This window comes from Pseudomonas sp. TMW22090 (genome assembly GCF_022496665.1).
In the GTDB taxonomy this organism is placed as follows: domain Bacteria; phylum Pseudomonadota; class Gammaproteobacteria; order Pseudomonadales; family Pseudomonadaceae; genus Aquipseudomonas; species Aquipseudomonas gregormendelii.
Genome location: NZ_SCFH01000011.1, coordinates 1 through 229268, shown reverse-complemented (window position 1 = coordinate 229268; position 229268 = coordinate 1). Strand labels below are relative to the sequence as shown.

At 60.1% G+C, this 229268-nt stretch carries 205 protein-coding genes, 10 tRNA genes and 7 pseudogenes (1 of these 222 running past the window's edge); 106 read left to right on the top strand and 116 right to left on the bottom strand.

Features of this window, described 5'->3' with window-relative positions; translation table 11 throughout:
* The 5 genes from EQV97_RS26410 to EQV97_RS26390 form a co-directional block, all read right to left on the bottom strand.
* Positions 1-138 carry the start of a DUF2817 domain-containing protein gene (locus tag EQV97_RS26410; protein ID WP_138725607.1) on the bottom strand. The gene continues 984 nt to the left of window position 1, outside the view, so the window shows 138 of its 1122 coding nt (coding positions 1-138); its start codon is at positions 136-138; its stop codon lies beyond the left edge, outside the window.
* Positions 139-212: 74 nt separating this feature from the next.
* Positions 213-980 carry an ATP-binding cassette domain-containing protein gene (locus tag EQV97_RS26405; protein WP_045060371.1) on the bottom strand — a complete coding sequence of 256 codons (768 nt, stop codon included), beginning with the start codon at positions 978-980 and terminating at the stop codon, positions 213-215.
* A 26-nt stretch (positions 981-1006) separates the two neighbouring features.
* Complete coding sequence (locus EQV97_RS26400; RefSeq protein WP_138725606.1) at positions 1007-1720, bottom strand: ABC transporter permease; 714 nt, start codon at positions 1718-1720, stop codon at positions 1007-1009.
* Positions 1717-2406, bottom strand: coding sequence for a histidine ABC transporter permease HisQ (hisQ, locus tag EQV97_RS26395; RefSeq protein WP_045060373.1), 690 nt, complete (start codon positions 2404-2406; stop codon positions 1717-1719). Before hisQ ends, EQV97_RS26400 begins: the two co-directional genes overlap by 4 nt.
* A gap of 136 nt (positions 2407-2542) precedes the next feature.
* On the bottom strand, positions 2543-3313 hold the full coding sequence (locus tag EQV97_RS26390) for an ABC transporter substrate-binding protein (RefSeq protein WP_045060374.1): 771 nt from the start codon (positions 3311-3313) through the stop codon (positions 2543-2545).
* Between the two features lie 451 nt (positions 3314-3764).
* On the opposite strand from EQV97_RS26390, the gene EQV97_RS26385 reads away from it, so the two are divergent.
* From EQV97_RS26385 to radC, 17 genes are all read left to right on the top strand, one after another.
* Entirely contained in the window at positions 3765-4700 is a 936-nt protein-coding gene (locus EQV97_RS26385) for a LysR substrate-binding domain-containing protein (RefSeq protein WP_045060375.1), read from the top strand.
* Between the two features lie 885 nt (positions 4701-5585).
* Complete coding sequence (locus EQV97_RS28935; RefSeq protein WP_276614388.1) at positions 5586-5936, top strand: transposase; 351 nt, start codon at positions 5586-5588, stop codon at positions 5934-5936.
* 273 nt (positions 5937-6209) lie between these two features.
* Positions 6210-6959 carry a hypothetical protein gene (locus EQV97_RS26375; protein ID WP_240890366.1) on the top strand — a complete coding sequence of 250 codons (750 nt, stop codon included), beginning with the start codon at positions 6210-6212 and terminating at the stop codon, positions 6957-6959.
* Between the two features lie 117 nt (positions 6960-7076).
* Positions 7077-7310: an AlpA family transcriptional regulator gene (locus EQV97_RS26370; RefSeq protein ID WP_045060377.1), complete on the top strand. Its 234-nt coding sequence runs from the start codon at positions 7077-7079 to the stop codon at positions 7308-7310.
* Positions 7311-7312: 2 nt separating this feature from the next.
* Positions 7313-8155, top strand: coding sequence for a ParA family protein (locus EQV97_RS26365; RefSeq protein ID WP_045060378.1), 843 nt, complete (start codon positions 7313-7315; stop codon positions 8153-8155).
* Complete coding sequence (gene dnaB / locus EQV97_RS26360; protein ID WP_082069193.1) at positions 8152-9501, top strand: replicative DNA helicase; 1350 nt, start codon at positions 8152-8154, stop codon at positions 9499-9501. Before EQV97_RS26365 ends, dnaB begins: the two co-directional genes overlap by 4 nt.
* Positions 9501-9716: a hypothetical protein gene (locus EQV97_RS26355; protein ID WP_045060379.1), complete on the top strand. Its 216-nt coding sequence runs from the start codon at positions 9501-9503 to the stop codon at positions 9714-9716. The genes dnaB and EQV97_RS26355 overlap by 1 nt, the downstream gene beginning before the upstream one ends.
* Positions 9717-9726: 10 nt before the next feature.
* Complete coding sequence (locus EQV97_RS26350; protein WP_240890365.1) at positions 9727-11352, top strand: ParB family protein; 1626 nt, start codon at positions 9727-9729, stop codon at positions 11350-11352.
* On the top strand, positions 11349-11897 hold the full coding sequence (locus tag EQV97_RS26345; protein WP_240890364.1) for a DUF2857 domain-containing protein: 549 nt from the start codon (positions 11349-11351) through the stop codon (positions 11895-11897). Before EQV97_RS26350 ends, EQV97_RS26345 begins: the two co-directional genes overlap by 4 nt.
* Positions 11894-13123, top strand: coding sequence for an STY4528 family pathogenicity island replication protein (locus EQV97_RS26340; protein ID WP_240890363.1), 1230 nt, complete (start codon positions 11894-11896; stop codon positions 13121-13123). Before EQV97_RS26345 ends, EQV97_RS26340 begins: the two co-directional genes overlap by 4 nt.
* Positions 13124-13365: 242 nt before the next feature.
* Complete coding sequence (locus EQV97_RS26335) at positions 13366-14121, top strand: PFL_4669 family integrating conjugative element protein (RefSeq protein ID WP_240890362.1); 756 nt, start codon at positions 13366-13368, stop codon at positions 14119-14121.
* Positions 14118-14636, top strand: coding sequence for a DUF3158 family protein (locus EQV97_RS26330; protein ID WP_240890361.1), 519 nt, complete (start codon positions 14118-14120; stop codon positions 14634-14636). Before EQV97_RS26335 ends, EQV97_RS26330 begins: the two co-directional genes overlap by 4 nt.
* On the top strand, positions 14633-15100 hold the full coding sequence (locus EQV97_RS26325; RefSeq protein ID WP_240890360.1) for a single-stranded DNA-binding protein: 468 nt from the start codon (positions 14633-14635) through the stop codon (positions 15098-15100). The genes EQV97_RS26330 and EQV97_RS26325 overlap by 4 nt, the downstream gene beginning before the upstream one ends.
* 179 nt (positions 15101-15279) lie before the next feature.
* The gene (locus EQV97_RS26320) at positions 15280-17247 is read left to right on the top strand and encodes a DNA topoisomerase III (protein ID WP_240890359.1); all 1968 of its coding nucleotides are present in this window, start codon (positions 15280-15282) and stop codon (positions 17245-17247) included.
* 941 nt (positions 17248-18188) lie between these two features.
* On the top strand, positions 18189-18770 hold the full coding sequence (locus EQV97_RS26315) for an STY4534 family ICE replication protein (protein ID WP_240890358.1): 582 nt from the start codon (positions 18189-18191) through the stop codon (positions 18768-18770).
* A 71-nt stretch (positions 18771-18841) separates the two neighbouring features.
* Positions 18842-19099: a hypothetical protein gene (locus EQV97_RS26310; RefSeq protein ID WP_240890357.1), complete on the top strand. Its 258-nt coding sequence runs from the start codon at positions 18842-18844 to the stop codon at positions 19097-19099.
* A 98-nt stretch (positions 19100-19197) separates the two neighbouring features.
* A complete protein-coding gene (gene radC, locus EQV97_RS26305) occupies positions 19198-19692 on the top strand; it encodes a DNA repair protein RadC (RefSeq protein WP_045060816.1) in 495 nt (164 codons plus the stop codon).
* A 428-nt stretch (positions 19693-20120) separates the two neighbouring features.
* Here the strand turns inward: radC and EQV97_RS26300 are convergent, their stop codons facing one another.
* Positions 20121-20453, bottom strand: a complete 333-nt coding sequence (locus EQV97_RS26300; protein ID WP_240890356.1) for a type II toxin-antitoxin system HicB family antitoxin — start codon at positions 20451-20453, stop codon at positions 20121-20123.
* Positions 20450-20704, bottom strand: a complete 255-nt coding sequence (locus EQV97_RS26295; protein WP_240890355.1) for a type II toxin-antitoxin system HicA family toxin — start codon at positions 20702-20704, stop codon at positions 20450-20452. The genes EQV97_RS26300 and EQV97_RS26295 overlap by 4 nt, the downstream gene beginning before the upstream one ends.
* A gap of 289 nt (positions 20705-20993) precedes the next feature.
* On the opposite strand from EQV97_RS26295, the gene EQV97_RS26290 reads away from it, so the two are divergent.
* The 8 genes and pseudogenes from EQV97_RS26290 to EQV97_RS26255 all read left to right on the top strand — a co-directional run.
* Positions 20994-21536 (top strand): PilL N-terminal domain-containing protein, encoded by a 543-nt coding sequence (locus tag EQV97_RS26290; protein ID WP_240890354.1) that lies wholly within the window; start codon positions 20994-20996, stop codon positions 21534-21536.
* Positions 21533-22204 carry a chemotaxis protein gene (locus tag EQV97_RS26285; protein ID WP_240890353.1) on the top strand — a complete coding sequence of 224 codons (672 nt, stop codon included), beginning with the start codon at positions 21533-21535 and terminating at the stop codon, positions 22202-22204. Before EQV97_RS26290 ends, EQV97_RS26285 begins: the two co-directional genes overlap by 4 nt.
* Positions 22205-22213: 9 nt before the next feature.
* Positions 22214-22933, top strand: a complete 720-nt coding sequence (locus tag EQV97_RS26280; RefSeq protein WP_045060811.1) for a TIGR03759 family integrating conjugative element protein — start codon at positions 22214-22216, stop codon at positions 22931-22933.
* Positions 22915-23463, top strand: coding sequence for a transglycosylase SLT domain-containing protein (locus tag EQV97_RS26275; protein ID WP_045060810.1), 549 nt, complete (start codon positions 22915-22917; stop codon positions 23461-23463). The genes EQV97_RS26280 and EQV97_RS26275 overlap by 19 nt, the downstream gene beginning before the upstream one ends.
* On the top strand, positions 23460-23975 hold the full coding sequence (locus EQV97_RS26270) for an integrating conjugative element protein (RefSeq protein WP_052673007.1): 516 nt from the start codon (positions 23460-23462) through the stop codon (positions 23973-23975). The genes EQV97_RS26275 and EQV97_RS26270 overlap by 4 nt, the downstream gene beginning before the upstream one ends.
* A 9-nt stretch (positions 23976-23984) precedes the next feature.
* Positions 23985-26144 carry a type IV conjugative transfer system coupling protein TraD gene (gene traD / locus EQV97_RS26265; RefSeq protein WP_045060809.1) on the top strand — a complete coding sequence of 720 codons (2160 nt, stop codon included), beginning with the start codon at positions 23985-23987 and terminating at the stop codon, positions 26142-26144.
* A gap of 40 nt (positions 26145-26184) precedes the next feature.
* Positions 26185-26913 (top strand): TIGR03747 family integrating conjugative element membrane protein, encoded by a 729-nt coding sequence (locus tag EQV97_RS26260; protein ID WP_045060808.1) that lies wholly within the window; start codon positions 26185-26187, stop codon positions 26911-26913.
* A gap of 150 nt (positions 26914-27063) precedes the next feature.
* A pseudogene (locus tag EQV97_RS26255) lies at positions 27064-27543 on the top strand (integrase); the annotation flags it as partial.
* Between the two features lie 198 nt (positions 27544-27741).
* Here the strand turns inward: EQV97_RS26255 and EQV97_RS26250 are convergent.
* Together EQV97_RS26250 and pyp are read right to left on the bottom strand one after the other, a co-directional pair.
* Positions 27742-28845 carry an AMP-binding protein gene (locus EQV97_RS26250; protein ID WP_240890352.1) on the bottom strand — a complete coding sequence of 368 codons (1104 nt, stop codon included), beginning with the start codon at positions 28843-28845 and terminating at the stop codon, positions 27742-27744.
* Between the two features lie 179 nt (positions 28846-29024).
* A complete protein-coding gene (gene pyp, locus EQV97_RS26245) occupies positions 29025-29402 on the bottom strand; it encodes a photoactive yellow protein (RefSeq protein ID WP_045060806.1) in 378 nt (125 codons plus the stop codon).
* 455 nt (positions 29403-29857) lie between these two features.
* On the opposite strand from pyp, the pseudogene EQV97_RS26240 reads away from it, so the two are divergent.
* Positions 29858-30031, top strand: a pseudogene (locus EQV97_RS26240) (IS110 family transposase); the annotation flags it as partial.
* A gap of 23 nt (positions 30032-30054) precedes the next feature.
* A pseudogene (locus EQV97_RS26235) lies at positions 30055-30212 on the top strand (transposase); the annotation flags it as partial.
* Between the two features lie 532 nt (positions 30213-30744).
* On the opposite strand, the gene EQV97_RS26230 reads toward EQV97_RS26235, so the two are convergent.
* Both EQV97_RS26230 and EQV97_RS26225 read right to left on the bottom strand, forming a co-directional pair.
* The gene (locus EQV97_RS26230) at positions 30745-33192 is read right to left on the bottom strand and encodes a DUF2309 domain-containing protein (RefSeq protein ID WP_045060805.1); all 2448 of its coding nucleotides are present in this window, start codon (positions 33190-33192) and stop codon (positions 30745-30747) included.
* Positions 33189-34727 carry an NADH-quinone oxidoreductase subunit L gene (locus EQV97_RS26225; protein ID WP_045060804.1) on the bottom strand — a complete coding sequence of 513 codons (1539 nt, stop codon included), beginning with the start codon at positions 34725-34727 and terminating at the stop codon, positions 33189-33191. The genes EQV97_RS26230 and EQV97_RS26225 overlap by 4 nt, the downstream gene beginning before the upstream one ends.
* 103 nt (positions 34728-34830) lie before the next feature.
* On the opposite strand from EQV97_RS26225, the gene EQV97_RS26220 reads away from it, so the two are divergent.
* From EQV97_RS26220 to EQV97_RS26175, 10 genes are all read left to right on the top strand, one after another.
* Entirely contained in the window at positions 34831-35703 is an 873-nt protein-coding gene (locus EQV97_RS26220) for a LysR family transcriptional regulator (RefSeq protein ID WP_240890351.1), read from the top strand.
* Between the two features lie 142 nt (positions 35704-35845).
* Positions 35846-36181, top strand: a complete 336-nt coding sequence (locus tag EQV97_RS26215; protein ID WP_240890350.1) for an RAQPRD family integrative conjugative element protein — start codon at positions 35846-35848, stop codon at positions 36179-36181.
* Complete coding sequence (locus EQV97_RS26210) at positions 36178-36417, top strand: TIGR03758 family integrating conjugative element protein (protein WP_240890349.1); 240 nt, start codon at positions 36178-36180, stop codon at positions 36415-36417. Before EQV97_RS26215 ends, EQV97_RS26210 begins: the two co-directional genes overlap by 4 nt.
* Positions 36418-36434: 17 nt before the next feature.
* On the top strand, positions 36435-36806 hold the full coding sequence (locus tag EQV97_RS26205; protein ID WP_240890348.1) for a TIGR03745 family integrating conjugative element membrane protein: 372 nt from the start codon (positions 36435-36437) through the stop codon (positions 36804-36806).
* 7 nt (positions 36807-36813) lie between these two features.
* Positions 36814-37227: a TIGR03750 family conjugal transfer protein gene (locus EQV97_RS26200; RefSeq protein WP_240890347.1), complete on the top strand. Its 414-nt coding sequence runs from the start codon at positions 36814-36816 to the stop codon at positions 37225-37227.
* Entirely contained in the window at positions 37224-37865 is a 642-nt protein-coding gene (locus tag EQV97_RS26195; RefSeq protein WP_138725574.1) for a PFL_4703 family integrating conjugative element protein, read from the top strand. The genes EQV97_RS26200 and EQV97_RS26195 overlap by 4 nt, the downstream gene beginning before the upstream one ends.
* Positions 37862-38680: a TIGR03749 family integrating conjugative element protein gene (locus EQV97_RS26190; RefSeq protein WP_240890346.1), complete on the top strand. Its 819-nt coding sequence runs from the start codon at positions 37862-37864 to the stop codon at positions 38678-38680. Before EQV97_RS26195 ends, EQV97_RS26190 begins: the two co-directional genes overlap by 4 nt.
* Positions 38670-40187, top strand: a complete 1518-nt coding sequence (locus EQV97_RS26185; RefSeq protein ID WP_240890345.1) for a TIGR03752 family integrating conjugative element protein — start codon at positions 38670-38672, stop codon at positions 40185-40187. Before EQV97_RS26190 ends, EQV97_RS26185 begins: the two co-directional genes overlap by 11 nt.
* The gene (locus EQV97_RS26180; protein ID WP_240890370.1) at positions 40162-40566 is read left to right on the top strand and encodes a TIGR03751 family conjugal transfer lipoprotein; all 405 of its coding nucleotides are present in this window, start codon (positions 40162-40164) and stop codon (positions 40564-40566) included. Before EQV97_RS26185 ends, EQV97_RS26180 begins: the two co-directional genes overlap by 26 nt.
* A complete protein-coding gene (locus EQV97_RS26175) occupies positions 40566-43319 on the top strand; it encodes a conjugative transfer ATPase (protein ID WP_240890344.1) in 2754 nt (917 codons plus the stop codon). Before EQV97_RS26180 ends, EQV97_RS26175 begins: the two co-directional genes overlap by 1 nt.
* Before the next feature lie 43 nt (positions 43320-43362).
* Here EQV97_RS26175 and EQV97_RS26170 read toward each other — a convergent pair whose 3' ends face one another.
* Entirely contained in the window at positions 43363-43620 is a 258-nt protein-coding gene (locus EQV97_RS26170; RefSeq protein ID WP_240890343.1) for a LasR-specific antiactivator QslA, read from the bottom strand.
* A 169-nt stretch (positions 43621-43789) separates the two neighbouring features.
* Between EQV97_RS26170 and EQV97_RS26165 the strand changes: the two genes are divergently transcribed.
* The 5 genes from EQV97_RS26165 (at position 43790) to EQV97_RS26145 (ending at position 48374) form a co-directional block, all read left to right on the top strand.
* The gene (locus EQV97_RS26165) at positions 43790-44047 is read left to right on the top strand and encodes a helix-turn-helix transcriptional regulator (protein ID WP_240890342.1); all 258 of its coding nucleotides are present in this window, start codon (positions 43790-43792) and stop codon (positions 44045-44047) included.
* Positions 44048-44160: 113 nt separating this feature from the next.
* On the top strand, positions 44161-45117 hold the full coding sequence (locus tag EQV97_RS26160; RefSeq protein WP_240890341.1) for a TIGR03756 family integrating conjugative element protein: 957 nt from the start codon (positions 44161-44163) through the stop codon (positions 45115-45117).
* On the top strand, positions 45114-46502 hold the full coding sequence (locus EQV97_RS26155) for an integrating conjugative element protein (protein WP_240890340.1): 1389 nt from the start codon (positions 45114-45116) through the stop codon (positions 46500-46502). The genes EQV97_RS26160 and EQV97_RS26155 overlap by 4 nt, the downstream gene beginning before the upstream one ends.
* Positions 46499-46807 carry a hypothetical protein gene (locus tag EQV97_RS26150; RefSeq protein WP_045060789.1) on the top strand — a complete coding sequence of 103 codons (309 nt, stop codon included), beginning with the start codon at positions 46499-46501 and terminating at the stop codon, positions 46805-46807. The genes EQV97_RS26155 and EQV97_RS26150 overlap by 4 nt, the downstream gene beginning before the upstream one ends.
* A gap of 10 nt (positions 46808-46817) precedes the next feature.
* Complete coding sequence (locus tag EQV97_RS26145) at positions 46818-48374, top strand: conjugal transfer protein TraG N-terminal domain-containing protein (protein ID WP_240890339.1); 1557 nt, start codon at positions 46818-46820, stop codon at positions 48372-48374.
* A gap of 8 nt (positions 48375-48382) precedes the next feature.
* Here the strand turns inward: EQV97_RS26145 and EQV97_RS26140 are convergent, their stop codons facing one another.
* Positions 48383-48778: a DUF3742 family protein gene (locus EQV97_RS26140; protein WP_240890338.1), complete on the bottom strand. Its 396-nt coding sequence runs from the start codon at positions 48776-48778 to the stop codon at positions 48383-48385.
* Between the two features lie 514 nt (positions 48779-49292).
* Here EQV97_RS26140 and EQV97_RS26135 point away from each other — a divergent pair.
* A complete protein-coding gene (locus EQV97_RS26135; protein WP_240890337.1) occupies positions 49293-50255 on the top strand; it encodes a zincin-like metallopeptidase domain-containing protein in 963 nt (320 codons plus the stop codon).
* Between the two features lie 129 nt (positions 50256-50384).
* Here the strand turns inward: EQV97_RS26135 and EQV97_RS26130 are convergent, their stop codons facing one another.
* The gene (locus EQV97_RS26130) at positions 50385-50579 is read right to left on the bottom strand and encodes a hypothetical protein (protein ID WP_020300924.1); all 195 of its coding nucleotides are present in this window, start codon (positions 50577-50579) and stop codon (positions 50385-50387) included.
* Between the two features lie 227 nt (positions 50580-50806).
* On the opposite strand from EQV97_RS26130, the gene mobH reads away from it, so the two are divergent.
* Together mobH and EQV97_RS26120 are read left to right on the top strand one after the other, a co-directional pair.
* Complete coding sequence (gene mobH, locus EQV97_RS26125) at positions 50807-52540, top strand: MobH family relaxase (protein WP_240890336.1); 1734 nt, start codon at positions 50807-50809, stop codon at positions 52538-52540.
* A 225-nt stretch (positions 52541-52765) separates the two neighbouring features.
* Positions 52766-54817 (top strand): bifunctional DedA family/phosphatase PAP2 family protein, encoded by a 2052-nt coding sequence (locus EQV97_RS26120; protein WP_240890335.1) that lies wholly within the window; start codon positions 52766-52768, stop codon positions 54815-54817.
* Between the two features lie 64 nt (positions 54818-54881).
* Here EQV97_RS26120 and EQV97_RS26115 read toward each other — a convergent pair whose 3' ends face one another.
* A complete protein-coding gene (locus EQV97_RS26115; RefSeq protein WP_240890334.1) occupies positions 54882-55427 on the bottom strand; it encodes a hypothetical protein in 546 nt (181 codons plus the stop codon).
* Positions 55428-55803: 376 nt separating this feature from the next.
* Here EQV97_RS26115 and EQV97_RS26110 point away from each other — a divergent pair, with 376 nt between their 5' ends.
* From EQV97_RS26110 to EQV97_RS26045, 14 genes and pseudogenes are all read left to right on the top strand, one after another.
* Positions 55804-56199: a hypothetical protein gene (locus EQV97_RS26110; protein ID WP_047528751.1), complete on the top strand. Its 396-nt coding sequence runs from the start codon at positions 55804-55806 to the stop codon at positions 56197-56199.
* Between the two features lie 100 nt (positions 56200-56299).
* A complete protein-coding gene (locus tag EQV97_RS26105) occupies positions 56300-56755 on the top strand; it encodes a hypothetical protein (protein ID WP_240890333.1) in 456 nt (151 codons plus the stop codon).
* 119 nt (positions 56756-56874) lie between these two features.
* Entirely contained in the window at positions 56875-57126 is a 252-nt protein-coding gene (locus EQV97_RS26100) for a DUF2933 domain-containing protein (RefSeq protein WP_204149592.1), read from the top strand.
* A gap of 3 nt (positions 57127-57129) precedes the next feature.
* Entirely contained in the window at positions 57130-59478 is a 2349-nt protein-coding gene (locus EQV97_RS26095; protein WP_276614384.1) for a heavy metal translocating P-type ATPase, read from the top strand.
* Between the two features lie 114 nt (positions 59479-59592).
* Positions 59593-59865: a heavy metal-associated domain-containing protein gene (locus EQV97_RS26090; protein ID WP_204149593.1), complete on the top strand. Its 273-nt coding sequence runs from the start codon at positions 59593-59595 to the stop codon at positions 59863-59865.
* Between the two features lie 267 nt (positions 59866-60132).
* The gene (locus EQV97_RS26085) at positions 60133-61998 is read left to right on the top strand and encodes a copper resistance system multicopper oxidase (protein WP_240890332.1); all 1866 of its coding nucleotides are present in this window, start codon (positions 60133-60135) and stop codon (positions 61996-61998) included.
* A 63-nt stretch (positions 61999-62061) separates the two neighbouring features.
* On the top strand, positions 62062-62916 hold the full coding sequence (locus EQV97_RS26080; RefSeq protein WP_240890368.1) for a copper resistance protein B: 855 nt from the start codon (positions 62062-62064) through the stop codon (positions 62914-62916).
* Positions 62917-62994: 78 nt separating this feature from the next.
* The gene (gene copC / locus EQV97_RS26075; protein ID WP_240890331.1) at positions 62995-63381 is read left to right on the top strand and encodes a copper homeostasis periplasmic binding protein CopC; all 387 of its coding nucleotides are present in this window, start codon (positions 62995-62997) and stop codon (positions 63379-63381) included.
* Positions 63382-63385: 4 nt separating this feature from the next.
* Positions 63386-64324: a copper homeostasis membrane protein CopD gene (copD, locus tag EQV97_RS26070; protein ID WP_240890330.1), complete on the top strand. Its 939-nt coding sequence runs from the start codon at positions 63386-63388 to the stop codon at positions 64322-64324.
* 150 nt (positions 64325-64474) lie between these two features.
* Positions 64475-65149 carry a heavy metal response regulator transcription factor gene (locus tag EQV97_RS26065; protein WP_240890329.1) on the top strand — a complete coding sequence of 225 codons (675 nt, stop codon included), beginning with the start codon at positions 64475-64477 and terminating at the stop codon, positions 65147-65149.
* A 159-nt stretch (positions 65150-65308) separates the two neighbouring features.
* On the top strand, positions 65309-66739 hold the full coding sequence (locus EQV97_RS26060) for an IS1182 family transposase (protein WP_240890328.1): 1431 nt from the start codon (positions 65309-65311) through the stop codon (positions 66737-66739).
* 316 nt (positions 66740-67055) lie between these two features.
* Positions 67056-67733: pseudogene (locus EQV97_RS26055) on the top strand (solute carrier family 23 protein); the annotation flags it as partial.
* 193 nt (positions 67734-67926) lie between these two features.
* Entirely contained in the window at positions 67927-68964 is a 1038-nt protein-coding gene (locus EQV97_RS26050; RefSeq protein ID WP_240890327.1) for a LysR substrate-binding domain-containing protein, read from the top strand.
* Positions 68965-68994: 30 nt separating this feature from the next.
* Entirely contained in the window at positions 68995-69396 is a 402-nt protein-coding gene (locus tag EQV97_RS26045; protein ID WP_240890326.1) for a hypothetical protein, read from the top strand.
* Here EQV97_RS26045 and EQV97_RS26040 read toward each other — a convergent pair.
* A pseudogene (locus tag EQV97_RS26040) lies at positions 69367-70803 on the bottom strand (IS1182 family transposase). The gene EQV97_RS26045 and the pseudogene EQV97_RS26040 sit on opposite strands and share 30 nt — an antisense overlap.
* 101 nt (positions 70804-70904) lie before the next feature.
* Here EQV97_RS26040 and EQV97_RS26035 point away from each other — a divergent pair.
* The 3 genes from EQV97_RS26035 (at position 70905) to EQV97_RS26025 (ending at position 73170) form a co-directional block, all read left to right on the top strand.
* On the top strand, positions 70905-71510 hold the full coding sequence (locus tag EQV97_RS26035; protein WP_240890325.1) for a hypothetical protein: 606 nt from the start codon (positions 70905-70907) through the stop codon (positions 71508-71510).
* Positions 71511-71543: 33 nt separating this feature from the next.
* A complete protein-coding gene (locus EQV97_RS26030) occupies positions 71544-71984 on the top strand; it encodes a hypothetical protein (protein WP_240890324.1) in 441 nt (146 codons plus the stop codon).
* A gap of 256 nt (positions 71985-72240) precedes the next feature.
* Complete coding sequence (locus EQV97_RS26025) at positions 72241-73170, top strand: hypothetical protein (RefSeq protein WP_240890323.1); 930 nt, start codon at positions 72241-72243, stop codon at positions 73168-73170.
* A gap of 857 nt (positions 73171-74027) precedes the next feature.
* On the opposite strand, the gene EQV97_RS26020 is transcribed toward EQV97_RS26025, so the two are convergent.
* The 9 genes from EQV97_RS26020 to thrS all read right to left on the bottom strand — a co-directional run bounded on the left by EQV97_RS26020 (position 74028) and on the right by thrS (position 81483).
* Positions 74028-74104: transfer RNA gene (locus EQV97_RS26020), tRNA-Pro, on the bottom strand.
* Positions 74105-74193: 89 nt separating this feature from the next.
* Positions 74194-74550: a MerR family transcriptional regulator gene (locus EQV97_RS26015; protein ID WP_003179985.1), complete on the bottom strand. Its 357-nt coding sequence runs from the start codon at positions 74548-74550 to the stop codon at positions 74194-74196.
* Positions 74531-74833 carry an integration host factor subunit alpha gene (ihfA, locus tag EQV97_RS26010; protein WP_002553164.1) on the bottom strand — a complete coding sequence of 101 codons (303 nt, stop codon included), beginning with the start codon at positions 74831-74833 and terminating at the stop codon, positions 74531-74533. The genes EQV97_RS26015 and ihfA overlap by 20 nt, the downstream gene beginning before the upstream one ends.
* A 3-nt stretch (positions 74834-74836) precedes the next feature.
* Positions 74837-77218, bottom strand: coding sequence for a phenylalanine--tRNA ligase subunit beta (gene pheT / locus EQV97_RS26005; protein ID WP_225570570.1), 2382 nt, complete (start codon positions 77216-77218; stop codon positions 74837-74839).
* Positions 77219-77244: 26 nt separating this feature from the next.
* Complete coding sequence (gene pheS, locus EQV97_RS26000) at positions 77245-78261, bottom strand: phenylalanine--tRNA ligase subunit alpha (protein WP_007905876.1); 1017 nt, start codon at positions 78259-78261, stop codon at positions 77245-77247.
* A 109-nt stretch (positions 78262-78370) separates the two neighbouring features.
* Positions 78371-78727, bottom strand: a complete 357-nt coding sequence (rplT, locus tag EQV97_RS25995) for a 50S ribosomal protein L20 (RefSeq protein WP_007905879.1) — start codon at positions 78725-78727, stop codon at positions 78371-78373.
* 27 nt (positions 78728-78754) lie between these two features.
* The gene (gene rpmI / locus EQV97_RS25990; protein ID WP_008145659.1) at positions 78755-78949 is read right to left on the bottom strand and encodes a 50S ribosomal protein L35; all 195 of its coding nucleotides are present in this window, start codon (positions 78947-78949) and stop codon (positions 78755-78757) included.
* 60 nt (positions 78950-79009) lie between these two features.
* A complete protein-coding gene (infC, locus tag EQV97_RS25985; RefSeq protein ID WP_176469887.1) occupies positions 79010-79561 on the bottom strand; it encodes a translation initiation factor IF-3 in 552 nt (183 codons plus the stop codon).
* Positions 79561-81483, bottom strand: coding sequence for a threonine--tRNA ligase (thrS, locus tag EQV97_RS25980; protein ID WP_240890322.1), 1923 nt, complete (start codon positions 81481-81483; stop codon positions 79561-79563). The genes infC and thrS overlap by 1 nt, the downstream gene beginning before the upstream one ends.
* Before the next feature lie 373 nt (positions 81484-81856).
* Between thrS and EQV97_RS25975 the strand changes: the two genes are divergently transcribed.
* Entirely contained in the window at positions 81857-82159 is a 303-nt protein-coding gene (locus tag EQV97_RS25975) for a hypothetical protein (protein ID WP_122838303.1), read from the top strand.
* A gap of 291 nt (positions 82160-82450) precedes the next feature.
* Positions 82451-82663 carry a cold-shock protein gene (locus EQV97_RS25970; protein ID WP_003179963.1) on the top strand — a complete coding sequence of 71 codons (213 nt, stop codon included), beginning with the start codon at positions 82451-82453 and terminating at the stop codon, positions 82661-82663.
* A 72-nt stretch (positions 82664-82735) separates the two neighbouring features.
* Here the strand turns inward: EQV97_RS25970 and EQV97_RS25965 are convergent, their stop codons facing one another.
* Positions 82736-83056: an I78 family peptidase inhibitor gene (locus EQV97_RS25965; RefSeq protein WP_122838302.1), complete on the bottom strand. Its 321-nt coding sequence runs from the start codon at positions 83054-83056 to the stop codon at positions 82736-82738.
* A 166-nt stretch (positions 83057-83222) separates the two neighbouring features.
* The gene (locus EQV97_RS25960) at positions 83223-83528 is read right to left on the bottom strand and encodes a hypothetical protein (RefSeq protein WP_240890321.1); all 306 of its coding nucleotides are present in this window, start codon (positions 83526-83528) and stop codon (positions 83223-83225) included.
* Between the two features lie 133 nt (positions 83529-83661).
* Between EQV97_RS25960 and EQV97_RS25955 the strand changes: the two genes are divergently transcribed.
* Complete coding sequence (locus tag EQV97_RS25955; protein ID WP_045057911.1) at positions 83662-83874, top strand: hypothetical protein; 213 nt, start codon at positions 83662-83664, stop codon at positions 83872-83874.
* Positions 83875-83911: 37 nt separating this feature from the next.
* Here EQV97_RS25955 and EQV97_RS25950 read toward each other — a convergent pair whose 3' ends face one another.
* From EQV97_RS25950 to EQV97_RS25915, 8 genes are all read right to left on the bottom strand, one after another.
* Complete coding sequence (locus tag EQV97_RS25950; protein ID WP_045057912.1) at positions 83912-84940, bottom strand: nucleoside hydrolase; 1029 nt, start codon at positions 84938-84940, stop codon at positions 83912-83914.
* A 41-nt stretch (positions 84941-84981) separates the two neighbouring features.
* Positions 84982-85386 (bottom strand): D-ribose pyranase, encoded by a 405-nt coding sequence (gene rbsD, locus EQV97_RS25945; protein WP_240890320.1) that lies wholly within the window; start codon positions 85384-85386, stop codon positions 84982-84984.
* A complete protein-coding gene (gene rbsK, locus EQV97_RS25940; protein ID WP_240890319.1) occupies positions 85383-86300 on the bottom strand; it encodes a ribokinase in 918 nt (305 codons plus the stop codon). The genes rbsD and rbsK overlap by 4 nt, the downstream gene beginning before the upstream one ends.
* A gap of 41 nt (positions 86301-86341) precedes the next feature.
* Positions 86342-87361 (bottom strand): LacI family DNA-binding transcriptional regulator, encoded by a 1020-nt coding sequence (locus tag EQV97_RS25935; protein WP_240890318.1) that lies wholly within the window; start codon positions 87359-87361, stop codon positions 86342-86344.
* A 3-nt stretch (positions 87362-87364) separates the two neighbouring features.
* Positions 87365-88342, bottom strand: coding sequence for an ABC transporter permease (locus EQV97_RS25930; RefSeq protein WP_122838299.1), 978 nt, complete (start codon positions 88340-88342; stop codon positions 87365-87367).
* A complete protein-coding gene (locus EQV97_RS25925; RefSeq protein WP_240890317.1) occupies positions 88339-89892 on the bottom strand; it encodes a sugar ABC transporter ATP-binding protein in 1554 nt (517 codons plus the stop codon). The genes EQV97_RS25930 and EQV97_RS25925 overlap by 4 nt, the downstream gene beginning before the upstream one ends.
* Before the next feature lie 56 nt (positions 89893-89948).
* Positions 89949-90905 carry a sugar ABC transporter substrate-binding protein gene (locus EQV97_RS25920; protein ID WP_240890316.1) on the bottom strand — a complete coding sequence of 319 codons (957 nt, stop codon included), beginning with the start codon at positions 90903-90905 and terminating at the stop codon, positions 89949-89951.
* Positions 90906-91081: 176 nt separating this feature from the next.
* A complete protein-coding gene (locus EQV97_RS25915; protein WP_122838296.1) occupies positions 91082-91519 on the bottom strand; it encodes a hypothetical protein in 438 nt (145 codons plus the stop codon).
* Between the two features lie 352 nt (positions 91520-91871).
* Here EQV97_RS25915 and EQV97_RS25910 point away from each other — a divergent pair, with 352 nt between their 5' ends.
* The 3 genes from EQV97_RS25910 (at position 91872) to EQV97_RS25900 (ending at position 94097) form a co-directional block, all read left to right on the top strand.
* Positions 91872-92966 carry an asparaginase gene (locus tag EQV97_RS25910; protein WP_240890315.1) on the top strand — a complete coding sequence of 365 codons (1095 nt, stop codon included), beginning with the start codon at positions 91872-91874 and terminating at the stop codon, positions 92964-92966.
* Between the two features lie 197 nt (positions 92967-93163).
* Positions 93164-93403 (top strand): DUF1654 domain-containing protein, encoded by a 240-nt coding sequence (locus EQV97_RS25905; RefSeq protein ID WP_318653944.1) that lies wholly within the window; start codon positions 93164-93166, stop codon positions 93401-93403.
* Positions 93404-93407: 4 nt separating this feature from the next.
* The gene (locus tag EQV97_RS25900) at positions 93408-94097 is read left to right on the top strand and encodes an endonuclease I family protein (protein ID WP_122838294.1); all 690 of its coding nucleotides are present in this window, start codon (positions 93408-93410) and stop codon (positions 94095-94097) included.
* Between the two features lie 143 nt (positions 94098-94240).
* Here EQV97_RS25900 and EQV97_RS25895 read toward each other — a convergent pair whose 3' ends face one another.
* The gene (locus EQV97_RS25895) at positions 94241-94606 is read right to left on the bottom strand and encodes a hypothetical protein (protein ID WP_045057923.1); all 366 of its coding nucleotides are present in this window, start codon (positions 94604-94606) and stop codon (positions 94241-94243) included.
* A gap of 250 nt (positions 94607-94856) precedes the next feature.
* On the opposite strand from EQV97_RS25895, the gene csrA reads away from it, so the two are divergent.
* Entirely contained in the window at positions 94857-95048 is a 192-nt protein-coding gene (csrA, locus tag EQV97_RS25890; RefSeq protein ID WP_045057924.1) for a carbon storage regulator CsrA, read from the top strand.
* Positions 95049-95133: 85 nt separating this feature from the next.
* Here the strand turns inward: csrA and EQV97_RS25885 are convergent, their stop codons facing one another.
* Both EQV97_RS25885 and EQV97_RS29020 read right to left on the bottom strand, forming a co-directional pair.
* Entirely contained in the window at positions 95134-95589 is a 456-nt protein-coding gene (locus EQV97_RS25885; RefSeq protein ID WP_240890314.1) for a DUF2214 family protein, read from the bottom strand.
* A gap of 178 nt (positions 95590-95767) precedes the next feature.
* Positions 95768-95880 (bottom strand): annotated as a pseudogene (locus EQV97_RS29020) (biliverdin-producing heme oxygenase); the annotation flags it as partial.
* 221 nt (positions 95881-96101) lie between these two features.
* Between EQV97_RS29020 and EQV97_RS25875 the strand changes: the two are divergent.
* From EQV97_RS25875 to EQV97_RS25865, 3 genes are read left to right on the top strand one after another with little or no spacing between them, the layout of a single operon-like run.
* A complete protein-coding gene (locus EQV97_RS25875) occupies positions 96102-98369 on the top strand; it encodes an ATP-binding protein (protein ID WP_240890313.1) in 2268 nt (755 codons plus the stop codon).
* A gap of 15 nt (positions 98370-98384) precedes the next feature.
* The gene (locus EQV97_RS25870; RefSeq protein WP_122838290.1) at positions 98385-98846 is read left to right on the top strand and encodes a response regulator; all 462 of its coding nucleotides are present in this window, start codon (positions 98385-98387) and stop codon (positions 98844-98846) included.
* Between the two features lie 30 nt (positions 98847-98876).
* Complete coding sequence (locus tag EQV97_RS25865; RefSeq protein ID WP_240890312.1) at positions 98877-101258, top strand: response regulator; 2382 nt, start codon at positions 98877-98879, stop codon at positions 101256-101258.
* A gap of 373 nt (positions 101259-101631) precedes the next feature.
* Here EQV97_RS25865 and EQV97_RS25860 read toward each other — a convergent pair whose 3' ends face one another.
* The 3 genes from EQV97_RS25860 to EQV97_RS25850 form a co-directional block, all read right to left on the bottom strand.
* Complete coding sequence (locus EQV97_RS25860) at positions 101632-102099, bottom strand: anti-virulence regulator CigR family protein (protein WP_240890311.1); 468 nt, start codon at positions 102097-102099, stop codon at positions 101632-101634.
* A gap of 232 nt (positions 102100-102331) precedes the next feature.
* The gene (locus tag EQV97_RS25855) at positions 102332-102787 is read right to left on the bottom strand and encodes a hypothetical protein (protein ID WP_240890310.1); all 456 of its coding nucleotides are present in this window, start codon (positions 102785-102787) and stop codon (positions 102332-102334) included.
* A 228-nt stretch (positions 102788-103015) separates the two neighbouring features.
* A tRNA-Val gene (locus EQV97_RS25850) sits at positions 103016-103092 on the bottom strand.
* A gap of 183 nt (positions 103093-103275) precedes the next feature.
* On the opposite strand from EQV97_RS25850, the gene EQV97_RS25845 reads away from it, so the two are divergent.
* A complete protein-coding gene (locus EQV97_RS25845; protein WP_122838225.1) occupies positions 103276-104559 on the top strand; it encodes an FAD-binding oxidoreductase in 1284 nt (427 codons plus the stop codon).
* A 46-nt stretch (positions 104560-104605) separates the two neighbouring features.
* Here the strand turns inward: EQV97_RS25845 and EQV97_RS25840 are convergent, their stop codons facing one another.
* From EQV97_RS25840 to leuC, 26 genes are all read right to left on the bottom strand, one after another.
* Positions 104606-105577: an XdhC family protein gene (locus EQV97_RS25840; protein WP_122838224.1), complete on the bottom strand. Its 972-nt coding sequence runs from the start codon at positions 105575-105577 to the stop codon at positions 104606-104608.
* Between the two features lies 1 nt (position 105578).
* Positions 105579-106814, bottom strand: a complete 1236-nt coding sequence (locus EQV97_RS25835) for a cytochrome c (RefSeq protein WP_240890309.1) — start codon at positions 106812-106814, stop codon at positions 105579-105581.
* A gap of 1 nt (position 106815) precedes the next feature.
* Positions 106816-107355, bottom strand: coding sequence for a (2Fe-2S)-binding protein (locus tag EQV97_RS25830; protein ID WP_045057932.1), 540 nt, complete (start codon positions 107353-107355; stop codon positions 106816-106818).
* On the bottom strand, positions 107348-110179 hold the full coding sequence (locus tag EQV97_RS25825; RefSeq protein WP_240890308.1) for a xanthine dehydrogenase family protein molybdopterin-binding subunit: 2832 nt from the start codon (positions 110177-110179) through the stop codon (positions 107348-107350). The genes EQV97_RS25830 and EQV97_RS25825 overlap by 8 nt, the downstream gene beginning before the upstream one ends.
* Positions 110180-110611: 432 nt before the next feature.
* Entirely contained in the window at positions 110612-113014 is a 2403-nt protein-coding gene (locus EQV97_RS25820) for a TonB-dependent receptor (protein ID WP_122838221.1), read from the bottom strand.
* Positions 113015-113081: 67 nt separating this feature from the next.
* A complete protein-coding gene (locus EQV97_RS25815; RefSeq protein ID WP_122838220.1) occupies positions 113082-114026 on the bottom strand; it encodes a FecR domain-containing protein in 945 nt (314 codons plus the stop codon).
* Complete coding sequence (locus EQV97_RS25810) at positions 114023-114532, bottom strand: sigma-70 family RNA polymerase sigma factor (protein WP_122838219.1); 510 nt, start codon at positions 114530-114532, stop codon at positions 114023-114025. Before EQV97_RS25810 ends, EQV97_RS25815 begins: the two co-directional genes overlap by 4 nt.
* Positions 114533-114799: 267 nt before the next feature.
* Positions 114800-114876 (bottom strand) — tRNA-Asp (locus EQV97_RS25805).
* A 102-nt stretch (positions 114877-114978) separates the two neighbouring features.
* Positions 114979-115055, bottom strand: a tRNA-Asp gene (locus tag EQV97_RS25800).
* 54 nt (positions 115056-115109) lie between these two features.
* A tRNA-Val gene (locus tag EQV97_RS25795) sits at positions 115110-115185 on the bottom strand.
* A 250-nt stretch (positions 115186-115435) separates the two neighbouring features.
* Positions 115436-116212 (bottom strand): SDR family oxidoreductase, encoded by a 777-nt coding sequence (locus EQV97_RS25790; RefSeq protein WP_122838218.1) that lies wholly within the window; start codon positions 116210-116212, stop codon positions 115436-115438.
* Positions 116209-117420 carry an O-succinylhomoserine sulfhydrylase gene (locus EQV97_RS25785; protein ID WP_122838217.1) on the bottom strand — a complete coding sequence of 404 codons (1212 nt, stop codon included), beginning with the start codon at positions 117418-117420 and terminating at the stop codon, positions 116209-116211. The genes EQV97_RS25790 and EQV97_RS25785 overlap by 4 nt, the downstream gene beginning before the upstream one ends.
* Before the next feature lie 125 nt (positions 117421-117545).
* Entirely contained in the window at positions 117546-119051 is a 1506-nt protein-coding gene (purF, locus tag EQV97_RS25780; protein WP_045057939.1) for an amidophosphoribosyltransferase, read from the bottom strand.
* 41 nt (positions 119052-119092) lie between these two features.
* Complete coding sequence (locus EQV97_RS25775; protein WP_045057940.1) at positions 119093-119653, bottom strand: CvpA family protein; 561 nt, start codon at positions 119651-119653, stop codon at positions 119093-119095.
* Between the two features lie 98 nt (positions 119654-119751).
* Positions 119752-120429, bottom strand: coding sequence for an SPOR domain-containing protein (locus tag EQV97_RS25770; protein ID WP_122838215.1), 678 nt, complete (start codon positions 120427-120429; stop codon positions 119752-119754).
* Positions 120413-121720 (bottom strand): bifunctional tetrahydrofolate synthase/dihydrofolate synthase, encoded by a 1308-nt coding sequence (gene folC / locus EQV97_RS25765; RefSeq protein ID WP_122838214.1) that lies wholly within the window; start codon positions 121718-121720, stop codon positions 120413-120415. Before folC ends, EQV97_RS25770 begins: the two co-directional genes overlap by 17 nt.
* Complete coding sequence (accD, locus tag EQV97_RS25760) at positions 121717-122637, bottom strand: acetyl-CoA carboxylase, carboxyltransferase subunit beta (protein WP_045057943.1); 921 nt, start codon at positions 122635-122637, stop codon at positions 121717-121719. Before accD ends, folC begins: the two co-directional genes overlap by 4 nt.
* Positions 122638-122814: 177 nt before the next feature.
* Positions 122815-123441, bottom strand: a complete 627-nt coding sequence (locus tag EQV97_RS25755) for a phosphoribosylanthranilate isomerase (RefSeq protein WP_240890307.1) — start codon at positions 123439-123441, stop codon at positions 122815-122817.
* 63 nt (positions 123442-123504) lie between these two features.
* Positions 123505-124329 carry a tRNA pseudouridine(38-40) synthase TruA gene (gene truA / locus EQV97_RS25750; protein WP_240890367.1) on the bottom strand — a complete coding sequence of 275 codons (825 nt, stop codon included), beginning with the start codon at positions 124327-124329 and terminating at the stop codon, positions 123505-123507.
* Positions 124330-124499: 170 nt separating this feature from the next.
* Entirely contained in the window at positions 124500-127160 is a 2661-nt protein-coding gene (locus EQV97_RS25745; protein ID WP_240890306.1) for a FimV/HubP family polar landmark protein, read from the bottom strand.
* A 93-nt stretch (positions 127161-127253) separates the two neighbouring features.
* Positions 127254-128264 (bottom strand): aspartate-semialdehyde dehydrogenase, encoded by a 1011-nt coding sequence (locus EQV97_RS25740; RefSeq protein ID WP_240890305.1) that lies wholly within the window; start codon positions 128262-128264, stop codon positions 127254-127256.
* A gap of 119 nt (positions 128265-128383) precedes the next feature.
* Complete coding sequence (asd, locus tag EQV97_RS25735) at positions 128384-129496, bottom strand: aspartate-semialdehyde dehydrogenase (RefSeq protein WP_045057948.1); 1113 nt, start codon at positions 129494-129496, stop codon at positions 128384-128386.
* A 69-nt stretch (positions 129497-129565) separates the two neighbouring features.
* Positions 129566-130648: a 3-isopropylmalate dehydrogenase gene (gene leuB / locus EQV97_RS25730; RefSeq protein ID WP_045057949.1), complete on the bottom strand. Its 1083-nt coding sequence runs from the start codon at positions 130646-130648 to the stop codon at positions 129566-129568.
* A gap of 67 nt (positions 130649-130715) precedes the next feature.
* The gene (locus EQV97_RS25725) at positions 130716-131483 is read right to left on the bottom strand and encodes a class I SAM-dependent methyltransferase (protein WP_122838209.1); all 768 of its coding nucleotides are present in this window, start codon (positions 131481-131483) and stop codon (positions 130716-130718) included.
* Between the two features lie 114 nt (positions 131484-131597).
* Positions 131598-132242 carry a 3-isopropylmalate dehydratase small subunit gene (gene leuD / locus EQV97_RS25720; protein ID WP_225570592.1) on the bottom strand — a complete coding sequence of 215 codons (645 nt, stop codon included), beginning with the start codon at positions 132240-132242 and terminating at the stop codon, positions 131598-131600.
* 11 nt (positions 132243-132253) lie between these two features.
* A complete protein-coding gene (gene leuC, locus EQV97_RS25715) occupies positions 132254-133672 on the bottom strand; it encodes a 3-isopropylmalate dehydratase large subunit (RefSeq protein ID WP_122838207.1) in 1419 nt (472 codons plus the stop codon).
* 147 nt (positions 133673-133819) lie between these two features.
* On the opposite strand from leuC, the gene EQV97_RS25710 reads away from it, so the two are divergent.
* Positions 133820-134710, top strand: a complete 891-nt coding sequence (locus EQV97_RS25710; protein ID WP_122838206.1) for a LysR family transcriptional regulator — start codon at positions 133820-133822, stop codon at positions 134708-134710.
* Positions 134711-134776: 66 nt separating this feature from the next.
* Positions 134777-138055 (top strand): EAL domain-containing protein, encoded by a 3279-nt coding sequence (locus EQV97_RS25705; protein ID WP_122838205.1) that lies wholly within the window; start codon positions 134777-134779, stop codon positions 138053-138055.
* A 54-nt stretch (positions 138056-138109) separates the two neighbouring features.
* Here the strand turns inward: EQV97_RS25705 and EQV97_RS25700 are convergent, their stop codons facing one another.
* From EQV97_RS25700 to gltX, 10 genes are all read right to left on the bottom strand, one after another.
* Positions 138110-138556 (bottom strand): Hsp20 family protein, encoded by a 447-nt coding sequence (locus EQV97_RS25700; protein ID WP_122838204.1) that lies wholly within the window; start codon positions 138554-138556, stop codon positions 138110-138112.
* Positions 138557-138677: 121 nt separating this feature from the next.
* Positions 138678-139637 carry a tRNA-dihydrouridine synthase gene (locus EQV97_RS25695; RefSeq protein WP_122838203.1) on the bottom strand — a complete coding sequence of 320 codons (960 nt, stop codon included), beginning with the start codon at positions 139635-139637 and terminating at the stop codon, positions 138678-138680.
* A gap of 195 nt (positions 139638-139832) precedes the next feature.
* Complete coding sequence (locus EQV97_RS25690) at positions 139833-140270, bottom strand: thioesterase family protein (RefSeq protein ID WP_122838202.1); 438 nt, start codon at positions 140268-140270, stop codon at positions 139833-139835.
* A gap of 44 nt (positions 140271-140314) precedes the next feature.
* Entirely contained in the window at positions 140315-141148 is an 834-nt protein-coding gene (locus EQV97_RS25685) for an alpha/beta fold hydrolase (RefSeq protein WP_225570596.1), read from the bottom strand.
* Positions 141149-141179: 31 nt separating this feature from the next.
* On the bottom strand, positions 141180-141719 hold the full coding sequence (locus tag EQV97_RS25680) for a TetR/AcrR family transcriptional regulator (protein WP_122838200.1): 540 nt from the start codon (positions 141717-141719) through the stop codon (positions 141180-141182).
* Positions 141720-141903: 184 nt separating this feature from the next.
* Positions 141904-141979: transfer RNA gene (locus tag EQV97_RS25675), tRNA-Glu, on the bottom strand.
* An 80-nt stretch (positions 141980-142059) separates the two neighbouring features.
* Positions 142060-142135: transfer RNA gene (locus EQV97_RS25670), tRNA-Ala, on the bottom strand.
* 53 nt (positions 142136-142188) lie between these two features.
* Positions 142189-142264: transfer RNA gene (locus tag EQV97_RS25665), tRNA-Glu, on the bottom strand.
* A 79-nt stretch (positions 142265-142343) separates the two neighbouring features.
* Positions 142344-142419: transfer RNA gene (locus EQV97_RS25660), tRNA-Ala, on the bottom strand.
* 248 nt (positions 142420-142667) lie between these two features.
* Positions 142668-144149: a glutamate--tRNA ligase gene (gltX, locus tag EQV97_RS25655; protein WP_240890304.1), complete on the bottom strand. Its 1482-nt coding sequence runs from the start codon at positions 144147-144149 to the stop codon at positions 142668-142670.
* A 218-nt stretch (positions 144150-144367) separates the two neighbouring features.
* Between gltX and EQV97_RS25650 the strand changes: the two genes are divergently transcribed.
* Positions 144368-145417, top strand: coding sequence for an HlyD family secretion protein (locus tag EQV97_RS25650; protein ID WP_240890303.1), 1050 nt, complete (start codon positions 144368-144370; stop codon positions 145415-145417).
* Positions 145407-146957: an MDR family MFS transporter gene (locus EQV97_RS25645; RefSeq protein WP_240890302.1), complete on the top strand. Its 1551-nt coding sequence runs from the start codon at positions 145407-145409 to the stop codon at positions 146955-146957. Before EQV97_RS25650 ends, EQV97_RS25645 begins: the two co-directional genes overlap by 11 nt.
* Before the next feature lie 139 nt (positions 146958-147096).
* Here EQV97_RS25645 and uvrB read toward each other — a convergent pair whose 3' ends face one another.
* Positions 147097-149112, bottom strand: coding sequence for an excinuclease ABC subunit UvrB (uvrB, locus tag EQV97_RS25640; protein WP_240890301.1), 2016 nt, complete (start codon positions 149110-149112; stop codon positions 147097-147099).
* A 350-nt stretch (positions 149113-149462) separates the two neighbouring features.
* Between uvrB and EQV97_RS25635 the strand changes: the two genes are divergently transcribed.
* A complete protein-coding gene (locus EQV97_RS25635) occupies positions 149463-150659 on the top strand; it encodes an amino acid aminotransferase (protein ID WP_240890300.1) in 1197 nt (398 codons plus the stop codon).
* Positions 150660-150894: 235 nt separating this feature from the next.
* A complete protein-coding gene (locus tag EQV97_RS25630) occupies positions 150895-151104 on the top strand; it encodes a hypothetical protein (RefSeq protein ID WP_045057781.1) in 210 nt (69 codons plus the stop codon).
* Here the strand turns inward: EQV97_RS25630 and EQV97_RS25625 are convergent.
* Entirely contained in the window at positions 151101-151331 is a 231-nt protein-coding gene (locus EQV97_RS25625; protein WP_045057788.1) for a hypothetical protein, read from the bottom strand. The genes EQV97_RS25630 and EQV97_RS25625 overlap by 4 nt on opposite strands.
* A gap of 227 nt (positions 151332-151558) precedes the next feature.
* Here EQV97_RS25625 and EQV97_RS25620 point away from each other — a divergent pair.
* Positions 151559-151634, top strand: a tRNA-Asn gene (locus EQV97_RS25620).
* A gap of 90 nt (positions 151635-151724) precedes the next feature.
* Here EQV97_RS25620 and EQV97_RS25615 read toward each other — a convergent pair.
* The 3 genes from EQV97_RS25615 to EQV97_RS25605 all read right to left on the bottom strand — a co-directional run bounded on the left by EQV97_RS25615 (position 151725) and on the right by EQV97_RS25605 (position 155267).
* On the bottom strand, positions 151725-153242 hold the full coding sequence (locus EQV97_RS25615; protein ID WP_122838195.1) for a nucleobase:cation symporter-2 family protein: 1518 nt from the start codon (positions 153240-153242) through the stop codon (positions 151725-151727).
* 294 nt (positions 153243-153536) lie between these two features.
* The gene (locus EQV97_RS25610) at positions 153537-154364 is read right to left on the bottom strand and encodes an arylamine N-acetyltransferase (protein ID WP_240890299.1); all 828 of its coding nucleotides are present in this window, start codon (positions 154362-154364) and stop codon (positions 153537-153539) included.
* Positions 154365-154472: 108 nt separating this feature from the next.
* Positions 154473-155267 carry an exodeoxyribonuclease III gene (locus EQV97_RS25605; RefSeq protein WP_122838193.1) on the bottom strand — a complete coding sequence of 265 codons (795 nt, stop codon included), beginning with the start codon at positions 155265-155267 and terminating at the stop codon, positions 154473-154475.
* A gap of 196 nt (positions 155268-155463) precedes the next feature.
* Between EQV97_RS25605 and EQV97_RS25600 the strand changes: the two genes are divergently transcribed.
* Positions 155464-155802, top strand: a complete 339-nt coding sequence (locus EQV97_RS25600) for a hypothetical protein (RefSeq protein ID WP_240890298.1) — start codon at positions 155464-155466, stop codon at positions 155800-155802.
* A gap of 61 nt (positions 155803-155863) precedes the next feature.
* Here the strand turns inward: EQV97_RS25600 and EQV97_RS25595 are convergent, their stop codons facing one another.
* The 3 genes from EQV97_RS25595 to EQV97_RS25585 are packed head-to-tail and all read right to left on the bottom strand — an operon-like array spanning position 155864 to position 160016.
* Complete coding sequence (locus tag EQV97_RS25595) at positions 155864-157435, bottom strand: GGDEF domain-containing protein (RefSeq protein WP_122838191.1); 1572 nt, start codon at positions 157433-157435, stop codon at positions 155864-155866.
* 26 nt (positions 157436-157461) lie between these two features.
* A complete protein-coding gene (locus tag EQV97_RS25590; RefSeq protein WP_225570602.1) occupies positions 157462-158259 on the bottom strand; it encodes a lipopolysaccharide biosynthesis protein in 798 nt (265 codons plus the stop codon).
* A gap of 11 nt (positions 158260-158270) precedes the next feature.
* Positions 158271-160016, bottom strand: coding sequence for a L,D-transpeptidase family protein (locus EQV97_RS25585; RefSeq protein WP_240890297.1), 1746 nt, complete (start codon positions 160014-160016; stop codon positions 158271-158273).
* A gap of 81 nt (positions 160017-160097) precedes the next feature.
* Here EQV97_RS25585 and EQV97_RS25580 point away from each other — a divergent pair, with 81 nt between their 5' ends.
* From EQV97_RS25580 to tal, 5 genes are all read left to right on the top strand, one after another.
* Positions 160098-160802 carry a murein L,D-transpeptidase catalytic domain family protein gene (locus EQV97_RS25580; protein ID WP_122838188.1) on the top strand — a complete coding sequence of 235 codons (705 nt, stop codon included), beginning with the start codon at positions 160098-160100 and terminating at the stop codon, positions 160800-160802.
* Between the two features lie 124 nt (positions 160803-160926).
* Complete coding sequence (locus tag EQV97_RS25575; protein ID WP_240890296.1) at positions 160927-161739, top strand: alpha/beta hydrolase; 813 nt, start codon at positions 160927-160929, stop codon at positions 161737-161739.
* Positions 161732-162901 carry a PAS domain-containing sensor histidine kinase gene (locus EQV97_RS25570; protein WP_240890295.1) on the top strand — a complete coding sequence of 390 codons (1170 nt, stop codon included), beginning with the start codon at positions 161732-161734 and terminating at the stop codon, positions 162899-162901. Before EQV97_RS25575 ends, EQV97_RS25570 begins: the two co-directional genes overlap by 8 nt.
* Positions 162902-163016: 115 nt before the next feature.
* On the top strand, positions 163017-164012 hold the full coding sequence (gene dusA, locus EQV97_RS25565; RefSeq protein WP_240890294.1) for a tRNA dihydrouridine(20/20a) synthase DusA: 996 nt from the start codon (positions 163017-163019) through the stop codon (positions 164010-164012).
* Positions 164013-164292: 280 nt separating this feature from the next.
* Positions 164293-165219: a transaldolase gene (gene tal / locus EQV97_RS25560; RefSeq protein ID WP_122838184.1), complete on the top strand. Its 927-nt coding sequence runs from the start codon at positions 164293-164295 to the stop codon at positions 165217-165219.
* An 84-nt stretch (positions 165220-165303) separates the two neighbouring features.
* On the opposite strand, the gene rssC is transcribed toward tal, so the two are convergent.
* The 3 genes from rssC to EQV97_RS25545 form a co-directional block, all read right to left on the bottom strand.
* Positions 165304-165786 (bottom strand): anti-sigma factor antagonist RssC, encoded by a 483-nt coding sequence (rssC, locus tag EQV97_RS25555; RefSeq protein ID WP_007935262.1) that lies wholly within the window; start codon positions 165784-165786, stop codon positions 165304-165306.
* On the bottom strand, positions 165786-166967 hold the full coding sequence (gene rssB, locus EQV97_RS25550; protein ID WP_045062484.1) for a two-component system response regulator RssB: 1182 nt from the start codon (positions 166965-166967) through the stop codon (positions 165786-165788). The genes rssC and rssB overlap by 1 nt, the downstream gene beginning before the upstream one ends.
* 377 nt (positions 166968-167344) lie before the next feature.
* Positions 167345-168034 (bottom strand): VacJ family lipoprotein, encoded by a 690-nt coding sequence (locus tag EQV97_RS25545; RefSeq protein WP_240890293.1) that lies wholly within the window; start codon positions 168032-168034, stop codon positions 167345-167347.
* 198 nt (positions 168035-168232) lie between these two features.
* On the opposite strand from EQV97_RS25545, the gene EQV97_RS25540 reads away from it, so the two are divergent.
* Positions 168233-168853, top strand: a complete 621-nt coding sequence (locus tag EQV97_RS25540; protein ID WP_240890292.1) for an HAD family phosphatase — start codon at positions 168233-168235, stop codon at positions 168851-168853.
* Between the two features lie 125 nt (positions 168854-168978).
* Positions 168979-169242: a DUF4404 family protein gene (locus EQV97_RS25535; RefSeq protein ID WP_122838181.1), complete on the top strand. Its 264-nt coding sequence runs from the start codon at positions 168979-168981 to the stop codon at positions 169240-169242.
* A gap of 91 nt (positions 169243-169333) precedes the next feature.
* On the opposite strand, the gene queF is transcribed toward EQV97_RS25535, so the two are convergent.
* Both queF and EQV97_RS25525 read right to left on the bottom strand, forming a co-directional pair.
* Positions 169334-170164 (bottom strand): NADPH-dependent 7-cyano-7-deazaguanine reductase QueF, encoded by an 831-nt coding sequence (gene queF / locus EQV97_RS25530; RefSeq protein ID WP_045062474.1) that lies wholly within the window; start codon positions 170162-170164, stop codon positions 169334-169336.
* Between the two features lie 164 nt (positions 170165-170328).
* A complete protein-coding gene (locus EQV97_RS25525) occupies positions 170329-170844 on the bottom strand; it encodes a cupredoxin family protein (protein WP_240890291.1) in 516 nt (171 codons plus the stop codon).
* A 155-nt stretch (positions 170845-170999) separates the two neighbouring features.
* On the opposite strand from EQV97_RS25525, the gene EQV97_RS25520 reads away from it, so the two are divergent.
* On the top strand, positions 171000-171680 hold the full coding sequence (locus EQV97_RS25520; protein WP_122838178.1) for a heavy metal response regulator transcription factor: 681 nt from the start codon (positions 171000-171002) through the stop codon (positions 171678-171680).
* On the top strand, positions 171680-173029 hold the full coding sequence (locus EQV97_RS25515) for a heavy metal sensor histidine kinase (protein WP_122838177.1): 1350 nt from the start codon (positions 171680-171682) through the stop codon (positions 173027-173029). Before EQV97_RS25520 ends, EQV97_RS25515 begins: the two co-directional genes overlap by 1 nt.
* A gap of 112 nt (positions 173030-173141) precedes the next feature.
* Here EQV97_RS25515 and EQV97_RS25510 read toward each other — a convergent pair whose 3' ends face one another.
* The 3 genes from EQV97_RS25510 to EQV97_RS25500 all read right to left on the bottom strand — a co-directional run bounded on the left by EQV97_RS25510 (position 173142) and on the right by EQV97_RS25500 (position 176391).
* Entirely contained in the window at positions 173142-174386 is a 1245-nt protein-coding gene (locus EQV97_RS25510) for a lipoprotein-releasing ABC transporter permease subunit (RefSeq protein ID WP_225570609.1), read from the bottom strand.
* Positions 174387-174449: 63 nt separating this feature from the next.
* Positions 174450-175133, bottom strand: a complete 684-nt coding sequence (gene lolD, locus EQV97_RS25505; RefSeq protein WP_163019364.1) for a lipoprotein-releasing ABC transporter ATP-binding protein LolD — start codon at positions 175131-175133, stop codon at positions 174450-174452.
* A 7-nt stretch (positions 175134-175140) separates the two neighbouring features.
* Positions 175141-176391, bottom strand: a complete 1251-nt coding sequence (locus tag EQV97_RS25500) for a lipoprotein-releasing ABC transporter permease subunit (protein ID WP_240890290.1) — start codon at positions 176389-176391, stop codon at positions 175141-175143.
* A gap of 94 nt (positions 176392-176485) precedes the next feature.
* Between EQV97_RS25500 and EQV97_RS25495 the strand changes: the two genes are divergently transcribed.
* Entirely contained in the window at positions 176486-177067 is a 582-nt protein-coding gene (locus EQV97_RS25495) for a PilZ domain-containing protein (RefSeq protein ID WP_240890289.1), read from the top strand.
* Between the two features lie 14 nt (positions 177068-177081).
* Positions 177082-177804 carry a glycerophosphodiester phosphodiesterase family protein gene (locus EQV97_RS25490; RefSeq protein ID WP_240890288.1) on the top strand — a complete coding sequence of 241 codons (723 nt, stop codon included), beginning with the start codon at positions 177082-177084 and terminating at the stop codon, positions 177802-177804.
* Positions 177805-177846: 42 nt separating this feature from the next.
* On the opposite strand, the gene sthA is transcribed toward EQV97_RS25490, so the two are convergent.
* Both sthA and EQV97_RS25480 read right to left on the bottom strand, forming a co-directional pair.
* Positions 177847-179241, bottom strand: coding sequence for a Si-specific NAD(P)(+) transhydrogenase (gene sthA / locus EQV97_RS25485; protein ID WP_045062459.1), 1395 nt, complete (start codon positions 179239-179241; stop codon positions 177847-177849).
* 185 nt (positions 179242-179426) lie between these two features.
* On the bottom strand, positions 179427-180485 hold the full coding sequence (locus EQV97_RS25480) for an FAD:protein FMN transferase (protein ID WP_240890287.1): 1059 nt from the start codon (positions 180483-180485) through the stop codon (positions 179427-179429).
* A gap of 196 nt (positions 180486-180681) precedes the next feature.
* Here EQV97_RS25480 and EQV97_RS25475 point away from each other — a divergent pair, with 196 nt between their 5' ends.
* The gene (locus EQV97_RS25475) at positions 180682-181980 is read left to right on the top strand and encodes an MFS transporter (protein ID WP_240890286.1); all 1299 of its coding nucleotides are present in this window, start codon (positions 180682-180684) and stop codon (positions 181978-181980) included.
* Positions 181981-182136: 156 nt separating this feature from the next.
* Here EQV97_RS25475 and EQV97_RS25470 read toward each other — a convergent pair whose 3' ends face one another.
* The 5 genes from EQV97_RS25470 to EQV97_RS25450 all read right to left on the bottom strand — a co-directional run bounded on the left by EQV97_RS25470 (position 182137) and on the right by EQV97_RS25450 (position 190167).
* Positions 182137-183546 (bottom strand): efflux transporter outer membrane subunit, encoded by a 1410-nt coding sequence (locus tag EQV97_RS25470; RefSeq protein WP_225570612.1) that lies wholly within the window; start codon positions 183544-183546, stop codon positions 182137-182139.
* A 39-nt stretch (positions 183547-183585) separates the two neighbouring features.
* Entirely contained in the window at positions 183586-185736 is a 2151-nt protein-coding gene (locus tag EQV97_RS25465; protein WP_240890285.1) for a glycosyltransferase family 2 protein, read from the bottom strand.
* Position 185737: 1 nt separating this feature from the next.
* Positions 185738-186982: a hypothetical protein gene (locus EQV97_RS25460; protein ID WP_122838170.1), complete on the bottom strand. Its 1245-nt coding sequence runs from the start codon at positions 186980-186982 to the stop codon at positions 185738-185740.
* Entirely contained in the window at positions 186979-188184 is a 1206-nt protein-coding gene (locus EQV97_RS25455; RefSeq protein ID WP_225570615.1) for a hypothetical protein, read from the bottom strand. Before EQV97_RS25455 ends, EQV97_RS25460 begins: the two co-directional genes overlap by 4 nt.
* A gap of 519 nt (positions 188185-188703) precedes the next feature.
* Positions 188704-190167 carry a glyceraldehyde-3-phosphate dehydrogenase gene (locus tag EQV97_RS25450; protein WP_045062443.1) on the bottom strand — a complete coding sequence of 488 codons (1464 nt, stop codon included), beginning with the start codon at positions 190165-190167 and terminating at the stop codon, positions 188704-188706.
* A gap of 363 nt (positions 190168-190530) precedes the next feature.
* Here EQV97_RS25450 and mfd point away from each other — a divergent pair, with 363 nt between their 5' ends.
* The 3 genes from mfd to EQV97_RS25435 are packed head-to-tail and all read left to right on the top strand — an operon-like array spanning position 190531 to position 197262.
* The gene (gene mfd / locus EQV97_RS25445; RefSeq protein WP_122838168.1) at positions 190531-193980 is read left to right on the top strand and encodes a transcription-repair coupling factor; all 3450 of its coding nucleotides are present in this window, start codon (positions 190531-190533) and stop codon (positions 193978-193980) included.
* Positions 193981-193990: 10 nt separating this feature from the next.
* Positions 193991-194557, top strand: coding sequence for a CsiV family protein (locus tag EQV97_RS25440; RefSeq protein WP_122838167.1), 567 nt, complete (start codon positions 193991-193993; stop codon positions 194555-194557).
* An 11-nt stretch (positions 194558-194568) separates the two neighbouring features.
* On the top strand, positions 194569-197262 hold the full coding sequence (locus EQV97_RS25435) for a DEAD/DEAH box helicase (RefSeq protein ID WP_122838166.1): 2694 nt from the start codon (positions 194569-194571) through the stop codon (positions 197260-197262).
* 181 nt (positions 197263-197443) lie between these two features.
* On the opposite strand, the gene EQV97_RS25430 is transcribed toward EQV97_RS25435, so the two are convergent.
* The 3 genes from EQV97_RS25430 to EQV97_RS25420 all read right to left on the bottom strand — a co-directional run bounded on the left by EQV97_RS25430 (position 197444) and on the right by EQV97_RS25420 (position 200070).
* Entirely contained in the window at positions 197444-198181 is a 738-nt protein-coding gene (locus tag EQV97_RS25430) for an S-methyl-5'-thioinosine phosphorylase (RefSeq protein WP_122838165.1), read from the bottom strand.
* A 12-nt stretch (positions 198182-198193) separates the two neighbouring features.
* Positions 198194-199204, bottom strand: coding sequence for a beta-N-acetylhexosaminidase (gene nagZ / locus EQV97_RS25425; protein ID WP_240890284.1), 1011 nt, complete (start codon positions 199202-199204; stop codon positions 198194-198196).
* Positions 199205-199362: 158 nt separating this feature from the next.
* The gene (locus EQV97_RS25420; RefSeq protein WP_008037709.1) at positions 199363-200070 is read right to left on the bottom strand and encodes a TetR/AcrR family transcriptional regulator; all 708 of its coding nucleotides are present in this window, start codon (positions 200068-200070) and stop codon (positions 199363-199365) included.
* A 229-nt stretch (positions 200071-200299) separates the two neighbouring features.
* Here EQV97_RS25420 and lexA point away from each other — a divergent pair, with 229 nt between their 5' ends.
* Positions 200300-200911 carry a transcriptional repressor LexA gene (lexA, locus tag EQV97_RS25415; RefSeq protein ID WP_122838163.1) on the top strand — a complete coding sequence of 204 codons (612 nt, stop codon included), beginning with the start codon at positions 200300-200302 and terminating at the stop codon, positions 200909-200911.
* A 10-nt stretch (positions 200912-200921) separates the two neighbouring features.
* Positions 200922-201395: an SOS-induced cell division inhibitor SulA gene (gene sulA / locus EQV97_RS25410; RefSeq protein ID WP_045062425.1), complete on the top strand. Its 474-nt coding sequence runs from the start codon at positions 200922-200924 to the stop codon at positions 201393-201395.
* A 94-nt stretch (positions 201396-201489) separates the two neighbouring features.
* On the opposite strand, the gene EQV97_RS25405 is transcribed toward sulA, so the two are convergent.
* The 7 genes from EQV97_RS25405 to EQV97_RS25375 form a co-directional block, all read right to left on the bottom strand.
* Complete coding sequence (locus tag EQV97_RS25405; RefSeq protein ID WP_045062423.1) at positions 201490-201723, bottom strand: hypothetical protein; 234 nt, start codon at positions 201721-201723, stop codon at positions 201490-201492.
* A 106-nt stretch (positions 201724-201829) separates the two neighbouring features.
* Positions 201830-202354, bottom strand: coding sequence for a DUF6586 family protein (locus tag EQV97_RS25400; protein ID WP_122838162.1), 525 nt, complete (start codon positions 202352-202354; stop codon positions 201830-201832).
* 178 nt (positions 202355-202532) lie between these two features.
* Positions 202533-205163, bottom strand: coding sequence for a type I DNA topoisomerase (gene topA / locus EQV97_RS25395; RefSeq protein ID WP_122838161.1), 2631 nt, complete (start codon positions 205161-205163; stop codon positions 202533-202535).
* Between the two features lie 114 nt (positions 205164-205277).
* Positions 205278-205514 (bottom strand): DUF1653 domain-containing protein, encoded by a 237-nt coding sequence (locus EQV97_RS25390; protein WP_240890283.1) that lies wholly within the window; start codon positions 205512-205514, stop codon positions 205278-205280.
* Positions 205515-205613: 99 nt separating this feature from the next.
* A complete protein-coding gene (fadA, locus tag EQV97_RS25385; protein ID WP_045062413.1) occupies positions 205614-206789 on the bottom strand; it encodes an acetyl-CoA C-acyltransferase FadA in 1176 nt (391 codons plus the stop codon).
* Between the two features lie 32 nt (positions 206790-206821).
* The gene (gene fadB / locus EQV97_RS25380; RefSeq protein ID WP_045062410.1) at positions 206822-208969 is read right to left on the bottom strand and encodes a fatty acid oxidation complex subunit alpha FadB; all 2148 of its coding nucleotides are present in this window, start codon (positions 208967-208969) and stop codon (positions 206822-206824) included.
* Positions 208970-209510: 541 nt separating this feature from the next.
* A complete protein-coding gene (locus EQV97_RS25375; protein WP_122838159.1) occupies positions 209511-209948 on the bottom strand; it encodes a hypothetical protein in 438 nt (145 codons plus the stop codon).
* 121 nt (positions 209949-210069) lie between these two features.
* Here EQV97_RS25375 and EQV97_RS25370 point away from each other — a divergent pair, with 121 nt between their 5' ends.
* Positions 210070-210510, top strand: coding sequence for a universal stress protein (locus tag EQV97_RS25370; RefSeq protein ID WP_122838158.1), 441 nt, complete (start codon positions 210070-210072; stop codon positions 210508-210510).
* 172 nt (positions 210511-210682) lie between these two features.
* Here the strand turns inward: EQV97_RS25370 and EQV97_RS25365 are convergent, their stop codons facing one another.
* Positions 210683-212602: an ATP-binding cassette domain-containing protein gene (locus tag EQV97_RS25365; protein WP_122838157.1), complete on the bottom strand. Its 1920-nt coding sequence runs from the start codon at positions 212600-212602 to the stop codon at positions 210683-210685.
* 213 nt (positions 212603-212815) lie between these two features.
* Between EQV97_RS25365 and EQV97_RS25360 the strand changes: the two genes are divergently transcribed.
* Positions 212816-214744 carry a transglycosylase SLT domain-containing protein gene (locus EQV97_RS25360; RefSeq protein WP_225570617.1) on the top strand — a complete coding sequence of 643 codons (1929 nt, stop codon included), beginning with the start codon at positions 212816-212818 and terminating at the stop codon, positions 214742-214744.
* An 88-nt stretch (positions 214745-214832) separates the two neighbouring features.
* Here EQV97_RS25360 and EQV97_RS25355 read toward each other — a convergent pair whose 3' ends face one another.
* Both EQV97_RS25355 and EQV97_RS25350 read right to left on the bottom strand, forming a co-directional pair.
* Entirely contained in the window at positions 214833-215291 is a 459-nt protein-coding gene (locus EQV97_RS25355) for a transposase (protein WP_122838155.1), read from the bottom strand.
* 179 nt (positions 215292-215470) lie between these two features.
* Positions 215471-217246, bottom strand: coding sequence for an ABC transporter transmembrane domain-containing protein (locus EQV97_RS25350; RefSeq protein WP_240890282.1), 1776 nt, complete (start codon positions 217244-217246; stop codon positions 215471-215473).
* A gap of 235 nt (positions 217247-217481) precedes the next feature.
* On the opposite strand from EQV97_RS25350, the gene EQV97_RS25345 reads away from it, so the two are divergent.
* Positions 217482-217661, top strand: coding sequence for a PA1571 family protein (locus EQV97_RS25345; RefSeq protein WP_045062396.1), 180 nt, complete (start codon positions 217482-217484; stop codon positions 217659-217661).
* A 172-nt stretch (positions 217662-217833) separates the two neighbouring features.
* Here EQV97_RS25345 and pdxB read toward each other — a convergent pair whose 3' ends face one another.
* Positions 217834-218976 carry a 4-phosphoerythronate dehydrogenase PdxB gene (pdxB, locus tag EQV97_RS25340; RefSeq protein WP_240890281.1) on the bottom strand — a complete coding sequence of 381 codons (1143 nt, stop codon included), beginning with the start codon at positions 218974-218976 and terminating at the stop codon, positions 217834-217836.
* A gap of 368 nt (positions 218977-219344) precedes the next feature.
* Between pdxB and EQV97_RS25335 the strand changes: the two genes are divergently transcribed.
* Entirely contained in the window at positions 219345-220745 is a 1401-nt protein-coding gene (locus tag EQV97_RS25335; protein WP_240890280.1) for an MATE family efflux transporter, read from the top strand.
* A gap of 534 nt (positions 220746-221279) precedes the next feature.
* On the opposite strand, the gene tusA is transcribed toward EQV97_RS25335, so the two are convergent.
* Together tusA and rlmM are read right to left on the bottom strand one after the other, a co-directional pair.
* Positions 221280-221531: a sulfurtransferase TusA gene (gene tusA / locus EQV97_RS25330; RefSeq protein WP_045062389.1), complete on the bottom strand. Its 252-nt coding sequence runs from the start codon at positions 221529-221531 to the stop codon at positions 221280-221282.
* Between the two features lie 265 nt (positions 221532-221796).
* Positions 221797-222870, bottom strand: coding sequence for a 23S rRNA (cytidine(2498)-2'-O)-methyltransferase RlmM (rlmM, locus tag EQV97_RS25325; protein ID WP_045062387.1), 1074 nt, complete (start codon positions 222868-222870; stop codon positions 221797-221799).
* Between the two features lie 222 nt (positions 222871-223092).
* Between rlmM and acnA the strand changes: the two genes are divergently transcribed.
* The 4 genes and pseudogenes from acnA to EQV97_RS25305 all read left to right on the top strand — a co-directional run.
* Positions 223093-225834: an aconitate hydratase AcnA gene (gene acnA / locus EQV97_RS25320; RefSeq protein WP_122838151.1), complete on the top strand. Its 2742-nt coding sequence runs from the start codon at positions 223093-223095 to the stop codon at positions 225832-225834.
* Between the two features lie 358 nt (positions 225835-226192).
* Positions 226193-226984 (top strand): CPBP family intramembrane glutamic endopeptidase, encoded by a 792-nt coding sequence (locus tag EQV97_RS25315; RefSeq protein WP_240890279.1) that lies wholly within the window; start codon positions 226193-226195, stop codon positions 226982-226984.
* A 213-nt stretch (positions 226985-227197) separates the two neighbouring features.
* Positions 227198-227632, top strand: coding sequence for a low molecular weight protein-tyrosine-phosphatase (locus EQV97_RS25310; RefSeq protein ID WP_122838149.1), 435 nt, complete (start codon positions 227198-227200; stop codon positions 227630-227632).
* Positions 227633-227656: 24 nt separating this feature from the next.
* A pseudogene (locus EQV97_RS25305) lies at positions 227657-229141 on the top strand (GNVR domain-containing protein); the annotation flags it as partial.
* Between the last annotated feature and the right edge of the window lie 127 nt (positions 229142-229268).

Here is a 229268-nt window from a genome sequence, read left to right as displayed (position 1 = left end):
GGTGCTCAGATGCTCGTCAAAAGGCCCGCGCAAGGGGTGAGGGTACTCGCTCAGGCTCGCGCCTGCGGCTATGGCCGCCGTTAAAAACCGTTCACGTTGACTGGCAAAACTGGGGTGCGTTGGAAAGCCTGGGTTCATGATTGCCTCATTTTGATCAACAGGTACCGGGCTTTCAGGAGTCGCCCGGCACAAAGTTAGGGGCGCTCGCCGAATTACTTCAAACGGCCAGAGAGGAACTGCGTCAAACGCTCGCTTTGCGGGTTGACCAACACCTCGCTGGGGTGGCCTTGTTCCTCAACGCGGCCTTGATGCAGGAACATGACGTGGTTCGAGACGTTGCGCGCAAAGCCCATTTCGTGGGTGACCACGACCATGGTCCGGCCTTCCTCGGCCAGAGCCTGCATCACCTTCAACACTTCACCGACCAGCTCCGGGTCGAGTGCCGAGGTCGGCTCGTCGAACAGCATAACTTCAGGCTCCATCGCCAGTGCCCGGGCAATCGCCACACGCTGCTGCTGGCCACCTGAGAGGTGGGATGGATATTTGGTTTCCACACTAGACTCCAAACCTACCTTAGCCAGGTACTTGCGCGCTCGCTGCTCGGCTTCCTTGCGTTTGATCCCAAGGACGTGAACAGGTGCTTCAATGATATTTTCCAAGACCGTCATGTGTTGCCACAGGTTAAAATGCTGGAACACCATCGACAGTTTGGTGCGCATTTTTTGCAGTTGGCATGGGTCAGCCACCTGCAAGGCGCCGTTGATATCTTTTTTTGTGCGGATTTCCTCGTTGTTCACGCTAATGCGCCCGGCACAGGGTTGTTCGAGGAAGTTGATGCACCGAAGAAAGGTACTTTTGCCCGATCCGCTGGAACCAATGATACTGATGACATCACCGGCCTTGGCGTTGAGTGACACGCCCTTCAGGACTTGATGGGCGCCGTAGCTCTTGTGCAGTTCATCTACGCTTAGTTTGTACATATTCGATGCTCTCTAAATACGGCCAGTCAATGAGTCTGTGGCTTGAGGTAGGCTAACCAGCGCATTTCGCAGCGCCGAAACAGCCAGATCAGGGCAAACACCATCAAGGCATACAACACCGCGGCGATGCCAAAGGCCTCGAATGAGGAATAGGTCGCCGAGTTTACATCGCGGGCGACCTTGAGCAGATCAGGTACCGTGGCGGTGAAGGCGAGAGTAGTTGAGTGCAACATCAGGATCACTTCATTGCTGTAGTAAGGCAGTGAGCGCCGCAGCGCTGAGGGCAGAATGATCCGCAGATACAAGGTTAATTTGGACATGCCATAGGCGCGCCCGGCTTCGATTTCGCCGTAAGGCGTCGCCCGGATCGCTCCGGCAAAGACCTCCGTGGTGTAGGCGCAGGTGTTGAGCGCGAAGGCCAACAGCGTACAGTTGATCCCTTGGCGGAAGAATGCATCAAGCACCGGCTGGCTGCGGACCATTTCCAGGCTGTAGATCCCGGTGTAAAGAATCAGCAGCTGGATATACAGCGGAGTACCACGGAACACATAGGTGTAGAACCATACCGGACCGCGGATCAATGGGTTGCTCGAGACTCGGGCGACCGCCATCGGCACCGAAAGCAAACCGCCGATGGCGATGGAGACGACCAGCAGCCACAAGGTCATGGCCACGCCGGACAGTTGGTAACCATCGAACCAGAGATAGGCTTGCCAATATTCCTGCACGATTGAGTTCATAGCTGCGCTCCTCTGACGCCGATGGCGTATCGGCGTTCCAGCCATATCAGGACGCCATTGGACAGGGTGGTAATTGCCAGATAAATGAGTGCGCCGATGATGCTGAAGAAGAACAATTGCATCGAATGCTTGCCGGCATCCTGAGTAACTTTGACGATGTCGATCAGACCGATAATTGAAACCAGTGCGGTGGCCTTGATCAGCACCTGCCAATTATTGCCAATACCTGGCAGCGCAAAGCGCATCATTTGTGGAAACAGCACCCGCATAAACACTTGCCGGGGATTCATGCCATAGGCAATGGCGGCCTCGAGTTGACCGGCCGGGACCGACTGAAACGCGCCGCGGAAGGTCTCAGTGAAATAGGCGCCATAGATGAAGCCAAGGGTGAACACCCCGGCAGCCAGAGGATTGATATCGATTTGCTCGAGTTTCAGCCATTCGGTGAAGTTGTTGAGCCAGATCTGCAGGCTAAAAAACAACAGCAGCATGATCAGTAGATCCGGGACGCTGCGAATCAGTGTGGTGTAGCTGGCTGCCAGATAACGCAACAGCCGATGCTTTGAAAGCTTGGCCGACGCGCCGATCAGGCCAAGCACAACGGCCAACAACATCGAGAGTAGTGCTAGCTTGATGGTCGCAAACGTACCTTCGAGAATGAGCGAACCATAGCCCTGTAAAAGCATGTTCTGTCTCTCCTTTGGCAATGGAGGTCTGAAGACCGTCCATTCAGGGGGCTGAATGTTCGGAAATAACCTTTGGGCACGACCAGGCTCGTGATCACCGATACGCTGGTGATCAGAGCTAGTCAGGCATCGGGTATCAGTTATAGATATCGAAGGTGAAATACTTTTTCTGAATCGCGTCGTAGGTGCCGTTCTTGTGCATTTCTGCCAGCGCGCCATTGATCGCCTGCATCAACTCCGGGTCGTCCTTGCGCAGACCGATCGCGATCCCCTCGCCGAGCAACTTTTCATCTGTGACGGCATCGCCGGCGAAGGCGAAGCCGGTGCCATTAGATGTCTGCAAAAAGCCGATATCGGCCACGGCTGCATCCGTCAGAGTGGCATCGATACGGCCACTGATCAGGTCCGGGTACAACACATCCTGATTTGTGTAAGACACCAGAATGACCCCTTGTGGTGCCCAGACGGCCTTGGCATAAGCTTCCTGGGTGGTGCCTTGGGCAATGCCGACACGCTTGCCCTTGAGCGACTCGACGGTGGGCAGCAGGCCGCTGTCCTTTTTCGCGATCAGCCGATTGGGCGAGTTGTAGAGCCGGTCCGTGAACGCGACATTCTCCTTGCGCTTTTCGTTGACAGTCATAGCTGAAAGGACCGCATCGAATTTCTTCGCCCGGAGCGCTGGGATGATGCTGTCAAAAGCGGTTTCGTACCAAACACACTTGACCTTGAGCTGGGCGCAAATGGCGTTGCCGAGGTCGATGTCGAAGCCCACCAACTGGCCATCCGGATTTTTTGATTCAAAGGGAGCGAAGGTCGGGTCTACACCAAATCGAATGACACTCAAGTCCCTGGCAAGGGCGCAGGTAGAAGCGAGTGCAATTACCATGGCTAGGACAAACTTTTTCATTCTTGTTTTTCCTTTGTCTATTGGATGAACTGCATACAGACACGTCATTAAATGAAATTACCTGTATATACATGACAGGCAATATACAGGCCAATCTTGCAAAGGATCACGCGGGGCTACGATTTTTGGACAATGTTGACTGAAAGGGGGGGCGGGGCGAATGGTTAGCAAGACTGTGATTTTGTTACGTATCGTAGCGGTGGTGGGAGATTTATTCCCATCGATACCTTCCACATTTCATTTGGACATCAGCTTGCGTCCGTGAGCAAGCACGTGAACGACAACCTAGCTACGGCTCTCGTATTTCTTTTTTCACGTAGGTCATTTCTACGGTCAAGCCTTGTCCATCTACACCAGAAGATGGTAATTACTTTCATAGAAATGTTAAAAACAGTTACTTTATGCACCTGAGCTAAAGCATCAATCTGAAAATTCTTTTGTGGAAATGCTGATGGATAACTTGCCTTCTCTGCGTGCTCTTCAGGTTTTTGACGCCGTCGGACGTTTTGGTGGAATTGTCGAAGCCGCTAGGCGCTTAGGCATCTCGGCAGGTGCGGTAAGCCAGCAAATGAAACTGCTGGAAGACAGCCTGGGTTTGAGCCTAACCTTCAAGGTCGGTAAGCGTATTCGCCTAACCGCCGCGGGGCAGCGCTACCACGACAGTTGCGCTGCGGCATTCGAAAGCCTCCGTATCGCTCAGGTCGAAGTCGAGCGTACGAAGAACGCTAGCAACTTGCGCATCAGTGCCTTGCCATCGTTGTTTTCGGACTGGCTGGCACCGCTGATTTACGCATGGCAGAGTGAGCACCCGGACCTCAATCTATTTCTAGACGGAAGTCATACGGAACCGGCCTCCGATGGCTATGAAATCGATTTCCGGGTGACCTATGGGCACTATGCATTGACTGAAAACGCTGTAGAGTTGTTTCGCGATTGCGTGGTTCCAGTCTGTAGCCCAAAGCTTTTACGCGGCGATGCACCGTTGCACAGCCCGGCGGATTTGCTGAATTATCCGCTGTTGTCGATTGACTGGTTACCGAAGTTCGCATCCCCCCCCTCATGGCGTGACTGGTTCGACGCGCAACACGTAGACCATTCGCAATTACGCGATGGTTATCGGGTCTACTCATTGTCATCGATGGCCATTCAGGCTGCTGTGTCGGGACAGGGAGTGGTATTGGCGCAATGCTCGATGATTGCCAATTCGCTGGCGGACGAGCGTTTGATCATGCCTTTCGCGCGGGGACTTCCATTACCCTCGCCGTATTTCTTGGTGGGTGCTAAAGATGCTTTCGACAAGGCCCATTGCCGCGACTTCCATCGCTGGCTAGTGTCGCGTGGACGAGATCAAATGCTAATTAACGAGCAATTGTTGTCCCGATCATAGACTCGTTGCCAACACAACCGTTCAAAAGTGATGGCAAAACAGGTCAAACCGTGGCTGGCAAGACCCTTCGAAGTCAGAGCATTCAAAATGCACTCTGCTGATAGAGGAGCCGACCTGAAAACTCCATCAGGGACAGCGACCGTGGGCCAAACAAAGTCCGGATTCATGGCCGAAGTCTTTGCCTTCAAAACCTAACGAACCGACCGCTTGATAAACCGCGGGCGTCAATACATGACATTTGCTCGTTCATCCCGTCGCCTCTCGACGCTCGGTAGCACGCTGGCAAACATGTAGATCTCTGAGGGTAATTCGCGCGACCTTCCTGCTTATGCCTGTCGGATATACGTCGTAGCGCTCCGTGGAAGTATTGGACTTTGAGGATTTTGGCCGTCTTACGCCACTGCACCGCCTCATCCGCCCCCTGTTCCTCGGGCCAGCATTTGGCGACGACAGCGTTGGTGACGATAAACAGTTCAGAGCCTGACTGAGAACCTGAGAGGCAAAACAGCTTTCGAGGCTGCCGCATTTTTAAGGACAGACAGAAAGCGATTACTCATCAAAGCCCGGGCAGCGCAACCGTCCAAACATGAGCCCGGATACATTAGGGCAAGCATCCTCTACCGCTTATCGTCCGTGGCTGCAGGAGATGGGCTGAGCATACATTGCCTCGGGCTTCCTTCAAATTCGCAGTCGCCCGCGCCCCCCTTATCTCTGGCTAACACTCCCCTTGCCGGGTGTGTAAAGGACTTTCACCTCCAAGTCACCAGCGTGGCCACCACAGCCAAACTAATTGAGCTAACGCGCAACGCGCCATGCCTGGCGCACAAGCTGATCGCCTGAAGCAGAAGGCCGAGGCGCTAATTACAGCCTTTTAAAGCGGTGTGATTGCGGCTTTGCTCAGACGCCCAGTGGGCGAAGATGGAACCACATTGCGTAGGCAAGCTAAGCGACCCTAGGCGCCGCGGTACCGATAATCGGTGCTTTATCAAGGCGATGCTGTGGATTGCCCGCACCGGCAGCCCTTGGCGCGATCTGCCATCTCACTTCGGGAAATGGAGTACGGTCTTCAAGCACTTCTGTGACTGGGTAATGGCCAAAGTATTTAAACGACACCAGCCCCGGCTCAGTATCGATGCCAAGATGAGCGCCCCCCCCGGTGTCCGTTTACCATTTCGCTATAACGCTCTGAAGCGTCGATCCCTATGGACCGCGGCCGATAGATTGAACTCAGCCTGAAACCGGCTATCGTCACAGTTGATGCCATGGCATCGAGAGGATAAACATCTACCTTTCCGGACCCGATTGGGCAACGCAGAGACCTGCAGTGAGACCCCAGGAAAACGTTGGACGAAGATCAAAGCTAGCCACGTAGGGTCGTAGACAAATGGAATGGCCTCACCGAATTTAAAATCCGATTAAGCAACCACTCCCAGCAGTTTCCCAGCAGGTGGGCGGTGCAGGGATGTTCCGCGGGAGGCCTATCCATCAGAAATGGAGGTCCGTCCGCACATGTACGCCGACAATTTCAATCCGCAGGCTAAAATCTTCTATCGACCGATCGATGCCGCCTTGCGATGGTGCAACCTTGTACGTTACGAGGCAGAAATATTACAAGCCGCATGGCACTGCCCGGAGCGGCTAGGGACCTTATTCCCTCAATGGCCCTGCCTTCAGGCCAATCTTGAACGACTTTACGATGCGATGCGTAATGGGGAGTTGGTCTATGGTCACTTCGGTGTTTCAGTGCCGCCGGGAACTCCGTTGGAGTCGATTGCGTTAACCGTGCGCCATTCTGACTTACGTTTCTGGATGCAACGTCACTACCCCGATCAGCGACCGGGCTTTTTGTTCGAGTCCATCAATGACACACATGAACACATCAGCCCGCTGGCTTACCTTTCCCTCCAGGCAGAGCGTGATGCTGCTATGCAAGAATGCAATACCCTGCAACGCCAGATTCAAGATGTTACGGCTGACCTTCAAGCACTGGGACTTGAACAGCAAAGCCTTAACGCGTTAGTGAAGTCGCAAGGGCAACTCAGCGAGCGCAGCGAACACACCCTCCTGCAGATCATTGGCGCTCTGAACTACACCATCCTGGACGTGTCACCTGCCGGCAAACCCATGTCCGTGCTCGAAAATCAAGCCGCGATCGTCGATGCCATAACCGCGCGTTTTAAAGACATTCCCGGTCTTAGCAAACGAACGCTGGACGCAAAATTCGCCGCAGCCAATCGCGCCCTCAAAAAAACCACTTGAGCGAAACAGCATTGCACTGCAATGCCCTCCATTGCAGTGCAATGACACTCTCGCTTTTCTGCTATTCAATTCAGGTCACATCCCATCACGCGCCAAGCGGCGCCAGGAGTGACCAGCATGTCCAGTTCATCCATCCCACACGCTGACAGTCATCAACCACCGGCCGAACGCCACATCATGCGTCGCGATGAAGTGGAACGCAAAACCGGGTTTAAACGGGCGCACATCTACAACCTGATGAAGGAGGGCCGCTTCCCTCAAGCCAAACGCATTGGTCTACGCGCAGTGGGCTGGGACTCGGTGGAGATCGAGCGCTGGATTACCGAACGGCTGACGCCGCAGGAGCAATGAGCATGCGCGTGGTGTCGGTGATTTCCACCAAGGGGGGTGTTGGCAAGACCACGGTGACCGCCAATCTCGGTGGTCTCCTGGCCGATGCCAGTCTGCGCGTGCTGTTGCTGGATCTGGACAGCCAGCCCACGCTGTCCAGTTATTACCCGCTGGAGCATGTCGCCCCGGCGGGCGCCTATGAGCTGATCGCACTCAGCCTGACCGATCCCCCACAGATCGTTTCCCACACCAGACTGGATAACCTCGACCTGATTCTTTCCAACGACCATCGGGGGCAACTCAACACGCTATTACTGCATGCCCCAGATGGCCGCCTGCGCCTACGACACCTGCTGGATGGCTTTCGCGATCAGTATGATCTGCTGCTGATTGACACGCAGGGCGCGCGGAGCGTGCTGTTGGAGATGGCGATCCTCGCCTCTGACCTGGTGCTCTCCCCGATCAACCCGGAAATGCTCGCCGCACGTGAACTGAACCGCGGCACACTAAAACTCCTCGGCGATCTGGAGCCCTTTCGCCACCTGGGGATTGCCGTGCCGCCATTGCGCCTGCTGTTGAACCAGGTGGACTTGGTCAGGCTGGATGCACGGATGATCGTGCGCGGATTGCGCGACAGCTTCCCAGCCGCCAGCTCAATTGCCGTGCTGAACACCGTGATCCCCAATCGGGTGGCCTACGTCAATGCCGCTTCGTTGGGCCTTCCGGTTCACCGGGTGGACACACATAGCCCGAGCGGTCGACGCTCGCCCTCCGCTCTGCAAACCCTGCAAGCCCTGGCCATTGAACTGTTCCCCGAATGGCAGGCCGCCATCTCGAGGGTCGGCACCAGTGCGGAGAAGCCATGATGCACATCGACAACCTGACACCACCCTACTCACTCGAAGCGGAGCAAAGTGTCCTCGGCGGGCTGATGCTGGACAATAGCACCTGGGACTTACTGGCCGATCGGCTGATCGCCGAGGACTTTTTTCGCTCCGAGCATCGGGCAATTTTTAAGGCCATTGAGGCCCTCGCGCAGAAGGATAAGCCCTTCGACGTGGTGACCCTGGCCGAACAACTCACCGACCAGCCCGAATGGGGTGGACTGGCCTACTTGGGAGAACTGGCCAAAAACATCCCCTCAGTGGCCAACATCAAGACCTACGCTGAGATTGTTCGCGAACGGGCCCACCTGCGTCGACTGATCCAGCTCGGGTTCGCTTGCAGCCGCGAAGCCGCTGAACCCCAAGCCAGCAGCCAATTGGTCCAGGAGCTGTTTGAGCAACGGTTGTTCGCCCTGGGCCAGGCGCAACAACGGCAAGAATTCGTCGACCTAAATCACTGCCTGCTGGGTGTGATCGAGGAGATCGACCAGCACTTTAACAGTGGCGAGATCACCACCGGTGTCCCCAGCGGCCTGGTCGAGCTGGACCTCAAGATCGCCGGCTTTCAGCCAGCCGACCTGGTGGTGGTCGCAGCACGACCGTCGATGGGTAAAACCAGTCTGGTGCTGAACTTTGTCGAAACCGCCCTCGCCGCTCGCCCCTGCGCTTCAGTACAGATCTACAGCCTAGAAATGCCTGCACGGGCGCTGGTGTATCGGCTGCTGGCCATTCTGGGTCATCTCTCACTGGCCAATCTCATGAAAGGCCAACTGAGCGACAACGATTGGCCACACCTGACGGCCGCCGCGGCCAAACTACAGGGCTACGGGGAACGCTTGATCATCGATGACAGCCCGGCCCTGACCTGCATGGCATTGCGCTCCCGTGCCCGGCGCGCGGCTCGCCGCTTTGGCGCACCGGCCTTGGTCATGGTCGATTACCTGCAACTGATGCGAGCCCCGGGCCGCGAGACCCGCAATCTGGAAATCGCTGAGATCACCGCGGGCCTCAAGGCACTGGCCAAGGAGCTGAATTGCCCGGTCATTGCCCTCTCCCAACTCAACCGTTCACTGGAGCAACGCAGTAACAAGCGCCCGGTACTGGCTGACCTGCGCGAATCGGGTGCCATCGAGCAGGATGCCGACCTGATCCTATTCGTCTACCGCGATGAGGTGTACCACCCCGAGACCGCCGATCGCGGCACCGCCGAACTGATCATCGGTAAGCACCGTAATGGTCCGACCGGCTTCCTGCGGGTCTTGTTCATCGCCGAGCAAACCCGCTTTACTTCCCTGCATGCCAACAGCGCTTGGCAAGGAGCCTCCTGATGCGGCAAGCCCTTGAGCCAACCGGCTTACCGACCCGACATGCTCTGCTGGATGTTCTGGACGAAGAATACTGCACCGTGGTGTTTCGTCTGCGAGGCGGGCGTCCGAGCAGGAGTGAGTTGCTGGTCGAGTTGTCCCAGTACGTTGAAAGCGCGGGGACAGTCGAAATCGTCCGGTTCCACGTCGGTAATGACTTGGATCACCCCCACGCGTGAGGCTTGCCGAATGAAAAAGCCGACTCAGGAGGACATCAGCGGCAAGCTGATGACCGGCCACTTCGGGCACCGCCTTGAGGTGGATCAAATCGCCGACCCTCTCGTCGATACGCCCATGCTGGTGACCCTAGAGCAGCTGCGACCGTATGAACACAACCCGCGCTTTCTCCGTAACCCCCTGTACGACGAGCTCAAGGCCTCGATCCGCGAGCGTGGTTTGGATCAGCCCCCCCCGATTACCCGACGTCCCGGTGATGCATCCTTCATCATCCGCAACGGTGGTAATACCCGTCTGGCGATACTGGGTGAGCTGTGGCAAGAAACCCGTGATGAACGTTTCTTTCGCATTCACTGCCTGTTCAAACCCTGGACCAATGAAGTCAGCGCCCTGCTCGGCCACTTGGCCGAAAGCGATCTGCACGGTCAGCTCACCTTCATCGAGCGGGCGCTGGCGGTCGCCAAACTTAAGGCTATGTATGAACAGGAGGGCGCCGCGCTGCCACAACGCGAACTGGCCACCCGCCTGGCAACAGGTGGTTATCCGATTTCACAGGCGCACCTCAGCCGGATGCTCGGCGCCCTGGAGCACCTGCTGCCGGCCATTCCGCAAGTGCTCTATGCCGGCTTGGGAAAACATCAAGTCGAGCGTTTGATTAGCCTGCGCAACCAGGCCGAGCAGACCTGGAACCGCTACCGGTCGAACGCCTATGCCTTCAACGAGTTCTGGCTCGACACATTGGCCAGCTTCGATGCCGAGCCAGAGGGCTTTGACGTGGAGCGCGTTCAGGATGAACTCCTTGAGCGAATGAGCCAATTGCTCGGACAGTCCTATCGCATGCTGGCGTTGGAGCTGACCGCCAGTCAACGCCCGCAGCCGCAACCTGGCATTGTGGTAAGCCCATTGCCCGAAATCGGTCAACCTTTGAGCCCGCCCGTGTCAGCCCCACCCGCTCTTGAATCTTGCCCCTCCTCCCCTGACTACCGGCTTCCCGATGGAGAAAAAACAGCGCAGTCGTCTGCGCAGATAAATGACCCGCTATCAGCGCCACCCAGTCCCCCTTCACGGGTTCAGCACATCCGCGATCTGATCGCCCGCGAGACCATGAGCGAATCTTTGTCAGAGGCAGAGGCAGAGGAGCACACAGTCGCACCCACTACTGTCCAGGTGGATGGGTGTCACACAGTGGGCGACCTCTGGCTCATCGAACCCGCGCATGACACTCCCGAGCAGCTACGTTCCGCCATCTTCAACCTGGCACAGCACCTAGCGAGTTACGCCGGACAGACCGACAGCGTGGTCGAGCAGAACAACGGGCTCGGTTATGCCCAGCGGATGGAGCCGTTCAAGCAGTGCTCACCCCGCGCCACCGGTATTCATCTGCTGCTGAGCGCCCTGCTGCGCGTGCATGACGAGGTCCATTGGGAGGATCGCCAACAACTGCCCTCGGCCCTGTTCGGCCAGTTGCTCGTTGGCGTCTACCAGATCCCGCTGAATGATCGCCCCGCCCTGAACGTGGGCTTGGAGCGGCTGCCGGATGAGCAGTTGATCCAGCTCTTTCGGCTTATCCGCCTGGCTCGACGCCTGATCGATCAGACGCTTGGGCCTTCGCTCGCCCCACCGGAGGCACTGTCATGAGCCTGTCCTTCAACCTGCTCAATCAGGCCATGCTGACCCAAGTGCTGCATGAACTGCGTCAGGGCAACCTGCAGCGCTGCAAGGCATTAGGCTTGGGCGAAGACGACCTCACCCTGCTGCAATCCTTACCGCCCACCACCTTGTCGCGCCTGGCCCATGCCAGCGTATCCTGGGTCGAAATCCGCATCGACTCACCGGTGCTGCGGCGCCTGATTGAGCAAGCTGATCGCGACGAACAGAACGAGCGGCTGATCAACCGGGCCCTCAAACTCGGTGCCAGCAGCACCATCATGTACCAGTGCTTCGGCTTGGCCCATTCGGAAACCGCGCTGCGCCGTCGGCTGCTGAAAATCGAAACCCGTAAGGGCCGTCCGCATCACCTCAGCGAAGCGCAAGAACATGCGCTCTGGCGGCGCTGGTGCCAGTTGCGTGAGCAGGAAGGCGCGGAGGATCAACTCGACGCGATGATGATGCTGGCCGAAGAGCAACAGATCAGCCTGGTGGTGGTCTGGCAGCAAATCGCGCAGCACAGCACACAGCCGTGAATGCTATGACGACCTCCCGTTGGCAACGGGTGCTTCAACAGTGCGCCCGACAGTTAGAAAATCAGTGGCCTGCCCGTCCTGCGGCCCCGAAACCTTCCGCCTCTGGTCTGCAGGCCGGCTTTCTGTACAGCGGCCAATCCCTCGATGCCGTGCCACGCCGCTTGCTGCTGGACAGTCGCTTGACGCCGCTCGAGCGCAACGCTTGGCAGGTGTTGCGCTTGTTATTGGACGGCCAGGGCTTGGCCACCCCCCGCTACCAAGATTTGCAGCCTTATTTGTCGACCGTTCCCTTTGGCCCTGCGGCCTCTCGCGAGACCATCGCCCGTGTGCTCACCGTGCTCCGCCTCACTCGCTGGCTCAGCCTGGTAGCACGTGGCCGCAATCCCACCACGGGGCGCCTGCAAGGGTCGCTGTATGTGCTGCACGACGAGCCACTGACCCCAGCCGAAGCCATGGAACTGGATCCGGACTATTTAGAGCTGGTCGGGCATTGCCTCGGTCACGCCGCCAAGAACGTGCGTATCGTTGCGCAGCACGTTCTGGAAGAGGTTCAGCGAGATACCGATATTGATCAGCGCCGGCTGCCCACCCGGCTGGATGTCTTGGGTGAGCGCTTGGCAGAGCACGCCTTGGAGACACCCGCGCCCGACGCCCCCCTGCACGAATCCGAACTGGGTGAAACGACCGCCGTTCGGATTCGTGCAACCCCTAGTTCGGAGTCCGAACCCGGCCTAGAACCCAGCATTCACGGCAGCGTTCAGAATCCGAACGCTGCCTGTACTGTATTAAAAGCATGTATTAGTACTGTACTGCACGCGAACTCCGGTATGGAAAAGCCAAGCGTGCAGTGGCCCGCGGCATTGCCTCTGACCCCAGAGGAGCAACAGGCCGCGCTCATTGCGCTGAACAAACTGGAGCCCGGTGATCGCCAGGCGGTATTAAACGAGGCGGGGGCCCGCTGCGCGGCCGGTGGCATCCGCAAACCCACCGCGTACCTGATGGGTCTGATCCAGCGTGCGCTACGCGGAGAATTCCATCCCTGGGCGGGTCAGGCGGCAGCGTCACCCGTCGTCAGCTCAGGTGCGACGGCACCACCACCACCACCACCACCACCACCACCACCACCACCACCTCGATCCAGAAAACCAGGTGAGCCCCTATCACCCTTGGTGCAAGCCTGCATGGATGAGTTGCGTCAGCTCCCCGGGAAACGCCCTGGCGGTTAGTAGATTTGATGCCCCTGGCATCAAGGCGGATGCCGTCCTGAGACCTCAGATCGTTGAGGGGGCAGTTGTCCCCATAGCGATCCTGGACATCAATGGATTTGATGCCCCGGGCATCACACCCGAGAGCGATCAGCAACACCATTCACCCGTGGCAAACCGAACGGACCGCGTTCAGCTTTTGGGCTGCCCTTGCCCATCCTTCGCCGCAATGCTCTCGCCAAAGTACCTGCGAGGACAACACCATGGCCGATCACTACCAACTCAACCTGGGCTCATTGCGCAGCAGCATCACCCTGACCCTGCACACTCACCACGCCGCGCGCATCTGGCAAGGCCGGACGGCTCGCGAAGGCGTGCATCCGATCATGGGCATGGCCGGCTATATCAGCGTCACCAACCTGATCAAACAGACCTCGGCCCACGACGATCCCTACGCCGACTGGGCCATGTTGCAACTCGAAGAAAAACTGCTGCAGGCCAAGGCCGGGATGTTGCAACTGACTCAGCAATTGGATCGGGTCAAGCAGGACCTGCCGACCCAGATCGACATGGGTGACAACCTCAATATCCATCCGGTGACCTTGCCACTGTACATCGGCAGTCAGTTGGGTTTTCTGGCGGTGTACCTGCTGACCGACTACGACACTTTGGTGCGCCGCACCTTGCTCGCCCATCACACCGCGCTGATCGGGCGCGTCGACATGGAAGCCTGGATCGACGACGGTGCCCATCTGCTGCGCAGCCTGTTCGGCCTGGCGCAGCGCTATCGGCATGCCGGTGTCACCCGGGATGACATGGCGACGAACAACGCCCGAGCCCATGAAGCCATCGATAAGTTCGGCCTGCCGCCGCAGGACATCCTCGAGGGCCTGCGGCGCTCGCAGTTTGCACCGCCGATCATCCGCGGTGGTGCTGCGCCCATGGCTGACACTGAAGCCCTGGTAGGCACCACGGAAGATCCGCCAGCGATCCTGCCTGAGCCGGAGGATCAAGCATGAGCCCCATCAACCCGACGCAATCGATACCCCGCGACATGCTGACAGCGGATGCCTATCGACAGCTCGAACACGCAGCCTCCCTAAAAGGCCTTTTAAAACCTTTTAAGGGTAAGGGGGAGTTGGAGCACTTGGCGCAGGTGGCGAGGGACATCGAGGCGCAGTTATGCCAATTGATGGAGGCCGTCATACATCAGGCCGGACGACCACCTTACTCACTGCTGGATACGCGACTGGTGCTGCAAAACACCGGTACCGGCAGCGCCTTCCTGCGCTGGCGTACCCGTGACTTCGCCCGCATGGGCGTGGCGGTGTGGGAGCAGCAAGTGACCAATCCCATCCTGTCGCCGGCCATGCGCGAAGGGCTGTACCAATTCGAATGCGAGCGCATTGCACTGAACCTGCAGATGAGCGTGGTGCATTCGCTGTTTCGCCAGGCCACCACCTGCGCGATCAAAATGGCCAGCGCCGAGCAGGTGCTGCGCCAACTCACAACCGCAGTGGAGGTATCACGATGAGTACTTTTTTCGTCGGCGAAGGCAACATCGGCAGTGCGCCAGAGTTCCAGGAATTCACTTCCGGCAATGACGAACCCCGCCGCTTGCTCCGGCTGAATGTGTATTTCGACAACCCCGTGCCACGCGAGGGCAGCTATGAAGACCGCGGCGGTTACTGGGCGCCAGTAGAGCTCTGGCACCGCGACGCCGAACACTGGAGTACGCTATACCAAAAAGGCATGCGCATTCTGGTGGAAGGCCGCACGGTCAAGGACGAGTGGGAAGACAGCGAGGACAACGCACGGGTCACCTTCAAGATCGAGGCCCGCCGCGTTGGCATCCTGCCGCACCGTGTGCACAGCGTGGTGATGCGGGAGCGCTCCAGTGAACAGGCGGCGCCTGAGAAACGCGGCGAACACAGTATAGCCCGGGCCAACAGCCAGGGCTCTTCAGCAGCCGCAAAATCCAGGAAGCGCAAGGCGTAATCAACCCAAAAGCGAAGGGCGACGGGCCTACAAGGTGCGCCTCTGGTGAGCCTGACGTTCACCCTTCAGTGCTAGGCTTCCCGGCATGAAAAATGTGGAGAGTCTGGCATTCAGGTTTCTCATAGCCCGCCCCTGCGGTTTCCCTCGAAGCTGCTCTGGACCCCATCCGGAGCAGTGTTATGCGCCTATTCCTCTGCGAAAAACCCTCTCAAGGTCGAGACATTGCCAAAGTGCTGGGCGCCACCCGGCGCGGTGATGGTTGCCTGCTTGGCACCGACTCCACCGTCACCTGGTGCATCGGCCACCTGCTCGAGGCCGCCCCGCCCGAAGCCTATGGCGAGCAGTACAAGAGCTGGTCGCTGGATCAGCTACCGATCATTCCCAGGCAGTGGAAGGTCGAGGTCAAACCCAAGACCACCGGACAGTTCAAGGTCATCAAACGCCTGCTCAATGAAGCCTCCAGCGTCGTCATCGCCACCGACGCCGACCGCGAAGGTGAGATGATTGCACGTGAATTATTGGAGCTCTGCCACTATCGAGGGCCCCTTCAGCGCCTCTGGTTGTCCGCGCTCAACGAGGCATCGATTCGCAAAGCCCTGGCCGCACTGAAGTCCGGCGAGGAGACCTTTCCGCTCTACCATGCAGCCCTAGCCCGCAGCCGAGCCGACTGGCTGATCGGCATGAACCTGAGTCGGCTGTTTACCCTCCTCGGTCGGCGTGCGGGTTACGACGGGGTGCTGTCGGTGGGACGGGTGCAGACCCCGACCCTGCGTTTGGTGGTCGATCGGGATCGTGCGATTGCCAGTTTTGTCCCAGTGCCTTACTGGGACGTGGAGGTGAACCTGTCCTCGATGGGTCAGCGTTTCATCGCGTCGTGGTTACCGCCCAGCTCAGGACGAGATGACGCAGGTCGTTGCCTGCAGCAGGCACTTGCCCGTCACGCGCTCCAAGCGATCACAGGCGGCAAGATCGCCACAGTGCTCTCGTTGCAGACTGAGCATTGCCGCGAAGCACCGCCTCTGCCCTTCGACCTGAGCACGCTGCAGGAAGTCTGCTCGCGCAAATTGGGGTTCGGTGTTCAGGAAGTCCTGAATATCGCCCAGGCCCTGTATGAAACCCACAAAGCCACCACCTATCCACGCAGTGATTGCCGTTATTTGCCGGAGAGCATGTTCGACGAAGTGCCGGCGGTCCTCGATGCCCTGCTCACCACCGATCCTGCGTTGCAGAGCGCACTCGAAAGACTCAATAGCTCGTTGCACTCACGGGCCTGGAACGATGCCAAGGTCACCGCGCACCACGGCATCATCCCCACCACCGAGCCAGCGAACCTGGCTCGGATGTCCGAACCCGAGCGCCAAGTCTACGAACTGATCCGTAGCCATTACCTGGCGCAATTTCTGCCGCATCATGAGTTTGATCGGACCCAGGCCGAACTGGAGTGCGGTGGACAGCGGTTAACCGCGGTGGGTAAACAGATCCTGGCCCAGGGCTGGAAAAGCTTGCTCGACGACAGCGCCGAAGACGATGAGCCGAGCCAAAAGTCCCAGGTACTCCCCGCCTTACAACAAGGTACGCAATGCACTGTGAGCGACGTCGAACTTAAGGCCCGGCGCACCACCGCCCCCAAACCCCTCACCGAAGGCGAGCTGATCAAGGCCATGAAAAACGTGGCCAAACTGGTCAGCGATTCCCGCCTGAAACAGAAACTGCGGGATACCACCGGCATCGGTACCGAAGCCACCCGCGCCAGCATCATCAAGGGTTTGATCGACCGTGGTTATTTACTGAAGAACAAACGTGCCCTAAAGGCTTCGGCAGCGGCCCATACCCTGATCGAGGCGGTACCGGCCGCAGTCGCCGATCCGGGGATGACCGCGATCTGGGAACAGGCTCTGGACGAAATCGAAGCAGGACGTCTGACCCTCGAGGCGTTCGTCGCCAAGCAGGCAAGCTGGATTGCGCAATTGATCGAACACTGTGGGACGCTCAGCTTGGCGGTGCCTGTCGCAGCCGGTCCGACGTGTCCGGTTTGCAACAATACGATACTTCAGCGTAAAGGGACGTCGGGGTTGTTCTGGTCGTGCTCCCGGTACCCGGCATGCAAGGGGACTTTGCCCCTCAAAAAAGAGACGCATCGCCAGTGATGCGTCGCCTAAACATCAGGATTTCTCTTCCGCAAAGGGTGGAGCGAATGATCGCACCTCTCGGCAGTACCTCAGCACTGAGTTCAGACTTGACGCTGGCGCGCCGTCTCTGCTGTAGTAGTTTCGGTGCATCGCCAATGGCGACCCAAGACCGATAAGCTCCGGGTAGCTCGGTCGGACTCTCAGAGTTCGGGGCCTTCTGCTCAGTGGAACAATTTCCCCACTACATGCTCGACCTCATCGTGGTGGCGGATGACCCCTGTTGCCTCTACCAGGCAATAGCGGTCATCCGCTTCGACGCTCATATTCAGCCCCGGCGCCCACCGGGGAAATACTGGGCACCCTTTGTGCGCGGATGCGTGCCAGTAGGTTCCGACCCAGGCCACGACAAGGGTCGGTTGGCGAATCATGACGCAGTAAATCAAGCTTTGCGAGGAGCCGTTCGACTGCGCAAGACCGTCAAAGGTGGCTTTTCTCTTCCTCGCCTGGCCCCCGCCGGGCCCCTCTTCACTTTTTTCAGTCCGCTGATTGCCACTGTATTCCAGGTATCAAAAATTGGTTTGCAGCGCCTTGACGCGCGACGTTGCAAGGTTTACAGAAAGGGCGTGGTTCGCTGTCGTTGACAGCCCAGCCCAGGTAGCCAGAACCTTTAAGGCTACGCCACGTTCGTGGTGGTTGACCCAAGTGCGATCAGCGTTCGGAGGCTCGCACGGTTACCGCTTCAGCGGTGATGAATGCCCACTCCCCCAGGTCCTCGGACTTTTCCCGCGGACGCTCTTCTACCGTACCGCTATTTCCCAGATGCAGCATCCTGCTCGTCATTGGCTTGCCGCTGACGGCTCGTTCATTGCTGACTTTTACGTTACCCACCCTGACGGGGGCTCACTTCCCCGTCCAGGGAGTGTGTGTCGCCGTTTTCCCATGAAACAGGAGAAACCATCATGGCCCACGCCAACCAACCCCAAGAAGCCATCACCTACTTCAATTTGCACACCGTCGGTATCGGCTACCTCAACCGTGTTCGTGAAGTACAAGTCCGCCGCGGCCAGCCATTCATGGCTTGCGATATCGCCGCCCTACACGGTGCCACCGATGCGGTGGAATACACCCGCTTCGATTGCAAGGTCGCCGGCGGCGAAGCTGAACGCTTGATTCGTCTCTATATGGACGCCGTCAAAGCTGAGAAAAAGGTTTTGCTGTCGTTTCGTATCGGTGATCTGTGGATCGATCCGTTTCTATACGAGAAAGGTGAGAGACAAGGCCAGCCAGGCGCCAGCCTGAAAGGTCGTTTGCTTTTCATCGACTGGATCAAGGTCGACGGCTCGATCGAGTACAAAGCGCCCGCCAGGCAGGAAGCACCAGCCCCTGCGGAGCACGCGCCAAATCATGAGTCCTCTCCAGCGTCGGCGGAGACCAAATCTGAGGAGAGCGCAATCCCAACAGAGGCTCAGCTCAAACCTGAAAATCAACCCTCTCCACACACCGCTAGCCGTGACGCAACCCACACTGTTCAGTCCATCTGAACAGTCCGCGATGTTCCTCACCCAGGCGCTCAGTCGAGCGCCTGTACTTCACTTAGCACAGGAGAACCACCATGGAATCCTTCTGGCTTTGCAACGACTGTCTGTTCGCTGCTGCTTACGAGGACTACAGCGCGTTATCGCTCTACGACACACCGGATGAAGTCGAGAAACGCCTCGCGGCTATCCAACGTGGACTGATGCACTTGATGCCCATCAGTGCTGACTTCGACGCCGAGGCCGGCTGGGGAATCAAAACCTTTTCCTCGTTGCCCTGTGAGGGTTGTGGATCGCCCCAATCGGGTCAACGCCACCAATTCACTCGGCTGTAAACGACGCAACATCGGCTAACGCCCGCCATTTCATACCCACCTGGGGAGACCACTCCCCTGGGGTGCCTCCCCCTAATGACTCCATCGGAGGCACTACCATGGGCACCCAACTCATGCTGATTGAAAACATGGATTTCGAGGCCGATCGTATCGCCCAGGAAAACCGGGTGATCGACGAAGCCCTGCTTATTTTGGATCGTCGGCTGTTCTCCCGCGGCCCCGACCTGGCCTCACCTGACGCCGTGGCGGCCTATCTCAAACTGCAGCTTGCGCAACAAGAGCATGAAGTTTTCGGTGTGATTTTTCTAGATGCTAAGCACCGGGTGCTGGCGTTCGAAATTCTGTTTTACGGCAGCATCGACGGCGCCAGCGTTTATCCGCGACAGGTCGTTAAGCGCTCTCTGGCGCATAACGCGGGCGCTGCCATTTTGGTTCACAACCACCCCTCAGGTTGTACGGAACCCAGCCAGGCAGATCGCCTTCTGACCGCACGCCTGAAGGAAACCCTGGCCTTGGTCGAAGTGCGTGTACTGGATCACTTTATCGTAGGCGAAGGCCGTCCCCTCTCCCTGGCCGAATATGGCTGGCTTTAACCCTTACAGGCGCCTTCGGGCGCCTTGTTCATATGCACCCAGCATGGAGACACAATCTTGTGGATGAATGTCCCACCGTCAACTGACCACAGCAAACGAAGGGAAGACGATGAGCTGTTGCTGGGATTGAAGAAGTTTCAAGTCTTCAAGACTGCAATCGTCCAGCGAAGAACACGCTTCGGACATGAGAGATCGGTAGAGGCACAGCATCGCCTTCAGCGGCAGAGGAAGATCTTTCAAACAGCAGAACTGAATCAATGGAGCATGACTGACATGCTCAGGATGATACGCCCGGCAAAGCATCGGGCTTTAATTCGTATCTACCCTGTTATGCCTTCGTCACATTTGCCAAGCATCATGCGGTCAGCCAAAAGGATTTGGCCCTATCTACAGAGAGCCCGCCCGTGCGGGCTTTTTGCTGTCTGGCATCACGCGTGCGTAGCACGCTCGAACACTTCGTCAGCCCACTGGTTTAGGCTCTTGCCGGCGGATTGGGCAGCAATGGTCGCGGCAGCATGCACTTCGGGACGAATGCGCAGCATCACTTTCCCAGAGGCTGGCTTCTCAGGGCTGAGCCCTTGCTCAGCACAGTCAGCCAAATAATCCTCTACAGCGCCAGCAAACTCGGCGCGCAGCTCGGCCACGGAATCGGCGTGAAAGCTGATGATGTCGCGCACACCCAACACTCGGCCGACGAAGATGTCGTCACGCTCATCAAACTCGACTCGAGCCGTATAGCCCTTATAGGTCATGCTGTTCATAGCTCAACTCCTGCTCGCTGAAGAAACTCGCGAGCTTCTTCTACCTGATACTTCTTGGCTTCTTTTCCTGGGTGCGGTCGATGGCAGCGCCATTGCGCGTCTCTCAGTACGAGCTTGACCCGCGAGCCTTCGCGCTCCAGTACCTGACCGCCCAGATGAATGACCAAGGCCTCAATGTCAGAAAAAACTACCCCCGCGCTGGTTGGCGTGCGGTAGATAGATTCCAGAGTTTTTCGGTGCCTGTTCTTCATGCGTCTTATGCTATCAAAAAAAGATAGCACACGCTAACCCTTCCAAAACCGCCGAAGGCCGCCACTGAGGGGGTACTTTTGCATATGCAGGCACCCCCAGCACGCTATCTATACTGTCCATTGCGGATGAAATCCTCCATTAGCCTGTCATTGTCGGACTCGCCGTTTTTGATGAGTAACAACGTGAAGCGCAATGCATTATAACGACCCACCCTGAGTCGGATTTCTCACTGAGTCATCCTGCTCCTCATGCCAGGCTCTGTACTGAATCTGACATGAGGATTTTTCTATGGGCCGTTTCTTCACGCCTATTTGCCTGCTGGGGATGCTCAGCGCCTGCACCGCGCAGGTCACCAGTACCTCATCACCCCCACATCTGATCGACAGAGGTGCCAGTCGGGCACACTCCTCGATAAGCACCGTCGAAGGAAGACATCAGGCAGAGCTCCGTTACGGCCGCTATACGCGGGTCAGCACCGAACCCACGCCAGAGCAGTGGGATCTTCTCGCGCAAATTATCGAGGTGACCATCCCGTCCAGCCTGAGCCCCTCAGTACAGGACGCCCTGCACCACGTGCTCCAACGCTCGGGCTATTCGCTCTGCCCTGCCACCCCATCGGTGCAAGTGCTCTTCACCCGGCCCCTGCCCGCAGCCCATTACCGGCTTGGCCCCATCACGCTGCGGAGCGCACTGCAGGTGCTGGCTGGTCCGACCTGGCCACTCACGGTCGATGAAGTCAGTCGTTCGGTCTGCTTCACCCAACAAACAATCGGTCTCGCCGCCCTGCCGCTGACGGCTTTCCTGTCCCGCTCACCGGAGACGGGCCCATGAAATCCTCGACCTTTCAAACCTTCATGGTTGGCTTGCTTTGCCTGGCAGTCGCCGGCCTGACCGGTGGTTTGTACAACCAGTATCAGCGTCTGGACGAGCTGCAGAGTACGACCACCGAACGCCTACAGCCCCTAGACACTCTGCGACACGATGTAAGTGCACTGGAGAATGCACGGAAAAAGCTGCAGTTCGCATTGAACGACTTGAAACTGGCAGTCGATAGCGGCGAGCAACAGGGCAATACGCTCGACCCCCTGTTGGATCAGTGGGCGCAAGATATCCAAGAACTGCGCAAGGGTTTGGCCACCCGTGCCACCGAGGCCGACATGACGGCGCTGCGCGCACGCCTAGAGCAGGCCGAGCAACGACTTCTGGACCTCAAGCCCCGGTCACCTACCCCACCCGCAACATCTTCAGAGTCCAAACCAAAAAAGACCGCTAGCCCCCAGCTCGTCGCACTCTCACCACCGTTCTCGGTGCTGGCGGTCGAGTCCCGCGCGGGTGAACGCTTTCTCGCCACCGCGCCGCCTGGCAGTCGCTCGCTCGCGGATATCCGGCTGCTGCATAGCGGTGAACAAGTCGGGGCCTGGCGCTTGAAAGCACTGGAGCCGAGATCCGCCCTCTTCGCGGTGACGGGTCAACCCGATCAGACTGTGCCACTCCCGTGAGAAGCGATCATGAACAGAGCGCCGTTAGCCACTCTCGTCTGCTTCGTGTCGCTGCTGGCCGCAGGCTCCGCGCTCGGTGATACCGTCACGACCCAATCATTGATTCAGGATACGCCGTCGACGTCTTTGGCACGCTCCCGCACCGCGCAAGCGGCGAACTGGGGACTCACCGAGCAGGAGTGGTCACGTTTCGAGCGCATCCAGGCTGGGCCACGTGGCTTCTGGAGCCCGAACCTCGACCCGTTGACCGCACTCGGAATTGAAGCCGAGAGCGACCAGGCACGTCAGCGCTATGCCGAATTACAGGTCACGCTAGAGGCTAAACGGGCCGAACGCGAACTGGCCTACCAGAACGCTTACAACACCGCTTGGGCCAAGCTGTTTCCCGGACTGCTGCCCATCCAGGGCATGGCGTCCCCGTCCCCAACCAGTTCACCGGTCGCACCCCGCCCTGCCTTGTTTGTCGAAGACCAATGCCCAGCCTGTTCCGCCGAAGCGCAACGTCTGCAAAGCCGTGACGTGGCATTCGATATCTACCTGGTGGGCAGCCAAGGTGAGGATGAGCGTGTGCGCAGCTGGGCGCGGCAAGCCGGCATTGACCCAGCCCGGGTCCAACGCCGGCAGATCACCCTGAACCATGACCGGGGTCACTGGTTCAGCCTCGGTGCACCAGGACCTTTGCCCGCCACATTCGAACAGGTGAATGGACAATGGCAACGCCTCCACTGATTAGCCTGGTACTCATGCTGATGACGCTGGCGACTCAGGCCGCGGAACTACCGCCACCCGCCTACCAACTGGCGGCACAGCGTTCCGACATCCCGTCGACGGTGCTGTTCGCCATTGCCTTGCAAGAGAGTGGACTCCGCGTCCGGGGTCGACTACTGCCCTGGCCCTGGACCCTGAATATCGCCGGTAGCCCTTATCGCTTCGCCACCCGCCAGGCGGCGTGCCAAGCCTTGCTCCTAGCGCTCGCCCAGCATGACGCCAAGCGGATTGATGTCGGTCTCGGGCAAACCAATCTGGGTTACCAGGGACAACACTTTTCCAGCCCCTGCGACGCCCTCGACCCCTATCGCAATCTCGCCGTGACCGCCGCGCTGCTGCGTAAGCACCACGCCGTCACCGGGGATTGGGTGTTGGCGGCCGGACGTTATCACCGCCCGGCGGGAGGTGCAGCGGCTGCGCGCTACCGCGCGGGTTTTACCCGGCAACTCGAACGGCTGCTGATTTCCCTCAACGAGGTCACACCACCATGAAGCGCATACCTCTCACCTGTTACTGCATCCTGCTCCTGGCACCTTTCGCCCAGGCGGAATTGACCGTGGTCGGAGATTCGCCGGACGACGTCACGCTGCCCTATTTACACGTGACAGGTGCTCAGAGGAGTGACCGACCTCAACCTGATCGGGCCATGCATGCCGACCTGTCTACGTTTACCGATGAGGCGTGGATCCTGCCAGTCCGCAGTTCCCAATTGAGTCCTGGCCCAATCTCGCCACGAACCCTGAACATGCCTGGCCTACAACCCTTCTTTTTGGTGGGTGGCGACCCTCAGTCGCTGACCTGGCTGCGTCAACGCGCGACTGAACTCCGTGAGCTGGGCGCGGCCGGCCTGGCCGTCGAAGTAACCGATACCGAAGCCTTGCTCCGGATTCGAGCGGCGGCGCCGGGCCTCACCATCCTGCCGGTCAGCGGTAACGAGATCGCCATCCGCTTGCAGATCGAGCACTACCCCGTCTTGATCACCGCCACCGCACTGGAACAGTGAGCCCCGACCATGGCCGAACATGCGATGGAATCCAAGCTCCGGCCGGCGGTGGAACTGTACACCGTAGCGATCTGCATCGCGGCCGCCGCGCTGTGCCTGTATTCACCTTGGGCCGTGGCGCTGTCCCCTGAAATCGGCCTGGTCGCGGCGTTGGCCTATGCCTTGTTTGGTTTTATTCGACTGCGCCAAGCCTGGGACGTGCTCCGCTATCGGCGCAATATCCGTCGCTTGCCCCGCTACGAACTGACCAGTCGACAGATGCCCGTCAGCCGCCAACGCTTGTTCATGGGCCGCGGTTTTCGCTGGACTCGCCTGCACACCCAGCGTCTGGTCGAGGCCCAGGACCCGGCCGTGGCCCGTTATGTCGATCCGCCGACCCGCTACCGCCTGGCCCGCAGGCTTGAACGGCACCTGGAGCATGCGCCGTTTCCACTGTCAACCCTGGCACGAATCACCGCGTGGGACAGCACCTTCAATCCGCTACGGCCGTTGCCCACTGTAGGCGGTTCACCGCTGCTGCATGGGGTTGAGCCGGATGAGATGGAAGTCAGTCTGCCACTGGGCGAACGGGTCGGACATACCCTAGTGCTGGGTACCACCCGTGTGGGCAAGACACGCCTGGCCGAGGTGTACATCACCCAGGACATCCACCGCGTAAAACCTGAGGTGGTGATCGTGTTCGACCCCAAAGGCGATGCCGACCTGCTCAAACGCATGTACGTGGAGGCCAAACGGGCCGGCCGGGACAAGGAATTCTATGTATTCCATCTGGGTTGGCCAGAGATTTCGGCCCGCTACAACGCCGTAGGACGCTTCGGGCGTATCTCGGAGGTGGCCTCGCGCATCGCCGGGCAACTCAGCAGCGAAGGCAACTCCGCCGCTTTTCGCGAGTTCGCCTGGCGTTTCGTCAATATCATCGCCCGGGCCCTAATCGAGCTGGGTCGGCGCCCGGACTACCTGCAGATCCAACGGCATGTGGTCAATATCGACGCCCTGTTTATCGAATACGCCCAGCAGTTTTTCGCCAAGACCGACCCGACAGCCTGGGAGGTCATCGTCCAACTCGAAGGTAAACTCAATGAAAAGAACATTCCTCGCCATATGGTTGGACGCGAAAAACGCGTGGTGGCCATCGAACAATACCTGGCGGCGAAACGGGTATTCGATCCGGTACTGGATGGATTGCGCTCGGCGGTGCGTTACGACCGCACCTATTTCGACAAAATCGTCGCCTCGCTGCTGCCACTACTGGAAAAGCTCACCACCGGTAAGACTGCGCAGTTGCTGGCCCCCAATTACACCGACCTGGATGACCCGCGACCGATCTTCGACTGGATGCAGATCATCCGCAAACGCGGCATCGTCTATGTCGGCTTGGATGCGCTGACCGATGCCGAGGTCGCCGCGGCGGTGGGCAACTCCATGTTCGCCGACCTGGTCTCGGTGGCTGGGCATATCTACAAGCATGGCATCGACCATGGCTTGCCTGCCGCGGGCAGCAGCGCCGACAAGCTACCGATCAACCTGCACGCCGATGAGTTCAACGAGTTGATGGGCGATGAATTCATTCCGCTGATCAACAAGGGCGGTGGCGCAGGCATTCAGGTGACGGCGTACACCCAAACCCTCAGCGATATCGAGGCACGTATCGGTAACCGCGCCAAAGCCGGCCAGGTTATCGGAAACTTCAACACCCTGCAGATGCTCCGAGTACGCGAAACCGCCACCGCTGAGCTGCTCACCCAACAGTTGCCCAAGATCAACGTGCTGACCAAAACCTTGGTCTCAGGCGCCACCGATACTTCCGACCCGGAGGCCACCACAGACTTCACCTCGTCCTCCCAAGACCGGGTCAGCAGCACCAGCGTGCCGCTGATCGAGCCGGCCCATATCGTCAGCTTACCCAAGGGGCAAATGTTCTCCTTCCAAGTGGGCGGACAGCTCTGGAAAGTCCGCATGCCACTGCCCAAGCCTTCGCCCGACGACGCCATGCCCAAGGATTTGCAGGAACTGACTCAGCGGATGCGCGCCAGCTATAACGAGCAGGCGGGGCACTGGTGGAGTGCAAGCGGTGGCGGTCCGACGCTCGACTTCGATCCAGATCGCGCCACGCCACCACGTACCTCCTCAGTGGTGGATTCAAGTGCGCCTACTCAGCAGGTGCCGTGACAATGCCGCCCCGGCAGTGCGCCTCGCGGAGTCAAGAAGGATGACTTCAGTTCAGCCCCCTCCACCGCAACCGATCCAGCGCCCAGGGCTGATCGTGTCGGCGATTGGCCTGTTCCTGCGCATTATCGGTTTGCTGATCGCCTCGTTGTTGTTCTCGATCCTGATCGAGTTTGCCGGTCTGCTGCTGTTCTGGGGTGATCAAGGCTGGCGACACAGTCAGGCAATGCTGAGCAGCGAACTGGGCTGGCTCAGTGAGCACTTCAAATCCTCACTGATCCTCCAACAACCAGGGCAGACGATTATCCAGTGGATGGATTTCCTCAACCACTGGTTGTTGGTCAAGACCGGTTTTGCAGACTTTGCCCAGCAGGCGCGGGTGTCGAGCCAGGGCAAGGGTTTCTGGAGCGGGATCAATCAGCTGTATGTGAGCATTGAGGATTTCGTCCTGGCGGCGGTGTATGTCAGCTTCACCTTTGTGGTGCGTCTGACCATCTTGGCCTTGGCGATTCCTCTGTTTCTGCTGGCCATGTTCACCGGTTTTATCGATGGCCTGATGCGCCGCGACCTGCGAAAATTTGGAGCCGGGCGAGAAAGCAGCTTTGTCTATCACCGGGCCAAGCGAGCGGTCATCCCATTGCTGATCGTGCCCTGGATCCTTTACCTGTCCCTACCCTTTTCGCTTAACCCGATGGCGGTATTTCTGCCGTGCGCCGTGATGCTCGGGGTGACCATGGCCATCACAGCGGCGACGTTCAAAAAATATCTCTGAGTGCGACACGAATGCTTATCTGCGCAAGTGTTCAGGAGGCCAGCTCATAGATGCCCAAGCTCCCGGCATGCGATTCTCGGCCGGAAGGAGCCGCCTGTCACGCGTCAGTGGACACCCCCCGCAGCTGATGGCTTCGAGAGGAGTTTGATCATGGCATTGGTGGGTAGACGAGGTGGACGAAATTTTGGCTATGGCCGACAACTGAGTTATGCCGGACCGCAAGCCTTGCGCGACTTTTTTGGCGGCGGGCATTACGCCACGGTCAAGGCGCACAGTGATCGCTGGCAGGCGTTTATCCGCTGGTGTCGTTCGGAGGATGGGCCGGGGTTTAACGATGCGCGACACATAGATCGGCAGACCTTGCTGGACTACGCAGAGCATCTGCGCCAACAAGTTGAACAAGGCGCTATCGGCCTCGCGACCGCGCAAAATCGGTTGTCCAGCGTGAACCGGACTATGGCGGCACTTCGCGGCGATCAGTCGGTGAAGGTGCCGAGTCCGAGTATGGCATTGGGAATGCGGCGCACCAGTGTTCGTCGCTCGGTGCCGCAAGGCCAAAACCACGAACATGTGAAGCGAATCGTCGACGTGCTCTGTAAACACCAAATGCCGCGCGTGGCGGCCATCGTGTTGACACCGCCGCCGAATTGACCCACGTGCTGACGCAAGACTGATCCGCCTCCAAATCTGCACAAATTCAGCAAAAGCAAAGGTTCGCGAGGGACAGACTGGGTCAGCGATATCTCGGCAACTTGATCAATTCAGCGTCGGCGTCAACAGACAACTTTTAGCTTGCCTACTTTGCGCTGAGCCAGATGAGGCATAGTCCTATAAAGGCCAGTCGCTTTCCTTGCCTAATGCGCTGCGCGGCAGTTTTGAACCGAATGTAAAGGCTTTGGGGCGCTCGGCCACTGTCAAATTGCACGTGCACCATGCCTGCAGAAGTGCCTTAAGGGCTACTTCGTCATCCTGGCCCTCTGAGGGCACGATAAAGGCTTTCAGGCGTTCGCCTTCAAGTGGCGACATAAGCCGAACAGCCGCCGCCGCGACCTCCGGCAGGCTTTGCAGGCGCTCGCTGATGCTGGCTGGAAACACATTGATCCCGCCTACCTTTACCGCCTTGTCTCGACGGCCTATCGGCCGGAAATAAGCCTGATCCAGCCACTGCAGTTGGTCGTTTAGCTCATAATCTGAGCCGCTGACGCATTCGCTCAAGGAGTCAGCGTGACTGCCGCGCTGCCATCGCGGAAGCAGTTTGAAGGGCGACTCGGGGTCGCCGCGCATGCCGATCCCGCCGGTCTCGCTTGAGCCGTAGACCTCGATCATGCGCTCCAGGCCTTGCTGGCGCAGTTGGCGAATTAGCCTGGGATCACATGGACCGGTAGAGGTGATGGCGGTAATCCCTTCTGCAAAGCAGGCGCCCTGGCGAGTCAGTTGCCCCCAGATAAACGGAAAGCCGATCAGCAGATCGCCTGCCTGCATCTTGCGTTGGTTGATCAGTGCCAATGCCTGTGGGCCCCGAATAACCGGCAGTTGCAGTTGCAAGGGCAGCAGTACGCTGAAGATGAAGCCGTAAATGTGGTGGCATGGGCTGAGCGCGATAATGCGCTGCGCTGGCTGCTCGGTGTCTGGACCTAGGTACTTGGCAAAAAAGTGTGCCTCGTTGACCAAGACATCCCACTTCTGCGGGCATTGCTTGGGCGTACCCGTGCTGCCGGATGTGGCAAAGGTGAGGTTCTCAGATCCGCGTAGACGCGCGTTTACGACCAGCTCTGCCCATTCGCCAATGGTCTTGAAGCGCAGTAGGTAATCTTCAAGACCGCTGTCATAGATGTTGAAGAAGGTGGCGACGCGGGTCGCCAGGCTGAGCAGCTCCAGGGAATCAGCACCTATGGCGATCGGGTACTGATCAGACTCACAGGTTTCATGCACGTCACCGATCAGGGTCGAGGCATCCCAGAGTTCGCTACCTATATGGTGTACAGACAGGTAGCGCAGGGATTTGAGTTCATCAGCGAGTAACGACACGATAACGGCCAGAATGCTGGCTTTATCCAGTTCAAGTCGGTTCAAGCTGATCTCTGCGGGCTGGTTAGGCATGGGGAGTTCAATCAGAGGCGCTTAACGAATACCCAGTAGGTGTCGTCGATCAGGGCCTTCTTCATGTGCACTTTTACTTTGGTGGGCTTCATTTGATAGTCGAATACATATTCGAACATCGTGTTGAGGTTGCCACTTTTGACACCATCGGCGAAACGGCCCTGAAACTCCGGGCGATTGGTGCAAGGAGCCACATCACGGAAAAAGCTCTTGCCAATAACCTCACTCGGCTTACGACCCGTTATGTCACCTTCAGCGGCGTTGTACTGCAGGATTTTGCCAGAGGCATCGAGCTGAATGGCGCCAAACGCCACTTTATCGAGTTGCCCGGTGGTCATCCTAGCGAGGGTGTTTTCAATGTCGTTGGACCCGAAACTGACTAATTCCATGACGTATTCCCGTTGGCCGATGTAAAGATTTTAGTTGTACAGAATGCGCCAGATGTACAAGTTTTGCAAAATTATCCTGCGGCTGCCTCTGCTAGCCTCTTGCATGGGATCATGGGGATATCCGGCCGGCTATGCCCATCAGCAGTTACCTCGACCTATCCATCCAAACGCAGAACAGTGGTGGTGTTAGCAAAATGCCTAAGTGCTAATAGCTGTCCTCGGGCGGACGCCAGCTTGGCATTCAGGATGCTGATACGCGCCGGCAGTACAGGGTCGGAAGCCACTCCAGCAATTCATCAAAGGCCCCATACTTTCGATATGCGCTCGCTTATGCTTGCCTCCAACCGAACTGGAAAAAACTTCATAGGCCTTGGTATGGACGCCCCCGCCCATAATCGGATCGCGTACCAGAGTGAGTCGTGTCACCATCCACTCGCACGAAGGGGTAGTCAGCTCTGGAAATCAGAATTGTTAGTATCGACTTAGCCAAAAATGTGTTCCAGATTCATGGCATAAACGAGTGAGGCAGGCCCCTATTGCGCAAGGAACTGAAACGCGATCAGGTGGCAGTATATTTTGCCAACTTACCGCGCTACCTGATCGGCATGGAAGCTTGTAGTGCTCACTACTAGGCCAGTAGTCGCTCTATCGTGATGCGGAGAACTTTAAAAACGGGCGGCAATTAGCTGCCTGGTTAGGCCTCGTAACTCGTTAGCATTCCAGAGGTGGAAGGCCAACATTACTAGCATCAGCAAGCGAGAAGACTCGTGTCTGCGAACCTTTATGATTCATGGCTCCCGCTCAGTGATCTAAAGGGCCGGCTAGAAAACGATCACGATATTTCTCCTGTCGAACTGGACTGAGCTGGATATCTGGCAGTGCAACCATATCTTGGGTATCGAGGTCGTCGACTTGTACGGCGCGGAGCCAAGTCCAGTGGTAGAGCTGCACGGCAGGACGACGCGTTTGCTCGCGCACCTGAGCCCGTATCAGCGCGCCAGTATCCAGATCCGCTGGTATGTTTTCGCACGTTTAGCCGCTACCCGCTGACCAGCGCCGTGGAGTCCAAGGCGTAGTCGCGCCCGTGATTACCCAAGAGATACTGCTGACCCGGACCTCCGAAAACCAAGGCTGAGTCATCGACCATGAACAGGAAGGCTCGATGGATAAGAAAGTCGAGGGTTTATTTCTAGCCCGCTCGCCGGGTTCTAGAGCGCAAGAGCAGACTGGGCCCTCAGACGGCCTTTGCGTTTATCTGTGTTCTCTGTCCCCCGGTTCGCCGACGCGTTTTCCCCGTCAGCCTGGCCGCAATCCCGCTCCCGATAGAGACGGCCTGCGCAGCTTAGTCACCTTCCAGAGGTTGCCAGCCCTCGACCGTACGCCGCTCCAGTTGAGCCGGCTGACCGTCGAGGCGCAGCAGATGAAGCCAGCCATGGTGAACCAGATCCCGCACTACCGCGTGCGTTGCGATCACCCGATCGATCATGGCCTGCGGCGCATCGATCACCACATGCAAGCGCAGAGGGCGATGCATCCACTGCCGGCCATCGTGCAGCGACTGACGGGCCAGGCCGATGCGCAGATCGCCGCCGTTGCCCTCGAACACGCCGATGTGCCCACCCACCACGTTGTGCAGCAGCTTGTTGCCGCTGCCGAAGCGCAGGTTGTCGGTGGTCGAGGTGAAGTATTGCAGGTTGATCCAATGCGCCACCACCATGGGCGCGGTCATGATCAACTCTAGCAGCCGCCCCTCGCCATCCTGCCGCCAGTCATAGTCATGCAGGAAGGCCCGGCCCTGCAGGTCCACGCCCCGGGTGCGCGAGCGCGGCGCGGCGATGAAGGCCGCATTGCCGGCTAGGCCCCATTCGGGCCGGGTCTGGGCCCAGTCCCGGGCTCGCCGGCGCAGCAGATTGAGCAGTTTGCCGGGCTGCTCCTGTACCGGGGCCAGTCCCAGCTTGGCCGCCCGTTCGCGGCGTACCCGGGCAGCGGCCTCATCCAGTGCCTGACGCACGCGCTGCCAGCTTGGCTGCAGAGTGGCCGGAACAGCCTCGTGGGCGAACACCTGCACCTCATCGGTGCTGGTGTTGTGCAGACCGGCCAGGACGTGGCAGTACGCCGGCAAATCATGCCCGCGCTTGCACAACTCGGCACGCACCTCGACCTCATTGAGCAGCCCGGCCAGCAGGCGCGTATTGATCTCGCCACTCTGGCCGCAGCAGGCGCCGCAGTCGAGCCCAGCCGCCTGGGGGTTGTTGGCGCTCTGACTGCCGTGCCCAAGCAGCACCAGCAGCGCAGGCATAGGCCCCCTCAACCCCATGGCCTGCAGGATGCGCTCGGCTAGGTCGACCTTCTGCGCCAGCGGCATGGCCGGCAGCAGCGGTTGCAGTTGCTGCCACTCGGCGAGGCGCCAGGCACTGCGGTGCGCCTCCTCAGCCCTCCCGAGCAGACCGCAGGTGCGTCCGAGCAGAGCCCCGGCATAGCCCAGACCGACACTCTCGACAAGGGTGAAGGTCGAGGCCGGCAGACGTTCAAACAGGCGCCAGCGCCCCTGGCGTGCCAGCCGGTCTTGCCGCAGTCGAACCAGTTGATGATCCTGCTCAGCATCGCCGCTGCTGTCGCTGACCTGCAGCTGCGGTGCCAGCAGGCCCGGCAACTGCGGGCGGGTGGCGGTGGTGCCCAGCGGCGTGTAGGCGATGGGCAGGCCGAAGAAGCCGGCGAAACCGCCTGTATCGAGCTCGGGACAGACCTGTTCCAGGGCGCGGCGCAGGGGCTCGGAGCGCACATCAATACAGAAGAACAGCTTGGCCAGCCGCGCCTTTGGCGCTGCCGCCGGTTTGGCTCGGCACAATAGCCCTTGCAACTGCTCCTGCCAGGCCAACTCGTCGGCCCGCTGCCACAGCTGCAGGGCTTGCCAGTCGGCCGACGGCGGCTGCTGAAGCAGGCGCTGCCAGGCCGAACGCCAGCGCTGCCAGCGGCTCTGCGAGTCGCGCTGACGATCGTCTACCAGCCACTCCCAGGCCGCACGGATGGCCAGCAGCTCCAGCATCGTTTGGTCATCCTCGCCCTGCTGGCGCGCCTGCCAGCGCTGGTAGGCACACCAGGAAGCCCAGCCCAGGCTGCGCAGCAGCAGGCAGTCGAACCAGGGGGCCCAGTCATCGGCTGTCAGCCCCAGGCGCTGCACCGCCGCCTCCAGCGCCACCTGCGGCTGCAACGGCAGCTCGGCGATGCGTCCGTCCAGGTCGCGACAGGCACTTAGTACGCTGAGCCCTCTATCCGCCAACATGCTGCTGCGCCAGGCCTGGTACAGACCGGCGCTGTCATCCGGGCGCCAGTCGGCCTGTTCGCGGTCGAACCAGGCAGCGCAGCACTGGCCGATCTGCTGGGTGATAAGCACCGGCCAGCCCGGCTGCGGGATACCAGGCTCGGCCAGGTCTTCCAGCAGTGGCAGCCCCCCGTTTGGCTCCTGCTTCGCATCCAGAGCCTGCAGCAGATGCTCGCTGGTCCAGGACACACCCTGCTCGGTCAGGGCCTGATGCAGGTGACGCTCAGCGATGCTGCCCTCTTGCCAGGCCTGCCGGTAGTCCTCGGTGCTCAGGGTCAGGCGACTGCCAGCGCGCAGCCAGAGCTGTTGTGCGACCTCATGCCAGGGTTGCTCGCGACGCTCCCACAGCGGGTTGACTGCGATCATGCGATCCAGCGGCCAGGTCGGCGCGATGCGTGCACAGGCCTGCAGCGCTGACGCATGCAGAGCATCCCGGTCGAGGCTGACTAAATGTTCGAGCGCAGTCATGTGCGGTCTCCAGTCGCGAAGGTCGAAACCCGGAGCGGGCGAACCGGCCACAGGCGGAAGGTCAGACGGGTGAAGTGCTCATCCAAGTAGAAGCCGGCAAAGGCCAGCGGATATAGGCGTTGCGCCAGTACTCCCTTGGGGCGGGCCAGGATCACGGCCTGCAGCACGTAGAGCCCGAGGAACAGCAGCACTGCCAGCCAGGTCAGCGGCAGGGGCGCTTCTGCGTGCGGGTAGTCCAATATCCAGGCCGCCGCCTGATGCCAGATCAGGTAGGCGCCTAGAAGTAGAGCGAACACCACCATTCCATGCAGCACGTGGCCCTGACGCAGGCACCAGGGGGCCAGGCCGATGGCCAGGATCGCCAGGGCCGCCAGGGGCAACTCGTAGGTTGGTACCAGCCAAGTCCACAGCCCCTGCAACAGCGTCAGCGCCAGGCCGGCCAGCAGCAGGGCCAGCAACAGGGCCAGCAACAGGCTGCCCAGGCTGGGCATCAGAGCGTGGGGGTGCAAGGCATGTCGACGCGCCAGTGCCACGGTCTCTCCGGCAGCCAGGAAGGCATGGGCCTTGTAGAACGAGTGCGCCAGCAGGTGTACCAGGGCCAGCTCATAGAGCCCCAGACCACACTCCAGCAGCATCAGGCCCATCTGTGCGCAGGTCGACCAGGCCAGTCGCACCTTGATGCTGATGCGCGTCATAATGACCAAAGCGGCGACTACAGCCGTCAGTCCGCCGACCAGCACCAGCAGGCTCTGCGCCGGCACGGCGGCGGAAAACAGCGGCGCGAAGCGCAGCAGTAAAAATCCACCCAGATTGACCAGCCCCGCGTGCAGCAGCGCCGATACCGGTGTCGGCGCCTCCATCACTTGAATCAGCCAGCCATGCACCGGCAGTTGCGCCGACTTGAGGATGACCGCCAGAGCCAGCAGCAACGCGGCCAGCTGCAGGTCCCAGCCGAGCTGGCCGTTGGACTGCAGGCGTGCGTTCACCGCATCGAGAATCATCGCGATGCTGCTGTCGCCGCCGGCGCGCACCAGGAGCACGGTGGCCAGCAGCAGGCACACATCGGCCAGGCGGCTGGCGAGAAACTTTTTGTGTGCCACCACCAGGGCCTGCGGGCGGTCGCGGTAGAAGGTGAGCAGTAAGTGCAGGCACAGGCTGGAGAGTATCCAGGCCCCGACCAGTAGGAACAGATCGGAGCTGGTCACCACCGTAGCCACGGCTGCCAAGGTACCGAGCAAGGCCAGTACATAACGCCGCTGTCCTGGCTCACCCTCCAGATAGCGCCAAGAATAGTCGATGATCACCAGCGCTAGCAGGCCGACCAGACCGACCATCGCCAAGCCGAGCCGATCGTTGCCATGCCCATCGAGGGCCGCCTGCAACCAGGCACCCGCCGCCAGTCCCAGACCAAGGCAACCGGCCAAACGGGCCGGCCACCAGAGTCCCTTTGGCGTACGCACAAGGGCCACCGGCAGCAGCGCCAGGGTATACACCCAGGGCAGCAACTGGGCTAGGGGAAAAAACAGGCTGGGCATGGGGCAGTCTCCGCGATGGTTTAATGGCGCAAGTGTCGAGGAGTGCTTGAATTATTAAAAATAGATAGATAAGAATCTATTGTTTACTTTAGAAGAACGAATAATGCGCCGACTGAACTTCCATCATTTGCATTACTTCTGGGCAGTGGCCAAGGAAGGCAATCTGACACGCGCCGCCGAAGCGCTGCATGTGTCGCAGTCGGCTTTGTCGACGCAAATCCGCGTATTGGAGGGCCAGCTCGGTCACGCCCTATTCATCCGCTCCGGCCGAAGTCTGCAGCTGACCGAAGCGGGTCGCCTGGTACTGGACTACGCCGAGACCATCTTCGCTCTGGGCAGCGAACTGCAACGCACCCTGCAGAACACCCGACAATCCAGCCAGACGCTACGCATCGGTGCCGTGGCCACGCTGTCTCGTAACTTCCAGGAAAACCTGCTTCGTCCTTTCCTCGGTCGCGACGACCTGCGTTTTACCCTGGAATCAGGCAGCCTGGATGACCTGCTGGAACGCCTGACCCTCCATAAGCTGGATGTGGTGCTGACCAACAGGGCAGTCAGTGCCGATGGCAATCGTACTTGGCAATGCAGGCTGTTAGATAGCCAGGCGGTATGCCTGATCGGTCCTCCACGTAAGGAGGCCCGGCCGTTCGACCTACGTCGTGACCTGCAGCAGGCGCGCTTGATCGTGCCCGGGCGCAGCAGCGATGTGCGTAGCCAGTTCGAGGTCTACTGCAATAGCCATGGTCTGAATCCAGTCATCTGCGCCGAGGTCGACGACATGGCCATGCTGCGTCTGCTCGCGCGCGACTCCGGCGACATGGCCCTGTTGCCGGCGGTGGTGATTCAGGACGAGCTGCGCAGCGGTGATCTGCAGCTGTATGCCGAGGTGCCAGACATCGCCGAGCAGTTCTTCGCTGTCACCCTGCAACGCCAGTTCAGTCTGGGGATTCTGGACGAGCTGCTTAATAAATCTTGATCGCGGGAAATGAAATAGCGACACGTCGAACTTCATCTCCAATGTTCCCCCGAAAAAAAGCGATCCACCGCCACTCGCTTTTTTTACTGAACAACCCCGCCATTAACTCGATTCTGTGCCCATACCGACATGGGGCAGGATCATGCCAACTACCGCCTTTCGCTGCTGGTTACTGCTGTCACTGGCCATCGTCCAGGGCAGCAGCTACGCGGCCTCCGCCCAGGAACAAACTCAGTTCAGTCTGATCCTGCAGCAACTGGACACGATCGAACGCCTTGCCACGCGAGCTGAGACCGCCAGCACGGCTGAATATAGCGAACGCTATCGCTTCGACTATTCCCGCCTATCCCAAGACATTCAGCGCATCCGCCAAGGGGTACAGGGCTACCTGTCCCCTTCCCGCGCCCAACCGCGCGATCCCGCTGAACTGATCGGCGACTACCGCCTCGACACGCCGCCCGCGGAGCCCTCGCCATGAGCATGACGGCCGCGCAGACCGCCGCGTACCAAAACGCTTCCGGCTTCTCGGCGCAGAACAGTTCGACGCTCTGGCTATCCCTGACGCTCGTCCTGGCATTGCTCTGGTGTACCTGGGTGATGTGGACAGCGTACCGGGGTTGGGCGACTGGCAACGTGCGCTTCGGCGCGTTTGGCGGCAGTGCCGCGCGGGTCGTGCTGGTGTTGCTGGTCCTGATGTTTTTCACCCTGTCCTAATCCAGGAGATCGCCGTCATGCTCAAGTGCTTTGCCCCCATGAACAACAACCTGCGTGACCGTGCCAGCCAGCACCTGATCGGTCTGTTGCTGGTGCTCGGTCCAAGCCTGGCCTTGGCCGCACTCCCGACCATGGAAGCGCCTTCCCGTGGTGAAGGCACCGGCTTGATCGAGACGATCAAAAACTACGCCTACGACGGCGGTATTTTGCTCGGCCTGCTGATTGCCCTGCTCGCCTTCTTGGGCGTGGCCTGGCATTCGCTGACCGTGTATGCCGATGTGCAGAACCAGCGCAAGACCTGGAAAGACCTCGGCGCGGTGGTCGGCATCGGCGCCCTGCTGGTGGTGATCATCATCTGGTTCCTGACCAAGGCTGCCGCAATTCTGTGAGGTCGGTATGAACGACGCTATCGAATGCCTCATCGACGGCACCTTGGTCTTTCTGCCGGAGCGGCTCAACCGAGATCCGGCGGTATTGCGCGGCTTGACCAATGATGAAATGTGGCTCGCCTTAGGCACCGGCGCAGCCCTTGGCCTGATGCTGGGCGTCCCCTTGGCGATCGCCACGGCCTCCATTGCCGTGGCGCCAACCAGCATGATCGCGGGCATGGCGCTGGTGCTCTTTGCTGGAGGCACGCTGCTGCGTCGGGCCAAACGGGCCCGCCCCGAGACTTGGTTGTACCGCAAGCTCGAATGGGTCCTGGCCAGTCGCTGGCGCTTGGGGCATGGGGGCTTGATCCTCCACTCCGGCGCCTGGACGGTTCGCCGTTCGCGGCGCCTGCGCCCCGCCCTATCGCGGTGGCAGCCATGAGCCGTTTTCGGAACAAGGTCGATGCCCAACAAGCGCATATCGTCAGCCTGCGTCTGGCGGTAGGGATTCTGGCCTTGATTTGTGCCGGGCTCTGGTATGGCTGGCGTTCGGCACCAACCGACCTGACCGTGCATGTCCCTCCCGATCTGCGCTCGGGCAGCACCCGCAAATGGTGGGATGTGCCCCCGGAGAATGTCTATGCCTTTGCCCTGTACATCTTCGGCCAGCTCAACCGCTGGCCGTCGGATGGAGAGCAGGATTATCGCCGTGCCATCTACAGTTTGCAGGCCTACCTGACACCCGCCTGCAAAATCTTCCTCGACGGCGACTACGAGTACCGTAAGGCCGCCGGCGAGCTGCGTCAGCGCGTACGCGGGGTCTATGAAGTGCTGGGCCGCGGCTACAGCGAGGATCCGGCCTTACGGGTCAAGCAACTCGACCGCGACAGCTGGCTAGTCCAGCTCGACCTCAATGCCGATGAGTATTACGCCGCCGAGCCGGTGAAACGGGTGGTGGTGCGTTATCCCTTGCGCGTGGTGCGTTTTGACCTGGATCCCGAACGCAATAAATGGGGATTGGCGCTGGATTGTTACCAGGGCACGCCGCAAAAAATCGCCCTGCCCGGAGGTGAGCCATGAAACGAATGTTAGTGATCGGGCCCGCCGTGCTGTTGGCGCTGTGCGGGGGGCTGGCTCAGGCCGTCGAGCTGATGCACTGGGAGCGCCTGCCCCTCGCCGTCCCATTGGTAATCGGTCAGGAGCGGGTGGTCTTTATCGACGAGGACGTTCGCGTCGGTCTGCCCTCATCGCTGAGCGGCAAACTGCGCGTGCAATCCACCGGCGGCACGCTGTACCTGCACGCGGCGGAAGCAATTGCACCGACCCGATTACAACTGCAATCGGTGACGACGGGCGAGATCATCCTGCTGGATATCGCGGCAACCCCGGGTGATCAAGCGGTGGAGCCCGTACGCATCCTCAGAAACGCTCAGCCGCCACAGGCCACCGACGGTGAACCGAGCAGCGCCCCTGCTCCAGAACGCACACCGATCCCGGTCGCCTTGACCCGCTATGCCGCACAAAGCCTGTACGCGCCGCTTCGCACCGTGGAGTCTCTGCCCGGCGTACGGCGGGTACCGCTTACGCGGCGTACCGCACTGCCGACCCTGCTACCAAGCGAGAACGTGTCCAGCATTCCCATCGCTGCGTGGCGACTCGGGGATTACTGGGTGACGGCGGTAAAGTTGCGCAACCGTGGTGCCGAGACGGTGTCACTCGATCCGCGCCGACTTCAAGCCCAGCTGTTTGCCGCCGCCTTTCAGCATACCTTCCTCGGGCCGGTCAGCAGTGCCGAAGACACCACGATCGCCTACCTGGTCACCCGCGGCGCGGGCCTCGAACACGCCCTTCTGTTGCCCCCACCTGCGGTGCGAGGTGCTGACGATGAAAGCTAATGCGCTGCTCAAATGGCTGGTACCGGGTGCGCTGCTGGCCGTGGTGTTGATCATTCTGAAATCCTGGGTCGCGGGGGGTAGCACACCCTCTGCGGAGGATCTGGTTGATCAGGCTAACCTCCAACTGTCCGCCGAACAGGCCAAGTCGCTGGGTATCGCGGGCGATACACCGCGCGACACGGTCGCCACCCTGGTTGGCCAGGTGAAAGCGATGCGCAGCGACATGCTCAGCCTGAAGAAGAACAATGACGCGCTGCAGACGGAGAATAACCGTCTGCGTGAACGGGAAAACAGTGTCGATTCGCGTATCCAAAGCGCCCTCGGCAGCGTGACCCAGCAGGTCGACGAAGGCCGCCGCCAAGCCAACGACGCCCGACTCAAAGCGGAACAAGACAGCCGTCAGGCCCATGGTCTGCTGACCCAACTGCAGGCGCAGTTGTCCGGCCTGACCAGCAAAGGCCAGGATCTGCCGATCGGGCTGGGGCTGCAGCCGGGGGATGGGGCGCAGTTCGACGGGCATCGTCCGGCCAGTGAGGCGCTGCAGTGGATTGAGCCTTCGGATACGCTGCCCGCCGACGCCCGCAACAAAGGCAAAAGCTCATCCGAACTGAGTTTGCCCAGCGCCTTCAACTCGCTGGAGGGTCTGAACGACAACGCCATCGATCGCAGCCAGAAGCAGTTGCGCGCGGTCACCAAAGGTGAGCGCGACCTGGCGCGCTCCGTCGATCGCAGCGAAGGCGCGAAGCCGATCTACACCATTCCTGAAAACGCGACCTTAATGGGCTCGGTCGCCATGACAGCGCTGATCGGCCGGGTCCCGGTGGACGGCACGGTGAATGATCCCTACCCCTTCAAGGTGTTGGTCGGCCCCGAGAACCTGACCGCCAACGGCATTGACCTGCCGGAAGTGGCCGGTGCGGTGATGAGTGGCACGGCGTCCGGTGACTGGACCCTGTCCTGCGTACGCGGGCAAGTCGAGTCGATCACCTTTGTCTTCACCGACGGCACCATCCGCACCGTACCGCAGCCACAGGCGGTGGCCAGTCGCAATGCCTCCTCCAGCCAGAGCACGACCACCGACAAAATCCGCGGAGGGCTCGGCTACCTGTCCGATCCGTATGGCATCCCGTGCATTGCTGGCGAGCGTCGCTCGAACGCCCAGCAGTACCTCGGCAGCCAGAGCCTGATCACCGCCGCCGGTGCCGGGGTCGCCGCCCTGCTCGGGGGTGAGCGGAACGACAGCAGCGTGATTAATTCGGGCGGCAGTACGCTAGGGGTCACCAGCAGCACGGGCAACAGTGCACTCAACTCCATCCTCAGTGGTGGGGTCAGTGATATCCGCGAGTGGGTCAAAAAACTCTATGGCGAGGCCTTTGCGGCGGTGTACGTCCCTCCTGCCGCGCAGGTCGCCCTGCACCTCGACCATGAAATCACTATCGACTATGAGCCCAACGGCCGGAGCGTTCGCCATGAACCATCGCATGCCACTCTGTCTGACCTGGATTAGCCTGCTCTGCCTGGCCCAGGTCGGGTGTTCCACCAATAAAGAAACCCTCCTGCCCCATGGCGAGCGGACCATGCTGGACATCTGGAACGGCGCCGGTTCGCAAGGCACTCAGCAGCAACTGCTAGATGCTCGGCAGCAGTTACGCCGCCCGTTGGATCAAGCAGACTTCTCCTCTTATCTCCAGGAGCCGTACACTCGCACAGCGGCGAACGAGATCCGCAACCTGTTCCCTCGCCTGCCCAATCCCGATCTAGTGCTGTACGTGTATCCGCATTTGAGTGGTACCGAGCAGGCACCGGTCCCCGGTTACTCGACAGTCTTTCCGTTCTACCAACGCGTGCAGTACGCGCTGCCCGGTGAACGTCAGGAAGACTTGTAATGCACAGCGACGACGCGGACGACCGCACTCCTGGGTGGAAAGCCTGGCGCAACCCATTACGCCCTCGCGCCACCGTGGCCGACGAAGCTGCACTCTATGCGCACAACCCCAGTTTCACCGATCACCTGCCGTGGGTCGAATACCTTGAGACCGAGCAGTGCTTTCTGCTGGATGACAATCGCTCGGTGGGCGCAGTGTTCGAGCTGCTGCCCCTCGGCACCGAAGGACGCGAACCCGATTGGCTGATGGCGGCGCGCGATGCGCTCGAAGATGCCCTGCAGGACAGTTTTGACGAACTGGATCAGGCACCCTGGGTGGCGCAGTTTTTCTGTCAGGACGACCATGACTTCACCCCCTACCTGAACCGGCTCACGGAGTATATTCGGGACCGCGCACGCAGCACGGTCTTCACCGAGGCCTACCTGGAACTCAACCGCCGCCATCTGCAAGCCATCGCCAAGCCTGGGGGGCTGTTTGAGGACAAGGTGGTCACGCACCTGCCCTGGCACGGCAATAACCGGCGGGTGCGGCTGGTGGTCTATCGCTGGCTCGAGTCGGACACTGAGGAGACGGGGCTCACGCCGGTGCAAGCCCTGCAACAGGCGTGCGAACGGATCGGCGCCGCGCTGCAGGCCTGCGGGGTGGACGCGGTACGGGTCGACGGCCGGGGGTTGTATGACTGGCTGTTGCCGTGGTTCAACCCGGCACCCCGACTCACCGATGAGGCACCCGCGGCGTTCTACCGACGTGTGGCCTACCCGGAATCGAGCGACGGTGAGTCGCTGGAACTGCCCTTCGATCACGACTTCGCCGAGCGCCTGTTCTTCAATGAGCCGCGCTCGGATGTCCAGCGCGGGCTATGGTATTTCGACGAGCAGCCCCATCGGGTGACGGTGGTGGACAAACTGCGCCGAGCGCCGTTGATTGGCCAACTCACGGGCGAAACCCGCAAGGGCGATGCGGTGAACGCGCTGTTCGACCAGTTGCCGGAAGGCACGGTGATGAGCCTGACCCTGGTGGTCAAACCACAGGATGTGCTGGAGGATCAGTTAAGCCGGCTGGCGCGTAAAGCCATCGGTGAAAACCTGGCCTCGACCCAGACCCGCCAGGATGTCGAAGAGGCCCGGACAATCATCGGCCGTAAACACAAACTGTACCGAGGGACGTTGGCGTTCTACCTGCGCGGGCACGATGAACCACAACTGCGCCAGCGCTCGGTCAGCCTGGCCAACGCGCTATTGGGTGCCGGGCTACAGCCAGTGCGCGACGGCGATGAGGTCGCCGCCTGCAACAGTTACCTGCGCTGGCTGCCGATGACCTATAACCCATCACGCGACACGCGCAATTGGTACACCCGTCTGATGTTTGCCCAGCACCTGGCGAACCTGGCACCGGTCTGGGGCCGCAGCACCGGTACCGGCCATCCGGGGATCACCCTGTTCAATCGCGGCGGCTCGCCCTTGAGCTTCGATCCGCTGTCCCGCCTGGACCGAGCCATGAACGGCCACCTGCTGTTGTTTGGGCCGACCGGCGCCGGTAAGTCAGCCACCCTGGTCAGCCTGCTGATGCAGGTCATGGCGGTGTACCGCCCGCGGCTGTTCATTGTCGAGGCCGGCAACTCATTCGGTTTGCAAGGCGACTATTTTTCGACTCTAGGCCTGTCAGTCAACAAGGTCCAATTAAAACCTGGCGCCGCGGTGAGCCTCGCGCCCTTTGCCGATGCCTGGCGTCTGGTCGAGCAACCGGATCAGGTGGCCAGTCTGTCGGTTTACGAGTGGGACGATGAGGCGGCCAGCAGTCGTGAAGATCAACGTGATGTGCTCGGCGAATTGGAAATCACCGCGCGCCTGATGATCACCGGTGGCGAGGCCAAGGAAGACGCGCGCCTGAGTCGCGCCGATCGCAGCCTGATCCGCGAGTGCATTCTCGATGCCGCGCAGAGCTGCGTCACCGCGGGCCGGCAGGTCCTGACCCGCGATGTGCGCGACGCCTTGCTGAACGTCGCCGCCGATCCGCAGCTACCGGAAAAACGTCGCGAACGCGCCCAGGAAATGGGCGAGTCCATTGACCTGTTCTGCCAGGGCTTCGAGGGCGAACTGTTTGATCGCGCGGGGACGGCCTGGCCTGAGAGTGATGTGACCCTTGTCGATCTCGCCACCTACGCTCGCGAAGGCTACGAAGCGCAACTGTCCATCAGCTACATCAGTTTGATGAACACCGTGAACAACATTGCCGAGCGCGATCAGTACCTGGGCCGACCGATCATCATGGTCACCGACGAAGGCCATATCATCACCAAGAACCCGTTGCTGGCGCCGTTCGTGGTCAAGGGCACCAAGATGTGGCGCAAGCTCGGTGCCTGGTTCTGGCTGGCCACGCAAAACCTGGCCGACTTCCCGAATGCCGCGCAGACCATGCTCAACATGATCGAGTGGTGGATTTGTTTGAACATGCCGCCCGCGGAGATCGAGGAGATCGCTCGGTTCAAAAAGCTCACGCCGGCGCAGAAAGCCTTGTTGCTCTCGGCCAGCAAGGAGCCGGGCAAATACACCGAAGGCGTGGTGTTGTCGAAGAAGCTCGAAACCCTGTTTCGGGTGGTTCCGCCAAGCCTATACCTGGCCTTGGCCATGACCGAACCCGAGGAAAAAGCCGAGCGTTGGAGCCTGATGCAGGAGCACTGTTGTTCGGAATTGGACGCGGCCTACCGGGTCGCGGAACGGATCGATAGAACCCGAGGCATCGATCCCACCTAGGGCGGGCTATTCAGGCATTAGGCGGTTGAGCCAGAGCAACGGACTAGTGCGCTACGCCCCGCAGCCGTTGCTGAATCCTCAATAAAAATCCTGCTTCAAAGGCATCCTGGCCTTCACCGACAGGCAAGGTCTTGCGCACTTGCGCCAGCGCCCACCATAGCGGAGTCTCGCCGCTACTATCGAGCCAAGCCTGAGCAGCTTGCACGCCCTGCTCGATCATCGACGCAAATTCACTGCCCCACGGTGTCAGCACACTCGGACAACCATCAGCCGCTGGAATTGAAATCAAGTTTTCGTCCATACACACCTTAGAGTTCTACTGGGAGGCCAGAGACTGAATTCGATTTCGACCATCGTAACGCCACAAAAGACACGCTCATGACCAATAATGAGCATTCAATAGCTTAGACCATTGCAAATGTAGACTATATCCCGTGGATTGAGAGTCTCTCAAAGCGCAATTTGCGCACATGGCTCAAGACTACGAACGGCTTCGCGTGCAACTGGCGGAGAACATCCGCTTGATGCGGCGCGTGAAAAACCTCACCCAAGAGCAGTTGGCGCTCATGGCCGAGGTGGACCGTACCTACGTCAGTCAAATCGAACGGTGCACGGGCAATCCGTCACTGTTGGTCCTGTGCAAACTCGCCAATATTTTCGGCATCACCACCGATCAACTGCTGATCGAGCCCACCGCCCTGCAGCAGACGTTGCACGTCGAATCATAGTCGTCGCTCGCGCCCCCCCGTGTAAACCGATCTTCCGGCTCTCGCATTTTGCGCTGACAGCCCGCATGGGGTCGTCGAACCTGACCAGGCTTTTCACTTCAAGAGCCTGAATCATGCCTGCGCCCTCCGCACTCAATGCCTACCCGAAACTGCGATCCTTGGCACTGAGCCTGCTACTGGTGTCTGGACCCAGCGGGGCGCTGGATAGCGCCAGCATCACGGCTTCCGCGCTATCGCCAAACTGCCTCGAATACCGGGTCGTCGGCATTTGTTTCTGGCTACTCTGCACGCCCTTTGGCTGCAAGATCAAAACCTCGACCAAGGTTCGGCATTTCACGCCTGAACTGGTGGTCTCCAGCTACGCCACCACCGGCAACAACCCGTGGACCGAGATGGCCGTTCTATCCAGCCCTATTAGCGGCGCGGAGGGCGGCGGCAACCTGATCACCCCCAACACCCGACGTGACAACCTGGCCCGCTTCAAGAATGTCGATGGCATTGGCCACCCCGGAGGCTCGGCCGCGACGCAATTAGCTTCGCAATCCGGCTATGCCTGTGCCAGTGGCGCCACCGCGTTCAAGCCCTACTACCTGAGCACCCTAGATTTATTGGCTTGGCGCCATGGCATCCCGGAAAGTGTCTACCCCGAATCCCTTACGCCCGGCGTTCGTGAGATCGGTCAGCAGGCGGCGGGAAACATGTGGGGCAACGTCTATCCCCGTCAGGGCTTTTTGGTGCAGCTTGATGACTTCAAGGCCGCCGCGGTCATGGCGCAACGGGCCGGCGATGTCATTACCCGTCACGGACAGCCCCATGTGTACTTGCCGCTCACCCCCGACAAACGCGACGGCTATTGGCCGCCGGGGCCGATCGTGGAAAACGACGCTTCGACCCACAAATGGCAATTGCTTTACCCCCAGGTGCAGCCCACCTGTGCCCTCTTCCCTAGCGATCCGCTGCAGAGTGCCGATGGCGGCTACGCATGGTCGCTGTGGCGGCCCTACAGCTGCTGCAAACGTGAAGGGCAGACTTTGCTGTTCAGCATCGACTTCGCAGGAGGTGCTTCATGAATCGCCCCCTTACCCGATCAGGTTGTAGCGTGATGCGTCTGTTGCTCTGCGGACTGTTGCTCATGGCCACGTATGCCCGCGCCGCCGAGGATGATTACCGTTTGGGCACTCAGGGCGACGTGCTCGACGATCGGGTGATGTACACCATTGGCGGCGGCTCGGCGGTGGGTTCCCCGAGTTCGTTCTACCGCCCCAGCGGTCTCGGGATCGGCGGGTCCTGGCGAGCGAACCTGATGTGCGGAAACATGAGCCTGAGCAATACCCTGCAAAACCAGTTGAACGGCGTCACCGAAGGTTTCCAGCAAATCATGGGCAGCATTGTGCAGAACGCTACCCAGGCGGTGATGTCGCTGCCAGCGTTGATCATTCAACGCGCCAACCCCGGCCTCTATGAATTGCTGAGCAACGGGGTGATGCAGGGGCGTATCGACTTCGATCGCTCCAAGCTGACCTGCCAGGCCATGGCCGATAAAATGGCGGACAAGGTCGGTCCAGCCGGCTGGGGCGCGCTGGCCAAAAACCAAGAAATGCAGAGCCATCTGGAGCAAACCGGTGGGGATGCCGTCGCCGCAGTGAACAACACCGAGGCGCAGAACGGCAACCACGGGGTGTCCTGGGTCGGTGGGCAGAAAGCTGGCGGTAACGGGCAGACACCGATCCGGGTGACCGCCGACGTGGTTCGCGCCGGCTATAACCTGTTGCATAACCGGACGGTGGCGGACAGTGCGTCGATCAGTAGCCACGACTGTCAGGGCGGGGCCATTTGCCAGACCTGGGCGTCGCCCCAAGAGGAGTCCGAGTGGGCGGTCCGCGTCTTGGGCGAGACGGAAGTCGCGACCTGCGACAGCTGCGAAACCCTGCGGGCGACCGCAGGCAGCGGATTGACACCGCTGATTCAGGAGGCCTACAGCGAACGCCTGAAAGCCTTGCAACAGCTGCTATCGGGCGCACTCCCATCTACCCAGGACAACTTGGTTAAGGCCTCCAGTCCGATGCTGCCAGTCACCCGCCGCGTCATCGAAGCCCTGCGCGACGATCCCGACCAGGATCTGCTGGCACGGCGCTTGGCCAGCGAGACGGCTTTATCCAGTGTGCTCGACAAAGCCCTCCTGCTACTGCACACCCTGTTGGCCGGCAGTCACGAACCAAACGTTGCTTCCGCCGAACCAGCCCAAACTGCCTTGACGAAAAACATCGACGCCCTAGAGCGTGAAGTCCGCTTGCTGCAAACCGAACTGCAGGTCCGGCAGATGCTGGCCACCAACACCGCCAGCCTGGTACTCGATCGGCATGCCGGGGGGGCCGACGCCTCGCGTACCATCGAGCAAGGCGACCCCGAGCCGGGCCGGCTCAACAACGCCAATGCCGGACAAGTGAAGCCATGAAACGCCTACGGCTGTTCACGCTGCTTTCGGGTCTGGGGATTGCCACGGTGATGCTGCTGATCGCCGCACTGCTCACCCAGATCGGCAGCACGGCGCTGGGCAGTGTTGAAAGCTGGCAACTGGCACTCGAATCGGCACGCCCTTATCTGCGGGTATGGCGTGCCCTGCTCTACTGCGCCCTGTTGGCGCTCTGGTGGGATCTGCATCGCCGCTACCGCCATCGACCAGCGGATCGACTGCGCTTACAGCGCATCGGGACCATGGGGCTCGCACTCTTTACCTTTGTCGAACTCACCCGACTGTGAGGCCACCGCCATGTTCATGAGCACTAACAGCTACTTGGAGTATTACCTCTCCCTGCTGGCCTGGATTATCAACAACGGGCTCTGGAGCGTGCTGTCCGACACTGGGCTGTTCGCCGCGCCCTTCGGCGCCATCATCCTGCAGGAATGGCTGTCGGCCCGTCAGCAAGGTGCGGATGAAGGTAACAAGGGGCTGTTCTCGGTGCCACGGATCGAGAACCGGCTGTGGCTGGCCTACATCGTGGTGTTGTTCGGCTGTGCGCCGGTCTTTCCATTAAACCTCGCCTCCATGACACTCGATGCGGCGGCCAGCCAGCGTTGCGGTATCAGTGTGACCAAGCCAGCGGACACCGCCTGGGGTGCCACCTTCAACACCATCGGTGAACGTTCCGCCAACGTGCCCGTCTGGTGGTTTCTGGTACATGCAGTGAGCAAAGGCGTGACCGCAGCGGCCACCGCCGCCATCCCCTGCGCATCGGATATCCGGCAGATGCGCATGGAGATCGACAGCTCACGGATTGACAGTCAGGTGCTGCTGCAGGAAGTAGCCGACTTCACCCGTGACTGCTATGGCTATTCCCGTTCGCGGTTGTTCACCAACCGCCCGCAATTAGATAAAGCACAAAGTCACGACGCGTCTTGGATCGGCTCGAGCTATTTCCTCGAGACGACCGGCTACTACGATACCGATCGCTCACGCACGCCACGAGTCAGCTGGCCGTACGATGTAAGCCGCGATGTGTCCTTGCCGCGGCTAGCGAATGGCGCGGGATATCCAACCTGTAAGCAGTGGTGGAGCGATAGCGGTGTCGGATTACGCGAGCGCTTGATCAAGGAGGTCGATCCTTCGTTGCTGACGCAGCTGAAGGGCTGGCTGACGGGCCGTTCGAACACCGAGATCGAGGATGCCACCCTGCGCGAGCTGATCAGTCCGCGCCAGCAATCGAGGTCCATGTCGCCCGGACAGGTATTTCAGGACTATGGCTCCAGTGCCCGCGGTGGATCGATCAGTCAGGGGCTCAACAACCTGGCCACCAACACCGGATTGGCCCTCGGCTCCTTCAGCAACTTTCCCGCGATGAATGCGCTTCGCGCCGCCCTACCGATGGTGCAGGCGTTCCTGATCATGGGGGTCATCATCAGCTTGCCACTGGTTCTGTTGGTCAGTACCTACCAGTTGAAGACCGTCATGACGGTGACGTTCGCGCTGTTTACCTTGCACATGCTGACCTTCTGGTGGGAGCTGGCACGCTGGGTCGACTCCAGCATGCTCAATACCCTGTACAGTCAGGTTTCGACGTCCAACAAAGTGCTGTTGTCGCTGCCGACATCTGGCGTCATGGATGGAACGGTCACGGCACAAGTGATTGAGTATGTGATGGGGGCGATGTTCGTCGTATTGCCGATGCTGTTTCTAGGGGCTATGAGCTGGACCGGGTATAGCGTAGGTTCAGGCGTAGAAGGAATGCTTAGCCGGGGAGCCCAGGCTGCGCAGAAAGCCAGCTCCAGCGGAACCTCTCAGTTGATGAGCGGAGCAAGAATCGCCTCAGGGAAATCGGGCTCAAAATAACCCCTCGGCTACTTCAACGAACCCCATTTATCGTACTGCTCAGGCCACGACGTTCTATGCATCGGATTATCGAGATCATCAATATCTGGAATGTCTGAATCTTGAACAACTGGGATAGCTGCAATTGCGACAACAGTGCAGATCAACACAAATAACCAGAAGCTAACAAAAAGAAATGCCCCGAGCAGGGCTAGCTTCGCAACCAGAAAGCTTCCGCGAACAATGGCTTTGCCTGCAGGTAGACCTGCTGCCACCGCTCGCTCGGCCACGCGGGACTCGAACGCTTTCAACCGGCGATACCCACGCTTTACTGACATGCCACAGGCATAGGCCCAACGCTGGGCGCGGAAAACCGAAACGGGGCTCTGCGTCGGCATGGTCTCGCCTTCTCTGAGCGTGTTCATGATAGAGACAGTAGTATCAGCCTACTACTGAAAACGGTCCGCGCTTGACCGTTTATCAGTTTTCCCCGCCGATAAACTTTCACTGGAAGTCAGCAGACCAGCCGCGTGCAACCGCGTAGCTGAAGGGGTTGACCCGCATACACCCCCGCAGCTAAAACCCTCAGTACGGACTGCTGTGATCGACAGCGCCTGCCCAGGTAGTCAGAGCCTTCGAGACTACGTCACCCTGGTGATGGTTCTCCCCCAAGTGCGATTAGCGTTCGGTAGCTCGCACGGTCACCGCTGCTGCGGTGATGAATGCCTACTGTTCCCCAGAGCGTCTTTCGAGCCCTGCTCGTCAGGTACACCCACGCGTTTTTTTTCACCCCACGGCGGGGAATTTTTCCCCGTACCGCTCAGCCTCATTTCCACAGTCGGATGGCCTGCAAGGCCTGCACCTATCCAGCTCTTCACCCAACCGGGGAACCCTCCCCGACGGGCAAGGTGTTCCTCCGTTTCTCTCGAGGAAACTGCCATGCGCGATATCTACCAAGACGTGACCGACAAGATCGTGACCGCTTTAGGCCAAGGCGTTGCTCCCTGGATCAAACCCTGGACCTCAACTGGCTCATCGAACTACGGTCCTCACCAACCCTTCCCCATCAACGCGATCACTCGGCGTGCCTATTCAGGCATTAATCTCCCCCTGCTCTGGGCCGAGGCCCGGTTAAAGGGCTTCACACAAGATCGCTGGCTGACCTTCAACCAAGCCAAAAATGCCGGTGGACACATCCGTAAGGGTGAGCACAGCACCTTGGCGGTTCTCTACAAGCCGATGGAACGCGAAGAACAGACTGAATCAGGTCAACCCGTTCTCGATGAGAACGGCCAGCCCAAGGTCGCTCACTTTGGCATTCTCCGGACGCATTTCCTGTTCAATATCGAGCAAACAGAGGGGCTCGAAACACTCAATGCAACCTTGATCGAAACGGAACCGAGCGAGCCCTTTCAGGCCAACAGCGCGGCGGATAATCTGCTGTTAAGTTCTGGAGCAAAGATCGTTCATCGGCCGGCCGACCAAGCCTTTTACCACCCGCTCAGGGATTTCATCCAACTGCCGACAAAGGCGCAATTTCACAACGAAAGCGGCTATTACGCCACGGCCCTGCATGAGCTATCGCACTGGAGCGGACATGCCTCGCGCCTGCAACGCGAAGGAGTGGTTGCACCTAGCCCATTCGGTACGCCGGGCTATGCCTTCGAGGAACTGGTGGCTGAAATGGGCGCCGCATTTTTGTGTGCTCATTGCGGCATTCAGGGCGAACTGCGCCATGAGGGTTACCTTGAGTCCTGGCTCAGCCTGCTCAAGGCAGACAAGCGCGCGATCTTTCGGGCCAGTGGCCAAGCCCGAACGGCATCCGAGTATGTGCTCAACCTGGAGCAACAATCGAAGTCAGCGGTCCTGGATGACCCGCTGTGCGTGAACAATGGAGCTTAACCATTATCTCTCCGCTGCAACCGCTTCATCGGGCCCGACGCGAGTTGGGCCTTTTTTTTCGCCCTGAACAACAGAAGGCCTCACGCTTCGAGACTGTACCGGAGGTGGTCGCACGCCAGCGGCAAGCTATTACGTATCCAAGTTTTGCGCCAGAAAATCCACCAGTTCCAGCGGACTTCGGCTGTCGATCACCTTGTAGATCAGATCACGCTTGCTGCGTGGCAACTTCTTGACCACGCTCTTCGCCGAAGCCCTGACAGCCTCGTCCGTGCCATGGATACGGGCCGCCAAGAGCAGCACCAGTGTGGCGTCAGTGAGGTTCATCGCTTGGCCCAAAAAATATGCAGCGCAGTGTACCGACTCTGGCCGTTTCCGCACCAGCACGACCCTCATCAATACGATGCCCTGCAGTATCACTATTCCCCTTGCCGCACAAAAGGTTACCAGCCAAAAGGACAGGTAAGGGTTGGAAGGGAATGGGGCCGCAAGGGTAAGAGCGCTATCCGAAAAGGCTAAAAGACCATTGGCCCCGCCCCCTGCCGGAGGTCACGATGTTCAGTCTGTTTCGCCACCACCACAAAAGGCCAAAGCCCGCTCCACCGCTAACCGTGAGCGTTGCCGAAGGTTACCTGCCCATCGAATCCGCCCACACCCTGTTAGCCGCGGAGCATCGCCGCCAGTTGCTCGATCGTATCTGGCAGTACACCGCACTCTCCCACGCGCAATTCACTCAGCTCTACTTGCAGCCAATCCAGCGCTACGCCGAACGAGTCCAGCAACTCCCGGCCAGTGAAACACACCACCATGCGTATCTCGGCGGCATGCTCGACCATGGCCTGGAGCTGGTCGCCTGCAGTCTGAAACTGCGTCAGTCCCATCTGCTCCCCACCGGTGCCGCGCCGGAAGACCAAGCCGCCCAGACCGATGCCTGGTCGGCCGGCATCGCCTATGGTGCATTGCTGCATGATATTGGCAAGATTGCCGTGGACCTGCAGGTCGAACGCCAGGATGGTCGCCCTTGGCACCCCTGGCAGGGACCGTTGGATCAGCCCTACCGCTTTCGCTACCTCAAGGGTCGTGACTACCACTTGCATGGCGCCGCCGCAGGGTTGCTCTACACCCAAATTCTTGACCGGCCGATTCTCGACTGGCTCAGTAATTTTCCGCCGCTGTGGGCCAGCTTACTGTATGTCCTGGCCGGTCAGTACGAACATGCCGGCGTACTCGGCGAGTTGGTGATTCAGGCCGACCGCGTTTCCACCGCGCAGAACATCGGCGGCAACCCGAGCAAGGCGCTGAAAGCGCCGATCCATTCGCTGCAACATCACTTGATCAGCGGACTGCGGCACCTGGTCCAACACGAGCTGAAACTCAACCAACCGGGTGCCGCCGGCTGGCTGACCCAGGACGCTTTGTGGCTGGTCAGCAAGGTCGTCACTGACAAGTTGCGCGCTTATCTGCTGTCGCAGTCGATCGAGGGCATCCCCTCGTCCAATATCGCCGTATTCGAGGAACTCCAGTCGCACGGATTGGTCGAGTCGACTCCGGAAGGCAAAGCCATCTGGACCGCGCTGGTGACCCAGAGCAATTGGCAGCAAAGCTTCACCTTTCTACGCCTTCAACCGGCGTTGATATGGGGGAGCGAAGACCGTCCCGCAGCTTTCAGCGGAACGGTGAGTGTGGCCTTCGAAGACCAGCCGACTCACGTTCCAACAACACCTGCTGCCCCCATGGCTGCGAACCAAAACTCAACTCAAAGCCCATCGCCGCCCAATCCACTGGCGATGGAAGATGCTGATGACTACCTCGGACCACTGCTGGACATGTTCGAAACGGCAGAGTCCGAGGCCAGTGAAGCACAGTCAGAAAGTGCTCTCGCCACCTCAAATCCCCCTGCGGAAAATCCCGGTCAGGTTTTCCTGAATTGGGTCAGGAAAGGTATCCAGAGTCACAAGCTGATCATCAATGACAGCAAGGCCAAAGTGCACACCGTGAACGGGACTGTGTTTCTGGTAACACCGAGCATCTTCCAGCGCTATGTTCAGGAGTTTCCAGGCATCGCCTACGGAGCCAACGAAGACATGGATGAGTGGCGCTGGGTGCAGAAGCAGTTCGAGAAACTGAAGGTCCACAGGAAGCGTGAAGACGGTCTGAATATCTGGACCTGCCAAGTGCAAGGTCCCAGGAAGAAAACCGTTTTGAAGGGGTACGTGATTGGAGAGCCGGCTTCACTTTTAGTATCGATACCACCGGACAATCCTTTTCTTGCACTTGATTATGGGTGAGTACCCTATGTGTCATCACGAGACGGTTACTCTACCCAGTCCTATTGGTGTTGGCGCCGACCTCGAATTGACCTACCAACCCTGGCGTTGCATTTTGGACGCTTTGAAAAGCGCGTAGAAGAGTTTCCTGCTGACGTGGCACCTGCTTCATAACGACTGTGCGATCTATCGCAAAGAAATACACATTGATCGCCTCATCACCGACATTGCATAGGCAGCCCGCGAATGATGACGTCCCTGGTCTCATCGATCATCGAGTTCCTCACGGTGAATCCGCATGTCGCCTATCTGGCGGTGTTTCTTCTGGCACTTTCCGAGTCAATCCCGATTATTGGAGCTGTCGTTCCCGGCACAGCCGTGATCCTCGCGCTCAGTGCCTTGGTGCCGAGCGGCGTATTACTACTCTGGCCGTTGCTGGTAGCCGCCACGTTAGGCGCCATCGTGGGTGATGGTCTTTCGTTCTGGCTGGGACATCGATATCACCGCGAGATTCTTGGTTTCTGGCCTTTGAACCGCCACCCTGAACTGATTCAGAGCAGCGAGGCCTTTTTCGAGCGTCATGGCGTCAAGAGTGTATTTCTCGCGCGCTTCGTACCGGGCGTCCGCGCCTTCATCCCGCTCCTTGCCGGAATGATGGGCATGACGGTTAGTCGATTCTATGCCGTCAATGTTGCCTCGGCACTCGCTTGGGCTCCATCGCATATCCTGTCCGGTGTACTCGTAGGCGCGACGTTCAGCATACTCGGCGCAACCGCAAAGCCGCTCGCAATCCTGCTGGTTGTTCTATTCGTAATGGGCTGGGCAGGTTCGCATATCGTGCGCTGGACGTTGCGTCGCGGCGTCCCCTACTTCATCGACGCACTGGGACGGCTGCGGTGCTGGGCCGGCACCCACGACACCTGGCTAAGCAGCAGTCTCACCCATTTACTCGATCCTTCGCGACCCGAAGCACGGACTCTCGCATTATCGGCTGTGCTTCTCGTCGGCGCAGCCTGGCTCTTCTTTGGCATTCTTGAAGATCTCGTCACCGGTGACCCATTGCTGCTCGTCGACAGCGCGATATACCAAGTGCTCCAGGAGCTTCGTACAGCGCCGGGCGACGCGGTAATGATCGCCATTACGGAACTCGGTGACACCACGGTCGTGGCGGCAGTCACGCTGGTTGTCTTGTCATGGCTCATGTGGAAACGCGCCTGGCGTACAGCGGCCTATTGGTTGATTGCGATTGCCGGTGCTTCAGCACTCAACTCAGTCATCAAAGTGGCGTTGCATCGCGCTCGCCCCGGCGAGCTTCTCTACTCCGGCTGGAGTGCATTTTCCTTCCCTAGTGGGCATAGCACGGTCAATGTCGTGCTCTACGGTTTCCTCGCTTTTCTCATCACGCGTGAGATCCGCCCGGCATGGCGCCTCGTGGTCGCTCTCGGCGCAGCAACCCTGATATTTCTGATTGCATTCTCGCGCCTCTACCTCGGTGCGCATTGGTTTTCCGACGTTATTGGGGGATTGGCATTCGGATCGGCTTGGCTGGCGCTGCTCGGCCTTTCCTACCTATGGCGCCAAGCCGTAGGCATTGAGCCAAAGAGCCTACTCGCCGCCGGATGTTCAGCACTGATTCTTGCCGGAGGACTCAATATCTATCGTAGCCATGCGACCGACAGCGACCGCTATGCCGTCAAGATAGGAACTCCGTCCATGGCCGCCACCGATTGGTGGGCGTCGGGTTGGCAGCAACTGCCGGTGCGGCGTATTGATCTCACGGGCGAGACGAATGAGCCACTGACGTTCCAGTGGGCCGGTGGTCTGCAGGACTTGCAGGATGTCCTGCAGCGTAATGGGTGGCGCGACTCAGCGGCCTGGACACCTCTTAATGCCCTGAATTGGCTTTCCGTCCAGACCGACCCGACAGCTCTTCCGGTTATTCCACTTTTCGCCAGTGGTCGCCTCCCCAGTCTGACACTCGTTCGACCGAACAGTGGGGGCGCACTCACCAGTTCACGCCTCGTGCTTCGAGTGTGGGTCGTAGATTTGGAGCTCACAAACGGGCGTACTTTCTCGCTGTGGATGGGCTCAGTTGTCGAGGAGCGTATCTATCACCCCCTGTTCCTCATTACCTTGACGTCGACACAGCCTGGTGTGAATGCACCACGAAGCACGCTAGCTGTCGCTTTTGACGATGGACGACTTCTTCCACGTCCCCCAGGAACCTCAAATGGAGATTGGGATGGCAATGTCCTGTTAGCTCGTCACTGTAAGACACAGAAATCGATGTCTGATTGATAGCGGCGAACGTGGACTAGCAGGTACATCGCCGATACCGGCGTCTTTCGGCTTACGGCAGAAATTATTTACCTTGCACCACTCGAACATGTGCATGGCTGATGGCTTTGTAGACGCGAATCAATCTTAAAAGCGGCCACCAGTCATATAGAAAAATCTGCAGTGGTCGCCACATCGCCACCCAGCCAACGATCACTAGGCTTTCGCGTGCCATGCCGACCACAGCGCCAGTGCCAAGTTGGCCGATGACATCCACGGCAATCAGGCAAAGGGTAACAAAGGCGATGCCGATCACCAGGCTGATGCGGCCATCTCGAAGGAGGTGTTTTAAATCACTGCGCGTGAGGCCTGCCTTATGATCAAAGTAATTGTGGATTGCCTCGATCATGATCGCACTTGGATCGCCCTCTGCTGGTAGGTGCTCAAGGTGGATTGTGATACGAAGCCGGCTGTCCGACGAAAATTCCGCCGCCCAAGTCTCAATGAACGCTTCAGCTTCGCGATCGAGATCCTTGTTAAGAAAAGGTGTCGGATCCATCGAGTTAAACAACTGTCCAAGCTCGCGTACCCGAAGTTGAAGGTGATGCTCTGGTGATGTTTTTTTTCTCATGCCACTTACCGATTGTCATGCATTGGCAGTTTCGAATTGCGCAACTCGCTTTCGCTGCGCCTCAGTCCTTACGCAGCGCTCTGACCGCCGCTGGCATCACCGTCAAACCTTTAGCTCCAATTTACCTAAAGCCTGCCGATGAACAGCCGGCGAGGATGACCTGTATCCAAAAAAGCTGAGTTTAGTTCCGCCGAAATAAACCGGCTCGGAGAGATTGCACTCACGGAATCATGACCACAGCAACACCTGCTTTCCGCGCAACAGCCTTGCTGCCCAAGCGTACCGAAAACCCACTTACTTGATTGAAGTCAACTCTGCGACGGCCTGGATGTCTACACTGGGATAATTAGGGACTAACAGGCCCTTGGAGCACGTCATGTACTGGTTCCGTCATCACTACCGCAATCTTTTGCGACTCACCCTAGGGGTGTGGGTGTTGGCTGTGATCGTGACGGTATTTCACGGCTGCCTGGTGCAGCCGCAGCACAGCCTGAGTGCAACGCACGAGACGCCTTCCACGCTGCAACAGATGGATGAACATGCGCTGCATGCCAGCGGCTGCCTTAAGCATTGTGCCGATGCAGCAAAGGCGATCAGTCCCGCATCGCAGATCCCGACACTGGATCTCGCCAGTTTGGCGCTTGCCTTGCTGTTACCTGCGATGCTGCTGCTTATCCCCGCTCAAACATTAACCTTCGCTGCACTCGCACTGAAGCGCCCCGCGCCATCGGGGCCTCCAGCCCGCCTGATATTCGTCCGTTTCAACGATTAATCCAACTTTCAGGGCGGTCACACCGTGGCCGTCCTGCTTCATTGCGCCAATTAGGCGCGGCCTAGTAATTCCTACTTGTCTCTAAAACCCGGAGTTCACCATGCAAACACAATTGAAATTGGTTCTTGCCGCTATTTTAGCCAGCAGCGTATTCATGGCTTATGCGGAAGATGAGCATCATCCTGCCGACGCACCTGGCGACGCACCTGCCAGTGCAACGGCTGCCAGCGCACCGTCCGAGTCAGCGATGAGCAAAGCGATGAGCGAGCAAATGCAGAAAATGCAGGCAGCTCATGACAAAGCTGCAGCTGCGAAAACCCCTGCCGAGCGGCAAGCAGCTATGCAAGAGGGCATGAAAACGATGAAGGACAGCTTGACCATGATGAGTAAGCAGCAAGGGGCTGCTGGTTGTACGGGCATGGAGATGGGCTCAGGCATGGGGATGTCTGGCTCCAAGGACGGTATGGGTATGGGCATGGGTAAAGGAATGATGGAGATGATGATGAAGATGATGGATCAGCAGTCGTCGATGATGGACATGCCAATGAAGAAGTAACGACCGCTATCCACCCAGGATTGCGGCGCTTGCAATGCAACGGCGGTGTCACCATGGCCAGCATGGCTAGAGCGACACCGCCGTACTACTCGATAGAACTCCCTCAGGAGTACAAAACCATGATGAATTCAGCACATTCAGCTAAAACCTCTCCAGCATTTTGGAGGAGCAAACCCGGCATAGCGCTGGGCATGCTGTTGGTGATCGCGCTGTTTTATCTGGCCAGAGAACACTACGGCCACATGCTGGGCTTACTGCCTTATATGATTTTGCTGCTGTGCCCGCTGATGCATTTTTTCGGGCACCACCACGGTGGACACAGTCATCACGGCGAAAGCTCAGACTCAACCAAGGATGCGAACAGGAGTTAGCCCATGCACGCCCCTGAGCTTCGTCAAGACGACCCAATACAAAAGCTTGAACCCACCGGTTCCCATGATCCGGTCTGCGGCATGGCCGTCAGTAGCGAAAGCCAGTTCAGTACGCAATATAAGGGGCAAACCTACCGGTTCTGCAGCCAGAAATGCCAAACGACCTTCAGGGCAGAGCCTGAGCGATATCAAATATCTCCGACTGAAATTGAACACATCCATCAGGCACCAGCAGAACCGTTGACCGTTGACACTGAATACACCTGCCCCATGCATCCGGAGATTCGCCAGATTGGCCCCGGCGTCTGCCCCAAGTGCGGCATGACCTTAGAGCCGGTGATCCCGGAATTGGAGGAAAAAGAGAACCCTGAACTCAAGAACTTCACCCAGCGCTTCTGGTGGACATTGCCACTGACAATAATCGTCACCGTTCTGGCCATGGGCGGCCATGCCTTAGTGCTGTTTCACGGCCCCACGCAAAACTGGATCGAGCTGGGACTGGCCGCACCGGTGGTGCTTTGGGCTGGTTGGCCATTTTATGTACGCGGCGTGCGCTCGGTGATTCAGCGAAGTCCGAACATGTGGACGCTGATCGGCCTTGGCACGGCGGCGGCCTTTCTTTACAGCGTTGTGGCGACCCTGGCCCCCGATGTATTCCCCAGCAACTTCCTGATGGACGGCCGTATCGGCGTCTACTTCGAAGCGGCGGCTGTGATCATCTCACTCACCCTCCTCGGCCAGATGCTTGAACTCAAGGCGCGCTCGCAAACCTCGGCCGCAATCAAGTCGCTGCTTGGACTGGCCCCCAAAACTGCCCGACGGATCAATGCCAACGGCACGGAAGAAGACATCCCCCTGACGCACGTACACAGCGGCGACACGTTACGTGTGCGACCAGGCGAAAAAGTGCCTGTCGACGGTCAGGTGCTGCAAGGCGAAAGCGCTGTGGATGAGTCGATGCTCACTGGCGAACCGATACCGATCATGAAGAGGGCCGGCGACGCGCTGATCGGCGCCACTCTCAACATCCACGGCAGCCTGGTGATGCAGGCGCAGAAGATAGGGTCGGCCACCCTGCTCGCACAAATCGTGCAGATGGTTGTTCAGGCCCAGCGCTCAAAGGCGCCGATGCAACGCCTGGCTGATGTAATCGCCGGTTACTTCGTGATCGTGGTGATTACTATCGCCGCGCTGACTCTACTCGGCTGGGGACTGTGGGGGCCCGAGCCGAGCTGGGTGTTCGGACTGATCAACGCTGTCGCGGTCATGATCATCGCCTGTCCCTGTGCCCTTGGCCTGGCGACACCGATGTCAGTCATGCTCGCCACCGGCAAGGCTGCTGGCAGCGGCGTATTGTTTCGCGATGCCGCCGCCATCGAAAACCTGCGCAAAATAGACACCTTGATAGTCGACAAAACCGGCACCCTCACTGAAGGTCGACCAGCGTTCCATAGCGTCGGGGCCGTACCCGGATTCACTCAGGATGAGGTGCTGCGCCTGGCTGCGAGTCTTGATCAGGGCAGCGAGCACCCGTTGGCCCGCGCCATCGTCGATCAGGCACGCGCCGCAGGTCTGACACTGAGCCCACCTGAAACCTTCGAGTCGGCTTCCGGTATTGGTGTAAGCGGTCAGGTTGAAGGTCGCCGCCTGCAATTGGGTAATACGGCGCTGATGCAGGAAGCCGGCGTCGCCACTGAGCGCTTGCAAGCGCAGGCCGAGAAGCTACGCGGCGACGGTACGAGCATCATGTACCTGGCAGTCAATGGCGCCCTGGCGGGTTTGCTGGCTGTAGCCGATCCCATCAAACCCACCTCGAAGCTGGCCGTCGAGCGTCTGCAGGCGGATGGCGTCAAGGTCATCATGGCCACTGGCGACGGCCTTACCACTGCGCGCTCGGTAGCTCGCCAATTGGGCATTGAGGAGGTGCATGGCGAGGTCAAACCGCAAGATAAAGAACGTCTGGTTGCATCTCTGCAGCAAGCCGGACACCGCGTGGCGATGGCCGGCGACGGCATTAATGATGCCCCCGCGCTGGCTCGCGCTGATGTCGGTATCGCCATGGGTACTGGCACTGACGTGGCGATGAACAGCGCTCAGATCACCCTGGTCAAAGGCGATCTGCTCGGTATCCTGCGCGCTCGCAGCCTGTCAGTAGCAACGGTGAGAAATATGCACCAGAACCTGACCTTCGCCTTCCTTTACAACGCCATGGGCATCCCGCTGGCAGCAGGCTTGCTCTACCCGCTTACCGGTCACCTTCTGTCACCGTTAATTGCCGCACTGGCCATGAGCGTGAGCTCGGCGTCGGTGGTATTCAACGCGTTACGCCTGCGCCAGGCTTCCATTGATTGAGTGAAAACGCCCGCTTGACCTTGCCATGGCAGCAAGGTTGAAGATAAGCCAACGTCGCAGAAAAGCTGAATGCCTCAGTCTTTGCTTGATGCATTTTGTTATGAGGAGTCACCGATGAAAACCGTTGAACTGCAAGTCCAAGGCATGAGCTGTGGCTCATGTGTCAAACACGTCACCGAAGCGCTGCGCCCACTTGAAGGCGTCAGTGACATAGCAGTGGATCTACAAGCCGGACGGGTGAAGGTCAGTGGCGATTCGGACAGCCCTGCGCTGCTTACAGCCCTGCAGGACGCTGGCTATCCAGCACAGCTGGTGACAATGGAAAGCGTAGCGAGTAAGAAAGCCTCTGGTTGTGGCGGGAACGGTGGCGGTTGCTGCTGTCGGTAAGCGATATTTTTAAACGGCAATTGACGACTACGTCAGGGCTAACCTGACACGGCCTATCACAACAAGACAAATCTATCGATGCTGCCCAATCGCAGCGCAGCCAAACTGCCATTGCTAACCTGACGGAAATGTAATCACGCGCCGCCTGATGATATGACATCTTGCTCGCAAAATGGCGGCTGGCACCGACTCTCTGAAGCGAGCCATGGCCCTACTGTGGCAGCGGTTTCGTATCTGCCTGCACTCCGACTTACTGGATACCCCTCCATGCATTCCAGAACATCAAGACGCACTTTCGTGAAAGCCTTGGCTGCAGGCGGGGTACTCGCAGGCTTTGGGCTGTGGCGCAGCCCGGTGTGGGCAATTACCAGTGAGGGGCAGCGGAATGTGCTCGCTGGCACTAATTTCGATCTGACTATCGGTGAGATGGGGGTGAACTTCACTGGCACGCCCCGCACCGCCATGACCATCAACGGTAGCCTCCCTGGCCCGATATTGCGCTGGCGTGAAGGCGATACGGTGACGTTGCGGGTCAGGAACCGGCTCAAGGAAGACACCTCGATCCATTGGCACGGCATCATTCTGCCGGTGAACATGGACGGTGTACCGGGCCTGAGTTTTCACGGCATCGAACCGGGCGGCCTGTACGTTTATTCGTTCAAGGTCAAACAGAACGGCACCTACTGGTATCACAGTCATTCCGGGTTCCAGGAGCAGGTCGGCGTCTACGGCCCCTTGGTCATCGATGCAAAGGATCCCGAACCCTTCAGCTATGACCGCGACTATGTGGTGATGCTGTCCGACTGGACGGATGAAGACCCAGTTCGGGTCATGAAGAAACTCAAGAAACAATCTAGTTACTACAACCTGCACAAGCGCACCGTCGGCGACTTCATTGATGACGTTGGTAAGAACGGTTGGTCTGCCACCGTCGCGGATCGGAAAATGTGGGCTGAAATGAAAATGAACCCCACCGATCTTGCTGACGTTAGCGGCGCCACCTACACCTACTTGCTTAACGGGCAGGCTCCCGATAGCAACTGGACAGGTATTTTTAGGCCCGGAGAACGGCTACGCCTGAGGTTCATCAACGGCTCGGCGATGAGCTACTTTGACGTGCGTATTCCTGGGCTGAAAATGACTGTCGTCGCCGCAGACGGGCAGTACGTGAAACCGGTGAGCGTTGATGAGTTCCGCATCGCCGTGGCCGAAACCTTTGATGTGATCGTCGAACCCACCGAAAACGCATACACCTTGTTCGCCCAGTCGATGGATCGTACCGGTTTCGCAAGAGGTACTCTGGCTGTACATGAAGGGCTCTCAGCTCCTGTGCCTCCCCTGGATCCACGTCCGTTGATCACGATGAGCGACATGGGCATGGGTGATATGGCCGGCATGGATCATGGCGATATGAAGGGTATGACCCAGGACTCGATGCAAGGCATGGAGGGTATGGATCACAGCCAAATGTCGGCCGGCGACGACAAAGGCATGCAGGGTATGACGGGCATGGACGGTGGATCGATGCAGAGCATGGATCACAGTCAGACGCCAGGCTCGGCAGACACGTCAGGTCACTCGATGTCGGGCATGAGCAGCATGGACTCGATGGAGCCTCACCCGGCCTCGGAAGCGAATAACCCGTTGGTCGACATGCAGGCGATGAGCCCCACACCGAAACTCAACGATCCTGGCATGGGACTGAGAAACAACGGTCGCCGGGTACTGACCTACTCAGACCTGAAGAGCACCTTCCAGGATCCCGATGGTCGGGAACCCAGCCGCACCATCACGCTGCACCTGACCGGACACATGGAAAAGTTCTCGTGGTCTTTTGACGGCGTCAAATTCGCTGATGCCGAGCCACTTCATCTCAAATATGGAGAGCGCATCCGAGTGGTTCTAGTCAATGACACCATGATGATGCATCCCATTCATCTGCATGGCATGTGGAGTGACCTGGAGGATGAAAACGGTGATTTCATGGTTCGCAAGCACACCATAGACATGCCGCCTGGCACCAAACGCAGCTACCGCGTGACTGCCGACGCCCTGGGGCGATGGGCGTACCACTGCCACCTGATGTACCACATGGAAATGGGCATGTTCCGCGAAGTCCGTGTGCAAGAGTAGGAGCCAGACATGAACTTCGAAAGAACCGCTAAACCGCTACTCGCCGGCTTGGCCATCCTAGGGATGGGCGTCATGCCGTTTGCGTATGGGCAGACCGAGCCAATGCAAGGTATGGACGGCAAGCAGATGCAGGAGATGGATCATTCCCAAATGCAGGGCATGGACGACAGTCAGATGCAGGGGATGAAACCCGCCGCGCCCCAGCAAAGCCGTACACCCATTCCGGCGCTCACCGATGCCGATCGCGCGGCGGTGTTTGAAAGCCATGCCGGCCACCAGATGCACGACAGCTCGATCAACTCATTTTTCCTGATCGATCAACTCGAATGGCAAGACGCTGACAAGGGCAGTGCATTACGTTGGGAAGCCAATGGCTGGATTGGCGGTGACACGGATCGTCTCTGGCTGCGCACCGAAGGCGAGCGAACCAATGGCGTGACCGAAAGCGCTGAGCTTCAGGCACTCTGGGGACACGCCGTCAGTCCCTGGTGGGACGTGGTCAGTGGTGTGCGACAGGACTTCAAACCTGGCGCACCGCAGACCTGGGCGGCGCTGGGGCTGCAAGGCATGGCGCTCTACGACTTCGAAACTCAAGCCACCGCTTACCTGGGCGAGGCCGGCCAGACCGCGCTGCGGCTCAAGGGTGACTACGACATTTTGCTGACCAACCGTTTGATTCTGCAACCCACTGCTGAAATCAACTTCTATGGCAGAAATGACCCACAACGGGCCACAGGCTCAGGGCTGTCGGACACCGAGGTCGGCCTGAGACTGCGCTATGAAGTACGCCGCGAGTTCGCACCTTACATCGGCGTGACCTGGAACCGCTCCTACGGCAAAACGGCGGATTACCGCCTTGAAGAAGGCGAAGACCAGAGCGATACGCGCTTTGTCGTCGGTGTGCGAATGTGGTTCTAAACCTGACCGAAAGATACACCCCCACATCCATTCAAACAGTAACACCCCACTCACGGTCCAGGCCGTCAGGAGCCTTGCATGTCATCTTTTAAAGCCGTTGGTGTTGTCGCGGCACTCAGCATCGGTTTGTTTTTGAGCGCTGCCGCTCAGGCGCATCCAAAACTACTGTCCTCTACCCCGGTCGATGGCGCCACCGTGGCCGCACCGGCAAAAATCGAACTGAATTTCTCGGAAAAGCTCACTACCCAGTTTTCCGGCGCGAAATTGATCATGACCGAAATGCCAGGCATGTCTGCCCACTCCCCCATGGGTGTCAAAGCGAGTGTCGCGGGCAGCGACGATCCGAAAATGATGGTCATCACCCCGGCGGCGGCGCTCACACCTGGCACATACAAGGTCGAGTGGAGAGCGGTTTCTTCCGATACCCACCCAATCACAGGCACCGTGACCTTTAAAGTCAAGTGACCCCATGGACGACTCAATCTACATTAGCCTTCGCTTCGCACTCTACATCGACTTGATGCTGCTCTTCGGGCTGGCACTGTTTGGCCTGTACAGTCTCAAAGGAAAGGAACGCGCAGACGGCGCCGTGTTGAATTTTGGGTCGTTACTGGTGGGAACTGCCCTTATCGGCGTACTGCTATCGATGGCGGCCATGCTACACATGGCCAAGACGATGAGCGGTATGTCCAGCGTCATGGAACTGCATCACCACATCCTACAGATGATGCTGATGGACACTGACGTCGGGTTGACCTGGATGGTTCGAATAGCCTCGTTGACGGTAGCGGTCATCGCCGCGACCCTCAATCGACGGGCCCCGGCATTTAGCCTCTGGCTGGCCACATTGTGCGGGGCCATCGCCCTGGCGACGCTGGCCTGGACAGGACATGGCGCCATGGATGAAGGCAGTCGACGCTACCTGCACTTCACCAGCGATATTGTCCATCTTCTGAGTGCAGGCAGCTGGTTGGGCGCTCTTGCCGCATTCGCGCTGTTATTGCGCTCAACCAACCTCACAGGCGATCTGCAGATACGGTTGCTGGCTCGAACGCTGACTGGGTTCGAATCAACGGGGACGCTTATCGTCGCAACCCTGGCTATCACCGGGATCGTCAACTATCTGATGGTTGTCGGGCCAGCATTCGAGACGTTGACATCCAGCACGTACGGGGCCCTGCTGTCTTTGAAGGTCTTCTTGTTTGCGGGGATGCTGGTATTTGCGGCGGTGAACCGCTTTCACCTGAGCCCGCTGCTTGAGCGATCTATTCAGGCAGATACTCACACCGTCGCGATCAACGCTTTACGGCGCAGCATGATTCTAGAGTTCTCGGTCGCGGTGATCATTATGGGCCTGGTTGCCTGGCTCGGCACACTCAGCCCAGAGATGGAGATGTCAGCTGAGTAACCCGTGAAGTGAATGCAGGCAGTCCTTTGCAATTTTCTAAGTTGAGCCGGTGCGCCCGCGCTGAGTCGGCCGTAGAAATTACATCAGCTTGTATTGGGGCATCCGTTTTGGCCGCAAACTGCTGCAATACAAATCGTGGAACCTGCCAACATGAAACTCTTGGTAGCTGAAGATGAACTAAAGACCGGAATTTACCTGCAGAAAGGCCTCACTGAAGCCGGCTTCAGTGTTGACCGTGTCATAACCGGGATCGACGCTCTTCAACACGTTCTGGACAGATCCTACGATCTACTCATCCTGGATGTGATGATGCCTGGTCTCAATGGTTGGGATGTCCTGAGAAAGATCCGAGCCGCTGGCGTAAATATGCCAGTGTTGTTCCTCTCAGCTCGGGATGGCGTAGAAGATCGAGTTAAAGGGTTGGATCTGGGTGCTGATGACTACATGGTCAAACCCTTTGCGTTCTCCGAGCTGCTTGCTAGAGTCCGGGTCTTGTTGCGTAGAGCAATCCCTCCTTCCAGTCAGACCCATCTAAAAATCGGAGATCTTGAGCTTGAAGTACTCAAGCATCAGGCGTTTCGAGGAGGGAAACGGATTGACCTAACGGCGAAAGAGTTTTCGTTATTGGAATTTATGCTCCAGCACCGTGGTGAAGTTCTCCCGAAATCACTCATTGCATCACAGGTTTGGAATATCCAGCTTGAGAGTGGTACCAATGTCATCGAGGTTGCCGTGCGTAGACTGCGAGCGAAAATTGATGACCGTTTTGAATCCAAATTGATTCACACCTCACGCGGCATGGGTTACGTGATCGACATATCGTAGATCAAATGACTCATTTGTCGCTGAGGGCCTGTCAGAGGAGTGTGAGCCAACTCCGTTTTCTTCGACAGGTTTGAGCGGTAGCCTTAGGCCCAGAGTGTGTAAAAACGCCTCCGCGAACCCTTGCTATGATTTCTGAGGATTTCATCGCAGGGATCGCCCATGAAGCGCTTTATCCAAGGTGAACATCGAGGCCAAGGCAGCTTGCTTCCCGAGAGCCTCGACGACTACGTCAGCGATACCAATCCGGTGCGCGTAGTCGACGTCTTTGTCGACGAACTCGACCTGGTCAAGCTGGGTTTTGAAGGCGTCATTCCTGCCGATACTGGGCGGCCTGCTTACCACCCCGCGACCCTGTTGAAGATCTACATCTACGGCTATCTCAACCGCATTCAATCAAGCCGGCGCCTGGAGCGAGAAGCCCAGCGCAACATCGAGTTGATGTGGCTGACTGGTCGCTTGATGCCGGACTTCAAAACCATCGCCAATTTCCGCAAAGACAACGGCAAGGCCATCCGCGGTGTGTGCCGCCAATTTGTGGTGCTGTGCCAACAACTGGGGTTGTTTTCCGAAGCGCTCGTTGCCGTCGACGGTAGCAAGTTCAAGGCGGTGAACAATCGAGGCCGGAACTTCACCAGCGCCAAACTTCGACGGCGAATGGAGGACATTGAGTCCAGTATCAATCGCTATCTGACAGCACTTGATACCGCAGACCGTCAGGAACCTTCCGTATCTCAGGCCAAAGCCGAACGCCTCCATGACAAGATCTCGGCCTTGAAAGCCAAGATGCAGGAGCTCAAGCAAATCGAGGTGCAGCTAAACGAAACGCCGGATAAACAGATCTCCCTAACCAATCCTGATGCTCGCTCGATGAAAACGCGCGGAACAGGAATGGTCGGCTACTACGTCCAGACTGCAGTTGATGCGAAGCACCACCTGATCGTGGCGCACGAGGTGACGAATGATGGCGTTGATCGAGACCAACTGAGTTCGATGGCAAAGCACGCACGAGAGGCCATGGGTGTCGAAGAACTGTCAGTAGTCGCAGACAGAGGGTGTTTCAAAGGGGAAGAAATACTGGCGTGCCATGAAGCGGGAATTACCGTTTTCGTGCCCAAGATACTGACGTCGGGAGCGACAGCGGCTGGTCGATTCGGCAAAGATGATTTCATCTATGACACCTCAACGAATGAATACCGATGCCCAGCCGGGCAAAGCTTGATCTGGCGTTACTCAACCGTCGAGAAGGGGTTAAAACTACATCGCTACTGGAGTTGGAACTGCCGGAATTGTGCCTTGAAGGAACGTTGCACGCCCAGCTCTGAGCGGCGAGTTAGCCGTTGGGAACATGAGTCGGTTGTCGAGGCGATGCAAAGTCGTCTTGATCAAGCACCAGAAATGATGCGGATCCGCCGCCAAACAGTGGAGCATCCCTTCGGCACACTGAAGTCCTGGATGGGGGCCACGCATTTCCTCACCAGAACCCTTACCCGGGTGAGCACGGAGATGAGCCTGCATGTGCTCGCCTACAACTTCAAACGCGTGCTGCGGCTGTTGGGCAGTGATGGCTTGATGGCGGCAATGAAGGCCTGAAGCCTTTTGAGCGGTGCGATAACCGCATCTAGCAGGTACCCGCTGGCACAAGTCCCGATCAATACAGCAACATTGATTTGGCTTGGATGAGGCCCTTGGAGACCTCCAGCGCAGCGAAAAACCACCGATTACCCAATCCTCTGCATCCAAAGTGTTTTTACACTGTAGGCGCCAACGCCGAATTGACCTACGTGCCGACGCAAGACTGACCCAACTCCAATCGGCAGAAATCCAGCACAGGAAATGGTTCGCGAGGAATCAGACTGGGTCAGTGGCATCTCGGTAACTAGATCAATTCGGCATCGGCGCCAACACCGATATGCTATCGAGCATTCTTGCGCCAATTTTCGGCTCCTTTACCCAAAGCGCTTTTGCGCAGAATGTCGGGCTGGTCGCCGTCACGGGCGTCAAGAGCCGTTACGTGGTAGCCACTGGCGGGTTGTTTCTGGTAATTCTCGGGCTGCTGCCAGTGATGGGCCGGGTGATTGCCGCCGTACCGACATCAGTGATGGGTGGCGCCGGGATCGTCCTGTTTGGCACCGTAGCTGCCAGCGGTATCCGCACACTGTCCAAGGTCGACTACCGCAACAACATGAACCTGATCATTGTCGCCGCCTCCATCGGGTTCGGCATGATTCCCATCGCGGCACCGAGCTTCTACGACCACTTCCCGAGCTGGTTCGCCACGATTTTCCACTCGGGTATCAGTTCTTCGGCAATCATGGCGATTGCTCTGAACCTGACGTTCAACCACTTCACCATCGGCAACTCGGATCAACAGTCGGTATTCGTCGCCGGTACCGAGCGCAGTCTGCGCTTTCAAGATGTCGCGGCGCTGCGTGATGGCGATTATTTTAGTGACGGCAAGCTCTTCGACGCCGAAGGCAAGGAGATTGCTCTGGTGACCGAGGCAGTGGAGCCTCCCTCTTATCACCTAACCAATTCAACGGTGACGAACACGATAGAAAGCCGTGCCAGCACCAAGTCAACCTGAAAACTGACGCACACAACGCTGCGTACGCCCTGCACTTACGGTCTCGGCCCTGTAAATGCGCGCCGCCAAGAGCAACACAAGAGATAAGCGTCCGACCAAAACGCCTTCCTGATCCCAACGCTTAGAGCGATGGTGCCCACAAGTGTGGACACCATTTTAATCCCATGAAGCGGTCGCAGTAGGAATGGCAGTCATGGCCCGCACAGGGCTTGAGATCATTGATCTCAAGCTCTGCTCACTCCAAGTAGCCTGCGCTCCGGCGCTGGGACTGTCGTTTTTGCCGCGTGCCATCTGTGCATTTCTCAACATGCATGAACATGCGCAAATAACCTTGGTAGTTCAATCTTCCAGAGAAGTGGTGGACGCGATTGTCGGCGAGCGATGCGATGTCGGGTTCATTGCGCAACCCAACGCTTATCCCAGCCCCAGTGGTGAGAAAATTATTCAGTCATCTCTACGATGCGCCCTGCCCTTCGATCACCCACTACGCGACAAGGCAGTGATCGTCCCACAGGAACTTGAGGGGGAGTGCTTCATTTCCTATCCGCACGCTCTCGCGTCGCGTCAACACATCGACTCCATCTTTGCAGCGTATGGGGTGGAGCGCAGGATGAACCTGGAAACCCAGCACTCGATGCCGATGTGCGGGTTCGTCGAACAGGTCCATGAACTCGCGCAGAAAGGTATGGCGCAGGAGTCTGAGCAGTTCCTGGCATTCACCCTGGGCTATATCACCCATCTCGGCACCGATACGATCGGTCATGCGTTTGTGAACGAGCAGTGCGGGGGCCCCTTTCGCAACCACCCGCAGCGCCACCACCTCATCGAGAACCACATCGACGCGTGGAATTACTCCCAGACCGCGCCGGGCGGAAAGATCGCCCAAGATCCCTGGGGCCATACGACCGACTACCCCGAACTATCTATGTCGGCGCTGTGGTACGCGGTGCAGATCACGCCCGACGATCCGGACGGCAAGATCCAGGGCGCCCAGCGCCCAACCGGGATTCCAGAAGAACCGGACGCCCGAGACAAGGCACTAGATGTCGACGGCAACATGCCTGAGTGGATGGCCGAGGCAATCGTCAATGCCTTGATCGACACTTTCGGCGCCGGGCCGCACCCGCAGATATTCCCGGGTAGCAATTTCCAGTCGAGCATCGACTCCGGCCTACTGACCGCCCTAATCGAGAACGTGATAGGGAAAGGCTCGGATGAACCATTCTCCTAGCTGCTTAATGGCATCGCACCTAAGCCGTCCATGACCGTTCCCACCGGCTTCCCTTTGCCTTGGCAGATCCAAACGATCTACAAGATCATGATTACGTATTACAAATTTTCGTTCAGTGGATCTTGGGAAATGTCGAAAACGAAGAAGCCCGACTTCATCATCTTTCCCCCAGCGTCGGACTTCCAGAACCTGCTCCAACCGCCTGACCTCAGCGGCATCAATGGGTCCAGGCCGTGTGAAAACGCACTGAATACGTCGAAAGTTGAGAGCTATGGGCGTTGCCTGCGAAACCAGCAGACTGAAGCGCGAGTTGCCCTCGTCAGCTACATAGGCGTTCGTAAATGCTGTTTGGGCCGCGTCAGCGGCCCAAACAGCCACTCACGGACGATCAAACGGCTGGATTCACGCCCTGATCGTTTCAAGCAGTCCTGAGATGCCGAAGATGCTCATCATCCGTTTGAGGTTGTAGGCGAGCACGTGAAGGCTCATTTCAGTGCTTACCCTTGGTAGGGTTTTGGTCAGGAAGTGGGTACTTCCCATCCAGTATTTGAGCGTTCCAAAAGGATGTTCAACGGTCTGTCGGCGACGCCTCATCATCGCTGGATCATTTTCGAGCCGTACCTGCATCGCATCGATTACGGCTTCATGTTCCCAGCGCTTTACCCGGCGCTCCTTACCCGTCGTACATTGCTTGTGCATTGCGCAGGACTGGCAGCCCGAGAACCAATAACAGTGCAGTAGCATGCCGTCTTCCACCGAAGAATGCCGCCGGGTCAGTAACTGTCCCGCAGGGCATCGATACTCGTCCGATGCAGCAAGGTAGATGAAGTCCTGCTTACCAAATCGACTCTCGGCTTTGCTGCCTGATGTCAGGGGTTTCGGCACGAAAGTAGTGATGCCGGCTTGCTCGCAAGCAAGGATTTCCAGACCTTTGTAATAGCCTCGGTCGGCCACGACTGTTAGCGACTCAGCCTCGATTTCTTCACGCGCCTGGCTCGCCATATTGCTCAGTTGCCCACGATCATTACCAACGTTGGTCACCTCATGGGCAACGATCAGATGGTGTTTGTCGTCGACCGCTGTTTGTACGTTGTAGCCGACCGTTCCGGTGCCTCGGCCGCTCGTGGCCATTGAACGTGCATCAGGATCTGAGAGGGAAATTTGCTGGTCTGGACTTTCGTGAAGCTGCGCCTCGATTTCCTTGAGTTTCTGCATCTGCTTTTTCAGTGTTTCGATCTTTTCTTTAAGCCGCTCTGCTTTGGCCTCGGCCACTTCGGGCGTTGCCCGATCCGCCGAATCCATCGCCGCCAGATATCGTTCAATGCTCTGCTCGATCTGCTGCATGCGTGCCTTCACTTTTCCTTGGGTGAAGTTACGGTCGCGGTTGTTGACGGCTTTGAATTTGCTGCCGTCGATGGTGATGATCGATTGGGAGAAGAGATTGAGGTTGCGACAAAGAACTACGAACTGGCGGCATACGCTGCGAATGGCTTTGCCGTTGTCTTTGCGAAAGTCGGCAATGGTTTTGAAGTCCGGAGCCAAACGCCCCGTTAGCCACATCAACTCGACGTTGCGCTCGGCCTCACGCTCAAGCCGGCGGCTGGACTGAATCCGATTGAGGTAGCCGTAGATATAGATCTTCAGCAACACCGCTGGGTGGTAGGCCGGACGACCCGTTGCGGCAGGATCGACGCCCTCAAAACCCAGTGCACCCAGGTCGAGTTAGTCGACGAAAACATCGACCACGCGCACTGGATTTTCTTCGGCTACGTAATCGTCCAGACACTCTGGCAGCAGCGTCACTTGCGTCCGAGCCTCACCTTCGATGAATCGCTTCATGATCGCCCCCGATACGATCTAGACGATCAGAAGGTTAGACAATCACTGGCGTTTTCACACAGCCTGGGTCCAATCCAGTCGACGACGTGTGCGGACTATTCATGGCGCTTTTCGACTGGGTGATCAAGACACTGGAGGCCACCGTAAAACTGATCGAAGACCTAATCAAGATGGTCACCAGCCCGGCGTCCTACCTATTCTGGTTGGGCCTCTACGAGTTGGCGATGCTTATCTGGGACGTCACCACGAGAACCAATGAGATTTTGGCTCATACCGGGTTTGTTTCGCCGCACTCCCAACAGGCTTACGACGACGGGGAGCTTCGGCTCCCAAATGAGATTGACATTCCGATGATCACCCTTGGCGGAACGGTGGACGACGCGTTCCGCGCGGCGCTGGCAGCCGCCTTCGATCCTCTAGGAAACCTTGACCAGAATCAGGACGTGATCGGATACGGACATTCGGTCAACGACCCGCGTTATCCCTACTACCCGGTGCGCGCGTACGAAGGCCCCGATCTCGCCGGCAAAACGGACGCCTGGGAGTTCCATCGCCCCTGGGCTTACCCTACGACCAGTGTCACTGGTGCCAATCACCACACGATCGACACGCCCACCGAGAAGTACTTTCCGCTCAGCGGCTTCGACGGGCCGCCTGACCCGAACGACCCGTCGCCACCGCCGGCGCCCCCTAACAAGGGTTATTAGCCACTGCAGCCGGGGCCGTTTCGTTACGGAGCGATGCCCGACGTTTTCTTCGACGCGTCCGGCACGGTCGATCCACAAGTGCGCACGCAATATGAGAACGCCCAGACTCCCTGGGCGACGGACAGCCTCAACGCCCTACATCTTAATTCAGAGAAAATCGGCGTCAGTCCGCTCGGAAACCCGATCCCATTCTCTGTCCACCTGATCAGCCAACTGGTGAATCCTACGGGCTATTCAACCCAGTTCAACCTCGATAGCGATCGGGCCTTCGCCTACCTCACCTGGGACTGGATCCGCGGCGGCAACCCCGAGAATGGGATTCTAGGGGTGAAGTACACGCCGCCGGTTGTGCCACCAGCGGATGCGGTTGGCTGGAGCCCCAACGATCCGCTGCAGCTAAAATACGTCGATCGCCCAAAGTTATTGGACCTTCTGTTGACCACCAAGCGGACCCGGCGGCCGCGGAGTAGATAGGCGGTAAGATCCAAGCCTGAGGAGGTGCAACGCCACGGACCATCCGAAACTGCCAAGATTGCAGCGCCAAGCCGATGACGAAAAAGGCCCCGCCGAACCCTGCCCCCCCAAACCGGGCTCACAGGATCCCTGTGCGCCGAGTCCTAGTGCACCAGGACAGCGTCTGTCGAGGATCGTAGAACGGCAATGGATCTTCGAGCCGTGCGATACACCCGAAGCCGCGTGCAGTTCTGAATGCGGCTCCGGCGGCGAACGCATGCTCGATCGCGAGATTGGCGACAGCGTACGCGACGGGAACCCGAACGAAAATCGGCCCAAGCGGCCAGCTGGCGAAGATACCGGACGGCTGCGCGACGGCGGACCGATTAACAAGGGCGATATCCAAAAGCCCCTTGCGCCAAGAGTCTTCGTCGGACCGCGGGCCGAGATGGACCTGCCCTATCTATTCATGCGCGCCAACGCCGGTGACCTTGGCCTGCGACCAATCACAAATGCGCCGTTCTGGGAGAGCCCGGACATCATTGCCCTACCTGGTGTCATGCCATTGATGGCACCATCCATCCCGCCCAAAGAGAACCTCGACGACACCGCACGCGCGGGAGAGCCCAATACCTTCTACGCACACATCTGGAATTTCGGGAAGGCAAGTGCCCATGAGGTAGTTGTCGAATTCTACTGGTGCGACCCTTCGCTTGGGATCAACGCCAGCAGCGTGCGCCTGATCGCCCAGATAATGACCTCCCTGGGCCACAAGGGTAGCGGGAATTGCCACCGGGTGGTCAAGTGCCCGGAACCCTGGAGCCCAGAGTTCCTGAACGGCGGGCATGAATATCTGGTGCGGGTGTGGGATAATCAGTCCGACTTTCCAGGTGAGCCGAAGTTCGACGCCTCGTGGAATCGCCACGTCGCCCAGCGAAACATCCATGTTGTGAGACGGAATGGCGGAGCAATGCCGCTGATGCTGCACCGGGGCGCTGATCTTTCCAGCGTTCCAGGACACGCTGCGAATCAACGTAGGCAATCTCTATGGCGAGCCGGCCCGGGTCCAGGTCCTACGGGAGCAGCCGAGCACCATGCATTGGCTCCAACTGTGCACTGGTGTACGAGGGACCTTCCCCGCGGCTGCACCGGCGATGGGCGATGGGCGATGGGCGAGCCGATGCTATCTCCGCCGGCGGAAGCTTAAGTTCTGATAACAATTGAACAAGGAGCAGATCAATGCAGCTCAGCTTTACCATCGAGTAATCGGAGCGGTTTTCTCCAGCCATGCGCAGCATGAATGTTGCCACTGTTCATAATAGCCCGCGCGGTCCTCGTGGACGGCTAGCGGCCCAATGATGTCGAGACCAGTTGGGTAAATTTCGGCAGCTGGTTTACGCCGCGGTAAAACGTGTGCGCGAGATTTTCGAGCCTAAAGCGCTAGTCCTGGTGCCCGTGCTGGTCGTCTGGCTGTGAATACAGCCAGTGCGAAAGGTTCTCTCCCCTACCGTCAAAATGACTTTTTCGATGCAATGCGCTGGCATTGATGCCTGGGTCCGTGTTCGTACTGATCGCGAACCCATTTGCCACGCACGTGAGGCTCGACGTTGGTGCCAAAGGCAGCGCGAAAAAGGGCCAAAAGCGGCGTGAACTCACATTATGTCGACGTCTAATGCTCTGACGCATGTGATAACGCCACAGCCACTGGTGGAGTACCTCAAGGCAGATGCATCTGGTCACCCACGATCAAGTCACACCTGTGGTGCTGAAACGGGCTCTGCGGAGGGATCGCAAGCTGCTCCTCGGGTAAGGAAGCCACTGGACGGGACCGCTCGCTGCATCGTCGACGCCACCTTGAACGCGCAAGACGTCAACAAATTTCAGCTTGGTGGCACCCGAAAGGAAGAGAAACATCAAACAGGATGGGAGCCAAAGGCAGCGCAAGAAAGGGCCAAAAGCAGCGTGAACTCGCAAGAAAGAAATGTGTTTACCCCGTTGTTTACCCCTGAGCCAGAAATGAAAAAGCCCAGTCGTTTCCGAACCGGGCTAAGTCATTGAAAAATATGGTCGGGACGGAGTGATTCGAACACTCGACCCCTAGCACCCCATGCTAGTGCGCTACCGGACTGCGCTACGCCCCGACTAGGCGTGAAACTCATCCTTCACCTCGAAGGACGCTCAAGAATATATCGCAAGCTTTTGAAAACTGGAAGTATTTAAAAGCAAAAAATCATTTCTTGAGTACAACCAGCACATCTTCCAACTCGGCAATCATCTGCCGGATCATCTGTTTGTACTGGGTGGTGTCATCTTTGGCTTCGTCGCCGGACAAACGCAAGCGTGCGCCGCCGATGGTGAAGCCCTGATCGTACAGAAGCGCGCGGATCTGCCGGATCATCAGCACGTCTTGTCGCTGATAATACCGGCGGTTTCCGCGGCGTTTGACGGGGTTGAGTTGAGGAAACTCCTGCTCCCAGTAGCGCAGCACGTGCGGTTTTACCGCACACAGCTCGCTGACTTCACCAATGGTGAAGTAGCGTTTGCCTGGGATGACGGGTAGCTCGTCGTTATGACTTGGTTCCAGCATAAGCCTCAACTCGGGCCTTCAACTTCTGCCCTGGACGAAAGGTGACCACACGGCGAGCCGTGATCGGGATTTCTTCTCCCGTTTTCGGATTGCGGCCAGGCCGCTGGCGTTTGTCCCGAAGGTCGAAATTGCCGAACCCGGACAATTTGACTTGTTCGTTGTCTTCCAGAGCGTGCCTGATTTCTTCAAAAAACAGTTCGACCAATTCCTTGGCCTCCCGTTTATTCAGGCCCAACTCCTCATACAGACGTTCCGCCATCTCAGCTTTCGTCAGAGCCCCCATACGTCACTTCCTTAACGTGGCGTTCAACCTTTGTTCGAGCGAGGTGAGGATATTTTGCGTCGTGGTATTCACCTCATCGTCATTAAGAGTGCGCGATGGATGCTGCCAGGTCAAGCCGACTGCAAGGCTTTTTCTATCAGGATCAATGCCTTTACCCTGATACACGTCAAATAGCCTGAGGTCTGTCAGCCATTCGCCTGCATTTTCACGGATTACGTCGAGAACGGCGCTGGCTGCGACGTCTTTTTCCGCGATCAGGGCCAGGTCACGTCGCACTTCAGGAAAGCGCGATAACTCCTGGAATTTAGGCATTTTACCCAGTGCCACTTCCGCCAGAACCAGCTCGAATACGAACACCGGACGGTCGAGACCGAGGGTTTTCGATAATTCCGGGTGGATGGCGCCGACGAAGCCGACCAGGCGGCCTTCGCGTTCGATGCGCGCGGTTTGACCCGGGTGCAGCGCGGGGTGTTTGCCCGGCACGAACGTGAACGAATCCAGTGCACCGGCGAAGCCCAATACGGCTTCCACGTCGGCCTTGACGTCGAAGAAGTCGACGACGTCGCGACCTTGCGCCCAGCCTTCCGGCAGGCGGCTGCCACATACGACACCGGCGATCATCGGCTCTTGCTTGAGGCCGTCGAGTTGACCGACGAAGCGCAGGCCGCTTTCGAACAGGCGGACGCGATCCTGCTGGCGGTTCAGGTTGTGCTGGAGCGCCTTGACCAGGCCTGGCCACAGCGACGAACGCATGGCGGCCATGTCGTTGGAGATCGGGTTGGCCAGGAGCAGTGGTTCAACGCCTGGGTTAAACAACTCGAACTGTTTCGGATCGATGAAGCTGTAGGTGATCGCTTCCTGGTAACCACGGGCGACCAGCAGGCGACGCAGTTCTGGCAGGTCACTGCGGGCTTCGGCCTTGGCTTGTGGCGCCAGGCGGGCTTGCGGGTAGCGGACCGGCAGGCGGTTGTAGCCGTACAGGCGAGCCAGTTCTTCGATCAGGTCGACTTCCAGGCTGATGTCGAAGCGATGGCTTGGCACTTCTACGCGCCACTGCCCTGCCCCGTCGGCGGAAATTTTCAGGCCCAGGCCGTTGAGCAGGCGCTCGACTTCGGCCGGTTCCATTTCCATGCCGAGCATCTGGCTGATGCGCTGGGCACGCAGGGTGACCGGTGCGATCGACGGCAGGTGCTGTTCGCTGACGGTTTCGATGATCGGGCCGGCTTCGCCGCCGGTGATTTCCAGCAGCAGGCCGGTGGCGCGCTCCATGGCTTCACGGGCCAGCTGCCAATCCACGCCACGCTCGTAGCGGTGCGAGGCGTCGGTGTGCAGGCCGTAGGAACGGGCCTTGCCAGCAACGGCGATCTGGTCGAAGAACGCGCTTTCAAGGAAGACGTCGCGAGTGGTCGCGGTATTGACGCCGCTGTGCTCGCCACCCATGACGCCGGCAATCGCCAGGGCGCGGGTGTGGTCGGCGATGACCAGGGTATCGCTACGCAGGCTGACTTCCTGACCGTCGAGCAGTACCAGTTTTTCGCCTTCTTCGGCCATGCGCACGCGGATGCCGCCATTGATTTCGGCGAGATCGAAGGCGTGCAGCGGTTGACCCAGTTCCAGCATCACGTAGTTGGTGATGTCGACGGCAGCATCGATGCTACGGACGTCGGAACGACGCAGGCGCTCGACCATCCACAGTGGCGTTGGCTTGGACAGGTCGACGTTACGGATCACGCGGCCCAGGTAGCGCGGGCAAGCGGCCGGCGCCAGGACTTCCACCGAGCGCACTTCGTCGTGCACGGCGGGCACAGTGGCCACAACCGGACGGGTGACCTGGGCGGCGTACAGCGCACCGACTTCACGGGCCAGGCCGGCCACGGACAGGCAGTCGCCGCGGTTCGGGGTCAGGTCGACCTCGATGCTGGCGTCGTCCAGGCCCAGGTATTCACGGATGTCCTGGCCAACCGGTGCATCGACCGGCAATTCCATCAGGCCATCGTTGCCTTCGCCAACCTGCAGTTCGGCTTGCGAGCACAGCATGCCGTTGGACTCAACGCCACGCAGCTTGGCTTTCTTGATCTTGAAGTCGCCTGGCAGCTCGGCGCCGATCATGGCGAAAGGGATCTTCAGGCCCGGGCGCACGTTAGGCGCACCGCACACGACCTGGAAGGTTTCGGCGCCATTGCTGACCTGGCACACACGCAGCTTGTCGGCGTCCGGGTGCTGCTCGGTGCTCAGCACCTCGCCCACGACCACGCCACTGAATTCACCGGCGGCCAGCGTGACGCTGTCGACCTCAAGACCGGCCATCGACAGACGAGCAACCAGCTCGTCGCGACTTACCTGCGGGCTTACCCAGCCGCGCAGCCATTGTTCACTGAATTTCATCCTGCTCTCCTAAGAATTCGTTACGACTAGCGAAATTGCGCGAGGAACCGCAAGTCGTTGTCGAAGAACAGACGCAAGTCGTTCACGCCGTAACGCAGCATGGCCAGGCGCTCGACGCCCATGCCGAAGGCAAAGCCCGAAAACTCTTCCGGGTCGATCCCGGACATGCGCAGCACGTTCGGGTGAACCATGCCGCAGCCCATGACTTCCAGCCAGCCAGTCTGTTTGCAGACACGGCAGCCTTTACCGCTGCACATCACGCATTCCATGTCGACTTCAGCGGATGGCTCGGTGAACGGGAAGTACGAAGGACGGAAGCGCACCGCCAGTTCCTTCTCGAAGAACACCCGCAGGAATTCCTCGATGGTGCCCTTGAGGTCGGCGAAATTGATGTCGCGATCGACCAGCAGGCCTTCGACCTGGTGGAACATCGGCGAGTGGGTGATATCGGAGTCGCTGCGGTACACACGGCCTGGGCAGACGATGCGGATCGGCGGCTGTTTCGATTCCATGGTGCGGACCTGTACCGGCGAGGTATGGGTGCGCAGCAACATGTTGGCATTAAAATAGAAGGTGTCATGCATCGACCGGGCCGGGTGGTGGCCTGGGATGTTGAGCGCTTCGAAGTTGTGGTAGTCGTCTTCGACCTCAGGGCCTTCGGCGATGCCGTAGCCGATATGGGTGAAGAACTGTTCGATTCGTTCCAGAGTACGCGTAACCGGATGCAGACCACCCGAGGTCTGGCCGCGGCCAGGCAGGGTCACGTCAATGGACTCGGCAGACAGTTTGGCGGCCAGGTCGGCCTCTTCAAACAGTGCCTTGCGGGCATTGAGAACCTCTGTGACACGCTCCTTGGCAACGTTGATCAGGGCGCCGACTTGCGGACGCTCTTCTGCCGGCAGATTCCCCAGGGTCTTCATCACCTGAGTCAATTCGCCCTTCTTGCCAAGGTAGTGAACCCGGATTTGCTCCAGGGCATTGATATCTTCAGCGCTTTGCACAGCCTCTAGTGCTTGAGAGACGAGCGCATCCAGGTTTTCCATGTACAGACTCCAGATACAAAATAGGGGAAGAGCTTGAAGGCTCTTCCCCTATTTATGACGTTTAACACCTGGCCCCACAAAGGTGAGGCAGGGTGACTGTCGGGGGTACTTAAGCCAAGGTGGCTTTAGCTTTCTCGACAATCGCAGCAAACGCCGCTTTTTCGTTCACTGCCAGATCAGCCAGAACCTTACGGTCGATCTCGATGGACGCTTTTTTCAGGCCGGCGATGAAACGGCTGTAGGACAGACCGTTGATACGTGCACCAGCGTTGATACGAGCGATCCACAGAGCGCGGAACTGACGTTTTTTCTGACGACGGTCACGGTAGGCGTATTGGCCTGCCTTGATTACCGCTTGCTTGGCAACACGGAATACGCGCGAACGAGCGCCGTAGTAGCCTTTAGCAAGTTTCAGAATTTTTTTGTGACGTTTACGGGCAATGACGCCACGCTTTACACGAGCCATGAGTTACTTCCTCTATTCTTGACTAAATTAACGAAGGCGCAGCATGCGCTCGACTTTTGCCACGTCACACGGTGCCAGCAAGCTGCTACCGCGCAGTTGACGCTTACGCTTGGTCGACATTTTAGTCAGGATGTGGCTCTTGAAAGCGTGCTTGTGCTTGATACCGTTAGCAGTTTTCAGAAACCGCTTAGCAGCACCACTTTTAGTTTTCATTTTTGGCATGTTCGGATACTCCGCATTCAGTTGATAAACATAATCAGTAGGCCTGCCGTGCCCAAATGATTACTTCTTCTTTTTCGGGGCGATGACCATGATCAGTTGGCGTCCTTCCATCTTAGGATGCTGTTCGACCGAACCGTACTCGAGCAAGTCACCTTCAACTCGCTTGAGGAGTTCCATCCCCAGCTCCTGGTGGGCCATCTCACGGCCGCGGAATCGCAAGGATACCTTGGCCCTGTCCCCATCACTCAGGAAACGTACCAGGTTGCGCAGTTTTACCTGGTAATCCCCTTCCTCCGTCCCTGGACGAAACTTGATTTCTTTAACCTGGATCTGCTTCTGGTTCTTCTTGGCTGCGGCAACCTGCTTCTTCTTTTCGAAGATCGATTTGCCGTAGTCCATCAGCTTGCAGACAGGAGGTACAGCATCGGCGGAAATTTCCACCAAATCGAGCTTGGCTTCTTCAGCCTTAAGAAGCGCGTCTTCAATTGACACAATCCCAAGCTGCTCGCCTTCAGCCCCAATTAACCGAACCTCGCGTGCCGAGATATTCTCGTTGATCGGGGCTTTCGGTGCAGCTCGTTTATCTTGTCTCATTTCACGCTTAATAGTAATTACTCCGAATCTGGGCGACCACGCCGGGAAACCGCTTGCGCGAGAAACTCAGCGAACTGGGCGACGGGCATCGAGCCCAGGTCAGCACCTTCACGAGTACGCACAGCGACAGTCTGCATCTCGACTTCCCGATCTCCGATAACCAAGAGATAAGGAACCTTGAGCAAAGTATGCTCGCGGATTTTAAAGCCGATCTTTTCATTTCTCAAGTCAGACTTGGCACGAAATCCGCTTTCGTTGAGAGTTTTTTCAACTTCAGCGGCGAAATCAGCCTGCTTGTCAGTGATATTCATGATCACTGCCTGGGTCGGAGCCAGCCACGCAGGGAACGCGCCCTCGTAGTGCTCGATCAGGATTCCGACGAAACGTTCGAAGGATCCGAGGATCGCCCGGTGCAACATGACCGGGTGCTTGCGACTGTTGTCTTCGGAGACGTATTCGGCTCCCAGACGGACAGGCAGGTTAAAATCGAGCTGCAGGGTACCACACTGCCAGACGCGGCCAAGGCAATCTTTCAGCGAGAACTCGATCTTCGGACCGTAGAAAGCGCCTTCGCCCGGTTGCAGATCGTACGGCAGGCCCGCGCTATCAAGGGCTGCAGCCAGGGCAGCCTCGGCGCGATCCCACAGTTCGTCGGAACCTACGCGTTTTTCCGGACGAGTGGACAACTTCATCTCGACGTCTTTAAAGCCGAAATCGGCGTAGACGTCCATGGTCAGCTTGATGAATGCGGCGGACTCGGCCTGCATCTGCTCTTCGGTGCAGAAGATGTGGGCGTCGTCCTGGGTGAAGGCACGCACGCGCATGATGCCGTGCAACGCACCCGATGGCTCGTTACGGTGGCAGGCACCGAACTCGGCCAGGCGCATCGGCAACTCGCGGTAGCTTTTCAGGCCCTGGTTGAACACCTGCACGTGGCACGGGCAGTTCATCGGCTTGATGGCGTAGTCGCGGTTTTCCGACTGGGTGGTGAACATGTTGTCGGCGTAGTTGGCCCAGTGTCCGGATTTCTCCCACAGGCTGCGGTCAACGACTTGCGGAGTCTTGATCTCCAGGTAGCCGTTGTCGCGCTGAACCTTGCGCATGTACTGCTCGAGCACCTGGTACAGGGTCCAGCCGTTCGGGTGCCAGAACACCATGCCCGGCGACTCTTCCTGGGTGTGGAACAGGCCCAGGCGCTTGCCGATCTTGCGGTGATCGCGTTTTTCCGCTTCTTCGATGCGCTGGATGTAAGCCGCCAGCTGCTTCTTGTCAGCCCAGGCGGTGCCGTAGACGCGCTGCAATTGCTCGCTCTTGGCATCGCCGCGCCAGTAGGCGCCGGACAACTTGGTCAGCTTGAAGGATTTGAGGAAACGGGTGTTCGGCACGTGCGGGCCGCGGCACATGTCGACGTATTCTTCGTGATAGTACAGGCCCATGGCCTGTTCGTTCGGCATGTCCTCGACCAGGCGCAACTTGTAGTCTTCGCCACGAGCCTTGAACACTTCGATCACTTCGGCGCGCGGAGTGACTTTCTTGATCACGTCGTAATCTTTCTCGATCAGCTGCTGCATGCGCTGTTCGATCGCGGCCAGGTCGTCCGGGGTGAAAGGACGCTCGAAGGCGATGTCGTAATAGAAGCCTTCGTCGATGACCGGACCGATCACCATCTTGGCGGTCGGATACAGCTGCTTGACCGCGTGGCCAACCAGGTGGGCGCAAGAGTGGCGAATGATCTCCAGCCCCTCTTCATCCTTTGGCGTGATGATTTGCAGCGTGGAATCGCTGCTGATGATGTCGCTGGCGTCGACCAGCTGGCCATTGACCTTGCCGGCCACGGTGGCTTTGGCCAGGCCAGCACCAATGGATGCGGCGACCTCGGCTACGGAAACCGGGTGATCGAATGAACGTTGACTGCCGTCGGGAAGAGTAATAGTTGGCATGGCGCCTCCTCTCCTAGTGGTGACCCCTACCAAAGGTCACGTGGGTTGGGATGAGCCAGTACAAGATCCGGTCCAGGCCATTCAATGACGAACGCCTGCCTTACAGCGGCAGGAGCCTTGCGGCCAACCGGAAACCGAACCAGAGTGACTGGGATTCAAATCAGGGTTATTCGGGCCTGTGCCGCCACCGGGACTGAAGGTCATCCGGAGCCTGCAAACGCCCGAGCGAGGCATGCTAGCACAGATGAACGGTCGTCGACGCCATGCAGCGCGCCGCTCGGGCAAATCAGGGCTTTTTATGCCAGAGTGCTGAACTTGAACCGGGTTTTACCCCTCAGATAACAAGACATTGACCCACAAGGAGCATCCCCGCATGCGTCTGAATCGTTTATTCGCCATCGTCGCCCCCGTCGTCCTGCTGCTGCCGCTGGCCGCCCACGCGGACTGGCCGAAGGGCGAGCGCGAGAAATACATGGCTCAGTGCACCCAGGCGGCCACGCCGCAGATCGGCGCCGCTGCTGCCAAGTCCCACTGCGCCTGTGGCGCCGATGCGATCAAGTCGTACCCGGCCAGCGACATCCAGGCATTGATGGACAATAAGGCCAGTGACGCGCTGAAACAGAAAGCGCTGACCCAGATCGCCTCCTGCAAAGCCGATCCGAAGGCGAAAAAATAAGCCCATCTGAGCTCGTTTTCAGCCTGGACGAGCGCAAAAAAGCCCCTGAAAACCGCCTTTTACTACAAATTTTTCAGGTTTTTACGCTTTTTTTATCGTCTTTACTTTCGGCTGAAAGCCTTTTAAATCGGGGCTTTCAGCCAATATGAGCAGCAAAGCAAGCGTGACAGCAAGGCAAACAGCACCTGCGGGGGGCTCCCAAAGCGAACATTTCGACTATGATACCCCGGTGTGCCCAGTTGGCCTGAGCAGCACAGTACTGAAAAAATATATGTTTCTTGGAGATACACCATGTCTAATCGCCAAACCGGCACCGTTAAGTGGTTCAACGATGAAAAAGGCTTCGGCTTCATCACTCCTCAAGGTGGCGGTGACGACCTGTTCGTACACTTCAAAGCTATCGAAAGCGACGGTTTCAAAAGCCTGAAAGAAGGCCAGACCGTTTCCTTCGTGGCTGAGAAAGGCCAAAAGGGTATGCAAGCTGCACAGGTTCGCCCAGAGTAAGTTTCTGGCGCACTAAAAAAACCCCGTCCATGTGACGGGGTTTTTTATGCGTGCAACAAAAGCCGGACGCTGTCAGCCGCAGTTGACGCGGGTGACCACTCGAGCCGCATCGGTATTGAGGTTCAGGCGGTCGGAGCGATATTCCAGGGTGACCATGTCATCGGGCATCAGGAACCGGGCATTCTGCGCGCCTGCGCGAGTGCGGGCCTGTTCCAGCAATTCAGATGAAGCCTTCTTGCCGATGGCGAATTCGGCAGCCTTCGCTTCACAGCGGCTGTGACCCGTATCGGTCGACGCTACAGGGTCTGTTGCCGACTCGGAGGACGTACTGCTGCAGCCAGCCAGCAACGTGGCGGCCAACAAAGTACCCAATGACGCGAGCTTCCAAGGCATGAAGCCTCCTCTTTTCAATAGTTAAGCTGAGATCGTGCGACCGCCATTCCGGTGATTGGTTTCACCGTGGCTGATAGCACCCTGCCCCCAGACAGGATAATTGCCAAGTTTGCCTGAGCACCAGCCGGCTGATCATTGTTCAATCGTGACTGAATATGAACAGGCCTTAGTAGACGTCGATGTAGTCGAACGGCGGGTTCGGCCAATTCTCTTTCAGCGCGTTGTAGATCTGCATCACCCACACCTCATCGCTGGCGGCCACGCGCCCGACATAACCGGAACCCTTGGCCCAGGTCTCCAGGCGAAACAGCAGGCCGCCGATCTCGGTACCGCCGACGACACCTGAGGATATATAGGCAATGCCGGCTTTAGTCACCCGCAACTGGGTGTGCTCATCGTCACTGGCTGAGGCCAGCAAATGGCGAACGGCATCCAGGGTCAAGCCGTCGGGCGTGTTCAAATCAATCTGCACGGGGTGGTCCTTGGACATTGTTCAAAGACCAAGTGTCGCATAGCCCTCCCCTCATGCCTAAGTCGGAGTGCCAAACGCCGCGCAAAATGGTTAACTTCGCAAACAGACTTCTACCCATTCACGAGCGCTATTCATGACCACCGTAAGTATCGATGCCGACATCAAGGCCAAGTGGCCGCAGGGCCACAGTTCCTACAGCCCCGGCAGCCCTGAAGAATTGGCAATCATCGGCATAGATCTTCTGGTCAAGGAACTGGGCACAGAAGCGGCCCAGTCGTTCATTACCCAGGTATTTGAAAAGTACCCGGTGAACTACATGGGCGCCGCGTACACGGCGGCCAAGTAACTCCCGCAGGCTGGCACCTGCGGGAAGCGACTGCTGCTTACTTCAAACGCGCCAGACGCTGGGTCAGCAGGTCAAAGAAACCCTGGGCGTCGCCGTTTTCTACCCAGAACGCGTTTTTCGGCGCCTTCAGGCCGTCGTACCAGTCGACGATGGTCTGGCCGAAGGTCGGGCCTTCGCGACTGTCGACCACCACATTGACCGCACGACCGCTGAACAACTCGGGCTTGAGCAGGTAGGCGATGACGGTGGCGTCATGCACCGGGCCACCGGTCATGCCGTAGTGTTCCATGTCGCCCTTGACGTATTCATTCAGAATATCGCCCACCAGCTTGCTGGCATTGTTGTTCAGGGCAGCGATCTGCTTCAGGCGCGATTCGCTGGTGAGGATCTTGTGGGTCACATCCAGTGGCAGATAAGTCAGCTTCACGCCGCTCTTGAGCACCACTTCTGCCGCCTGGGGATCGGCGAACAGGTTGAACTCGGCCACCGGGGTAATGTTGCCACCGTTGAAGTGCGCGCCGCCCATGATCACCACTTCCTTGATGCCCTGGACGATCTCTGGCTCCTGGATCAGTGCCAGCGCCAGGTTGGTCTGCGGGCCGAGCATGGCGATCGTGATGCTGTGGGGCTTGGCGGCTTTCAAGGTGTCGATCAGGTAGTTGACCGCGTTGCCTTCGGCCAGGCCTGCTTTCGGCTCGTGCACGGTGACACCCGACAGGCCTTCCTTGCCATGGATGTTCTCGGCGTAGATCGGCGTGCGCATCATCGGTCGGGCGGCACCGGCGTACACCGGCACCTCCTCGCGCCCTGCCCACTCGCGGGCCAGGCGGGCATTGCGCGAAGTCTTGTCCAGGCGCACGTTACCGGCCACGGTGGTCAGTGCACGAATGTTCAATTCTTCAGGGGAAGCCAGGGCAAACAGCAAGGCAACCACGTCGTCGGCACCGGGGTCGGTGTCGATGATCAGGTCGATCTTTTCCGCCGCCTGGGCGCCTGTTGCAGTAATCAAGGACAAAAGCAGCAAACTCCGGATCAGTTGGTGCAGTTTCTGAGCATAGCGGTGCATGGCGCACTCCTTGTGCGTGAGGAAACAGTGATGTCGAATGTCTAGAAGGTCACTCCGGCGATCAGCACGATGTTGCAGTACGGCTGGCACTCGCCCGTACGAACCACCGCTCGCGCCTGGCGGCTGAGTACCTTGAACCGGTCGTGACTGATCAGCTCGCGCCGGCCCAGCTCGCCGGCCGCATCAAGCTCGTCCAGGGTGGCCAGCGCCGTCGGTTGTTTGTCGAGGATCTCCTGGGCCAGCACATGGCTTTCAACCTGCATCTCGCTGAGCACCACCTTGAGGGTGCTGATGAAATCCGGCACGCCATGGGTCAGGGCCAGGTCGATCAGTTCGACGCCGGCGGGCACCGGCAAGCCGGCATCGCCGATCACCACCATGTCGCCATGCCCCAGGGAGGCGATCAATCGCGACAAGGCGACGTTAAGTAACGGAGTCTTTTTCATGATGGTTTGAACGCCTGCACGTCAGACAAGGTGGGAATCGAAGGTTGCGCGCCGGCACGGGTCACCGACAGCGCCGCAGCCACCTGGCCAAAACGGATCGCTGCGGCTTCGTCCTGACCGTTGGCCAGGGCCGCCGCGAAGCCGCCGACGAAGGTGTCGCCGGCTGCCGTGGTATCAATCGCCTTCACAGCCGGTGCGGGAAAATGCTCCAGGCGGCTGCCACTGGCGAACAGTGAACCCTGGGCTCCCAGGGTAATGATGACTTTGCCGGCGCCCAGGGCGATCAACCGGGCGGCAGCTACCTTGGCGGAGTCCAGGGAATCCACGGGCACACCGCTCAGGGCCGTGGCCTCGCTCTCATTGGGAATCAGGTAATCGATGTTGGCGTACCAGTCTGCCGGCAGCGGACGACTGGCCGGCGCCGGATTGAGGATCACGGTCTTGCCCAGCTCGCGGGCACGCTTGAGCGCATGACCGACCGATGCATCGGGTATTTCCAGCTGGCAGATGATCACATCGGCCGCCTGCAGGACCGCATCGAAGCAGCCGATGACGGCCGGGGTCAGCGCACCGTTGGCCCCGGCGACAATCACGATGGCGTTCTGGCTGTTGTCGTCAACCACGATCAAGGCCACACCGCTGGAGCCTTCGACGGAGCTGACCGCCTGGCAGTCGATCTGCTCGGCCACCAGTGCGTCGCGCAGCGCCCTGCCGTAAGCGTCGTTGCCGACACAACCGACCATGGACACCTGGGCGCCCAGCCGGGCGGCGGCGACTGCCTGATTGGCGCCCTTGCCACCGGACACCGTGGCGAACGATTGACCGATCAGGGTTTCACCGCCACGGGGCAGCCGTGGCGCCCGGGTGACCAGGTCCATGTTCAGGCTGCCTATTACCGCTACTTTTGCTGGCATTCGTCACTACTCGTCAATTCTATTTCAGTGATGCGGTGGGTTCAGCGGTACTCGACAAAGACTCCCGCCAATGGCGCTGTCGATTCTCGCAGGACAATACTGGGGGTCACGATCCGCTGGTCGGTGGCCATGGCCGGGCTGGCGATCCGGCGCAGCAGCACTTCCGCTGCCATTTCGCCCAGTTGCAGGATCGACTGGCCGACGGTGGTCAATGCCGGGTACACGTAACGACTCATCTGGATGTCGTCAAAGCCGATCACCGACAGCTCGCCCGGTACGCGAATGTTGCGCTCTGCAGCCGCGCGCAGTACGCCGATGCCGATCATGTCGTTGCCGGCGAAGATGGCGCTGGGTGGATTGTTTTCCAGCAACAGCGCCGCCGCAGCGTAGCCGCCAGTGCTGGTAAAATCGCTCTCGAGCATGCGCTCGCCCGGCACCTCAATGCCTGCCTCGCGCAGGGCCCTGCAGAAACCGGCCAGGCGCATCTGCGCCACGCTGGTACTCGCCGGGCCGCCAATCGTGGCGATGTCCCGATGCCCGAGTTCCAGCAGGTGCCGGGTGGCCAGGTAGGCGCCGTACTCGTGATCGATGCGCACCATGTCGGCGTTCACGCCTTCCAGGCCACGGTCAACGATCACCATCGGCGTGCGCACGGCGGCAAGACCTTCCGCCAGCCCGGCATCACCGCCGGCCGAAGCCACGATCAGGCCGTCGATGCGTTTTTCCAGAAGTACCCGCAGGTAGCTGCGCTGCTTGTCCGGGTTATCGTCGGAGTTGCACAGGATCACGCAGTAGCCATTGCGCTCGCAGTAATCCTCGATCCCCCGCGCCAGCTCGGCGAAGTACGGGTTGAGGCTATTGGGCACCAGCAAGCCGATGGTCGCCGTGGTCTTGGCCTTGAGCGACCGCGCCACCGCGCTCGGCACATAGTCGAGGGTCTTGATGGCGGCCTCGACCTTTATCCGTACTTCTTCGCTGACCGGGCGGCTCTTGTTCACCACGTGGGACACCGTGGTGTAGGAGATGCCCGCCAGGGCAGCGACATCCTTGATGGTTGCCATGACTCAGGTCCGCCGGCTTGCGCGCTGACTGCGATAAGTATCGAGCACCACCGCGATCACGATGACCGCACCGGTGATGATGCGCTTGGTTGGCTCGGTGGCGCCGATCTGCGCCAGCCCGGCGGCCAGTACGGAAATGATCAACACGCCAAAGAAGGTACTGATCACCGAACCCCGGCCGCCCATCAGGCTGGTACCGCCGATCACCACGGCCGCGATCACCTGCAGCTCAAGGCCGGAACCGGCATTCGGGTCCGCCGCTTCCAGGCGCGAGATCTGGAACAGCGCGGCAATCCCGGCCAGCAACCCCATCAGGCTGAACACCAGGATCTTGTAAGGCTTGGGATTGATCCCGGCCAGGCGTACGGCTTCTTCGTTAGTGCCGATGCCAATCAGGTAACGACCGAACACGGTGCGGGTCAGCACGGCCTGGGCGATGATAATGATCAGCAAGGCGATGATGAACGAGGGCGAGATGCCGAAGGCGATCGGGTTGGACAGCCAGGCAAAGGCGTCGCCGATGTAGGCGGTGCGCGAACCGGTCATCTGATACGCCACACCCCGCGCCATCTCCAGCACGCCCAGGGACACGATGAACGACGGAATGCGCCAGGCTACCGTGATCGAGCCGGTAATGGTCCCGGCCAGTGCGGCAATGGCCATGCCGAGCAAAGCCGCCGGCAATACGCTCCAGCCCCAGCCGAGGATCGCCACGCTGACCGCCGATGCGGCCAGTGCCAGTACCGAACCTACCGACAGGTCGATGCCGCCGATGATCAACACGAACGTCATGCCGACCGCCAGCACCATCAGGTCGGGGATCTGGTTGGCCAGGGTGCTGAAGGTGTCATAGGACAGGAAGTGGCTGCTGAGCACCGAGAACAGCGCGATCATTGCCAACAGGGCACCGGCCAGGCCCAGGTAAGTACCGAGGCCATAGAAGTTGCCACTTCGCTTGCCAACAGACGTTGCAGTTTTCATTGAGGGTCCCTAGGCGCTGCTTCATTGAGCAACGCATCACGTTTTTGGTAGCCGGCAAAGGCGGCAGCAAGCAAATCATCCTGGGTCCAGGTATCGCGTTCGAACGTGTCGATCAGGCGCCCGGCGGACAGCACGCCGATGCGGTCGCAGATCAGCATCAATTCGCGCAGGTCGCTGGAAACCACCACCAGCGCCTTGCCCTGACGGGTCAATTCTCCCAGCAAGGCATAGATGTCGAACTTGGCGCCGACGTCGATGCCCCGGGTTGGCTCGTCGAACAGCATCACCGAGCAATCGCGCTCGAGCCAGCGGCCGATCACGACCTTCTGCTGGTTGCCCCCGGACAATTGCGACACCAGTTGCGTCGGGCTGGAGCTGCGGATACGCATCGCGTCGATCTGGCGCTGGGCCAGGGACATCTCGTCGCCGTTGTTGACGAAGCCGCCGCGGGAAATCACCGGCATGTTGCCCAGGGCGATGTTCGCGCTGATCGACTGGGTCAGCAGCAGGCCTTCGCCTTTGCGGTCCTCGGTGATCAGCGCAATGCCATGACCGACCGCGTCGGCCGGCGAACGGATACTCACCACCTGCGCCGGCGAACCCAGGGCCACCGTGCCGCTGTCGGCAATATCGGCACCGAAGATCAGCCGCAGCAGTTCGGTGCGCCCTGCCCCGATCAGCCCGGAAATGCCGTAGATTTCGCCAGCGCGCACTTCAAAGGACACGTCGCGAACCTTGTCGGAACGGGTCAGGCTGCGGACCGTCAACGCCGGTGCGCCGATTTTGCGCGGGCCCATGTCCATGTGTTCGCCCAGCTCGCGCCCGACCATCAACGTGACCAGTTGCTCGCTGTTGTAGTTGGCCATGGGCTCGACGCACACCAGGTTGCCGTCGCGCAGCACCGCGATGCGCTGGGCCACACGGGCCAGCTCTTCGAGTCGGTGCGAGATATAGATGATCGACACCCCGCGTGCCTGCAGGTGGGTGATCTGTTCAAAGAGCATTTCGACTTCCCGCGCCGTGAGCATGGCCGTCGGTTCGTCAAGAATCAGCACGTGGCAGTCGCCGATCAGATTGCGCGCGATCTCGACCATTTGCTGGTGGCCGATGCCGAGCTCGCCGACCAGGGTGTCCGGGTCGATCGCGTCGAGCCCGACCTGCGCCATGGCCTCGATCGCCGCCTTGCGTAATTGCTTGCGACTGATCCAGCCACCGGTGCTCGGCAGCTTGTGCAGGAACAGGTTTTCCGCCACCGACAGGGTCGGCAGCAGATTGAGTTCCTGCATCACCATGCGGATGCCCAGTTCTTCGGCCTGGGTGCGGCTGCCGGGACGGTAATCCTGGCCCTGGAACTGCATCTGCCCGGTGGTCGGCGTCACCAGCCCGCCGATGATCTTCGACAGCGTGCTTTTACCTGCGCCGTTTTCACCGGTCAGCGCCAGCACTTCGCCGCGCATCAGCGTCAGGTCGATACCGGTGAGGACAGGCTGGGCGTAGGTCTTGCCGATGCCGCTGACCGTAAGGACAGCGTTCGCAGCGGAAACTGACATAAAAACTCTCCATGCGCTCGCTCACGAGGAGCGAGCACCTTGCGTCACCAGAAGGACTACTTGGTCACCAGCTCGACCGGGGTTTCGATCACGCCATTGGCGCCGCTGTCGACTTTCTCGCCCTTGATGATCTTCAAAGCAGTCTCGATGCCGAACACCGCCTGCTTGGCGGCAAACTGGTCAGCGGTGGCCAGGACGCGACCATCCTTGAGCATTGGCTGGATGGCGTTGATGTTGTCGTAACCCACCACCTGGACCTTGCCCGCCTTGCCCGCGGCACGCACCGCAGACACCGCGCCAACGGCCATGCTGTCGTTACCGGCCAGCAGCGCCTTGACCTGCGGATACTCGCTGAGAATCGAAGCGGCTACCTTGTTGCCTTTGTCGATTTCCCAGTCGCCGGACTGCAGGGACACCACCTTGATTTGCGCCGCCTCCATTGCATCCTTGAAGCCTGCGGTGCGGGCCTGGGCGTTGGTGGTGGTGGACACGCCTTCGATGATGCCGACTTCGTCACCGGCCTTGAGCTGCTTGGCCAGGTACTCACCGACCAGGCGTGCGCCTTTGCGGTTGTCCGGCCCCACGAAGGGCACGCTGATGTTCTTGCTCTTGACCACGGCCGGGTCCAGCTGGTTATCGATGTTGATCACGGTGATACCGGCATCGATGGCTTTCTTGATCACCGGCACCATGGCCTTGGAATCCGACGGCGCGATCACCAGGGCATTGACCTTTGCCAAGATCATTTGCTCGACGATACGGGTTTGCCCGGCGGTATCGGTTTCGTCCTTGATGCCGTTGGAGATCAGGTCGAAATCGGCGGAGTGTTCTTTCTGGTAAGCCTTGGCGCCGTCTTCCATGGTCAGGAAGAATTCGTTGGCCAGGGATTTCATGACCAGCGCGACTTTAGGTTTTTCCGGGGTTTCGGCGAAGGCCGAGGAGATGGACAATGCGGCGGATGCGGCAGCCAGCATGGCGACAGCGAGAAGGCGTCCAGCGAATGGCAGCTTCATGGGTTCACTCCGATCTTATGATTATTCTGAGCAACGCTTGCGCTGGCGTAGGCTATGCAGCGTTCTGTAGGAACAGGCTATCAGAATACTGCGCAAACGTTTGCGAAGACAGAACTATGCGAACCCTGCAAAGATTTGTCAACGCCCGGCAATGCTGATCGCATAAAGGACGTAAGTCAGACCGAGGTGCTGACCATACTGCCAGTGGTGGAACCCTCAGTCAGCGCCTTGGCCAGCGCGCCCGCCACCTGGGCGATTGCCCCGGCGGTGTCGGCAATGCGCTGTTGCACCGCCATGACCGCGGTGGCCTTGGCTTCTTCGTTGGCAAATTTGGTGGCCTGGGTCGCGGCCAATTGCTGCTGTTGTTCGCGCAACTGTTGCTGCAGCTCCTTCATGCGCTTGAGCAACATCTGCACCGTAATACTTTGGCTGCTGCTACTGCTCTCGGCTTTGGCGTCTTGCTGGGCAGGCGCCACGCTCAAGGGTTTGTTATCGCCCTCTTCTGGGGTCGCCGCCTGCGCGGTGGCTTCGGCTGTTGTTTTAACAGCGGCGTCCGCAGGCTTGTTGCCAATATTGATCACACGCGCATTCGACAAAGCGACGGTCAACGACATTTCCAATCCCTCCTAAACAATCCATTACAGGGGCATCGACCGGGATAGCGGTTTCTTTAGGGGGCGAGCAGGAATTGAGCGCTGAACCCTTATTTCAACAGGATGTGCAGGGACTTTCGGCAGACCGAACAAAAAAACCATCCCTGTTCGGAAGCCCGGACGAGCTGGTTTGAGACGCTTGCGCTCATGACACAAATATTCGTTACATATCATTAGGTTAAGAATAATTTCGTTGCACTCTACAGCTGGTATGGATCCTGCTCTCTCACTCCCACCCCGGCATTCAGGTGTGCCGGGGCCATTTTGGAAGACCTGCAATCAGCACCGTCTCACCACAAGAGAGAAAAAAATAATGACATCTGCTCTTAAGTCCTTCGTTCCGGGCACTTTGGCCCTGCTCCTCCTCCTGCCTACCGCGCTCCAGGCTAAAGAAGCCCAGACCCAGACCGAACAGAAACTGGCCAACGTGGTGATCCTCGCCACCGGCGGCACCATCGCCGGCGCAGGCGCCAGCGCGGCCAACAGTGCCACCTACCAGGCGGCGAAAGTCGGCATCGAGCAATTGATCGCCGGCGTTCCGGAACTGAGCCAGCTGGCCAATGTGCGTGGCGAACAAGTCATGCAAATCGCCTCCGAAAGCATCACCAACGACAACCTGCTGCAACTGGGCCGCCGCGTGGCGGAACTGGCCGACAGCAGCGACGTCGATGGCATCGTCATCACCCATGGCACCGACACCCTGGAAGAAACCGCTTACTTCCTCAACCTGGTGGAAAAAACCGACAAGCCGATTATCGTCGTCGGCTCCATGCGCCCGGGCACTGCGATGTCCGCTGATGGCATGCTCAACCTGTACAACGCCGTGGCCGTCGCCAGCAGCAAGGACGCACGAGGCAAAGGCGTGCTGGTGACCATGAACGACGAGATCCAGTCGGGTCGTGACGTCAGCAAAATGATCAACATCAAGACTGAAGCATTCAAGAGCGCCTGGGGTCCGCTGGGCATGGTAGTCGAAGGCAAATCCTACTGGTTCCGCCTGCCGGCCAAGCGTCACACCATGGATTCGGAATTTGACATCAAGGAAATCAAGAGCCTGCCTGCCGTTGAAATCGCCTATTCCTACGGCAATGTCAGCGACACCGCGTACAAGGCCCTGGCGCAATCTGGCGCCAAAGCCATCATCCACGCCGGTACCGGCAATGGCTCGGTGTCTTCGCGCGTCGTTCCAGCCCTGCAGGCGCTGCGCAAGGACGGCGTGCAAATCATCCGTTCTTCCCACGTCAATGCCGGTGGTTTCGTATTGCGTAACGCCGAACAACCGGATGACAAGAACGACTGGGTGGTGGCCCACGACCTGAACCCGCAGAAAGCCCGCATCCTGGCCATGGTCGCGCTGACCAAGACCAATGACAGCAAAGAACTGCAGCGGATGTTCTGGGAGTATTGATCCCTCCTCGCCCGACCGATTCCGGTCGGGCAGCCCTGGCTTCTCCTCAAGGGGTCAGGGGCCTGATAAAAAACCTGTCCCCTTCCTACACCAAAAGGCGAAAACCGCTGTCAGAGGAATTTCTTGAATTTTAAGCAGTTGCGATAATTCCTACAGTTTAATACTGTATGTTCGTACAGCTTAATAAGGATAATTCCGTGACCACCGCCTCCTCCGCTCCAGATTCCTACGCACGCATGGGCATGCGCGTTCAGAAAATCATTAATTCCCCCACCGCGCAGAAAGCCAAAGCCGCGCTGATCTTCCGCCTGCCCGACGAACCCGTGGACGAGTGGGAGCAGTTGCTCGAAGAAATCGACGAAAACGATAACGTCACCCTCGCCTACCGCGACGATGGCGGCGTGCAGATTTTTTGGGTTGTGCCGAAGGAAGACTGAGTCAATGAGTGTCCGTTGTTTAGCGTTACTGCTGCTGTTCTGCGCCATGGGCGCCCAGGCAGCCGCCCCGCGAACCTTTTCCGAAGCCAAGAAAGTCGCCTGGAAACTCTACGCACCGCAATCGACCGAGTTCTATTGCGGCTGCAAGTACACGGGCAACAAGGTCAACCTGTCCGCCTGTGGTTACGTGCCGCGCAAGAATGCCAAGCGCGCCGCGCGCATCGAGTGGGAGCATATCGTGCCGGCCTGGCAGATCGGTCATCAGCGCCAGTGCTGGCAGGAAGGTGGGCGCAAGAACTGCACCCGATACGACGCGGTGTACCAGAAGGCCGAGGCCGACCTGCACAATCTGGTGCCAAGCATCGGCGAAGTGAACGGCGACCGCAGCAACTTCAGTTTCGGCTGGCTGCCGGTGCAATCGGGGCAATACGGCTCGTGCCTGACCCAGGTCGACTTCAAGGCGAAAAAAGTCATGCCGCGCCCGTCTATTCGCGGAATGATCGCACGCACTTACTTCTACATGAGCAAACAGTACGGGTTGCGCCTGTCCAGGCAGGATCGGCAGCTCTACGAAGCCTGGAACAAGACCTACCCGGTACAGGCCTGGGAAAGCCAGCGCAACCAGACGGTGGCGTGTGTGATGGGACGGGGCAATGAGTTCGTCGGCCCGGTCGACCTGAAAGCCTGCGGCTGATTGAACACCGAACTTTGTATGAGCGAGCTCGCTCGCGAAGAACCTCAACGATAACGCGTGAAGCCTGGAAAACGCGGTGCCCGTTGGTTCTTCGTCGGCACGCCGCCTGCGGCAAGCTCGCTCCTGCAAAGTGCATGGGTGTCTTACTGACTCAGCGGACGCTCGATCACCAGCAATTCGATGTTCTGTTTTTTCGCCCGCACCAGCGCGGCCTGCACTTCGGCTTGCTTGGCCTTGGCCTCAGCCTCGGAACCATAGGGGCCCATCAGGATACGGGTCTTGCCGTTTTCCCTGACCACGCTGGAAACAAAACTGTGCTCGATCAACCAGCCGCTCAGGTCGCTGACGGCCTGGGTGATCTCGCCCCGAACTTCCAGATCCCACTGTGGCGCGGCAGCTGCGGCCGGCGTCGTGGCGACTGTCGGCTTCGGCGGTGGCACGTCGCCGCGCTTGCCTTGATCGCACCCTGCCAACGCCAGTATTGCCACTACCCAGACCCATTTGCGCACGAGTTGTCCCTCTGAATGCCTAAAGCACGCATTTTAGCATTCATGAATAGTTCTTTAGGGCCGAAAAATCGAGATAAAACAACGAGAATGATGGGTGCGGCCTCTGTATAGTTACGCCTTGGGAATTAATGCTGCATCTGCGCGTCAGAAAGAGGCACCCAAACTGTGAGACTTCGCACTAATCTATACGTACCACCGACCTCTGCACTGTTCGAATCAGGTGCCCTACAAAGCAATCAAGGAGAAGACCATGCTGATACTCACCCGCAAAGTCGGTGAAAGCATAAACATTGGTGATGACATTACGATCACCATCCTCGGCGTCAGCGGCCAACAAGTCAGGATTGGCATCAACGCCCCAAAGGACGTCGCGGTTCATCGCGAAGAGATCTACCAGCGCATTCAGGCTGGCCTGACCGCACCGGACAAGCCACAAAACTGATCTTGCGGCACCCAGTAGCCAGCCCGTTCGCCCCTGAGCTTCGGCTGGCTAGAATTCCAGTGCAGCGCACCTGACCCAAAGCTGGCTAAGCAAAGGTCACCCCTCGCGCCATACCTGTGGCCGCCACCACCATCAGCAATACCAGCAACGCCTCCACATGACTGATTCGTGCGAACAGCTTTGCACGCCCAGTGTCTACTGCCCCGCCCCTTCCTCGTGCAATTCGCCATTTGATCAACGTGATCATCGGCGCCAGCTCCAATAGCAGGATCAGCACGAAGAGCGTCATCTTCAGGTGAAACAACGGCTGGTGCAGATAGTAGTCAGTGCCCTTCTCGAAGCCTGCAAAGGCGCGCATAACACCCGTCACCAGCAGCACCAGAGCGCTGAGCCCCCAAAGATTATCGGCAATCAGCACGCTGCGTGCCTCTCCCGTGCCCGCCGCCAGTCGCCGAAACGCCGTCCCCCGGGACAATACGGCCCAAAAGCCAAGCCCATACGCTAATAGATGAATCGCAGCCAGCAACCAGTGAGTCAGCATCGAAATACCCCTGTCAGCACCAATGATCGGTCTGTCAGTAGTAGCCCATCGCGGCCTGGCGTGCCTCCTCCCCGGTGGGGAACAATACCGAGGCGCTGTCCAGCCAGCGTTCGAAGCAGGCAAAGGTATGCCGGACTGCCGTCACTGCGCGGTCACGTGCGGGTGCCTCAAGGGTTGCAGCACCCAGGTGGCCAATGACTCCCGCCAGCGTCGGCCGGTGGCGGCGCCATAGACTTGGAGGAATGCTGCCCCCTTGCTGGCGTCGAGGCCCAGCCGGCTCGCGATCTCGCGGCTGCGCGTAAAAGCCCCGTTTGGCAAAATGGCACGAGCGCAACCAGGCGAACAAACGCGCAGGCGGCTGGTCGTAATGTTTAGATCAGGACAGCCCGGCACCCCTGCTGCCCGGTTTTTTTTGCTAATGTGTCGTGCACTTTTTAAAGCGAATGGATTTGGCGACCTAAAGCTCAGCCAGGCAAACGCCAACCGCTTTTAACGCCTTAAAGGGGAAGATTTTGACCACAACCGCAATCGCTGCCGACCTCCAGGCCGCTATCGAAAACTGCGCCCGCGAACCCATCAGGACCCCGGGCAGCATTCAGCCCCAAGGTTTTCTGCTGGTGATCGACGAGGCCAGCATGACGGTGGTGCAGGTCAGCGAGAACGTGACTGACTGGATCGAAATAGCCCCTTCGCAACTGCTGGGTATGCACCTCGATGACCTGGTAAAGAGCGGTTCGGCCTTCGTCGATCAGTTGAGCGACCTGGACGAGGATCAGCTGCAAGCGTTTCATGTCGGCGACACCACGCTGATCCAAGGTGAACGGGCCGGTCAGTTGTTCGCGATGATGCTGCATCGTAACGACGGCGTGCTGATTGCCGAGTTCGAGCCCGCCAGTGATGCCTCCAGCGCCCATGGCCGGTTGTACCCGCTGATTCGTTCGTTCATCAGCCAGATGCGTGAAGACGAAAGCGTGGATGAGTTGTGCCTGCGCTCCGTCGGGTTCATCAAGCGCATCACCGGCTATGGCCGGGTGAACGCGTACCGGTTCGATAAGGAAGGCAATGGCGTGGTCAACGCCGAACTGGCTGACGACGGCTACGACAAATACCTGGGGCTATGCTTTCCGGCTTCCGACATTCCGCAGCAGGCCCGCGAACTTTACTGCGCCAACCGCATTCGCATCATCGCTGACGTCGACTACGCACCCTCGCCGATCATCCCAGCGCACAACCCCGCCACCGGGCAGCCGCTGGACTTGAGCTTTGCCACGCTGCGCAGCGTTTCCCCGGTGCACCTGCATTACATGCGCAACATGGGCACCGGTGCCTCGATGTCGATGTCCATTTCCATTGTCATGAATGGCCAACTGTGGGGGCTGATTTCCTGCCACAACCATGCGCCACGGGATGTGAGCTTCCAGACCCGTACCGCGTGCGAACTGCTGGGCCGGGTGTTGTCGCTGCAGGTCGAGACCAAGGGCGCCCACCTGCGCAGCCAGAAAATGCTCAGCCTGAGAAAGCAGATCGTGCAGATGCTCGGGGCCATGGCCGATCACGACAGCGTGCTCAACGGCCTGAAATCCTTGTCCGACGTATTTCTGGGTTTCGTCGGCGCCAGCGGTGCGGCGGTGGTGTCCGATACCGAGTGCGACCTGTACGGTCTCACTCCACCGCAAAATCAAGTACATGCGCTCGCCACCTGGCTGAACAATCGCCAGGGCTCGGACGTATTTCACAGCGACAATGTCGGCCGTGACATCCCGAACCTGCCTGGCCTCGCCAAATCCATCGGCGGTGTGCTGGCGGTATCGATTTCCGAAGTGCACTCCAACTACATTCTGTGGTTCAAGCCCGAGCAGACCCATGTGGTGCACTGGGCGGGCAAGCCGGAGAAAGTGGTGGATGTCAGCGGCTCACTCTCGCCGCGCCAGAGTTTTGCCAAGTGGCACCAGACAGTAGAGGGTTATTCCACGCCGTGGGACGAAACCGAGATCGAAGGCGTCGCCGAGTTGCGCCTGGCGGTGCTGGGCATCGTCCTGCGCAAGGCGGAAGAGCTGGCGCAGATGGCCACCGAATTGAAGCGCTCCAACAAGGAGCTCGAGGCGTTCTCCTACAGCGTCTCCCATGACCTGCGCGCCCCGCTGCGGCATATCGCCGGTTACGCCGAGCTGCTCACGGACATGGAACAGGCCAACCTGACCGAGCGCGGCCAACGCTTCCTCGGCACCATTGGCGAGTCGGCAAAATTTGCCGGGACACTGGTCGACAACCTGCTGAGTTTCTCGCAGATGGGTCGCTCGGCCATGCGCCTTTCCGAAGTCAACCTCGCCGCGATGATCGAGTCGATCAAGCGGGAAATGGAGCCGGAGTACCAAGGCCGGACGATCGAATGGATCACCGGCGAGCTGCCGATCATCGTGGCCGACCCCGCGTTCCTGCACCTGGCCATGCGCAACCTGGTCGCCAACGCCATCAAGTACACCCGCAATGAAGCAGTCGCCGTGATTGAAATCACGGCGGCCGAGACAGCCGACACCGTGACTGTAAGCATCAGGGATAACGGAGTGGGCTTCGACATGCAGTACGCCGGCAAACTGTTCGGCGTATTCCAGCGCTTGCACCGCATGGATGAGTTCGAGGGCACCGGCATCGGCCTGGCCAACGTCAGGCGGATCGTCGAGCGCCACGGCGGAACCGTCAAGGCCGAGGGTGTCCTCGACCAGGGCGCCACGTTCTCGATCACCCTTCCAAAAAAACACCTGAGCCCAGTCGCTCGATGACACAGAGAAACCGCCATGCTTAAACCGATCCTGCTAGTAGAAGACGATCCCAACGACCTCGAGCTGACACTGGTCGCCCTTGAGCGCAGCCAACTGGCCAACGACGTAGTGGTCGTCAGGGATGGCGCCGAGGCGCTGGACTATCTGTTCCGCCGCAACGCCCACTCCGGTCGTGCCGACGGTAACCCGGCCGTGCTGCTGCTGGACCTGAAGTTGCCGAAAGTCGATGGCCTGCAGGTGCTGGAGGCGATTCGCTCGGCTGAAGAACTGCGCAGCATCCCGGTAGTCATGCTGACGTCCTCCCGGGAAGAGCCGGACCTGTCGCGCGCCTACCAGTTGGGCGTCAACGCCTACGTGGTCAAGCCCGTGGAATTCAAGGAATTCGTGGGCGCCATTTCCGACCTGGGAATTTTCTGGGCGGTGCTGAACGAACCGCCACCGGGCTCTGTCAGAACCGTGCGCCGCTCTAATTCCTGATCATTCGATGAACATGCACAGCTGAACTACATGCCACTGAACACGCTGAAAATCCTCCTGATCGAAGACAGCCCTCACGACGCCGAGTTGATTGTGCTGACCCTGGAGGCAAGTGGCATCGAGGTCGATTCGACCCTGGTTCACAACCATAAAGGGGCCAAACAGGCCCTCGACCAGGGCAGCTACGATGTAGTGCTGTGCGACTACCTGCTGCCGGGGTCTTCCGGCGCAGATGTGCTGCAGATCGCCCAGCAAATCGCCCCACAGACTCCCTTCATCTTTCTCTCCGGCATGTTCGGTGAACACCAGGCCGTGGAGATGATTCGCCTGGGGGCGGTGGATTACGTCCTCAAGCAAAACCTCAAGATGCTGCCCAAGGCCGTGCGCCGTGCCGTTTCGGAAGTGCGCGAGCGCAAGCAGCGGCTGGTGGCCGAAGCCGCCCTGCAGGAGGTCGAGGCCCGAGCGCGGCTGGCGATCGAGGCGGCGGAAATGGGCGTATGGGAGCTTGAACCCAGCACCGGTCGATTGCTCTGGGACGAGCGCTGCAAAGCGCTGTACGAGCTGCCGCCGACTGCGACGATTGACCTGGCTTATCTGCTGGACCGCTGTCACCCCGACGACCGCTTGCTGGTTGAAGGCAAAGTCCAGGAAGCCATGACCGCCCAGGCGGATTACCAGGTCGAGTACCGGGTCATCCTGCAGGGCGGTCGCCAGCGCTGGATTTTTTCCAATGGCCGCTCGGTGTTCGAGAACGGTCAATGCGTGCGTTTCACCGGGGTCATGCAAGACATCAGCGAACGTAAACGCGCGACCGAAGAGCTGGTGGAGCTCAATGAGGCACTCGGGCAGCGTGTCGAGCAGCGCACCCGCGAACGCGACCGCACCTGGGAACTGTCCCGGGAGCTGCTGGCCGTGTTGCGCCTGGACATGACCCCCATTGCCTTCAACCCGGCCTGGAAAGCCGCGCTGGGCTGGTCCCATGAACAGATCAGCCAGATGCGCTTGTGGGAACTGATTCACCCCGAGGACCTCGAGGCGACCGTACGCGAAACTGAAAGCATCGCCCGCGGTAACGTCTCCACCCGCTTCGTCAATCGCATGCGCCACTTGTGCGGCGACTATCGCTGGCTGTCGTGGACCATCGTGCCGGAAAACGGACTGATGTATGCCGCCGTGCGCGACATCACCGAAGAGCGCGCTGTCGTCGACGAACTGGCCGCAGCCAACCAGCGGCTGCGCGACCAGATCCAGGAACGCGAGCGGGTTGAGGCTGCACTGCAACAGATGCAGCGCCTGGAGGTTGTCGGGCAACTCACCGCTGGCGTGGCGCACGACTTCAACAACTTGCTGACGGTGATCCTGACCAGCACCGCTTTTGCCATCCGCGACGTCGAGAAAGGCACGCTGGACAAGACCACCCGCCGCCTGCAAAACGTCATCGAGGCCGGCGAGCGTGGCGCCCGGCTGACTGCACAACTGCTCTCGTTTTCGCGCCGGCAACGCCTGGAACCGGTGGTTCTAAGCCTCAACGACACCATCCGCGGCATGGGCAGCCTGCTGGCGCGAGCACTGGGCGGCAGCATCTGGATCAAGAGCGAACTGTGCCCAGAGCTGTGGCACGCCATGGGCGACCCGACCCAGACGGAAATGATCATCCTCAACCTCGCCATCAATGCCCGGGATGCCATGGCAATGGGTGGCACCCTGTGCTTTTCGACTTTTAACGCCGAAATCACCGAGCCTGCGGTTCGCCCTGAAGACCCGGAGCCAGGCCGCTACGCAGTCCTGTCCATCCAGGACTCGGGCAGCGGCATGAGCGACGACACCTTGCTCAAGGCCTTCGAGCCGTTCTTCACCACCAAGGAAGTCGGCAAGGGCTCAGGCCTTGGCCTGGCGCAGGTGTTCGGTTTTGCCAAGCAGTCCGGCGGCGGCGTGAGAATCGAGACACAACTGGGAGTGGGCACCAAAGTCATGGTGTACCTGCCCTGCGTGGAAAAAACCGCCGCAGCTGCGGTAGAAGCTCCGCCGGAAATGGTGCCTCAGGCTGTGGCCGAGGGTCGCACCGTACTCCTGGTCGACGATGACCCTGCAGTCCGCGCGGTCACCGTGCAGATGCTTGAATCGCTGGGCTACAGCGTTGAAGAGGCACAGGACGGAATACAGGCACTGGAAAAGCTCGGGCCGGGGATCGACGTGGTGGTGACCGACTTCGCGATGCCGGGCATGACCGGCGGCGAGCTGGCGCAACTGATCAGGGAGCGCACCCCCGAAGTGCCCGTGCTGTTCGTCACCGGCTACGCGGACGTGGACGTACTGGGGCTGGAAGCCTCAGCCGTGTTGCAGAAGCCGTTCAGTGAGCACGTGCTGCGGGACAAGCTGCACCATGCGTTGAGCCAGGCCCGAATCGACTGAGGCGTGTCGCCCTTTCGTCGCCCACGCCTCTGAGGATACCGAAATGGTCTGCTCGGACAGCCTCAATGCGCAGAAGTTCAACTAACCTGAGTCCAGGTCCCGCCAAGAGGAGTGGTAACAATGATTCTGCGCATGGTGGTTTCAGACTGGGTTTGCCTCGTGTTTGCGGGCGCCTGTGGCCTGGCATTAATTTCCATGGTGTTCTGGTGGGATCAATGGCTGGCCTTGATTCTCAGTTAACCAAGACTGACGGTCCATCTTCCCGGCCCACTTGCAGGTCGTCATCAATGTCGCCTGTACCTCCCCCGGAACATCCACCAGGCGCAAGGTTGCAGGGGCTCCGTTTCTTACGCTCCCACTCGACATTCCGGCACTAATCAAATGCCCCGTTGAGAATTTCGAAGATGACTCCGGTGGCCAGCGCGACCAATATCAGGTCAGTGCCCGCTTGCTGCCATTCATATCCATCGTAATGCGGCAGTCTGCCGACCAATCGACCATCGAGTTTTTTCGCAATGCCGGGTGGCAGGGGTTTGCCCCTGGCGAGGTTCTTTTGAATACCGGGTGGTAAAGCCGGGCCGGGGCTCCAGTAGCCCCGATTGCCACCCAAAATACCGAGCACGCTACCGCGATCAATGCTTGGGCCATTACTCCAATCACCCCCGGTATTTTTACCTTTGTCCCCATGCCCTTGCTGGTTCCCATGGACCTGGCCGTTTGGCGAATGTCCTTGCGCCTTTCCCTGACCTTTCCCATTACCAGGGTCGGCCCACGTAGTCGCCGGGCCGCAGACCAGTGCAAAACAGGTTAAAGCGGCAATCAATGAGCGAGATTTGGACATGAGTTGCTCCTTCAAAGGTGCGGGATGTTCCATGAACTTAGACGTTTTGAGGATGTGGTTGCCTCGCCGCCTGATCGCCAGTCGCCCGCTCCAGAGGGCGGTGACCGCAGCGCCAGCTATGCCAGCTATGCCAGCTGTTCAAGATGACAGATTCATTCACCCAGTTGAATCAAGTTGAGGGGATGAAAATCGCAGATTCGGTAAACTGGGCCACCTATCGCGGGCCTTAAGATTATTCTGACCCTGTTGGGTCTTGGTCAAAAAGCCCTTTAAGCAGACAAACTGCCGAAAGCTGCTTTTCTATTTCGTCAGCGCTCAGTGACCGTTCGCAGTATTCCCGACTAAGAAAAACAATGGCGTCATTACCGTCAGGGTTGTCGGAATACCCGGGGTGATTTGATATCTCTGCCAGCAACGCTTGCGAGACTGGAGCGACATGAAAGTGGACGTTGAAACCCGGTGAGAACCCTAGCTTGTAGAACACTACTTTGTAGGGTGCGTACGCTTTGGTCAGTAGAAGCTCGACCGCTTTCATTACCGAACCTAAAGACGCCAGGGCTGCATGACTCAAACCGCCGAGCCCTGATGCCGTCTCCTCTGATGAAATAATCAAATAGCCGTCGTAACGGGCATCTCTTCGATGAGTCACGGCCCAGTGGGGATTCTTGAAAACGCTTAGCTCGTCCATGTAGCTCCCGCCCTCTCGTCAGGTGCAGTCGGGTCGACTGGTCGCACCGCATCTTTTCAGCCCGTTGCCTGCGGTCGGTTCAAGGCCGTGTGCGCTACCATCGGCAACCCACACTCTGAACTGGCGTTCTGAGGTGGGATTTGCAAGAGTTTTGCAAATCCCAGGCAACAAAAAAAGGCCCACCTTTCGGTGAGCCTTTCTAGACCGCCCAGCAGAGCGGATTTTGTTTGGTAGGCGCGATTGGACTCGAACCAACGACCCCCACCATGTCAAGGTGGTGCTCTAACCAACTGAGCTACGTGCCTGCTGTGAGGCGGCATTCTACGGAATTCCGGAGGGGTGTCAACACCTTTTTTCGCGCTAACCCTATGAATATGCAAAATATTTAATTTGCCTGCTGTGAGGAAGATTTTCCGGTGGCTGGCGAGGGTTTTTCAACTCGGGTAGGATCGGGGGACTCGTAAAATATATTAAACAGAGGCAGCAGGATGGCGAACACTCCTTATCCAGAGTCCTATTACGCCGCATCGGCCAATGCGGCTCCGCCGCGCCCGGCTTTGCAGGAGGAAGTAGAGACTGATGTCTGTGTGATCGGCGCCGGGTATACCGGCTTGTCCTCTGCCCTGTTCCTGCTGGAGAACGGTTTTAAGGTCACGGTGCTGGAGGCGGCCAAGGTTGGTTTTGGTGCTTCCGGGCGCAACGGTGGGCAGATCGTTAACAGTTACAGCCGCGATATCGATGTGATCGAACGCACCGTCGGGCCCAAGCAGGCTCAACTGCTGGGGCAGATGGCGTTCGAGGGCGGACGGATCATTCGCGAGCGGGTGGCCAAATATAATATCCAGTGCGACCTCAAGGACGGCGGCGTGTTCGCTGCCATCACGGCCAAGCAGATGGGCCATCTGGAGGCGCAGAAGCGTTTGTGGGAGCGCTTTGGCCATACGCAGCTGGAGCTGATGGATCAGGCGCGTATTCGTCAGGTGGTGGCTTGCGATCAGTATGTCGGCGGCATGCTCGACATGAGCGGCGGGCACATTCATCCGTTGAACCTGGCCTTGGGTGAAGCCGCTGCGGTGGAGTCTCTGGGCGGGACTATTTATGAGCAATCGCCGGCGGTGCGGATCGAGCGCGGCGCCAGCCCGGTTGTGCACACGCCGCAGGGCAAGGTCAGGGCCAAGTTCATTATCGTCGCCGGCAATGCCTATCTGGGCAACCTGGTGCCGGAACTGGCGGCCAAGTCGATGCCTTGCGGGACTCAGGTCATTACCACTGCGCCATTGGGCGATGCGCTGGCCAGCACTTTGTTGCCGCAGGACTACTGCGTGGAAGACTGTAATTACCTGCTCGATTACTACCGCCTGACCGCCGACAAGCGCCTGGTTTTCGGCGGTGGCGTGGTGTACGGGGCGCGGGATCCGGCGAACATCGAGGCGATCATTCGGCCGAAGATGCTCAAGGCGTTTCCCCAGCTCAAGGATGTGAAGATCGATTACGCCTGGACCGGGAATTTCCTGCTGACCTTGTCGCGATTGCCACAGGTGGGGCGACTTGGGGACAACATCTACTACTCCCAGGGCTGCAGCGGCCATGGGGTGACGTATACGCATCTGGCGGGCAAGGTGCTGGCCGAGGCGTTGCGCGGCCAGGCTGAGCGTTTTGATGCGTTTGCCGACCTGCCCCATTATCCGTTTCCGGGTGGGCAGCTGTTGCGCACGCCGTTTGCGGCGCTGGGGGCCTGGTATTATGGGCTGCGGGACAAATTCGGGTACTGACTGACGCGAGCAAGCCCGCTCCCACTGGTGTGGTCCCACAGGGCGTTTAGAGTTGATCCCGGGCGATGCCGCTGCGGATTCGCAGGATGTCGGCGAGTACCGCCAGGGCGATTTCTGCGGGGGTTTTGCTGCCGAGGTTGAGGCCGATGGGCGCGTGGATCCGTGCCAGTTCGGCTTCGCCCAGCCCACCAATGCGGCGCAAGCGTTCGAAGCGCTTCTGCGAGGTTTGCACCGAGCCCATGACGCCAATGTAGAACGCGTCCGTACGCACCGCTTCCATCATCGCCAGGTCATCGATGCGCGGGTCGTGGGTTAATGCAACGACTGCCGTATCGCTATGGCAGCCTCCGTCGGCGATGAAGACCGAAGGCAGCTGCCGGCGGATCTCGACGTTGTTCAGTACCACGCCTTCGAGCACTTCATCCCGGGGGTCGCAGAGGATGACTTCGAACCCAAGGCCCACCGCAAACTCCGCACAGGCCTGGGCGACGCTGGAGTAACCCGCCAGCAACAAGCGCTGGGCAGCGCCGATGCGCACACGAACCCGATCGACTTCGCGCTCGATACGCGCGCCCTGCTCCCGGTCCACGAACACGTCACGGGCACCGCTGGCCAGATCGATTTCGCGGATCAGGCGCCGCTGGCCCAGCAACGCCGATTCCAGCTCCCGCAGATGCGCCTGAACCTCGCACGTCGGCTCAAGCGTCTCCACCAGCACGTCAAGAATCCCGCCACACGGCAGGCTGATGCGCGAGCGCGGGTCATCTCCTTCGCCGTACCGAACCACGCACACGGCTTGCGCGAATGCGCCTTCGGCGACGCGCTCGAGAAAGTCTTCCTCTACGCAACCTCCCGACAGCGAACCTATCCACTGCCCGCCGCCGTTCACCGCCAGCAGCGAGCCCGGCGCGCGAGGCGCCGAGCCGTAGGTGGCGAGCACCGTACACAGCCAGACCTGCTGGCCGGCCGTTGACCATTGCAGCGCGCGCCGTACCACTTGCAGATCCAGATGCTGCATATCAATGCACCTTGTGTTCGGTTGGAGGGGCGTCCGCTTGTAGCTTCTGCACGTCGCCGATTGTCAGTTCACCCGGCTGACCACCCCACCCTTGACGCAGGTAATTGAGCAGGTCGGTCAACTGGCCAGGGCTGAGTTTGTCGGCAAAGCCCGGCATCGGTTGCATGCGTTCGAAGCCGACAAACTGCTGCTCGCCGATGCCGTCCTCGATCACCCGTAGCAGGTTGCGCGCATCGGTCAGGCGCAGCGTGGTGTTACCACGCATGGCCACTGCGATGTGCGGCTTGCCCTCGCCCTCTACCGCATGACAACCGGCGCAGACGTTGAGGTATTCCTGGCGACCGCGCCGGGCGCTGGCACTCAACTGTTCCAGGGGCACTTCGCTCAGCACTTTCGCCGCTGGCGGTTGATCGCCAAGCAGGTAGGTGGCCATCGCTGCCAGATCCGGATCAGTGAGGCCCTGGGTGCTGTTGTGGAACACCGGGAACATCTCGTTGAACATGGTGCCCTGGGCGCTCATGCCGTGCTTGAGGAACGAACTCAGGTCCTGGTGATTCCAGCCACGGCTGGCCAGGTCGTCGGCCAGCAGGCTGGGTGCCAGGTAGCCATTGAGGACGCCACCGGTCATGCGCTTGTCCTGCTGCATCGCACCGGGCAAACCGCGCGGGGTATGGCATTCGCCGCAATGGCCGAGCACGTCGACCATATACTGGCCGCGCTTGAACGCCTCGCTCTTGCCCTCGGTGGGCGACAGCTTGACGTCTTTACCGTACAGCATGTTCCAGCCCGTCAGGCCCAGACGCACGTTGAACGGAAAACTCAGGCTGGTCACCGGCGCCGCGCGCTCGATCGGCTCGACGGTTTTCAGGTAAGCGTGAATGGCGTCGGAGTCGGCCCGGGGCATCAGGTGATAGGAGGTGTACGGCATCGCCGGGTACAGGTTAGCCCCGTCGCGACGCTTGCCTTCGGTGAGCGCAGCGAAGAATTCCTCATCGCTGTATTGACCGATGCCGTGCTCCTTGCTCGGGGTGATGTTGGTGCCGTAGATGGTGCCGAATGGCGAAACGATCGGCAGGCCACCGGCGTATGGAGCGCCACCCGGAGCGGTGTGGCAGGCCATGCAGTCGGCAGCGCGGGCGAGGTATTCGCCGCGCTTGACCTGCTCGTCGGCGTGCGCCATCACGACCGGCGCAGCCAGGCCGACCGCCAATGCCAGGCGGGAAAATAGATGCTTCATGTTAGCCCTCCTTGACCAGGCCGAGATCGGTCAGCACATTGCGCGTGGCGCTGTAATACCGCACGTAGCCGGTGCAGCGGCAGACGTGATGACCGAGGCTGTCCTCGATGACCTGTTCCAGCTGGCTCTTGACGATCGGCTGGCGCTGCAGCTTTTCTACCAGCACGGTCGCGGCATTGACGAAACCTGGCGCGCAGTAGCTGCACTGGAACGCGAACTCATCGACGAAGCGCTGCTGGATCGGGTTGAGCTCAGTGACTTTGCCCTGCTCATCGCGAGTGGCATGGCCTTCGATGGTCCGTACTTTCTTGCCTTCGAAATAGTGCGCCCCGGTGATACAGGTGCGCACTTCCTCGCTGGTGCCGTCGGGGTTGTCGACGATCACCACGCAGGCATGGCAGATGCCCTGGCCGCAGCCCAGGCGGGAACCGGTGAGGTTCTTGTATTCGTGCAGGTAATCGATCATCGGCAGGTCATCAGGGATGTCCACCGGGCCGACGGTTTGACCGTTGAGGGTCAGTTGAAGCGGACGGTTAGCCATTGAGGGCCTCCTTGATGCGGGCAGAAGTGATAGGCAGGTCGCGAACACGCTTGCCGATGGCGTGGGCCACGGCGTTACCGATGGCACCCACGACCGGGATCATCACCACTTCGGCGATGCCTTTGGAGGGGTCGCTCGGGGACAGCGGCGGCAGGATTTCCGCCGTCTGCTTCCAGACCGCGACGTGGCGCGCCATGGGCAGGCGATAGCGGTTGAAGTTCCAGTCACCCTCCCCCGGTCCGCCTTCGTACAGCGGCATTTCTTCCAGCAGCGCATGGCCGATGCCCATGGCGATGCCACCTTCGAGCTGGCCCCTGACCAGTTCTTCCACCAGTACCCGACCGCACTCGACCCACGAGTGGTGGTTGAGCACCTGCACTTCGGCCGAGCCCTTGTTCACTTTCAACTCAACCAGGGTTGCCACCGGGCTGTAGTAAGTCACTGCGGCGTTGTTCAATTGGGTGTCCGGGTAGTGCACGTTCTGCCGATCGAGCAGATGGAAACCGGCGCTGTTCATCTGCGCCTTCTTCGCGCTCGGGGCGCCGTCGCCGTACTTCACCGCCAGGCTGTCGAGCGGCAGGCGCTCGCGCACGCCATCGATGCTGAACTCGGCCTCGGCCCAGCTCCAGCGGTTAAAACCGTGCACGGTGGCGCCGGTGACCAGGCCTTTTTCGTGAGCGTGTCTGGCCAGCTGTTCGAAGCTCAGCGGCTGCATGCCGTTGGCGGTGAGTTTGCCGTCGACCCAGTGCGCGTCTTCGCGGCGCACCACGTAGGGGTTGGCCTGGCCGCCATAAGGTCCCTGGCGCCAGATCTGCAGCGCCGCCGGCCACAGGCCGTGGTTGAACAGCACGCGTGCCGCTTCGCGGGTGGCGTGGCTGAAGTAGTAGGCCGAGTTGGTGGCCGACGAGGCCGAGGCCAGCTTGCCGACCCAGCGCGGGTTGCGCAGCAAGGTGTCCTGCTCGGCCTGGCTCATGATGTACGGGTTGCCGCCGGTGATCAGTTGCAGCTCTTGCCATTCAGTCTCGCCGGTCTTCACTTCGTGAGCCGGGCTGCCGAGGAAATCGGCCACGACCATGGCTTGGGAGGTGGACATGCCGGTGCCGATTTCAATCCCGATATGGCGCAGGTGAATGCGCCCTTCGGCGTTGAATTCGATGCTCGCCATCGGCGCTTCGGAACCGGTGCCGAAGTCCTTCTGGCAAATGGCGAAGCCGACGCCGTACCAGTGGTCCGGGTCCTGGGCTTCGCGTTGCTGCTTGAGCTTGTCGCGGTTTTTCCAGACCTCGTGCACAGCCGCTTTGTCGAGAATCTCGTGCAGGCGCAAGGCACCCGCCGGCACCGCACCCTGGGTATTTTTCATGCCCGAAACCATGGCGTTTTTCTTGCGCAGGTCGATGGCGTCGATGCCCAGGCGACCGGCAATTTCGTCAACCATCATCTCGGTCGAAGCCATGCTCTGGAGGGTGCCGTAGCCGCGCATCGAGCCGGCTTCCACAGCGCGGGAATGGTAGGCCGTGACCTGCAGATCGTTCTGCGGCATGTAGTAGATCGACTGCGCCGCCGTGGCGCCAACCGCCGCTACCGACGGGCTGTAGTTGACGCGTCCGCCGCCGTCGACGCTCATTTCGGCGCGGAAAATCTTGAAGCTGTGATCGGTCTTGTCCACCGCCAGTTGATAGCGGATATCGAACGGGTGGCGCTTGATGCCGCTCTGGAACTGCTCGTAGCGGTCGTTGGCCAGGCGCACCGGCACACCGGCCCCGTACAGGGCGGCCAGGGCTGCGTAATAAACAAAGATATTGTGGTCTTTGGAACCGTAACCCACGGTGTAGCCCGGGTGCATGTTGAGGTTGGCCAGGCCGAAACGCGACGGCGCGATCATCTTCGCGGTCTCGGTGGCGGTCTCCAGCGGGCACTGGGTGGCGACCACGAAATGCAGGGTCTTGGTCGCAGGGTCGTACCAGCCGTTGCCGTTGTCCGGTTCCATGGCTGCAGGCTCGATGGACGGCGTCTTGTAGCGCTCGTCGAACACCAGCCAGTTGTCCGGCGGGGTGTCGATCTGCTGCTTCATGCGATCGGCATAGAACAGCCCGCGCTCGGTCAGGTTGCCGTGCAGGTTGGGCTGCGAATCCCAGACCGGACGGCGGTTGCGCAGCATCGGGAACAGGATCGAATCCTTGAGGCTGGCGAATTCGTCTTCGTCCGCCGAAGTCGCACCACCGACCCGCACGTAGCGGAAGCTGCCGTAGGGATCACCCTCGTAGAACGGCACCTGGGCACCGTAGCGGATGGCCTTGTCGTTGAACTTGAGTTTGGCCTTGGCCTGGCGGAAGCGCTCGAAGTCATTCCAGATCAGGATCGCCACCGGATGACCGATGAACATCGGCACCTTGCCGACCGGTAGCAGCGGGTCAGGGGCATGCTCTTCCGGGAAGACGATGCCGTCTTTCTCCAGGTCTTCTGCGGTGACGATACGGTCCGGCTGCAAGTCGGCACCGAGCCACGCCAGGTCATAACCGGCGTAGAGGCGGTCGGCCTTGGTGATTTTCAGCAGCATGGCGTGGCCTTGCTGTTCGGGCCAGCCCGGCATGTCCTTGGCGCGGATGTCGCGAGCAAAAACCTTGCTGCCGCACACCTTGGACAGGGCATCGTTACGCGAGCGCGCCTTGCCGTTGTTACCGAGCCATTGCTCGGACGGCACGGTCACGCTGTTCTCCATCAAGGCGGCCAGGGCCTGGGAGCTGAGCGGCGTAAGCGTCACGCTCACCCCCGCCACCAGCCCGCCCTGTAGGAACGAGCGCCGGGATATATCACGGTTGGACATGGATCATCCTCTGAGCGGTTATGGGCCCGCCCTTCTGGTTATGTTCTGGGAATCTCGAGTCTTGCAGGAACCCTTTTAGGACGAGCAAAGGGCTGTGTTGACAGTGCAAAGCTGACCGAAAGGTTAACTTTAAAGGTTTATGCGCTCGGGGCAAACAACCAGTTACAAAAAACTGACCGGATGATCAAAAATTTTTGGTTTTTTTGGGGGGGGCGCTGGGCAGTGAGCGCGATGGCGCCAAGCCAGTCAGATGTCTATCGGATGCACCATCGCCTTCGCGGGCAAGCCCGGCTCCCACAGGGATTTTCAGTGAACACATAAGGGGAGTTCACAACCAATTACTATGGGAGTAAGCCTGCTGGCGATGGCTTGAGGTCAGCCTGCCGATGACACCTGAACCGGGGTCATCGCAGGCAAGGCGCGCGAGCGACCCTAGAAATCCACTGTCGCCGAAAGCAGGTAAGTGCGTGGCGTAGACAGTGTCAAGCCAGGCTCGCTGTCATCCGAGGCGCCTGCGGAGCTCCAGTAGCGTTTGTCCGCGACGTTCTCGACGTTGCCGCGCAGGGTGATGGTCTTGTCGTCGACCTTGAACGCGTAGCGGGCGCCCACGTCGAAGCGTTCCCAGGAGTCGATTTCCTTGTTGTTGGACTGGTCCAGGTACTGCGAGCTGGAGTAGATGCCACGCGTGGTCAGGGTCAGGCCCTGGACGGTGGGCACGTCCCACTCGGCGCCGAGGTTGACGTTGTATTTGGGCGTTGCGGGTGCGCGGTTGCCGTCGAAAGTGCCGTTGGTGGTGTGGGTCAATTCGCTGTCGATGTACATCACCCCACCGAGCAGGCGAAAGCCATCCAGAGGTTCGCCGAACACACTCAGCTCCACACCTGTGTTCTCGCGTTTGCCGTTCGGGCCGAAGACCCTTGTGGTCGCGTTGGTTTCATATGCCGGCTGCTTGATGCGGAAGACCGCCGCCGTGACCGCGAATGGGCCGGCGTCGTATTTGGCGCCGACCTCGACCTGGCGGCTGACGAAAGGCGGGAAGATTTCATCTTCGTTGACCGAGGTCGACGGGGCGATCTTGCCTTGGCTCAGGCCCTCCATGTAGTTGGCGTACAGCGACAACTTGTCAGTGGCCTTGAACAGGATACCGCCCGACGGCGAAACTTTTTCTTCGTCATAGGCAGTGGCGCCCTTGATGTTGTCGGACCAGTCATCGACCTTCACCCGCTGCCACCGGGCGCCAAGGGTCAGCAGCAAGCGGTCCTCGAAGAACCCCAGGGTGTCGGACAAGGCCACACCGCTGAAGCGGTTCTCGGTGTAGACCTTGGCATCCTGGCGGGTTGGCCTGGCCGGGGTGGGGGTTTGCACCGGATCGTAAAGATTGCTGGGCGCGGCAGCATAACGGGCGCCGCCGTTTTCGAAATCCATGTAGAAGTAGCTGGCCGCGAGATTGACCTCGTGGCTGACCGGGCCGGTTTTAAACCAGTTACGCACTCCGGCCGTGGCCGTGCGCACATTCTCGTCGCGGGTGAAGTCGCGGGGTTGAACGCTGAAGTCGCCAGCATCGTTGGTGACCGAGACCGCATGCCGGAGGAAGTCATGATTACTTTTGCGCGCGCCGACGCCGCCATACAGCATGACCGAATCGTTGACGTCGAACTCACCATTGACGGTGCCGAACGTGTCTTCGGTGCGCGCCTTGCTCCAGGCCTGCGCGTAGTTGTGGCGGACATCGCCGGCATGCGGGACCTGGGCATTGACGCCCACCTGCACCCGTTCCTGGGGCGCGTCGGTATTGCGCTCGGTGTGGCCGATGTCTGTCGAGAGCCGCAGGCGCTCGCCGCGAAAGTCCAGGCCGAGTACGGCCATCTCACGGTCGACGCTCTGGTGATCCCACTCGGTGTCACCGGACTGTTTCACGCCGTTGAAGCGCAAGCCGAACTTGTCGTCTTCACCAAAGCGTCGACCGACGTCCACGGCGCCGCCGAGCTGGTTGTTGGAGGCGTAGCTGCCGGTGAATGAAGTGATCGGCTTGTCGGTGGCACGCTTGGGTACCACGTTGATTCCGCCACCCACGCTGCCCCGCGGCGAGATGCCGTTGATGAGCTGGCTGGGGCCCTTGAGGATGTCCACGCGATCAGCCATTTCCATGTCGATGGTGTAAGTCGGCAATACGCCATAGAGGCCGTTGTAGGCGACGTCACTGTTGAACAGGCTCAGCCCGCGAATGGTGAATTGCTCGTAACGCCCGCCGGCAGGGTTGGTGGCGCGAACCGATGGGTCGTTGGCGATCAGGTCACCCAAGGTCCGGGCTTGCTGGTTCTCGATCACCTCGCTGGTGTAGGTGGTCATGCTGAATGGCGTTTCCATGAAGTCTTTCGAGCCGAGCAAGCCTTGGGAGCCGCGACGCGCAACCTGGCCGCCGGCGAACACCTCGCTGCCCTCCCCGCCGGTGGCGCCGAGAATCGAGGTGGGGGCCAGCTGCAAGCTGCTGTTTTCCGGGGCCGGGGTGAGAATGTACGCTTGCTCACCTACCGCCTGCAGTTGCAGACCGGAACCCTGCAGCAACCGGGCAAAGCCCTCCTCGACGGCGAACTCACCGGACAGCCCGCCACTGCTGCGGCCGCTGACCAGTGCCGGGTCCACCGACAGATTGACCCCGGACAGACCGGCAAACCGGGTCAATGCATCGCTCAGGCTACCGGCCGGCACCTGATAGGTGCGCCGGTTACCGTCCTCGGCCCAGGTTGGGGAGATCAACCATGGACTGGCACTCAGGCCCAGCAGCAGGCTGAGGTGCAACAACGGTCGCAGGCGCGGGGAAGAAGCGTTAGGCATTTGAATAGGCTCTCTTGATCGTTCACATGCCTTCAATGACAGGCGAGTCGAAAAAAGGGGCCAGGGTTTACACACTATTTTTGCGCGGCAGCAACGTGACCCAATAGCGAGTCCGGGAATGCACCTCCAGGGGCAGACTGGCGGCGAGCAGCGCGAGCACCCGGTCAGTGTCGTCCAGACGGAAGCTGCCGGTAACTCGCAGGGCTTCCAGCTCCGGCTCCCAGCGCAGGACACCTGGTCGATAGGTGCTCAGTTCGCGCAGGAAGTCCCCCAGCGGCTGGTCTTTCGCCATCAGCACGCCCTCGCGCCAACCCGGCGCCAGGGTGTCGAATGCGCTGATGGATCCGGCACCGGCAGCCTGCAGGCTGACCTGCTGGCCCGCGCGCAAGGCCAGGCCCGCCCCATGCAAAGGCTGTAACTGGACGGCGCCGTTGTAGACCGAAACCCGACAGCCGCGTGCGTCCTGGCGAACGCAGACTTCACTGCGGCTGACGATGACATTGCCAAAACGGGTCTGGATGGTCAGCGGCGAATCACCTGGCACTGTCAGGGACATTTCGCCCTCGATCAGCTTGACGCGGCGTGCCTGCAGGTCCACATCGACCGCGCTGGCCGTGTTGAGCTGCAGCGCGCTGCCGTCGGCAAGCCGGATCTGTTGGCGCTCGCCGGTGGCGGTGTGCAAATCGGCGCGCCAGGCATCCAGCGGCAGTTGCCGACTGATCAGCCACGCCGCCGGCACCAGGGCCACCGCGCCCAGGGCGCGCTTGAGCACTTTGCGCCTCGCCGCATCCGGACGATCCAGGCTGCTCAGCGCCAGCCCCGATGGCAGGTCGGCAAAACGCTGGCGCAGCGCCTGGGCTTTCTGCCAGGCCTGCTCGTGGGTGGCGCAGGTATCACGCCAGCGCTGCAAGTTCGCCCGGTCCTGCTCGTTGGCACCGCCGGATTCCAGCAGCGCAAGCCATTGCGCGGCGGCGCGAACGGCCTGGCGCGAATCGGACGCCTGAGTGTTCACAGGTCCACCAGCAGGCAATGCTCATAAGCCTGAGCCATGTAACGCTTGATGGTACGTTCGGACACTTGCAGGCGTTCCGCGATTTGCCCGTAGGTCAGGCCTTCGAGCTGGCTCCACAAAAACGCCCGGCGCACCGCCCGCGGCAAGCCGTCGAGCAGCTCATCCAGCGCTTGCAGGGTTTCCAGCAGCAGCCAGCGTTGCTCGGGGGATGGCGCACAGTCCTCTGGCATCGCCGCCAACGCGGCGAGATAGGCCTGTTCCAGGCTGCGGCGCTGATAGAAGTTGCTTAGCAGGCGTTTGCCCACAGTCAGCAAATAGGCACGGGGCTCTTGCAGGTCGGCGATACGCTGCGAACTGGCAAGCACCCGCAGGAAAGTGTCCTGGCTCAGATCAGCCGCATCACAGCCGTTGCCCAAGCGCCTCCCCAACCAGGTTTCAAGCCAGCCACGGTGATCGCGGTACAGGTCGTGAAGGGTTGGCTCCTTCGGCACCACTGCATCACTCATCTAGAAGCCCTGTGCCAGGAGTTATCGTAAATGAGAGTGATTCTAATTAATGTCAGTGCCGGGAAGGAAGCTCTTTATGCATTGAGCGCGCATAAAGACCGTCCTGTAGGAGCTCGCTCCTGCAGGACGGGGGATAGCGGTTCAGGAAAGAGGCAAATCGCAGACACAAAAAACCCCGGTCTTTCGACCAGGGTTTTTGCTATCGACTCGAAGTCACCAATGGCTTCTTCGTAGCTCCAAGGCGTTCAGTGGGCCTTGTAGCAGATATGGCGCAGCGGACGGGACTCGAACCCGCGACCCCCGGCGTGACAGGCCGGTATTCTAACCGACTGAACTACCGCTGCGTATCGCTTTGGACTTGCGTCCTAACTCGTCTGATCAAAAGCTCCGAGATTTTTCAATCTCTCTTTTGATCTCGAATCAGGTCAGACCTGACTCGGAAAATATGGCGCAGCGGACGGGACTCGAACCCGCGACCCCCGGCGTGACAGGCCGGTATTCTAACCGACTGAACTACCGCTGCGCGTCGGTGGAGGCTTTTAAGGCTTCCATCTTGCTTTCGCAAGACTCTCGGAAGTGGTGGGTGATGACGGGATCGAACCGCCGACATTCTGCTTGTAAGGCAGACGCTCTCCCAGCTGAGCTAATCACCCGTTTGCATCTCCGAGGCCGCGAAATTTACGCAGGTAGCGAACCTAAGTCAATAGCAGGATTGAAGTTTTTCTGAAAAAGACAAAATCGTGTCAGTGGCGAATGGTTCTGCCGCCAGACCGCTTTCGCGAGCAAGCCCGCTCCCACAGCGGATTGTGAGTGAACACAGGCTATGGGTCCCACACAAAGCCACTGCGGGAGCGGGCTTGCTCGCCAAAGCTGCAGAGCATCCAGCATCAATACGGCTGCCGGTCACTCGCTGTAAATCATCTTCTTGGTCATGCCGCCGTCCACCACAAACTCCTGCCCCGTGACAAAGCCGGCGTTCCTCGACAGCAACCAGGCCACCATTGCCGCGACATCCTCCACCGTCCCTACCCTGCCCGCCGGATGCTGGGCATGGTCGGCGTCGGACAACGGCTCGGCGCGGCGGGCTGAAGGGTCGCGTGCATCGATCCAGCCCGGGCTGACGGCATTGACCCGAATCTCCGGCCCCAGGCTGATGGCCAGCGCATGAGTCAGGGCCAACAAGCCGCCCTTGCTCGCCGCGTAGGCTTCACTGTCGGGTTCCGACTGGCTGGCGCGGGTCGAGGCCAGGTTGACGATCGCGCCGCTGTGAGCACGCAGGTACGGCGCGCAGTGCTTGGCCAGCAACATAGGGCCACTGAGATTGACCGCCAGCACCCGATTCCAGTAGGCCAGATCGAGGCTTTCGAGGGTAATGTTGTGCGGCTCGGCTACTGCCGCGTTGCACACGAGCGCATCGAGCCGCCCGAACTGCCCCAGCACCTCGGCCACCCCCAGCGCCACCTGCCCCTCGTTCGAGACGTCCATGGCGATGAACCAGGCGTTATCACCCAGCACCTTCGCCACTTTCGAACCACGGACCCGATCCAGGTCGGTCAGCACGACTTGCCAGCCTTCGCTGATCAACCAGGCAGAAATGCCCAGGCCGATGCCGCGCGCAGCACCCGTGACCAGCGCGACGCGGCCATTGGTGCCCGTGCCGGGCGCAGACAACTCGATCACAGCGCAGCCAGGCCGCGCGCCAGATCGGCTTGCAGGTCCGCCACGTCTTCCAGGCCCACCGCGACGCGGATCAGGCTGTCGCGGATCCCGGCGGCTTCACGCTCCTGCGGCGCGAGGCGGCCGTGGGAAGTGGTGCTTGGGTGGGTAATGGTGGTCTTGCTGTCCCCCAGGTTGGCGGTGATCGAGATCAGGCGAGTCGCATCGATAAAGCGCCACGCGCCCTCTTTGCCACCCTTGACCTCAAAACTCACCACCGCGCCAAAGCCCTTCTGCTGGCGCAAGGCCAACTCATGCTGTGGATGGCTCTTGAGACCGGCGTAATGGACTTTCTCGATACCGTCCTGCTGCTCCAGCCATTCGGCCAGTTGCTGGGCGTTGGCGCAATGCGCCTTCATGCGCAGGCCGAGGGTTTCCAGGCCCTTGAGGAAAATCCAGGCGTTGAACGGGCTCAGGGTTGGCCCGGCGGTGCGCAGGAAGCCGACGACTTCTTTCATGTGCTCGCCACGACCGGCAACCACGCCGCCCATGCAACGCCCCTGGCCATCGATGAACTTGGTCGCCGAGTGCACGACGATGTCCGCGCCCATCTTCAGCGGCTGCTGCAACGCAGGGGTGCAGAAACAGTTGTCCACGACCAGCATCGCGCCCTTGGCATGGGCGATTTTCGCCAGTTCGGCGATGTCCACCAGCTCTGCCAGCGGGTTGGACGGCGACTCGACGAACAGTAATTTGGTATTGGCCTTGATGGCCGCATCCCAGCCGGACAGGTCCGCCAGGGGCACGTAATCGACTTCTACGCCGAAACGCTTGAAGTATTTTTCAAACAGGCTGATGGTCGAGCCGAAAACGCTGCGCGACACCAGCACATGATCACCGGCGCTGCACAGGCTCATGACCACGGCCATGATCGCCGCCATGCCGGTGGCAGTGGCCACGGCTTGCTCGGCGCCTTCAAGCGCGGCAATGCGCTCTTCGAACGCACGCACGGTCGGGTTGGTGTAGCGCGAGTAAACGTTGCCCGGCACTTCCCCGGCAAAACGCGCCGCGGCATCGGCAGCGGTGCGGAATACGTAGCTGGAAGTGAAGAACATCGGATCACCGTGTTCGCCTTCCGGCGTGCGGTGCTGGCCGGCGCGTACGGCCAGGGTATCGAACGCTACGCCTTCAAGGTCGCTGTCCAGCCGACCGGCATCCCAATCCTGACTCATGCTGTCACTCCTTGCCTTACTCGGTAATGGATACTAAACCGGCCTGTGGGAGCAAGGCTCGCCAGCAATGGCGTCTTTGCAGACGCCATCGCCGGCAAGCCTTGCCCCACAGGCCGGCCAGTTACTCAGTTGTTGTACAGATCAATGATCGCGCTGACTGCCTGGGTCTTGACCTTGGAGGCATCGTTGCGTGCCTGCTCGATCTTGTTCAGGTAAGCCTCGTCGACATCACCTGTGACGTACTGGCCGTCGAACACCGCGCAATCGAACTTGTCGATCTTGATCTTGCCGCCACCGACCGCTTCGATCAAGTCAGGCAGGTCCTGGTAGATCAGCCAGTCAGCGCCGATCAGGTCAGCCACGTCCTGGGTCGAACGGTTGTGGGCGATCAGTTCGTGCGCGCTCGGCATGTCGATGCCATACACGTTCGGGTAACGAACGGCCGGTGCCGCGGAGCAGAAGTAGACGTTCTTGGCGCCGGCTTCACGAGCCATCTGGATGATCTGCTTGCAGGTCGTGCCGCGAACGATCGAGTCGTCTACCAGCATGACGTTCTTGCCGCGGAATTCCAGTTCGATGGCGTTAAGCTTCTGGCGTACGGATTTTTTCCGCGCTGCCTGGCCCGGCATGATGAAGGTCCGGCCGATGTAGCGGTTCTTCACGAAGCCTTCGCGGAATTTCACGCCCAGGTGGTTCGCCAGTTCCAGGGCCGCGGTCCGGCTGGTGTCCGGAATCGGGATGACCACGTCGATGTCGTGATCCGGACGCTCGCGCAGGATCTTCTCGGCGAGCTTCTCGCCCATGCGCAGGCGGGCCTTGTAGACCGAGACACCGTCGATGATCGAGTCCGGACGCGCCAGGTAGACGTGTTCGAAGATGCACGGGGTCAGGGACGGATTGTTTGCGCACTGGCGGGTGTGCAGCTTGCCGTCTTCAGTGATGTAGACCGCTTCGCCGGGTGCCAGGTCGCGAATCAGGGTGAAACCGAGCACATCCAGGGACACGCTTTCGGAGGCGATCATGTATTCGACGCCCTCGTCGGTGTGACGCTGGCCGAAGACGATCGGACGGATACCGTGCGGGTCACGGAAACCGACGATGCCGTAGCCGGTCACCATCGCCACGACCGCATAGCCACCGACGCAACGGTTGTGCACGTCTGTGACAGCGGCGAACACGTCTTCTTCGGTTGGCTGCAACTTGCCGCGCTGGGCCAGTTCGTGAGCGAACACGTTGAGCAGCACTTCCGAATCGGAATTGGTATTGACGTGGCGCAGGTCAGATTCGTAAATCTCCTTGGCCAGTTGTTCAACGTTGGTCAGGTTACCGTTGTGCGCCAAGGTAATGCCATAAGGCGAGTTGACGTAGAACGGTTGAGCTTCGGCCGAAGTCGAGCTGCCAGCGGTCGGGTAACGGACATGGCCGATACCCATGTGACCGACCAGACGCTGCATGTGACGCTGATGGAACACGTCACGCACCAGGCCATTGTCCTTGCGCAGGAATAACCGGCCATCATGGCTGGTCACGATACCGGCAGCGTCCTGGCCGCGGTGCTGGAGGACGGTTAGCGCGTCATACAGCGCCTGATTGACGTTCGACTTACCGACGATACCGACGATGCCACACATGCGACGCAACCCCTACTTAATGGATCTGAACTGAGCAACACTCACTGCGGCGTTTTGGCCGTCGGCAAGAGTTGCTCCTTGAACGGTATCTCAGCGGGTACGCTGATACCGCTGGCAAGCCACTGACTGCTCCACCCGAGAATCAGGTTCTTGGACCAGTCTGCGACCAATAGAAACTTTGGTACGAGCTGTGATTCTTTCCACCACCCGTCCTGCTGTACCGGCCCCAGGCTCAACAGCCCGACCGCCACGACCACCAGCAACACGCCACGCGCAGCGCCGAAGGCCATGCCGAGGAATCGATCGGTCCCGGATAACCCGGTGACACGTACCAACTCGCCGATAAGATAATTGATCATTGCGCCTACTATCAAAGTGGCGACAAACATGATGGCACAGCCCGCGATCACGCGAGCCGATGGCGTTTCGATGTATCCGGCGAGGTACTCGGACAATGAACCACCGAACATCCAGGCGACGACTCCTGCGATGATCCAGGTCACCAGCGATAATGCTTCCTTGACGAAGCCGCGGCTAAGACTGATCAATGCGGAGATGGCGACAATTGCAACGATCGCCCAATCAACCCAGGTAAATGGCACAGTGCAGCCTACAGACGGATAAGGCGGCGCATTTTAGCAGAGCGCATGCCTGTCGGTAAGCTGCGATTAGCAGTGCATTTCAATCGCAGCGATAGTTTTTATCCGCGCTCGGGCTGGAAACGCACCACAAACCCCTTGAGGTTCTGCTGGCGGCTCAACAAATCGCGCAAACGGTCGGCCTCGGCGCGCTCGATCAGCGGCCCGACAAATACCCGATTCTTGCCATCAGCGGTGCGAATGTAGGCGTTGTAGCCCTGGGCTCGCAGGGATTTCTGCAGGCTTTCGGCACTGGCACGGTTCGACAGGCTGGCCAGTTGCACCGACCAGCTGACCGACAGGCCATTGGCATCGACGCGGCTTTGGCTGGTGTCCGGCTTGCCGGGCGTCGCCGTGATTGGCTGGGCCGGTGGCGTGCTTGGCTTGGCGGCCAATGCCGGGACGGGTGCCGGGGCTGGCGCGACCGGCTTGGCTGCCGAGGCCGGCGCAGGGGCGACAGGCACCGCGGGGGCGATTGGCGTCGACGGCGCTTGCTGCTCGGCGATTTCTTCGTCGCTCGGCACCGGCTCCTGCGGCAGCACCTGAGGCTCAGGTACGACCACCGGCTCGATCTGCACCTGGGGCACCGAAGGCGCTTGCGGGGCAGCAGGCGCCTCGACAGTCACCTGGCGCTGCTCATCCTGACGGGAAAACAGCATCGGCAGGAAAATCACTGCCAGCGCGACCAGCACCAGGGCGCCGACCATGCGTTGTTTGTAAGCCTTATCCAGCAATGCCATTTGCCGCTTCCTCCGTGGAGCGCCGGGCCAACCACTCAAGGGCCTCGGCGACACAATAAAATGATCCGAACAACAGAATTTCGTCGTCGCTCGTCGCTCGTGCGCACTGCCCTTCCAGGGCGGCGGCCACGCTGGCATAGGACGTTACTGAAGCGCCAAGGTTCTGCAGCACCTCTTCTAAATCAGCCACCGGGCGCGCCCGGGGCGAATCCAGCGGTGCAACCGCCCAATGCTCGACACTGGCATTCAACTGGCCAACGACACCGTCCAGATCCTTGTCCGCGAGCAAGCCGAACACTGCCAGACGCTTGCCGACTGGCGGACGACTGGACAGACGGCGAGCCAGGTATTCGGCCGCATGAGGATTATGCCCCACGTCGAGCAACAGGTGCAGACGTTTGCCCTGCCAGTCGAACTCGCGACGGTCGAGGCGCCCCACCACGCGAGTCGCCTTCAAGGCTTCAATGATCTTTGCCTCTACCCAAGGCAGCCCCAGCAGTAGATAAGCCTGCAAGGCCAGCGCGGCGTTCTCCATTGGCAGGTCCAGCAGGGGCAGGTCCCGCAGTTCGACTACCCGACCCTGGCTGTCAAGACCGCGCCATTGCCAGTGGTGATCGGTGACACCCAGGTCGAAGTCACGCCCACGCAGGAAAAACGGGCAGGCCAGCTCGCGGGCTTTGTCCAGCAGAGGTTGCGGAGGATTCAGATCGCCACAGAGCGCGGGGGCGCCCTGGCGGAAGATGCCGGCTTTTTCGTAGGCCACGGACTCGCGGGTATCACCCAGGTAATCGGCGTGGTCGACGCCGATGCTGGTGACCAGCGCCATGTCCGCGTCCACCACGTTGACCGTATCCAGGCGCCCGCCCAGGCCGACCTCGAGCACTACGGCATCCAGCCCCGACTGCTGGAACAGCCAGAACGCCGCCAGGGTGCCCATTTCGAAATAAGTCAGGGAGGTATCGCCACGGCCTGCCTCGACTGCCGCGAAGGCCTGGCACAGCTCGGCGTCAGTCGCTTCGACGCCGTTGACCTGCACCCGCTCGTTGTAACGCAGCAGGTGCGGAGAATTGTAGACACCGACTTTGAGGCCCTGCGCGCGCAGCAATGAAGCCACGAATGCACAGGTAGACCCCTTGCCGTTGGTGCCGGTGACCGTGATCACCCGAGGCGCCGGCTTGCCCAGTCCCATGCGGGACGCTACCTGTTGCGAGCGCTCCAGCCCCATGTCGATGGCCGAAGGGTGCAACTGTTCCAGGTAGGCGAGCCACTCGCCAAGGGTACGTTGGGTCATATGTTGGCAGGCACCGGCGGAACCACGATTGGCTCGATTGGCGCGGCGACGAACTTCGGCGTCGGCAGGCCCATCATCTGTGCCAGCAGGTTGCCCAGGCGTGGACGCAGTTCCTGACGGTGAATGATCATGTCGATCGCACCGTGTTCCAGCAGGAATTCGCTGCGCTGGAAGCCTTCCGGCAGTTTTTCGCGCACGGTCTGCTCGATCACGCGCGGGCCGGCGAAGCCGATCAGGGCCTTTGGCTCACCGACAATCACGTCGCCCAGCATCGCCAGGCTGGCGGAAACACCACCGTACACCGGGTCGGTCAGTACGGAGATGAACGGAATGCCTTCTTCACGCAGACGCGCCAGTACCGCGGAGGTCTTGGCCATTTGCATCAGGGAAATCAGGGCTTCCTGCATCCGCGCGCCGCCGGAAGCGGCAAAGCAGATCATCGGGCATTTGTTTTCCAGGGCGTAGTTGGCGGCGCGAACGAAGCGCTCGCCCACGATGGCACCCATGGAACCGCCCATGAAGGAGAATTCGAACGCCGAAACCACCACTGGCATGCCCAGCAGGGTGCCACTCATGGACACCAGCGCATCTTTCTCGCCGGTGGCTTTCTGGGCCGCGACCAGGCGGTCCTTGTACTTCTTGCCGTCGCGGAACTTGAGACGGTCCACTGGCTCCAGGTCAGCGCCCAGTTCGGCACGGCCTTCGGCGTCGAGGAAGATGTCGATGCGCGCACGTGCGCCGATACGCATGTGGTGATTGCACTTTGGGCAAACATCCAGGGTCTTTTCCAGCTCCGGACGGTAAAGCACCGCCTCGCAAGATGGGCATTTGTGCCACAGACCTTCAGGCACCGAGCTCTTCTTGACCTCGGAACGCATGATCGAAGGGATCAGTTTGTCTACCAACCAGTTGCTCATGCTTTCTTTCTCCAGTACCGGCGGCTCGAACGCTCTGGTTCGCAGCCCCGCGTATGCCCTTGAGCTAAATTCATATGTGCGGCGATGATCCATGGATGGCCGGATCAGCGAATCGTGACCTGCGTACCACCCAAAAACCCTCAGCCATGCCTGTGGACGGCGGCAGTCTGCCAGCCGTCACATCAACGTGCCGCGTACCGCGGCGATGAACGCGTGAATCCTTGCGTGATCCTTGATGCCCTTGCTCGCTTCCACCCCGCCGCTGACGTCCACCGCGTAAGGCCGCACACGGCTGACCGCCTCGGCGACGTTATCCGGTGTCAGGCCACCCGCCAGGATGATCGGCTTACTCAGGCCTTGGGGAATCAGAGACCAGTCGAACGCCTGCCCGGTTCCGCCCGGCACGCCTTCGACATAGGCATCGAGCAGAATACCGCTGGCGCTGGGAAATGCATTGCAGGCTGCCGCGATATCATCACCGGCCTTGACCCGCAGCGCCTTGATGTACGGTCGATGCCAGCCCTCACACTCGGCCGCAGTCTCGTCGCCGTGGAACTGCAGCAGGTCCAGCGGCACGGCGTCGAGGATTTCCCCCAGTTCGCAGCGACTGGCGTTGACGAACAGGCCAACGGTGGTGACGAACGGCGGCAGTGCCTGGATGATCGAGCGTGCCTGCTGAAAGGTAACGGCGCGCGGGCTCTTGGCATAGAACACAAAACCTATCGCATCCGCCCCCGCCTCGACCGCTGCCAGCGCATCCTCTAAGCGGGTGATCCCGCAAATCTTGCTGCGAACGGCTGACATGTCGATAAAACCCCAAGCTAATTCCGGGAAAGTCCCGGATGGTAACAAATGCGTTCGAGGGCGTCAGCCGTCAAGTTCGGCGAAACCGGTAAGGAAGTGTGGGCCAATGTAACGCTCGGGCAACTGGAACTCGTCGCGGTATTCCACCTGCACCAGATACAGCCCGAACGGATGTGCTGTTACCCCGCCGGAGCGACGGATGCGGCTTTCAAGCACTTCCTTCATCCACTCCACCGGACGCTCTCCGGCGCCAATGGTCATCAATACGCCGGCAATGTTGCGCACCATGTGGTGCAGGAACGCGCTGGCACGGATGTCCAGCACGATCATCTTGCCGTGGCGAGTGACGCGCAGGTGGTGCAGTTCCTTGACCGGAGACTTGGCCTGGCACTGGCCGGCGCGGAAGGCGCTGAAGTCATGAGTGCCAACCAGGTATTGCGCCGCTTCGGCCATGCGCTCGACGTCCAGCGGCCGGTGGTTCCAGGTGATCTCTTCGTTCAGGTGGGCAGGACGGATCTGATCGTTGTAGATCACGTAGCGATAGCGCCGGGCGATGGCCTTGAACCGCGCGTGAAAATGCGCAGGCATGGCCTTGGCCCAACTGACGCTGACGTCGTGGGGCAAGTTGATGTTGGCGCCCATCACCCAGGCTTTCATCGAGCGTTCGACCTGGGTGTCGAAGTGCACCACCTGGCCACAGGCGTGCACACCGGCATCAGTGCGCCCGGCGCAGAGCAGCGAGACCGGCGAGTTGGCGACTTTCGACAGGGCATTTTCCAGGGTTTCCTGCACGGTGAGCACACCGGATGCCTGGCGCTGCCAGCCGCGATAGCGCGAACCTTTGTACTCGACGCCCAGTGCGATGCGGAAAAAACCTTCAGGCACCATTTCGGCGGCCGGATTATCTATATTTGCCAAGGGGTGACAGCCTGCTGATGTGCGCAAAGGCGGGCATTATAAGGCTGTGGGGCGGGGATGCCAGCCAAAGTCAAAAGATCGTCTTCTATAACAAAAAACGGCAGCCTCAATGGCTGCCGCTGTTGTTTACCCCCCTGCCATCAGACCAGCCGCGACAGCATGTCCTTCGCTTCGCTCTTCTGCCCGTCATCGCCTTCGCTCACGACCTCATTGAGGATATCGCGCGCGCCATCGCTGTCGCCCATGTCGATGTAGGCCTGGGCCAGGTCGAGCTTGGTTGCGACTTCGTCGGTGCCCGAGAGGAAATCGAACTCGGGCTCGTCGTCTGCGGAAACCAGCGCGTCGTCGGCGGTAAAGGTCGGCGCGCTGATATCCCGGGACAGACGATCCAGTTCGGCGCTCAGGTCGTCCGGCTCGGCAGGCAAGGCTTCAGACGCCCCCTGCGCATCCATCTCGTCGGCCAGCGACAAGTCGAAGTCATCCGGCAGTTCCAGGTCGTCCTGCGGCACTTCTGGAGTACCTGACACGTCAGCGAGAGGCAGGTCCTTGACGCCTTCATCCAGGTCCAGGAGGAAGTCATCCTCGGCCAGGATCGCCGGGGAGGTATCACCGCCGAGGTCCATGTCCAGATCGAAATCCGACAGGTCGTCGAGGTTTTCCTTGATCTCGGTCTGCTGTTGCAACACCGACTGGAAGCTCAGGTCATCGTCGGACGGGAATTCGTCCAGCTCACCGAGGGTATCCGGCTCAGTTTCGGGTGCAACCACTGCTGGAGAGGCGGCTTCCAGGTCATCCAGGCTCAGGTCGAAGCTTTGGTCCAGCGCCTCATCAGCCTCTGGCGCCGGCTCTGCGGCTGGTTCCTGTGGCTCGTCCAGCATGAGGTCCTTGACGTACTGCGCATCCATTTGCGCAGCCAGGGCTGCGGCAGCAATGCCGCCCGCGGCGACCATCGCCATGGCCGGGAAGCGGCTTTTGAGCTGTTCGACCTGGGCGTAGTTATCGCCATTGGCCACCAGCTTGCGCTCTTGAGCGACGAAGGCTTCGCGATCGCCTTGCCGGCCGTAGATTTCCATCAGTTTGAGGCGCAAGTCGCTGCGCTGAGGCTCTTGCTTGATGCCGTCTTCCAGCAACGCGCCCGCCTGGTTAAACCGACCGGCGTTGATGTGCGACTGAGCCCGGGGCAAGACGTCGTCGGAGTGCTCTGCAGCCGGCGAGATCAGTGGCGCTGCGATGGGTGGAGTAACGATTACCGGAGCGATCACCGGCGCGGGTGCAGGTGCTGGCGCCGGAGTCGGCTCGGGCATAGTCGCCATTTTCACGCTCGGCGGTGGAACTTCCAGGCCTTCGAAGCTGCTTTCCGGCAGGTCGTGATCGACAGAGAACTCTTGCTCTTCGGACAAGGCGCGAGCCATGCGCAGGTGTTTCTCTGCTTCCTGCTGGGCCTTGCGGCGACGGGCCAGCAGCAACAGCAGGAGCAGCAGAACGATTGCCCCACCGCCAACCATGCCCAGAAGCCACGGGTTGGTCAGCAGGTCGTTGTATTTCTGCTCGTCCGTGGCCGCCGCCGGTGCTGGCTCGACCGGCTTGTCCTCGACCACCGGTGTAGCTTCGGGGGTCGCTGCGGGTACTGGTGGCACGGCTTCTGGTGCCAGGCCTTGTTCCGGAGCAGTCACGGCAGGATCGGTGGCCAGTTCGGCTTTGATCGCCGGGGCAGCCGCCACATCCGCAGGCGCGTCCTGACCACCTTCTGCCTGCAACTTGGCCAGCTGATTGTTCTTCAGTTCGATCAGCTTCTGCAACTTGTCCAGCTGGCTCTGCAGATCGGCCATGCGGCTTTTCAGTTCTTCGTTGTCGCGACGGGTGGTGTCGAGGCTTTCCTGGGTCACCGCCAGCTTGTTGCTCAAATTCTTCGCGTCGCCCCCCGCGCCTTTCGCACCTGCCTTGCCGGCTTCGGCCGAGACCAGGCTGAGGTTATCCCGGGCAGCCTGCGTTGAAGGGGCGTCACCGCGAGGCCGATTGGTCGCGTCGAGCTGCTGCTGCCCGGCACCGGGCTGCGGCGCATAACGACGGCCCTGACGCCAGGCGGTGTTCTGCGCGGCGACTTCGGCGATGGCTTTGGATTGCGGCAGGCTGGTGCTCTGCGCCTGGTCTGGCAGACGCAGCACCTGCCCGGTTTTCAACCGGTTGATGTTGCCGTCGATAAACGCATCGGGGTTCAGCGCCTGGATCGCCAGCATGGTCTGCTGCACTGAACCGCCATTGCGCGCCTTCGCGGCGATTTCCCACAGGGTGTCGCGGCGAGTGGTGGTGTACTCGGTCGGCTTGGTCGCACCCGTGACCGGTGCGGTGACAGTTTGGCTCGGCGCTGGCTGCGCAGCGGCATCAGCGGTCTGCGGAGAGAACTTGGATGGGTCAAGCAATACGCTGTAGTCGCGCAGCAAGCGGCCGTTGGGCCACATGACCTGCACGAGGAATTTCACCATCGGCTCGGACAATGGCTTGCTCGACGTGACGCGCAGGATGCTTTTGCCGCCGGGGTTGAGCACCGGGGTAAAGGTCAGGTCGTTGAGGAACGCCTGGCGATCGACCCCGGCCTTGGCGAAATCTTCTGCCGAAGCAAGGCTAGGCACCACTTCGGCCGCCGTCAGCTCCTTGATATCAAGGAGCTCGATCTCCGCGACCAGCGGCTGGTTCAGGGTGGACTTCAGGGTCAACTCCCCGAGCCCGAGGGCATGCGCCATACCGGAGGACAGCGCCGAGGCGGCCGCTATTGCTAACACCAGTTTGCGAACTTGAACCATAGCCTCATCCTTAGTTTGAACCGCGCTGTCGAGCACTGCGGGCAAGCATAGCGCCCGACAGCATTCAGTCGACAAATTATTGGCAAGTATCTTTTACGAAAGGCCTTTTATCAACAATTCGGCCACCTGCACTGCATTGAGGGCCGCACCTTTGCGTACGTTATCTGACGTCAGCCACAGATTTAGTTCCGACGGGTCGTCGATTCCCCGGCGAACCCGGCCGACATAGACAACGTCCTGCCCTACTGCGTCACCGACCGCAGTCGGATAATCACCGGCCTCGACCAGCTCAATCCCCGGCGCATCGTCCAGGGCGGCGTTGACTTGCGCCAGATCGACCTCCCCTGCAGTCTGCAGGGTCACGCTATAGCTATCGCCGAAAAACACCGGGGCTTGAATGCAGGTGACGGAAATTTTCAACGAAGGCAGCGCCATGACTTGACGCACTTCGCGTACCAGGCGTTTTTCCAGCTGCGTGTGGCCCTGCTCGTCAGGCTTGCCAACCTGGGCCAGCAGGTTGAATGCCATCTGCCGATCAAAGAAGCTGGGCTCCAGAGGGCGCACATTGAGCAGCTCGGCGGTCTGCCGGGCCAGCTCGGTGACGGCTTCGCGGCCCTGGGCTGACACAGCCAGGCAAGCGGTCAGATTGATGCGCTGCAGGTCGATAATGCCCAGCAAGGGTGCCAGCACCACAGCCAGCGTGGTGGCCGACGGGCTCGGGCTGCTGACCTGAAACGGAGTTTTCATCCCGTCGAGCAGGTGGGCGTTGGCTTCGGGCACCACTTGCGGAGCCTGATCGGCCGGCAAGGCGCCGGACAAGTCAATCACCGAGCACCCGGCAGCCGTGGCGCGCGATGCGAAACTGAGGGTGACAGCGGGGCCGGCGGCGAAGAACACCAGCTGGACCTTGCTGAAGTCGAACTCGTCGACTTCACGCACCCGCACGTTCTTGCCGCGAAACGGCACCGAATGCCCGGCTGACTCGCTGCTGGCGAGCAGGTGCAGGTTGCCCACCGGGAAGTCGCGCTCTTCGAGGATCTGCACCAGCGTTTCGCCGACCGTTCCGGTGGCGCCAATTACGGCAATATCAAAGGACTGGGTCATAGTGCTACCTCTGGCGGAACGTGGGGAGCGGCACTTTACCGGCTGGTGGGGGCGCAGGCAATTTCATAAAAAAACCCGCACCTCTTTCAAGGCACGGGCTCTTTGTCTACTTCAGTCGATCAACGCTCAAGCAGGATCCGCAGCATGCGACGCAGCGGCTCCGCAGCGCCCCACAACAGCTGGTCGCCCACGGTGAATGCGCCGACGAACTGCGAACCCATGTTCAGCTTGCGCAGACGGCCCACCGGTACATTCAGGGTGCCGGTGACCTTGGTCGGGCTCAGTTCCTGGATGCTGGCTTCACGGTTGTTCGGCACCAGCTTGACCCACGGGTTGTGCTGGCTGATCAGCCCTTCGATATCGGCGATCGGCACGTCTTTGTTCAGCTTGATGGTCAGCGCCTGGCTGTGGCAGCGCATGGCGCCGATGCGCACGCAGATGCCGTCCACCGGGATCGGGCTCTTGAAGCGACCGAGGATCTTGTTGGTCTCGGCCTGGGCTTTCCACTCTTCACGGCTCTGACCGTTCGGCAGTTCCTTGTCGATCCACGGGATCAGGCTGCCGGCCAGCGGTACGCCGAAGTTTTCGGTCGGGTACGCGTCGCTGCGCATGGCTTCGGCGACACGGCGGTCGATGTCGAGGATGGCGCTGGCCGGGTCAGCCAGTTGATCAGCGACAGCGGCGTGGGTGGCGCCCATCTGCTTGATCAGCTCACGCATGTTCTGCGCGCCGGCACCGGAGGCCGCCTGATACGTCATGGCGCTCATCCACTCCACCAGGCCGGCTTCGAACAGGCCGCCCAGGCCCATCAGCATCAGGCTGACGGTGCAATTGCCGCCGATGTAGTTCTTGGTGCCCGCATCGAGCTGCTGGTCGATGACCTTGCGGTTCACCGGGTCCAGCACGATCACCGCGTCATCCTGCATGCGCAGGCTGGAAGCGGCGTCGATCCAGTAACCCTGCCAGCCGGCTTCGCGCAGTTTCGGGAAGACTTCGCTGGTGTAGTCGCCACCCTGGCAGGTCAGAATCACGTCGAGGGTCTTCAGCTCTTCAATGCTGTAAGCGTCCTTGAGCGGAGCAATGTCCTTGCCCACGGACGGGCCTTGGCCACCGACATTCGAAGTGGTGAAAAACACCGGCTCGATAAGATCGAAATCCTGCTCTTCCAGCATCCGCTGCATGAGCACGGAACCGACCATACCGCGCCAACCGATCAGACCTACACGTTTCATCGCAACTACACCTTCTTTAAAAAGTGGGCCGCTGCTTTCGAAGTTGAAAGTGGCAGCGGGCCCGAGAGATTACAGATTCCGCAGCGCGGCGACTACTGCGTCACCCATTTCCTGCGTTCCGACTTTAGTGCAACCGGTCGACCAGATGTCGCCGGTGCGCAGCCCCTGGTCCAGAACCAGGCTGACCGCTTTCTCGATGGCATCGGCCGCAACCTGCTGGTTGAAGCTGTAACGCAGCATCATCGACACCGACAGGATGGTCGCCAACGGGTTGGCAATGCCTTGGCCGGCGATGTCCGGCGCCGAACCGTGGCAAGGCTCGTACATGCCCTTGTTGTTGGTGTCCAGGGACGCCGATGGCAGCATGCCGATGGACCCGGTGAGCATCGACGCCTGGTCGGACAGGATGTCGCCGAACAGGTTGTCGGTGACGATCACGTCGAACTGCTTGGGTGCGCGCACCAGCTGCATGGCAGCGTTGTCGACGTACATGTGGCTCAGTTCGACTTCAGGGTAATCCTTGGCCACTTGCTCGACGATTTCACGCCACAGCTGGCTGGATGCCAGGACGTTGGCCTTGTCCACCGAGCACAGCTTCTTGCCACGCACCATGGCCATGTCGAAACCGACACGGGCAATGCGGCGAATTTCGCTTTCGCTGTAAGGCAGGGTGTCGTAGGCCTGGCGCTCGCCGTTTTCCAGGGTGCGGGTGCCGCGTGGCGCGCCGAAGTAGATGCCGCCGGTCAGTTCGCGAACGATCAGGATATCCAGGCCCGCGACGATTTCCGGCTTCAGGCTCGACGCCTCGGCCAGTTGCGGGTAGAGGATCGCCGGGCGCAGGTTGCCGAACAGGCCCAGTTGCGCACGGATTTTCAGCAGGCCGCGCTCAGGGCGGATGTCACGCTCGATGGTGTCCCACTTCGGGCCGCCCACGGCGCCCAGCAGCACGGCGTCGGCCGCGCGGGCACGCTCCAGGGTTTCGTCAGCCAGGGGCACGCCATGCTTGTCGATGGCAGCACCGCCGATCACGTCGTGGCTCAGCTCGAAACCCAGGTTGAACTTGTCGCTGGCCAATGCCAGGACCTTGACCGCTTCGGCCATGATTTCCGGGCCAATACCGTCACCTGGGAGAATCAGAATCTGCTTGCTCATGCTTTCCTCTTGTCATCAGTCGGTGCGCCCTTGGAGCACACCCGGAAAAATTCTATCGTTGCGTGACTCATTTTTCGGCGAACAGCACCAGCACATCGGTGCTGAACGAACCATCGGCCTCAATCTCGAAATACTCGCGCACCTCGCTGCCCATCGCCTGCTGCAACTCGCGGATCGCGGCGCGCATCACCTGGGGTGTGCGCATGCGCTCGACCCAGCTGCTGTATTCCAGCCGCAGGCGTTGACGCGTGGTGCTGCGGGTGTGCAATCCTGCCTCGCTGACCTGGCGCAACCACTCGCCGGCGGAATAATCGCGCACATGGCTGGTGTCGCGCAGCACTTCAACGCTTTGCAGGTAAGTGTCGAACAACGGGCTGCCCGGTGACAACACATCGATGAACGCGGCCACGCCACCCGGTTTCAGCACCCTCCGAACTTCCCGCAACGCCACACCAAGATCGCTCCAATGGTGCGCCGAGTACCGACTGAAGACGAATTCGAACTCGCCATCGGCAAACGGCAGGCGCTCGGCGGCACCATTGACCGTGGTGACATTGCTCAATCCACGGTCAACGGCGGCTGCGGCGACCACATCAAGCATCTGTTGGGACAGGTCGTAAGCCACCACTTCCTTGACCAGCGACGCCACGTGAAAACTCACGTGACCGGCGCCGCAACCCAGGTCCAGCACGCGGGCGTTGCCCTGCCCCGCCAGTTCAGCCTGTAGCAGAGCGAATTCAGTGCCTTGCGCGTGGACGGCGCTGCTCAGATAGGCCGAGGCCTGTTCACCGAATTGCTTCTGGACTACCTGGCTGTGCTGGGCGGTGCGGGTCATGGGAAATTCCTGTTGGGTTGTAGTTTCAAGATCAAAAGATCGCAGCCTTCGGCAGCTCCTACGGGTGTACGCCTCGCCGAAGGCTGCGATCTTTTCAACGGTCACCTCAAAACATCAGGCGTCGCGAAACAACCAAGGCTGGCTCGCGCGGTGCTTGGCTTCAAACGACGCAATTGCCTCGTGGTCCATCAACGTCAGGCCAATATCGTCCAGGCCATTGAGCAGGCAATGCTTGCGGAACGCATCGATCTCGAAGCTCAGCACCTTGCCATCCGGGCGAGTCACCGTCTGCGCTTGCAGATCAACCTGCAACTGGTACCCAGGGCTGGCTTCAACCTGCTGGAAAAGCTCATCGACTTCAGCGTCACTCAAGATGATCGGCAACAAGCCATTCTTGAAGCTGTTGTTGAAGAAAATGTCGGCGTAGCTCGGCGCGATGATGCTGCGAAAGCCATATTCTTCCAGGGCCCACGGCGCGTGTTCACGGCTGGAGCCGCAACCGAAGTTCTCGCGGGCCAGCAATACACTGGCGCCCTGATAACGTTCGGCGTTAAGCACGAAGTCCTTGTTCAACGGACGCTTGGAATTGTCCTGATACGGCTGCCCCACATCCAGGTAGCGCCATTCGTCGAACAGGTTCGGGCCGAAACCGGTGCGCTTGATCGACTTGAGGAACTGCTTCGGGATGATCTGATCGGTGTCGACGTTGGCACGATCCAGAGGCGCGACAAGTCCAGTGTGCTGGGTAAAAGCTCTCATTCTGCGCTCCTTTAGATCAATTCACGGACGTCGACGAAACGACCGTTTACTGCGGCGGCGGCGGCCATGGCCGGGCTCACCAGGTGGGTACGACCACCGGCACCCTGACGGCCTTCGAAGTTGCGGTTCGAGGTGGAGGCGCAATGCTCGCCCGACTCCAAACGGTCCGGGTTCATCGCCAGGCACATCGAGCAGCCTGGCTCGCGCCATTCAAAACCGGCCTCGAGGAAAATCTTGTCCAGGCCTTCGGATTCAGCTTGCGCCTTCACCAGGCCCGAGCCCGGCACCACGATGGCCTGCTTGATGGTCGACGCCACTTTGCGGCCTTTGGCGATCACGGCAGCGGCGCGCAAATCTTCGATGCGCGAGTTGGTGCAGGAGCCGATGAACACGCGGTCCAGCTGGATATCAGTAATCGCCTGATTGGCAGTGAGGCCCATGTATTTCAAGGCGCGCTCGATGGAGCCGCGCTTGACCAGGTCCGGTTCCTGAGCCGGGTCTGGCACGTTCTGATCAACGGCCAGGACCATCTCCGGCGAAGTGCCCCAGCTGACTTGCGGCTTGATCTGCGTGGCATCGAGCTCGACGACGGTGTCGAACTTCGAGTCCGCGTCAGACACCAGGTCTTTCCACGCCTCGACAGCCAAGTCCCACTCCGCGCCTTTCGGCGCAAATGGACGGCCCTTGACGTAGGCCACGGTTTTTTCATCCGCCGCCACCAGGCCCACGCGTGCGCCGGCCTCGATGGACATGTTGCAGATGGTCATGCGCCCTTCCACCGACAGGTCGCGGATCGCGCTGCCAGCGAACTCGATGGCGTGGCCATTACCGCCGGCCGTGCCGATCTTGCCGATCACGGCGAGCACGATGTCCTTGGCCGTCACGCCGAACGGCAGTTCGCCTTCGACCAACACCAGCATATTCTTCATTTTTTGGGCGACCAGGCACTGGGTGGCGAGCACGTGCTCGACCTCGGAAGTGCCAATACCGTGAGCCAAAGCACCGAATGCGCCGTGGGTCGAGGTGTGGGAGTCGCCGCAGACCACCGTCATGCCCGGCAAGGTGGCACCCTGCTCCGGGCCAATGACGTGGACGATGCCTTGGCGCACGTCGTTCATCTTGAACTCGACAATGCCGTATTCATCGCAGTTGTCGTCGAGGGTCTGGACCTGCAGGCGCGAGACCTGGTCAGCAATCGCTTCGATGCCGCCCTTGCGCTCCGGCGTGGTCGGTACGTTATGGTCCGGGGTCGCGATATTGGCATCGATGCGCCAAGGCTTGCGCCCGGCCAGACGCAGGCCTTCGAAGGCTTGCGGCGAAGTCACTTCATGGATGATGTGACGGTCGATGTAGATCAGCGCAGAACCATCGTCGCGCTGTTTGACCAAATGCGAATCCCAGAGCTTGTCGTAGAGCGTTTTGCCGGCCATCAGACGGTTTCCTCATCATTTGTTTCTATGCCCCGGGTTTTGAACGACTCAATAACCCTTTGGCTTGTGAGGTCGATCCTAGGGGGTTACATTAAATAACTCAAATTCATATTTTTTATGCTTTGGATAACCATCTGGAATACTGCAATGGACCTGGCCAACCTTAATGCTTTTATCGCGATTGCCGAGACGGGTAGCTTCTCTGGCGCGGGCGAACGACTGCACCTGACGCAACCGGCGATCAGCAAACGCATCGCCGGGCTGGAACAACAACTTAAAGTGCGGCTGTTCGATCGCCTGGGCCGCGAAGTGGGCCTGACCGAAGCTGGCCGCGCCCTGTTGCCGCGGGCTTACCAGATTCTCAACGTGCTGGACGATACACGCCGCGCCCTGACCAACCTGACCGGCGAAGTCAGCGGGCGCCTGACCCTGGCCACCAGCCACCACATCGGCCTGCACCGCCTGCCGCCTTTATTAAGGGAGTTCACCCGACGCTACCCGCAAGTAGCGCTGGATATTCAGTTCCTCGATTCGGAAGTGGCTTACGAAGAAATCCTCCATGGCCGCGCGGAACTGGCGGTCATCACCCTGGCCCCCGAACCTCACACCCTGGTCAAAGCCACCCCGGTGTGGGACGACCCGCTGGATTTCGTGGTCGCGCCGGAACACACGCTGATCAGCAATGGCGCGGTGAGCCTGGCAGACATAGCCCTGCACCCGGCCGTGTTCCCCGGCGGTAACACCTTTACCCACCACATCGTCCAGCGCCTGTTCGAGGCTCAAGGGCTGACGCCGAACATCGCCATGAGCACCAACTACCTCGAAACCATCAAGATGATGGTGTCCATCGGCCTGGCCTGGAGCGTGTTGCCGCGCACCATGCTTGATGAGCAGGTGGCAAGCATCCCTTTGCCGGGCATACAGCTCACTCGCCAGCTAGGCTATATCCTGCACACAGAACGGACGCTGTCGAACGCGGCACGGGCTTTCATGGCTTTGCTGGACGCACAAATCGATCAGCCAGGGACACATGGCTAACTTGTGCTACTCCTATAGTGCCGCGAGACCCAGCGCCTAACGCCCAATTCAGTCCAAGGCTTGCCAATGCCGAAATCTGTTGACCGTATTCCGCCGATGCCGCGTATCCAGGCGCTGGACCCCAAACGGTCCGAGCAAAGTTGGGAAAGCGCGCCACAGTTGCTGGCGGCCCTCAACGGTGCCCGCCTGGGCGCCTGGTATTGGGACATCGAGCGTGGGCAGATCAGTTGGTCGCGGGGTACCCAGGCGCTGTTTGGCTTCGACCCCCATGCGCCGCTGCCCGCCGACCTGGAATACCTCGACCTGCTGCCGCCGGAAGACCGGGCAAAAACCGTGCGCGCCTTCCATGCAGTGATTGCCGGCGCGCCGCTGGAACAGGCGATGCACCACCGCATTCGCTGGCCCGATGGCAGCCTGCATTGGCTGGAGATCAATGGCAGCCTGCTGCCAGACAAGGACGGCCGCCCGCGAATGATCGGCGTGATCCGCGAAATCACCCACCAGCGCCAGCGCGAACAGGCCCTGAGCAGCTCGGAGAAACGTTTCGCGACGCTGTTTCACCTGTGCCCGAACATGGTGCTGCTGACCCGCCAGGAGGACGGCCTGATCACCGAGGCCAACCAGTATTTTGAAAGCCTGTTCGGCTGGCCGGTACAGAACGCCATCGGCCGCACCACCCTGGAGCTGGGCCTCTGGGTGCATCCCGAGCAGCGCGAGCGACTGGTCAAGGCGACCAAGGCCAAAGGTGAACTCATCAGCATGGAGGTGCAGTTTCGCGCCAGCAACGGGCAGATACACGACGGCATTCTCAGCGCGCAGAAGGTGGAACTCGAAGGCCAACCCTATCTGCTCAGCACCTTCCTCGACACCACCGAACGCAAAGCCGCCGAGCACGCCCTCAAAGACAGCCAGGAACGCCTCGACCTGGCGCTGGATTCGGCGCAACTGGGTACCTGGGACTGGCACATCCCCAGCGGCATGCTCTATGGCTCGGCACGCGCTGCGCAGTTGCACGGGTTGGAGGCAATCCCTTTCCACGAGTCCTTCGACGAGTTTTTCGAAGGCGTACCCGATGAAGAGCGCGGCAGCATGCGCGACGCCTACCGCAGCTTGCGCGAGGGCCCGGCAGGCAATTATCAGCTGACCTACCGGGTGCAACTGGCCGACGGCAGCTCGCGCTACCTGGAAAGCCGCGCGCGGCTGTACCGCGACGAAAACGGTGCCCCGCTGCGCATGGCCGGCACCCTGCTCGACATCACTGATCAGGTGGAGCGTGAGCAACAGCTGGTCGCGTCGGAAGAGAAATTTGCCAGCCTGTTCCAGGTCAGCCCCGATCCAATTTGCGTCACTCGCCAGGACAGCGGCCAGTTCATCGAGATCAACTCCAGCTTCACCCAGACATTTGGCTGGAGCGCCACCGATGTGATCGGGCACAGCGCCGACGAAATCGGCCTGTGGGACGCCTCGGCGAAAAGCCTGCACCGCATTGAACAGGTAATCCGCGAACAGGGCTTGAGTAACGTGGCCATCCAGGTCCAGCACAAAGATGGGCATTCGCTCACCTGTGTGATTTCCAGCCGCCAGATCAGTGTCAGCGACCATCCCTGCGTGGTCACCACCCTGCGCGACATCACCCAGCAGCAGCGGTCCGAAGCGGCACTCAAGGCCAGCGAAGAGAAATTTGCCAAGGCGTTCCACTCCAGCCCGGACGCCATCACCATCACCGAGCGCGACACCGGACGCTACCTGGAGGTCAACGACGGCTTCTGCCGCCTGACCGGCTACCAGGCCGATGAAGTCGTCGGGCGCACGGTGTATCAGGTCGGCATCTGGGCCGAGGAGAAACAGCGCTCCTCACTGCTGGCCGAGCTGCAGCTCAACGGCCGGGTGCATCACCAGGAAATGCTCGGGCGCAACAAGCGCGGCGAGTTGCTCACCGTTGAAGTGTCGGTAGAGCCCATCACCCTCAACGAAACCGCCTGCCTGCTGCTGACCGCGCGGGACGTCAGCCTGCTGAAAAACGCCGAGGCGCAGATTCGCCACCTGGCCTATCACGACCCCCTGACCAACCTGCCCAACCGCGCATTACTGATGGACCGCCTGAGCCAGCAGATCGCCCTGCTCAAGCGCCACAACCTGCGCGGCGCCCTGCTGTTTCTCGACCTCGACCACTTCAAGCACATCAATGATTCCCTGGGACATCCCGTGGGCGACACCGTGCTGAAAATCATCACCGCGCGCCTCGAAGCCAGCGTGCGCATGGAAGACACCGTGGCACGCCTGGGGGGTGACGAGTTCGTGGTGCTGCTCAGCGGCCTGGAAGGTTCGCGAGAAGAAGTCAGCACCCAGGTGCGCAGCCTGGCTGACACCCTGCGCGAACTGCTGTCGGAGCCCATGTTCCTCGATGGACAACGCCTGCAAGTCACGCCCAGCATCGGCATCGCACTGATTCCCGACCACGGCTCGACCCCCACCGACCTGCTCAAGCGCGCCGACATCGCCCTGTACCGGGCCAAGGACTCAGGCCGCAATACCGCGCAGATGTACCACAACACCATGCAAAAGGCCGCCAGCGAACGCCTGCGGATGGAAACCGACCTGCGCCTGGCCCTGTCGCGCAACGAATTTCGCGTGCACTTCCAGCCCCAGATCGACGCCCGGGACAACCGCATCGTCGGGGCCGAGGCCCTGGTGCGCTGGAGCCACCCCGAACTGGGCGCCCAATCACCCAGCGAGTTCATCAAGGTGCTGGAGGACAGCGGACTGATCCTGGAAGTCGGCAACTGGATCATCGACGAAGCCTGTCGCGCATTCCAGCACCTGATGGCCGAAGGTCTGATCGACCCGCTCGACTTCAGCCTGTGCGTCAACATCAGCCCGCGCCAATTTCGCCAGAATGACTTCGTCGAACGCGTCGAACACAGCCTGCGCAGCCACGGCCTGCCCTGCTCGCTGCTGAAACTGGAAATCACCGAAGGCATCGTCATCCAGAACCTGGAGGACACCATCAGCAAGATGTGCCGCCTGAAAAAACTCGGCGTGAGCTTCGCCATGGACGATTTTGGCACCGGCTACTCGTCCCTGACCTACCTCAAGCGCCTGCCGGTCGACACCCTGAAAATCGATCAGTCCTTCATCCGCGACGCCACTACCGACCCCAACGACGCCGAAATCATCCGTGCCATCGTCGCCATGGCGCGCAGCCTGGGGTTGAAGGTGATCGCCGAGGGGGTGGAAACCCTGGAGCAGCTGGAATTTCTGCAGGGACTGGGGTGTTATTTTTACCAAGGGTATCTGCACAGCCGGCCGTTGCCGGTGGAAGCCTTCCAAAAACTCCTGCAATAGCCGCTGAACGCGCATAAAAAAGGGCGCCAATGGCGCCCTTTTCATTGCTCGGCCTTAGTGCTGCAAAGCCGGCTGTTCCATCCCGTTGATCGGGATGCGTTTGGCTTTCGCCTCCTCCGGAATCACCCGCAGCAAATCAATGCTCAGTAACCCGTTACGCAGGTCAGCGGCCTTGATTTCGATGTGATCCGCCAGGCGGAACGACAGCTTGAAAGCACGTTGGGCGATGCCCTGGTGCAGGAAGGTCACGCCTTCGGTAGCGTCGCGTTTGCCACCACTGATGGTCAGCACGCCCTTCTCGACTTGCAGGTCCAGGTCTTCTTCCTGGAAACCGGCTGCGGCGACCACAATGCGGTATTGGTCGTCACCGTGTTTTTCCACGTTGTAGGGCGGATAGGTGCTGCCTGGCTCATTACGCAGGGCGGTTTCGAACAGGTCGTTAAAACGGTCGAAGCCTACCGAGGAGCGGAACAGTGGGGCCAGGGAAAATGCAGTACTCATGATTCAAATCTCCTGAAAACAATCAGCAAGGTTTTATGTCTCCGCGACCCGAATTCGGCATCGCGTACCCCTTAGATAGGGACCGCTGATTGCATTTCAAGAGATTATCCGAAGATTTTTTTCAGGCCGCTTCGGACACCTGAAGCCCCAGTAAACGCGAGACATTATCCAGCTCTGTCTCGCGGCGCAGCACCGTAAACAGCTCGACCGCTTCGGGATAATTGCGGGTCAGCATTGCCAGCCACTGCTTCAATCGCCCCGGCGATTGGCGTGGCGTCATTTGCGCCTTGGCTTGCAGCCAGAAGTCCTGGATCAACGGCAACAGCTCGGCCCAGGTCATTTCGACGACCTCTTCACCCGCCCGCGCCGCCGCGATTTGCCGCGCCAGGTCCGGGCGCGAGACAAGGCCGCGACCGAGCATGATGTCTTCGACGCCGCTGATTTCGCGGCAACGACGCCAGTCCTGGACATCCCAGATATCGCCGTTGGCAAACACCGGCACCTTGACCACTTCTTGCACCCGCGGGATCCACTCCCAGTGGGCCGGAGGCTTGTAGCCATCGGTCTTGGTGCGCGCATGCACGACGATATGCGCCGCCCCACCTTCGGCCAGGGCCGTGGCGCAGACCAGCGCGCCGTCGGGGCTGTCGAAGCCCAGGCGCATTTTTGCGGTCACAGGAATGTGTGCCGGCACCGCGCGGCGCACGTGCTCGACGATCTGGTTGAGCAGTTCCGGCTCCTTGAGCAATACCGCGCCACCGCGGGACTTGTTCACGGTCTTGGCCGGGCAGCCGAAGTTCAGGTCGATCACCTCGGAACCCAATTCGCAGGCCAGTGCGGCATTTTCTGCCAGGCACACCGGGTCCGAGCCGAGCAATTGCACGCGCAGCGGCACGCCAGAGGCCGTGCGCGCTCCGGTCAGCAATTCAGGGCCGAACTTGTGGAAATAGGCAGGCGTGAGCAGTTGGTCGTTGATGCGGATGAACTCGGTCACACACCAATCGATACCACCGACACGAGTGAGCACGTCCCGCAGGATGTTGTCGACCAACCCCTCCATGGGCGCCAAGGCAATTTGCATGAAAAACACACTCTACGAAAAACGTGCGGCAGTTTACTGGTTTCGGCTGAGAGAAGGTATTTCGTCGGGCCGGACGGTGTTGATTGTGCCGACGCTTTCGCGGGCAAGCCGCGCTCCCACAGGTCTTGCGTCGTTCACACAAAAGATGAACGACCCTAGACATGTGGGAGCGTGGCTTGCCCGCGAAGGGGTCGCTTAGATCGCGACTTGCAACGCCGGACCATAACCTTCGATGAACTCCGCCGGCATGCGCTTGGGCTTGCCCGTGGAAAGTTCGATGCACACGAAAGTGGTCTGCGCACGCAGCAGCGTGGTGTTGTCGCTCGGGCGCTTGAGCTGGAAGTGCCGGGTCATTTTCAGGCGTTGGTCCCAGTCGACGATCCAGGTCGCCAATTGCAAGCCGTCGCCTTCGTAGGCGGCGGCCAGGTAATCGATCTCGTGCCGCACCACTGCCATTGCCCGGTCCAGGCGCCGATACTCGACCAGGTCCAGGCCCAGGCGCTGGGAGTGGCGCCAGGCGCAGCGTTCGAGCCAGGTGACATACACCGCGTTGTTCGCGTGCCCCAGCCCGTCGATGTCCTCGGCGCCCACTTCCAGGTCAATGATAAACGGCGTTGCCCGATCCCAGCCCATGCCCCACTCCAGTCAGATAGTCACCTGGGCAGTGTAACGGATGCTCAGGCCGATTGGCGCGATTGCAGACTGCGGCCAGCCAGCAGTGACAGCACGCCATCAATGACCCGTGGGTCGGCCAGCACCCGCTGATGACCGCCTTCTTCAAGGCGCAGCAGACGGCTGTCGAACCAGGCGTCGTTGATCAGCTGGGACTCCTTGACCGAGACCAGACGGTCATCTTCGGCATGCACGATCAGCCCGGGCATATCGAGCTGGTAGTGCGCGACATCCAGCGTCGCGGCGCGCATGCCGACGTCTTGCTCGACCTGGCGAATGAACGCCGACCGGGCCTTGGGCGGCAGGCCCACATACCGGGCAAATCCGCGCAAAACCCCGAGTATTCGCGACGGAGCGGCAATGGTCACCAGGGTTTCGGTACGCAGGCCCAACTGCACGGCGAGCATCGCACTGGCGCCGCCCATGGAGTGGCCGATCACGGCTTGCAGCGGCGGCAGCTCCGCGGCGGCTTCAAGCATGGCGCGGGCGAACAGGACGACATTCGCTTCGCTGCCCGGAGAGCGCCCGTGGGCGGGACCGTCGAGGGCGACCACGGTGTAGCCGGCGTCCACCAGTGCGTTGATCAGGCTGGCGAACTGGGTTGGGCGCCCTTCCCAACCATGCATCAGCAAGACCGTCGGCCCTTGTCCCCAGCGCAGTGCCGAGAGACCGAAGCGCAAGGTGATGCGCTCCGACCTGGCCAGCAAGGGCAGCTCCCAATCCCGCGGGGGCAGCTCTCGCGGAGTCATGAACGCCAGTCGCATCTTGCTCGCGACCAGTTGAGGGGCAAACCAGCCCAAAGTGCCGTTGACGCCACGAACCCACTTTAACCCGCTCATCGCTCTCACTCCCCAGGCCCAGGCCTTCAGGTCATAGCACCGCCGATTTGGCGGCGCGCAACAGTCGATCGGATAATTCTCCTGGCCCCAGCGCCCGCGCCAGTGCCAGGCCACCCACCATCAAGGCCATGTCGGCCAGGGCCTTGTCGGTTTCTTCCGGGCTGGCCGCCAACTGCGCGACCATCATTTCCACGTGCTCGTTCAAGGCCACCCGAAATTCGTCGGGCAGCCGGCCCAACTCGCCGACGGACGCGGGGATTGGGCACGCGGAGTCAGACGAATCGCGGTGCTTGCGTGACAGGTAGAACGCGGCCACCAGGGCGCGGCGTTCTTCGCCGGTCAGTTCGGCGTCCATGTCGGCGATCAGGCCACGACGGTGGCCCAGCAACTGCTTGAACGCTTCCAGCATCATGGCGTCCTTGCTTTCGAAGTGCGCATAGAAGCCGCCAACCGTCAGGCCGGCTGCGCCCATCACTTCGCCCACGCTCGGTTCGGCCGGGCCGCGCTGGATCAGCGCTGCACTGGCGGCCTTGAGAATGCGTTCGCGGGTTTGAGCTTTTTTATCGTTCATCGTTGCCTCCGAATATTACGACTAGAATATTATTCTCATAATAATTTTCCGCAAGTCGTGGATGTGACCGCTGGTCTGAAGATCAGTTTGAGGTAGAGAGGGGGATTTGGCCAAACGCCAGACAAACAAAAGGGCCATTCAATAATTGAATGACCCTTATAAAATCCCGCAGAGCGGGTAATCGTGGCGTCCCCTAGGGGACTCGAACCCCTGTTACCGCCGTGAAAGGGCGGTGTCCTAGGCCACTAGACGAAGGGGACGCAAAACCTTCTATACAACTGATCAGTGCTGAGTACTGATCGATTCAAGGCCGGTGTGGCCAGACCTTGAACTGTAAAATTGGTGGAGCTTAGCGGGATCGAACCGCTGACCTCCTGCATGCCATGCAGGCGCTCTCCCAGCTGAGCTAAAGCCCCGGATTTTTCGCCTCGCGGCGGAGTGACATCTTGCAACATCACTTCTGTAAAACTGGCGTCCCCTAGGGGACTCGAACCCCTGTTACCGCCGTGAAAGGGCGGTGTCCTAGGCCACTAGACGAAGGGGACGCAAACCCTTCTATACAACAGATCAACGCTGAGTGTTGATCGCTTCAAGGCCGGCGTGGCCAGACCTTGAAGTGTAAATTGGTGGAGCTAGACGGGATCGAACCGTCGACCTCTTGCATGCCATGCAAGCGCTCTCCCAGCTGAGCTATAGCCCCTCATCGCTGAGGACGGGGCGAATCTTAATGGCGGATCGAAAGGCTGTCAAACTTATTTTTAAAATATTTCAAAGTTTTTTGCCGGGATAACAATCACTTACCGCTCTCCCCCGGAAAATGGGGGTGCTGGCAACAGCCAGATCAAAAAATCGTCCGATCGCGGCCCGAGCCTTCGGCAGCTCCTACAGGATTGCATTTCAACTGTAGGAGCTGGCGCAGCCTGCGATCTTTTTAGGCGCTGCCCGTAATCAGGCGATATTGCCCAGGAGCTTTTCCCACTCCTTGTTTTCCTTCTTCGACACGCCACCGAGCAAATCGATGGCCTGGCGCAGGCGGAAACGGGTCAGGTCCGGCCCGAGAATCTCCATGGCGTCGAGCACCGAGACCGAGCTTGCTTGCCCGGTGATCGCGGCGAACATCAGCGGCATGGCGTCACGCAGTTTCAACTCCAGGGATTCGACCACCGCCTGGATCGTCGCGGTAATGCTGTCCTTCTCCCACTGACGCAGGCTTTCGAGCTTCCACAAAATCAACTGCATCAACTGACGCACCTGATCGCCGGACAGCTTCTTCGACTCGAACAGCTTAGCGTCCGGGTTGACCCCACCGGCGAAGAAGAACCCGGCCAGCGGTGCGACCTGACTGAAGGTTTCAACGCGGCCCTGCACGTGCGGCGCGATTTTCATCATGTATTCAGGGTTCAACGCCCAGGTCTGCAGACGCGAGGCGAACTCGTCCACCGGCAGGTCACGCAGCCACTGGCCGTTGAGCCAGGAGAGCTTCTCGATATCGAAGATCGGCCCGCCCAGGGAGACGCGCTTGAGGTCGAAGTTGTCGACCATTTCCTGCAGCGAGAACTTCTCGCGCTCATCCGGCATCGACCAGCCCATGCGCCCCAGGTAGTTGAGCATCGCCTCGGGCATGAAGCCCATGCGCTCGTAGAACGTCACCGAGGTCGGGTTCTTGCGCTTGGACAGCTTGCTCTTGTCCGGGTTACGCAGCAGCGGCATGTAGCACAGCTCCGGTTGTTCCCAGCCGAAGTACTCGTAGAGCAGGATCAGCTTGGGCGCCGATGGCAGCCATTCTTCGCCGCGCAGCACGTGGGTGATGCCCATCAGGTGATCGTCGACCACGTTGGCCAGGAAGTAGGTCGGCAGGCCGTCGGTCTTCATCAGCACCTGCATGTCCATGCGATCCCAAGGGATCTCGACGTCGCCACGCAGCATGTCCGGCACCACGCACACGCCTTCGCTCGGCACCTTCATGCGAATAACGTGCGGCTCGCCAGCGGCCAGACGACGGGCCACTTCTTCCGCAGGCAGCAGCAGCGCACGCCCATCGTAGCGCGGGGTTTCGCCGCGGGCCTGTTGTTCGGCGCGCATCTGTTCCAGCTCTTCGGCGGTGCAGAAGCACGGGAAAGCGTGGCCCATTTCCACCAGCTGCTGGCAGTACTTCTGGTAGATCTCGCCACGTTCGCTCTGCCGGTAAGGACCGTGCGGGCCGCCAACGTCCGGGCCTTCGCTCCAGTCGATGCCCAACCAGCGCAGGGCGTCGAAAATCTGCTGCTCGGACTCGCGGGTCGAACGCAATTGGTCGGTGTCTTCGATCCGCAGGATGAACTCACCGCCGTGCTGCTTGGCAAAGCAGTAGTTGAACAATGCGATGTAAGCGGTACCTACGTGGGGATCCCCGGTAGGCGATGGCGCGATGCGAGTGCGGACGGTGGTCATGGCAAGTCTCGAAATGAAGATAAAACAAAGGGCGAATGGTAACAGGCGACACCGGCCCGGCTCCAGTGAGCAGGGCATTTAAGCCAAGTTTGCGTCTGCAACGCGCTTTGCACCCGTGAATGGCCGAATATCAACGGTCGGCATTTACCGTTTATCGGCTGTATGCCAGATTTGTCTGCTGATACCTTTCCTTACAATTTCTCGACTACAGTCTGCCCATGCCTGCCCAACTCAAGCGTCGCCTGTTTATTTTCCTGTTGCTCGTCCTGCTCATCGCCGGGGCATTTTTTGCTCATTGGTTTTTCAAAGGGCGCTTTTACGAGAGCACCGACAACGCCTATGTGCAGGGCGAGATCACCCGCGTGTCGAGCCAGCTGGGTGCGCGCATCGATCAGGTTCTGGTACAGGACAACCAGCACGTTGAAAAAGGCCAGCTGCTGGTCAAACTCGAAGGTGATGATTTCCACCTGGCCGTCGACCGCGCCAACGCCGCCCTTGCAACCCGCCAGGCCGAGCGCCTGCAAGCCCAGAGCAAACTCACGCAACAGGCCAGCCTGATTGCGGCCAGCGAGGCGCAGGTGGCCTCCAGCCAGGCCAGCCTCAGCCGTTCGCAAATCGATTTGTCCCGCGCCGAAACCTTGCGCAAACCCGGCTACGTATCAGAAGAACGGGTGACCACCCTCTCCGCCGACAACCATATTGCCCGCTCCCAAGTGACCAAGGCCCAGGCGGATGCCCAGAGCCAGCGCCAGCAGGTCAACTCCCTGAGCGCCGAAATCAAGCGCCTGGATGCGATGATCGCCAATGCCCGGACCGATCTGGCCCAGGCCGAGCTGAACCTGACCCGCAGCGAGATCCACGCGCCCATCAGCGGCCTGATCGGCCAGCGCGCCGCGCGCAACGGCCAATACGTGCAGGCCGGCGCGTACCTGCTGTCGATCGTGCCGGACCAGGACATCTGGATCCAGGCCAACTTCAAGGAAACCCAGATCGGCCACATGCAGCCAGGGCAGAAGGCCGAGTTGACCTTCGACGCCTACAGCGATACGCCGATTGAAGCGCGGGTCGACAGCCTGTTTGCTGCCTCCGGGGCGCAATTCAGCCTGCTGCCACCGGACAATGCCACCGGCAACTTCACCAAAGTCGTACAACGGATCCCGGTCAAACTGACCTTCGCCGTGGATAACCCGCTGCACGGCAAGATTCGTCCGGGGATGTCGGTCACCGCCAAAGTGAACATCAAAGACGCCCCTGACGATGGCCGGTGACCCACTGATCCGCCCGGTCGGCGAGCCGACGCGGCGGGACTGGATTGCGGTCATGAGCGTGATGCTCGGCGCCTTCATGGCCGTGCTCGATATCCAGATCACCAACTCCTCACTCAAGGACATCCAGGGCGCACTCTCGGCGACCCTGGAAGAAGGCTCGTGGATTTCCACGTCCTATCTGGTCGCGGAAATCATCATGATCCCGCTGACGGCGTGGTTGGTGCAGTTGCTGTCAGCACGTCGCCTGGCGGTCTGGGTCTCGCTGGGTTTCCTGGGGGCTTCGCTGCTGTGCTCCATGGCCTGGAGCCTGGAAAGCATGATCGTGTTCCGCGCCTTGCAGGGCTTCACCGGCGGCGCACTGATTCCGCTGGCGTTCACCCTGACCCTGATCAAACTCCCCGAACACCATCGCGCCAAGGGCATGGCCATGTTTGCCATGACCGCCACCTTCGCGCCCTCCATTGGCCCGACGCTGGGCGGCTGGCTGACGGAAAACTGGGGCTGGGAATACATCTTCTACATCAACATCCCCCCCGGCCTGATCATGATTGCCGGGCTGATGTACGGCCTGGAGAAAAAAGCGGCGCATTGGGAACTGCTCAAAAGCACCGACTACATGGGCATTCTCACCCTGGGCGTCGGCCTTGGTTGCCTGCAGGTTTTTCTTGAAGAAGGCCATCGCAAGGACTGGCTGGAATCGAGCCTGATCGTGACCCTGGGCAGCATCGCGCTGATCAGCCTGATCACCTTTGTGATCGTGCAGGTATCCAGGCCCAACCCCCTGATCAACCTGGGCATCCTGCGCAATCGCAATTTTGGCCTGTCGAGCATTTCCAGCCTGGGCATGGGGGTGGGCTTGTATGGCTCGATTTACCTGCTGCCGTTGTACCTGGCGCAGATCCAGAACTACAACGCCCTGCAGATCGGCGAAGTGATCATGTGGATGGGTGTGCCCCAGCTGTTTCTGATTCCGCTGGTGCCAAAACTGATGAAGTACATCTCACCCAAATGGCTGTGCACGCTGGGTTTCGGGCTGTTCGGGCTGGCGAGCTTCTCATCGGGGGTGTTGAATCCGGATTTTGCCGGGCCGCAGTTCAATCAGATCCAGATCATTCGCGCCTTGGGCCAGCCGCTGATCATGGTCACCATTTCACTGATCGCCACCGCCTACATCCTGCCCCAGGATGCGGGGTCGGCGTCGAGCCTGTTCAACATCCTGCGCAACCTGGGCGGCGCGATTGGCATCGCCCTCCTCGCCACATTGCTGGATGCGCGAACCAAGACCTACTTCGATTATTTGCGCGAGGCGATCGTACCGACCAACCCGCAGGTGGCGGAGCGCATGGCGTCGATGACGGATCGATTTGGCAGCGAGACGGCGGCCTTGGGCAAACTGAGCGAGATCGCGCATCAGCAGGCCTCGATCATGGCGTACAACGATGCGTTTCACTTTGTCGGGATTGCGCTGGGGATCAGCATGATTGCGGTGTTGCTGACCAAGGCATTGCCGGCGGGGATCAAGGCTGGGGAGGCGCATTGATTTTGTAGTGCGGCGACTGACCTCATCGCGGGCAAGCCCGCTCCCACAAGATTTAGAGCCGTTCGCAGGATTTGTGGATCGACACAAAACCTGTGGGAGCGGGCTTGCCCGCGATCAGGCCAGTCAGGCACCGCACACCTCAAACAGTGATCAGGCGCTCGCGCAGCTTGCCAATCTCATCGCGCATCTGCGCCGCAGCCTCGAACTCGAGATCCCGCGCCAAGGCGTACATTTTTTCCTCCAGCGCCTTGATCCGCTTGGCCACTTCGCCCGGTGAGCGCAGTTCGGCTTCGTACTTGGCGCTTTCCTCGGCGGCCTTGGCCATGCCCTTGCGCTTCTTGCTGCGCGAACCTGGCACAGTGGCACCTTCCATGATGTCGGCAACGTCCTTGAACACCCCTTTGGGCGTGATGCCGTTGGCCAGGTTGAAGGCTATCTGCTTGTCCCGGCGACGCTCGGTCTCGCCGATCGCCCGCTCCATGGATCCGGTGATGCGGTCCGCATACAGGATCGCCCGGCCATTGAGGTTACGCGCCGCGCGGCCGATGGTCTGGATCAGCGACCGCTCGGACCGCAGGAAACCTTCCTTGTCCGCGTCAAGAATCGCCACCAGGGAGACCTCCGGCATGTCCAGGCCTTCTCGCAGCAAGTTGATCCCCACCAACACGTCAAACGTCCCCAGCCGCAGGTCGCGGATGATTTCCACGCGCTCCACCGTGTCGATGTCCGAGTGCAGGTAACGAACGCGTACACCGTGATCGGCGAGGTAGTCGGTCAAGTCCTCGGACATGCGCTTGGTCAAAGTCGTGACCAGCACCCGCTCTTCCAGCGCGACACGCTTGGAGATTTCCGACAGCAAATCGTCGACCTGGGTCAGCGCCGGACGGATTTCGATCTGCGGGTCCACCAGGCCGGTCGGCCGCACCAGTTGCTCGACCACCCGCCCCGCATGTTCGGCCTCATAGTTGCCAGGCGTCGCGGAGACGAAAATGGTTTGCGGGCTGATGTGTTCGAATTCGTCGAAGCGCATCGGCCGGTTATCCAGGGCCGATGGCAGGCGGAAGCCGTACTCCACCAGGGTTTCCTTGCGCGAACGGTCACCCTTATACATGGCCCCCACCTGGGGCACGCTGACATGGGATTCGTCGATCACCAGCAACGCATCGGCCGGCAGGTAATCGAACAAGGTCGGCGGCGCCTCGCCGGAAGCACGACCGGACAGGTAGCGCGAGTAGTTTTCGATACCGTTGCAGTAGCCCAGCTCGAGAATCATCTCCAGGTCAAAACGCGTGCGCTGCTCAAGGCGCTGGGCTTCCACCAGCTTGTTGTTGGAGCGCAGGTATTCCAGGCGTTCCTGCAGTTCGACCTTGATCCCCTCGATGGCGCCGAGCAGGGTTTCTCTCGGGGTCACGTAGTGGCTCTTCGGATAGAAGGTGAATCGCGGCAGCTGGCGCGTCACCTCGCCAGTCAGCGGATCGAACGCGGAAATCCGCTCGACTTCGTCATCGAACAGCTCGATGCGGATCGCTTCAAAGTCCGATTCCGCCGGATGGATATCGATCACGTCGCCGCGAACCCGAAATGTCGCCCGGGCGAAATCCATGTCGTTGCGGGTGTATTGCAGGTCCGCCAGGCGGCGCAGCAAGGCGCGCTGATCCAGCTTGTCGCCGCGATCCACGTGCAACACCATCTTCAAATAGGTTTCGGGGCTGCCCAGGCCGTAGATGCACGACACCGTCGTCACGATGATCGCGTCCTTGCGTTCCAGCAGGGCCTTGGTCGCCGACAGTCGCATCTGCTCGATGTGGTCGTTGATCGAAGCGTCCTTCTCGATAAAGGTATCCGAGGACGGCACATAGGCTTCGGGCTGGTAGTAGTCGTAGTAGGAAACGAAATACTCGACGGCGTTGTTGGGGAAAAACGCCTTGAATTCGCCATACAACTGCGCGGCCAGGGTTTTGTTCGGCGCCAGCACCAGGGTCGGGCGCTGAACCTGGGCAATGACGTTGGCGATGCTGAAGGTCTTGCCCGAGCCGGTCACACCGAGCAACGTCTGGTGCGCCAGCCCGGCCTCGATGCCTTCAACCATCAGGCGGATGGCTTCCGGCTGATCGCCGGCGGGCTCGAAGCGGGTGACTAGCTGGAATTCAGACATGCATACCTCTGGGTTCTCGAAGCAGGGAATCGCGCCTGCAGGTTAAACCGGCGGGAACGAGAAAAGCCGCAAACGACTGACGCCGCCCGAGGAAAAAACTGGATTGTGCTCAATGTGGAGCCGATTGCCTGCGCTTTCAAGGCAAACGTCCTACATCACTCTGGGTCTTTGACGACGCAGTGCGACTAACGGTCGAAAAATAATGCAAAAAACTTACAGGAAAAGCCGAATCGTCTGTCGCCTTCACTCGTTGATGGCCTCTATACTAGCTCCCCGTTTGTGCACCGCTCTAGTGCATTCGGCTGGAGCGCGACACGTCCCTCCACTCCCCATTCAGAGCCGCCGCAAAAATGAGCCTGTTCTCCGCTGTCGAAATGGCACCACGCGATCCAATCCTGGGCCTCAACGAAGCATTCAACGCCGATACACGCACCACCAAGGTCAACCTGGGGGTCGGTGTTTACTGCAACGAGGAGGGGCGAATTCCACTCCTGCGCGCCGTTGTCGAAGCCGAGACGATTCGCGTCGCTCAACACGCGTCCCGTGGCTACCTGCCAATCGACGGCATCGCAGCCTACGACCAGGCCGTGCAAAAACTCCTGTTTGGCAACGATTCGCCACTGATCGCCGCTGGCCGTGTTCTGACCACCCAGGCCGTCGGCGGCACAGGTGCACTGAAAATCGGTGCCGACTTCCTCAAGCAGCTGCTGCCCGACGCCGTCGTGGCGATCAGTGACCCAAGCTGGGAAAACCACCGCGCGCTGTTCGAAACCGCCGGCTTCCCGGTGCAGAACTATCGCTACTACGACGCCGCGACCCACGACGTTAACCGCAGCGGCCTGCTGGAAGACCTCAACGCCCTGCCGTCCGGCTCGATCGTCGTACTGCACGCCTGCTGCCACAACCCGACCGGCGTGGACCTGAGCCCGGCGGACTGGAAAAACGTGCTCGACGTAGTCAAATCCAAAGGCCACGTGCCATTCCTCGACATGGCCTACCAGGGCTTTGGCGACGGCATCGACGAAGATGCGGCGGCCGTGCGCCTGTTCGCTGAATCGGGCCTGACCTTCTTCGTCTCCAGCTCTTTCTCCAAGTCGTTCTCGCTGTACGGCGAGCGCGTTGGCGCCCTGTCGATCGTCAGCGAGTCGAAAGAAGAAAGCGCGCGAGTGCTGTCGCAGGTCAAGCGCGTGATCCGCACCAACTACTCCAACCCGCCGACCCACGGTGCAAGCATCGTCGCTGCTGTACTGAACAGCCCTGAGCTGCGCGCGCAGTGGGAAGAGGAGCTGGCTGAGATGCGCCTGCGCATTCGCGGCATGCGCACCCAGATGGTCGACCTGCTGGCGGAAAAAGCGCCGCAGCGTGACTTCAGCTTCGTCGGTCGCCAGCGCGGCATGTTCTCCTACTCCGGCCTGACCACCGAACAGGTTCACCGCTTGCGCAACGAGTTCGGCATCTACGCGCTGGACACGGGCCGCATCTGCGTTGCGGCGCTGAACCAGAGCAACATCAAGGCAGTCACGGATGCCATCGTTCAGGTGATCTGATTCGGCTTGTTGACGAAAAACGGGAAGCCTTTGGGCTTCCCGTTTTTATTTGTCTGAAGAATGCGGCTCGAAACCTCTAGACTGCATCAGATATCAACTAACCGTAGGAGCTGCCGAGTGCAACGAGGCTGGGATCTTTTGACCCTTTTACAATCAAGATCAGAAGATCGCAGCCTCGTTGCACTCGGCAGCTCCTACAGCTTTGTGTACAGCCTGAATTCCTGCGAGAACGTAGATGAAAAATGATGACCTGCGCGCCGAGCGCGATGACCTGGATGAACTGGACCACTTCGTCCCTCGCCCTGCGGCCAAACGCGGCAACAACCTGGTGCTGCAAGTGGCCGCCGGGGTGTTTCTTGGCGGCCTGGCCCTGTGGCTGGTGCAACTGGCGGTGACGATGGTGTATGGCAAGCTGATGCTTGGCACTTTTACCTTCGGCGGTTAAACCAGTTCGCCGGCCCGCTGGCTGGCCGCATCGTCATAAGCGACGTAGAGCGATTCGGCGACCTGGCTCTTGATGGCCTTGGTGCTTTCCAGGCCTAGGACGAAACCTTCGGCCTTGCCGCCCGCACGATTCAATTCTTCGGCGGTGCTGGCCTGGGTGATGGCGTCGAACAGCTTTTCAGCGTGTGGGCCAACGCCTTTTGGCAGGCTGATCTGGGCGATGCTCATGCGAACACCCCGTTGGCTGGACAGGTGAAAACTGGGTGATTCATGGCGCGTACCTTTTCGGCGAATGGCCGGCAGCGCGTGTAACCACTTCCGGACGGCCATGGTAGACCCCTGAGGGGATTCTGGTAACCGCCAAAACCGGAAAAACCACTGCGGGTCTCGACGAATTGTCGAATTTAACCACAGGTGCTTGACTTCTCTTTTTGAATCAGTAACATACACGCCATTCCGCGATAGCTCAGTTGGTAGAGCAAGTGACTGTTAATCACTGGGTCCCTGGTTCGAGTCCAGGTCGTGGAGCCAGACAGCAAGAACTGAAAAGCCCCTGAATCGAAAGATTCAGGGGCTTTTTTGTGGGCTTCAGTCTGTTGCAGGAGCGAGCTCCTGCATTATTCAGACATGCTCACCCGTCTTGGCCTGCACCGGTCGCGGTTCTCCATGCCCATGGTCAACCTCCACCACCGGGATCTCCTTGCCATCGCAGTCGTGCAGCTTGCCGTCGCTGAAGTAATCGCCTTCACGCAGTGCGGCAAGGTCCTGATAACGCAACACCCGCTCGGTACCCGCTGCGAACACCGACTGCTGGTCGGAGTTGCCCGCCGTCAGGTGGTTGAACGCCAGGTTGAGTACGATGGCCATGATCGCCGACGAGCTGATGCCCGAGTGGAAGATGGTCGCGAACCAGCTCGGAAACTGGTCATAGAAGTTGGGCGCAGCGATGGGGATCATGCCGAAACCGATCGAGGTGGCGACGATGATCAGGTTGACGTTGTTGCGGTAATCAACCTTGGACAGCGTCCGAATGCCACTGGCCGCCACAGTGCCGAACAGCACAATACCGGCACCACCGAGCACAGAGGTCGGCACTGCGGCAATCACCCGCCCCATGAAGGGCAGCAGGCCGAGGATCACCAGAAACAACCCGCCCGTCGCTACCACGAAGCGACTCTTGATTCCGGTCACCGCCACCAGCCCGACGTTCTGGGCGAATGCGCTTTGGGTGAACGAGCCAAAGATCGGCGCGATCATGCTCGACAGCATGTCAGCGCGCAGACCGTTGCCCAGGCGCTTGGAGTCGACTTTGGTCTCGATGATTTCGCCCACGGCGAGAATGTCGGCCGAGGTTTCCACCAGCGTCACCATGACCACGATGCACATCGACAGGATCGCGGCGAAGTGGAACGTCGGCATACCGAAGTGGAACGGTGTCGGGAAACCGAACATCGGGCCCTGGGTCACGGACGAGAAATCTGCCATGCCAAGGAACACCGCGATGACCGTGCCGATCACCATGGCCAGCAGGATCGACAAGCGGGAGATGGTCGCGCTGCCGACCTTGCTCAGCAGCAGTACCAGCACCAGCGTCACTGCCGCCAAACCGATGTTGGCCATACTGCCGAAGTCAGGCGCGTGACTGTTACCCCCCATGGCCCAGCGCGCGGCCACCGGCATCAGCGTCAGGCCGATGGTGGTGATCACGATGCCGGTCACCAGCGGCGGGAAAAACTTGGTGATACGCGAGAACACCGGGGTTATCAGTAACCCGATCAACGACGCGGCAATCACCGCCCCCAGGATCGACTGGAATCCGCCCTCCCCGCCGCTGCTGACAATCGCCACCATGGTCGCGACGCCGGAAAACGAGACGCCCTGGACCAGCGGCAACTGGCAGCCAAAAAACGGTAAACCAAGGGTCTGCAGCAACGTTGCCAGGCCCCCTGCAAACAGTGACGCAGCAATCAACAAACCGATGTCCGCCGGCGACAGCCCGGCCGCCTGTCCGATAATCAACGGCACCGCAACAATGCCACCGTACATGGTCAGAACGTGTTGCAGGCCATAAGCCATATTCGCGCCGATCCCAAGGTTTTCATCCTCAGGCCGTTGGTGTGAAACATGGGGCGTTTTCATGATTGGGGGGTTCCCTGGTTTTTTGTTATGCGCACACTGTATGCAAGACTCAGGACAAATGTCTATAGAGTTGTATACAACTCACCAGTCAGATTATGGACACACGTCCACGCCACCCGTGTTTGCACTGGGCTCCACCAGAAAATTCCTTCACTATTTTTCGCCTGACAGCCCTCTCGCCCCCGCTGTTTTTTAGCTTTCAGGCGTTGAACGAGATCCCGCGAGTGCTCAAAACCTGAGCCGGTCCCTCAAGGCGATCAGCTCGCTCACATACTGGGGCTGGAAGTACGGCCTCTAAGCGCCGCTCACCAGGCGGGACAGGGTTAGCCTCAATCCCGCATGCGCGGGCAGCCGAATGCCGAACTCGCGCTGTAGCAAGTCGATGAGCTCTGCGACGTCGGCCACTTCATGCCGCTCGCTGGCATGGCCGGTTCGATGGATGGCAAAACTGCCGTTGTTGAGGGTGCGCCGCCAGCCATCCCCGGTCCGCGCCACCATGAGTTGCCTGGAGAAAGACGAGTCCGGATGAGTCGAGACGTACCAGTTGCCGACCGCGTAATCGACGTCCTCCTGGCGCTGCAGGTCGAAGATGTACATCGGCCGCCATTCATCCCCGACCTTGGCGCGCAAGGTATAGCCATCCTCATGCTGGTCGATCCGGTAGGGTTCGTGGAAGGTGGGCTGCTCGGCACTGGAGTCGAGTAGCAGTGGCGCAGTGGGCACCATGCCGCCGAAGCCAACGTCGGTGATGTAGCGTACGCCGTCCAGGTGCACCAGGCTCAAGCGGTGAGTGCGGGCGGTCCAGGCGCCTTCGGGCTGGCCCATTACCACCCGACCGGTAATGCCCTGAACATCGAAGCCCAGCTCTTGGAGCAAGGCGAAAAAGATGTGGTTGAGTTCGTAGCAGTAGCCGCCGCGCTGTTCCTGCAGCAGTTTTCGCTCGATGGACGGCAAGTCGATCGGCACCGGTTCGCCCGCCAGCGTCGCCAGGTTTTCGAACGGGAACACGCCCGTGTGACGCAGTTGCAGCTGACGCAAGGTATCGAGTGTCGGCGCGGGCGGTGCTTCGAACCCTAGAAGTTGCAGATAGTGCGCAAGGTTGCTCAGGCGTGTCTCGCTCATTGATCAATCCTGTACCGGTGCTGCGGATCGCTCCGCCGATGGGCCACAGGTATAGGCCAAAAACGCCCCGGACCGACAATTGATTTCACCAATCAGCCTGTTTTGAAATCAACGACGCTTGCGTGAGCCCAGGCGAATCCAGGTCGGGGCATGGTCGCTGGCGTGGGGTTCATTGCGCACCCAGGCGTCCACGCCAGCCTCCTCCAGGTAAGGACTCGACGCCGGGTTGAGCAACAGGTGGTCGATGCGCAGGCCCGAGTTCTTTTGCCAGTGCTGACGAAAGTAATCCCAGAAGGTATAGAGCCGATCCTCCGGGTAGAGGTGACGCAGGGAATCGGTCCAGCCCTGGTCGAGCAGGCGCTGGTAGCACTCGCGACTTTCCGGCTGCAGCAAGGCGTCCTTGAGCCAGGAGCGCGGGTTATAGATATCCATGTCGGTGGGCACTACGTTGTAATCCCCGGCCAGCACCACTGGATGGTCGCTGGCCTGAAGGTCCTTGGCGTAGGCGATCAATCGCTCGAACCAGGCCAGCTTGTAATCAAACTTCGGCCCGGGCTGGGGGTTGCCATTAGGCAAGTAAAGACACCCCACCAACACTCCGTGAACGGCGGCCTCGATGTAGCGGCTGTGCGTGTCGCTGTCATCGCCTGGCAACCCGCGCCGGCTTTCCAGCGGTTGCGCATCCCGCGCCAGGATCGCTACCCCGTTCCACGACGACTGGCCCTGCCAGATCGCGCCATATCCGGCAGCTTCAAGCTCGGCGGCGGGAAAAGCGCTGTCCACTGACTTGAGCTCCTGCAGGCAGACAACGTCCGGTTGCTCGCGCTCGAGCCAGGCGAGCAGGTTCGGCAAACGCGCGCGCATGCCATTGACGTTGAACGTGGCGATTCGCAATTTTTTCATAGGCCGGCGCTCCTGCTGGCAAACGTAAGCGGCGAGGTCTCCAGTTTGTGACAGCTGGTCTTTCATGGGGTTGCGTCGGGATGGGTTTCTACCCTGCCCGCTGCGCTCACCTCGCGACCACTCGTCATCCAATCGGCACCAACCCCCTACCTCGCCACCCCAACATCAGGTAACGACTCATTTTCGGAGACGAACCATGAAAAATCTCAAGATCTCCTCATTGCTTCTGGCCGGGTTGATGTCCGTGGCGTCACTGGGTGCCTATGCGGCGTCCGGCGATGGAGCGGACGCTACCGGGACCAAATCGGGATCCGTCGGTGGCTCGACGATGTCCCCCAACAACAACCCTGCCATGCCGTCCGGCACCTCGGGCGGCAGCAATAGTAGCTCGACCCCTTCTACCGGCAGCGGTAGCGGCAGCAGTACTGGCGGCGGTACCGGCACCAATGGCGGCACCAGCGGCTCAGGTGCAGGCGGCGGCACCGGGGCTCCGGGTGGTGGCACGGGCGGTGCGGGCGGTGGCACGGGCAGCTGAACGCGTAAAGGCAGCCGATGAACTCGACTGCCTGCGTTGCCCTGACCGAACACTCGCTGTATCAGCGATCTGAGCGCATCAGCGCCTCTTCGGCGCCTTCCATCGAAAGCACCGCCACCCGGTTGCGGCCGGAATGTTTGGCTTGATACAGCGCTGCATCCGCGCGCCCGATAAACACTTCGATACTGTCGCGCCCGTTTGGCACGAACGAGTAGCACCCCAGGCTCACGGTGACGTATCCCGTGGGCGATTCGGAATGGGTGATGTTCTTGCCCATGACTTTATGGCGAATTTCCTCTGCGATAATCTTGGCCCCGCGCAGATCAGTGTCTGGCAGCAGTACCGCGAATTCCTCACCGCCATAACGCACCGCCAAATCAGCCTTGCGCTGACAGCATGCTTTCACCGCACCCGCCACTTCAGCCAGGCAATGGTCACCGACCACGTGGCCGTAGGTATCGTTGTAGCGCTTGAAAAAATCGATGTCGAGCATGATCAGGCTGAGCGGACTGGCTTGCCGTGCCCCTCGCCCGAACTCGATGTCCAGCGCGCGCTCGAACAACCTCCGATTGGCCAGCCCCGTCAGGCTGTCGTGGGTGGCGATCAGCTCCAGCGTTTCCTGGGCCGCGCGCAAATCCGCCTCGATGCGCTCGCCATTACGCACCTGATGGATGAACACCCAACCGAACAGGCTAACGCCCAACACCACCAGGCCGACGATCATGCTGGACTGGAATGCAGTGTCTGACCAGCGCTTGAGAATCGCCGTTTGCGAAGACGCCGCCGACACCACCAGCGGATAGGCGTCCAGCTGCCGGTAACCGTGCAGCCGCATCACGCCGTCCACTACCGAGCTGACCATGGCATTGCCCGAAGGCGCACCGGGCAGCCATTTCTGGAAGATTTCCCCCTGGGCCAGGCTCGAGCCAATCTGCGCTTCCACGAAAGGCCTGCGTGCGAGCAGGGTGCCATCGGCCATGGCAAGGAACATCGAGCCGTTGTCATCGATGCTGAAGCTTTTGAAGAACTGGTCGAAATACGACATCTTGATCCCGGCCATCAACACGCCCAGGAACTTGCCATCCTTGTCGTTTACCCGCTTGGACAGCGGAATGATCCACTCGCCATTCTCGCGACTGCGAATCGCCGGGCCGATGTGCGCCTGCGAAGAAATGTTCTGCTGGTGAAACTTGAAGTAGTCACGATCCGCCACGCCCTTGCCACGGGGCAGGTCTTCGAACGACGTCACCACCCATTGCCCCTGGCGGTCGAACAGGAAAATGCCGTGCAGCTGATTCAGCGCCGCCACTCGCCGGGCGAAGGTCCTCTGCAGCCTTGGCACTTGCGCAGCGCCGTAGCCGTCAGCCTGAATCCAGTCGGCCAGGCTGCTCAACACCAGGTCAGCCTTCATGAAGGTATCTTCAGCCTGCTGCGCCATGGCACGGGTCAGATTCTGCGACGCCACTTGCGCCTGTTCCAGATCGTACCGGCGCGACTGGTCCAGTTGCAGGTACAGCAAACCCACAAGGGTCAGGCACACGGCTACGATGAACAGCACCGCCGCCTTGAGCAGCGGCAATCGTTTCAGCGGCCGGCCGGGGCTGTGCTGGGGGTCGTATATGGGAATTGGCAAAAAAACTTCATCCTGGGGAAGGCGCGTCAGGCGCCGATCATTCTGTCGACATCTTCAAAGGTCACACGGGGCACCAGCTCAGCAGGGATCCTCGAAGTGCTGGACAGGTTGTAGACCTGGAAGTCCGGATTCATCACATATTTCGACAGAATCTTGAACGACGGCAGGATCCGGGTATGGAAATGCTCGTCCAGCGTGCAAGGCGAAACGAAGGTCCCCGGGGTCTCGTAGAAACGTTTCACTGATTGATTCAGATCGACGCCCACCAGGAACACCTTGGAAAAACCCAGGTGATAAGCAACCTGCAGGGCCACATAAGCCACCGTGCGCGCATCAAAAAAACCACGCTTGAGATTCTTGCTGAAACCCAGGCTGCGATTACGCCCTGCCCCCAGCTTGCGGCTTCGGATCAGTTCCCTGTCACGCCGGCCCAGCAGCCCCAGCCATGACAGCCTGGGAGCACGAGTCAACAGGTACAGCTCCCCCTTGGGGTTGAGCGCCTGGTAATAAGCGTGACTTTGCGGCACCGCAACCCGCTGGCTCAAGCGCATGGCTTCAGCGAACAGACGCGGCTGCTCCCTGTAGAACGCGTCATCCGAGCACATGAAAAAGTACGGTTTGATGCCCGTGCCGATGAACATCGATATCGCACCGTTCATGGTAATCATCGGCATGTCAGCATACTTCTTGAGAGGAAAGTCCTTGGCTGACGCACCCGAGGCGATGATAAACACCGCCCCGTTACCTATATTGCGACACTCATCCAGGTCACGGACCTGGACCGGACTCTTGACCAGTTCCGTGGTTTTTTGCGCAACATCCATATTCAGCCCCCTTATTTCGGGTTGAGCACCACGGCGGGAGCTCCTGCCCGCAGCAAATCCAGAATCGGTAACCTGGAGGGCAGGTTCAGCCCCCGCAGGACAGCCGAATCGTAGCCGTACACATCGGGCTTGAACGTCACTCGCCCGTCATTACTCAGGTCTACCGTCCAGTACGCCAACAGCACCGGCACCTTCACCGGCAGCCGAATATTTTCGGTCTTGCCCTTGGCCAACTGTCTCTGGATACCGGCACTGTCCCAGCGCACCGGATCGTTGAACAACAGTTCTACCAGCTGCAAGGGGTTTTCCACGCGAATGCAGCCGGAACTGGTGGCGCGCATCGACTTGGAGAACAACTCGCGATGGGGCGTGTCGTGCAAATAAATCGCATAGTCGTTGGGAAAACGAATCACCACCTGCCCCAGCGAACTGTCGGGCCCCGCATCCTGGCGCAGGCTGACGCCACGCGGGTTGCTCCAGTCGACGCTCGACGGATCCAGCACCGCACCCTCGCGATCGATCACGCGAATGTGGTTGGCGGCGAGATACCCGGGATTCCTCTGGATCTTGGGGATCACGTCTTCCTTGAGGATGGTGGGGGGCACCGTCCAGGTCGGGTTGAACGTGACATAGGTGATCTCGGACTGGAACACCGGCGTATTACGGAACGGCTTGCCTACCTGCACCCGCGAGCGCCAGATGGGCTTGCCGTCGCGGTACATCGCGACTTTATACCCGGCGATATCAACAATCACGAAGGTGCCTTGCAGCTTGTACAGCAGCCAGCGCGCCCGCTCCATGTTCACCCGGACCTGATCGATGCGCGCGTCGACCGACACATTCAGCGCCGCCAGCGTGGTCGCCCCGGCCACACCATCAGCCCCCAGGTACTGCTCGGCCTGATATTTCTTCACTGCCGCAATCACTGCGCCGTCATATTTGGTTCCACGGGCCAGGCGCGGTTCGAGAAAACCACCGGCCACCAACCTGGCCCGCAACTGGGCGACGGCGGGGTCATCCATGCCCGGCTTGAGCGATTGACCTTCGGCCACTTTTGGCCAGCCACCCGCGTCGTGCACCTTGCGCAACTGCGCCAGGCCTTCGCGCAAGCCGCGATACACCGCCTCTTGCGGTGGCGCCTGGGCAAAGGCGCCGGCCACGTCATGGGCATTCAGGGCGATGAAGAATTTGTTCACGTCTTCCCGGGGATCGACGTCCGCAGGGTCGAAATTCCAATGGATATCCAACCGGGAAGGATCGACCTTGCCGCGACGCAACTGCAGCAATGCCGTGAGAAAAGTATGAGTGGCCGCAACATCGAATGCCGCACGCTGTTCAGGTGTCGCCGAATCAGCCTGCATCAATGTCCGCGACGCAGCCAACTCGTCGATATGAAAATCCGCCGGGTTCAAGCCATCGACCTGAGTGGCCCGCAAGCTGGCAAACAATTGCGCGGTATCGCCCTCGTTGGTCCACGCCGCGCGATAGCCGCGATGGGAGTAGAAATCCAGGACCATGCGGCTGACATCGACCCGCTTATGCCGCGGTGCAGTCAGTAACGGAGGAAAAGATGTCGTCAGCGGCGACAGGTGTGCCTGGATCGCCAGCCCGACGTTGTCATCCGCTGCTGCATCCCTTTGGATAATGGGTGCAATTACCTCCTCGTTCGACGAATTTTCTCCATGCGCAGCACCGCTGATCAGAAAGACCATAAAAAAGACGCGGCTTATGACGAATAACCTTGTTAATTGCACCATGGATAATCCTTAATCTCCCGATTTCAACGGCTAGCTTCCCGCAAACAGCTAGACTCGAACCTATCACGATGAGACATCTATATGGCGCCAGCTCGCATTCGTCTGCTTATCTCGGCCCTGCTGCTGACATCCTTTTCAGTACCGGCAGCCTACGCCGATTCGCTTGCCGCCGCCCTCGTCAAAGCGGCTCCAGATGCCAACGCCACCGTTATAAACCTGGCAGTACGTGCTTCACAATGTACGCAGGCCCAGGGTTCAGCTCCAGCCCAACGCCTGGCAGTGATCGATTACTCCCTGCCTTCGACCGAACAACGCCTGTGGGTGTTCGATCTGAAAAAGAGAAAGTTGCTGTTTCGTGAACTGGTCGCCCATGGCCGTAACAGCGGCGAGAACATGGCGGTCAACTTTTCCAACCAGAACGAGAGTTTCGCCACCAGTTTAGGGTTGTATCGCACCCAGGCCAGTTACGTCGGACAGAACGGTTATTCCCTGCGCATGCAAGGCCTGGACCCCGGCTTTAACGATAACGCGTTTGACCGGGCAATCGTCATCCACGGCGCCCCCTACGTCAGCCCGGTACTGGCCCGCGCCAACGGCCGGATTGGCCGCAGCCTGGGCTGCCCGGCCGTGAGACCTGCCGTTGCACGCCCGTTGATTGACTCGATGAAAAATGGGCAGTTGTTGTTTTCTTATTATCCGGACCAGCGCTGGCTGAAGTCATCGCCTTATATCAATTGCAGCGGTGCTACCGTTGCTTCGGCGGGTAAGGCTACGTCTCGCAAGTAGGTGAGGCGCCCTCCCGAACTCGTTGCAAAAGTGTAATCAGCGCTCGCGAAGCGTGACCTGCCGGCCCTGACTATTTAAACTCCCGGGGCGCCATTACTTTCTTTGGCCTGCCCGGGAATCAAGCATGGACCTTCAGCATCGCAACAACGTAACTGTGCTGGGCGACGGTCCGTCGACACTGATCCTGTCTCACGGCTTCGGCTGCGACCAGAGCATGTGGAACTACCTGTATCCTCACTTTACCGGGCGTTTTCGTGTGGTGATGCTTGACCTGGTCGGTGCCGGCCGGTCGGACCTACGCGCCTACGATCCGCAAAAGTACAGCTCGCTGGCGGGTTATGCCCAGGACCTCAACGAAATCATCGACGAGTATGCCCAAGGCCCGGTGATCCTGGTCGGCCACTCCGTCAGCGCCATGATCGGCGTCATCGCTGATCGCCAATTGCCTGATCGAATCGCCGCCCACGTCATGATTGGCCCATCGCCCTGCTACATCGATTCCGATGACTACGTGGGCGGCTTCAAGCTCGAAGACATCCATTCGTTGCTCGACACCCTCGACAGCAACTACCTTGGCTGGTCGAGCACCATGGCGCCGGTCATCATGGGCGCACCGGGGCAGCCGGACCTGAGCGAAGAACTGACCAACAGCTTTTGCCGCACCGAACCGGACATCGCCAAGCAGTTCGCCCGCACCACCTTCATGTCCGACAACCGCAAGGACGTCGCAGGGCTGACCACGCCCACCTTGATCCTGCAGTCCACCGACGACCTGATCGCGCCTGTTGCCGTGGGCGAATACCTGCGCGCCGTAATCCCCAACAGCCGCTATTGCCTGGTGGACAACGTCGGCCACTGCCCGCACATGAGCGCACCGGGAGCCTGTTCCATCGCCATGGACGATTTCCTGCAGCCCTGGGCCGGAACCGATGTCTGAAAAGTCGTACCTGCCGGATGCCCACTCGCTGTTTGAAGGCGCCCCTTGCGCCCTCGTGGTCACCCGTGAAGATGGCAGCATCCTGCGAGCCAACCTGACCTTCTGCACCTGGATCGGTTTCAGCCAGGAGGAGCTGTGCGGGCGCCGCTTCCAGGAACTGCTGACGATGGGCGGGCGGATCTTTCACCAGACCCACTGGGCACCGCTGATGCGCATGCAGGGCTCGGTCGCGGAAGTGAAGCTCGACCTCGTTCACCGCGACCGGCACATCATTACCATGCTGCTCAACGGCGTCCGGCGCGAGCACACCAGCGGCGCCTTCTACGAACTGGCATTGTTCGGCACCACTGACCGCGACAAATACGAGCGCGAACTGCTCAACGCCCGCAAGCTCGCCGAGGCCCTGCTGAAAGAAAAGACCGCCACCGAAGCGGCTTTGCAGCAAGCACAGGACGAACTCAGCGACGCCTACGAAAAGGCCCAGCGCCGCGCCCAATTTGCTGAACAGATGGTCGCCATCGTCAGCCACGACCTGAAAAACCCGCTCACCGCAATCAAAATGGCCTCGGACATCCTCGCCCGCAGCGAGCGCACCGCCCGGGAAACCACCCTGCTCGGCCACATCAGCCAATCCTCCGAACGCGCCCAACGGATGATCGCCGACCTGCTGGACTTCGCCCTCGCCCGGGTCGGCCAAGGCCTGAGCATCGCCGTCGCCCCTGCGGACCTGCACGGCGTCACCCGCCTGAGCGTCGACGAACTGAGGGTGGCCTTCCCGGCCGCAAACCTCATCCACCAGGAAAGCGGCAGCGGCAGCGCCCTGCTCGACGGCGACCGAGTGCAGCAAATCATCGGCAACCTGGTCGCCAACAGCGTGGCCTATGGCGATCCGCTGCAGCCGGTCATCATCACCTCACGCATCGAACACCATACCGCCATCCTGTCAGTGCACAACCAGGGCCCCGCCATCCCGCCCTCCCTGATGGACGTCCTGTTCGAACCCATGACCCGCGGCACCGACAGCGACAGTGAAGTGCGCAGCGTCGGCCTGGGATTGTTTATCGTCCGGGAAATTGCCAAGGCGCATGGGGGCGATGTCGGCGTGCAATCCAGTGAGGAAGGCGGGACTGAGTTCAGCGTCTATTTCCCACACTCCCTTTAGCGGCTGGTGGCGTCCTGAGGACTGGTGACGGTGGCGCGCGAGGTGAATGATTCGGCAGGCGGCTTAACCCTGATAAACTCCCATCTCCCAGCCCTGTCGATTCCAGATTCCCCCGATGCCTTCAGCCATTGCCACACCTGCACCGCTCTCCCGCCGCTTTTCCGTCGCGCCGATGATGGATTGGACAGACCGCCACTGCCGCTTCTTCCTGCGCCTGCTCTCCAAACACGCCCTCCTCTACACCGAGATGGTCACCACCGGCGCGCTCCTCAACGGCGATCACGAGCGTTTCCTTCGTCACAACGAAGCCGAGCACCCGCTGGCCCTGCAGTTGGGCGGTAGCGTCCCGCTGGACCTCGCTGCCTGCGCTCGCATGGCCCAGGAGCACGGCTATGACGAGGTGAACCTGAATGTGGGCTGCCCGAGTGATCGGGTGCAGAACAACATGATTGGCGCGGTGTTGATGGGGCATCCGCAGTTGGTGGCGGATTGTGTGAAGGCGATGCGTGATGCGGTGTCGATTCCGGTGACGGTGAAGCACCGGATCGGCATCAATGGCCGGGACAGTTATGAGCAGTTATGCGACTTCGTAGGCACTGTGCGGGATGCCGGGTGCACGAGTTTTACCGTGCATGCGCGGATTGCGATCCTGGAGGGGTTGTCGCCGAAGGAGAACCGCGATATTCCGCCGCTGCGTTATGAGGTGGCGGCGCAGTTGAAGACTGACTTCCCGAATCTGGAGATCATCCTGAATGGCGGGATCAAGACGCTGGAGGCCTGCCGTGAGCATTTGCAGACTTTCGACGGGGTGATGCTGGGGCGTGAGGCGTATCACAATCCCTATGTGATGGCCGAGGTGGATCAACAGCTGTTCGGCAGCACTGCGCCGGTGATCAGCCGGGCTGAGGCGCTGGCGCAGTTGCGGCCGTATATTGCGGCGCATATTGCTGCGGGTGGGTCGATGCACCATATCACCCGGCATGTGCTGGGGTTGGGTACGGGATTCCCTGGCGCGCGCAGGTTTCGGCAGTTGTTGTCGGTGGATATTCACAAGGCCAAGGAGCCTTTGGCGTTGCTGGATCAGGCGGCGGAGTTGCTGGAGGGGCGTTGATGCGGGGGGGGGGGGGGGTGATCGCAGCCGTTTTTAAAAAGATCGCAGCCTCGTTTCACTCGACAGCTCCTACGCTCCTATGCTGCTACGGTTTTTACTGCTTGGTCAGCTCGGTTGAACCAGTTCCGCATTTCGGCATCGTATTTATCAACACCGCGCCCCACCTTTCAAACAGCCGTTTTCAGGTTGTTGCCGCTGGGGCCTTCGATAGGTACACGCGCCCTTGAGTGGCTGTCAGCGCTCGGGTAATGTCATCAGATCCAAAGGACAGAGCACGCCCATGACTTCCAAGCTGGAACAACTGAAACAAATGACCACCGTGGTTGCCGACACTGGCGACTTCGAAGCCATTGCCCGGGTCAAGCCGGTAGACGCTACCACTAACCCTTCGCTGCTGCTCAAAGCCGCTGCAATCTCTGGCTACGCCGAGTTGCTGAATGCGTGTGTGCATGACTGCAAAGGTGACGTAGGGCTGGCCAGCGATCGTTTTGGCGTCGCGGTCGGGCAGGAAATTCTCAAGGTAGTACCGGGGCGGATTTCCACTGAAGTGGATGCGCGCCTGTCGTTCGACACTGACGCGGTATTGAAGCGCGCGCACCGCCTGATCGAGCTCTATGACAAGGCAGGCGTGGGCCGTGACCGCGTGCTGATCAAGATCGCCTCCACCTGGGAGGGCATTCGTGCTGCGGAGAAGCTGGAGAAGGAAGGCATCCAGACCAACCTCACCCTGCTGTTCTCGTTCGCCCAGGCAGCGGCCTGTGCCGACGCTGGCGTGTTCCTGATTTCGCCGTTCGTGGGCCGCATCTACGACTGGTACAAGAAAGCCAATGGCAGCGACTACACCGGCGCGGACGATCCGGGCGTGCAGTCGGTGACCCGTATCTACAACTACTACAAGGCCAATGACTACAAGACCGTGGTCATGGGCGCGAGCTTCCGCAACCTGAACCAGATCGAGCAACTGGCAGGCTGTGATCGCCTGACCATCAGCCCGGAGCTGCTGGAGAAACTGGCGGCGGACAACGGCAAGCTGGAGCGCAAGTTGGCCCCAGGGCATGCCGGCGAGGCGCGCCTGAGCTTGAATGAAGCGCAGTTCCGTTGGTTGTCCAACGAGGATGCAATGGCGACGGAGAAGCTGGCTGAGGGGATTCGCCAGTTTGCCCGGGATCAGGAAAAGCTTGAGTCGCTTCTGCAAGCCAAGCTGTGATCTAGTCCAAGGCAGTGCAAAAAGGCGAACCCTCAGGGGTTCGCCTTTTTTGTGTGTGAATTCCAGTGTGGGAATTTGACAGTATCAGTGGCGCTCGAGCGCGTTCACCAGGTCATGGAAGGCTTCACGGTTGGAGTCGTTGAGCCCCATCAGAATCTTGTGCGCTTCCAGCACTTTGATCCGCACCACTTCTTCCGACTGATCCTGGTCTGGCAGGTCGGTCAGGCACTCAGGGCACGGGATCGGGCGGTCAACGATGTTGAACACCTGCTCGAAGCCCATGGACTGCAGCAGACGGGTGATGTCTTCGTGGGTGGTGACGACGGTCGGCAGCAGGCCGACTTTTTGCCGCGACAGGATCGACAATTTGGCCAGCAGGCCAAGGGTGGTGCTGTCGATGCTACGGGTCTCGGTCAGGTCGATCACGATGGCGTTGAAATTCAACGCCGTGAAGATCCGCTCAATAGTCGCATCCAACGCCGAACACAGGGTCAGGCGAACTTCACCGACGAACTTCAGGACGAAGGTGCCGTCCTGCTCGGCGAACTGGATTCTACCGGTACTCATTAAAGATTCCTGCTCAACACCAACAGGGCGATATCATCCGGCATCTCCCCAAGCGTGGCCAATCCAAAAACCTGGCGCAACCCATCCAGGGTGCCGCCCGCTGCCTTGACCCGCTGGGGCAAAGCCGCTTCTTTTTCCTTCAGTGTAGGCTCTGGCAGAAGGTCCAGGATGCCATCGGACATCAGCGTCAAGCTGAAGGTCGGTGGCAGTTCCAGTACGTGGTCTTCGTAGGTGGCTTCATTGAAGAGGCCCACCGGCAGACCGCGCCCTTCCAGATAACGAACACTGTCTGGCGTGTACAACACAGGCAACGGCAAATGACCACCGATGCTATAGGTCAACAAACCTGTCTCCTCGTCGATGACTCCACCGACCATTGTGACGTGTTTACCCAGCTTACAACTGATCAGGCCTCGGTTGATATGACCAAGCACCTCTGAAGGCTTGAATTCCGGCAATGTACCGCTGCGCTTGGATTCGAACAGCAAGCGCGTGGTCATGAACTTCAACAGCACGGTGACGAAGGCTGACGAAGCGCCGTGACCGGAAACGTCCGCCAGGTAGAAGGCTACCCGACGCTCATCGACACGGAAATAGTCGACAAAATCACCCGACAGGTACAGCGACGGGATGATTTGGTGAGCGAACTGGAACTCATCGACGGTCCAGGGGCTGACCGGCAGCATGTTCATCTGCACCTGGCGACCGGCGTTCTGATCTTCCTGCAGCAGGTTGAGGCTGGCTGCCAGCTCGCGGTTGGCTTTCTCCAGCTTCTCACGGTAGCGCTGGTTCTCCAGCAGCAGGCGCGCGCGATCCAGGGCCCGGCGCACGGAGTGCTCGAGCACAGCCAGATCTTCGAGAGGCTTGATCAGGTAGTCAGCCGCGCCCAGGCGCAGGGCCTCGACCGCGTCATTCATCACGCCGGCACCCGAAACCACAATGACCGGGGTTTGCGCAGACCGCTCGGTGACCTGACGGATAAGTTCGAGTCCGCCCATCTGTGGCATGCGCAGATCGCAGATGACCAGGTCGGGCTTGTCTTGCTCGAATACCTGAAGACCTTGCTGGCCATTGCTGGCCTGCAGGACGCTGAAACCACTGTCTTCCAAATAGGCGGCGAGACTCGCGCGCACTACTTCGTCATCATCGATTATCAGCAGCGTGGCACTGGTTTTTGGCATGTGGGCAAACGGCGCCAGAATTAGGTTGGCGTAGCAGGCGGGGTTCAGACCCGGCTCTCACTACTGGATTCGCTTTCTAGCCTCTCTGACGCGCCGGCTTCAGGCTTTTGCCCTACGCACAGCTCACACCAGAGGTGCCCTCTAAGGCGCAGACGGTACTCCCATCCGCTGGGCGTTTCAAGCTCGTGGCGAAGGTCACTTGAGGACTTTACCTGGCAAATGACCAGTAGTTATAAGAACCGCTAAAACCGTAACTCAATGTTAGGTAGGACTCGGTGCGCAAATCGCATGCCCAGCCCCGTAAAACCTGGAGTTTGCGTGATCCGGACAATGAAAAAGGCGGCACAATGGCCGCCTTTCCTTATGCCTGGTCGAAATCAGAAATCGTCTTCGACCTGACCGTCCTTGACCTTGAATTCACGATTCTGCAGGTAGGCGTTACGGATGAACACGTACTTGTCGCCGTTGATCAGCTTCTCGGCCGACAGCAGGCTGGCGCGGGCATCGACTACATCCAGCGCCATGAACGAGTTGCGCACGGCGACGTCGTCGACATAGCGATAGGCGCCGACATAGGAGTCCGGGTACCTGGCCGGTGCATCGCGCAAGGTGCTCGGGCCGAGTAACGGCAGCATCACGTACGGGCCACTCGGGACACCCCAGTAACCCAGGGTCTGGCCAAAGTCTTCATCATTACGTTGAAGGCCCATGCGGGTACCGACGTCAATGAAGCCCAGCAGGCCAAACGTGGTGTTGAAGATCAGGCGCGCAGTATCGACGCCCGCTGCAGCCGGCTTGGCCTGCAGCACATTGTTGGCGAGGTTGCGCACGTCACCGATGTTGCGGAAGAAGTTGTGAATGCCATCTTCGACAAACTGCGGCGTCACGTACTGGTAACCCTGGGCCAATGGCTTCAGCGCATAGGTGTCGAGTACGTCGTTGAATTTGTAGATTGGGCGGTTGACGCTTTCCCAAGGGTCTTCTTCCGTGGCTGCCTGGGCAACGAAAGGCACCAGCAACACGCTGGAACACACACACAGCTGAGCTAGAACGTTGCTCCAGCGCATAGAAAAACTCCTTGGATTGTACTGACGCGGGCTCTGGACCCAAGCGTTGAGCTGGCTAGTATAAGACGTAAAGGCCGTTTTAGGCAGCATCGCCGTGAGCCGGCGCGCAAGTCGAGGTGACCGCACGCTTGATAACAGCAGTGTCACTCAACTGTCACCCGCGTCCAATAGCCTCGGTACTATTTCAAGGATGCTGAAATGCCGCACGCCGAACCCTTGCCCCTCGCCGCGCCCCGCCTGACCGCCGTGTTGTTTGGCCTCAGTGGCTGCCTGGTGGATTTCGGCGCGCGCACCCGCCAACACGCCGGCCATCAAGGGGAGCATGCCGAAGTCACGCCTGGCGCCCTGGACAGTCTGCACAGCTTGCAGCGACAGCAAATCCCCTGTGCCTGGCTCGATGAACTGCCCCCTGCCCTCAGCCACTCCCTGGCGCTCGCGCTGCCGGAATGGATCAAACCTTCGATACAACTTGCAACAAACAATCCATGGCCGTCCCCCCATGCCTGCTGGGAAGCCTTGATGGCCCTCAACGTTGCCCAACTGGATGGCTGCGTGCTGGTGAGCGGTGAGCCGCGGCTGCTGCAGTCAGGCCTGAACGCCGGTTTGTGGACCATCGGCCTGGCCTCCTGCGGATCGCTGTGCGGGCTGGCGCCGAATGAATGGCAGACGTTGAGCGCACAGCAGCGCGAGCTCAAACGCGGCAAGGCCACCGTGCAACTGTTCGGCCTGGGCGTGCATTCAGTGATCGACCACCTGGGCGAACTCGACACTTGCCTGGCGGACATCAGCCTGCGCCGGCTCAAGGGCGAAAAGCCCTGATTGGCGCCTCGCCACGATCAACGCATGCAGGTTGCCCGCGAGTGGATTAATCTAAAGGCAAGCCATAGACCTTTGGCGCGCTGCTGCGGTCTATGCCAGTGCCTATCGATAAAAGGAAGAACGTCATGCCTGCCCGCGAACTGCAAGAACAGCTCAATACCCTGCGCGAGCAACTGGAACAGAATCCGCCACTGACGGAAGTGGAGCGTGAAGACCTGCGCGTACTGATGCAGCAGATCGAACTTGAGCTTGAGCTTGAGACCAAAACCCAGGATTCAAGCTTGTCCGATAATGTGAACCTGGCGGTCGAGCGCTTCGAAATCGAGCACCCGACCCTTGCTGGCACCTTGCGCAACATTGTGCAGGCGCTGGGGAACATGGGTATCTGAATTCGCCCGAGACAAAAAAGCCCCGCCAGTGATGGCGGGGCTTTTTATTGTGCGCAATGTGCAATGCTTTCCCCGTGGGAGCGCGAGTTCTTTATTGGCGGACCAGGCGGTGGTTCGGCAGTTGCACGGCTTCGGTACTGCGATACGGGTTGATATCCAGACCGCCACGGCGCACATAACGCGCATACACGGTCAGCTTCTCGGGTTTGAGCAACCGTTGCAGGTCAAGGAAGATCCGCTCAACACACTGCTCATGGAAGTCCGAATGCTGGCGGAAGCTGACGATGTACTCCAGCAGGCTCGCGTGATCCAGCGCCGCACCACGGTATTCGACGGCCACACTGCCCCAATCCGGCTGGCTGGTGACCGGGCAATTGGATTTGAGCAGATGGCTATGGACGCTCTCCTCGACGATGCGCGAATCATCGCAACGCAGCAGCTCCGGACGCGGGTGTTCGTAGTTGCTGACACTGATATCGAGGTCGTCGATGCACACCCCCGGCAATGCGACGACGCCTTCGGCCTCCACCTCCTTCAGGCTGCGGATGCGCACGCCCACCGGTTTGCCGGCGGCAGCGGACAAGTCCTTGGCAAGGGTTGCCTCAAGGCTTGCCGTGTCAGCGAATGGCGTCTGGTTCAGCGAGTTGAGGTACAGCTTGAACGACTTCGACTCGATGATATTCGGCGAGTCCGCCGGAATGCTGAATTCGCCGATCGCCACCACGGGCTTGCCGGACGGCAGCAACCACGACAGCTCAAAGCAGTTCCAGAAGTCCACACCCGTGTACGGCAGGGTTTGCGCCGTCAGGCCGAGCTCGGCCCATTTTGCGGTGCGCGGGATCGGGAACAGCAGGGACGGCGTGTAGGTGGCAATGTATTCGCTGGATTTACCCAGCGGCGAGTGTTCGGCTGCGGGATGCATGGCGGAAACCTGACTGAAGAATCAGGGGATTCTATCAGTGTTCGGTGGTTTTGTTGGGGGTTGGGGATTGGGAATTGGGTGGTTTTGGAAAGATCGCAGCCTCGTTGCACTCGACAGCTCCTACGCAGCTCCTACACAGCTCCTACACCGCTCCTGCGCAGCGGCTACGGGGCTTCGATGGTTAGTTTGCCGACCATGCCGGCCTGGTAGTGGCCGGGGATGTTGCAGGCGAATTCCAGGCTGGTGGGTTTGGTGAAGGTCCAGGTCAGTTCGGCGGTTTTGCCGGGCTCGACCAGCACGCTGTTGGGGTCATCGTGCTTCATTCCATGCCCCATGGCGGCGTGATCCATGCCCTTCATGCCGGTCGGTGTCAACATGCCGCTTTGCTGCATCTGCAGCATGGCCTGTTGATGTTGGGCATGCATGGCTGCATCGCCGAGGTTGAACTCGTGCAGCAACTGGCCTTTATTGATCAGCACGAAGCGGACGGTCTCCCCCGCCTTGACCTTGATTGCCCGGGGATCGAACGACATGTCACCCATGACCACTTCAATGCTGCGGGTCGCCTTGGCTGCCGGGGCCGGCTGACCAAAATCGACGGAGTGCGCCGGCGACGCCCACGCCGGGGCGCTCAGCGCCAGCAGGCATGCGGTCAACAGCAGGGGTTTGCGCAAAAACATGGGTCTTCTCCAACAAGATAAGGTTCAGCCTGCAGAAAACTCTAAACTGCCACGACTGCCCGTAACCTGACAGGCAGATTACAACTTTGTCAGGTTGGCCTGCACTCGCGCGGCCCACGGTATAAAGCCTTCGTTCCATTGACCCCGAGCTCTCCATGAAACTGTTGATCGTCGAAGACCAAGCGAAAACCGGCCAATACCTGCGCCAGGGCCTGACCGAGGCCGGGTTTAATACCGAGTTGGTGGCCGACGGCAGCACTGGTCAACAGCTGGCACTGAGCGGCGAATACGCGTTGTTGATTCTTGATGTGATGCTGCCCGGGCGCGATGGCTGGCAAATTTTGCAGGCCGTGCGCGGCGCAGGCCTCGACACGCCAGTGCTGTTTCTCACCGCCCGTGACGCCGTGGAGGACCGGGTCCATGGCCTGGAGCTGGGGGCCGACGATTATCTGGTCAAACCCTTTGCCTTCTCCGAATTACTGGCGCGGGTGCGCAGCCTGTTACGCCGTGGCAGCGCTCCGCCCCAGGACACCAGCTTGCAACTGGCGGACCTGCGCCTGGACCTGATCCGGCGCCGGGTTGAACGCAGTGGGCAGCGCATCGACCTCACCGCCAAGGAATTTGCCTTGCTGGAAATGCTGTTGCGCCGTCAGGGCGAGGTGTTGCCCAAGTCGCTGATCGCTTCACAGGTGTGGGACATGAATTTCGACAGCGACACCAACGTTATCGAAGTGGCGATCCGCCGATTGCGCCTGAAGATTGATGATGACTTCCCCAACAAGCTGATCCACACCGTGCGCGGCATGGGTTACGTCCTCGAAGAGCGCTCTGCCTGATGCCTCGACTGTCCTTGAGCAGCCGCCTGGCGCTGCTGTTTGCTGCCTGTACGGCGGTGGTTTCACTGATCGCCGGCGTGCTGTTCAGCCGTGCCAGCGAGGCGCATTTCATCGAGTTGGATCAACAGTTGCTGGACGGCAAATTGATTGGCTTGCGTCGGGCGCTGCACGACATTCAATCGAGCGACAGCCAGGCCAGGCTCGCCGATGAATTGAGCCGCCAGGCCGACCTGGCACTACGCATCACCGGGGCTGACGGCCGGCGCTGGTACGACAGCTCGGCGCAGCTGCCGGAACAACTTCCACTGACAGCAGGCTTGTCCACTACCCGCCACGCAGGCACCGACTATCGAGTGCTCAGCGCCCCGCTCTATCCGGGCCAACCCGACTCGCCGCAATTGACCCTGCTGCTCGACATCACCCATCACCAGCACTTCCTGCAGCGCATGCAGCGCCTGATCTGGCTGACCGTCGGCCTCTCGGCGCTCGCCACGGCGCTGCTTGGGGCCTGGGCGGCGCGCAGTGGCTTGCGGCCGCTGCGGCGCATGAGCGAAGTGGCGCGCGGGGTGTCGGCCCAGTCGCTGAACGCCCGATTGCCCGAAGAGCAGATGCCACCCGAACTTGCGCAAATGGCCCACCACTTCAACGCCATGCTGGAACGTCTCGACGACTCATTCCAGCGACTGTCGGCTTTCTCCGCCGACATCGCCCATGAGCTGCGCACGCCGCTGTCAAACTTGCTGACCCACACCCAGGTCACCCTCACGCGCCCGCGACCGCTGGAGGATTACCGCGAGGCGCTGCACAGCAATCTTGAAGAGCTGCAATGGATGGCGCAGCTGGTCAACGACATGCTGTACCTGGCCAAGGCCGATCACGGGTTGTTGATGCCCACCCGCGAACCGCTCGACCTTGGACAGGAAGTGGATGTGCTGCTGGAGTTTTTCGCCCCCCTGGCGGAAGACGCACGGGTGACATTGAGCCGTGAAGGCACTGCCAGTATGGAGGGTGATCGCAACATGCTGCGCCGCGCGCTCTCCAATCTGCTGGACAATGCCTTGCGGTTTACCCCGGCGGAGGGCGAGGTGCGCGTGCGGATCAGCCAGCAACCCAAGGTGTTGGGCCTGGTGGTCGAGAACACCGGCGAAGGGATTGCCGCCGAGCTGCTGCCGCGTTTGTTCGACCGCTTTTATCGGGCGGACCCTGCGCGGCAGGAAGGCAGCAGTGAACATGCGGGGCTGGGCCTGGCGATTACCCAGTCGATCATCAGGGCCCATGGCGGGCAGATTCGGTGTGAATCGGGGGATGGCTGGACGCGGTTTTTGATTGAGCTGCCAAAAAGAGTCTGACCCCCGCCCCGGCAGGAGCTGCCGAAGGCTGCGATCTTTTGATCCTGTTTTTTAAGAGCAAGATCAAAAGATCGCAGCCTGCGGCAGCTCCTACGGGGGTCGGTGTCAGGGCTTACGAATACCGCAACGCATGCGCCGGCTCGATCTTCGCCGCTCGCCACGCCGGGTACACGGTGGCCAAAAAGCTCAACACGAACCCCGCCGAGCAGATCAACAGCACATCACCAGCCTGCAGTTCCGAAGGCAGGTTGCTGACGAAGTACACATCCGAACTGAAGATGTGCTGCCCGCTCACGCGCTCCACCCAACCCACCAGCTCGCTGACGTTCAGCGCTGCAATCACGCCCAGCACCCCGCCAATCATGGTCCCGACGATCCCGATCACGGTGCCCTGCACCATGAAGATCGCCATGATCTGCCGTGGCGTGGCGCCGATGGTGCGCAGGATCGCGATGTCCGCGCCCTTGTCGTTCACCACCATGATCAGGGTGGCAATGATGTTGAAGGCGGCGACGGCGACGATCATCAGCAACAGCAGGCCGATCATGGTCTTTTCCATCTTCATCGCACTGAACAGGCTGCCCTGGGTGTGGGTCCAGTCATCCGCCCGGTAGGCGCTGCCGAGACTGCCGGCAATATCGCTGGAGACCTTCGGTGCCGCGTACAAGTCCTTCACCGCCAGGCGCACGCTCTGCACCTGGTTCGGCTGCCAGTGCTGCATCTGCGCGGCATCGGCCACATGGATCAGCGCCATCGAGCCGTCCAGCTCGGCGCCAACCTTGAACACGCCCACCACGTTCAGGCGCTGCATGCGCGGCGTGATGCCGCCCGGCGCCGTGCTCACTTCCGGCACGATCAGGGTGATCTTGTCGCCCACGTTCAAGCGAAAACGCCGGGCCGTGATTTCACCGACCACCACGCCGAACTCACCTGGCTTGAGCGCATCCAGGCGCCCCTGGACGATATGCTTGGCGACGATCGACACCTGGCCTTCGAGCGCCGGGTCGACGCCGCTGACCTGGATCGGCTGCATCGTGCCCTTGTAGGACAGCATGCCTTCCATCTCGGTGAACGGCACGGCGGCGGTCACTTCGGGGTTTTTCATCGCGGCGGCGGCCACCGGCTGCCAGTCGTCGATCGGGTTGACGCCGACGATGGTCGCGTGCGGCACCATGCCGAGGATGCGCGAGCTCATCTCGCGCTGGAAGCCGTTCATCACCGACAGCACCACGATCATGGCGAGCACGCCCAGGGCGAGACCGATCATCGAGGTCATCGAGATGAAGGACACGAAGCGATTGCGACGCTTGGCGCGGGTGTAGCGCGCGCCGATGAAGATCGATAACGGTCTGAACATTCGCTGGGGCACCGTATAAAAATAAATGACCCGAGGTCGTTGCAGACCTCGGGTTTCGACCAGTCAGATAGGAGTCAGGCGACCTTCCTGCAAGTGCAGGACGCGATCCATCTGGCGGGCCAGGTTCATGTCGTGAGTCACCACCAGGAACGCCGTGCGCATCGACGTGCTGAGTTCCAGCATCAAGTCCTGGATGCCCTGGGCAGTGTGGGAGTCGAGGTTGCCGGTGGGCTCGTCGAGCATCACCAGGCCAGGCTTGTTCACCAGGGCGCGGGCGATGGCCACACGCTGGCGTTCGCCACCGGACAGTTCCGCCGGCTTGTGCTCCAGGCGATGGCCCAGCCCTACCCGCTCCAGCAACGCCGTGGCACGCTGGCGCGCCTCGGGGATCGCAGTCTTGCCGATCAACAGCGGCATGCAGACGTTTTCCAGCGCGGTGAATTCCGGCAGCAAGTGGTGGAACTGGTAGACGAAGCCCAGCGACCGATTGCGCAACAGGCCGCGATTCTTCTCGCTCAGGGCCGACAGCTCTTCACCGTCGAGCCACACGCTGCCCTGGGTCGGCGTATCGAGGCCGCCCAGCAGGTTGAGCAATGTGCTCTTGCCCGACCCCGAGGTGCCGACGATGGCGACACGTTCACCTGGGTGCAACTCCAGTTGCAGACCCGCCAGGACCTCGACCGACTCCGGACCTTCCTCGTAGGACTTGCCCAGGTTGCGGCAGCTCAGGATTGCTTTTTCACTCATGCCCAATTCACTCATAACGTAGCGCCTCCGCAGGCTGGGTGCGCGCGGCACGCCAGGCTGGATACAGGGTGGCGAGGAAACTCAGGATCAACGCGGCGGCACAGACCATCACCACGTCCTGGCTCTGCACTTGCGACGGCAGGTAATCGATGAAGTACACATCGGCGTTCAGGAACTTGTGGCCGATCAGGCCTTCGAGGGCCGAGATCGCTGCGCTGACGTTCAGCGCGGCGAAAATCCCGACCACGGCGCCGATCAGCGTACCGAACACCCCGATCACCGTGCCCTGCACCATGAAGATCGCCATGATGGTGCGTGGCGTCGCACCCAGGGTGCGCAGGATCGCGATGTCACCCTTCTTGTCGTTCACCACCATCACCAGGGTAGAGATGATGTTGAACGCGGCCACGGCCACAATCAGCAGCAACAGCAGGCCGATCATGGCTTTTTCCATGCGGATCGCCTGGTACAGGTTGCCGTGGGTACGGGTCCAGTCACGCGCATAGTAACGGTCTTCGCCAAGTTGCTGGGCGATGTTCCACGCGGTACGGGGCGCCTGGAACAGGTCGTCGAACTTGAGGCGGATGCCCTGCACCTGATCCGGCTTCCAGCGATGCAGTTTCGCCAGGTCCTGGAGGTTGGTGACGCCCAGGTAACCGTCGATCTCACCGGCGCCGACATGGAAAATGCCGACCACGGTAAAGCGCTTCATGCGCGGGAACATCCCGGCCGGGGTCACGGTGACTTCCGGCGCGACGAAGGTCAGCTTGTCGCCGATCGCAGCACCCAGCTTGGCGGCGGCCTTGTCGCCGATGACGATGCCGAAACTGCCGGGCGCCAGGTCGTCGAGTTTGCCCTGCAGCATGAACTTGTCGATGATCGACACCTGGCGCTCCAGCGCCGGGTCGATGGCATTGAGCAGCACCTTGGACACCTTGCCGTTGTTGGTCAGCAACCCCTGCATCTGGGTAAACGGCGCTACCGCCGCCACCTGCGGGTTCTGCTTGACCTTGGCCGCCAGGCTTGGCCAGTCGCTGATCGGTTCACCGGACTCGATGGTCGCGTGGGGCACCATGCCCAGCACGCGGGTGCGCATCTCATGATCGAAGCCGTTCATGACCGACAGCACCACGATCATCACGACCACGCCCAAGGCGAGCCCGATCATGGAGGTCAGGGAAATGAACGACACAAAATGATTGCGACGCTTTGCACGGGTATAACGCGTGCCAATAAATACGAAGAGAGGTCTGAACATGTCGGGGCTTGTTCGGAGGGAAAAGGAACGTCCTTGTGGCGGGGGTCGATAACCAGCTTTACACTCAGACCACCGCCGCTACCATGGGTTCGCCATGTCGACATTAGATGAAGAAGATCGCCGCGAATACTACCGTATCGAGGACACGATCGCACTGGAAATTCGGCCTTTGTCCGCTGTCGAAGCCGCGGGCCAGGAAGTGTTGCAGGATGCTTCTCCACTGTTCAATTTGCTCAGCGAATTGCACCTGAGCGAATTCGAATCGCAACACCTGTTGCGCCAGATCAGTGAACGCGACCGCAACCTTGCGGCATTCTTGAAATCCCAGAACAAACGCATCGACCTGCTGAGCCAGGTAATCGCCCTCACCGTGCTGGGGCAGATTGGCGAGCCGCAACCGGTGATCATCTCCGAAGGCGGCGTCGACTTTCAGTACCCCACGCCGATTGCCACCGGGGTGCGCCTGTCGATCAAGCTGGTGCTGATGCCGCAAGCCCTTGGCCTGCTGCTGCGCGCCCGGGTGACCCATTGCGATCCCAAGGGTGACGGCTACGACATCGGCACCGAGTTTGAACACCCCACCGATGCCCAGCGCCAATTACTCGCCCGCTATATCTTGCAGAAGCAGGCCCAGGAACGTCGCCTGGCCCGCGAACAAAACGACTCAGGCCTCTAAATTAAGGAAGAACCGTGACCCTCATCTACGGCCATCGCGGCGCCAAGGGCGAAGCACCGGAAAACACCCTGACCAGCTTTCAGCAATGCCTCAAGCACGGCGTGCGGCGTTGCGAACTGGACTTGCACCTGTCCAAGGACAACGAGCTGATGGTCATTCATGACCCGACGCTCAAGCGCACCACCGAACGGCGCGGCAAGGTCGTCGAACATACGGCGGCTGAGCTTAAGACCTACGACGCGCGCAGAGGCGGCCCGGGCTGGATCAAACCGTGCCCGATCCCGACCCTGGAAGAACTGTTCGAACAATGCGATTTCGAGCATTGGCAGCTGGAAGTCAAAAGCGCTTCGCGCACCCGCGCCGCCACCACCGTGCTGGCGATTCGCGAAATGGCCCAGCGTTTCGGCATGCTCGACAAGGTCACCATCACCTCGAGTTCACGGGAAGTATTGAAGGCTGCACTGGATCTGGTGCCGGACGTGTCCCGCGGGCTGGTAGCCGAGTACGCCTGGCTCGACCCGTTGAAGGTCGCGCAAAGCTACGGCTGTGAGTTTCTCGCGCTGAACTGGACCCTGTGTACGCCGGAACGCCTGGAGAAGGCGCAGCGCCAAGGGCTGCATGTGTCGGTATGGACAGTCAACGAGCCCGCGCTGATGCGCAGGCTCGCCGACTTCGGCGTTGACAGCCTGATTACAGACTTTCCCGGTTTGGCCAGCGCCACGCTCGAGAATTGCTGAAATCGGTCTCCCCGGCCGGCTCAGGCCACCGGCCGGAGCCGCTCAAAAAAGCCGGTTGAGGCCGTCGTAGGCCGCTACCCGATAGGCTTCGGCCATGGTCGGGTAGTTGAACGTGGTATTGACGAAATACTTCAGCGTGTTCAGATCGCCCGGCTGGTTCATGATCGCCTGGCCGATGTGCACGATCTCCGACGCCTGATAACCGAAGCAGTGAACGCCCAGCACTTCCAGGGTCTCGCGGTGGAACAGGATCTTCAGCATGCCTTGCGGCTCGCCGGCAATCTGCGCGCGCGCCATGCTCTTGAAGAACGCCTTGCCCACTTCGTATGGCACCTTGGCCTGGGTCAGCTCCTGCTCGTTCTTGCCGATCGAGCTGATCTCAGGAATGGTGTAGATGCCGGTTGGCACGTCATTGACGAAGCGCCAGCTGTGGTTGTCGACGATGCTGCCAGCGGCCGAACGGCCCTGGTCATGAGCGGCACTGGCCAGGCTCGGCCAACCAATCACGTCACCGGCGCCGTAGATGTTCGGCTTGCAGGTGCGGTAAGCCTCGTCCACTTCGATCTGGCCACGGCTGTTGACCTTCACACCAATGTTTTCCAGGCCCAGCTGATCGGTGTTGCCGGTACGGCCATTACACCAGAGCAAGGCGTCGGCCTTGATCTTCTTGCCGGACTTGAGGTGCAGGATCACGCCATTGTCCACGCCTTCGACGCGGTCATAATCTTCATTGTGGCGCACGGTGATGTTGTTGTTGCTGAAGTGATAGCTCAGGGCCTGGGAGATTTCCGAGTCCAGGAAGCTCAGCAACTGACCGCGGTTGTCCACCAGCTCAACCAGTACACCCAGGCCACTGAAGATCGAGGCGTACTCGCAGCCGATCACGCCGGCGCCATAAACGATGAGTTTGCGCGGGGTGTGGCCGAGGCTCAGGATGGTGTCGCTATCGTAGATTCGCGGGTGGTGGAAATCGATATCCGCCGGGCGATAAGGACGCGAGCCGGTGGCGATGATGATGTGCTTGGCCACCAGTTTCTCGACCACGCCGTTGGCGCAGACGACTTCGATGGTTTGCTCGTCGGCGAAGCTGCCGGTGCCGAAGAACACGTCGACACGGTTACGGGCGTAGTAGCCGGTGCGCGAAGCGACTTGTTTGGAGATGACTTTCTCGGCGCTTTTGAGCACGTCCGGGAACGAGAACCAGCGCGGCTCACCAATGGCCCGGAACATCGGGTTGGTGTTGAACTGCATGATCTGCCGCACCGAGTGACGCAAGGCCTTGGACGGGATGGTGCCCAGGTGGGTGCAGTTACCGCCGACCTGGCGACGGCTATCGACCATCGCCACCTTGCGTCCTGCTTTGGCGGCGTTCATTGCCGCGCCTTCTCCTGCCGGGCCGGAACCCAGCACCACCACGTCGTAGTTGTAGACAGCCATGCGTACTCCTCAGAACAGGCCGCGGCGCCCTCGGCACCTGCGGCTAAATCACGCCATCTGCGGCGTGAAGGAACAATTTGGGGCCAGTGCAGAACCCGGACACAGTCTATAGAAGCGTCAACGCCGGGCACATTAACCCTTGGTCGCGTCGTAGGCTAGTTTTGCCTGCACTACAACGCCAGCGTTCATTGCTTTTTTTGGCTGGCTGCGCCACTGAGCCGCTCGAAAGACTGATTGGTTCTTGTGACGAAACCGGTATCGGTTCGAATCACAAAAAAAGCGCCGATAGCGTATTTCTCAGCGTAATCCCAGCCGCGTTCCGGCCCGAGAATCAGCAACAGCGTCGATAAGCCATCGGCCATCAGCGCCGAAGGATGGATCACCGTGACTGCCGCCAGGGCGTGGGAAACCGGCGCCCCGGTGCGCGCATCAAAGGTGTGGGAATAGCGCCGGCCATCCTGCTGGAAGTAATGACGGTAGTCGCCCGAGGTGGACACCGCGTAGTGATCGACCGCGATGATTTTCTCCGCGACCTGGCGGTCATCCCGGGGCTCCTTCAGGGCGATGCGCCACGGACTGCCGTCGAGTTTGCGGCCGACCGCCTTGAGTTCACCGGTGGCTTCGGCGAGGTAATCGTGGATGCCCATGGCCTCAAGCCGGGCGGCGATGGTGTCGACCGCGTAACCGGCGGCGATGCTGTTGAAATCGACTTCCACTGCAGCGTCCTTGCACAGCTGTTCGCCTTCGATGCGCAAATGCCGGTAACCCACTCGCTGACGCACCTGGGTCAGTGCTTCGGCGCTCGGGACGACTTCCTGGCGCGATTGCGGACCAAATCCCCAGAGGTTGAGCAGCGGCTCGACCGTCAGGTCATAGGCGCCTTCGCTCTGCTGTGACAGCTGCTGGCCGACCCGGACCAGCTCGAGGACGGGCGCGGGCATGTTCTGACAGTGGTTGGCCGGCAGATGGTTGAAGCGCTCGATGTCGGAGTCGCTGCGGTAGGTCGACATTTGCCGGTCGACCCGAGCAAGGATTGTTTCCACCTGCGCCTGCACCTCAGCGGGTGCGGGCAGGCCGGCGCGGTGCACATACTTGATTGAATAGGAGCTGCCCATGGTGGGCCCCCCGAAGCTTTCCATGGAGTCACCGTTGCCGCAGCCGGACACAACCACGGCCAGCACCACAAGCCCACCCCACCGTCCAGTTAACAAATCTTCATCTCCCCGCAAAACCGCGCCGGCCATTATGGACCTCAGAGCGCAGAGGAGCGAGGGCTGCCGGCGCCCGTCAGGCGAACGCAAAACCTGTGGGAGCGAGCCTGCTCGCGACAGTGGTGCGTCAGCCAACAGCCATGCTGATTGACCCCACGCCATCGCGAGCAGGCCCGCGCGCACAGGTGCCGTGTTTTCAAACAAGATTTACCAGCGTGAGTACCTACACATGTCTACCCCCACGAGCAAAGGCAAAGCGATCTTTCGCGTTGTCAGCGGCAACTTCCTCGAAATGTTCGACTTCATGGCCTACGGCTTCTACGCCACCGCCATCGCCAAAACCTTCTTCCCCGCCGACAGCGCGTTCGCGTCCCTGATGCTGTCGCTGGCGACCTTCGGCGCCGGCTTCCTGATGCGGCCGCTGGGGGCAATCTTTCTCGGCGCCTACATCGACCGTCACGGGCGCCGCAAAGGCCTGATCATTACCCTGGTGATGATGGCTGCCGGCACCGTATTGATAGCCTGCGTCCCGGGATACGCCACCCTGGGTGTCGCGGCACCGCTGCTCGTGCTGTTCGGCCGCCTGCTGCAAGGTTTCTCGGCGGGCGTCGAGCTTGGCGGGGTGTCGGTGTACCTGGCCGAAATATCCACTGCGGGCCGCAAAGGCTTTTTTGTCAGCTGGCAGTCCGCCAGCCAGCAAGCGGCGGTGGTCTTCGCAGGTTTGCTGGGCGTGGCCTTGAACCATTGGCTCAGCCCGCAGGAGATGGGCGAATGGGGCTGGCGCGTGCCCTTCCTGGTCGGCTGTCTGATTGTGCCGGTAATCTTCGTGATTCGTCGTTCACTGGAAGAAACACCGGAGTTCCAGGCACGCAAACATCGCCCGACCTTGCGCGAGGTGGTCCGCTCGATCGGGCAGAACTTCGGCATCGTCATCGCCGGCATGGCCCTGGTGGTCATGACCACCGTGTCGTTCTACCTGATCACCGCCTACACGCCGACCTTCGGCAAGGCCGAACTGCACTTGTCCGACCTGGATGCCTTGCTGGTGACGGTGTGCATCGGCTTGTCGAACTTCTTCTGGTTACCGGTGATGGGCGCATTTTCCGACAAGGTCGGGCGCAAACCCCTGCTGCTGGCGGCGACGCTTCTGGCGATTCTTACCGCCTACCCTGCCCTGTCCTGGCTGGTGGCCAATCCGAGCTTCAGTCACTTGCTGATCGTCGAGTTGTGGCTGTCGTTCCTGTACGGCTCGTACAACGGTGCCATGGTCGTGGCGCTGACCGAGATCATGCCGGTGGAAGTGCGCACCACCGGTTTTTCCCTGGCCTACAGCCTGGCGACCGCAACCTTCGGCGGGTTTACTCCGGCAGCCTGTACCTATCTGATTCATGTGCTGGATAACAAGGCCGCACCGGGGATCTGGCTGACGGGCGCAGCGGTACTGGGGCTGATTGCGACCCTGGTGTTGTTCCGCGGCAATCGCCATGAATTGCGCACCGCGCAGGCGTCTGTGGTCGGCGGCGCCTGATCGATCGTCATCGCGGGCAAGTCGAATCGTCGCACCGCCGGCTCCCACAGTGATCTGCGCCGAACACAAATGCTGTGTCCAACACCAATACCTTGTGGGAGCGGCGGTGCGACGATTCGACTTGCCCGCGATGGGGCCCGCCGCATCACTGCATCATCACCGCCCAGCCACCTTCAAAGAGCCACCCCAGCCCCCACCCAACGCCTTGTACAAGGTCACCTGGTTAATCTCCCGGGCCAACTCCAGCTGGGCCCACTTCTGCTGCGCGTCAAACAGCGAACGCTGTGCATCCATGGTTGAAAAATAGCTGTCCAGCCCAGCCTCGAAGCGCAGGCGGGACTGGCGGTAAGCCTCCTGATAATCCCCCACCAGTTTCTTCTGGAACTGCACCTGGGTGAGCATCTCCTGACGCGCATTCAAGGCATCGGCCGCTTCCCGAAAAGCGTTCTGCACCGTGGCCTCGTACGCCGCCGTTTGCCCGTCAAACCGCGCATGGCTGGCGTCCACTTGCGCACGACGGGCACCACCATCGATCAATGGCAACGACCCCGCCAGCGCCACGGTCCAGAACTCCGCCGGGCCGGTGAGCAGGCGCGAGAAGTCCCCGGTCAGGCTGCCCAGGGCCGAGGTCAGGGAAAAGGTCGGGAAGTACGCGCTACGGGCGGCACCAATGTCGGCATTGGCAGCGCGCAGCTGGGCTTCGGCCGACATGATGTCGGGGCGCCGTTCGACCAATGACGCCGGCAAACCGGCCGGCACGTCCAGCGTGGCCAACTGCTCACCGAGCACACCCGTGGGCAGCAAACCCGGCGGCACCGGCTGCCCTACCAGCACCCGCAGGGCATTGCTGTTCTGCGCCACTTGCATCCGGTAAGTGTTGACCTGCACCGCCGCCGTATTGGTCTGCGCATCGGCCTGGTGCACGTCGATCCGCGCGCTGGAACCCAGGTTGAAACTCTTGCGCAGCAACTGCCCGTAGCGGTCCTGGGACTGATAGGTATTCTGCGCCAGGTCAAGCAGGTGCTGATTGGCCTTGAGCGTCAACCAGGTACTGGCCACTTCGCCGATCAGCGCCAGGCGTGCGGCCTGGTAATCGCCCTCAGACGCTTCGAACCGGGCCCCGGCGGCATTGCGCTGGCTGCGAATGCGACCGAACAGGTCCAGCTCGTAGGACGTGAAACCACCGGTGGCCTGGAAGGTGTTGGCAATACTGCCGGCACTGTCGCCGCCATTGGGCGTGCGCACCAGCGGCGGCAACTTGCTGCGTCCGGCATAAGTGTCGATGCCAATGGTCGGGAACAGCCCGGACTGCGCACTGGCATAACCCGCCCGCGCCTCTTCGACACTGGCCGCGAACTGGCGCAGGCTGCGGTTGTTGGCCAGCGCCAGGTCGATCAGCTGGCGCAGGCGGTCATCAACCACAAAGCCGCGCCAGTCCTTGTCGAACGCCTGCTTGCCCGCGCAGCATTCGCCGGCCGTGTTGGCCGGCCATTGCTGGTCGATCGGCGCATCGGGTTTCTCGTAGGTCGGCTCCAGCGAACAACCACCCAGCAGAAGCAATGACATAAAACATGAGGTCGATAAGCAACTGTTCATGGCGCGCACCTAAAATCGTTGGCCGAGCAGAGCTCGCAAGGGTGAAAGCAGCAAAGACCAAAGGCCTGACCGACTGACGCTGACATGCGGCAACGGCTGTCTACGCGAACGCACACTGACCGGTCGCCAGCGACGCAGCGGGGTGTAGGACGACGCCCTGGCCGGCGCAGGCAAACGCGGCGCCGCTGATTTTTCGCCAAGCAATGCACGCCGTAACAAGGTGCCGAACGCCAGCCCCGGCTCCGCCTTGCTGACAACATTGATCGTTGCATCGCTGAACAACCGCGCAATCAACCGTCGCCGCAGCGTTTCATCAAGCTCGGCAAACCTCAGGCCCAGTTGACTGTCTCCGTGGTTGCGCATCACCTCGACGTCCAGCCAACCCAGTTTGTCGACCCACATCTGCCCGCACAGCCCCGGCTTGATTGACGAGGCGAACGCGCACTCGAACGATGCGCCGCTGAGGGAGATATCCACCAGGCGCCCGGCGAGCACCTTGCCGCCAAACCGAAACCCCGTGGGCTTGTTGAACGGAAAACGCTCTTCACCGTGCAAGCGCGGGCGATCCACACAGGCGACCAGCGTTGCCAGGTTGTAGACCAGCGCGACCACCGTCCAGCACAGGTTGAACAGCATGTTGCCGTCGAACGAGGCGGCAGTGCTGATCGCGATATAGGCGCCAATCTGCGAGAACAGCGTCAAGGCAAAAAAGAACCCGAACAGCTTCCAGTGCACCATGGTTTTGGTGCGATCCAGGCCTTTGGCGGTCACTTTGAACGGCCGCCCGAACGGCCGGATCATCGCGCTGGCGATGGTGGCGGTCACGGCCAGGGAAGCAACGATCTGCGTGACCTCAGTGAAAATCGGCAAGGTGCGCCGGTCCGTGACCCAGGTGCCGTAGCCCCAGAATGCGATCAGCGCCGGCATGCCAAACGCGAGAAAGTCCATCGGTGTGGCGTAGAAACCGGCAATTCCGAAGTACCAGTACAGCACCGGCGACACCAGCATCATCAGGATGAAGGGCTTGGAAAACCAGTGCATCAGCCCATGGATGTAGTGCAGGCGGTCGTTGAGCGTATAACCGCTGCCGCGCAACGGTCCATCCTTGAGCAACGCCACCTGAATGGTGCCCAGGCACCAGCGCCCGCGCTGGTTGATGTACTCGGTCAGGCCTTCGGCCGACAAGCCGATCGACAGGCGCTCATTCAACCAGCGGGTGACGTAACCTTTCTGCAGCAGCCGGTAGGTGGTGTAGATGTCTTCGCAGACCGAGCCTGTAGGAAAACCGCCCATCTCGTTGATCAAATCGCGCCGCACCACGAAGGACGTACCGACGCAAAATGCCGCATCCCAGCCATCCTTCGCCGGCTGAAACACGTCGAAGAACACCCTTTGCTCATCGACCCAGCACGCCGAAGTGCCCAGGTTGTGCTGGATCGGGTCGGGGTTATAGTAGAACTGCGGAGTCTGCACCAGGCCGACTTTCGGGTCGTCGAACAAGCCCAGGGTGCGCAACAGGATCGGCTGCTGCGGCGCAAAATCGGCATCCAGCACCAGTATGTACGGCGCGTTGCTGCCGGCCGCCGACTGGCGCAAGCCATTGTTCAGGTTGCCGGCCTTGGCGTGGGCGTTATCAGGGCGGCGCGCGTACTGCACGCCGACCTCGGCACAGTAATCGCGCAGCCAGTCCCGGCGCGTGTCGTCGAGCACCCAGATGGTGAAATTCGGGTAGTCGATGGCCTGGGCGGCAATTATGGTTTTTTCCAGGATTTCCAGGCCTTCGTTGTACGTGGCGATGAAGATATCGACCGCTGGCGCACTCACGCCCTGGGCGCGCAAGCGTCGCTCGCCCGCGTCCGCAGCCTTGCTGTGATCCGAGCGACAGAGCATCACGACGATGGAAAACAGCGTGTAACCGATCGCCAGCATTTCGAAGAACAAAAAGGTGTAGGCCCAGACCGTGGCAAACCCGGAATGGCCGTCCGGCAAGGTGTCGCGAATCCGCCAGGCCGCGTAGTTGAGCAACAGCAACGCGGTCACGGCGCCGAATCCGGCGCGCGCAGCCCATTGGTCCCGATGAGTCAGGCAGGTGAACAGAATCACCAGCGCCAGGGTCCAGAAGTTGATTTGCATCAGTTGCAACGAGTCCAGTGCCTGCATGTCAGTCAGCCTCTAGCGAACCGGTAAAGGGATTGACGCCGGTGGCCGCAATCGCCGCCCACGCCGTGGCGCCCAGGTGAGGCAGGTGGTAATAGAAAAAATCGTTGGTCACCGAGTCCGGGCCTATGGCCAGCCCGGTACTGATGCGCGGTGCCGGGGTCGCGTACAGCCAGCCATTGCCGGCTTCCTGGGCCAGCAAAACACTCCACAGCGGCTTCGCTTTGTCACTCAGGCCGTTTAACTGCGCGACCGCAGCGGCTTGCGCGGTGCCTTCGGTCCACAAACCATCGGGGTCGCGATTGAAGCCGTAGCCGTCACCGGACCGGTGCGCGCGATCGACAAAAGCGAACACCCGACGCCAATCCCCGGGCGGGTCGTGCAAGGCAATCAACGGCCAGATTTGCGCGTCCAGCCCGGAGCGCACTCGGTCCGAGGTCTGGCCATCCGCCCCGGTGCCGATCAGAAAGCGCCCTTCCGTGGCGTCCCACTGGCTGGCGACAAACTGCCGGGCGATCTGCGCCTGCCGCGCTGTGCCTTGATCCGGAGCCAGCGCATTGAGCGCCGCCCACGCAGCCGCCAGGTCGACGTTATGCTCGGTAGACTTCCAGTTCTGCTGGATCTGCTGATTGAAGTACCCGTAGTAGCCCCCACTGAAGCCCGCCGGTGCCTGGGCGTCGTAGGTCTTGTCCTGCGACCAGCGCAGGACTTTTCTTGCCGCTTCCAGGTAAGCGCCCTCGCCGCTTTGGCGAAAAGCCTCAAGCAACGCCAGCGCCGCCCAGGCCTGGTTACCGGTTGCGCTGCTGACTTGATAGGCGTCCTGGTTCCAAGCGTTGCGTTCGGTGCTCCAGTAGCCGGGCAGCTTCATCGGCGGCGCACCCACGGGGCCAGCAGCGTAAGCGTTGCGCAAACGGCCATCGTGATATTCGGGATCGTGGTTGGTTGCAAAGACCAGAGCATCGGCGATGCGTCGCGCCGACCCGGCCTTGCCACAGGCGAACAAGGCAATGCTCGCCAAGGCGTTGTCGTAAGTGAACGCCACCCCGCGCAACGCCAGGATCGGCGCCGGCTCACCATTCAGCGCCGGGTAACTGGCCACCAGCACCGGGCCCGCCGGCTGCGTGGCCACCGCGCGATCGAGCGCGGCGCAGGTCATTGTCGCCAGTTGTGGCCTGGCGGCCGCCGCCAATGAGGACGCGCCAGTGCCCATGAGTATCACGCTGACCACCCCGCGCAAGAGGCCGTTCATGGTCGCGACACCTCGGCACTGGCCCATAGCCCGGGGTTGCAGGTCATGGCGCGCTGGCTATCGGTGAGGTCGGCGGCAAAGGTGCCGACCACATACACCGAGTTCTGCTCGGCGTAGGGGAACGGCACGCTGTAGGAGTTGGCGCGAATGTCCGAAGCGCTGGATAACAACTGCACCACGCTGGCCTTGAGCGGCTCGGCAAGGCCGCGGATTTTCACGGTCAACACACTGTCACGATCGATCTTGCTGGCCATGCGCTCCGGGAACACCGCAATCACATAGCTCTGCCCGCAATCGGTGGCGCGCAGCAGGGTCGAACCGGCCTGCACCAGCGTGCCCTGGGGCGCCAGCAGTTCCTGGACAGTACCCGGCGAATAGGCCACGACATCGTACCCGGCCATCAGCTTGACCCGGTTCTGCTCGGCATCGATCAGACGGTTGAGGTTGTCGAGCTCCTGTTGATAGGTCGCCCGATTGCGCGCCTGATTTTCCAGGCTGAGCTTGAGCGTGGTCATCTGCGCCGTCAGGTCGAACATGCGCAGTTGATCCGGGTCGAGATACACCTGCTTGTTGGCCGCACTGACGTCGCCGTCGTTGATCCGCAACTGCGAGCGCACCGACTCGGCCGCACCTTGCAAGGACGCCAGCTGCGCTTTCGACGAGGCCACCACCGCGCCACTCACCGCCCCTTGCACGAACAACTCCAGGTTGCGCTCGACCGTTTCCTGGGCGTCCATCAAACGCGCACTGGCGGCACTGTTTTCGGCCCGCAGCGCCCTTTGGGTAAAGAGTTGCCGGGTATGAAAAGCGGTCTGGTACTGCTGGCTGGTTTTTTCCAGTGCCTCGTAATACTGCTGATCATGTTCGGCCTGGCTGGCCGAGGAAGATATCTGCTGTTCCAGGGTGAGCCGGCGCGTTTGCAGGGTCAGCAAGGTTTCCTGATTCGCCCGGGGGTTTTCCACCACGGCGATTTTCTGGCCCTGGACAAAGGTCGCACCGGGTTTGACGTCCAACGCACTGACCACACCATCAATGGGCGTAGTGAGCAGGATCACCGGCGCATTCAAAATCGCCCGGGTGGCAGAGGCCGACACCAGGGGCATCAGCAGTGTCGACATCAGTAACCAGACGACAAAACCCAGGACTCCCAACCCCACCAGGCGCGGTAACAGCGACAACAACTTCGATCGTTCTTCCGCCATGTTCGACTCTCCCGATAGACCAACCGCGTAAAAGCCAGGCAATAACATGCCGTGACCGCAAAACACTTTCGGCAGGGTGAGCAATACGAAACAGGGCGCTGCACGGCAACTAAGCCGGAACAGTTTTAATTAGATTTATAGTGATGTGAGCAGGAATGAGATTCCTGTCTTTTTGGAGAGTTGTAACCGGACACAGAAGCAATATACCCGACGAAGCCCAAGGCAGAGCGGGCCGTCACAGGCGACACTAGTTTCAGTAAGTGACAGTGTCAAGTATTTGGACGGAACAATTAAATGGCGCCAATTCGCCAACGTATTTTAAGTTGGATCCATTAAACCCACCCGCACCTCAAATAATCGGCAACTGCTTATTTTTGCTGGAAGTTTATGCCTGTAACTTTCGAGACAACAACATGGACAACGCTTAACTCCCGGGAAAAAAGTCTAAAAAGTTATAAGCAAGATACAAATAAAAACGCCCCGACCAAGGGTCGGGGCGTTTTTAGTTACTTGTGAAGCTTAGCGCGGGAATGCTGGCGGGTTTACACCGGCCATGTCTTCCATCACGCGAACCACCTGGCAGCTGTAACCGAATTCGTTGTCGTACCAAACGTACAGTACAACGCGGTTATCCTGGGTGATGGTCGCTTCAGCGTCCACTACGCCTGCGTGGCGCGAGCCAACGAAGTCGGTGGAAACCACTTCCTGCGAGTTGACGTAGTCGATTTGCTTATGCAGATCCGAGTGCATGGCCATCTGGCGCAGGTACTCGTTGATCTCTTCGCGGGTGGTGGCTTTCTCAAGGTTCAGGTTGAGAATGGCCATCGACACGTTAGGCGTCGGAACGCGGATCGCGTTACCGGTCAGCTTGCCGGCCAGCTCAGGCAGGGCCTTGGCAGCAGCGGTAGCGGCACCGGTCTCGGTGATGACCATGTTCAGCGCAGCACTACGGCCACGGCGATCGCCTTTGTGGAAGTTGTCGATCAGGTTCTGGTCGTTGGTGTACGAGTGAACGGTTTCAACGTGACCATTAACGATGCCGAACTTGTCGTTCACAGCCTTGAGCACCGGCACGATGGCGTTGGTGGTGCACGAAGCGGCAGAAACGATCTTGTCGTCAGCGGTGATATCGCCGTGGTTGATGCCGTGCACGATGTTCTTCAGCTTGCCTTTGCCAGGCGCGGTCAGAACAACGCGGTCGACACCCGGGCACGCCAGGTGCTGGCCCAGGCCATCGGCGTCACGCCATACACCGGTGTTGTCCACCAGCAGCGCGTCTTTGATGCCGTACTGGGTGTAGTCCACCTCAGTCGGGTTTTTCGCGTAGATAACCTGGATCAGGTTGCCGTTGGCCGTAATGGTGTTGTTGGCTTCATCAATGGTGATGGTGCCATCGAACGGACCATGAACCGAGTCACGACGCAGCAGGCTTGCGCGCTTGACCAGGTCGTTCTCGGCGCCCTTGCGGACCACGATGGCGCGCAGGCGCAGGCCGTCGCCACCACCGGTTTTCTCGATCAGGATGCGCGCCAGCAGGCGGCCGATACGACCGAAACCGTACAGGACTACGTCGGTGCCCTTGCGAGCCGCGGCGTTCTGCTGACCAACGACGTCAGCCAGTTCTTCACGGACGAACTGCTCGGCAGTGCGGCCATTGCCTTCGGTCTTGAACTTGACCGCAAGCTTGCCCAGGTCTACCGAAGCGGCGCCGAGCTTGAGCTCGCTCATCGCCTTGAGCAGAGGGAATGTTTCGTGGACGGACAATTCGCTGTCATCGGACTGGCGATGACGAGCAAAGCGGTGGGCTTTGAGAATCGCAATGACTGAACGATTGATCAGGCTGCGGCCATAGATCGAGCTCACCACGTTGTTATTGCGGTAGAGCTGACCGATAAGCGGAATCATCGCTTCTGCGAGTGCTTCACGGTCGATCCATTCACCAAGACACTGGTCGGGCTTCTGAGTCACGGGAACCTTCCACATGTAGGGGCAGAAAAAAGGGGCTACATTATGCCGCCGAGTGCCTCTCGTAGCAATGCGCGCTTGTCGTACCATCCGTAACAAAATTCCGTCAGAAAAAAATACGTCACGCTGCAGCCCAGTAAACACGGGGCTTCCAGCGCTGTCATTTTTTTGCAGACAGCGCTGCCTTGTCCGTAACCATCCGTAACACTGGTCCGTTTTGCCACTACATATTCGGTAATTTTCCCTAAAAAAACCGCCGATTTTGTCTTTACCACTACATTTCGCCAAACCTGCGTAATAGACACAGTCTGCCACTGACAGGCGGCACCCGGGCCCGCTACAATTACCGACTTTGTCGCAACGCTTGGAGCTCAACCTTCCGTGCCCGTTCTGCGTCTACCGCTTCTCCCTGCCGCGGCAGGTAAACAGCACTGGGGCAACCTGCCCGGTGCCGCCCTGAGCCTGGCCATTGCCGAGGCCGCCAGCGCTGCCAAGCGCTTTACCCTGCTGCTCACTGCCGACAGCCAAAGTGCCGAGCGGCTGGAACAGGAGCTGGGTTTCTTCGCCCCGGATTTGCCCGTACTGCATTTCCCGGACTGGGAAACCTTGCCGTACGACCTGTTTTCGCCGCACCAGGACATCATCTCCCAGCGCATCGCTGCCTTGTACCGGCTGCCAGAGCTGAGCCATGGCGTGCTGGTGGTACCGATCACGACCGCCCTGCACCGCCTGGCGCCGACCAAGTTCCTGCTCGGCAGCAGCCTGGTGCTGGACGTCGGCCAGAAGCTCGACGTCGAGCAGATGCGCACCCGGCTCGAGGCCAGTGGCTATCGCTACGTCGATACCGTGTACGAGCATGGCGAATTCACCGTGCGCGGCTCGCTGATCGACCTGTTCCCGATGGGCAGCAAGCTGCCTTTCCGTATCGATCTGTTCGATGACGAAATCGAGACCTTGCGCACCTTCGACCCGGAGAACCAGCGCTCCATCGACAAGGTCGACACCGTGCGCCTGCTGCCTGCGCGGGAGTTCCCGCTGCAAAAAGATGCGGTCACGCGCTTCAAGGCACGCTTTCGCGAACGCTTCGACGTCGACTTCCGGCGCTGCCCGATTTTCCAGGACTTGAGCAGCGGGATTACCCCCGCCGGCATTGAGTACTACCTGCCGCTGTTTTTCGATGAAACCTCGACCCTGTTCGACTACCTGCCCCAGGACACCCAGGTGTTCTCCCTGCCAGGCATTGAACAGGCGGCGGAAAACTTCTGGAACGACGTGCGCAACCGCTATGAAGAACGCCGCGTCGATCCGGCCCGGCCTCTATTGCCACCCGCGGAGCTGTTCCTGCCGGTGGAAGACTGCTTCGCCCGCCTGAAAAACTGGCCGCGCGTGGTGGCCAGCCAACAGGATGTCGAAACCGGCGCTGGGCGCGAGCGTTTCCCGGCCCGCGAACTGCCCAACCTGGCCATCGAAGCCAAGGCCACCCAGCCACTGGCGGCGCTGGCCGGCTTCCTCGACGAGTTTCCCGGGCGCGTGCTGTTTACCGCCGAGTCCGCAGGCCGTCGCGAAGTGCTGCTGGAACTGCTCGAACGCCTGAAGCTGCGACCGAAAACCGTCGACAGCTGGCCAGACTTTGTGGCGGGCAAAGAGCGCCTGGCGATCACCATCGCGCCGCTGGACGAAGGCCTGGTGCTCGATGACCCAGCCCTGGCACTGGTGGCGGAAAGCCCGCTGTTCGGCCAGCGCGTGATGCAGCGCCGCCGTCGGGAGAAACGCGCCGACGCGAACAACGACGCCGTCATCAAGAACCTCACCGAGCTGCGCGAAGGCGCGCCGGTGGTGCACATCGATCACGGTGTGGGGCGTTATCTGGGGCTGGCGACCCTGGAAATCGACGACCAGGCCGCTGAGTTCCTGACCCTGCAATACGCCGAAGGCGCCAAGCTCTACGTGCCCGTGGCCAACCTGCACCTGATTGCCCGTTACACCGGCAGCGACGACGCCCTGGCGCCGCTGCACCGCCTCGGCTCCGAGACCTGGCAGAAAGCCAAGCGCAAGGCCGCCGAGCAGGTGCGCGATGTGGCCGCCGAACTGCTCGACATCTATGCCCGTCGAGCTGCACGGGAAGGTTATGCCTTCGAAGACCCGAAAGCCGACTACGCCACCTTCAGCGCCGGCTTCCCGTTCGAGGAAACCCCGGACCAGCAAACCACCATCGACGCCGTGCGCGCCGACATGCTCGCGCCCAAGCCGATGGACCGCCTGGTGTGCGGCGATGTGGGTTTCGGCAAGACCGAAGTGGCCATGCGCGCCGCCTTCATCGCGGTGCATGGCGGGCGTCAGGTGGCCATCCTGGTGCCGACCACCCTGCTCGCCCAGCAGCACTACAACAGCTTCCGCGACCGCTTCGCCGACTGGCCCGTGAGCGTGGAAGTGATGAGCCGCTTCAAGTCGCCCAAGGAAGTGAATGCGGCCATCGCCGACCTCGCCGAAGGCAAGATCGACATCGTCATCGGCACCCACAAGCTGCTGTCCGACGACGTCAAGATCAAGAACCTGGGCCTGGTGATCATCGACGAAGAACACCGCTTTGGCGTACGCCAGAAGGAACAACTCAAGGCGCTACGCAGCGAAGTCGACATCCTGACCCTGACCGCCACGCCGATTCCGCGCACGCTGAACATGGCGGTGTCGGGCATGCGCGACCTGTCGATCATCGCCACGCCGCCGGCGCGTCGCCTGTCCGTGCGCACGTTCGTCATGGAGCAGAACAAGAGCACGGTCAAGGAGGCCCTGCTGCGTGAGTTGCTGCGCGGCGGCCAGGTTTACTACCTGCACAACGACGTGAAGACCATCGAGAAATGTGCCGCCGACCTCGCCGAACTGGTGCCGGAAGCACGCATCGGCATCGGCCACGGGCAGATGCGCGAGCGCGAACTCGAACAGGTGATGAGCGACTTCTACCACAAGCGCTTCAACGTGCTGATCGCCTCGACCATCATCGAGACCGGCATCGACGTGCCAAGCGCCAACACCATCATCATCGAGCGCGCCGACAAGTTCGGCCTGGCACAGCTGCACCAGCTGCGCGGCCGGGTCGGACGCAGTCACCACCAGGCCTACGCCTACCTGCTCACGCCACCGCGCCAGCAGATTACCGCCGATGCGGAAAAGCGCCTGGAAGCGATCGCCAATACCCAGGACCTTGGCGCGGGCTTTGTGCTCGCCACCAACGACCTGGAAATCCGCGGCGCCGGCGAGCTGCTGGGCGACGGTCAGAGCGGGCAGATCCAGGCCGTGGGTTTCACCCTGTACATGGAGATGCTCGAACGCGCGGTGAAGTCGATCCGCAAGGGCGAACAACCGAACCTCGACCAACCCCTGGGTGGCGGTCCTGAAGTCAATCTGCGGGTACCGGCGCTGATCCCTGAAGATTATCTGCCGGACGTGCACGCCCGACTGATCCTCTACAAGCGCATCGCTTCAGCCACCGACGAAGACGGCCTCAAGGATCTGCAGGTGGAGATGATCGACCGCTTTGGCCTGCTGCCGGAACCCACCAAGAACCTGATGCGCATCACGGCCCTGAAACTGCAGGCCGAACTGCTCGGCATCAAGAAAGTCGACGGCGGGCCGCAAGGGGGTCGTATTGAGTTCGCGGCGCAAACACCGGTCGACCCGCTGACGCTGATCAAGCTGATCCAGGGACAACCCAAACGCTACAAATTCGAAGGTGCCACGGTGTTCAAATTCATGGTGCCGATGGAGCGCGCAGAAGAGCGCTTTAATACTGTAGAGGCGCTGCTTGAGCGCCTCATCCCGAAAACTGCTTGAAGGACGCCGCATGCGCCTGTTTTGCTCACTGACCTTGCTGATGACCCTGGTCGCCCCCTCGGTGTTTGCCGACGATATGTATCAAGTTGAAATGGTGCTGGTGCGGCAAAACGCGGTGCCTGCCATCGTCAGCCGTGCCGCACCGGAAGACTGGGCAGCCGGCGCGCAACGCGTGAGCCCGCAAAGCCTGCGCACGCCGAGCCTGACTCGCGAGGTGGAAAAACTCACGGCCAGCAATGAATACACAGTGCTGCTGCACAAGGCCTGGCAACAGACCCTGGGCGAACAAGCCAGCAAGTTCGCGATCAGCGACGGCGCGGAACAGTTCGGCCAGTTCCCGATCGAGGGCACCCTGAGCCTGAAACTGGGGCGCTTCACCGACGTCGACGCCGACTTCTGGGTCAACCAGATCGACGCCAATGGCCTGGTCACCTCCAGCGAGCGACTCAAGCAGGAAAGCCACACCAAGAACGGCCAGCTGAATTTCCTCGACAACGGCCACCTGGGCCTGCTGATCAAAATCACTTCGTTGACCGCCCCCGCACCTCGGCCAGTCCCCGATGAAATTCCGGACTGATTGAAGTCCTTATGTCCACGACCCTGAGCAAACCCCTGGCACCGTCCTGGGTCAGCCGATTCAAGGAACAGAGCCTGGAGCGTGGCCGGCGCTACGCCCTGGAGAACCGCGTCAGGATCGTCGAAGTGGGCGACGCCACGATCGTTGCCGCGTGCGAAGGCTCTGGTGGCAACGTCTACCGCCAGACCATTCGCCTGCGCGAGTCGGCCAAGTCCACCCTGCTGATGGTCGATGCCACCTGCAGTTGTCCGGTGCGCAACAACTGCAAGCATTGCGCTGCGGTGCTGCTGCAGGTGCAGGAAACCCTCGACTATCCAGCCGCCGCCAAAGACGCCGAACTGCTGGAAAAACTCTCGGCCGTGCTGGAAAACCGCAACCCCAAAAGCGTGCCTCAGGTGCTGGTGGAGAATGTCCAGCCGGTGCCGCGCCTGTGGTTGGCGAGTATCGAATTCAGTGCATTCGAGCCGCGCAACGGCAAGATGCAGCGCTACATCCAGCATCGCGCCGCGCTGTCGTTCAGCTATCTGGACGAATACGTCTCGGGTCAAAAAAACGCCGACATTCTCATCCGCCAGGAGACCCAGACACTGCGGATCAAGCGTCAACCGGAAGTGGAACAGTCCTACCGGGAGCACCTGCGAATCCTCGGCTTCAAGATCGCCACCCGCCAAAGCAAGGCCCTGCCGGAAAGCGCGGGCGAGCTGTTCGAAATGGTCAACGACAGCGCCTGGCTGACCTTCACCCTCAATGAACTGCCGAAGCTGCGCACCCAGGGTTGGGAGTTGCAGATCGACGAGGAATTCGGCTTCGACCTGACGGCCGTGGACGACTGGTACGCCACCGTAGAACAGGCACCGGAACGCGACTGGTTCGACCTGGAGCTGGGCATCATCGTCAATGGCGAGCGCCTGAGCCTGCTGCCGATCCTGTTGAACCTGATGCGCTCGCACACCGAAATCCTCAACCCGGAACGCCTGGCACGGCGTCGGGACGACGAGCTGATCCTGGTCAACATTCCCAATCGGCCCAACTCCGAGTACGGCCCGCTGCAAGTCGCCCTGCCCCTGGGCCGGTTGAAACCGGTGCTGGCGACCCTCGGCGAGTTCTACCTGCAGGAGCCCGGCGAAACCACGCTGCGCCTGAGCAAGGCCGATGCCACACGTCTCAACCCGCTGGAAGACATGCCACTGCTCTGGGAAGGCGGCGAGCAGATCCGCACGTTTGCCCAGCGCCTGCGCGACATCAAGGACTTTACTGCGACCGCGCCCGACGGCCTCAACGCCACCCTGCGCCCGTATCAGCTGGAAGGCTTGAGCTGGATGCAGTCGCTGCGCCAGCTGGAAGTCGGCGGCATTCTCGCCGATGACATGGGCCTGGGAAAAACCCTGCAGACCCTGGCACACGTGCTCAGCGAGAAGAACGCCGGGCGCCTCGATCGCCCGTGCATGGTGGTAATGCCCACCAGCCTGATCCCCAACTGGCTCGACGAAGCGGCGCACTTCACCCCGCAGCTCAAGGTGTTGGCGCTGTACGGTGCCAGCCGCAAAAAACATTTCGCCCACCTTGGCGACTACGACCTGATCCTGACCACCTATGCACTGCTGCCCAAAGACCTCGAGCACCTGGCGGCGCAACCTTTGCACGTACTGGTGCTGGATGAGGCGCAGTACATCAAGAACCCCAACAGCAAAGCCGCCCAGGCGGCCCGCGAACTGAACGCGCGCCAGCGCCTGTGCCTGAGTGGCACGCCATTGGAGAATCACCTGGGGGAGTTGTGGTCGCTGTTTCACTTCCTGCTGCCCGGTTGGCTGGGCGACGTGAAGAGCTTCAATCGCGATTACCGCGTGCCCATTGAAAAGCGCGCCAGCGAAGTCCGGCTGCAGCACCTGAACGGGCGGATCAAACCCTTTCTGCTGCGCCGCACCAAGGAGCAGGTGGCGACAGAGTTACCGCCGAAGACCGAAATCATTCACTGGGTCGAACTCAACGAAGCCCAGCGCGACGTGTACGAAACCATGCGCCTGGCCATGGACAAGAAAGTGCGCGACGAGATCACCCGCAAAGGCGTGGCCCGCAGCCAGATCATCATTCTTGAAGCGCTGCTGAAGCTGCGCCAGGTGTGTTGCGACTTGCGCCTGGTCAGCGATGCCGCCCCGCCGACGCGCGGCAGCACCTCAGGCAAACTCGACAGCCTGATGGAAATGCTGGAAGAACTGTTCGAAGAGGGCCGGCGGATTCTGTTGTTCTCGCAGTTCACCTCGATGCTGGCATTGATCGAGGTCGAGCTGAAGAAGCGCGGCGTGGAATATGCCTTGCTGACGGGCCAGACCCGCGACCGCCGGGCGCCGGTGAAAGACTTCCAGAGCGGCAAGCGGCAGATCTTTCTGATCAGCTTGAAGGCCGGCGGCGTGGGCCTGAACCTGACCGAAGCGGACACGGTGATTCACTATGACCCGTGGTGGAACCCGGCGACGGAAAACCAGGCAACTGACAGGGCCTACCGCATCGGCCAGGAAAAACCGGTGTTCGTCTACAAGATGATTGCCCGGGGCACGGTGGAGGAGAAAATCCAGCACCTGCAAAAGGAAAAATCCGACCTGGCGGCGGGCGTGCTGGATGGGCGCAGTGCCGGGGACTGGAAGTTGCAGAGTGATGATATCGAGGCGCTGTTTGCGCCGTTGCCGGACAAACTGGAAAAGCGCTGAGCACAGTGGTGTCTGTCAGGCCGTCATCGCGGGCAAGCCCGCTCCCACAGAGATTGTTGTTGGCCCGGCAATGCGGGGCTCCCACAAGAAGTATGTGCAAGCCCCACCACTGTGGAGCTACCACACATTTCCTGTGGGAGCGGGCTTGCCCGCGATGGGCTCACCCCGACCCCAAAACTGATTAGCCCTTAAGCACCCGCGCCAGAGTCGATTTCACCTTCCCCATCCCGTCATGCAAAGCCTGCTCGATCTCGGCCATGGTGATGATCGCCGTCGACTTGCCCGCCGCCGGGTTCACCACCAGCGCCAGGCAGGCGTAATCCAGCTCCAGCTCCCGCGCCAGCGCCGCTTCAGGCATGCCGGTCATGCCGACGATGTCGCAGCCATCACGCTCCAGCCGGGTAATTTCGGCAACCGTTTCCAGGCGCGGTCCCTGGGTGCAGGCATACACGCCCTGGCTGCTGTACTCGACACCCTCTGCCGCCAGCGCTGCGATCAATTGCTGGCGCAACGGCTCGCTGTACGGGTAGCTGAAATCAATGTGGGTCACCTGTTCCAGGTCATCGGCAAAGAACGTGTGCTGACGCCCGCTGGTGTAGTCGATCAGCTGGTGCGGCACACAGAAATGCCCGGTGCCCATCGCGCTGTGGATACCGCCGACGGCATTGACCGCCAGGATCGCCTCGGCGCCGGCCTGCTTCAGGGCCCAGAGGTTGGCGCGGTAATTCACCTGATGCGGCGGGAAACGGTGTGGATGGCCGTGACGGGCGAGGAACAGCACTTCCTTGCCGGCGTATTCGCCAATCTGCACCTCGGCCGACGGCGCGCCGTAAGGCGTGTCCACGGCCAGGGACTGACGAATGTTCAGGCCTTCGAGCTGGGTCAGGCCGGTGCCACCGATGATCGCGTAAACCGTCATAACGTTGAATCCTTATTCAATCAGTTGAGCTTCTTTGAGCGCGCCGATGGCCGCCAGCCAGCGCGGCTGCTGACGGTATTCGGTACCGGCGAAGGCTTGCCCACGCATCCGCGCAATGCGCTGCGAAGGGGTGACTTTCAGGCGCTGCGCCGCCGACAGGGCAAGCTCTGCCGCTGCGCGGTCGTTGCACACCAGGCCCATGTCGCAACCGGCCGTCAGCGCCGCTTCGATCCGGCTGGCGGCATCGCCGACCACATGGGCACCGGCCATGGACAGGTCATCACTGAAGATCACACCGTCAAATTGCAGCTCGCCGCGCAGGATGTCCTGCAACCAGCGGCGGGAGAAGCCGGCCGGCTGGGCGTCGACTTGCGGGTAGATGACATGGGCCGGCATCACTGCCGCCAGCTGCTTGCTCAACCGGGCAAACGGCACCAGGTCGTTGGCGCGGATTTCGTCAAGGCTGCGCTCATCGTTGGGGATGGCCACATGGGAATCTGCTTCGGCCCAGCCATGCCCGGGGAAGTGCTTGCCGGTGGCAGCCATGCCGGCACTGTTCATGCCGCGAATGAACGCGCCGGCGAGCAAGGCGGCGCGTTGCGGATCACCTTCGAACGAACGGGTGCCGACAACGGCGCTGCGCTGGTAATCGAGGTCCAGCACCGGGGCGAAACTCAGGTCCAGACCCACAGCCAGCACTTCAGTGGCCATGATCCAGCCACATTGCTCCGCCAGGTATTCGGCATTCGGGTTATCGGCAATGGCGCGCATGGCCGGCAGGCGCACGAAGCCCTGGCGCAGCCGTTGCACCCGCCCGCCTTCCTGGTCGACTGCCAGCAACAGGTCGGGACGCACCGCGCGAATCGCCGCGCTCAATTCACGCACCTGGCGTGGGTGTTCGATGTTGCGGGCGAAAATGATCAGCCCGCCCACTTCCGGTTGACGCAGCAACTGGCGATCTTCAGCCGTCAGCCAGGTACCGGCGACGTCCACCATCAACGAGCCTTGCAGGCCAGCAGTCATAGAGATTCCTTGATAACGAAAAACCCGGCGCGTGCAAATTCGCCAACCTGGGCGAGGCCAGGCAGGTCGACGAGTGCAATGGGGAGCGGGTTCAGAACGAGAGTCGGCATGGGCGGCTAGCTTAGCGGATGTCAGCTGCCGCGCCCACCCGTACGCGGTTAAACCTTGGCGGCAACCTGTGTCGATTTACTGCGTGGACGCAACTGCGCGGTGGCCATGGCGGAGTCTGTCACGCCGGTTTCGGCGCGCATGCCGGCGGCCAGGAAAGGCACCATCAGGCGCATGACCTGCTCGATCGACGTGTTGACGCCGAAATCGGTCTCGGCAATCGCCCGCAGCGCCTTGATCCCCGACATGCTGAACGCAGCGGCACCGAGCATGAAGTGCACGCGCCAGAACAACTCGATCGGCGGAATACGCGGGGCAGCCTCGTTGACCAGCATCATGTAGCGGCGAAACACCTTGCCGTACATGTCTTCCAGGTAACGACGCAAATGGCCCTGGCTCTGGCTGAACGCCAAACCCAGCAGGCGCATGAAAATGGACAGGTCGTTACCGCTGCGCGGCTGCACGACCAGGGCCTGCTCAACCAGGATCTCCAGCAGCTCTTCCAGCGTCGGCTTGTTTTCCGGCTTGGCCTGGCGACGTTCCAGCTCTTTATCGAGGCTCAGGCAGAACGGCCCGAGGAAGCGCGAGAACACCGCCTGGATCAGGGCTTTCTTCGAGCCGAAGTGATAGTTCACCGCCGCCAGGTTGACCCCGGCCTTGCTGGTGATCAGGCGCAACGAGGTTTCGGCGAAACCTTTTTCCGCGAACAATTGCTCGGCAGCATCGAGAATGCGTTCAACGGTTTCCGACTGGGCCATGGCTACTCCGCCTGACAAACACTTGTTTGAAACATACGTTTCAGACCCTGTCTTGTCAAGCCTGGCGGTTCGTTTTGGGAATGGTCGGTCAGCTATTTAACCATACAACTGCAAAGCTTCAATCAGGGCCCGGATCGACCGTCCAGCGGCGGGTGAAAAAACGGGCATTGCCAAGACCGTTCCACTGTATATAATCCCAGTCACTGTATAAAAAGACAGAGCGATCAATATGCTAAAGCTGACGCCACGCCAAGCAGAGATTCTGGCCTTCATCAAACGCTGCCTCGAAGACAACGGCTACCCGCCGACCCGTGCGGAAATCGCCCAGGAACTGGGCTTCAAATCGCCGAACGCGGCGGAAGAACACCTCAAGGCCCTGGCCCGCAAAGGTGCAATCGAAATGACCCCGGGCGCGTCCCGCGGCATCCGTATTCCGGGCTTTGAAGCCAAGGCCGCCGACGATTCCACCCTGCCAATCATTGGCCGTGTGGCTGCCGGTGCGCCGATCCTGGCCCAGCAGCACATCGAGGAATCCTGCAACATCAACCCGACCTTCTTTCATCCACGCGCCGACTACCTGCTGCGTGTCCATGGCATGAGCATGAAGGACGTCGGCATTTTCGACGGCGACCTGCTGGCGGTTCATACCACTCGCGAAGCCCGTAATGGCCAGATCGTGGTTGCGCGGATCGGCGATGAAGTGACCGTCAAACGCTTCAAGCGTGATGGCAGCAAAGTCTGGTTGCTGGCTGAAAACCCTGAGTTCGCCCCTATCGAAGTCAACCTGAAAGATCAGGAACTGGTGATCGAAGGCTTGAGTGTCGGCGTCATTCGCCGCTAAAGGAGGCTTTATGCAATTCCCGCACACATCACAGCAAGCCCAACTGCCGTTGTTCGAGGCGTTCATGGTGCAGCCGTTGGCGCCCATCCTCAAAGACGTGGTCGAATCGCCGTGGAGCGCCGAACCGGAAGTCTTCAGCGAACTGTCACTGCGTGGTGCAGCCGGGAATTGCCTCAACCTTCTCGCCCCGATCCTCAGGGAACTGAGCCAGGACCAGGACGCCCGCTGGCTCACCCTGATCGCCCCGCCCGCCAGCCTGACCCAGGCCTGGTTGCGGGACGCCGGCCTCAACCGCGAGCGCATCCTGCTGCTGCAACCACGGGGCACCCAGAGCGCTCAGCAGCTGACGTGCGAAGCACTTCGACTGGGCCGCAGCCACACGGTTGTGAGCTGGCTCAATCCGCTGGGTTCAACCCAACGGCAACAGTTGATCAGCGCCGCCCGGATCGGGGACGCACAAAGTCTGAATATTCGACTGGGCTAAGCGAACCTGCTGCGCGCAAGGATCATGCGCGGGGCTTCTCAAAGGACAGAGAAGCCGAACCGTAGCGGTGACTGCAGAAACCGACGGGCGGGGATCAATGAAGAACCCGCGACCCCTCTTCCTGCTCTAATTCGCCTTCAACCATGCGACCGGCCATCTGCACGCCGACGCTCAACATCGCCTTGGCGACTTCCACGTGCTGGCCTTGCAGGAACGCTTTGGCATCTTCGGAAAAATCCAAAGTCACCAGAGAACCCTCGTCCTCAGCCCTGCGCAGCTCGATACGGCCGTCAGGCAACTCGACAATTTCCAGAAACGACGTTGGCATATAAGTCTGTTCTCCACGAAAGGCGGGGATTATATAGGCATCGGCCATGCTTCGCTCGGGATCTTGACCAGCAGCGCCATTGGCAGCACCGCTGAATCCCCAGCCATCAGCACTCGTTCAAGCCTTCACGAAAACGAATGGCCAAGCCTTTGAGGTTCTGCCGCCAGCTCTCCAGCTCTTCGCGGCTGAGCTCCTGAGGCGCCTGCTCTTCGTCCAGGTTGATCGCCTGGATCAGCGGCTGGGTCACGTCACCCTTGGGCTTGTGTGGAGCACGCGGTGGCTGGAACAGCGCCGAGTACGCGGCCAGCAACTTCGCCAGCCAGGTTTCCGGGTTTTGCGCCAGCTCGACCATCTCGGCCATTTCCGGAATAGCGATGGCTTCGAGCACTTCGCGCGTCAGCAGCATCTCTGCGCGCGGGGCGTTGGCCTGCGGCAGACGGTAGAAGCCGGCGATCTCATGGCACAGGCCCAGCAGCGCGCCGTACAGATGAAACAGCGCCGATTCACGCCCCGCCTGGATCAACGCGAGGGAGTTCATCGCCCGCCCCTCTTCGGCTTTGCCCAGCGCTTCGAGCGACAGGCCGGCGAAATAAATCTTCTGGTTGGTGCGGGTATAGAGTTCGTGGGCCATGACGGCAGCCTCCACAACGAAATAATTGCTTCATGCAGGTCGGACAGTGTCGTGGATACACCTGGCCTGCGGCAAGTAAATCAAAATCAAAAGATCGTCCGAAGGCTGCGATCTTGCCTGCAAAAAAAACCGCATGACGCCCCTCGGGTTTCATGCGGTTTTTTACATCAGCGCCGAATCAAGCCTTGGCTTTCGCCGGGCGCTTGTCTTCTACCGTCCACTTGCCGCCGTCGTAGTACGCCTTCCAGCCAGTCGGCTTGCCGTCGACTTCTGTCTGCACGTACTGCTCCTTGGTCTTGCGGCTGTAACGAATCACTGCCGGCAAGCCATCCGGGTCCTTCTTCGGTGCTTCGCAGAGGAAGTGGTACTTCGGATCGATCTCGTCCTTGTGCGGAATGATCTCCATCACCAGGGGCGCACGAGTCTCACGGTTTTTCGGGAACTGGCTGGCGGCCAGGAACAACCCGGAAGCACCGTCGCGCAGGATGTAGGTGTCGTTGACCTTCTCGCACTTGAGCTCGGGCATCTTCACCGGGTCCATCTTCGGCGGCGCCGCATCACCGCTTTTGAGCAGCTTGCGGGTGTTCTTGCAGGTCGCGTTGGTGCAGCCGAAGAACTTGCCGAAACGGCCGGTCTTGAGTTGCATCTCGCTGCCGCACTTGTCGCATTCCAGGCTCGGACCTTCGTAGCCCTTGATGCGATAACTGCCTTCTTCGATCTCGTAGCCGTCGCAGTCCGGATTATTACCGCAGATGTGCAACTTGCGCTTCTCGTCCAGCAGGTAGGCGTCCATCGCCGTGCTGCAGATCGGGCAGCGATGCTTGCCGCGCAGCACCAGGGATTCGGACTCGCCCTCGTCGTCTGCGGCAATTTCATCGCCCGGCACCAGGTTGACGGTGGCCTTGCAGCGTTCTTTCGGTGGCAGGCTGTAGCCGGAGCAACCGAGGAACACGCCGGTCGATGCCGTACGAATCTGCATCGGACGACCGCACACCACGCACGGGATGTCCGTCATCACCGGCTGGTTGGCGCGCATGCCACCTTCGGCGCTTTCAGCTACTTCGAGTTTCTTCTTGAAGTCGCCGTAGAACTCGTCCAGCACACTTTTCCAGTCGCGCTCGCTCTTGGCCACGTCATCGAGGTTCTCTTCCATGCCGGCCGTGAAGCCGTAGTCCATCAGGTTCGGGAAGCTCTCGGACAGGCGCTCGGTGACGATGTCGCCCATTTTTTCCGAATAGAACCGGCGGTTGTGCAGTGCAACGTAGCCGCGGTCCTGGATGGTCGAAATGATCGCGGCGTAAGTCGAAGGACGACCGATGCCGCGTTTTTCCATTTCCTTGACCAGGCTCGCTTCCGAGTAACGCGCAGGCGGCTTGGTGAAGTGCTGGGTCGGATCAAGCTTGATCAGCTTCATCGAGTCGCCCTGGGCCATGTCCGGCAGTACATCGTCATCGCCAGGCTTGACGATCTGCGGCATGACGCGGGTGTAACCGTCGAACTTGAGGATACGGCCCTTGGCGCGCAACTCGAAATCACCCGCGCCCACGGTAACGGTGGTCGACAGGTATTGCGCCGGCAGCATCTGGCACGCCAGGAACTGGCGCCAGATCAGCTCGTAGAGGCGCTCTGCATCACGCTCCATGCCCGACAGCTTGCTTGGCTCGGTATTGGCGTCAGAAGGACGAATCGCTTCGTGAGCCTCCTGTGCGCCTTCCTTGCTGCTGTAGACGTTCGGGTTTTCGGGCAGGTACTTCTTGCCGAACTCGGTCTCGATGTAGCTGCGCGCCATGGTCACGGCATCAGCCGAGAGGTTGGTGGAGTCGGTACGCATATACGTGATGTAGCCGGCTTCATACAGACGCTGGGCCATCATCATGGTTTTCTTCACGCCGAAGCCCAGGCGGTTACTCGCGGCCTGCTGCAGGGTGGACGTGATGAAGGGCGCAGACGGCTTGCTGCTGGTCGGCTTGTCTTCACGCTTGACGATGCTGTAGCTGGAAGCCTTGAGCTTCTCCAGCGCGGCCATGGCCTGGGTTTCGTTAAGCGGCTTGAAGGCCTCGCCTTTCTCGCGGGCAACGTCAAAGCGCACGGTGGCGCCCTTGGCGGTGCCGAGGTCGGCGTGGATTTCCCAGTATTCTTCAGGGTTGAACGCACGAATTTCGCGCTCGCGATCCACCACCAGCTTCACGGCAACCGATTGCACGCGACCGGCAGAGAGGCCACGGGCGATCTTGGCCCACAGCAGCGGCGACACCATGTAACCCACCACGCGGTCGAGGAAGCGACGCGCCTGCTGGGCATTGACGCGGTCGATGTCCAGCTCGCCGGGCTTGGAGAAGGCTTCCTGAATCGCCTTCTTGGTGATTTCGTTGAACACCACGCGCTTGTAGCGGCTGTCGTCGCCACCGATGGCTTCGCGCAGGTGCCAGGCAATGGCTTCCCCCTCTCTATCCAAGTCGGTTGCGAGATAGATGGTGTCAGCATCCTTGGCGAGCCGGCGCAGCTCTTCGATGACCTTTTCCTTGCCCGGGAGGATCTCGTACTTGGCTTTCCAGCCGTTATCGGGATCGACGCCCATGCGGGAGACCAGTTGCTTGCGCGACTTCTCTTTCGGCGTGAGCACCGGGCCTTCGCCCGCAGCGGCCTTGCCGCGCTTGGCGGCCGGCTCTTTGCTGGCGCTAGCCGAACCGCTGGTGGGCAGGTCTCGGATATGGCCGATACTCGACTTCACCACGTATTGGTTACCCAGATACTTGTTGATGGTCTTGGCCTTAGCCGGGGATTCCACAATGACCAGCGATTTGCCCATGGATCAGAAAATTCCTGAATTCTAGAAGTGAAAGGCGGTTGGCGCCTGACGCGGCACCGCTATATATAGTGGCTACAAGATGAGGTCAAGCGCAGGGTTCGGCGCGCACTCCGCTTATGCCTTCGAAAAAACACTCGGTTCGGCCTGCACCAAAGCAAAGCGTGGCACCTGTTCGCCGTCAACCTCGACCGACTCCAGGAACATGCTCAAGGGACGCACCCAAAAGCCGTAATCACCATACAGGGCTTGGTAGAAGACCACTTCTTCTTCTGTTTCCGAATGTCGCGCAATGCTGAATACGCGGTACTGCGGACCTTTGTAATGTTGGTAGAGCCCAGGTAGTAACGGCATGGTTTGGCCCTCGCACAAATCTTTTCAAAATAAAAATAAAAAAAATTTCAGAAAAACAAAAACCGGGGCACTTGGCCCCGGCTTCCATCAACGTAACGCTTAAACGCGTTCGAAGACGGTGGAGATGCCTTGGCCGAGACCAATGCACATGGTGGCAACCCCGAGGCTGCCGCCATTTTGCTTCATCACGTTCAGCAGAGTGCCGGAGATACGCGCTCCGGAGCAACCGAACGGGTGACCCAAGGCGATCGCGCCGCCGTGCAGGTTAACCTTCTCGTTCATCTTGTCGAGCACTTTCAGATCTTTCAGCACTGGCAGGGCCTGTGCGGCGAAAGCTTCGTTGAGCTCGAAGAAGTCGATATCGTTGATGCCAAGGCCCGCACGTTTAAGTGCTTTCTGGGTGGCCGGTACTGGACCATAGCCCATGATCGCCGGGTCCACACCTGCCACTGCCATCGAGCGGATCACCGCCAGCGGCTGGATGCCCAGGTCCTGTGCACGTTGCGCCGACATCACGATCATGCACGAGGCACCATCGGTGATCTGCGACGAAGTACCGGCTGTCACGGTGCCGCCCTTGGGGTTAAACGCTGGCTTCAACGCCGCCAGGCTTTCCAGGGTGGTTTCCGGACGAATGGTTTCGTCGTAGTCGAACAGTTTCAGGAAACCGTTCTCGTCGTAGCCCTGCATCGGGATGATCTCGTCCTTGAACTTGCCTTCCACCGTCGCCTTGTGAGCGAGCTGGTGGGAACGCACGCCAAAGGCGTCCTGCTGTTCGCGAGTAATGCCGTGCATCTTGCCGAGCATTTCCGCGGTCAGGCCCATCATGCCCGAGGCTTTCGCCGCGTACAGCGACATGTGCGGGTTCGGATCGACACCGTGCATCATGCTCACGTGACCCATATGCTCGACGCCGCCAACCACGAATACGTCACCGTTGCCGGTCATGATCGCTTGCGCCGCAGTGTGCAGCGCGCTCATCGAGGAGCCACACAGGCGGCTGACGGTCTGGCCGGCAGCGGTGTGCGGGATCTGCGTCATCAGGGACGCCATGCGGGCGATGTTCCAGCCCTGCTCCAGGGTCTGGTTGACGCAGCCCCAGATCACGTCTTCGACTTCGTTAGGATCAACCTTGACGTTGCGTTCCAGCAGTTTGCTGATCAGGTGCGCCGACATGTCTTCGGCACGGGTGTTGCGGTGCATGCCGCCCTTGGAGCGGCCCATCGGCGTACGACCGAAGTCGACAATCACGACGTCTCTTGGATTCAAGCTCATAAAATTTCACTCTCGCTCAAGTGTTGGGACGCTTAACCGAAGAACCGCTGGCCAGTCTTGGCCATTTCACGCAGTTTTGCGGTCGGGTGGTACAGCGCGCCCAAATCAGCGTACTGGTCAGCCAGGGCAACGAACTCGGCAACACCGATCGAATCGATGTAGCGCAGCGCGCCGCCACGGAATGGAGGGAAACCAATACCGTAGACCAGACCCATGTCGGCTTCGGCGGCGGTTTCGACAATGCCGTCTTCCAGGCAACGCACGGTTTCCAGGCACAACGGGATCATCATCCAGTTGATGATGTCTTCGTCAGTGACTTCGCGCTGCTCGTAAACGATCGGCTTGAGCACTTCCAGCACCGACGGGTCGGCCACTTTCTTCTGCTTGCCCTTCTTGTCGGTCTCGTAGGCGTAGAAGCCCTTGCCGTTCTTCTGGCCCAGGCGCTTGGCTTCGTAGAGCACGTCGATCGCCGAACGACGGTCGTCTTTCATGCGATCCGGGAAGCCTTCAGCCATCACGTCACGACCGTGGTGACCGGTGTCGATGCCGACCACGTCCATCAGGTACGCCGGGCCCATTGGCCAGCCGAATTTTTCCATGACCTTGTCGATGCGCACGAAGTCCACACCAGCGCTGACCAGCTTGGCGAAACCGCCGAAGTACGGGAACAGCACGCGGTTGACCAGGAAGCCCGGGCAGTCGTTGACCACGATCGGGTTCTTGCCCATTTTCTTGGCGTAGGCAACGGTGGTGGCAACAGCCAGCTCGCTGGACTTCTCGCCACGGATCACTTCCACCAGCGGCATCATGTGCACCGGGTTGAAGAAGTGCATGCCGACGAAGTTTTCCGGACGCTTGAGGGCCTTGGCCAGCAAGGTGATGGAAATGGTCGAGGTGTTGGACGCGAGGATGGTGTCCTCTTTGACCTTGTCTTCCACTTCGGCCAGTACGGCCTGCTTGACTTTCGGGTTCTCGACCACGGCTTCGACCACCAGGTCCACGTGACCGAAGTCGCCGTAGGACAGGGTTGGACGAATGCCGTTAAGCACTTCGGCCATTTTCGCAGCCGTCATGCGGCCTTTATCAACGCGGCCAACCAGCAGCTTGGCGGCTTCAGCCAGGCCCTGCTCGATACCGTGCTCGTTGATGTCCTTCATCAGGATCGGCGTACCTTTGGAAGCCGACTGATAAGCGATGCCGCCGCCCATGATGCCGGCGCCCAATACAGCAGCCTGCTTCACGTCGCGAGCGATTTCGTCGTAGGCCTTGGCCTTTTTCTTCAGTTCCTGATCGTTCAGGAACAGACCGATCAAGCTCTGCGCAGCAGAGGTCTTGGCCAGTTTCACAAAACCTGCCGCTTCGACTTCCAGAGCCTTGTCGCGACCGAAGTTCGCGGCTTTCTGGATGGTCTTGATCGCTTCAACCGGCGCCGGGTAGTTCGGGCCAGCCTGACCGGCCACGAAACCTTTGGCGGTTTCGAAGGCCATCATTTGTTCGATCGCGTTCAGCTTGAGCTTTTCCAGTTTCGGCTGGCGCTTGGCCTTGTAGTCAAACTCACCGGAAATGGCGCGCTTGATCAGTTCAAGGGCCGCTTCCTGGAGTTTCTCAGGAGCTACCACTGCGTCTACAGCGCCAACTTTCAGCGCGTCTTCAGCACGGTTTTCCTTGCCGGCGGCAATCCATTCGATAGCGTTGTCGGCACCGATCAGGCGCGGCAGGCGCACGGTACCGCCGAAGCCCGGGTAGATGCCCAGCTTGACTTCCGGCAGACCAATCTTGGCCGAAGTGGACATGACGCGGTAGTCCGCCGCCAGGCACATTTCCAGACCGCCACCCAGGGCGATGCCGTTGATCGCGGCGACAGTCGGGACGTTGAGGTCTTCGAAATCGCTGAATATCTTGTTGGCTTCGAGGTTGCCTGCAACAAGCTCTGCATCGGGCAGCTTGAAGTTCTCGACGAATTCGGTGATGTCGGCGCCGACGATGAAAACGTCCTTGCCGCTGCTGACGATCACACCCTTGATCGAAGCATCTGCCTTGATGGTGTCTACGGCCTGACGCAGTTCGTTCAGGGTTAGACGGTTGAACTTGTTGACGGACTCACCCTTGAGGTCGAATTTCAATTCGACGATGCCACTTTCAAGAGCCGTAACCGTGATGGCTTTACCTTCGTAAATCATCAACTGATCTCCACGATATGGAAGCTGAACAGTACACGTCGGACGCAGGCGAATGGCTTGGCAGGACGTTATTCGTCGATGCTACGCCAATCCACCCGGCACACCCGCCAACGCGATAGTCGGGATTCGTAGGAGCGATGCGCAATGCAAACGCTCAATTCATACGCCCGTTTGATTTGGGTACGTCACCTTCACGGAATTTCAGGCAATTGTCAATCGCCCAAAATACGGGCGCAAATGCGACTTTGCGGTCATTTCCGTTACGCGAAGATCTTCAACACGCGGGTGCATGTGTGGCCATTCATAGAATCAATAGTTAGAAAAGTCGCCCTAATTCGCGGCAGCTTCCGTTTAAGAGGCTACGCTGGCGGGGACCTGGAGGAAAATTTATCAACGCTTAGACGAATGCCAAGCGTAAGATCAGCCCACACCGTTTTCCGGCCTGCCTGGCCAACCCGGCCCGATGTTGATGTCGGGCTTTTTATTGTCTCGGGAAATGTGGATGGCACCGGTGGATGTCACACCGCGGATGCCACCGTTTTCAGGCCAGGGCCTTGAGGGTGGCGTCGATTTGTTGCAAAACACTCGCCTCGCCCTTCTCCCCCCAATACAGGGTGATCATTTGCTGATCCGCCTCGACCTTGTAGACGTTGTCTGGCAATTTTTCGAAATGATTCAGCAGCGCCTGATCTTCGCAAACTTCCTGCCACTGATTCACCCAGACCCCAGGGGCTTTCTGCCAGTAACTCCAGCAGGCCGGCCGCTTGCCGCGTCGTGGCCGATGGTACTGCGCGCACGGGCTTGGCGGCTCCTGGCTGAGCCAGTGCGGCCACTCCACGGGCGCCAGTTGCATGGCCAGGCCCATGCGTCGCGCCTCCATGCGCAGGGCCATGCGACCGCTCTGGCCACGGGACGGCCGCAACCATGCCAGTGGACTCAAAACCACCAACAGGATTGACACCACTATCCAGACCGTCATATCAGTACTCCGTTTTTACAGGCATCGTTTTTTTAAATGAGCGCGTCCGGGTCACTTTGGAACCGCTGCGCTTGAAACCAGCCATACTTATCACTATTGCCATTCCCAGGAGGAGCACCTCATGCCCTACCACCATATTCTGGTCGCTGTAGATCTAACCGAAGAGTGCGACCCTGTAATCCACCGTGCTCGCGAACTGTCGGTGAGCAACGGTGCCAAGCTGTCCCTGGTGCACATCGTCGAACCGATGGCCATGGCCTTTGGCGGCGACGTGCCCATGGACCTGTCGCAACTGCAACAACAGCAGTTTGACCAGGCCCGCGAGCGACTTGACCGGTTGATCATCAAGTACCCGGAGCTGTCCAAGGAATTCAGCCACCTGACCTACGGCCAACCGCGCCAGGAAATCCATCACCTGGCCAAGGAGCAAGGCTGCGACATGATCGTGGTGGGCAGTCATGGCCGCCATGGCCTGGCATTGCTGCTGGGCTCCACGGCCAATGACGTGCTGCACGGCGCGCCGTGTGACGTGCTGGCGGTGCGCCTGCAAAACAAAAGCTGACAACACAATCCCCCGTAGGAGCTGCCGAAGGCTGCGATCTTTTGATCTTGATTTTGATTTTTTAAAGCAAGATCAAAAGATCGCAGCCTTCGGCAGCTCCTACGGGTGGTCGTATTCCATAAGAAAGCCCGGCCTCATCTCTGAACGCCGGGCTTTTTTATTGCGGGGTTAATCAGGCGTCCAGCTCGGCCCAACGCTCCACCATCACTTCCAGTTCCGCCTGCAACTGCTCCAGCTGAGCAATCACCGCTGCGGTTTCCGCCGCAGGACGCTGGTAGAACGCGCTGTCGGCCATTTGCGCTTCAACCGCGGCGATCTGCTGCTCCATGGCTTCGATCTGACCCGGCAAGGCTTCCAGCTCGCGCTGCAGCTTGTAGCTGAGTTTCTTCTTTGCCACTGGCGCTTCAACCGCAGCAGCTACAGGCGCCGCCTCGGCAGTCACCACCGCCGACGTCAGGTCGGCTTTACCCGATTTGCTCTCGGTCACGCCCAGCAGGCGCGGCGAGCCACCCTGGCGCAGCCAGTCCTGATAACCACCGACGTATTCGCGAACCTTGCCTTCACCTTCGAAGACCAGGGTGCTGGTGACCACGTTGTCGAGGAATGCCCGGTCGTGACTGACCATCAGCACGGTGCCGTTGAAGGTCAGCAGGACCTCTTCCAGCAACTCGAGGGTTTCCACGTCGAGGTCGTTGGTCGGTTCGTCGAGCACCAGCAGGTTGGCTGGTTTGCTGAACAATTTGGCCAGCAACAGACGCGCACGCTCACCACCCGACAGCGCCTTGACCGGCGTGCGGGCACGCTGCGGGCTGAACAGGAAGTCGCCCAGGTAGCTCAGCACGTGGCGGCTCTGGCCGTCGATGTCGATGAAGTCGCGGCCTTCGGCCACGTTGTCGATCACGGTCTTTTCCAGGTCCAGCTGATGACGCAACTGGTCGAAGTAGGCCACGTCGATGCGCGTGCCCTCCTCCACTGTGCCGCTGGTAGGCTGCAGGCCGTTGAGCATCAATTTCAGCAGCGTGGTCTTGCCGGTACCGTTGGCGCCGAGCAGGCCGATACGGTCGCCGCGCGTCAGGACCATCGAAAAATCCTTGATCAGGAACGGGCCGCCCGGATGCGCGAAGCTCACGTTCTCCAGGACCATCACCTGCTTGCCGGACTTGTCGGCAGTGTCCAGCTGGATGTTGGCCTTGCCGGTGCGCTCACGACGCTCGCTACGCTCGACGCGCAATGCTTTCAATGCGCGAACACGGCCTTCGTTACGGGTACGCCGGGCCTTGATGCCCTGGCGGATCCACACTTCTTCCTGGGCCAGCTTCTTGTCGAACAGCGCGTTGGCGGTTTCTTCAGCGGCCAGCGACGCTTCCTTGTGCACCAGGAAGCTCGCGTAGTCGCCGTTCCAGTCGATCAGGCCGCCGCGATCCAGTTCCAGGATGCGGGTCGCCAGGTTCTGCAGGAAAGAACGGTCGTGCGTGATGAACAGCACGGCGCCCTGGAAATCCTTCAGCGCTTCTTCCAGCCAGGCGATGGCACCGATGTCCAGGTGGTTGGTCGGTTCGTCGAGCAGCAGCAGGTCCGGCTCGGAAACCAGGGCCTGGGCCAGCAGCACGCGACGACGCCAGCCACCGGACAATTGGGACAGGGTCTTGTCGGCCGGCAGTTGCAGGCGGCTCAGGGTGCTGTCGACCAGTTGCTGCAAGCGCCAGCCGTCACGGGCTTCGAGGTCGTGCTGGACGTGCATCAGCTTGTCCAGGTCGGCGTCGGTGACGATGTTCTGGCTCAGGTGGTGATACTGCGCGAGCAGCTCGCCAACACCGTCCAGGCCTTCAGCCACCACGTCGAACACGGTCCGCTCGTCGGCTACCGGCAATTCTTGCGGCAATTCGCCAATCTTGAGGCCGGGGGCACGCCAAACGGAGCCGTCATCCGGCTTCTGGTCGCCCTTGACGAGCTTCATCATGCTGGACTTGCCAGTGCCGTTGCGGCCGATGATGCACACCCGCTCTCCACGGGCGATCTGCCAGGACACCTTGTCCAACAACGGCGTAGAGCCGAAAGCAAGGGACACATCGCTGAATTTGAGCAGGGTCATGAGCTTCTCCAAAAACCGGGCGCGCATTCTACCTGACTTGAGGCTGCAAAAGGCCGGCAATTTCAATGTCGGGGCACTCTGCATGACAAATGTTGCGAACTGATGCCAAGAGGCCGGCAAAGCTTTCGCCGGTCGCTGGCAAAAGGCTAAGCTACAGATTATTCAGTGCGGGTCCTGTCCGCACTTGTCATGATTTCTCTGCCCGGATGTCTCATGCGCAGTCGCCTTTTCAGTCTTTTTTCATGTTTGCTTCTTTCTGCCTCTGCCATCCAATCAGCCCAGGCGGTGGACCTGTCCACCCAGCGCCAATACTACGACGAAGCCAAGCGCGCGCTGGCCAAGGGCGATACCGGCCCTTATATGCGCTACAGCCAGGCCCTGGCCGATTATCCGCTGGAACCTTACCTGGCGTATGACGAACTGACCGCGCGCCTGAAAACCGCCAGCAATGCCGAAATCGAGAAATTCCTCGCCGAGCACGGTGACCTGCCCCAGGCCAACTGGATGAAACTGCGCTGGCTGCGCTGGCTGGCCGAACGCGGCGACTGGGCACCCTTCGTCAAGTATTACGACCCCAAGCTCAACTTCACCGAGCTGGACTGCCTGAACGCGCAGTACCAGATCGGCCATAACCAGAAATCCGAAGGCTACGCCAACGCCAACAAGCTGTGGCTCACCGGTAAATCCCTGCCGGCCGCCTGCGATGGCTTGTTCGGGGTGTGGGCCGCCGATGGTCAACTGACTGAACAGAAACGCTGGGAGCGCACCAAGCTCGCGGCCCAGGCGCGCAACTATCCGCTGGCCAACAGCCTGGTCAACGGCCTCACCACCCTCGCCCCCCGCGGCCGCTTGCTGGTGGATGTAGCGCAGAAGCCCGAGCTGCTCAACCAGCCGTCACGCTTCACCCCGGCCGATGAGCCGATGTCCGACGTCGTCAGCCTTGGCTTGCGCCGCCTGGCGCGCCAGGACCCGGACAAGGCCATGGCCCTGCTCGACGGCTATGCCAGCAGCATGCATTTTTCCCGGGATGAAAAAGTCGCCATTGCCCGGGAAATCGGCCTGACCCTCGCCCGCCGGTTCGACGCCCGGGCGCTGGATGTGATGACCAAGTACGACCCGGAGCTGCGCGACAACACCGTATCCGAATGGCGCCTGCGCCTGTTGCTGCGCCTGGCGCGTTGGGATGATGCCTATCAGCTGACTCGCCGCCTGCCCCAGGACCTGGCGACCACCAACCGCTGGCGCTACTGGCAGGCCCGCAGCCTGGAACTGGCCCAACCGCAGAACCCGGAAGCGCAGACGCTGTACAAGGGCCTGGCCCGCGAGCGTGACTTCTATGGCTTCCTGGCCGCCGATCGTTCGCAATCGCCCTACTCGCTGAACAACAAGCCGCTGGTGCTGAGCCAGGCACTGATCAACAAGGTGCGCAATACACCGGGCATTCGCCGCGCGCTGGAGTTTCATGCTCGCGGGCAGATCGTCGACGGTCGACGCGAGTGGTATCACGTCAGCCGCCACTTCAACCGCGATGAAATGGTCGCCCAGGCCAAACTGGCCTATGACCTGAAATGGTATTTCCCGGCGATCCGCACCATCAGCCAGGCGCAGTATTGGGACGACCTCGATATCCGCTTCCCGATGGCTCACCGCGAAACCCTGGTGCGTGAAGCCAAGGTCCGCGGCCTGCATTCCAGCTGGGTCTTCGCCATTACCCGCCAGGAAAGCGCCTTCATGGACGACGCCCGCTCCGGCGTCGGCGCCAGCGGCCTGATGCAGCTGATGCCAGCCACCGCCAAGGAAACTGCACGCAAGTTCAGCATTCCCCTGGCCTCGCCTCAGCAAGTGCTCAACCCGGACACCAACATCCAGCTTGGCGCCGCTTACCTGAGCCAGGTTCACGCCCAGTTCAACGGCAACCGCGTCCTCGCCTCCGCCGCCTACAACGCCGGCCCGGGCCGCGTACGCCAGTGGCTACGCGGTGCCGATCACCTGAGTTTCGACGTGTGGGTGGAGAGCATTCCGTTTGATGAAACCCGGCAGTACGTGCAGAACGTGTTGTCGTATTCGGTGATCTACGGGCAGAAGCTCAATTCGCCGCAGCCGCTGGTGGATTGGCATGAGCGGTATTTTGATGATCAGTAAGATTTATTGAAGCAAGATCAAGAGATCGCAGCGGTGCCCCCGTAGGAGCTGCCGAAAGCTGCGATCTTTTGACTTTTGATTCTGATCTTCAAACCCAAATCGCATCCCACAACGGATAATCACCAACCCGCCGAACCAACCCCGCCCGCAACGGATTCATGACGATGTACCTCGCCGCCCCCTTGATGTCTTCGTCACGCCGCAACACTCGGTCGTAATACCCCCTCTGCCACACTCGCCCCTGATCTCCACGCAGCAGATTGATCGAACGGCTGCTCCTGGACTTGATGCGACACATCAACTCCGCGAGCGTCCCGTGCTTAAGCTCAATCAGCCAATGCAGGTGATCCGGCATCACAACCCATGCCATGGAACTGATCGCCGCCCCCTCATCGGCGCAGCGCAATTGATCCACCAACAGGCGGCCCAAGCGCCAGTCAGCAAACACCGGCTGACGCTGATGAGTGACTGCTGTCAGCAGATAAATACGACCCTGCTCAGAAAATCTGGACCTACGCAGGCGACATCCATTTGCGGCGATGGGCATTCCGTTGCCCTCCCTGAAACATGCAGATTACTCAAGGTTAGCCCAGCGATTTAAAGCCGCTGATCTGCGCAATTTCTGCATATTTCCGAGTGCCGATACCTGGTCGGTTACTTGGTCGGTTACTTAGTCGGTTACTTAGCCGGTACCGGGTCAGTAATGGGTGAGCCACTGCCACACATTCACGCCCCGTCATGCCCATCACTGAACTGCAACGCCGCCAACCGTGCATACAGCGCATTCCCCGCGATCAGCTCCTGATGCGTCCCCACGGCGACCAATTTGCCCTGATCCATCACCGCGATGCGGTCGGCGTTTTTCACCGTGGCCAGGCGGTGGGCGATGACCAGGGTGGTGCGGTTTTTCATCAGGCTGGGCAGCGCTTGCTGGATCAGGTGTTCGCTCTGGGCATCGAGGGCGCTGGTGGCTTCGTCGAGCAACAGGATGGGGGCGTCCACCAGCAGCGCGCGGGCGATGGCCAGGCGTTGGCGCTGGCCGCCGGACAAGCCCAGGCCGCCGTCGCCGAGGTGGGTCTGGTAGCCGTCGGGCATCTGTTCGATGAAGTCGTGGGCATAGGCGATTTTCGCCGCTTCCTGCACCTGGGCCAGGGTGGCGTCCGGCCGGCCATAGCGGATGTTCTCTTCAACGCTGCCGAAAAACAGCGCCGGGTTCTGCGAGACCAGCGCGAAACAGCGGCGCAGGTCCAGGGGGTCGAGCTGGGTCAGTGGCACGCCGTCGAGCAGGATGCGCCCGGCGATGGGGTCGTAGAAGCGCAGCAGCAGGTCATACACCGTCGACTTGCCAGCCCCCGAAGGCCCGACCAGGGCCAGGGTTTCGCCGGCATGGATGGTCAGGCTCAGGCCATCGACCGCGTAGCTGTCCGGCCGCGAGGGGTAGGAAAAACGCACATCCTCCAGCACCAGATCGCCGGCGACCCGCTCGGGCAAGGTCACCAGCCCCGAGGTCGGCGCCTGGATGATGTTCTGCGAACGTAACAACTCGGCAATGCGCTCGGCGGCGCCAGCGGCGCGTTGCAATTCGCCAATCACTTCGCTCAAGGTGCCGAACGCGCTGCCGACGATCAGGCTGTAAAAAACGAAAGCCGCCAGCTCGCCCGCGGAAATCCGCCCGGCAATCACGTCCATGCCGCCCACCCACAACATCACGCCCACCGCCCCCAGCACCAGCACGATCACCAGGGTAATCAGCCAGGCGCGCTGGAAGATCCGCTTGCGCGCGGTCTCGAACGCCTGCTCCACAGTCACGGCAAACCGTTGCTCGTCCTGCACCTGATGGTTATAGGCCTGCACGGTCTTGATCTGGCCCAGGGTTTCGGACACGTAGCTGCCGATGTCGGCGATGCGGTCCTGGCTCATGCGCGACAGGCTGCGCACCCGGCGACCGAAGATCAGGATCGGCGCAATCACCAGCGGCAAGGCGACCACCACGATGCTGGTGAGCTTGGGGTTGGTGATGAACAGCAGGATCACACCGCCGATCACCATCAACAAATTACGCAGGAACAACGACAGCGAAGAGCCGATCACCGATTGCAGCAAAGTGGTGTCGGCCGTCAGGCGCGACTGGATCTCGGAGCTGCGGTTGTCCTCATAAAAACCGGGATGCAGGTAGACGAGGTGGTTGAACACCTGCCGGCGAATGTCGGCGACCACCCGCTCGCCGATCCACGACACCAGGTAAAAACGCGCAAAGGTGCCGACCGCCAAGCCCCCAACCAGCAACATGAACAGGCCGATGGATTGATTGAGCAGATGCGGTGACTGGGTCATGAACCCCTGATCCACCAGCAGTCGAATGCCCTGCCCCATGGACAGGGTGATGCCCGCCGTGGCAATCAACGCCAACAACGCGCCGAGCGCTGGCCAGCGGTACGGTGCGAGAAAACGGCTGGTCAGGCGAATGGCACGGCGGTGACGGGCAGAAAGCATCGAAAACATCCAGGTGCGCCACGGCGCGGTGGTTTGAAGGGAACTTGTGTAAATCACAATGAGTCAGGTTAATTATGACCGCAAGGCCTAGGCGCTAGACGCTATTGGTCTAAAGTCCGGGTGGCAACCCTGCGTTATTTCTGGTGGACTGTCGATGCCGTCCAGGAAAGACCGCAGGGAACTGTCACAGCCCGGTCACCAGGCGGTTTTATAGTAAGCACACAACCTGATGAGGAGACAGGCCATGTCCTTGCAACACAGCAGCGAAGACAAGATTGAAGTGATTCGTACACAGCCCGGCCAGTCTCTGGGTTGCTCGATTATCGACGAGCAAGGGCGCGAAGTGCCAATCACTGAAGACATGATCCAGGACGCTTGCCGCGACCTGGAGAAGCGATTGGTCGAGCCTGCCAAACAAGATTGATATAGCCCGTCTTCTTTGACCCGGCCCTTATGGCCGGGTTTTTTATGGGTGCTGTTTGAGGTGGGTGGTGTGGCTATCGCGGGCAAGCCCGCTCCCACAGGTCCCGCGGCAATTTTGAAAGCGCATTAACCCTGTGGGAGCGGGCTTGCCCGCGATGGGGCCAATACGGTCGTCAGAGTGCCGCAGCCCCCAACGCCGCCACGATCTTATGCAACTCCACCGACTCCCCCTCAACCCGCACCTGCAGCCCATCAATCTCCCGGCGCAACGGGTAATGCTTGCGCAGCGCATCAAACGCCGCACGCTGCTCGCTCACACTGCCAACAAGGCTGCGACGGAAATCCGCATCATCACGGCGTGGGTCGTACACCCCGCGGCACAACATCGCCAGCGCCCAGGCCGGGTCGGTCTGGGCGTTGAGGGTGACCTGAGCCAACCAGGGCGCCGGCAGCAGCTCACTCAGGCTGACCGTCGCCGGCTGCCCAAGGAAATCGCAAAACGCCTGATAGATCTGCGCCGTGCCGCGTTGCTTGCCATCGAGGCTGTAGCCGGCAATGTGCGGCGTCGCCAACACGCACAGATCCGCCAGCGCCACATCCACCTCAGGCTCACCCTCCCAGACATCCAGCACCGCCTGCAGGTCTTCGCGCTGCAGCAGCACGTTGCGCAAGGCGGCGTTGTCGACCACCGGGCCGCGGCTGGCGTTGATCAGCCAGGTGCCGGGTTTGAGCTGGTTCAGGCGATCGCGGTCGAACAGGTGCCAGGTGGACTGCGCGCCGTGTTTTTTCAGGGGGGTGTGCAGGCTGATGACATCGCAGCGCTCGATGATCTGCTCCAGGCTGACAAAATCACCGCCCTCAGCGCTCTGGCGCGGCGGGTCGCAGACCAGCACGTTCCAGCCCAGGCCCTTCAGCACTTCAACCAGGCGACCGCCCACTTCACCGGCCCCCACCACGCCATAAGTGCGCTGCTTGAGGTCCGCGCCTTCGATCTCGGCCAGGGTCAACAGGCTGCCCAGCACATAGTCGACCACGCCCCGGGCGTTGCAGCCGGGAGCGCTCGACCAACTGATGCCGGCTTGCTGGAAGTAGTCCAGGTCAAGGTGATCGGTGCCGATGGTGCAGGTGCCGACAAACCGCACCTTGCTGCCTTCGAGCAAAGCGCGGTTGACGTTGGTCACGGAGCGCACCAGCAACACGTCGGCCTGTTCAACCGTGGCGCGATCAATCGACCGCCCCGGCACCCGGCGGATCTCACCGAAGGATTCGAAAAAGGCATCGAGTAGCGGGATATTTTCGTCGGCAACGATCAGCATGGTGGGCTCCTTTGGGGGATCGGCAGTGTAGGCGCAGAAGCCACCCATCGCCTAGTACCGATCCCCGCCTACCCGTAGGGGTGCCGAAGGCTGCGATCTTTTGACGTTGATCCCAGGACATTCAAACCACCCACCCCGGTAGGAGCTGCCGAAGGCTGCGATCTTTTGATCGTGATCTTGATCTTTCAAGGTTGCTGAAGATCAAGATCAAAAGATCGCAGCCTTCGGCAGCTCCTACGGGGGACCGGGGTGGGATGAGGGAACGGTTTTTGTGCAATTACAAATCCCCAACATAGCTATTTTCCTGACCACTGCGTCAACGCGTAGAATGCCCCGCCTCGCGCATCAATACCTTTGGACGTTACGCCTTGAATTCCGCCACTGACCACGCCTCTACCACCCCCCTCTCCCGCCCGGCCCGGGTGCGTCTGGAACTGAAAAACCTGCTGGGCCTGGCCCTGCCGATCATGATCGCGCAGCTGGCCACCACGGCGATGGGTTTCGTCGACGCCGTGATGGCCGGACGGGTCGGGCCGCGGGATCTGGCGGCGGTGGCCCTGGGTAACTCGATCTGGGTCCCGGTGTTCCTGCTGATGACCGGCACCCTGCTCGCCACCACCCCGAAAGTCGCCCAACGCTTTGGCGCCGGCACCCACAGCGAAATCGGCCCGATCGTACGCCAGGCGCTGTGGCTCGCATTGGTCGTAGGTTTGATGGCCACCGGCATGCTGCTCAGCGCCGAGCCGATCCTGCACCTGATGAACGTCGACCCCGAACTCATCGGCCCCTGCATGCAATACCTGCACGGCATTGCCAGCGGCCTGCCTGCGGTTGCGCTCTACCACGTGCTGCGCTGCTTCAGCGACGGCCTTGGGCGCACCCGTCCGGCCATGGTCCTGGGCTTGTGCGGCCTGGCGCTGAACATCCCGCTCAACTACATCTTCATCTATGGCCACTTCGGCGTACCGGCCATGGGCGGTGTTGGCTGCGGCTGGGCCACGGCGATCGTGATGTGGGTGATGGCCCTGGGCATGGCCGGCTGGGAACGCTGGGCGCCGGTTTATCAGTCGAGCCAGTTGTTCAGCCGTTTTGACTGGCCGCAGTGGTCGGTGATCAAGCGCCTGCTCTCCATCGGCCTGCCAATCGGCATTGCGGTGTTTGCCGAGTCGAGCATCTTCGCCGTGATCGCCCTGCTGATCGGCAGCCTCGGCGCGACCGTCGTGGCCGGGCACCAGATCGCCCTTAACTTCAGCTCTCTGGTGTTCATGATCCCCTACTCCCTGGGCATGGCCGTCACCGTACGCGTCGGCCAGGCGCTGGGGCGCGAGCAACCGCGGGAAGCCCGGTTCGCCGCCGGCGTCGGCATGGGCACCGCGCTGGCGTATGCGTGCATTTCGGCGAGCATGATGCTGTTGCTGCGCGAGCAGATCGCGACCATCTACACCTCGGACCCGACGGTGATTCATGTCGCGGCGATGCTGATCGTGTATTCGGCGCTGTTCCAGTTCTCCGACGCGATCCAGGTCACCGCAGCCGGCGCCCTGCGCGGTTATCAGGACACCCGCGTCACGATGATCCTGACCCTGTTCGCCTACTGGGGCATTGGTTTGCCCGTGGGCTATGCGCTAGGCCTCACTGACTGGTTCGGCGAACCAAGCGGCCCGAGCGGGCTATGGCAAGGCCTGATCGTCGGCCTGAGCTGCGCCGCACTGATGCTCTCCATCCGCCTGACCCGCAGCGCCCGCCGCCGCATCCGCATCACCCTGTAGGAGCCTGGCTTGCCAGCGATGACGGTGTCACATTCACCATCGCCATCGCTGGCAAGCCAGCTCCCACAGATTTGTGGTGTTGCACAACCCAACAAACACCCGCGCGCCCTGTGGGAGCCTGGCTTGCCAGCGATGACGGTGCCACGTTCACCATCGCTATCGCTGGCAAGCCAGCTCCCACAGGTTTGTAGCGTTGCACAACCCAACAAACACCCGCGCGCCCTGTGGGAGCCTGGCTTGCCAGCGATGACGGTGCCACATTCACCATCGCTATCGCTGGCAAGCCAGCTCCCACAGATTTGTGGTGTTGCACAACCCAACAAACACCCGCGCGCCCTGTGGGAGCCTGGCTTGCCAGCGATGGCGGTGCCACATTCACCATCGCTGGCAAGCCAGCTCCCACAGATTTGTGGTGTTGCACAACCCAATAAACACCCGCGCGCCCTGTGGGAGCCTGGCTTGCCAGCGATGGCGGTGCCACATTCACCATCGCCATCGCTGGCAAGCCAGCTCCCACAAGGTGCTCATCCAGGCTTAAGCGAGTTTCTTGCGGATCCAGTAGAGGTAGGTCCCCGCCTCTTCATGCTGGCCGACCAGTTCATGGTCGAGGAACACACAAAACTTGGGAATGTCACGGCGGGTCGACGGGTCGGTGGCAATCACCTTGAGCAGACCACCAGGCACCAGGTCACGGATGTGCTGGTGCAACATCATCACCGGCTCCGGGCAGTTGAGGCCGGTGGCGTCGAGGGTGCCGTCGACCGGCGTATCAAGCATTTCACTCATGATTCACTCCTGAAACTGGCCGACATTGTCGCGCAATGTCGGGTGTTCGGTCATCTGTGGCATAACACGCTCTCCCTGTAGGAGCTGCCGAAGGCTGCGATCTTTTGATCGTGATCTTTATCTTTCAAGGTTGCTGAAGATCAAGATCAAAAGATCGCAGCCTTCGGCAGCTCCTACGAGGACGGCGGTCTTTTGGGCTTTTAAGGCTGGTGAAGATCAAGATCAAAAGATCGCAGCCTTCGGCAGCTCCTACGGGGGTGTGGGGTTAGCGGGATTTGGGCTTCTTTACATCAATCCTGCGCAAATGACAGGTCACCTCTTCCCGGTCGTGATACAGCTGCTTGCAGCCAATCTCCACCCGAATCCCCCGCGCCTTGAACCCCTCGGCAATCCGCTCCAGCAAGCGCTTCACCTCGGCATAGCGCTGCTTCATCGGCAACTTCAGGTTCACCACCGCCTCACGGCAATGCCCTTCGCCAATCCACTCCTCCAGCATCGCCGCATTGCGCGCGGGCTTCTCGACGATGTCACACACCATCCAGTCCACCGGCTGCTTGGGCTTGAAGGTAAAACCATCGGCCATCAAATGCTGCACCAACCCGGTTTCCATCAGGCTTTCCGCCATCGGCCCGTTATCGATCGCCGTCACCAGCATGCCGCGGTTCACCAACTGCCAGGTCCAGCCGCCCGGCGCCGCACCCAGGTCCACACCGGTCATGTCACTGTGCAAACGCTCATCCCACTGATCCCGCGGGATAAAGTGGTGCCACGCCTCCTCCAGCTTCAACGTCGAACGACTCGGCGCCTCGCGGGGGAACTTCAACCGTGGAATACCCATCGGCCACATCGCCGAATTGTTCGACTCCGCCAACCCCATGAACACTTCGCGGCCACTCTTGAACGTCAGCAGCAACCGCGGTTTGAGCGGGTCTTCCACCAACTTGCCCGCCGCCATCAGCGCCTTGCGCAAATGCACTTCGAACTTCTTGCAGAAATTCGACAGCTCCTTGCCATCGTTGGTATCAACCATCTCCAGCCACAAACTGCCACACAGCGGAAAGTCAGCCATGTGCGCCAGGATCACACTGATACGATCCGTTTCCGGCAGCTCGATAAACATCCCGCGAGCCCACTGGCGCGGGAAAATCAAATCGGCAAACCGCTGCCCGCGCATCAGGCGCTCGGCGCCGTCTTCCTCGGTGCAGATAAACTCGGCAAAGGCGCTGGCAGTCTTGGCCTTGGCATAACCGGCCACGTTCAAACGGGCCGCATGCTCGGAAATCTCGGAGCAGACTTCGCCTTCGAAGCCCGGCCGGCAATGCATAAAGAGGGTGTTCATTATTACTCCTGGGCAGATGACGAGGAATTCAGCCACTGCGCGATGCCCAGGCTTGCGTTGAAGCAAAGCCTGTCACGAAAACCGGCGCATGATAGCCGAGTTCGGAACCTTGGACCTGTCCATAGAGTCCAGTTATTAGCGTTAAGCCGCAAACAGGACTAGGTTAAGACCTCAGTTCGTCCCCTCAGTCCGTAGCCGTGCGGATCAAAAGGAGTGATCGTAATGCCGTCCCTCGATAGCCTGAAAACCCTCAAAACCCTGCAAATCGACGACAAGACCTACCATTATTTCAGTCTGCCCGACGCCGCCAAGAGCCTCGGCGACCTCGATAAACTGCCCATGTCGTTAAAAGTGCTGCTGGAGAACCTGCTGCGCTGGGAAGATGAAAAAACCGTCACCGGCGCCGACCTCAAGGCCATTGCCGCCTGGCTCAAGGAGCGCCGCTCCGATCGGGAAATCCAGTACCGCCCCGCCCGCGTACTGATGCAGGACTTTACCGGCGTCCCCGCCGTGGTCGACCTGGCCGCCATGCGCGCCGCCATGGCCAAGGCCGGCGGTGACCCGCAACGCATCAACCCGCTATCCCCCGTGGACCTGGTCATCGACCACTCGGTGATGGTCGACAAATTCGGCAGCGCCGGCGCCTTCGAGCAGAACGTCGACATCGAAATGCAGCGCAACGGCGAACGCTACGCCTTCCTGCGCTGGGGCCAGAGCGCCTTCGACAACTTCAGCGTCGTGCCACCGGGCACCGGCATCTGCCACCAGGTCAACCTGGAGTACCTGGGGCGCACCGTCTGGACCAAAGATGAAGACGGCCGCACCTACGCCTTCCCCGACACCCTGGTCGGCACCGACTCCCACACCACCATGATCAACGGCCTGGGCGTACTCGGCTGGGGCGTCGGCGGCATTGAAGCGGAAGCGGCGATGCTCGGCCAACCGGTCTCCATGCTGATTCCGGAAGTCATCGGCTTCAAACTCACCGGCAAGCTCAAGGAAGGCATCACCGCCACCGACCTGGTGCTCACCGTCACCCAGATGCTGCGCAAGAAAGGCGTGGTCGGCAAATTCGTCGAATTCTACGGCGACGGCCTCGCCGACCTGCCCCTGGCCGACCGCGCGACCATCGCCAACATGGCCCCGGAATACGGCGCCACCTGCGGCTTCTTCCCGGTGGACGACGTCACTCTCGACTACCTGCGCCTCTCGGGCCGCCCGCCAGAAACCGTCAAGCTGGTCGAGGCCTACTGCAAAACCCAGGGCCTGTGGCGCCTGCCGGGCAAGGAACCGGCGTTCACCGACAGCCTGGCCCTGGACATGTCCAGCGTCGAAGCCAGCCTCGCCGGGCCAAAACGCCCGCAAGACCGCGTCTCGCTGCCCAACGTCGCCCAGGCGTTCAGCGACTTCATCGACTTGCAATTCAAACCCACCAGCAAGGAAGAAGGCCGCCTGGAAAGTGAAGGCGGCGGGGGCGTGGCCGTGGGCAATGCCGACCTGGTCGGCGAAACCGATTACGAATACGACGGCCACACCTATCGCCTGAAAAACGGCGCCGTGGTCATCGCCGCCATCACCTCCTGCACCAACACCTCCAACCCCAGCGTGATGATGGCCGCCGGCCTGGTGGCGAAAAAAGCCGTGGAAAAAGGCCTGACCCGCAAACCCTGGGTCAAAACCTCCCTGGCCCCCGGCTCGAAAGTCGTCACCGACTACTACAAGGCCGCAGGCCTGACCCAATACCTCGATCAACTCGGCTTCGCCCTGGTCGGCTACGGCTGCACCACCTGCATCGGCAACTCCGGCCCACTGCCGGAACCGATCGAAAAAGCCATTCAGAAAGCCGACCTCACCGTCGCCTCCGTTCTGTCCGGCAACCGCAACTTCGAAGGCCGCGTGCACCCGCTGGTGAAAACCAACTGGCTCGCCTCCCCGCCACTGGTCGTCGCCTACGCCCTGGCCGGCACCGTGCGCACCGACATCAGCAGCGAACCCCTGGGCAACGACCACGACGGCAACCCGGTCTACCTGCGCGACATCTGGCCCAGCACCCAGGAAATCGCCGATGCCGTCAACCAGGTCAACACCGCCATGTTCCACAAGGAATACGCCGAAGTGTTCGCCGGCGACGAACAATGGCAAGCCATCGAAGTGCCGCAAGCCGCCACCTACGTCTGGCAGGACGACTCCACCTACATCCAGCACCCACCGTTCTTCGACGACATCGGCGGCCCGCCCCCGGTGGTCAAGGATGTCGCTGGCGCCCGGGTCCTCGCCATGCTCGGCGACTCCGTCACCACCGACCACATCTCCCCCGCCGGCAACATCAAGGTCGACAGCCCCGCCGGCCAATACCTGCGCAGCAAAGGTGTGGATCCCCGGGACTTCAACTCCTACGGCTCGCGCCGCGGTAACCACGAAGTGATGATGCGCGGCACCTTCGCCAACATTCGCATCCGCAACGAAATGCTCGGCGGCGAAGAAGGCGGCAACACCATCTACATCCCCACCGGCGAAAAAGTCGCGATCTACGACGCCGCCATGCGCTACCAGGCCGCCGGCACCCCGCTAGTTGTCATCGCCGGCCAGGAATACGGCACCGGCTCCAGCCGCGACTGGGCCGCCAAAGGCACCAACCTGCTGGGCGTCAAAGCCGTCATCGCCGAAAGCTTCGAACGCATCCACCGCTCCAACCTGGTCGGCATGGGCGTACTGCCCCTGCAATTCAAACTCGACCAGAACCGCAAAAGCCTCAACCTCACCGGCAAGGAAACCCTCGACATCCTCGGCCTGACCGGCGTCGAACTCACGCCACGCATGAACCTGACCCTGGTCATCACCCGGGAAAACGGCAGCCGCGAGAAGGTCGATGTGCTGTGCCGGATTGATACGCTAAATGAGGTTGAGTACTTTAAATCGGGAGGGATTTTGCATTACGTGCTGCGCCAGTTGATTGCTTCGTAACTGCGGACGATGTTGGTGCTTCAGGCCCTGTTTCTTCGGTAACGGCGCCTGGAGCCCTTTCAACCAATGACTTGAATGCACTTGAACCACTGTGGGAGCCAGCCTGCTGGCGATGGCGCCCTCACAGCCAACCAATCTCCCACGACCAAACCCAATCCACTGTAGGTGCAAGCTTGCTCGCGATGGAGGTTAACGATATATCCCTGTGCTCAGTATTCGCGCTATTAAAAGCACCGGTGCTTGGGTCAGACCGCAGCTAGTACTCGGTGTCGTCTTCAATTTTGAAATGCAGGATCCGCAACCTTTCTGCCTAAATGCCCCACACTAAAGCGAGCTAACCTGAAACAAGGAAATGTTCATGCTCGTAATGCCCTGGCCATACCTGACACTCCTCACCGCCGGCTACGTCCTGGCGCTCACCTACGGTCAACTGTCCCTCCAGGCCAGCATCCCCATCACCCTGCTCCTGCTAGCCGGCTTCGCCGTCCAACCCCAAAACCACCGCTACGCCCGCTACCTAGGCCACAGCCTGTTCGTGCTCATCGCAATAGCCCTGGCCCTCCACTACCTGCCCGGCTTCCACAACGCCCAGGTTATCGAGCCCCAACGCTTCAGCGACAACGCCGTACCCTTCTCGATGTACCTCAACCTCGACAAACCCCTGCTCGGCTTCTGGCTCCTGCTCGCCTGCCCCTGGCTCATTGCCCAACGCGCCTTCAGCCCAACCCTGAAAACCAGCGCCATCGCCCTGACACTCACCGCAGTCGCCACCTTCACCTGCGCCTGGCTGCTGGGCATCATCGAATGGGCCCCCAAATGGCCCGACGTCGCGCGCATCTGGCTCCTCAACAACCTGCTATTAGTCACCCTGGTAGAAGAAGCCCTGTTCCGCGGCTATATACAGGGCGGCCTGAGCCAACGACTCAAACACCTGCCGTACGGCGAACACCTCGCCGTGTTACTTGCTGCAACAGTTTTCGGGTTGGCGCACTGGGGCGCAGGCTGGCAGTGGGTGTTGCTGGCAACCCTGGCCGGCATCGGCTACGGCCTGGCCTACCGCTTCGGCGGACTGGCCGCCGCCATCGCCACGCATTTCGGGTTAAACCTGCTGCACTTCGGGTTGTTCACCTACCCAATGCTGGCGGGATAGCCATCACGGCCAAGCAAACGTCCGTATGACAGAAAGTTCCTACAGAGCCTTGACCCTCCCCCCCTACGCCACTAGAGTGCACGCTTTTAAAATGGCCCCGGCAGCACTAGTGCACCGGAGAAGGCCGTACTGTTGCGCTGGAAAGGAATTCCATCCCCCTCCTCCTGCTGCCCGTGCGGTCACCACACTCGTTTCCGTAACCTGCGCAGCCCTATGTTCAATAAAATCCTGGTTGTATGCATCGGCAACATCTGCCGCAGCCCCACCGTAGAAGCCCTGCTTAAAAGCAAGCTGGCCCATCGCGGCATCGACGTAAGCTCCGCCGGCCTCGGCGCCCTCGTGGACAAATCCATGGACGCCACCGCGCTGGAAGTCCTGCGCGAGCACGGCGGCGACCTGCCAGACCATAAAGGTCGGCAATTGACTCGAGAAATGCTGCAACAGGCCGATGTAATACTGACCATGGAACAGCGCCACGTGGACAGCATCGCGCGAATGGCCCCGGAAGTACGCGGAAAGACGTTCCTGCTAGGCAAGTGGCAGAACAACCAGGAAATTCCCGACCCGTACCGCCAGCAGAAAGTCGCATTCGAACACGTCTACCAGTTGATGACGCAAGGCGTCGACAGCTGGTCGCAAAAATTATAATCACCTCTTGTAAAAGTACCCCGCATGCCAAGCCAAAACAGCCTACCTATTCAGGATCACCGCGAAGAAGATGATGAAATCGATCTTCTCGCGCTATTTGGTACACTGATCGATAGCAAGTGGATCATAATCGGCATTACCGCATTTTTCTGCGCAGTGGGCGTTGCTTACGCACTGCTTTCTACGCCGATCTACCAAGCAAACGCGCTTGTTCAGGTTGAAGAGAAAAAAGGTGGGATGGCGGCTCTTGGCGGCATGGGTGAAATGAGCGAAATGTTCGGTGGAACCTCACCGGCAGTGACGGAGATTGAGCTGCTCAAATCACGTGCCGTTTTGGGTAAAGCTGTAGAGAATCTTAAGCTCGACATTATCATTGAGCCTAACTACTTTCCGCTGATTGGCCACTTCCTCAGCCGACATTTTAACCCAAAGACCGAAGGAGAGTTAGCCACACCATTGTTTGGTATGAGCAGCTACACATGGGGTGGTGAAAAACTCGACATCTTTCAACTGGAAGTACCCGACTCTTACTTGGGTAAAGGCCTAACGCTACGCAGCGAAGGCAAAAATGCATTTACTTTGCTCAACGATGACGACGAAGTCCTTCTTAACGGTCAAGCAGGCGAGAAAATCGAGCAGAATGGCTTTAAGTTGCAAATTGCCGCACTCAAAGCTAATGCAGGCGCCCTCTTCGATGTGACCAAACAGCGCCGCCTCAACACCATCCTCCAGTACCAGGAGGATGTATCAGCAAGCGAACGCGGCAAGGAATCAGGCATAATCGCACTCTCACTTGAGAATGAAGATCCACAGCTAGCAAATAACGTGCTGGACGAAATCAACCGGCTCTATGTGCTGCAGAACGTTCAGCGCAACTCTGCTGAAGCGGCACAAAGTCTGGAGTTTCTGCGCACTCAGCTGCCCGACGTGCGCAAACAACTAGAGAAAGCTGAAGGCCAACTAAATGCGTACCAGACAAGTGCTCGCTCGGTAGATATCACTATTGAAACAAAAGCGGTACTCGATCAGATCGTGGCCTTGGAAACTCTCATTTCAGAACTTAAACTGAAACAAGCAGAAATGGAGCACCGCTTTACCCGGGAACACCCAGCTTATCAAGCCTTAATGACCCAAATGGGCCAGCTCGATCAGCAGAAACGGGCGCTGGAAAAGAAAGTAAAAAACCTTCCTGAGACTCAACAGGAGCTTCTGCGTCTCGCTCGGGACATGCAAGTAACCACCGAAATCTACACGCAGTTGCTGAATAAAACTCAAGAACTGGACATTGTTCGCGCCGGCACAGTCGGTAACGTACGGGTCATCGATTCAGCTGACGCTAATATCGAAAAGCCGGTCAAGCCAAAAAAACCGTTTATAGTGCTGATTGCCACGCTGCTCGGAGGTTTGATAGCTGTTGCTTATGTATTGATACGCAAAGCAATGAATCGCGGTGTTGAAGACCCAGAAGTGATCGAGCAGCTCGGGATACCTGTCTACGCTTCGATTCCGGAGGGTGTCCTAGATTTTGTGTAAACGGGATTTTTATTAAACCGTTAACAGCCGATCTTCGAACTGGATACTGAAGCGATTCAAGGCCGCTTTCCAGTCCCGGATCGGCATCGTCCACTTCTTGCTG

Bases quoted from the DNA above. Each gene is read 5' to 3' on its own strand.
- EQV97_RS25810 (WP_122838219.1), bottom strand. From the start codon at position 114,532: ATGAGTGATGCAGTGGTGCCGAAGGAGCCAACCCTTCACGACCTGTAC.
- EQV97_RS25355 (WP_122838155.1), bottom strand. From the start codon at position 215,291: ATGCCCATCGCCGCAAATGGATGTCGCCTGCGTAGGTCCAGATTTTCT.
- EQV97_RS26025 (WP_240890323.1), top strand. From the start codon at position 72,241: ATGCTCGATCGCGAGATTGGCGACAGCGTACGCGACGGGAACCCGAAC.
- EQV97_RS25510 (WP_225570609.1), bottom strand. From the start codon at position 174,386: ATGTTCAGACCGTTATCGATCTTCATCGGCGCGCGCTACACCCGCGCC.
- EQV97_RS25570 (WP_240890295.1), top strand. From the start codon at position 161,732: ATGTCTGAAAAGTCGTACCTGCCGGATGCCCACTCGCTGTTTGAAGGC.
- EQV97_RS26035 (WP_240890325.1), top strand. From the start codon at position 70,905: ATGGCGCTTTTCGACTGGGTGATCAAGACACTGGAGGCCACCGTAAAA.
- EQV97_RS25700 (WP_122838204.1), bottom strand. From the start codon at position 138,556: ATGAGTACTGCATTTTCCCTGGCCCCACTGTTCCGCTCCTCGGTAGGC.
- EQV97_RS26225 (WP_045060804.1), bottom strand. From the start codon at position 34,727: ATGCCCAGCCTGTTTTTTCCCCTAGCCCAGTTGCTGCCCTGGGTGTAT.
- EQV97_RS25460 (WP_122838170.1), bottom strand. From the start codon at position 186,982: ATGAACGGCCTCTTGCGCGGGGTGGTCAGCGTGATACTCATGGGCACT.
- purF (WP_045057939.1), bottom strand. From the start codon at position 119,051: ATGTGTGGCATCGTCGGTATCGTCGGTAAGTCGAACGTCAATCAGGCG.
- EQV97_RS25820 (WP_122838221.1), bottom strand. From the start codon at position 113,014: ATGCCTAACGCTTCTTCCCCGCGCCTGCGACCGTTGTTGCACCTCAGC.
- EQV97_RS26385 (WP_045060375.1), top strand. From the start codon at position 3,765: ATGGATAACTTGCCTTCTCTGCGTGCTCTTCAGGTTTTTGACGCCGTC.
- EQV97_RS25630 (WP_045057781.1), top strand. From the start codon at position 150,895: ATGAAAAATGATGACCTGCGCGCCGAGCGCGATGACCTGGATGAACTG.
- lexA (WP_122838163.1), top strand. From the start codon at position 200,300: ATGCTAAAGCTGACGCCACGCCAAGCAGAGATTCTGGCCTTCATCAAA.
- EQV97_RS26175 (WP_240890344.1), top strand. From the start codon at position 40,566: ATGCACAGCGACGACGCGGACGACCGCACTCCTGGGTGGAAAGCCTGG.
- traD (WP_045060809.1), top strand. From the start codon at position 23,985: ATGGCCGAACATGCGATGGAATCCAAGCTCCGGCCGGCGGTGGAACTG.
- EQV97_RS25600 (WP_240890298.1), top strand. From the start codon at position 155,464: ATGAAAAATCTCAAGATCTCCTCATTGCTTCTGGCCGGGTTGATGTCC.
- EQV97_RS25370 (WP_122838158.1), top strand. From the start codon at position 210,070: ATGCCCTACCACCATATTCTGGTCGCTGTAGATCTAACCGAAGAGTGC.
- hisQ (WP_045060373.1), bottom strand. From the start codon at position 2,406: ATGCTTTTACAGGGCTATGGTTCGCTCATTCTCGAAGGTACGTTTGCG.
- EQV97_RS25935 (WP_240890318.1), bottom strand. From the start codon at position 87,361: ATGGCAACCATCAAGGATGTCGCTGCCCTGGCGGGCATCTCCTACACC.
- sulA (WP_045062425.1), top strand. From the start codon at position 200,922: ATGCAATTCCCGCACACATCACAGCAAGCCCAACTGCCGTTGTTCGAG.
- EQV97_RS26325 (WP_240890360.1), top strand. From the start codon at position 14,633: ATGAGTACTTTTTTCGTCGGCGAAGGCAACATCGGCAGTGCGCCAGAG.
- tusA (WP_045062389.1), bottom strand. From the start codon at position 221,531: ATGAGTGAAATGCTTGATACGCCGGTCGACGGCACCCTCGACGCCACC.
- EQV97_RS26195 (WP_138725574.1), top strand. From the start codon at position 37,224: ATGAGCCGTTTTCGGAACAAGGTCGATGCCCAACAAGCGCATATCGTC.
- radC (WP_045060816.1), top strand. From the start codon at position 19,198: ATGGGCACCCAACTCATGCTGATTGAAAACATGGATTTCGAGGCCGAT.
- csrA (WP_045057924.1), top strand. From the start codon at position 94,857: ATGCTGATACTCACCCGCAAAGTCGGTGAAAGCATAAACATTGGTGAT.
- EQV97_RS26400 (WP_138725606.1), bottom strand. From the start codon at position 1,720: ATGAACTCAATCGTGCAGGAATATTGGCAAGCCTATCTCTGGTTCGAT.
- EQV97_RS25870 (WP_122838290.1), top strand. From the start codon at position 98,385: ATGCTTAAACCGATCCTGCTAGTAGAAGACGATCCCAACGACCTCGAG.
- EQV97_RS26110 (WP_047528751.1), top strand. From the start codon at position 55,804: ATGTACTGGTTCCGTCATCACTACCGCAATCTTTTGCGACTCACCCTA.
- EQV97_RS25970 (WP_003179963.1), top strand. From the start codon at position 82,451: ATGTCTAATCGCCAAACCGGCACCGTTAAGTGGTTCAACGATGAAAAA.
- EQV97_RS26100 (WP_204149592.1), top strand. From the start codon at position 56,875: ATGATGAATTCAGCACATTCAGCTAAAACCTCTCCAGCATTTTGGAGG.
- EQV97_RS26345 (WP_240890364.1), top strand. From the start codon at position 11,349: ATGAGCCTGTCCTTCAACCTGCTCAATCAGGCCATGCTGACCCAAGTG.
- EQV97_RS26145 (WP_240890339.1), top strand. From the start codon at position 46,818: ATGTTCATGAGCACTAACAGCTACTTGGAGTATTACCTCTCCCTGCTG.
- EQV97_RS25920 (WP_240890316.1), bottom strand. From the start codon at position 90,905: ATGAAGCTGCCATTCGCTGGACGCCTTCTCGCTGTCGCCATGCTGGCT.
- EQV97_RS26120 (WP_240890335.1), top strand. From the start codon at position 52,766: ATGATGACGTCCCTGGTCTCATCGATCATCGAGTTCCTCACGGTGAAT.
- accD (WP_045057943.1), bottom strand. From the start codon at position 122,637: ATGAGCAACTGGTTGGTAGACAAACTGATCCCTTCGATCATGCGTTCC.
- EQV97_RS26270 (WP_052673007.1), top strand. From the start codon at position 23,460: ATGAAGCGCATACCTCTCACCTGTTACTGCATCCTGCTCCTGGCACCT.
- EQV97_RS25400 (WP_122838162.1), bottom strand. From the start codon at position 202,354: ATGGCCCACGAACTCTATACCCGCACCAACCAGAAGATTTATTTCGCC.
- acnA (WP_122838151.1), top strand. From the start codon at position 223,093: ATGCCGTCCCTCGATAGCCTGAAAACCCTCAAAACCCTGCAAATCGAC.
- EQV97_RS25390 (WP_240890283.1), bottom strand. From the start codon at position 205,514: ATGCCGTTACTACCTGGGCTCTACCAACATTACAAAGGTCCGCAGTAC.
- EQV97_RS25680 (WP_122838200.1), bottom strand. From the start codon at position 141,719: ATGAACGATAAAAAAGCTCAAACCCGCGAACGCATTCTCAAGGCCGCC.
- EQV97_RS25470 (WP_225570612.1), bottom strand. From the start codon at position 183,546: ATGTCATTGCTTCTGCTGGGTGGTTGTTCGCTGGAGCCGACCTACGAG.
- EQV97_RS26085 (WP_240890332.1), top strand. From the start codon at position 60,133: ATGCATTCCAGAACATCAAGACGCACTTTCGTGAAAGCCTTGGCTGCA.
- leuD (WP_225570592.1), bottom strand. From the start codon at position 132,242: ATGAGAGCTTTTACCCAGCACACTGGACTTGTCGCGCCTCTGGATCGT.
- EQV97_RS26290 (WP_240890354.1), top strand. From the start codon at position 20,994: ATGGGCCGTTTCTTCACGCCTATTTGCCTGCTGGGGATGCTCAGCGCC.
- EQV97_RS26320 (WP_240890359.1), top strand. From the start codon at position 15,280: ATGCGCCTATTCCTCTGCGAAAAACCCTCTCAAGGTCGAGACATTGCC.
- EQV97_RS26150 (WP_045060789.1), top strand. From the start codon at position 46,499: ATGAAACGCCTACGGCTGTTCACGCTGCTTTCGGGTCTGGGGATTGCC.
- EQV97_RS25315 (WP_240890279.1), top strand. From the start codon at position 226,193: ATGCTCGTAATGCCCTGGCCATACCTGACACTCCTCACCGCCGGCTAC.
- EQV97_RS26260 (WP_045060808.1), top strand. From the start codon at position 26,185: ATGACTTCAGTTCAGCCCCCTCCACCGCAACCGATCCAGCGCCCAGGG.
- EQV97_RS26170 (WP_240890343.1), bottom strand. From the start codon at position 43,620: ATGGACGAAAACTTGATTTCAATTCCAGCGGCTGATGGTTGTCCGAGT.
- EQV97_RS26190 (WP_240890346.1), top strand. From the start codon at position 37,862: ATGAAACGAATGTTAGTGATCGGGCCCGCCGTGCTGTTGGCGCTGTGC.
- EQV97_RS25825 (WP_240890308.1), bottom strand. From the start codon at position 110,179: ATGTCCAACCGTGATATATCCCGGCGCTCGTTCCTACAGGGCGGGCTG.
- EQV97_RS26335 (WP_240890362.1), top strand. From the start codon at position 13,366: ATGGCCGATCACTACCAACTCAACCTGGGCTCATTGCGCAGCAGCATC.
- EQV97_RS25955 (WP_045057911.1), top strand. From the start codon at position 83,662: ATGACCACCGTAAGTATCGATGCCGACATCAAGGCCAAGTGGCCGCAG.
- EQV97_RS25420 (WP_008037709.1), bottom strand. From the start codon at position 200,070: ATGGCCCAGTCGGAAACCGTTGAACGCATTCTCGATGCTGCCGAGCAA.
- EQV97_RS25725 (WP_122838209.1), bottom strand. From the start codon at position 131,483: ATGACCCGCACCGCCCAGCACAGCCAGGTAGTCCAGAAGCAATTCGGT.
- EQV97_RS25500 (WP_240890290.1), bottom strand. From the start codon at position 176,391: ATGTTCAGACCTCTCTTCGTATTTATTGGCACGCGTTATACCCGTGCA.
- EQV97_RS26045 (WP_240890326.1), top strand. From the start codon at position 68,995: ATGACCGTTCCCACCGGCTTCCCTTTGCCTTGGCAGATCCAAACGATC.
- EQV97_RS25755 (WP_240890307.1), bottom strand. From the start codon at position 123,441: ATGTCAGCCGTTCGCAGCAAGATTTGCGGGATCACCCGCTTAGAGGAT.
- EQV97_RS25740 (WP_240890305.1), bottom strand. From the start codon at position 128,264: ATGACCCAGTCCTTTGATATTGCCGTAATTGGCGCCACCGGAACGGTC.
- EQV97_RS26275 (WP_045060810.1), top strand. From the start codon at position 22,915: ATGGCAACGCCTCCACTGATTAGCCTGGTACTCATGCTGATGACGCTG.
- EQV97_RS26295 (WP_240890355.1), bottom strand. From the start codon at position 20,704: ATGAAGAACAGGCACCGAAAAACTCTGGAATCTATCTACCGCACGCCA.
- EQV97_RS25860 (WP_240890311.1), bottom strand. From the start codon at position 102,099: ATGTCCAAATCTCGCTCATTGATTGCCGCTTTAACCTGTTTTGCACTG.
- copC (WP_240890331.1), top strand. From the start codon at position 62,995: ATGTCATCTTTTAAAGCCGTTGGTGTTGTCGCGGCACTCAGCATCGGT.
- EQV97_RS25745 (WP_240890306.1), bottom strand. From the start codon at position 127,160: ATGGTTCAAGTTCGCAAACTGGTGTTAGCAATAGCGGCCGCCTCGGCG.
- EQV97_RS26030 (WP_240890324.1), top strand. From the start codon at position 71,544: ATGCCCGACGTTTTCTTCGACGCGTCCGGCACGGTCGATCCACAAGTG.
- EQV97_RS25695 (WP_122838203.1), bottom strand. From the start codon at position 139,637: ATGCAAATTGCCTTGGCGCCCATGGAGGGGTTGGTCGACAACATCCTG.
- EQV97_RS25455 (WP_225570615.1), bottom strand. From the start codon at position 188,184: ATGGCGGAAGAACGATCGAAGTTGTTGTCGCTGTTACCGCGCCTGGTG.
- EQV97_RS25540 (WP_240890292.1), top strand. From the start codon at position 168,233: ATGCCGCACGCCGAACCCTTGCCCCTCGCCGCGCCCCGCCTGACCGCC.
- tal (WP_122838184.1), top strand. From the start codon at position 164,293: ATGACTTCCAAGCTGGAACAACTGAAACAAATGACCACCGTGGTTGCC.
- rssB (WP_045062484.1), bottom strand. From the start codon at position 166,967: ATGCCAAAAACCAGTGCCACGCTGCTGATAATCGATGATGACGAAGTA.
- EQV97_RS25435 (WP_122838166.1), top strand. From the start codon at position 194,569: ATGTCCACGACCCTGAGCAAACCCCTGGCACCGTCCTGGGTCAGCCGA.
- EQV97_RS26115 (WP_240890334.1), bottom strand. From the start codon at position 55,427: ATGAGAAAAAAAACATCACCAGAGCATCACCTTCAACTTCGGGTACGC.
- folC (WP_122838214.1), bottom strand. From the start codon at position 121,720: ATGACCCAACGTACCCTTGGCGAGTGGCTCGCCTACCTGGAACAGTTG.
- EQV97_RS26130 (WP_020300924.1), bottom strand. From the start codon at position 50,579: ATGAACCTCACTGACGCCACACTGGTGCTGCTCTTGGCGGCCCGTATC.
- EQV97_RS26060 (WP_240890328.1), top strand. From the start codon at position 65,309: ATGAAGCGCTTTATCCAAGGTGAACATCGAGGCCAAGGCAGCTTGCTT.
- EQV97_RS25785 (WP_122838217.1), bottom strand. From the start codon at position 117,420: ATGAGTCAGGATTGGGATGCCGGTCGGCTGGACAGCGACCTTGAAGGC.
- EQV97_RS25840 (WP_122838224.1), bottom strand. From the start codon at position 105,577: ATGCAGCATCTGGATCTGCAAGTGGTACGGCGCGCGCTGCAATGGTCA.
- EQV97_RS25605 (WP_122838193.1), bottom strand. From the start codon at position 155,267: ATGAAAAAATTGCGAATCGCCACGTTCAACGTCAATGGCATGCGCGCG.
- EQV97_RS25975 (WP_122838303.1), top strand. From the start codon at position 81,857: ATGCGTCTGAATCGTTTATTCGCCATCGTCGCCCCCGTCGTCCTGCTG.
- EQV97_RS25375 (WP_122838159.1), bottom strand. From the start codon at position 209,948: ATGACGGTCTGGATAGTGGTGTCAATCCTGTTGGTGGTTTTGAGTCCA.
- EQV97_RS25645 (WP_240890302.1), top strand. From the start codon at position 145,407: ATGGCCGGTGACCCACTGATCCGCCCGGTCGGCGAGCCGACGCGGCGG.
- EQV97_RS25405 (WP_045062423.1), bottom strand. From the start codon at position 201,723: ATGCCAACGTCGTTTCTGGAAATTGTCGAGTTGCCTGACGGCCGTATC.
- pyp (WP_045060806.1), bottom strand. From the start codon at position 29,402: ATGGAATTAGTCAGTTTCGGGTCCAACGACATTGAAAACACCCTCGCT.
- rpmI (WP_008145659.1), bottom strand. From the start codon at position 78,949: ATGCCAAAAATGAAAACTAAAAGTGGTGCTGCTAAGCGGTTTCTGAAA.
- EQV97_RS25965 (WP_122838302.1), bottom strand. From the start codon at position 83,056: ATGCCTTGGAAGCTCGCGTCATTGGGTACTTTGTTGGCCGCCACGTTG.
- EQV97_RS25515 (WP_122838177.1), top strand. From the start codon at position 171,680: ATGCCTCGACTGTCCTTGAGCAGCCGCCTGGCGCTGCTGTTTGCTGCC.
- EQV97_RS26090 (WP_204149593.1), top strand. From the start codon at position 59,593: ATGAAAACCGTTGAACTGCAAGTCCAAGGCATGAGCTGTGGCTCATGT.
- EQV97_RS25615 (WP_122838195.1), bottom strand. From the start codon at position 153,242: ATGAAAACGCCCCATGTTTCACACCAACGGCCTGAGGATGAAAACCTT.
- EQV97_RS26160 (WP_240890341.1), top strand. From the start codon at position 44,161: ATGCCTGCGCCCTCCGCACTCAATGCCTACCCGAAACTGCGATCCTTG.
- dusA (WP_240890294.1), top strand. From the start codon at position 163,017: ATGCCTTCAGCCATTGCCACACCTGCACCGCTCTCCCGCCGCTTTTCC.
- rlmM (WP_045062387.1), bottom strand. From the start codon at position 222,870: ATGAACACCCTCTTTATGCATTGCCGGCCGGGCTTCGAAGGCGAAGTC.
- EQV97_RS25465 (WP_240890285.1), bottom strand. From the start codon at position 185,736: ATGCAGGCACTGGACTCGTTGCAACTGATGCAAATCAACTTCTGGACC.
- rssC (WP_007935262.1), bottom strand. From the start codon at position 165,786: ATGAGTACCGGTAGAATCCAGTTCGCCGAGCAGGACGGCACCTTCGTC.
- EQV97_RS26185 (WP_240890345.1), top strand. From the start codon at position 38,670: ATGAAAGCTAATGCGCTGCTCAAATGGCTGGTACCGGGTGCGCTGCTG.
- EQV97_RS25705 (WP_122838205.1), top strand. From the start codon at position 134,777: ATGCCGAAATCTGTTGACCGTATTCCGCCGATGCCGCGTATCCAGGCG.
- EQV97_RS25520 (WP_122838178.1), top strand. From the start codon at position 171,000: ATGAAACTGTTGATCGTCGAAGACCAAGCGAAAACCGGCCAATACCTG.
- EQV97_RS25865 (WP_240890312.1), top strand. From the start codon at position 98,877: ATGCCACTGAACACGCTGAAAATCCTCCTGATCGAAGACAGCCCTCAC.
- copD (WP_240890330.1), top strand. From the start codon at position 63,386: ATGGACGACTCAATCTACATTAGCCTTCGCTTCGCACTCTACATCGAC.
- pheT (WP_225570570.1), bottom strand. From the start codon at position 77,218: ATGAAATTCAGTGAACAATGGCTGCGCGGCTGGGTAAGCCCGCAGGTA.
- EQV97_RS25345 (WP_045062396.1), top strand. From the start codon at position 217,482: ATGTCCTTGCAACACAGCAGCGAAGACAAGATTGAAGTGATTCGTACA.
- rplT (WP_007905879.1), bottom strand. From the start codon at position 78,727: ATGGCTCGTGTAAAGCGTGGCGTCATTGCCCGTAAACGTCACAAAAAA.
- topA (WP_122838161.1), bottom strand. From the start codon at position 205,163: ATGGGCAAATCGCTGGTCATTGTGGAATCCCCGGCTAAGGCCAAGACC.
- dnaB (WP_082069193.1), top strand. From the start codon at position 8,152: ATGATGCACATCGACAACCTGACACCACCCTACTCACTCGAAGCGGAG.
- EQV97_RS25930 (WP_122838299.1), bottom strand. From the start codon at position 88,342: ATGAAAACTGCAACGTCTGTTGGCAAGCGAAGTGGCAACTTCTATGGC.
- EQV97_RS26300 (WP_240890356.1), bottom strand. From the start codon at position 20,453: ATGAACAGCATGACCTATAAGGGCTATACGGCTCGAGTCGAGTTTGAT.
- EQV97_RS26050 (WP_240890327.1), top strand. From the start codon at position 67,927: ATGGCCCGCACAGGGCTTGAGATCATTGATCTCAAGCTCTGCTCACTC.
- EQV97_RS25635 (WP_240890300.1), top strand. From the start codon at position 149,463: ATGAGCCTGTTCTCCGCTGTCGAAATGGCACCACGCGATCCAATCCTG.
- EQV97_RS25950 (WP_045057912.1), bottom strand. From the start codon at position 84,940: ATGCACCGCTATGCTCAGAAACTGCACCAACTGATCCGGAGTTTGCTG.
- EQV97_RS25475 (WP_240890286.1), top strand. From the start codon at position 180,682: ATGTCTACCCCCACGAGCAAAGGCAAAGCGATCTTTCGCGTTGTCAGC.
- EQV97_RS25310 (WP_122838149.1), top strand. From the start codon at position 227,198: ATGTTCAATAAAATCCTGGTTGTATGCATCGGCAACATCTGCCGCAGC.
- EQV97_RS25545 (WP_240890293.1), bottom strand. From the start codon at position 168,034: ATGCGCTGGAGCAACGTTCTAGCTCAGCTGTGTGTGTGTTCCAGCGTG.
- sthA (WP_045062459.1), bottom strand. From the start codon at position 179,241: ATGGCTGTCTACAACTACGACGTGGTGGTGCTGGGTTCCGGCCCGGCA.
- EQV97_RS26215 (WP_240890350.1), top strand. From the start codon at position 35,846: ATGCCAACTACCGCCTTTCGCTGCTGGTTACTGCTGTCACTGGCCATC.
- EQV97_RS26165 (WP_240890342.1), top strand. From the start codon at position 43,790: ATGGCTCAAGACTACGAACGGCTTCGCGTGCAACTGGCGGAGAACATC.
- asd (WP_045057948.1), bottom strand. From the start codon at position 129,496: ATGAAACGTGTAGGTCTGATCGGTTGGCGCGGTATGGTCGGTTCCGTG.
- queF (WP_045062474.1), bottom strand. From the start codon at position 170,164: ATGCATCCCGCAGCCGAACACTCGCCGCTGGGTAAATCCAGCGAATAC.
- EQV97_RS25855 (WP_240890310.1), bottom strand. From the start codon at position 102,787: ATGGACGAGCTAAGCGTTTTCAAGAATCCCCACTGGGCCGTGACTCAT.
- EQV97_RS25585 (WP_240890297.1), bottom strand. From the start codon at position 160,016: ATGGTGCAATTAACAAGGTTATTCGTCATAAGCCGCGTCTTTTTTATG.
- EQV97_RS25430 (WP_122838165.1), bottom strand. From the start codon at position 198,181: ATGACGGTTTACGCGATCATCGGTGGCACCGGCCTGACCCAGCTCGAA.
- EQV97_RS25480 (WP_240890287.1), bottom strand. From the start codon at position 180,485: ATGGCCGGCGCGGTTTTGCGGGGAGATGAAGATTTGTTAACTGGACGG.
- pdxB (WP_240890281.1), bottom strand. From the start codon at position 218,976: ATGCTGATCGTTGCCGACGAAAATATCCCGCTACTCGATGCCTTTTTC.
- EQV97_RS26230 (WP_045060805.1), bottom strand. From the start codon at position 33,192: ATGACTGCGCTCGAACATTTAGTCAGCCTCGACCGGGATGCTCTGCAT.
- EQV97_RS25580 (WP_122838188.1), top strand. From the start codon at position 160,098: ATGGCGCCAGCTCGCATTCGTCTGCTTATCTCGGCCCTGCTGCTGACA.
- EQV97_RS26220 (WP_240890351.1), top strand. From the start codon at position 34,831: ATGCGCCGACTGAACTTCCATCATTTGCATTACTTCTGGGCAGTGGCC.
- EQV97_RS26205 (WP_240890348.1), top strand. From the start codon at position 36,435: ATGCTCAAGTGCTTTGCCCCCATGAACAACAACCTGCGTGACCGTGCC.
- ihfA (WP_002553164.1), bottom strand. From the start codon at position 74,833: ATGGGGGCTCTGACGAAAGCTGAGATGGCGGAACGTCTGTATGAGGAG.
- EQV97_RS25835 (WP_240890309.1), bottom strand. From the start codon at position 106,814: ATGAAGCATCTATTTTCCCGCCTGGCATTGGCGGTCGGCCTGGCTGCG.
- EQV97_RS26315 (WP_240890358.1), top strand. From the start codon at position 18,189: ATGGCCCACGCCAACCAACCCCAAGAAGCCATCACCTACTTCAATTTG.
- EQV97_RS25910 (WP_240890315.1), top strand. From the start codon at position 91,872: ATGACATCTGCTCTTAAGTCCTTCGTTCCGGGCACTTTGGCCCTGCTC.
- EQV97_RS26140 (WP_240890338.1), bottom strand. From the start codon at position 48,778: ATGAACACGCTCAGAGAAGGCGAGACCATGCCGACGCAGAGCCCCGTT.
- EQV97_RS26065 (WP_240890329.1), top strand. From the start codon at position 64,475: ATGAAACTCTTGGTAGCTGAAGATGAACTAAAGACCGGAATTTACCTG.
- EQV97_RS26135 (WP_240890337.1), top strand. From the start codon at position 49,293: ATGCGCGATATCTACCAAGACGTGACCGACAAGATCGTGACCGCTTTA.
- EQV97_RS26095 (WP_276614384.1), top strand. From the start codon at position 57,130: ATGCACGCCCCTGAGCTTCGTCAAGACGACCCAATACAAAAGCTTGAA.
- EQV97_RS25575 (WP_240890296.1), top strand. From the start codon at position 160,927: ATGGACCTTCAGCATCGCAACAACGTAACTGTGCTGGGCGACGGTCCG.
- EQV97_RS25625 (WP_045057788.1), bottom strand. From the start codon at position 151,331: ATGAGCATCGCCCAGATCAGCCTGCCAAAAGGCGTTGGCCCACACGCT.
- EQV97_RS25535 (WP_122838181.1), top strand. From the start codon at position 168,979: ATGCCTGCCCGCGAACTGCAAGAACAGCTCAATACCCTGCGCGAGCAA.
- EQV97_RS25610 (WP_240890299.1), bottom strand. From the start codon at position 154,364: ATGAGCGAGACACGCCTGAGCAACCTTGCGCACTATCTGCAACTTCTA.
- uvrB (WP_240890301.1), bottom strand. From the start codon at position 149,112: ATGTCTGAATTCCAGCTAGTCACCCGCTTCGAGCCCGCCGGCGATCAG.
- EQV97_RS25770 (WP_122838215.1), bottom strand. From the start codon at position 120,429: ATGGCATTGCTGGATAAGGCTTACAAACAACGCATGGTCGGCGCCCTG.
- EQV97_RS25685 (WP_225570596.1), bottom strand. From the start codon at position 141,148: ATGAGCGGGTTAAAGTGGGTTCGTGGCGTCAACGGCACTTTGGGCTGG.
- EQV97_RS26355 (WP_045060379.1), top strand. From the start codon at position 9,501: ATGCGGCAAGCCCTTGAGCCAACCGGCTTACCGACCCGACATGCTCTG.
- rbsK (WP_240890319.1), bottom strand. From the start codon at position 86,300: ATGCCAGCAAAAGTAGCGGTAATAGGCAGCCTGAACATGGACCTGGTC.
- thrS (WP_240890322.1), bottom strand. From the start codon at position 81,483: ATGCCAACTATTACTCTTCCCGACGGCAGTCAACGTTCATTCGATCAC.
- EQV97_RS26200 (WP_240890347.1), top strand. From the start codon at position 36,814: ATGAACGACGCTATCGAATGCCTCATCGACGGCACCTTGGTCTTTCTG.
- nagZ (WP_240890284.1), bottom strand. From the start codon at position 199,204: ATGACTGCTGGCCTGCAAGGCTCGTTGATGGTGGACGTCGCCGGTACC.
- EQV97_RS26155 (WP_240890340.1), top strand. From the start codon at position 45,114: ATGAATCGCCCCCTTACCCGATCAGGTTGTAGCGTGATGCGTCTGTTG.
- EQV97_RS26390 (WP_045060374.1), bottom strand. From the start codon at position 3,313: ATGAAAAAGTTTGTCCTAGCCATGGTAATTGCACTCGCTTCTACCTGC.
- EQV97_RS25925 (WP_240890317.1), bottom strand. From the start codon at position 89,892: ATGTCAGTTTCCGCTGCGAACGCTGTCCTTACGGTCAGCGGCATCGGC.
- leuB (WP_045057949.1), bottom strand. From the start codon at position 130,648: ATGAGCAAGCAGATTCTGATTCTCCCAGGTGACGGTATTGGCCCGGAA.
- EQV97_RS25350 (WP_240890282.1), bottom strand. From the start codon at position 217,246: ATGTTTTCGATGCTTTCTGCCCGTCACCGCCGTGCCATTCGCCTGACC.
- EQV97_RS26405 (WP_045060371.1), bottom strand. From the start codon at position 980: ATGTACAAACTAAGCGTAGATGAACTGCACAAGAGCTACGGCGCCCAT.
- lolD (WP_163019364.1), bottom strand. From the start codon at position 175,133: ATGAGTGAAAAAGCAATCCTGAGCTGCCGCAACCTGGGCAAGTCCTAC.
- EQV97_RS26370 (WP_045060377.1), top strand. From the start codon at position 7,077: ATGTCCAGTTCATCCATCCCACACGCTGACAGTCATCAACCACCGGCC.
- EQV97_RS26180 (WP_240890370.1), top strand. From the start codon at position 40,162: ATGCCACTCTGTCTGACCTGGATTAGCCTGCTCTGCCTGGCCCAGGTC.
- EQV97_RS26285 (WP_240890353.1), top strand. From the start codon at position 21,533: ATGAAATCCTCGACCTTTCAAACCTTCATGGTTGGCTTGCTTTGCCTG.
- EQV97_RS25495 (WP_240890289.1), top strand. From the start codon at position 176,486: ATGTCGACATTAGATGAAGAAGATCGCCGCGAATACTACCGTATCGAG.
- EQV97_RS25590 (WP_225570602.1), bottom strand. From the start codon at position 158,259: ATGGATGTTGCGCAAAAAACCACGGAACTGGTCAAGAGTCCGGTCCAG.
- EQV97_RS25450 (WP_045062443.1), bottom strand. From the start codon at position 190,167: ATGTGGAAGGTTCCCGTGACTCAGAAGCCCGACCAGTGTCTTGGTGAA.
- EQV97_RS25440 (WP_122838167.1), top strand. From the start codon at position 193,991: ATGCGCCTGTTTTGCTCACTGACCTTGCTGATGACCCTGGTCGCCCCC.
- EQV97_RS25830 (WP_045057932.1), bottom strand. From the start codon at position 107,355: ATGGCTAACCGTCCGCTTCAACTGACCCTCAACGGTCAAACCGTCGGC.
- EQV97_RS25885 (WP_240890314.1), bottom strand. From the start codon at position 95,589: ATGCTGACTCACTGGTTGCTGGCTGCGATTCATCTATTAGCGTATGGG.
- EQV97_RS26375 (WP_240890366.1), top strand. From the start codon at position 6,210: ATGTACGCCGACAATTTCAATCCGCAGGCTAAAATCTTCTATCGACCG.
- EQV97_RS25710 (WP_122838206.1), top strand. From the start codon at position 133,820: ATGGACCTGGCCAACCTTAATGCTTTTATCGCGATTGCCGAGACGGGT.
- EQV97_RS26015 (WP_003179985.1), bottom strand. From the start codon at position 74,550: ATGCTGGAACCAAGTCATAACGACGAGCTACCCGTCATCCCAGGCAAA.
- fadB (WP_045062410.1), bottom strand. From the start codon at position 208,969: ATGATTTACGAAGGTAAAGCCATCACGGTTACGGCTCTTGAAAGTGGC.
- EQV97_RS26080 (WP_240890368.1), top strand. From the start codon at position 62,062: ATGGGCGTCATGCCGTTTGCGTATGGGCAGACCGAGCCAATGCAAGGT.
- pheS (WP_007905876.1), bottom strand. From the start codon at position 78,261: ATGGAAAACCTGGATGCGCTCGTCTCTCAAGCACTAGAGGCTGTGCAA.
- EQV97_RS25845 (WP_122838225.1), top strand. From the start codon at position 103,276: ATGGCGAACACTCCTTATCCAGAGTCCTATTACGCCGCATCGGCCAAT.
- EQV97_RS25915 (WP_122838296.1), bottom strand. From the start codon at position 91,519: ATGTCGTTGACCGTCGCTTTGTCGAATGCGCGTGTGATCAATATTGGC.
- mobH (WP_240890336.1), top strand. From the start codon at position 50,807: ATGTTCAGTCTGTTTCGCCACCACCACAAAAGGCCAAAGCCCGCTCCA.
- truA (WP_240890367.1), bottom strand. From the start codon at position 124,329: ATGGTGCCTGAAGGTTTTTTCCGCATCGCACTGGGCGTCGAGTACAAA.
- EQV97_RS25650 (WP_240890303.1), top strand. From the start codon at position 144,368: ATGCCTGCCCAACTCAAGCGTCGCCTGTTTATTTTCCTGTTGCTCGTC.
- EQV97_RS26365 (WP_045060378.1), top strand. From the start codon at position 7,313: ATGCGCGTGGTGTCGGTGATTTCCACCAAGGGGGGTGTTGGCAAGACC.
- gltX (WP_240890304.1), bottom strand. From the start codon at position 144,149: ATGACCACCGTCCGCACTCGCATCGCGCCATCGCCTACCGGGGATCCC.
- EQV97_RS26210 (WP_240890349.1), top strand. From the start codon at position 36,178: ATGAGCATGACGGCCGCGCAGACCGCCGCGTACCAAAACGCTTCCGGC.
- EQV97_RS26280 (WP_045060811.1), top strand. From the start codon at position 22,214: ATGAACAGAGCGCCGTTAGCCACTCTCGTCTGCTTCGTGTCGCTGCTG.
- EQV97_RS26310 (WP_240890357.1), top strand. From the start codon at position 18,842: ATGGAATCCTTCTGGCTTTGCAACGACTGTCTGTTCGCTGCTGCTTAC.
- EQV97_RS25690 (WP_122838202.1), bottom strand. From the start codon at position 140,270: ATGGGCTGGGATCGGGCAACGCCGTTTATCATTGACCTGGAAGTGGGC.
- rbsD (WP_240890320.1), bottom strand. From the start codon at position 85,386: ATGAAAAAGACTCCGTTACTTAACGTCGCCTTGTCGCGATTGATCGCC.
- EQV97_RS26350 (WP_240890365.1), top strand. From the start codon at position 9,727: ATGAAAAAGCCGACTCAGGAGGACATCAGCGGCAAGCTGATGACCGGC.
- EQV97_RS26105 (WP_240890333.1), top strand. From the start codon at position 56,300: ATGCAAACACAATTGAAATTGGTTCTTGCCGCTATTTTAGCCAGCAGC.
- leuC (WP_122838207.1), bottom strand. From the start codon at position 133,672: ATGGCCGGCAAAACGCTCTACGACAAGCTCTGGGATTCGCATTTGGTC.
- fadA (WP_045062413.1), bottom strand. From the start codon at position 206,789: ATGAGCTTGAATCCAAGAGACGTCGTGATTGTCGACTTCGGTCGTACG.
- EQV97_RS25365 (WP_122838157.1), bottom strand. From the start codon at position 212,602: ATGACCCTGCTCAAATTCAGCGATGTGTCCCTTGCTTTCGGCTCTACG.
- EQV97_RS25360 (WP_225570617.1), top strand. From the start codon at position 212,816: ATGCGCAGTCGCCTTTTCAGTCTTTTTTCATGTTTGCTTCTTTCTGCC.
- EQV97_RS26330 (WP_240890361.1), top strand. From the start codon at position 14,118: ATGAGCCCCATCAACCCGACGCAATCGATACCCCGCGACATGCTGACA.
- EQV97_RS25900 (WP_122838294.1), top strand. From the start codon at position 93,408: ATGAGTGTCCGTTGTTTAGCGTTACTGCTGCTGTTCTGCGCCATGGGC.
- EQV97_RS25525 (WP_240890291.1), bottom strand. From the start codon at position 170,844: ATGTTTTTGCGCAAACCCCTGCTGTTGACCGCATGCCTGCTGGCGCTG.